This is a genomic window from uncultured Phascolarctobacterium sp. (assembly GCF_958349595.1).
Taxonomy (GTDB): domain Bacteria; phylum Bacillota; class Negativicutes; order Acidaminococcales; family Acidaminococcaceae; genus Phascolarctobacterium.
Genome location: NZ_CATWDQ010000004.1, coordinates 1 through 180,649 on the forward strand (window position 1 = coordinate 1; position 180,649 = coordinate 180,649).

Genomic DNA, 180,649 nt, shown 5'->3' on the forward strand with positions numbered 1-180,649 from the left:
GCATCAATATTATAATCGTTGCCGGTAATTGCTGCTCCACTGGTAGTAATACTTACATCTTTATCAAATTTGTAAGTTCCGTCAGCCTGGATCACGCCGGCACCCTTGTATTCCACATCTGCCTGCGCATCACCTGTGATCTGCGTGGTAAATTCAGTTTTATCGCCAGGTTCCGGAGTTTCCCCGCTGCCAGCTTCGTAACTGCCTTTACCTGTATCCTTACTGAAGGTAATATCGCCTGTTGTCAGTGCTGCCGAAGATGCTGTTAAGCCGTCGGCAATTTTTACATAGCCTTTGAGGTTATCTTCACCGGTAGTGTAGTTTTTATAAGTCAGCTTGCCTGCCAAAGCGTTTAACACGCTGTTTACCTGATCTTGATCACTGATCGTGATCCCGCTGTTATCTGTGATCAGGCTTATGCCGCTGCCTTCTGCCGCATGTTTTACAATGGTATCACCAGCCGTATAATCTGTGGAGTTTTCACCACTGTTCTCATGAGCATAGTAAATATTGGTATAACCGCTGTAGTTATTAAAGGTCAGGTTATTGCTGTCTTTCTGGAAGATATTGCCTGCTTTATCCGCATCGCTGCCGCCAACAAAGTTTTCTACCGTACTGCCCTTGAAAGTTGCAGCTACTTTTCCGTAGACTTCATTAGTCCACACCGCCCCATTTTTTACAAACAGATTTACCTTGCCATAGTAGCCGTTACTATTATTGGACTCGGTATAATTGTTAAAAATTACACCATTCAGTTTAGAGTCTGCTGTTGACAGACCAAGATTAATGACACTTTCTTTCGCTGTATCATTTTTATTGGAAACATTAGTGTTTAATACGCCAAGATTACCAAAAATATTAACTTTGTTATCAGCCGCAGCAGTCTTGTTGACATTCATATTCATATTGACAGTACCACTGGCTGTACCCAAAGCATAAATACCACTAGACCCGGTATCCACTTTTACGGTCCCGCCGCCATTGACATTTATCAATGCATCAGTATGGTCTGCAAATATCCCAGATCCTTTAGCTGCAATATCCACATCACCATTAACAGTAAGTTTACCACTCGTTCCTGATGCAAAATTTGCGCCGGCGTAAAGGCCATAAGCCATACTGGGAACCATGTTGCTTACTACTCCCCAAGGATTAGATTCATCTGCACCCTTGATAGAAACATCACCATTGATCGTAACATCGCTGTTGCCGCGTGCGTCTATGCCATAAACATACATGCTACCAGTAGCATTAACTGCAACATCGGCATCAATAACACCCTTGGCAACTTTGTCAGCAGAAACACTTAAAAATTGGATACCATTATCTTTACCGCTGATATTTAATTGTTTCGCTCTGATAGTCATATTTTGAGTGCCACCGGCAATAACTTTATTATCAGAGGTCAGCGTTAAAACTTTGCCTTCAGCACTGATAGCTATATCGTCAACAGAAGCTATAGCAGAATTACCTGTAACATTAATCGTGCTGTCTTCAGTAAATTTATAACTGCCGTCTGCCTGAATGATTCCCGCTTCGGCATATTCAGTATCAGTTGCCGCATTGCCGGTAATCGCGGAAGTAAACTCTGTTTTACTTATCGGTGGTGTCGGTTTAGTACCGCCGTCAGTATTAGTACCCTTCCCTGTCGAAGCATCAAATACTATCTCGCCTACTGTTGCCGCCACACTTGAAGAAGTCAGACCATCGGCGATCTGTACTTTGCCAGCCAGATTGGTTTCGCCTTCTGTAAACGCTCTATAGGTCAGCTTACCAGCCAACGCGTTTAACACCTTGGCGACCATATCGCTATCACTCATAGTTATACCGCTGTTATCGGTCGAAAGAACGATTCCAGAACCTGCAGACGCATTTTGGATCGTGATATCACCGGCCGTATAATAGCCAGTCTGCGTGCCGTCGTTGGTGTGCTCATATACAACTACCGTATGTCCGCTATAATTATCTATAGCAATCTTAGCTGTATCATTTTGCAGTATATAGCCGGCATTAGCCGCATCATTACCGCCGCTTAAATTATAGACATGGGAAACTCCATCATATTTTCCATAATGGTCAATGCTTGGATCAGGCATATTCTGAACCTGTAAACCATTGGTCTTTGATAAAGATTCATGATTCCACTGCGCACCATTCTGCAGGAACAAATTGATCTCGCCGGCCTGCTTAGAACCGCTGTTGTCAACAACACCGGTCCAAGATGATTTATCGGTCGTCAGTGCCAGATTGATCCGTCCATTCTGATAAAAATAAGGCTCACCACTACCGTTATCATCCTTCATCACAATGATATTGCCCTTGACATTGACGTCATTAGTTCCAGCTTGATCACCGTTCATATTAACATTGATCGTACCGCCATAATTAGCCAAAGCATAATACGTTTCATCAGAACTTTCCGGTGTTTCGATATTGACAGTTCCACCATTTAAATTAATAGTTGCAACATCATAATCATCTATTCCCGATTGAGAATAATATGGATCAACTTTAACAGCCGAACCCGCAACAGCTAAATCAACATTTCCATTAATATCAATAATACTGCCGCCGGCCATTTGCAAATCGATCCCGGCCGGCGCCCAACGGGCACCTTTATAATTCGGAGCGTCAGCGGAAGCACTGCCGCCAGGACCATAGCCACCATGAATATTTTCAGACGTAATACCCCAGGGATTTAGCGGATCGTCGCTGCGCATCGTCAAATCTCCGTTGATTGTCAGATGTGTAAATTCTCTACCTTCGCCTGCCCCCGCTCTTTGAACTGCAATGCCACTTGAAAAACACGACCCACCATGGGAAGTGATATCAACATCGCCATTGATAACAACGATATCACCATCATCAATATTGATACCAGCAGAAACAGAATTACCATAATCTCCACTGGACGCATTGATATATAATGTATTATCGTTCATATTAATAGTTACTTTATCCGCATCCGCACTGCCAAATAATCCTGCTGAAAGTCCAAGACCTGCTTCATTATCTACTGTAAAAGTTGTATTTTCATTAAAATCATATACAATGGTGCCATCATCGGCTTTAGTAACAGCAGCACTTTTCAACCATTGATTGTCATTGATAGTGCCTGTCATTCCCTGCTTATATTCGGCAGCAAAAACACTGGGGACATATAACCCGGCCAGCAACCCGGCAGTTACAGCCACAGCCAGCTTGCTATGCCAACTGCGGGATTTAATTTTTTTACTCCACGATTCTTTCAAACTAAACAACTCCTTCTTTCAATTTTCATCACTTGACCTATAATAAATAATTCAGCCTTTACACACCTCCCAAAAATAAAATGCCTATTCTTCATTTAATTTAGAAGAATAGGCATCCACTATTCAGAATAATTGGATACACTAAAATATAGCTTATATACTTAATATATAAGTTTCTAAATTAAATGTATCCAACTCGTACATCGCAAGTTATAGGATTTTCGAAATAGGTGGCGCCCTGGCTCAGTTCATAACGGTATCATTCCTCTGCGAAAGGACTGCAATGATACCGTTCCCCTTACAGTTGCGGGACAGCTCCGGACTCTAACCGGATTCCCCACTCAGTCTGAAGATACTCTATTTCACCATATTAAATTTTAAGATAACGTCAGCACAAAGTTTTCATACCAAACTTCTTCACGTTTATAACTTTATGCCAAGAAAAATATCATCTCACTAATTTTTGAAGACAAATAATAATTAATTCCAGATATTTTTACTTATTATAACGCAAGTCCCCCCCGAGTCAAGTTTTGTCTTCGAGGAAAGCACGACATTTTTGAGTAACCCGTTCTTAAGATAAAATAAACAGCTGACAGGAACTTAAAAGTTCCTGTCAGCTGTTTATTTTACTGATATTTACTTTAAAATATTTATTGACATCTTGGGCAAATGAAATAATATTTACTATCATTGTTTATGAAAAATTACAATCACAATTATGACGGCAAGCTATATTTAGACAAGTATAGCTTCACAAGACACCCAGACTTATATTTTTATAACTTGTCGGTCAATACTCTTAACATGGCCGCCTGCCTGCGCCCGCGGCGAACAGATGCGAGTCGAACCACATATAATCCTTCACTGCAGCAGCCAGTCCAAAACATTCAGCTGCCTGATGCCATTATGTGATACTGCCGGCACAAAATCCATTGTCAGCAAATATTTAGGATTATGATCTTTAATATCTTCCAGTGGCTTCAGCTCACGTTGCAGCGTCTTTTCATCCAGAACGCTGTACGCTACCTGATAATATTCTTCACCCAAAGCGCTTACTGCAACAAAATCCACTTCAGCATTGTTTACTTTGCCGACGTACACCTGATATCCACGCCGTAACAGCTCCAGATAAACTATATTTTCTAAAATATGTCCCAGATCATTTTTTATTTCCAAGTAAATAATATCGCAAACAGATGTCCGCGATATAATATTTAGCGCCGGTGGTCAGGTATTGTCTGCCTTTGACGTCATATCTGCCGGCTTTATAAATAATAAAGCTTTCTCGCAGCGCGCTGATGTATGTTTCTACTGTTGCCACTGATATTTTACGTCCGGCCGAGGTCAGTGTATTAGCAATTTTAGTTGTAGTAGACAGGTTACCCATATTATCAAAAAGATACTCGATCACACTTTCCAGCATTGCCGGATCGGCGATCCTGGTTCTTGTCAGGATATCTTTGACTAAAATACTGTTATAAAGTCCTTCCAGATAAGTCAAAATCTCTTCGCCCCCTGGCAAAAACAGAGTATATGGAAATGAGCTGTTTTGCAGATAGTTATTGTATTTAATGATCAGATCTGTTCTGTCTGGCAGCGCCGACAGATATTCCCTGAAAGAAAACGGTAGCATTTTAATTTCGATATAACGTCCCGACAGTAATGTTGCCAAGCCAATCAGCATCGCTGGTTCCTTTAAAATCCACATACATTCCTGTCATAATCTGCAGCAAATGTACCAGGAATATACACATACCTGACATCGAACCTGCCGTCACTGCTACAGCAAGCTTTCTATGCCAACTGCGTTTTCCAAAAAAACTTTTACCCATGTAAACACCCTCCATTTTCATTCTCGCTTAATATGAATTCAGGCCTTCATCCGCTAATAAGATTATTCGATTACTGACCACTTTCACGCTTCAACAAATACTTACGATAAATGTTAAACTTCCATAATTTCTCCTTCCTATCATTTGTATACTTTAAAATCCACTATATTGTAGAAAAAACAGGAAACTAGAGCCTTTCGATCGCTCTATCCATTTACACATTACCAGCTTTTTCAAATTCATCGCAGCAAATTTAAGCTTAACCTATTTCGTTACTTGTGTTAAGCCTCGGTAAAGAGTATATCTCATGCCGTGCTTCTCTTTCGCATCCGCAAATACTCTTTCTATTTTCTCTTGTCGTACTTTGTAAAGTTCCGAATATTTCTTTGTCTGTCTAATATCTTCTGCAAGCTCTATATACTCGCTCCAAATATTTTTATATTTCTATCTGTTATTGTCCACCTAAACAGAAAAAGAGCTTTCGGGAAAAAACTCGAAAGCTCTGAACCTTTGATAGTGCGGAGTAGGTGGGATTCGAACCCACGAACGAGCTCCCCCGTCTAACGATTTAGCAAGTATATCAATAATTTTATCGCTTATTCATCGCTTAAATGAAATTCAAATAGATATATTTATGATAAATATTCAAAAATTTCCTCTATTAATAATTTCAAGTCATACTCAAAAACCTAGTATTTAAGCCATATTCCAAGGAGTAATGCGATAAACATAATAATCCATCAAATCTTCCCAAGCCGCGTGTCGCGAGTTCGAGCCTCGTCACCCGCTCCATAAAAAAGTACCGTCAAAGCCCTTGAAAATTAGGCTTTGACGGTTTTTTTGTTTGAAAATTAATTTTTCAGTGTGCCATAATTTAATAATTACTGGAAAATCAAAAAATATATTGCTTCACAAATATTCCGGATAAACTAATTTTGAAATATGGTCTACAGCATCTACAAAATACTGCGTACTAGAACTCATATAGCGGTCTTCTGCTACTAAAACAGCTTTACTTTTTACAGCTTTTATTTGTTGTAACGCTGGATCTTCTAAAATTTCTTTGATCATATTGTTATCCTTACTTGATACAGAACAAATAATTACATCTGGATCTAATTTTATTATTTGCTCCTTTGACAGATGTTCACCTCTTTGCAAATTCAGTAATCCTGCTCCGTTTACAGCATTTGCCTCTTTACAAATATTATCAAAGGATCCATGTTTCCTTCCAAAAGCTCCATTAACAGAATACCCTATAACAATTTTAGGTTTATCAATCTTTTTTAAGCGGCTTCTAACAGATTGTATTTTATTTTCCATTTGTTGCGTAACTATTGCGCCTTTATTTTCCACACCTAAGTTTTTAGCAATATACATAATTCTTTTTTTGATTGCTTCATAACCCTCTGGTATGTCTAATGGAATAACATTAAACCCACAATCCTTTAGAACATCCGCCTGCGTCCTAGTAAAAACAACTGGGATAAGGATAACATCCGGTTTTAAATTTATTATTTCTTCTGTACTAGGTTTTTCTGAAACTTTATTTTTGATTTTATTAGCTTTCTTTGCAACTATTTCATTGCCAGAATTTCTACTACTATCACTTATAGCTACAATTTTTTCAGGTTCAAGTAAATCTAATGCAATTTCTTCAAGTGCAGGAGAGATTGCCAATACTCTACTGTAGCCAGTTTTTTTCTGAAGTAATTTACTTTCTGAATGATCTAAATTGCTTTGAAAAATGATAACAAGAAACAAAATTATAACAGATATAAAAATAAATTTTTTCATATTTAATTATTAGTGTCGACTATTATTAGAACGCCAACACTAATCTCCTCAGAAAGAGTGATTATAAGATAGTGTCCAATTGAAAGGTCTATCTAAATTTTCACTAACATTCAATACATTGTCCCGATCCAACAAATTATATAAATTAAATTTAAAACTGTTATTTTTGTCAGGTGCATATGATATGACCGCATTTAATTTAATATTGTCTTTTAATTTATGTATTTTTCCAGCAACTTTTTTAGTCGCATCTTCTCTATCTCCTGAATAAAACAAATTCATTCCTACCCATAATTTACTATATCTATATTTTGCGCCTGTAGTCAATTGAATCCTAGCAGACTGCTGTTCCCATGTCCCTGAATCTTTTGCTTCTGGATTTTGGTACGTAAATCCAGCATTATATTGCCAATTCTCACTTAAAATTTTATTATATTCAAACTCTACACCAGTATTTCTGAACTTCCCTAAATTAACTTGAATATAAGTATTAGGATCAACTCCTGCAGGAGGAGTAATACCTAATTGATTATATTTACGCCAAGCAAATTTATTATCCATTTGCATATTAAATACAGCAAATTTAGTTGAGCTTGTTTCTGTAATATGCTTTATTCCAGTTTCATAAGTCCACCCCTCCTGTGGTTTTAACGCACTATTCGCTCCAGTTCCAGACCTTGAATATTTAGAATTTACTGCTGGCATTTCAAAAGCTTTGCCAACATTAACATACAAACTTGTTGCATCATTAATTTTATATAGAGTCTGTAACTGTGGCAAATACGCATTATGAGCACCATCGAAACCATTATCTTTTACAAAATGTCCTCTTAGCCCTATAACAGAAGAAAGTCTATCAGTGTATTTATGATCATATGATACATATACACCCAAGCTATCCCTATCAATTGCATGTGAACTATCTGCAATTTCTTTATATTTTTCTTTATTTGCAGTAAAACCAGCCAGTAAACTGCTTTTATCTGATAAATCCCATTTTTTATTATTATCAAAATTGATACTGTATAATACAAAGTTACTGCTATTGCCACTTCTGGCAACAGTTCCATCAGTTTTATATTGTTTCCCATCGACTCTGCGTCTATTAAAAGTTAAATTTGATTTTACTTTATTATTGTTATCATCATATATCAAAGCAACATTATCACGTTTATCATCATAACTATAAGAGGTTTTGGCTAAAGAAGCATCTGGCTTTAAATAATTCATACCCGTATTGTTAGCTTCTGTATGCATATAATTCAAAGTCAAGTCTTTAGAAATACTAACACTTGCAAACAGATTATCCTTGTTGTAAGCTCTTCTATTTGTATCATAGGCATTATCATATTTCATTGATGAATTTTTAAATTCCTTAAAGTACTCTCGCCCAAAGCTTACAATATATTTATCTCCCCGAGAATTAACTTCCCACGCTCTATTAATATTACCACCAGTAATTGCAATGTCATTTCGAACCTTCCCAGCTTTTTTAGTAACAATATTTATAACACCGCCCATAGCTTCGCTGCCATAAAGTACTGAGTTAGATCCTTTTACAACCTCAATTCTTTCAACAGCAGATATTGGAATACCAGCTGTTGAATTATAATTATTTAGATTAATTGGTGCTCCATTTAATAGAATCAATGTTCCTTTATCTAAACCCCTAATATAAGTCCTTCCTGTAGAACTACCGTTATCTCCTTGTCCACCTGTGTAGGAATAACTTTGAATACCTATAGTTTGCTCCAACGCATCAAAAACACTCACAAACCCCTTATTTTCGATATCTTCTGCAGTAATAACGCTAGTAGTTGCCGGAGTTTCCAAATCCCTAGTTTCTGCTCTTTGTGCAGTCACGATCATTGGATCTAGTGTAAATATCTGATCCGGTTCTTCAGCATGTATTGTACTACAGTACCCCCCCAGATGACACTCCCAGTTATCAGTGCTATCATCATAGCACTCTTACTCATACTCTTCTTCAACATACTCAACTTCCTTTCATCTTTTTTATTATTGAAATAAAGTTTTCACTGTACTCATTTCGTACAGACGTACAGCATTTTACTTTATCAACAACCAATAAAACAGTACCTTACCACCAGTAATTGCAAAAAAATTAGTCGTTTCTTGAAGTTACAAATTTAATTTATTGCTTATCCAGTCCATACCATATGTTTCCATTAGTTTAAATATAACTTTATAACGATTAGAGAAACATGATTATGCATTTTGTGGTCAAAACTACTCTATTGCAACTTTCAATAATACATTTATATTTTATTGAACTGATATATGCTTTATCCTATCTTTCGTAGCAAGCTTCATAAATGTCTTTGATACACTCCACCATATATTGAGACGATGACAGCATATGTTTATCTGGAATAACATACAAACTTTCCGTTTGGATCGCTTTGACAGTTTGTAAAGCAGGATCGTTAATAATCTCTTTCTTATATTCTTCTAAATCTATTTTCCCACTGTAATCCCAAGTCGGTAAAAATATAACATCAGGGTTCATCTGCACTACCTGCTCTTTAGGCATAAGCTGTGTTCCCCTAAAGTGCATTTTACCTGCCGTATTGATTACTCCGGCTAGACGGCAAATATCGTCATAATAGCTGTTTTTACCGCCATTGCCGCCACTTACCGAAAACCGATAGACAGTTACCCGTTCACTTTCTGATATTTGGTCTGCCTTCTTCTGGATATCATTTATCACGAAGTTCATGTCAGCAAGTATTTTTCTTGCTTCATCTTCCCGTCTCAGTAATATGCCCAGATCCAATATCATGTCTTTGGTATCTTGCACTGTTTTGGCTAGAGGACATACATAAACAAGTATGCCCATGTTTCTTAAACGATGAACCAGGTCATAGGGCTGAGATTGTGATAATACTACTAAGTCAGGTTCAAGTTCTATGATAGCTTCTTCGTTGATTACAGCCCGCCTCGAAACATTTTTTGCTTTTTCAACAACATTCGAGATCAATGGGTCGTCCGCCCATTTGCTTAAAGCACGAATATTTTCAGGCTCTGCTAAATCGAGAAGTATTTCATCGGAACGCAGCGTCAGAGATACGATTTTCTGCGGTGGTTTAATTCCTTTTATAACATTTCCATTACTATCTTTAAGTCCCAGATAGTTTGTATTTTTACTTACATAAGGTAATGCTATATTTTTTTCATTATCACAGCCGTTCGTAGATATTACTGCCAAAGCCAGAATAATATAACTCAGCACAATTTTTGCTATTTTCATATTCTTGATCAGTCCCAGCATAGCTTTTAGATTGTCACACAAAATATTTTAACTTTAAAGATCACTTTTTTCTTCCAGCTCACCCTCAATCTCAAGGTAGATTTTTTTTAGTGCAGCTTTTGTTTCAGGCAGCGGCGACCACAGCTGGCGTTGTTCTGCTTCTAACAGCTTTTCAGTTATTCTTTGCAGGGCCCATGGATTTACTTCCTGCATCCATTGCCGCATGTCTTCATCCAAAACCAGTTTTCCGGCAAAACCTTCGTACATCCAGTCTTCCATTACCGAGCTGGTAACATCCCAGCCATAGGCATGTGCTACCAATGCCGCCAGATCAGACGCGCCTTTGTAGCCGTGTTTTTTCATTCCTTCCAAATATTTAGGGTTCATGGATTCGCCTCTAAATACCCTGCGAAATTCTTCATCAAGGCTTTTGGTTTCTGTATGGGCTTTGTCGGCGCTATCGCCAATATAGCATTTAGGCATTTTGCCGCGAATACTGCGTACTGCTACGTTCATACCACCACAGTAGGCGTTGAAATCGTCTGAATTGAGTAAATGCACTTCGTGGTTATCCATATTTTTGATAGTAATATCAATATTACTCAAGCGTCTGCGAAACAACTGCGGAACAAAATCACCGTTGTTATTTTTACCATAGGCATGGGCGCCCCATCGTACATAGACGTCGGCTAAGTCAGCAATGTTTTCCCAGTTTTTCTCTTCGATAAGGTGTGCTACACCTGCCCCATAACCACCCGGCGGACAGCCGAAAATGCGATAGGCGGCCTGATTGACAGACTCTTCTGCTGTCAATCCTTCTCTGGTCAAGGCTTCTACATCACTTTGGATATGTTTTTTGACAAAATTTTCTTCTGTTGTTTCATCAAGCCCGGCAACCATTTCGACTGCTTGTTCTAATAATTCTACGGCCGCTGCCATCGAGTCTCTAAATAAACCGCTGATCCGAGCCATGATGTCTATACGCGGGCGCTGCAATTCTGCCAGCGGTATTATTTCTAAATCGATGACCCTTTGACTGCCTCTTTGCCAAACAGGTTTAACGCCGAGCAAATATAAAAATTCGGCAATACATTGCCCGTTGCTGCGCATATTTGAATCAGACCATAAAACGATGCCAATGCTTTCAGGGTATTCGTTTTCTTCACTGATGTAACGGATGATCACCTGGTCAGCCAACAATTTTCCAAGTTCCCAGGCCGCAGGTGTAGGCAGGTTATTGGGATCAACTCCAAAAAAGTTGCGTCCTGTAGGTAAAATATCAGCCCGACCGCTTGTAGGTGCTCCACCGGGGCCCGGTTCGATGTACTCTCCGTTCAAAGCTCTGAGAGTATTCGTTATCTCCTGTCTGGTCAGTGCCAGATTAGGTGCTATAACATCACAAATATATGCCGCTGTAATTTTCAGCTTTTCCTGCTGAGCTTCACTAAGAGACAGCGCTTGAACCGTTTCTATTTCCAAAAGACTATTGAGGCCTTCTTTGCTAAAAACGGCAGCTTGTAGATGCTGTATCACCGCTTTACAGTCATTCCATATTTTTTCTATCAGTGCGGCACCGCTTTGACCGTTTTCCAAGGTTTCGCCGCTGCGTGCTTCCAGCTCATAATAATCAAAACCATAAGCAGCAGCAATAGTCTGCGGCAACGAAGGTATCGAGCCATTTTCAACCCGCGTTAAAACTAAAATAAAGTCCAGCAGTTCTTCACCTTCAGGTGCTTTTCCTAAAATATGCAAGCCGGTCCTGATCTGCATATGTTTAAGCTGCTCCACATAGGCATGAATCTTTAAAATGTAGCTGTCGGCATCAAGTTCATGGCGTGGTATATCTTCGTCCAAATGCATTACAGAAATTTTATTGATAATCTGCTCTTCTGCTATACCAACACTGGCAGGGTGCTCCACTTTGAACTGGGCATATTCGTCCAGCAGTTTTTCCAGTTCAGCCAGATCTTCATAGGTCTCAGCATGGCTGCTTGGCGGGTTAAGGTGCCCTATCAGACAAGCCGACCCACGTCGTTTGGCCTGGATACCTTCCCCTACTATAGTTACATAGTAGGGATAGATATCCGGCAGATCACCTAAAGCCAGATCAGGATAGCATTTGCGGGATAGCCCGGCATTTTTCCCAGGCAGCCATTCCAGAGAACCATGCGTCCCAATATGTATAACAGCGTCTGCCTGCCATGTATTGCGCAGCCAGCCATAAAAAGCCAGATAATAATGCGGCGGAGGACACACCGGCGAATGAATTATTTTGCCAGGATCTTCACCAAAACCACGTGGTGGCTGCATACCTACATAAATATTTCCACTTGCAATCCCCGGAATCATCAGTTTATCATCATAATAAAATACGTTTCCGGGTGCAGGACCCCATTCGCACTCCATTTCAGCTTGTATTGAAGCATCCTGTTGCTTAAACCACTCACAATAGTATTTTTTCGCAACTGACCCAACAGCTTTTTTCAATTTACTTTCTGTCAAAAAACTTCGATCATTAGTAAACCCGGCTGCTAGCATTTCAATCAGCATACGTCCGTCTTGCGGCAACGAACCTGTTTGGTAACCTTCAACCTGCATTTTCCTTAATAACGCTGCCACGCTTGCTGGCGAATCAAGCCCCTGAGCGCTGCCAATACTATCATTAGCAGGAGGATAGTTATGAAAAATAATCGCAACTTTTTTATCCCTATTATTTTTGGCCCTTAAAACAGCCCACTTTTCTGCCTTAGCTACAATTTTTTCTATTCGTTCCTGTATAGGCGCATAAAAAGCGATCCCATAATCATCTGTTTCTTTACTGGAAAGCGGCAATCCATGCAGAACTCCGTCAAATTCTGGTTGTACCACATTACATGAAAGTTCTACAGGATCCATACCTGTAAATGACTCCCACCACTTGTCGTACCCGCGCAACAGATTATAGCCCTGCAAAACAGGCACATTAAGCTTTTTAAAAAAATCTTTTTCGTTTAAGCTGCTTTGTGTCAAACCCACTTTAAAAGTGTTTATTACCGCATCTACAATGCAGCGTCCATCTTTATAAAAATATTGCCGTATTGCTTTAGAAATCCCAGGAGCATTTTGTATTTCATTATCGCTCCATAAGCAGAATATCGGCAGCGCCCTCATCCCATTTGCTTCAATTTCTTTAATCAGCTCCTGCAAATAAACCGTTTCTTGCCATATCCAATTTTCACGCGAAAATAAAATGCCAATAACTGCTTTTTCAACCGCGGAACAATCTCTCCCTGAAAAATTACAAATGCCATGCCACGGCAGCTCTGCAGGCGCATTATATACATGTTTCCCACCGGCAAAACCTGCCTGCAGCCAAAGCCATAATTGTTTATAATTTTCAAGTCCACTGTAAACGATATATTGACGGATAAGTTTCAGCTCAGCTTCCGTAAAGCCGCGCTCTCCATCAGCTTCCAATTCAGTTGTCGAAAACATCGCAAATTTTACATTGCAACGTTGCAAAAAGGCTTTACTTTTTGCACTTAAATCGCTATGGCATATGGATCCCTGCCAGCAAAAAATAATAACAGAAGCAGAAGCAAGTAAATTTTCATAATTTTTATTCCAACATGATTCGCTGCCAAAGAAAATGCTTTTACAACTGCAGTTTAACAGACCATCATTCTTTAAATTTTTTCTGGCTTGTTCCAAACGCTGAAACTGCCTTTCGACGTTAGTAAAAACAACTATTTCTGCCACCCGAGCCACCCTTTCCTAAATACAAAAACCTTCCCGTTCTACGGAAAGGTATAAATGCTGCACCAACAATGCAGCTTAGATTACAGCCTTATCTCTCGCAGGACTTCGTAATCATAACAAGGCAGCTGCTGACTCCAGCTCTTGCTGTTACAGCGACGTGATCGTAGGTTTTGCACCGTTTACTTTTAAGTTAAACACCTTGTTATCAATATAATTATATTTGCTTTTTGATATCTTATGCTATAATAAACCATATACTTGGTATCCAGTCAATAAAGAAATTCCCGGAGGCATACTATGAACATTAATAAAAATGAATTGTTTACCGCAGGCGAATTAGCAGCATTATTTAATATAAGCAAACAAGCCCTTTTATTTTATAACCGCCATAAATTACTGGTCCCTGAATATGTTGCTGAAAACGGCTATCGCTACTATTCATTAAAACAATATTTTCAATTAGAAATAATAGTCAATCTACGTAAGCTGGACTTTTCTATTAACGATATCAAACAATATCTGGAAGAAAAGGGCTTAGAGAACCTCCACACTGCTATCACCGAACAGGATAAAAGATGTGAACTTGAAATACAGCGTTTACAAAATCTGAAAAAGAGTCTGCAGCAAGCCGATAATGTTTTGAGTTCCATAAAATCTATCCAGTCCAGCCAGATTTCTTTGGGATACCAGGAAGAAAAATATCTAATGATCAGCGATGATCTCAACGACGAGATGTCTAGTAAAGACAGATTGATGATCATGATGCAGCATAACAGACGTGCTTATTCAAAAAAAGACTTTAAAAAACGTACAACTGGCTGGATATTAAATAATCAAAAATTCTTAGACGGCAAATATTATTATACTGACAGGTGCTTTACTGAAATAAGTATGCCTTTACAAAGCGAATATTTTCAAGTCAAAACGGCCGGATTATATCTATCTATTAATTTCCCCGGTACTTACTGCAGCAATGCCGAACGTGTCGCCAAACAAATAAAAGACTTAGCCGCCCAGAATCAATTTGAACTCATCGGCGACCTGTATATTTTGCCACTGAAAAATTATTGGCTGGCCTCAACATATCAAGACTATCTCACGCAGGTTTCTATTAAAATACAAAAATAAAATCGTATTCACTAACAAAGACTATTTCTTTTAATATATTTATAAATCCTTCCCATAACAACTTTGAAGTATAATGAAAAAGCCTTGCCGATATTTTCGGCAAGGCTTTTTCAAAAAGTTTTATCAATACTTGGAATTGATAATCTTTAAGTTTATTACGGAATAAAGCTCGTCATTATTCCAAATTTTTATTTGTCCGGTCTGCACATTTTTTCTGTAGATATTTTTTTCCGGCACCGCCACCTCTAAATTTATCGGCACTGTATTTTTACTGCGTTTTACTAAAATATCTTCAGGACTCAGCTTTTTCCAAATGCCTTTTTTGCTCCCCTGCGAAATTATGGCGTCTACACCTTCTGCTTCGCAACGCAGTTTCAGCATATCATCACCAGTGCGGCAACGCAGCGTTACCGTAAAAACATTCGGTTCCAGCCAGTATTTCAGCAGGCCCATATGCCCTATATCTACGCTGCATTCCACATTGTCATTTTTGCTTAGATCAATTCTGTGAAAACTGCGGTCGCCGTCATTCTGCGCTTTGAACAAACCCAGTAAAACCATGATCGTAACAGCAAGTACAGCCAGTGTCAGTTTTTTTATGCTCGCTTTATTCATAACCAGCCCGCCTCTTTGCCGCTATTTTTCTGCTCAGCACCTTGCCGCCTAAAATAATAACCGCCAGCACACCCGGTACGCAGCTTAGCTGGCAGCTGCCGCAGACGCCTGTACAACCGGAAATGCCTGTCGCCGTCGATACCGGTATACCCATGGCTGCTAAAAAAGTTATGCTCCTGTTTTTCATCTTTTTACCTCTCATATCTGATTGCCTGTTCCGGACATTCAGCCATGCAAGCACCACACAGAATACAGTTATGGACGCAGCTGGCAGCCTTGTTATTGTGCATCGTCATCGCTTCCATCGGGCAAGTTTGTACACACTTTTGGCAGCCGATACATTTTTGGCTGTCTATCTTTAACTTATAGACGAACGGCAGGCGGCGACTGAAAGAATACAACAGATTCTGCACAGCACCTACAGGGCACAAAAAATTGCAGAACCCACGGCCGCCCTTAGTAAAGAGTCCAAACAAACCGGCCCATAAAAACAAAGTTAAAATCATACTGGAAGTCAAAGAAATGAAATAACCAAAAATAAAATAGTTAACAAACAAATCAAATAAAAAGAAATTACAGTATGCGCAGGCCAACAGACTATCAAAAAATGGCAATATTACAAACCCGGCCAGCATGCCATAGCGCAGCGGCGCGATCTCGGTATAAGTACGCCAGCTTATTTGCAATTTGGCAGGTATAATTTTACTCAAATATTCGGTAAAAGCTCCCGCTGGGCATAACCTGCCACAAAACACAGGTCCTAAAAACAATGTAACTGCCAATAAAATCACAAGACACGCCAGAAAAGGCACCGACATCGTCAGCAATTTCCCATCGAATAAATGTTCCGTCTGGATGCGCAGGCACAGACTGTGAATAGTCAGTTGCTGCCATGTTCCTGTAAAAATAAAAAATATTATTTTTTGAAATAGCGCAAAGGGAGCATAGAATAAAACAAAACCTAAAACATACCCTAAAAGGCGTTTATATCGAAAACCCATTTTCATCTTCACTTTCATAAAGGGTCAGGACAGGGATGTCCCCTGCCCTGACCCGGTTTATTTAAAAGCTGTAGCGCAGGCTCACATTATAGGTCCTACCGGAAGTTGCTTCGCTGGCATAAAATTCTTTGTCAAACAGATTATTGATGCCGAATTGTAAAACTGTACCTTTAGCGATTTCATAATTCAACGCTGTATTGACAATAAAATACGCGTCCTCCGCCCCATACTCGCCGGTAACGTCATCCGGAGCCTGACGTGCGCTTACATACTGGCAATCCAGTATGGCATTGAATTTATCTTTATTATAATTGACACCTGCATGAAGCAGATGCTTGGGAATACCATAGTCTGCACTGTTAGACTCTTTTAAATTAGTCCCTGCCACTGTGCTTTGTTTCACCTTACCCTGCTGCCAGGCATAATTAAAATATGTTCCCCAGTTATCATTAAACCTGTGGTCTATAGTAAATTCTACGCCACGGCGTTTTTCCGTGCCGTAGTTCTCATATTTTTTATACTCTACAGTCGACGTCCCCGGTTGATAATGGGAAGTATATAATATTTTATCATCAGTTTTGACCTGATACAACGAAACAGCCAAATCCGTCTGCTGAGATAGTTTTTTCTTCATGCCGATCTCAAAGGTATTCGACGTTTCCGGATCCAGATCAGGGTTCGCTACTACCCCACCCATACTACCGCCACCATCGCGATAGACCTGATACAGAGGCGGCGGATTGAAGGAATGACCGTAAGAAACGTAGTAATTGGTGCTGTCATCAGCTTTATAATCAAAAGCTATCTTCGGGCTGATCTCATTATAGCTCACTTCATCATAATCCAGCGCACGTTTTAAAGCACCTGTATTTTTATCATAATACCTGCTTTTGCCATCCATTTTAGTAAAATGATCGTAACGAACACCCAGATACATCGTCAGCGGATCGCTGATCTGATATTCGTCCTGCACAAATAAAGCTATATTCCGCGCTTTGCCGCCATGATTTTCATAAACGCCGTTATTACCAAGTGATCCGATGACAGAATCATGATCGCGCCAGTTACTCAAGTATTTACGCAACTGGTCAAAGCTCTCCTGTTTAAAGCTTCCGCCTACTAAAATCGTATGTTTGCCGACATTGTCCCAGGCCTTCTGCACATCAAAATTATAGGTTTCACCGGGATAGAAGGAATCAGTACCGGCACCCGTCCAATCAGTAGATTTAGGACTGCTGGGACTACTAAAACCATTGCTCTTCATGTCCAGATAACCAAAACTGGTGCTGAATTTATTTTTGTTATCGTTATAAGCCAAGGTATGCAGATCAGATTCTTTCCGTCCATCATAACCTAAATAGGTGCTCAGGCCTGGTTTCACTACCATACCATTGCCCACATCTACATTACCGTTAAAAACCGGTTTTCCGTTTTCATATATTGTCGTCCAGGGATTTTGGTAACGGTATTCACTTTCTGTGTGGATAAATGTATATTTTAAAGATCTGTCTTTATCAAAATCATACTTGATATTGGCCGAAATATTTTCATTTTCCCAAACCTTTTCACCGCGTCCACCTAAAATATATTTACCGCCGCTGAGCTGCGGCAGTTCATGATCAGGTTTTACAGCCCCAGATCCTTTACTAGCGCTACCTGTATAATAATAACCTCTGAAGCCGTCAGATTTTCTGTTTTCATAGCCGATGCCAAAAGACAGTTTTTCATTAGCCTTAACATCTGCATACAAAGCTTTTTTCCAGGTATTATTACTGCCATAGCTGACTACGGCATTTACATCAGCGCCTTTTTTCTTAGGATTATCCTTCGTGATGATATTAACGACCGCGCCCACTGCCCGACCGCCATACAAAGAAGAACCGGCACCCCTTACAACTTCTATACGGGCAATTCTTTCAACAGGTACCATTTCCCATTCCATACCATTATTATAAGTAGTATTCATCGGCAGCCCGTCTAACAAGACCAAAATATCACTGGAGCTGAAGCCCCTGATCTGAATTCCTCCCTGTGCCACCTGACTCATATAAACTCCTGGTAAAGTCTGCAGTGCTTCCGGCACAGAATTGATATTTCGTTCCTCAATGTCCTGAGCCGTCACAACACTGACGCTAGAAGGTACTTCCTGCAGCTCCTTCATGGTTCTGGTAGCCGTTACCACCATCTGATCCAGATTAAACTGCTGCAGACCTTCTTCTGCATATACTGCTGTACCCCCCCAGATGACATTGCCAGTTATAAGTGCTACCATCAGTGCACTCTTACCCATACTCTTTTTCAACACGTTCAACTTCCTTTCATAACTTTTTTATTGAAATAAAAGCTTCACATCTGCCTATCCTTCATAGCCGCAGCTGCTTCTGCTTTTATTAGCAAACAAAAATACCTTCTGCCACGGCAAAAGGTATTAAACGGTTTTCAACCACATCATTACCTCACTGTCTCACGCAGCAGTAAATTTTATCATCAGGCAAGTTCTTCTGACTCAAGTTCATCGCGCCTCCAAGCCTTCCCGGATAACTCCAGTGACATAAATATGGATTTGCTCACTCTTACAGCGACGGGATCGTGCGGGCTTTGCACCCAACTTCTCTATTAAGACCTGCGTCACCTGATAACAGCAATATTCATTTTCTGTATTTTATAATAAAGTATTCTATTTTATATCCACAACTATATGTTATAATATCATATATAGCATATTACTATGTATGGCTACTAGACAGTCAAGAGGGAGTTTATTTTTTTTATGAAAAAACCAATTGACAATTATTTTACGACAGGCGAACTGGCCAGTCTTTGTAAAATCCCCCGTAAAACTTTGCTTTATTACGACAGCTTAGGCCTGATCACGCCTGAAGTTGTTGAAGAAAACGGCTACCGCTATTATAAGCGGACCCAACTGTTTGCCCTGGAATTGATCTTAACAATGCGTAAACTCGATATTCCGCTGGCAGAAATTAAAAGCTATCTGGCAAACAAGTCCTATTCTAACTATCAGCAGCTCCTCGCTGACCGTGAAACGCTTCTTGAACACATGATCGAAAAAATGATCAGTCTAAAAAATGAACTGCACCATTCCATCATCAATCTTCAGCAATTAGAAAACATTAAATTTAATAAAATCCTGACTGTCCAAACGGGAGATGAATTTTTGTGTTTAAGCCAAACGGTTGCGCCTAAAATGAACTTTAAAGACAGAACAAAAATCTCGGCCAGTCTTTTTATCGACTTGGCCGAACATATACCACTTAACAATCATACTTTTGGCTATATTGTCGATAAAGACACTCTTCGCGATCTGAAAGCACCCCGCCATATCAAATATTATTTCTATCCTGTTTTTACTGAAACCGCTTACCCGCAATGTATGATAAAACCCGGCGGAACCTATCTTACCCTTTATTTCCAGGGGATTTATATGGACAATTATGATAAATATATCAACGCACTTTCAGAATACTGCTCTGACAATAAACTTCTGCCTGTATCGGATATTTATATCACATCGGTAAAAAACTTCTGGCTTACAGACGCAATCAATGAATATATTTATAAAATAGAAATACAAATAAAATGACCCATCTCCGGCAAATATCGGAAACGGGTCATTTTTTATTTTTACCGATATACTCTGTTTTGATGTTTGCATTATCTAAAACTAAATGTTATAATGATGCGATTTTTTACAAGGAGGTAAAAACATGTCTATTGGAATTATTGTAAATTCAGCCTGCGTGCTGATTGGCGGTCTACTCGGCAGTTTTTTAGGAAGGTTGCTGCCGACACAAATGCGCGAATCACTTTATGGGTTATTTGGATACTGTTCGATCATTATCGGTATCATTCTGCTGCAAAATATAAAATCGATGCCAGCCGTTACCTTAGCACTTATCGTAGGTACAATCATCGGTGAAGCGCTCAAAATAGAGGACCAGATCAAATTTGTATCTCTCAAGCTTAAAATTTATATCGAACGCCTTACCAATACTGCCACAGCCGATAACGATACTTATATCAGCCGCTTCGTAGGTCTGCTTATGCTGTTCTGTACCGGCAGCACTGGTATTCTCGGCGCCATTGGCGAAGGAGTCAATGGTGACAGTACCGTCCTTCTAACTAAATCTGTTATGGACATTTTTGCAGCGTTTGCTTTCGCTGCCCATATGGGACCCATGATTGCCTGTATTGCCATCCCGCAGTTTCTTTTTTTTAGCCTCCTCTTTTGGAGCGCCAGCTTTATCATGCCGCTTACCGATCCTCTGATGATTGGCGATTTTATGGCCTGCGGCGGTATTTTAGCTATTATTACCGGGTTTCGCATCTGCGAACTGAAAGACTTCCGCATAGCAAACACCCTGCCGGCTTTATTTATTGTGATGCCGCTCAGTTATCTTTGGCGAACTTATTTCTAAACTGCTGCGTAACAAAAACAGACCCTGCAAATGCAAGGCCTGTTCCGTCACCCAAACATACTCAACCTCAATAATACTCTAATTCACGTTCAATGATCACGCCGGTCGCGGGGTTGAATTTCAGCTCGCCTTTAAAGCGGTCACCTGCAAAAAAAGCCTGATAATAAGAATTATTGCCGTCTTTAACCAGACTTACTGCAATGTCACGCGCGTCAGGATAAGCAGCCAGCACTGCGGCTTCGATATCCTCCTGATTTTTGTTGATGACGGTGCTGCCTAAAACAAAAACTGCGCCTTCGACTTTGACTTCTTCTACTTTAGACGTTGCGGTAGCAACCGTTACAAAGTAATACTCTAAAGTAGCCGGGTCCTGAAAAGTGATCAGGCTGTTCTCGTCCTGAGTCTTATACCCCTGAAAATCGCAGCTGGCCGGGATCTCGTTTTTAGCAGCTGCAATAGCGGCTCTGGTCAGTGTCAGCGGGCTGGGTCTGTCAGCGGCAAAGCCTATGGCTGTCATGCCGAGAACAGCTGCCGCAAGCAGTACAGAAACAATGTTTTTCAATTTCATAAAAATTCACTCCCTTTATTTTTTAGCATCAACATAACTGTAACTATTGTACAAAATATTTTTCACCTTTTCAACTCTATGCTATCTATTATCTATATTTATTAATTGACCGTTCTTGTTTTCCAATACGCTGTATTTATGATTTTATCCATACTGTTTTAGCTGTTTTTAAAATAATCAAAAAAAATTTCGTCCATGTCAGTATTGCGTCAGCTTTAACCTATCGCCAATTTTTTCTTGCAGCACCACTCTCAGAATAAAAAAACAGGCTCCCTGTTCTTGCTCAGGAAACCTGTTTTTTAACTTGCCGTCAGCACTGTTTTTCTGTCTGCGTTTTTTCTGCAGCAGCAGTATTCACGCCGTCCTCTTCTTTAAAAAAGTATTTCATAACGCCGCCGACTAACCCCTGTACCAAAAGATATTTATATTCGTTTTCGATCCGTTTTACTTCCCGCTGTACTTCTTTTTTAATAAACCAGAAGGATAAAGCCACACCCAGCATCGCACCGATTAAAGCGCCCAAAAATGCGATCCAGATCGCAGGTATCGAGATATTGATCATTTACGCCACCGCCTGTCTGTTTTCTTTGATTTCAAAATATCACATTCGCCTGGACATGTCAAATTAAAGAAAATTCCTCTTTTCTTCTATTGCCACTAAGAGACCAAATATTATATAATATTGTAATAGTTCCAATACTTTTAAAAGTGAAAGGGTTGTTACCAATGGAAAAAATTTACGAAGGCAAAACTAAAACAGTATATTCCCTGGCAAACGGCAATGTACTCTTAAAATTCAAAGATGACTGCACCGGTAAAGACGGTGTTTTTGATCCCGGTGAAAACAGTATCGGCCTGACTATCGAAGGCATTGGCAAAGCCAATCTCGAAACTTCTATCCATTTCTTCGAGATCCTCAAAAAAGAAGGCGTCAAAACCCACTATGTCAGCGCTGATATCGACAACGCCACTATGGAAGTCCTGCCTGCTAAAGTATTCGGCAAAGGCCTTGAGGTCATCTGCCGTTTGAAAGCAACCGGCAGCTTCATCCGCCGTTATGGCGACTATATCGCCGACGGTACCATTCTTGAAGGCGGCTACGTCGAAGCAACTCTGAAAGACGATGCCAAAGGCGACCCGCTGATCACTTCCGAAGGTTTAGCCGCTCTGGGTATCATGAGCCAGGAAATGTTTGACAGCATGAAAGAACAAACCCTGAAAATCACCAAGATCGTTGCTGCCGACCTGGCTAAAATGGGTCTGGATCTGTACGACATCAAATTTGAATTTGGTTACAACAACGACGAAGTGATCCTGATCGATGAAATCGCCAGCGGTAATATGCGTGTCTATAAAGACGGCAAATATGTCGATCCGATCACATTGACTTCGATCATCCTCGGTAAATAAATCTTTCTATCTAAAGGCACAGCTTTTGCTGCGCCTTTTTTGCTTCTTAGTCATGTTAATGCTATAATTACCTTAAAGCGTAATGCCCGCTTTAATTTTTAAAACAAAGGAACGATGCATTATGAACAAATTAGATCCGCGCAATATTTACGACGACTTACATCAAATTCCTGAACTTGGTTTTGAAGAATTTAAAACCTCTGCCTACCTGGCAGATAAATTAGAGGCAATGGGCTACAAAGTTACCCGTAATATCGGCGGCACCGGCGTTATCGGCGAAATCAAAGGCGCCGAGCCCGGACCAGTGATGATGCTGCGTGCCGATATGGACGCATTGCCTTTTCTCATCGACGGCAAGAAGAAAAATATCCATGCCTGCGGTCACGACGCACATTCTGCCATGCTTTTGGCAGCTGCCTCCGAACTGGTCGGCAAAGTTAAGCGCGGCACGCTGCGCATCCTGTTCCAGCAGGGTGAAGAAACCTTAAAAGGCGCGTTGGCCGTTATTGACGCCGGCGTCATTGAAGATGTCGATATAGCACTTGGTCTGCACATCCGTCCTATACAGGATATTGCCTATGGCGAAATGTCACCTGCTGTACGTCATGCGGCCAGCACGTTCGTACATGTCACCATTAACGGCCTTTCCAGCCACGGCGCCCGGCCGCATCTGGGCGTCAACGCTATCGAAGCAGCAGCTGTTGCTATCAATGTGATCGCTGCCATCAAGATCAATCCCATCGTACCCTGGTCCTGCAAGGTCACAAGTATCAGCGGCGGCGGAACAGCCCCCAATATTATTCCTGACAAAGTAAAAATGATCGTTGATACACGAGCACAAACTAACGAAGCCATGACTGAACTCTTAGAGAAATTGCGCCGCGCGGTGACCAATGCGGCAGTGGCTGTCGGCGCAACCGCCGAAGTCACTACTCCTGACGGCGTGATCCCCGCTGCTGAATACGATGACGAACTGACCGCAGAAGTTGCCGAATGTATCGTCGAAGTCGTCGGCAAAGAAAAACTGGCTAAAGAACTTGTCAATCCCGGCGGCGAAGATTTCCATTACTTCGTCAACAAATATCCCCATATCAAAGCGGCTTACTTTGGCGTCGGCGCAGCGGCAGATCCCGGACTGCATCATCAGGATATGCACCTGAACAAAGAAGCGCTGCCCAGCGGCACTGCTGTTCTGGTAAAAATGGTTGAACGTAAATTAGGCTGAAAATAAATCATAACCATCCGTTTCACGGGTGGTTATTTTTTTAACTGCTTTTAATTTACTGACTTGAAACAAAAGCAGTTAAAACTATCTGAAGACATAAATAATAAATGCCCCAATCTAAAAGACCGGAGCATTTATGGGGAAATATTTAAGCAAAGTAGAGGGTTAAAAAACTTTGCAAAAATCAATTCTGACTTTATTGGATTTTTTCTTTCAGCAACTCTATTTCATGACTTTGTTCTTCTATTTTGGCTAACAGCAGCTGGATCTTCTGATCCTGCGCTTCCAGCGAAGTATCTACTTCCGTACGGGTGTAAATGCGATGTTCTTTTTTGCGATCCGGCGAGCGGTCCAGCGCAAAGTTGACGCCGAAGTTGCCCATTTTGCTGCCGCCTTCGCTGATACCCATGCCCAGCGAGAACATGACTTTTTCGTTGGGGGCATAGAAGCCGCCTACTGCTAAAGCGCTTTTACCGCCGTAGCCACCGTAGGCCATAGCCAGCTCGCCCTTATTACCGTCCTGGAAGCGCGGGTGCAGACCGGCCATTGCTGCCGAGAGCGCGCCGACGCTGTCGATCTCGTCGCCCAGCTTGCTAATATCGTGATTGATGTTGTTAATGTCCTGTTTGACCTGATAGAGCTGACTGCCGTTGACGGCATCCATCGAGGTGGCGCTTACTTCGCCTGCGGCGACGTTACCGATCTTGGTGCCGCCAGTACCTTCCAAAGTGATCTTGTTTTTATTGAGGTTGCCATTGCTGTCGACGTCATATTTAGCGGCGCTGTCATGCACGGCTTTCAGCTGATCTTCGGTAGCTGCCTGCCCGGTCGCATAATTATCAGCGTCCCAAGTAGTGTTAGTCAGCCCGCCCACTTTGCCGTTATTGCCATCGACAGTGACTTTGTTAGCGCCGGAGCCGATCTCGATCACATCGTTCAGCCTGACCTGGTGATCGATACCGCCAGTACCATTAGTGCCGCTGTTATCGACGATCAGGTTATTATCACCGGCCGATACGGTGCTGTGTTTGGCCGCCTCGGTTGCAGCGTTAGACGCTGTGTCATGGATAGCTTTGAGCTGGTCTTCGGTAGCCGCCTGGCCGCTGGTGATATGATCCGGGTCCCAGGTCGTATTGGTCAGGCCATTGACAGTGCCTTCATCATTTTTATTGATAGTGACGCCGCCGGCTTTGACTGAGCCGTCGCTGCCGTCGAGAACTACTTTGCCGCCGGTGCCGACAGTGATCTTACCGTCGCCTGTGCCGTCGATGACGGCAGTGCCGTTACCGCCGACATCCAGCTTATCGCCCAGTTTTACTTCGTAATCAGAGCCGCCGCTGCCGTTCGTTGTCGGCGTAACAACGACATTGCTGTCGCCGGAAGATACTGTAGTCTGCTGGGCGGCTTTCTGGGCTACTTCATAGAGCTGACTGCCGTTGACGGCGTCGGTCGAATCAGCGCTGACCCGACCCGCCGCCACGTTTTGGATCTGGCGTGTCCCGCCGCTGCGCCCTACACTGACCACGCCTACAACGTCATCGACGCCAGCCCACTTAGTATAGCTGCTGTTGCCCTTAACATTATTGATCGCCGCCGCGACAGATCCGCTGCCTAACGCGACGCTGTCTTTCAACGTCATCTCGATATTACTGCCAAAAGCAAAAGAATCCGTAGCAGAACTTGCTATATGATTAGAATTACCAACAGCAGTACTGTTAGCAGCCTCTACCATATTTAAATAGCCAAAAGCGTTAGCATTGCCAGCGGTACCTGCTATATAATTAGCAGTACCAACAGCGGTACTGTTAGCAGCCAGCACTTCATTGTCATAACCAAAAGCATTAGCATTCGTATTGCTGGCCATATTATTATAGCCAACAGCGCTGGCATTTTTACCGCTTGCCTTATTGGTAAAACCAATGGCACTGGCATGCATACCGCTCGCCGTATTGTAATAACCAAAAGCATTGGAACCCTCTCCGCTTGCTGTATTATAAGAACCGACAGCACTGGCAGCCATCCCACTTGCCACATTTACAACACCAATAGCACTGGTATACTCGGCACTTGCTGTATTATAAGCGCCAAAAGCACTGGCATACGTTTCTCTTGCATCGTTGCCGGCACCAAAAGCACTGGAGTCAAAACCGTTGGCTTTATTGTAATAACCAAAAGCACTGGCATTTCTGCCGCCTGCCGTATTATTAGTGCCAAAAGCACTGGCATTTTGCTCACTTGCTGTATTTGTGTCACCAAAGGCACTGGAAAACGCCCCACTTGCTGTATTACTACGACCAACAGCAATAGCATAGCCACCATTTGCCTTGTTGTTATCACCGACAACAATCGCATTTTCACCGCTTGCCTCGCTGTTAGCGCCAACAGCAATGGCCTTTTCACCACTTGCCGTAACATTTTCTCCCGCAATAACTGAATTTGTACCTGTCCCACTCCCAATAGCAGGAGCCGCCTGTACTGTGTTGGCAAAATAGAAACCGCTCCCGGCAAAAACACAGGTACTTAAGAAAATCGCTAAGTTTCTTTCTAATTTTCCTTTTTTTAACTTTTTCATACACTATTCCCCTTTTTGATTTTTTATTGCAAAGAGCAGTAAGTTTCTACTCTTCTCAAGCTGCATAAAAAGCCCAATCATTTCGCTTCCTTTAATTCATTTGTCTTCAGGATAATTAATTAACAAATTTAAATTTATCATTCTTTAAATTATATTAGCATAATTGTCCCCCCCCGCAAGACTTTTTTGTTCGTTTTAGATTTTTTTTCGCTTGTCTTGCAACTGATAACTTTTTTATACCTGCTTTTATTCCAAAAAAAATAACCTCACCGTTATTCTAACGATGAGGCAGAGAGCCGATTTGCTGCAAATATGCACTTCACTAAGGGACTTCGTATTCCTTGACATTTAATTTATCAGCCATTAACTCATCATTCCTTTCCTGTCAGAATGACCTATATGATTACGCTTCTACGTGGAATGATAAGTTTTTGTTTGATAATCTATGCACACATGCATAGCGGGCGGTTGTTTCTTGCAAATGATTTTTTATTATCTAGCTTGAATTACGATCATTTAAAACTGTCTGAAGACATAAAAAAGGCGTTGCTTCCTGGGAAGCAACGCCTTTCTTTTTTCTTTATCTTTTACACCGTTATTTATTCAGCCTCTGGCCGATCTTCAGCATATACATCGGGTCCACATTCTGACCGTCGACAAAAACCTCAAAATGCACGTGCGGGCCGGTGCTGTAACCGCTGCTGCCCACAAAGCCGATGATCTCGCCCTTGCGCACACTTTGACCGGGCGCAACGGCAATGCCGCTCATATGTCCGTAAGCCGTTTCATAACCGTTGCCGTGGTCGATACGCACATAACGGCCATAACCGCCGTTCCAGCCGGCGACCTCTACCGTACCCATCGCGCTGGCGTAAACAGGCTCGCCGAAATCAACGGCAATATCCACGCCCGGATGCCAGTCATAGCCGCCGCCAATCGGACCTGACCGTCCGCCGTAGGGCGAGCTGACCGTACCGCCTTTAGTCGGCCACAGGTCAGGAAAAACCGAACGTTTATTGTTGCGCCCTTCCAGCTCCGAAAGCAGTTCACTCATCGAAGTTTTTTTCTCATCGATCTGCTGCGCCATATTTTTATTCTGCGCCGTCAGCACAGCCGCCATTTCCTTCACACCCAAGTCAGCAGGGCCGCCCTGCCCCAAATACCGGGGCGTGCTGCCGGCGTTCGCCGCCGCTCCTGTCGTACCGCCAAGGTCGCTGCCCAGCTTCGTACTGTCGGTATCACGGATCAACGCACGGCGCAGCTTGGTTTCCAGCGTCGTGATCTCGGACATATCGCGCAGCATTTTTTCATTGTCTGCCAAAAGGCTTTGCAGCTGCGCTTCCAGCTCGCCTTTTTTCGCCTGATATTCTAAAAAATCAGCGCGCTCCTGCCGGAACTGATAAAAATTATAGCCCATATAAACAAGCGCGCCCGCCATACAGACAGTACAGATCAAGACCGCGCCGGCCAGCATTTTAAAGCGTCTGGCCCCTAAATGATAGACCTTCTGCCCTTCGGCCCGCGGTACTGTAAAAGTATACTCTTCCTGCCGCTGTAAATCTTTTTCTTCCATGCTTCTACCTTCTTATCTAAAATACCCTAATTTCTGACCGGCGGCCAGCAGCCTGCGCCCAATAAAAGGCAGGCTCTCCAAATCGTCCTTGCCCATACCGCCCACAGCCAGCAATACGCCGCCATACACAGGTACGGCCACGGCCATCGCCGCCAGGATCGCCCAGGCGCCCCAGTCTGCCGTCAGCGTGATCACGCCGTAAACGGCAGCGCCCATAACAGCAGCAGCCGCCGCGGGTTTGAACACACCGCCAAAGGACAGGGCAAAGCCCGTATATTTGTAAATAAAGATCATATTCAAAATGGCCGCCAGACCAAAATCAACCACCGTCGCCATCGCCGCGCCCCGAATACCCAAAGTCGGTATCGCCGTCAGCGTCCAGCTCAAAAACACCTTGACTGCTGCCGCCAGGATCATATTGATGACCGGAATCGAAGTCCGCCCCAGGCCCTGCAGGATACCCGTACTAATCTGGTGCAGTCCCAGCAGCATGATCCCCACGCTCATCGTCTGGATAGCCGACGCCGCACCGGGAGCATTATAAATCAGTGCCGCTATTTTTTCCGCCAGAAAATACATCCCGACAAAACAGGGACAGGTAATGATCAAAGCGACCCTGAAGGCCGTCCTGGTCTTGGCCCTGATCCCGAACACATCATTTAGCGCCCGCGATTCGGAAATCGCCGGCACCAGACTGATCGTCATAGCAGCAGTAAAAATAGTCGCCAGATTGATCAGCGGTACGGCCATCCCTGTCAGATAACCAAAAAATTCCGTCGCCTGGCTGATATGAAAGCCAGCCGCTTCCAACCGCTGCGGCACGATCAAAAGATCAAGATTAGCCACTACCGGCAGCATCAGGCTGGACATGGACACAGGCAGCGCCAGACGCAGCAGACGGCTGATGATGGCCCGCGCCGATTCTCTCGTTGCCAGCGGGTTCTGATGCTGCAGATCCTCTTTCAGCTTATGCTTGAGCCGCCTGTAGAACCACATCAGGACCAGTAAAGCGCAGAAAGCGCCTACGCCTGCGCCCATACTGGCGCCGCCTGCCGCATAAGCCAGGCCGTACGGCATAAACATATTCGCAAAAACGATCATCGTCACCACGCGCATCAGCTGCTCCACGATCTCGGAAGCCGCCGTCGGCGTCATGATCTGCCAGCCCTGCAGATAACCGCGGAAGCTGGCTAAAAACGTAACAAAAAATACGGCCGGAGCCAAAGCAATGATCGAATAATAAGCACGGCCGTCACGGATCCAGTGATGATCGATCAGCCACTGGGCCCCGAAAAAGAGCGCCGACGCAAAAACCAGCCCGGTAACGAACAGCAGCCGCAGCGAAACATTAAAGACTCGTTTAGCGCCCAGAAAATCCTTCTGCGCCAGTTTTTCCGCCGTAATGATCGAAATGGCTACCGGTATCCCCGCCGACGACAAAGTAATCGCCATCAGGTAGATCGGAAAACCCATCTGATAAAGGCCGATGCCCTCGCCGCCCAAGACCCGCGATAAAATGATCCAGTTCAGCGAGCCGATGACCTTGACAACGATACTTGAAACCGTCAAGATCAGTGTACCTTTTAAAAATTTATTATTGTTGCCTGCCGTCTTTTCGGTATCGCCCATGCTTACCCGCCTTATCCCAATTTACATTTACACATACTCATACATTATAATTATCTACTTAAAGCCGCTTTTTGACAAGCTTTTTCGGTTTTATTTCACAAAATCTTACTTTCTCAGCAAAACTGCCGGCCTGTCAAAACAGGCCGGCAGTTACTGCAAATATTCGTTATTTTGTCCAACTGCGCAGGCAAGACCCGTTTTTAGAAGGTCCAGCTGGCGCCTACATTCCACTGCCAGTCCTTTTTATAATCGCTGCTGGCACTGCGTTCCACATCCAGATAGAAATAGCTGTTTTTGCTGCCCTGGAAAGCAACGCCTGCGCCATATTCAAACCAGGTATCATTAAAATCATCGTCCAGTTTAGCGCGATTACCAAATTTATCGGTAAAGGTCACATCATAACTGCCGCTGAATTCATGCAGCAGATTAGCTTTCAGGTAGAAATTGGTTTTCTTGTCGATATCACGGCCGATATTGAAGCCAAGCCGGCCTACGACGCTGGAAATACCGCTTTGATCTACCTGTACCTGATTGGACAGATAGTTGCTGCCGCCCAAATAACCAACGGTCATCTGCGCCTGCGGCTCAACGTACCAGCCGTTTTGGCTCAGGCTGTTTTTACGGCCATATTCAGCGCTCAGCGAGATGCCGGTATTATCAAAATCACCGGTTATCCTTTTGCCATTGCTGTCAAAAACAGTGAAGTCGCTGTCCATATGGTTGAACTTCGCCACGACATCTACATAATGCCCCTTCTCGCCCAGCTGCGTCACATAAAAGCTGACTGCTTTATTTTTGTTGTCGCCGCTGCCGCTGTCATAGCTGCTGCTGCCGTCACTGTAACTCATCGACACGCCGCCGTAACGGGTATAATCGGCCGTCTTTTTCATGACCTGGTCATAACCCAGCTCATACATCGTGTATTTGTTTTCAAAGCCATATTTACCATCATGGCTGAGCTTACCGCCTTTCAGCCTCACCCAGACGCCCTGTGCATCCTCGCCCTGCTGGCGCAGATCGCCCATGCGTTCCATCAGCTTGTCATCGACGCGCCAGGTATGATAAGCCAGCGCGCCTGCCGCCATAGCGGTTTTGACCGTCGTCGTCGGGTTATTGCCCGGATTCAGCGTATTGACCGCTTTCAGATACCAGTCCGTATAACCAGTACTGCCGTTAGCCTGCGAACCAAGCTCATACCGCTCCCAATAAAGAGAACCTTCATGATCGTCAGCAGTAAAAACGCCGTTGCCGTTATTGACAGTAGCCAGTACGGTCCCCACGGCGGACTGCCCCAGCCCAATGTCGCTGTCGCGGCCGTTAATTTCCTGCAAAGACAGTACCTGATTACCGCTAAAGGTATCATTGACGATCAGTTTATCACTTTGATCAACGGCGGCACCGTCAATATCCATGATGATCGTACCGTTGCCGTTCAGGTTGTCAACTGTCAGCGTACTGAAGCTATTATTGTCCTGACGCATATCGATCACCGCGTCATTCGTCAGCGCCGTCAGTGAGGACGTCCCCGTCAGCTGCCACAGCGAACCGCTGCCCAGCGTCAGCCTGTTTTCCGCCCCCACGCCGTCGACCATCGTACTGCCGGTAAACAGTGAGCCTGTGCCGAAGGAAAAATCCGTGCTGCCTGCTGATGCCGCAATGATATCGCCGATCAGCCGCGAATTATCGGCCGCCGCCACCTCTATTTTACCGCCATCGCCCGCATAGATATTGCCGGTGATATCTATCTGCCCCTGCCCCGTGATACTTGAACCGCTTGTATAAGCGTGCAGCGCATAAGCATTGTGGGTTTCAGTCATCGTGATCCTGGCAGCGCCGTCAAAACTGATCTTACCGCCGTCATTGACCGCCAGGCCATGCGCTTCAGTGCCTTCGGTAGTTATGAGCACATTTTCCAGCTGGATACTGCTGCCGGCGCCGTCTGCACTGATACCGTTAGCACCGTTACCTGAAGTTTTCACCTCTGCCGTGCCCGTCAAAGCGATCGTACCGCCATTGGCACTGATGCCATGCGCCTTGTCCGCCTTCGTCGTTACCGAGATCAGGCTTGGCGTTGCCGTACTGATCTTACCACCGTTGCTGACACGCAGGCCATTGGCGCTGTCCCCCTTGGTATCAACCACTGCTGTACCAGCTAAAGCTATCGTGCCGCCATCGGCGTTGACACCATGCGCCTTGTCCGCCTCTGTCGTTACCGAGATCATACTTGGTTCTGTCGTGCTGATCGTACCGTTGCCGCTGGCATAAATACCGCTGGACTGCGCACCATAGGTACCAGCCTTGATCTGTCCGGCCAATTCCAGCGTCCCGCCTTCCTGTACATATAAGGCATGCGCTGTATCACCCTTTGTAACTACATCAGCTGTACCTGACAAGTTCACCTGTGCGGTAGTGCCACCCGCATAAACGCCATGCGCCGCAGCGCCTGCTGTCGTTACTGTCAGATCACCGCTTTGAACGATCTTGCCGCCGTTCTGGGCAAATAACCCGCTGGTTTCAGCGGCAGCAGTCGTTATATCCACCTTGCCACTGCCAGTGATCGTGCCACCAGCGGCATAAAAGCCATGCGATCGTGAACCTAACGTCTCGATCTGTGTATACGAACTGTCAGTCAATGTCACCTGTCCGCCATCGGCGGCCGCGATACCATGTGAATCCTGAGTGCCGGTAGTAGTTATTACCAAAGTACCGCCAATAGTAGTTTTACTGTCAGTACCATTAGTATAAACCCCGTGAGAGCCACTGCCGTCAGTTGTGATCTTAACATCAGACCCATACGCCAGCTTGACATCACCGCCAGCCCCAGCCATCACACCATGCGAGGACTGCCCTTTAGTCGTAATATCCAACTTACCGACACTGCTGACTATACCACTGTTAGCAGCAGAAATGCCGAAAACATCAGCACCAGTAGTTATAACATTGACCTCCGAACCATCCATAAAATATATTTCACCGTTGCCGGACGCCTCTATCCCATTACCATATTGGCCGCTGCTCTCGATATTCAAAAGACCTGACCCGTTAATGGCGCCGCCATTAACAGCAGAAAGCCCCTTTCCGCCATCGCCTGTAACATTAATATCCGTTTTTGACTTGGAACCCAGCTCGATTTTACCGGCATCAGCAGAAATAGCCGAACTCCAGGCATTACTGCCTTCCGCCGTTATTTTCAGATAACCATTACTGGTTACCTGACTGCCAGCAGCAGCATATACACCAGTAGTACCGCCGCTGGTAATGGTGATCGCCGTCTTGGAATCCTCACCTAAAACTACGTTACCATCTTGAGCAGCTATTGCATAAGCTGCACCCCAGCCTGTATAATCCATTACAATATTCAGCTCACCGTTATTCATCATCGTACCGTTTGAGGTAACATAAATGCCATGCGAGCCGTTGCCTTTAACGGTGATCGTAGTATCGGTGCCTTCTTTGACAGCAACCCTGCTCCCATTTTGGACAACGATACCGTGAGAATTAGATTCCCAGTTATCATTTTTACTGGTTATCTTGTTGCTGCCATCCAGCGTCAAATCGCCGTTATTGTTTACATTGACCGCAGGAGAACCAGTAGCAGAATATTCTAAATCGATATTCTGCTGGGTTTCTGTACTACCGTCTATATTTATCTGACTTGTCGTTGCAGCTAAAGCATAGGTTGAATGATTTCCCCATGCCGTTAGCGTGGCCATTATCGCAAGAGCAAGCATTTTCTTGTTCTTCATTTTTATTCCCCCTGTATATCAAGATATTGACGCAAGAGCATTATAACATACAGAAAGTGTAATTAAAATATAATTGAAATTTATCTTTAATTCGATAATTAATTTACTTATTGAATTATTTATTAATATTTTACTTTAATTTATTGAATTATATTTGTTGTCCGTGTATTTTTAACCTTTAACAAAACAGCTCCCCTTCTGCCTTTTCTGCTATTTATATCTTTCCACGATCACCCCGCAGCATTTTTTTAAACTCTCCAACGCTGAAAGCGTTTTTGCACTTTCGCCATTCCTAAAACATCAAGATTTCACATCTTTAGCCGCAAATTTTAATTAAATTTCACAAAATCTTGCTTTCTTGCCCGCCCGTTGTTACAATTAAAACAGCAATAATTTATCGAGGAGGTTGTTTGCATGAAGAAAATCCTGTCCATCGCTCTGATCGGTCTGCTGACCTGCGGCGCATTACTCGCCGGCTGCGGCAGCGACAAAAAGTCCGATCCCAAGGCAGCAGGTGACAAAACCAAAGTCGCTTTCGTTTACGTCAGCTCTGCCAAAGACGGCGGCTATTCCATGGCACACGAACTGGGCCGTCAGTATGTCGAAAAAAACATGCCCAACGTTCAGGCCAGTTACATCGAATCCGTTCCTGAGGGTGCCGATTCTGAACGCGTCATCACTCAGCTGGCTTCCCAGGGCAACAAAGTGATCTTTACCACCAGCTTTGGCTATATGGACCCGACGATCAACGTCGCCAAAAAATATCCCGACATTGCTTTCCTGCACTGCTCTGGTTTCAAAACGGCTCCCAACGTAGGCAACTACTTCGGCCGTATGTACGAAGCCCGTTACGTCACAGGCATCGTTGCCGGTAAGGAAACAAAATCCAATGTCATCGGCTATGTGGCTGCTTTCCCGATCCCGGAAGTCATCCGCGGCATCAACGCCTTCACTCTGGGCGCGCAAAGCGTCAATCCCGACGTGCAGGTCAAAGTCCTCTGGACCAATACCTGGTATAATCCTGCTACTGAAAAACAGGCGGCGATCACCCTGATCGATGCCGGGGCCGACGTTATTGCCCAGCATCAAAATACCCCCGGTCCGCAGCAGGCCGCTGAAGAACGTGGTAAATACGGTATTGGTTATAATGTCGATATGTCGGCCAATGCTCCCAAGGCATCTTTAACTGCCGCGATCTGGAACTGGGGCCCGTATTATGAAGAAACCATCAAACAGGTCCAAAACGGCACCTGGAAAGCCGGCGCTTACTGGGGTTCCATGAAAGATAAAGTCGTCGACATCGCTCCTTATGGTCCCGCTGTCAGCGACGCAACAAAAAAACTGGCCGATGCTGCCAAAGCAGATATCATTGCCGGTACACAAAAAGTTTTCACCGGTCCGCTCTATGATCAAAGCGGCGCCGAAAAAGTTCCCGCAGGTACAACTCTGACCGATAAGGAACTTTTGAGCATGGACTGGTTCGTCAAAGGCGTTGACGGTAAGATCCAGAACTGACTCAACTGAGTGTTTTAGTAAGGAAGGTGCAAAGAAATGAAAAAAACATTGATTTTAACTCTGGCTCTGGCTTTAGGTATCACTACGGTCTGCGCCGCCTCGCCGCTCAAAAACTATAACGCGGGCAAAGTAGCGCTTGATCTGGGTATCACCGCCCCCACCAGCAACACTTATGAAGGCCACAGCGTTGGCAGCAAAAAAACGTCTCCTTATGCCGGCGTCACCGTAGGTCTGGGCAGCAATATGGCGGTCAACTACAAGTGGAACCAATACAAAAACAGCGGCAGCAATAAAGTTGAAGCCCAGCAGCTCAACCTGATGTACAAAGTCCTGCCGGTACTTGACGTTTATGCAGGCTATGTCGACAGCGACATTAAACTGCACGGCGACAGCCGCAGCCGCAGCTCCGGACAGGTCGGCGTTCAGGGACGCGTAGAATTGCCGTTCCTCTGCACTCTGTGGGGCAGAGCCGGCGTGGGCAACAAGCTCAACAGCTATGAAATCGGTCTCAGCCGCAGTCTGGTATCCAACGTTGAACTGAACCTGTCCTACTATGACAACAAATTCAAATCTTCCGCTCCCGGCGGCAGCGACGTTAAAACCAAAGGCGTTAACGTGGGCGTAACTGTTAAATTCTGATTTAAACAGCCAATTTTCTTAAACAAAAATAAGACCGGAAATATTAACTATTTCCAGTCTTATTTTTTTGCAATACTAACGGAGAATTATTATTGACAACTGCTTGAAGCTGTGCTATTATAAACACATCGAAAACTTACCCTTATGTAAGTTCTGCTCACAAAAAATCAAAATTTTATAGCACTTGGAGGAATGAAGAATGAAAAAATTCGTATGTCAAATCTGTGGTTATGTTTATGAAGGCGAAGCAGCTCCTGAATATTGCCCGCAATGTAAAGCTCCCGCATCCAAATTCACCGAAATGAGCGGCGACCGCACCTGGGCTGCTGAACATATCGTAGGTATCGCCAGCGACGTTGCTGAAGACATCAAAATGGACCTGCGCGCTAACTTTAACGGCGAATGCACTGAAGTTGGTATGTACCTGGCCATGAGCCGCGTTGCTCATCGCGAAGGCTATCCTGAAATCGGCATTTACTGGGAAAAAGCAGCTTTTGAAGAAGCTGAACATGCAGCTAAATTCGCAGAACTGCTCGGCGAAGTCGTTACCGACTCCACTAAAAAGAACCTGGAAATGCGCGTAGAGGCTGAAAACGGTGCAACCGCAGGTAAATTTGACCTTGCCAGCCGTGCTAAAGCAGCAGGTCTGGACGCTATCCATGACACAGTTCATGAAATGGCAAGAGACGAAGCCCGCCATGGCAAAGCTTTCGAAGGCCTCCTGAAACGTTATTTCAACAAATAATCAGCACCTTACCCCTTATAATCATCATCCTTACCTCAACACTCAAACAAAGAACCCCTGTTTCCAACGGAAACAGGGGTTCTTTGTTTACTTTAATTATCTTTAAAACATTTATTTTTATCCGTTAATTTTTTCTCCTCAGCTTTAACCCGGCGCTCTAATTTTTTTATATCTTCTTCAGGGGGCAAATTTTCCGGTTTTATTCCACGTTCTCCAAGCATTTTCCTAACACTCTTATTATTTTGCACATGTTCATCAGTTATACTGCTTTCACCACGCAAATCTTTTTCTTCAACATTATAATTTGTCATTTCTGCCGCCAAATTCTTAGCAGCAATTGATAATGTAGGTAAAAAATCTGCTAATGGTCTATTACCTTTAATATTAAGCCTTTGTTTCATTTCTTGTGTAGAATATCCGCCAAAAAGTGCCATATCTCCATGAGATCTTATTCTACCAAAACCTTTTTCATCAACACCACGTTCATAAATATTTTGTGATAATTTCTTTTCTGACTCTTTTAAGCGATCCCTTGTTTCCATACGTTTATTCAAACTCAAGCGATCTTCAATAAGCTCCTGTTTCCTTGTCTGTAATGCAAAATAACTTTGAGCAAATGCAATTTCATCTTTTTTACTATCACCATTTTGTGCAATCAAATAACAGGCATATCTTGTCAGCATATAATCAGATACATTTCTAATACCAGATTTACCCAAAAAGGCTTCTTTATGAGTACTAATAAAATAATTTTCCACATCATAACCAGTGGTTTCACAAGCTATTATTGCTTTACTAATGACGTTTTCAAAACTACGCCAGTTATTATATCCCAACACAACCATTAACTCACGCGCCTGCCAATATTCAACACCATCAGCAGTAACTTTACTGATACTGTTGAATCTTTTTAACATTTCTGTTATAGTTTCCTTATTCATTACAAAGCCCCCAGGATTTATTTTTCTTATTTAGCGAGATTATATCCATTTTACTCTTTCTTTCTAGCGTATTCTTCTTTTTTTTATCATTTTGTGCACTTGACCAAAATGATAAAACTCTATATTACTTTTATCATTATTAACTTAACTAATATATAGCCTATGGTTATATTATAAACTAACGTTCGCAAAAGTCAAAATATTATTTTGACACCGTTCATGAAATGGCAAGAGACGAAGCCCGCCACGGCAAAGCTTTCGAAGGTCTCCTGAAACGCTATTTCAACAAATAATAAGCACCTTACCCCTTATAATCATCATCCTTACCTCAACACTCAAACAAATACCCCCTGTTTCCAACGGAAACAGGGGGTATTTGACATTTACTTATTCTTTTTTTATTTCATCCCTTTAGGAACTGTAAAACCGTCTGCTTTTAAAACAGCGTCATTATAATGAATAGTACCTTGTGTTTTAAAATTTCCTTTAACTTGAGCCTGCCCATAAAAAGCCTGTTTTGCAATTATCATATTTTTGTCAGATGATAAAAAGCCTTTATTTATAGAACCATTTATTTGCATTTCTCCGTTAGACATAAACATAATCAGTCCTGATGCAGCCTGATTTGCAAAAGTAAAATCAGCGGCAGCAAATATTCTCACATTCCCTGTAATCGGAGCATTTATTTCGATAGCTTTTGTAAAAATAAAAGTTACTGGTTTCCCTGAGCTTGGGCCTTTAATTGAACTAGCATTTAATAAAACTTTACTATTATCAACAAAAACTATCATGCCAGAAGATTTTTCAGCATTAATAGTTAACCATTCATTATTATAATCACTCATATCCCAAAAATAATTTTTCCCTGTTTCCAAAACACGTTCCCATATATTATTTTTCGGCATAGTATTCAAGTTTGCATAATTATCTTTTTGAAAAACACTATCAGGTATATGCGTTTTTAGGACATCAGGAAATTTACCTTGCGTATACCCATTAGCAAATTGTTTTCCACTGGAATCAAAAAATCCCGAGCCATATAAATTTCCATTTAAATCTCCAGCCTGACTATTAGTTATGTTAACAGTACCCCCAGCCTGAACCAGTCCCGGCAATTCCAACACTTCTTCACCGCCGCTGCCACCACCGCCTGAGCCACCCGTATCACTTAAAACATAAGTTTTGCGGATAACCTTGCGAACGCCTTGACATGAACCTACTGAGGTGATCTGATAGTCGATATTTTCTTCAGGCGTATAAGACGAATCTATATCAACATTATTTTCCATAATACCTACAGCATACCAGATGCCTTTCTGGTCTACTTTACTTCCATCTATGCTCAAATGTATAAAACTCATACTGTCACTGCCTTGAAGATATTTTTCTGGCGTAATCCAACTCCAGTCAGTATTTTTATTTTTCAAAGCAGCTACAGCCCGTTTATAACCAGCCTCGGCAGCATACCAGGCCTGCTGCTCCCGGTAGTCCGACGAAGCAGCCGTTTTTTCCATAGTCATCATCGGCAGCCAGGCAATGGCAATGACCATTAAAAACAACAGCATCACTATAGCAATAACGGTCACCGAACCGCGTTGATTGTTCATCTTGTCACCTCATATATAACTATTTTACTTTAACCCAGCCTTTAGACTGCATCTCACCTTTTACAGTTGCCCATGATTTATTGGCTATCATTATTTTTTCTCCTGTATACCAGCTTTTGGCATCCGTATCGTAAATATAATTAATGTTCCAATTATTTGTAGAAGTATCCTTTATTATTGTGCTACCATAAACAAAAATATTACTGGTCGTAGGTGTGCTTTTAATATCACAATAAGGCTGTATATAAAGATCCACTCCATTGATATTTTTCATTGGCCAGGTACCATCAAATTTTTCATTCACCAAATATTCCCTGATACTGTCATTGTGGGCAATTCTATATGATGGATGGGTTGAATAGTCTTTATACGCGATAAACTTCTTATATTCTGCCTGTTCTCCACTGGTTAAAGCAATCCCTGCCGCCATCTTTTCATCTATATTACGCAAGGTATAATAGCTTTTATACACTTTCATTTCCCAGCTGTCTTCCTCTTCATCTTTACTCGGTACAACTTTTGTGGTCAGCGTCTGCAGCTGTGGTTTTCCGTTCAATACATACTGTACCGGCAAGGTGATTTGATAAAGAACAACATTATCGCCGTTATTTAAGGTTACAGTTTCGGCAACAATCGGAAACTCACCGTTAAATTTGTCATCATAAGTAAATGCGCTGTTCTTTATATCCTGCGGGAATACTGTGACCTTAGTATCGCCATCAGTAATGTTTTTACGCGTTATTTCCAACTGCTTCTTGGTATCGTCTTTCCACTTAACAGTGATTTCATAAGCTTTGTTTTTACCTTTGCCCATTGCCATATGCCTGTCAAACATATCGCCCTTATAAAAAAAGGTTTCAGTAGCGGCAGTAGGCTTTTCCGGCTCAATACTGTCCCTCTCGGCATAGCGCAGGGTGGTTTTCAATTCGTTCATTACCAGACGCGCTTCTTCGTAAACAACTTCCTGCTTACTGCCGGTGTGCAGACTGACAACGCTGCCACCGAACAAATGCACCATAGCGCCCATGATCAGCGCCAAGACAGCCATTGCCACAACTAATTCAATTAAAGAAAATCCGGACTGCTTTCTCATTCCGCCGCTCCTTTTAATCATTTGTAAGAATATAAGTCTCCAGAGTCAACTGCTGTGGTCTGGGATCACTCCAGTTAACTGTCAATTTGACCGGATATAAATTATCATCACCAAGATAGCCGCCTGAGAGAGAATTGTTGCCTCCCTCGGCATGAATTTGATATTCTATGCCATCCTGATAAATTTTATTATTTTCAGCAGCATTTATCACGCCCACAATAGTTCTTATATTACTGCTGCTGTGCCCGTCAGCCGCTTTCAACAGCTCGATCTTTTCGGCCGCTATCTGCACAGCTTTTTCCTGTCTGTCAGCCGAGACCATGACGCCGATGCCATAGGTATATAAAGCTGCCAGAGCCGCCAGCCCGATCGCCACCACCAGGACCCCGATCATGGCGTCGACCAGCAAAAAACCCTGTTTATTTTTACGGAACTGTTGGATACCCTTCATAGTTACAGCCGTCCTTTACGCATAAATTTCCATATTTATTATACCACATATTTACTATGCTTTATAAATAATAACTGTCGTATATTTCGAAAATACTTACAAAATATGTATAAAAAATTACCGCTCCTTATTTTAATAAGAAGCGGTAACAGGCTGACTGCTATTTCTTTTTGTCTTTATTTTTGGACGGCACGGCCGTATCGCTGGCATTGGCGACCGGCACCCACTGGCGCAGCAGCTCGGTACAGGCCGCTGCATAGCTGCCGGCACTGCCGAAACCGCCCGCATAGGCATCCTGATTATAGACCGTCAGGATCTCGATATCATCATAGTAGATCGTGGCGCTGCCGCCATTATCATAGACAATAAAACGATATGGGTCGATATGCCCTTTATCACGCTGCCGCACGCAGTATAACCCACCCGCCAGCATATAGGCACGGTATTCGGGCCGGTCGTTGCCAATGGTCTGGGTGATATTAAAGCTCCAGTCACCTTCATGCACCTGCGCCGTCTTATCCTCGTTCAGGGTGATCTCAGGCTGGATCTTCAGCGCCTTGATCTGTTTCATAACGCGCTTCAGCCGTTCTTCCGGCTCAGGATGGCTGGAAAAAATACCGTAACCGGGATTGCCCTGTTCCTTAGCCAGATCTTCCAGCTTGTTGATCGTCAGCACTACGCTATAGGGATTATAGCCAGCAGCAACGCACAGCTCAAAGCCGCCCTTATCGGCGCCGCGTTCATCAGTACGGCTGTACCCGGCTGACAGGGCCTGCGTAGCCAGTCCGGCCAGACCCAGATCGCCTTTGGTGACGATGGCAAAGGCCAGCGTCGTCAAAAGCTGCTTTTCTATCTGATGCACGGTGTGTTTCTTCACCACGTGTGTGATCTCGTGCCCTAAAACGCCGGCCAGCTCCGCATCGGAAGGCATATAATCGATCAAGCCCTTAAAAACGTACACAAAACCACCGGGACAGGCCATGGCATTGACCTCGTCACTATTCAGCACTTTAAAGCTGTAATCCAGATCCTGACGTTCGCTGACCTTGACCAGGCTCTGACCGATCCGGTTGACGCGTTCCTGCATGGCATAATCCTGCACGACGCCGTATTTGGCTTCCAGCTGCATCGCCGTTTCACGGCCCATTTCGATTTCCTGCTGCTTGCTGATCAGCCCTGCTTCTGCCGGCGGCGTGACGCCGAGGCTGCAGCAGAATACAAAGACCACTGCTAAAATAAACCGTTTCATCTTTTCACATCCCTCGTTTTAACGTAAACGTCAAATCGCGCCTGTCTCCTGCAGCCGCATGATCTCTGCCTCTGAATAACCCAGCTCTGCCAGGACTTCAGCCGTGTGCTCGCCCAACAGCGGCGCCCGTCGCTCGATGCTGCCCGGCATCTCGGACAGCCGGATCGCCGGCTGGACATACTGCAGCGTGCCGATATCCTCCTGCCTTTGCGTCAGCATAGCCGATTGCTGTGTCAGCTCACTGCTTAAAGCTTCTTCCAGCGAACAGACCGGCGTGACACAGAATTCCTCAGCGCCGATCAACGCCAGCCAGTCGGCCTGCGTTTTGGTTTGGAACACTGCTGCCAGCCGCTCCTGCAGTTCACCGCCATGCTCAAAATCATACTGCCGCGCGATCAGGTCTTCGCAGCCCAGAAGCCCGCACAGCCGCCGCCAAAATTTAGGCTCGATCGTGCCTACGCTCAGGTAACGTCCATCCTGCGTCCGGTAAATATTGTAATAATGCGCCGTACGCCCGAAGGGCTGACAGCCGGTAGCCTTACAGCCCCACAAACTGCTGATGCCCGTCGTCTGCAGGCTTAAAGACGTGTTGTACAAATTGATGTCGACAGCCTGCCCGGTGCCTGTCCGTTCACGTGCCAGCAGCGCCAGCAGAATACCGCTGACGGCGTTCAGGCTGCTGCCTAAAGCCGACACCTGCACCTCGGATACACAGGCACTGCCGACATCGTCCAGCGAATTCAGCCCCGCCAGTCCGATCACGTTCAGGTCGTGGGCCGGCTTATGGCGGTACGCGCCGTTTTGCCCAAAGCCGGTGATCGAACAATAGACCAGCCGCGGATTGATCGCTTTGACCGCCGCACAGTCCAAACCATAACGCTCCAGATATCCCGGCCGAAAACCTTCCAGAAAGACGTCCGCTTCCGCCAGCAGCTGCTGCAGTAGCTTGCGCCCGCCCTCGGTCCTGATATCGGCAGTAATGCCGCGTTTATTACGGTTGAGCGCCAAATGCCAATAGCTCATCCCCGGCAGAGCTGCCGGAAAAAAGCCGCGGGTTGCGTCGCCTGCCGGTGTCTCCACCTTGATCACATCAGCGCCGAAATCGCCCAGCACCATGCCGCAGTACTGTCCCGGCAACCATTTGGAAAAATCTATCACCCTGATACCGGCCAAAGCCTTCATACTTCTGACCTCCAATATTTTTACTGTAAGCTATGCCCTTAAATATACTTTATAATATTCTACATTTTTTACTGTTTCCCTTTAATTTATTCGCTGTGAAATGCTATAATAAGATACAGAAGTTATCTAAAGAGGAGTCTGTTGCATGAAGATCCACAAGCTTACTTTAGCGGCGCTGCTGGTGGCCATCGGCACTCTCAGTGCGCACCTTATTTATATACCAGCCGGCGTTTCCAAATGCTTTCCCGTACAGCACGCCATCAACGTGCTGGGCGCGGTGATTTTAGGCCCCGGCTATGCGACGGCAGTGGCCTTCGTCATTTCCTGCCTGCGTAATATGTTTGGCACCGGCTCGCTGCTGGCCTTTCCCGGCAGTATGATCGGCGCCTGTCTGGCCGGACTCTGCTACAGCAGGTTCGGCACCGTCAAAGCGGCTATGGCCGGCGAGATCTTTGGTACCGGTATTTTAGGCGGTCTGGCCGCCTGGGTCTTTGCCCGCTTCTTTCTGGGCAGTGCGGCCGTTGCCTGGTTCTTTATCCCGCCGTTTCTTATCAGCACTGTCGGCGGCAGCATCATCGCCGGGCTGATCCTCAAAAGCGGCATCCTGACCTACGCTCTGCCGCAGCATTTTACCAACAAAGGAAATAAATCAAATCTATGACTATCGATACCATGCTTTCACAAGTTTTATATTGCCTGAGCGGCTTCTTTTTTGGTATTTTCGCCTCCCGCTACAGCGTTATCAGCTGGCGTACACTGGCCAGCCGGCCGCCGCTGCTGCAATGCGTGCCGTATGTGCTGTTTATCCTGGCGGCGTTTACGCTGTTTCCCTTCTGGCTGATTACCCGTACTGAAGCCGGCGGTTTTATTTATTATGCGACGCTACTGTTCTTTTTTACAAAGGGCTACCGCGCTGATAAGAAAGGATGAGCCCTGTCATGAGCGAAGATAAAGCTAACAATACTGTGACCTGCGACGCCTGCGGGCACAGCGCCAAGATCCACCCCCAGCTGGCCGATAAATATGTGCAGCCGATGTCAGAGATCTTTAAGGTTTTAGGCGACCCGACCCGTATCAGGATTTTAGAGCTGCTCTCCCATGAAGATATGTGTGTCAGCAATATTGCCGAAATGCTGGATATGACCCATTCGGCTATCTCCCATCAGCTGCGGCTGCTGCGCCATGCCCAGCTGGTCAAGTTTGCCAAAGCCGGCAAAGAAGTCATTTATTCACTGGACGACGAACACGTGCTGACCCTGTTCGCCCAGGCGCTGGATCACGTCAAACACAAGCTTTGAGCCTTTCATACACAAAAACGGAACCTGCTGTGCAGGCTCCGTTTTTTTATTTTTATCTTATATCTGCAAAAAATAACGATAAACAGCATCGCTGTCCGCCAGTTCCGGGTGAAAGCTGGTCGCTAAAAGCTTCCCTTCCCGCGCGGCGATGATCCTCCCTGCGTGCTCCGCTAAAATTTCTGCCCGCGTCCCAACGCTTTCGATCCACGGCGCCCTGATGAATACCAGCGGCAGCTCCTCCGCCCCAAAAACAGGCAGCGTCTGCCGGCAGCTGAAACTGTCCAACTGTCCGCCATAGGCATTACGGCGCACCGTGATATCCATCACGCCCAGATGCGGCTGTCCGCCGACAATATTTTTCGCCAGCAGGATCAGTCCGGCACAGGTGCCCCAGACAGGCAGCCCCTCTGCCGCTTTCTGCTGCAGCCGCTCAAACAGTCCCGTACTGTGCAAAAGTTTACTGATCGCTGTGCTTTCGCCGCCGGGCAGGATCAGCCGGTCTACCTGCTCCAGATCGGACGCCGTTTTGACAGACACCGGCAGCACGTCAGACAGCTGCGCCAGCCGGGCCAGATGCTCGGCAAAAGAACCCTGCAGCGCCAATACCCCCACACGCTCCATCACCAGCCACGTTCCGCAAAAGTTTGTCCCGCCAGCAGCGTTTTGATATCGATACCGCTCATGGCCTCGCCCAGATCTTCCGAAACCTCAGCAACGACCTTGGGATCATTATAATAACTTGTCGCCAGCACGATCGCTTTAGCACGTCGTGCCGGCTCACCGCTGCGGAAAATACCGGACCCGACAAAAACGCCTTCGCTGCCCAGTTTCATCATCAGCGCCGCATCCGCCGGTGTCGCGATCCCACCAGCGGCAAAATTGACTACCGGCAATCTGCCGCTTGCAGCGACTTCCGCTACCAGCTCATAGGGAGCCCCATGCTCTTTGGCAAAGCTCATCCATTCTTCCTGGGGCAGATTCTGCAGCAGCCTTATCTGCCCCATCATCGTCCGCATATGCCGTACAGCCTCCACCACATTGCCCGTACCTGCTTCGCCCTTAGTACGGATCATGGCCGCACCCTCACCGATGCGGCGCAGCGCTTCACCCAGATCACGGGCCCCGCAGACAAAGGGGATCTTAAAAGCATGCTTATCCAGATGATATCGATCATCGGCCGGCGTCAGGACTTCACTTTCATCGATATAATCGATGCCCAACGTCTCCAATATCTCCGCTTCCACGATATGTCCAATCCTGACCTTAGCCATCACCGGAATCGACACGGCGCTTTTGATCTCCTTGATCAGCTTTGGGTCGCTCATGCGGGCCACGCCGCCGTCCCTGCGGATATCGAACGGCACCCGTTCCAGCGCCATCACGGCTACCGCGCCGGCAGCTTCAGCGATCTCAGCCTCCTGAGCATTGGTAACATCCATAATAACACCGCCTTTAAGCATCTGCGCCAGATTACGATTTAAAAGTTGTCTATCTGTCATCTTTATTCCTCCAAAAAAGTTACTTTCGTTAACGACAGTTTTTATGATACAATAACTCTGTACAGTAATAAAGAGCCAGAAATTATTTTTTCAAAGGGGACAGTTCGATGCTTTTAACTAATCTTAAACTTGACCAGCAGGCAGCAGCGCCTTTATATACCCAGATCACCGACGCTATCAAAAAATTGCTTTACAATGAACAGCTAGCGGCCGGCGATAAACTTCCGTCCGTGCGTAAGCTGGCGGCAGCGCTGCAGGTGAGCCGGACGACTGTCGAAAGCGCCTACAACCAGTTGGTAGCCGACGGTTATCTGCAAAACGAACCCAAGCGCGGTTATTTTGCGGCGGCACTGGCCGGACTGCGCAAACGCAGCGACGCGCCTGTGACCCAAAGTATTGAGCCGCCTGCAGTACGTTATAACTTCGCCAATAATTATATCGACCCGGCCTCTTTTCCCACAAAGCTGTGGCGGCGCTATCTGAACCGGGCTTTAAAAAATAAAGACCTGCTGTCCGGTTACGGCGAGCCGCAGGGTGAAACAGCCCTGCGCCGCACGCTGGCCAAATACAGTTCTGCCGCCCGTGGCGTCATCTGCACTCCCGAACAGATCGTTATCGGCGCCGGTGTGCAAAGCCTGCTGCAGATCCTTATCGACATCCTGCAGCCCGAAATTACCGGTATCGCTCTGGAAGCACCCGGCTTCGCCCAGGCCGAACGGCTTTTTGCTTCGCATGGCTGGCAGGTCAGTCATTTCAGCACCGAGCAGCTGGAAGCGACCCTGCCACGTCTGCTTTACGTCAGCCCTTCCAATCCCTATAAAGGCCGCTCCATATCGCCGCAGCAGCGTCTGGCCCTGCTGCGCTGGGCAACACGGCAGCAGGCTTATCTGCTGGAGGACGACTACAACGGCGAATTCCGTTATTTCAGCCGGCCCGTCTCCTCGCTGCAGGGCATGAGCGACGGCAGCACCGTTATCTATCTGGGGTCTTTTTCACGGCTGCTGCTGCCTTCCCTGCGCATCTCGTATATGGTATTGCCGCCGCTGCTGCTGGAACGTTACCGCCAGCTGGGACACCTTTACAACCAGACCTCGTCCACCATCGAACAGCTGGCCCTGGCTGACTTTATCGACGCTGGTGCCCTGCGCCGCCATGTCAAGCGGCTGCGCAAGCTTTACAGCAGCAAAAACATCCTGCTGCGACAGGCCCTGACTGAAATCTTCGGCAGTAAGATCATCGTGCGCGCCTATGAATCCGGGCTGCACCTGCGGCTGGCCGTAGCTACCAGCCTGACTGCCGCCGAATTGGCCGAACTGGCGCTGCAAAACAGCGTCCGTATCCTGCCCGTTTACGACATCAATGGTACCTTACCTGAGATCCTGCTCTCCTTTGCGGGAATCCAGGAAAATGACATCCGCCCGGCGCTGCTGCGCTTAAAGCAGGCCTGGTTTTAAGAAACGTCTTTGGCTCTTGACAGCACGAGCCGTCGATGCTATGCTAAAAACAGCGTGAAGCCGCAAGGCGTCACAAAGGGGTACACCACCACGGGTGTAGCTTTTTGTGACGCCTTTTTTATTTTTCTTTTACGAAGGAGGTCACCCTTATGCAAATCAACGGTCAAAACGTCAGCGCCGCTGCCGGGATCACGCTGGCTCAATTACTGGCGCAGCAGGGCTTCGACGCAGCCCGCGTCGCCGTCGAACTGAACGGCAGGATCATCGGCCGCAGCGATTTTGACGCAGTGCGGCTGGCAGACGGCGACACTGTCGAGGTAGTCCAGTTTGTCGGCGGAGGTTGAAACAATGATGGAAACGATCACCCAACAGCAGCTTGAAGCCGCTCTCATCGCAAGGCACGGCAGAAAACGCTGGCAGCGCCTGCAGTCTGCCTGTGTCGGTATCGCCGGGCTGGGCGGGCTCGGTTCTAATATCGCTGTCCAGCTGACGCGGCTGGGCATCGGCCGCCTGATCCTTGCCGACTATGACCGGGTCGAGCTCAGTAATCTCAACCGGCAAAACTATCGTCTCTGCGACGTCGGCAAACCAAAAACAGACGCCCTGACGGAACAGATGCAGCAGATCAATCCCTATCTGTACTGTGAACCGCAGCTTGTACGGCTCACGCCGCAGAATATCCCAACAGTTTTTGCCGGCTGCCAGATCATCTGCGAAGCCTTTGACGACCCGGAGCAGAAAGCCATGCTGACAGAAACAGTCCTGCAGCAGCTGCCGCAGGCCACCCTCATCGCCTGCTCGGGTATGGCGGGCGCCGGCAGTGCCAATACTATTACCACCAGCCGCAGACTGAACCGCTTGTACCTGTGCGGCGACGGCACTGCCGATATCGCCACAGACGGCAGCCTGCTTGCGCCGCGGGTCAGCGTCTGCGCCGCCCACGCTGCGACTATGGTCATGCGTCTGGCGCTGGGACTCACTACACCTTAAACAAAAGGAGAAGATTTTACGATGCACGAAGATAAACTGATTTTAGGCGGGCACACCTTTACGTCCCGCTTCATTCTGGGCAGCGGCAAATACTCGCTGCCGCTGATCAGGGCTGCCGCCGAACAGGCCGGGGCGCAGATCATCACCCTGGCGCTGCGGCGCGCCCAATCACAGCAGGACAATATCCTTGATTTTATCCCTGAAGGGATCACCCTGCTGCCCAATACCTCCGGCGCCCGTAACGCCGATGAAGCAATACGTATCGCCCGGCTGGCCCGCGCCTGCGGCTGCGGCGATTTTATCAAGCTGGAAATCATCCGCGATTCCAAATATCTGCTGCCGGATAATCAGGAGACGATCCGGGCCACGGACATTTTAGCCAAAGAAGGTTTTATCGTGATGCCCTATATGTATCCTGACCTGAACACAGCCCGTGACCTGCGTGACGCAGGCGCAGCCTCGATCATGCCACTGGGCGCGCCTATAGGCTCCAACAAAGGCCTGGCGACCAGGGATTTTATCAAAATCATCATCGATGAGATCGACCTGCCTGTGATCGTCGATGCCGGCATCGGCCGTCCTTCTCAGGCCTGCGAAGCCATGGAAATGGGCGCGGCGGCCGTCATGGCCAATACCGCTATCGCCACGGCCGGCAATATCCCCCTGATGGCGACGGCCTTCCGGCAGGCCATTGAAGCAGGGCGCGCCGCTTATTTAGCAGGACTGGGCCGGGTCTTAGAGCAGGGCGCAGCGGCTTCATCACCGCTGACAGACTTTCTGGAAGACAGGTGAACAGCAGATGAAAATAGATCAGCATACCGATCCCATGACTTATCAGCCGGACATGGAAATAATCGCCTCAGACATTATGCAGCAGGTACTGGCCGCCTGCAATGCTTACGATGAAAACGCCTACACAACGGCAGACGTCAAACAGGCTTTGCTGCAGGAGCACCTGACGCCGAAGGGCTTCGCCGCACTGCTCTCGCCGGCAGCCGCACCCTTGCTGGAACAGCTGGCCCACAGGGCACAGGCAGAAACACGCAGGCACTTCGGCAACGCCGTCAATCTTTTTACCCCGCTTTATATCGCCAACTACTGCGAAAACTACTGCATCTACTGCGGCTTCAACTGCCGCAACAAGATCAAACGGGCCCGGCTCACTGCCGCCGAGATCGAACAGGAAATGCAGGCTATTGCCGCCCAGGGTCTGGAGGAAATACTGCTGCTGACCGGCGAAAGCCCGGCCATGAGCGACGTGCGCTATATCGGCGACGCCTGCCGTCTGGCCCGCAAATATTTCCGCGTCGTCGGGCTGGAGGTCTACCCTATGGACAGCGCCGATTATGCCTACCTGCACCAGTGCGGCGCTGATTTCGTCACCGTTTTTCAGGAGACCTATGACCCGGACAAATACGGTCAGCTGCATCTGGGCGGGCGCAAACGCATCTTTCCCTACCGCTTCAACGCCCAGGAACGGGCTTTGCGTGGTGGTATGCGCGGCGTAGGCTTTGCCGCCTTACTGGGACTGGACGACTTTCGACGTGATGCTTTAGCCACCGGCCTGCACGCCTATCTGCTCCAGCGTAAATATCCGCAGGCCGAGATCGCTTTTTCCTGTCCGCGGCTGCGCCCCATCATCAACAACGATCAAATAAATCCCAAAGACGTGCACGAACGGCAGCTGCTGCAGATCATCTGCGCCTACCGCATCTTTCTGCCCTTTGCCTCCCTCACTATTTCCTCACGTGAAAGCGCCCGTTTCCGTGACAACGTGGTAGGTCTGGCGGCTACTAAGATCTCAGCCGGCGTCGACGTGGGTATCGGCGGCCACAACAAAGAAAGCAAGGGTGACGAACAATTTCTTATCGATGACGGCCGTACCGTCAGGGAAATCTGCACTATGCTGACCAGCCGCGGCCTGCAGCCTGTCGCCAGTGAGTATATCTATGTTTAAACTGCTCGCCGTCACCGACCCTGCTTCCTGCCGCGAAGTTTTTGCAGACCGCCTGCGGCGTTTGGCGGCCTCTGGTATCGACGCCCTCATTTTACGTGCTAAAGAACTGCCGCCGCAGGATTACCTTACTCTGGCCGCACAGGCGCAGCTGATCTGCCAGGCAAACGGGCTGCCGCTGATCCTGCACACCTGTTTTGACGCCTGCCAGGCTGCGGGCAGCTTCAGCCTGCATGTAAGCTACCCACAGTTTGTGCAGCAGCCGCAGCTGCGCACACAGGTGCAGCGCCTCGGCGTTTCGGTACACACACTTACCGAAGCCAGACAGGCCGACGCCCTGGGTGCCGACTATCTGATTGCGGGGCATATCTTTGCCACAGCCTGCAAACAGGACCTGCCCGGACGCGGTATCGGCTTTTTAAAGGATGTCTGCGATGCCACACCGCTGCCAGTCTATGCCATCGGCGGCATCACGCCTGCCAATATCGGCCGCATCAAAAAAGCAGGCGCCGCCGGCGCCTGCCTGATGAGCAGCCTGATGACCTGTCCCGAACCGGCGCTGCTGGTACGGGAACTGCGTCAGGGCCCAATTCAAAAAAACTAAAAGCCATTGTAAAATTTTACTGCGCTGCAATAAAATACCACCTTCACCAGCTTATATATCAACTAATTCGGGATAAATACCTTGAGCAAGTTTTTTTATACCGGCTTTAGTTTTGATTGCGCTGTTATATGTATAATTAAGGGCAATACCGTGAACACTGTTATTTCTGACAGCATTCAAGCTCTGTAGTGCCGGAATATTTCTAAAATCTGCTGCCGCTACTGCCGGATCTCCCCCACTTTTAACTACAAATATTACATCCGGATCTTCCTTCAGCAAATATTCCAGACCGATCGTTCCAAAAGGACTGACGGGAACATATGCGCCCAGTCTGGTACAAATATCACCGGCTAATTTAGAATCATCATATGCTACCAGATTTTTTCCCAACTGTTCAACGATCATGACCTTCGGCTTTCTACACCCTCTAATTCTACTTTGAACATTCTCAACTGTTTCCTGCATTTCTGCTATAATTTTTCCGGCCTGCTCTTCTTTATTAAAAATCATTCCCAGCCCTTCAATGAACTTATATTCCAACTCCAAACTCTCGCGATGATTGCGTAAGGCCGGAGCATTGGCATTCTCAGGTAAAAAAGTATGGATATTTCTCTGATTCCAAAACTCTGTGCTTTTCAGACCTTTATTAGTGAATAAGGATTGCCCCGAAATTATCAAATCAGGTGCCAGGGCTAGAACCGTTTCCGTATTTAAAATTATACCGCTTTCAAAACGTATTTTATTATATCGCTCTGCATACTCCGGTTCAGGTACATAATAAGGATTGCCATATTTTACAGAACAAATTATTTTATCTTCTACGCCTAATGCCACCAGCGTTTCATTGATATTTTCACCAACGGCGACTACTCTTTGCGGTACGTGGTCGTAAAAGCTGATCTTCTCCCCAATAATACTATAATTTTTTACTTCTACATTCCTGATCATACGCCTGGGGTATGCTTCCTGCACTGCAATTCCAGCAGGTTGGGCTACAAAGCTGCTTTCACGCTTGATCAACATGGTTATCACTATCAAAAGTACGATCGCCACAATAACTGTTATTATTTTTCTGTTCATTTTTCAACTGCTTTCTGCCGTAAATTCAGGCAAATACCGGACAAAACACCCGCAGTCAGCTTCCCCACTCAGTAACTGTGTGTGCCCCAGACGACCTTGATATTATTTTGTTCAAAAAAATCAAGCATTGCTAAAATATATTTGCATTTGCGCTTGTCTGCTGTTCTGGTTTGACAGCAAATTCCTATATGAACAGCATCCGGCCGGATCCTCAAAATACGCTCTAATTTTTCATTCAATCCTGTTTCACTGCTGAATTTTATATTCTCACAACCATTACATGACATAAAAGCCGCCAGCTCGATCTCCTGGTCAGCATAGCGTGAAAAATACGCACTTTTGTTATTAAAGGCCTTTAAACAGGACGCACCTGTACAATTTTCCTCAGCTTTCAAACAACGCAAAACAACTATTTTTTCCATTATTCTTTTCTCCAGTGCTGTGGCAGGTATATTATGTTTATTCTGCCGTTTCCAGCAATATCCACTTTGGTTTTTACGCCATATAATTCATAAATGAATTCCTCAGTAAGTAACTGCTCCGGCGCAGCGCAGCCAACGATCATTCCATCTTTAACCGCAATCAGTCTGTCACAATACATGGCAGCAATGTTCAAATCATGTACCGCAGCCACTACCGTTAAATCCAAACTTTTTACTATATCCATTATCTGCAGCTGATACTTGATATCCAGATGGTTAGTCGGTTCATCCAGCACCATACATTCCGTTTGCTGTGTCAGCGCCCGCGCTAAGATCACACGCTGCTGCTCACCACCAGACAAAGTAATAAAACTACGTTTTTCAAAACCGGCTAAACCAACTGTTGCCAACGCGCGTCTTGCAATAGCATAGTCTTCGGCATTATCCCTGTCTAATATCTTTTTGTGCGGCGATCTGCCCATCAGCACTACCTGCAAAACATCAAAATCAAAACTGTAAAAATTATGCTGCGCTACTACTGCCAGCTGCAGCGCCGATTCTCTGTAACTCATTTCATCTAAACTTTTACCATTTAAAAATATCTTGCCTTCAGTTGGCTTTTGCACACGATAAACACATTTTAAAAACGTACTTTTACCACTGCCGTTAGGCCCGATAATACCGACAAACTCTTTATCATGTACGTTAAAATCCATCCCTTTCAGGATTTCCTGATTGCCGATAAAAACCCTGACGGCCTTTGTTAAAATTTCCATTATCAATTACCCCCAAAGCCGTAAGTACGCTTTATCATCAAATAAACAAAGCAAGGAGCGCCGATAAGTGATATCAAAATGCCTATAGGCAGTTCTGTTCTGGGAATAATAATACGGCACAGTCCATCCGCAATAACCAAAAAAACAGCACCCACCAAAGCCGTCACCGGAATAAGCTTTTTATGATCCGTACCAATCAGCATGCGCACTACATGCGGCACTATCAGCCCTACGAAGCCTATCATACCGGCGGCATAAACTACAAATCCTACAATTAAAGAACTGATAAGTAAATATACCTGACGGTAAATATGCAGGTCTGTCCCCAAAGTGACTGCCGCCTCATCTCCCAACAACATCAAATTTAAAATGCGGCTTTGCGACCAGAAAAACAGTACTGCCAAAATCACTATGGGTACGATAACGGCAAGATTGTCCCATTTTGCGCCGGCGAAGCTGCCCATCATCCAATAGGCGATCGTCTGCATTCCTTCCTTATTGTTGGCAAAATAAACGATAAAGCTTGAAAAAGCGCTGCAAACAGCGCTAAGCGCCATACCTGCCAGTAAAAGCTTCATCGAATTACTCCTGCCGCCTAAATTCGAAATAAATAATACCGCCAGCGAAATACAAAAGGCACCGATAAAAGCAGCGATACCGACAAAATTTTCACCTAACGCAGCGCCTACACCCAGTAAAATAGCAGCTGTTGCACCCAGCGATGCCCCTGAAGATATGCCGAGAATATATGGATCAGCCAGAGGATTTTTTACTATCGCCTGCATAATAACGCCGCAGCTGGCTAAACCACAGCCAACAGCCGCCGCCAAAACCAGCCTTGGCAGGCGCAGCAGCCACACTATATCATGCGCCGCGCTTCTGCCCACAGCTTCAACAGGCAGATCGCTTTGCAGCTGATTTACTATAACGGTGTAGATCTGTGCCAGCGGCAATTTTACTGTGCCAATACTTAAAGCCCACAAGAAAGCAAGGAGCAAGATTGCGAACAGCAGCAAACAAATAAACAAGTAGCCCGTTTCACGAAAATATTTCAGCATCCTGATTGCTCCTCTGCTAATAAAAATGCGATAAAAGATACCTGCCGAAAAGCAGGTATCTTTTATCTGGAAAAATCCTTGCGCAAGCAAACAGCTTACAATTCAAATTCTGCCGAAACCATAAAGGTTCTGGGGCCGCCAAGATGCAAAACATTGCCGCTCGCACTCCAATAATTTTTGTCGAATACATTGTAGCACATTGCGTTCAAGGTTACAGGCGTACTGTTCATTTTAGTTTTATATTTTACACCTACATCCATAGTGAAGTAACTGGGAACTTCATATTTTTCATTCAAAACATAGGAAGAACCTACATAGTTACCACGCAGCAAAGCAGAGAAAGCATCGCTGGCTTTATATTCCACGCCCAAACTGGCCGTCCAGTCAGGAACACCATTAGGACGTTTGCCATTCGTTGCAGCACTGCTAGTCTTTTGCTCAGTATCAAGATGCATAAAACCGCCAATCAAATTCCATTTTTCTGCTATAGTACCGGTTGCAGTATACTCAAGACCTTTATGTCTGCGTTCACCGTCCTGCCCTCTTGTATAACTTCCATCTGAATTCAGAATATCAATACCATTAGCTTTTTTTATATCAAAATAACTCAATTTATGTAAAAAGTCCCCTGTTTTTACTTTGACACCAAATTCCGTTTGTTTGGTTTTATATGGATCCAACGTTTCACCTTTATTAGTGTAATTAAGGCTACTTGTAGTGCTAACAATCTCGCCTTCAACAAATTCCTCAGTATGATTTGCATAGACTGTAAACCGAGGCGTGAAAGCGTAACTGATTCCATAGGAAGGAGAAATGTCATAATAATGCCCGGTATTTTTATTATGTGAACCGTCTGCTTTATAACTGTCCCGTTTAATAGATTTACCGTTCAGCCCTACGAGAATATTCAACTTCTCATCACCTGTACTGATGATATCCATAACAGACCAGCCACTGGTCCTATTTCTGGTAGTATAACGGGCATCAGACTGCCCAAAAGAAGGCGGTGCCCAATTTCCCGGATCACCGACATAAATATTACCAGTCCAGCCGCTCTCTGTTATAGAATTGCTTGGCCCACCATAATAATGCCACTGCCTGTCTACACCAAAGGTATAATTATGTTTTAAGTCTCCGGTTTTAAAATCACCGCGCAGACCTATCTGAGCATAATCTCTTTTCTCAATCAAAGAATAGTTATCAGCCGTAGCCGTAAAGTCACCGGCTTCATTGATCAAAGTTTTACTGAAACCAGTATAATAATACCAGTCCTGTTTAAAATGTCCGGCGTTCAAGAAAGCGCTTAAATGATCGTTGATTTTTTGTTCATGGTTTAAGGTCGCGACAAAATTAGTATTCTTATCACGACGCCATTTAGGATTAAAGTTGATATCACCATCCGGAGCAGTTGGCAATGCTGAACCAATATAATTACCGGATACTGTTAACCCATACGGTCTGCCCTGACTGTCAGTATAGGTATAACCAACCATCAAATTAGTTTTACTGTCGTCAGTTTTCTGATCCAGATTGATATAAATATTTCTCTGTTCCAAGTCCCAGTTTTTTATAGAGCGCTCGCCGTTAACATTACTGGCATTGATACGGATGCCATAACGATTACCCTCGCCAAAACGGCGGCCAATATCAACCGTTTCTTCAAAAGCTCCTTTGGAATGCCATTTCAAGCCTATACTACTGTTAGGATCATCTAAAGCCTGTTTACTGTTGATATTTATCGTTCCGCCATCCGCAGTATAGTTAGATGAACCCCTGATACCCGTAGCTGGTCCTTCGATAACGTCGATCGAATCGATATAGTTACTGGATTGACGTGTCATGGCCTGCATACCTGGAATACCGTTGACCATAAAACCCCTGCCAGTTTCAGAAAAACCCCTGATATTGACACAGTCAACAGCGGCATCATAAGTTTTTTGCACAGACGGTACAAGACTAAGCATTTTACTCAGTCCCTCCGTAGATGACATAAAATCTTCAACAGCCTTTTCAGAAATAGTAGTAACACTGATAGGTGAATTCATCGCATCCTGCTCGCCTAAAATACCGATATTACTGGTAGCGCGTACATATTCACCTGCAATATAACGTTTACCATTAACTACGATCTCAGCTAAATGAAAGTTTCGTAAATCAGACTCGGCATCCCCTTTAGTCTCTTGGGGGGGGGCAGATGCGTTAACATTTTCTACAAATCCCACACTGGTGACAGCCAGACATATCGCCGCAGCTACCACCGTCTTTTTGCTCTTTACCATCATAAACCACTCCTAAAAAATTTATTCTTCAATTTTTCCTGGTCAAGCTGTCCTTGTTTCGCTCACCAGTAAAAACTAAAAGCTCTATAATAAATAAAAAAGCTTTTTCTGCACATAACGACAGAAAAAGCTTAGCTTCTTTCTATTTCGCCTGTCTGTCATTCGCAGAAATTCCCCAGCGTCAAAATCAGGCAGTTCTTCTGGCTCTGCTTCATTGCTCATCTAACCTTCCCAGTTTCCCAGTGGTATTTTTAGATTTGCTCTGCATTACAGCTGCGGGACAGCACAGGACTTAAACCTGTTTCTCTATTAAGTATCATTACACCCGATTTTATTGTATTTAATTTTTAAGTCACCCTGTATTATTCTATATTCTATAGAATAATACAGGGTGACTTATTTTGTCAATAACTACTTGATATTATGTTATAAAAAAGTTAGCGGCAAATTTTTGCTGCTAACTTTTACACATCACTTGATCTGTTTAAAGATCATTCATTTTCTATTATTTTTTTCGAATTTTCTAAAAGCTTTAACATTGCCTGCTCAGCGTCAGCTGGTGCTTTTGCTTTAATTGCTGTTAAAATATTCTGGTGTCCTTTAATGATTTCTTCCCGTCCCTGTGGACTTCCGTCAGCATGTCTCATCCGCGAAGACGTAACGATCAGCTTCATGATCCGCATAAACATCTCATTTTTTGTCTGCTGCCAAATAGTATAATGAAACTGCAGATTAAGTGAATGAAATTCAAAAAAATTATCCGCAGTTTTTTCTTTCTCAATAATATTCGCTAACTGCTCTGCAAAATCATCGTCATAATGCTCCACTGCTGATCTCATTTCCAGCTCTGCAAGCGCCACCAGGCATTGATAGACACCATTACGCTCTTGTTCATCTATTCTTCTTACTATTACCCCATGATAGGGTTCTATTTCTACAAATCCGTCCGCTGCTAATTTTTTAAAGGCTTCGCGCACAGGGGTCGCACTTATACCCAATTCTTTTGCGATATGCTGTTCCTTTAATCTGGTCCCTGGCGGTAATTTCTGACTTACTATCAATTCAATTAAGATTTTCTGAGCTTTATCACTAAGTGTTTCTTTATCCAGATTATGTGTATTATTTATTTTCATCAATAATATTCTTCCTTTCTCGGTAAAATATTAGCACAATCAATCAATTTTGTCACTCAACTTTTCTGAAGAAAACACGCGACAAAAAAGCCCGCTTCCAAAAGAAGCGGACTTTGATTGCATCGATATTATACTGTTATTTTCAAAACAAACGAGAAAAAAGACAAAAAAATGGTGATCCACCCGCGACTCGAACGCGGGACACCCTGATTAAAAGTCAGGTGCTCTACCGACTGAGCTAGTGGATCACATAGTTGCCAGAGGTTCAAGCCAACTTGACAACGATATAATTATAACTAGCTTTCACTGTTCTGTCAAGAAATAATTTAAAAAAAACTAAAAACCGTCAGATAAATATCTGACGGTTTAATTTTTTTACTTACAGTAATTCTTTCAGAACGATGGTCTGTTCACGTTCCGGCCCTACGGAAACAATGCCCAGCTCTACGCCGGCAACCTCGCTCAGTCGGTTCAGATAGGCTTTGGCCTGCTCCGGCAGTTCATCAAAGCTGCGGATAGAAGTGATATCCGTTTGCCAGCCGTCAAATTCTTCAAACACCGGCTCGACCTGAGCCAGCACGTTCAGACTGGCCGGGATCTGTTTGATTTCCTGTCCGTCGATCTTGTAGCCGACGCACATTTTGATCTTCGCCATTTTATCAAGGATATCCAAACGGGTCACAGCCAGATAATCCAGACTGTTCAGGCGGGCGGAATATTTGAGCATGAAAGCGTCCAGCCAGCCGCAGCGGCGGGGACGTCCGGTAACCGTACCATATTCATGGCCGGTCTCACGGATCCGGTGTCCCGGTCCGTCGGTATCCAGCAGCTCAGTAACAAAAGGCCCTTCGCCGACACGGGTCGTATAGGCCTTGACTACGCCGACCACATGATCAATATAACGGGGGCCGATGCCGCTGCCCGTGCTGGCATTGCCGGCAGTCGGGTTAGAGCTGGTAACATACGGATAGGTGCCGTGGTCGATATCGAGGAAGGTAGCCTGCGCGCCTTCAAACAGCACGTTTTTACCCTCGCTGAAAATTTCGTCCAGCACCACGCCGGTATCGGCGATGTAAGGGTGCAATTCTTCGGCATAGGCCAAAAATTCTTTCAGCATCGCATCATAGTCAAACGGCTCGCCGCCATAAATTTTAGTGATGATAGCATTTTTTGCTTCCAGATTGACCTTCAGCTTTTCAGCAAAGGTGTCCGGCTCCATCAGATCACAGATGCGGATACCGGTACGGGCAACCTTATCCATATAACAGGGACCGATACCGCCCTTGGTCGTACCGATCTTATTGCAGCCCAGAGCCGCTTCCTGCAGCTCATCCAGACGGGCATGATAAGGCAGCACCACATGAGCACGGTCAGAAATGACCAGATTGTCGCAGCTGATGCCTTTAGCCTTCATATCAGCAATTTCGTGCAAAACTACACCGGGGTTGATAACGACGCCGTTACCCAGCACATTCGTCTTGTTGCTGTACAAAACACCGGAGGGAAGCAGACGCAGTTTATAGGAAACGTCATTGACGACTACCGTATGACCTGCGTTAGAACCGCCGGAATAACGTACGACGGCATCGGCTTTCTGTGCCAGATAATCAACGATCTTACCTTTACCTTCATCGCCCCATTGGGCACCAATAACTACAACAGATGACATGTGAGCATCTCCTTATCTAAATCATAATCCGAAACGGGACATAATCAAATCTACATGACGCAGCATGGGTTTAGGATCAAAGCAATGTTCGATTTCTTCCTTGCTGAGATATTTCTGGATATCGGCATCCATTTCCACGTTGGTCCTGAAATCAGCGCCTTCCAGCCAGCGGGCCATAGCGTTGCGCTGTACCCATTTATAAGCGTCCTCACGCAGCACGCCTTTGCTGACCAGGGCGATCAGCAGGTTCTGGCTGAAGATCAGACCGCCTGTTTTATTCAAATTAGCCATCATCGCATCCGGATAGACCAGCAGCTTGTCGATGATGTTAGTAAATTTACGCAGCATATGATCCAGTGCGATCGTCGCGTCCGGCAAAATCACACGTTCTACTGAAGAATGGGAAATGTCGCGTTCATGCCACAAAGCAACGTCCTCCAGAGCGGCAACGGCATAACCGCGCAGCAGGCGCGCCATACCGGAGATCTTTTCGCAGGTGATCGGATTACGTTTATGCGGCATGGCCGAAGAGCCTTTTTGTCCGGGAGCGAAGTATTCTTCCGCTTCGCGGATATCGGTCCGCTGCAGATTACGGATCTCGGTAGCCATTTTATCAAGTGAGGAACCAATGATCGCCAGAGTAGTCAGGAAATCGGCATGGCGGTCGCGCTGGATGACCTGGGTCGCCAGACGGGCTGCTTTGATGCCTAATTTTTCGCAGACATATTCTTCGATAAAGGGATCGATATTGGAATAAGTACCAACAGCGCCGGACAGCTTACCGACAGCGATGAATTCGCGCGCCTGCTTTAAACGCTCGATATTGCGTTCGGTCTCGTCCATCCACAAAGCGAATTTCAGACCAAAGGTCATCGGTTCGGCGTGGATACCATGGGTACGGCCGATCATGATCGTATGCTTGTGCTCGGCAGCGCGGCGTTTCAGCACCTCATGGAATTTTTCCAGATGGCTCATCAAAAGATCTGCCGACTGTTTCATCATCACGCCCAAAGCGGTATCCTTGACATCACTGGAAGTCAGTCCTTTATGGATATATTTGGAAGCGTCGCCCACATATTCGGCCACATTGGTCAGAAAAGCGATGATGTCATGGTTGGTGACAGCCTCGATCTCCTTGATGCGTTCGATGCGGAAGTCCGCCTTCGTCTGAATGTCCTTCAAAGCATCGTCAGGAACGATGCCCAGTTTGTTCATCGCCTCGCAGGCTAAGATCTCTACCTGCAGCATTGTTCGGAATTCATTTTCCAAAGTCCAGATATGACCCATCTCAGGATGAGTATAACGTTCGATCATTGTTTGTTTCCCCCCGTAAAATCGGTGTTTTTTTGCAATAAGAATAGGAAGAAGGCCTGCTTGCGTTCTTCCTCTCTTATAAATAAACTTTTTTATCCTCTCATATCATAACATTTTCAGCTCTTCACCGCAAGACTACTGAACATTTTTTACAAATTTATTTAAAACCTTCGGAAAAACAAAAAAACAGCGTGAAAACCTCTTACACAGGCCTTCACACTGCTCATCTGTAAAATATACAAATATCTACGACAAAAATAAAAATACCAGGCCGCATAAAATAATGACCAGACCGCTGATCCCCATCAGAAAACGGTAACCCTGAGCACCGAAAAAATCATGTACCAACGTATCAAAAGCAAACGGCCGCACCCGCCTGTGATCGAATTCACAGACCCAGCGCCAGTTAAAAAGCGCTCCGGCAAAGATCAGCAGACCGCAGCCGATGATAGTAAACTGCCAATGCCTCTGTAAAAAAGCCAGCAGCTGTTCCATCCATATTTCCACGGCTCCGCCTCCTTCTCCTCTGCGGAGATATAATTCATGTGATTCTTAGTACACTTTTGTGCCTTTTTATCATCATATTCTCCATATTTTTCAGCTTCGATTTTCTCATTTAAAATTATTAGAGCCAAAATTTGACTTAATCAATTACATTTTTCACCGTCTGATAATCCCAACAATACTGTCCATCTCTGTAAGTACACATTGCAACATGCGTTCCAACATCTTTCACCATATCTGGACATTTTGTTCTATCAACTCGTGCTGCATTATATAATACCACAATTTTTAGTCTATCACGAACCGCTTTATTGCATTCAAATTCTATGTAGCTTCGATAATCAATCGAATACCCTCTCTCACATCTATTTGTAAATCTATTGTTGCTACTACAATATTGACAACTTCCACTCCTCACTGTCTTTGTATTTGAACCAACAATTAATACAAAAGTTTTTGATGCATCTAACCTTGCACTTAATGAAGCTTTAATACTGCAATTCAGGCTACTATCCCTTGCCTGCGTCAATTCATGAGCATCTGTAAAAGATAAACTCCAATAATGACTTCTTTTCCATTTATGAAGTTGCTCAATAGCATCGTGGTCACCTGTCCAATCTCCTGCTATATAAGTCTTAGTCCTATACGTCATAGTTTTCCCTCGATTCATTCTACTATAATTTGTAATAATCTGTTCCAGCTTCCGCCATTGTGTTTACCATAAAGTCTTCCTTCTCCAACGCTGATTTCATCAATGCCTTTGTACATAGAATATGTATTGTCGCAACAGCATCTTTACTATCTCTAAATTTAAATAACAAATCCCATAAATCTGTTATTTGCTTTTTAAAGTTCCCCTTACTATCGACTATATCACTCTTTTTACTATAATCAGAATAAATCACATTTACTGGTAATCCTTTTGTGCTTATTCCATAATCCATTTCCTCTCTAATTGCTCTACTATTTTTTGTAATTGAGCTCAAAAACAAAATTATATTCTTTGAATCATCTAAACGTTTATGAAGACGTGGTTTTAATTAATTTAATTAAGTTGTTTCCCAATCACTTCCATCTCGAACATCATACGTTTTATTATGAGAATCATTTCCACATTCTAAGCATATTACAGTACACAAAATCATGTGTAGCGGATGCTCTTAAATTACTTTCACTAAATGATTCTGTCACATAAAACGCTGCATAATTTCCATTTCTGTAAGACTTAACTAACTTCCACACTTCCTCTAATTATTTAATATCTGTTATTGCAATGCTTTCCTTTCCACTATCCCTCACAACAATGTGAATATCACTGTTAATCAATTCCTTATTCATCTTGAGTAATTTAACCAAATATTCTAATATATCACGTTCTGATTTCTTTGTTTCGGATGCTCCTGCACCTATCAAAGGCATTACCACCGCATATTTCTGAGATCTGATATTGCAAAATTCCAAAAGCCTCATAAGAGCTAATACATATTCGTCATTGGTTGTATGTGCATGCAAATCCCTGTCAAATTTACTAAGTCCCAAAAAGAAATACGTACAATTTTCTGTATTCTTTACCTCCGCTACCGTTCCAACGGAATATCTACTCAAGTTTCCACTTCGCTTATCTTCTTGTCTTATTTGCTCGAACTCACTTTTCTGAACCAGCAAATTTTCTTGAATCACATTGTTAAGCGTCTGTTCCGTATATGTTCCTGATGCATACATCTTCTTCATTGTAATCCCATGTAATGTATTAGACGAAATCAAATCGTCATCAACTATTGTATCAAAACATCTATTAACTGGTATTACTATATTTCTTCTTTCCTCCGGTTTAAGAACTTCTTCTGAACTAAAAACGTCCCCATATTGCACATATACATGATAACCATTACTCGCTTCAAATAGCTCAATTCTTCGTTTCCAGGAAACGTATCCCGAGAAAAAAACACACAATATAGTCCATAGCCCCACCAAGATACCCATACTTATGAAAATACGATATTGTATTGAACTAGTTTCCGGCAATAAATCGCCTAATGAAGCAAACGTACCAATAAATCCTAAAATTGCAAATATAATACTTGTCCATTTTGAAGCAAGCTTTGCAATGTATTTTCTATTTAGCCATATCCTTTTCACAGTTTCTCCACTTTCCTGACTTGATATATTTCTACTATCTCGGTCCCATAAACCTATCCCCATTCAAATATATCATATGGTCAGACATTCCCGAATTCCACACTTCTGTTTCCCATACAGGACTATCTGCACACATACAGCCTATTCCTTACGCTTACTGAGTCCCACGAACTTGGTATATTGTTTGTGGAAGAACAGATTGACCGTATCGACAGGGCCGTTACGGTGCTTGGCGATGATCAACTCGGTGATATTTTTATTTTCCGTTTCCGGATTATAGTAATCTTCACGGTATAAAAAAGCTACGATATCCGCATCCTGCTCCAAAGAACCCGACTCACGCAGGTCGGACAGCATCGGCCGTTTGACCTGGCGCGCTTCCACGCTGCGGCTCAGCTGCGAAAGGGCAATGACCGGCACGTCAAGCTCACGGGCCAGCGCTTTCAAAGAACGCGAGATCTCTGAAACCTCCTGCTGACGGTCGCCGCTGTTGTTCTTTTTGCCGCTGCCCTGCATCAGCTGCAGGTAATCGACCACGATCAGATCAAGACCGTGTTCGGCTTTCAGCCTGCGGGCGCGCGAACGCATATCCATAGCGGTGATGCCCGCTGTATCGTCGATATAAATATTGGCGCTGGAAAGGGTATCTGCCGTGTTGATGAGCATCGCCCAGTCCTCATCGCGCAGCTCGCCAATGCGCAGGCGCTGCGAATCGATGTTGGCTTCCGCGCAGAGCATACGCTGCACCAGCTGCTCCTTGCTCATTTCCAGGCTGAAGAACGCTACCGTTTTCGGTGCGCCGCCAACCTTTTTAGCGGCACGGATCGCCACATTCTGCACCACATTGAGCGCAAAAGCTGTTTTACCCATAGAAGGACGGGCCGCCAGAATGATAAAATCACTGCCGTGCAGACCGGAGGTCAGGTTATCCAGATCCTCAAAGCCTGTCGGCAGACCGGTAAGACCATTTTTATTGCCCATCAGCGCTTCGATGCTCTTGAAAGAATCAAGCACGATCTCATTGATCGGCGTGAAATCGGCCGTTTTTTTCCGGTTGGAGATTTCCAAAATCTTACTTTCGGCACTGTCGATGATATTTTTCACATCATCACTGGCCTCATAACCCATGGAAGCGATCTGCGTCGATACGGAGACCAGCTGCCGCAGGATCGATTTTTCCTCGATGATGCTGGCATGGTACGTTACGTTGGCCGCCGTCGGCACGGCATTGGCCAGCGAGGTGATATAAGCGATGCCGCCCACATCCTCCAGCTTGCTGTCGCGCTTCAGGATCTCCGTTACCGTGATCATATCCACAGCTTCGTTTTTATTATAAAGCTCCAGCATAGCGTTGAAAATAACGCGGTGCGCCTCTCGGTAAAAATCAGTATCCCGCAGGATCTCCATGACCTTGGGGATAGCCTCTTTTTCGATCAGCATCGCGCCCAGCACTGATTGCTCGGCTTCTATATTTTGCGGTGGTACTCTGTCTTGCATAAACTTCCCTGTCTTTCGCTTATTCCGCTTCGACTACTACGGCAAAATCTGCAGCAATCTCGGGATGTAATTTAGCTACAGCCATATAATTGCCCAGACCCTTGACCGGAGTTTTCAGCTCTATTTTCCTGCGGTCGATTTCCAGGCCGGTCTGTTCGATCAGTGCTTCCGCTACGTCCTTAGACGCTACGGAGCCAAACATTTTGCCATTGTCGCCGACACGCACTTTCAAAGTGACGGTCACTTTTTCGATCTGAGCCGCCAGCACGGTGGCTTCATCTTTTTTCTGTGCAGCCCTGCGGGCAGCGTTGGCCTGATCCTGCTTGGCCTGGTTCAAATTAGCGGCGTTAGCCTCTTTAGCCAATTTGCGCGGCAGCAGATAGTTACGGCCATAACCTTCGGCGGTCTCGACGATGTCGCCTTTTTTACCTAAGCTTTTAATATCTTGCAGTAAGATCACTTTCATTGCTCTCAATCTCCTCTAACTGTTTTTTTGCCAAAGAGACGATCTGCGGCATGATATCCGCAGCCCTCTTGTTATCAAGCTGTACGCCGGCCACAGTCTGATGACCGCCGCCGCCCAGCTCTTCCATAATTATCTGCACGTTGACCGTACCGTCGCTGCGGGCGCTGATACCCAGCGAACCATCAACATATTCCACGATCACGGCACTGACATAAATGCCGCTGATAGCCACCATCGTATCGGCAGTCTGAGCCGCTATGACTGATGATTTGGCATCTTTGGGAGCGTCTTTGTAAACGGAGATGATCAGGCCCGGTTCCGGGCTCTGCGCTTCCGCGATCAGCAGCGCCCGGATCTGGAAGGTCTCCATATCGTCTTTAAACAGCTGTCTGACCACGGTCGGGTCAGCACCGCTGCGGCGCAGCAATGCTGCCGCTTCAAAGGTCCGCTCGCCGGTCTGTACGGCAAAATTTTTCGTATCGACAACGATGCCTGCATAAAGAGCCGAAGCTTCGCCTTTGGTAAATTCCAGACGGTCGTTGAAATAGCCTACCAGCTCCGTCACCAGTTCACTGGTCGACGAGGAAGATGGCTCCATATATTGCAGCACCGTTTCTTTAATAGCGTCCTCCGCCCGGCGGTGATGGTCGATAATGATCCGCTTGGGTATCGCTTCCATGACTTCTTTGCTGGCGCACAGCATCGGCCGGTGATGATCGACTAAAAACAGCAGGCTGCCCGGCGTGATATGCGCCATAGCTTCCGGCCCTTCCAGCATCAGCTCCAGATACTGCTCATCATCCTGGATCAGCTTCAGCTCGTCACGCTGCAGCATTTCCCTGATCTTATCCAGCGCGTCGGTCTCGCCGCTGACAACGATGTAAGTTTCCTTCTGCAGCGACAGGGCCATTTTAGCTACGCCGATAGCACTGCCGATCGAATCGAAATCCTCCATCATATGCCCCATCACGAAAACCTTGTCCGCCGCAAGGATCTGCTCGTGAATAGTATGCGCCACGATCCGTGCCCGCACACGGGTACTCTTGGCAGTCACGGTAGTCGTGCCGCCAAAGAACTGGGTCCCGCCGTCCACAGCTACCACTACCTGGTCGCCGCCGCGGCCCAGCGCCAGATCCAGCGCTTTACCGGCATTCTGGCTCAGTTCTTCCAGATTGTCGCCGTCACAGGCGATACCGATGCTCACCGTCGGCGTTATCTTGTTGCCGACATGGATCTCACGGACACTGTCCAGCACAGGGAATTTCTGTTCCATCAAATCACGCAGGACTGCCTGATTAAAACCGATCAGGCATAACTCTTTATTGGAACGGCTGATAAAGCCGTTTTCTTCCTCTGCCCACTTGCTCAGTACCTCGTTGACCTCGCCGCTGATATTGGCGCGGGTCGTTTCGCTCATGCCCTTCATCACGTCTTCATAATTGTCGAAGCGGACGTAAGCCAGACACAGCTTCTCATTGTCATATTTCTGGCGCAGCAGCTCAAAATCAGTCACGTCGCTCAGGTAAAGCATCAGGCCCGTACCTTTTTTCTCGCCTTTTTCCGAAGTCTGCACCCGGCAGTGCTTCAAACTATAATAGCGGTCCTCGATCTGGATCAGGCGCTCGCCGTCCTTCACGCTCAGCGTATCGAACGCATTGGCCGGCAGCGGCAAAATTTCTTCCGGGCGCTTGCCTTCCAGATTTTTAGTGCCCACATATTTACCGAACAGCTCATTTTTCCACTGCAGCTTGCCGTCTTTGGCAAAAACAGCCATCCCGATATCCAGGTTCTGAACGGCATGGTGATTAGTCCGCTCGATATTACGCACTACCGTATCCAGATAGCTGTTGAAGCGGACCTCCTTGCTGCGCAGGCTCTTTTTGTTGTAATAATACAGCAGACCGATCAGCAGCAGACATACCGGTACCCATAACGGCTCGTAACAGCCGATAATGAACGTCAAAAAAACGGTCAGTATCAAAGGTATGATATCACTGCGTGAATCCCAAATTTTGTTAAACATATACTCGCCTCATCTCTACGCACGCTTGGAAGACCTTTTTCCGCTAAGATTGCGGAAATCGAACACCAGGTCAAACGCGCCCACAAACACAATGATCTGAGAAAATATCTGTACGAAAAACAGTAATGCTACCGATACCGTCCCCCACCATTTGGGCTTGTTGTTTTTCTCCAGCCACCAATAGATCAGGGCAATGCCCTGCAGCACAAAGAACACGCTGGTGATCACCTGCAGGTTGACAGCAACATGATACATCAGGCTTTCCGGATACTGCACATAGTAAGAAACCATCAGCAGCGAAATACCGTAGGGCCACAGCAGCCAGCCCGGGACATTCCATTGCGTAAAGGGCGGGAACTCCGCAAAAGCGACGCCCAGCTTGCTCAAAATTTTCCGCGCAGCCAGATAATTGACAAAGGCAATGATCGGCGCACACAGGAAAAACGCTCCCGGCATGATCAGACGCATCATCCGCAGCATCTCGGTGTTGCTTTTGACAGCGGCATCGATCTCGGCCTGGCTCATACCCATAGACTGATAATAGCCGACGCTCTCGCGTGCGGCCTCCTCCAGCGAAGTGAACATCATATCGACCGGATGGATACCCATGATATACAGCGCGATCAACAGACTGGCGCCGATAGAAATCAGGCAGGCGGTCGAGCTGATCAGCATCAGCTTGAAAGGCTTATAGCCGCGGCGCATACATTCGCCCAAAGTCAGCCCCACTAAACCAAAAGCAGCCAGCAGCGAAAAAGCATGCAGCGGGCTGATCAGTACAGCTACGGCAATATCGGCTACTATCAGCGTCATCACGCTCCAACGCAGTCCGTTACGCATACCGCAGATAGCGATAGGCAGGGGCCATAAAAAATTGATGAAGCTGCCGATGACCGGCACATACATGCTGATAATAGCAAAAACTATGGCGATAGCGGCCAGAATGCCCGCTTCTACCATGGCAGAAGTTTTACGAATCACTTAATTTCCTCCTTCGTAGCTATACATACATATATATAGCTAGGTATGTATATTCTACACCGAAAACAGCAAAAACGCAAAAAATAAGTGACGCCGCTGTCCGGCGGCGTCACCTCATCAGACTGTTTATTTCCATTCAGTTTTGGCTTTGACCAGCACGCCTTCGCTCTGCGGCACCAGTGCTACCAGGTGCACCACGTCAAACAGCGAACGGTCCAGTACTTTTTTCTGCTGCATTTTACTTTGCTGCAGCGCAGCCGTAAAGTCGACGCTGATCTCACCCTGTTCGTATTTAGTAGTGATACTGTCAGCATCGATATCCACCCTGTCGATCAGCAGATCAACGATCGCCAAAATCAGTTTGCTGCCCATCAGCTCTACTACCAACTGAGCAAAATCATTATCCGCAACGGAAAAATCTACCAGCTTCAATCTGGTAAAAGCCGCTCCGGCATCGACGTTAAAGACCTCAACCCGCAGCAGCAGCTCTAATGTCCCATGCGTTTTATGCTTTACCACCAGCCGCAGCAAATCAGGCTCGGCATAAGCCAGCGATTGCAGTGCGAATTCGCTGCCGGTCAGACTTTTGCGCACATAAGCCACGATCTCATCATAAGGGACCACCAGCTCGCCCTGACTTAGCTGCTCCCATTTCTGCGCCGAAAACCACAGCTGCCCTTTATCTTTCAGCGGCCGCAGCTTCTCGCTGACTGTTGCAAGCTTTTCCGCCAGGACCGTTTCCGCACGGTCGGCGTGCTTTTCTATTGCAGTAAATAAATGTCCCGACTTGGCCCGCAGCGCTTCCTTCAGCTCCTGCAGGTCAAAGCGTTTGCTCTCATCGCCCAAAGGCGTATCTTTGCAGTCCATTTTCTCAAAATCTTCGCTGTGCTTCAGCCCTTCTTTACGGGCGCTTTCATAGACTTCCCTGAAAGCGGCAACATCCTCGGGCCTCCCGGCCTTGATCCAGGCATTAGCGGCCTTGCCCACCGCATAAGTCACCGATACGCCTACCGGCACCTGGATCGGCGCGATCGGGATCAGTGTCACCAATGTCTGACCAACAAAAGTCGCCCCCAGAGAAGTCAAAAGCCCTAAAACAGTACTTTCTTCGAGCTTCACACCGCGCAGCTCACCCAGACGCATGATCATGTAGACTTCGTTAGCCATCAAGGCCATCGTCCCCACCAAAGGCGCAACTACGATCACACCGGCACGGGCAGCGCCCCAGCGGCAGATCTTTTCAGCTTCCCACTCTATATCCACAGGCTGTAATTCTTTTTCTTCGGTCATTGGTATCACCTCTCTGCGATTATTACTGCTGTTATAATTCGCTTTTTCACCGACTTATCCTGCCATGTTACTAAAATATCACAAAGCAGCTGTTTCTAAATTATTTTTCTGATATTTTGCCAAAACATTATCTGATTATAATATTTTTTGATAATTAAACATATAAATTTTAATAAGTGTAATAATAAATGATCGCTCAGATTGCCGTCTGAATGTGTTTAAACGCTTTTATCCTGAAAACAACTCTGAAACAACGTATTTTTGACCGTCAGCTTATTAATTTCAACCTGTAAACCTAACAATTATCCATATTTTTCAAACAAATATACAACTTATATAATTAGATTAAATAAACTCTGACAGTTATTCGCTGCTGTCCTCAACCAGAAATTATATTTTATTTAAGAGGAGTGTTGAAAATGAAAATCCGTGTTTTAGTAGCCAAACCAGGCCTTGACGGGCATGACCGCGGCGCTAAAGTAGTGGCCCGCGCCCTGCGTGACGCCGGCTTTGAAGTTATTTACACCGGTATCCGACTGACACCGGAACAGATCGCCGAAGCTGCCTTACAGGACGACGTTAAAGTCGTAGCCCTGAGCCTGCTTTCCGGAGCCCATAACACCCTGTTCCCCAAGGTAGTGGAGCTGCTGCGGGACAAAGGACTGAATGATGTACTGGTTATCGGCGGCGGCGTGATCCCCGACACCGATATTCCCGGCTTAAAAGCCTCCGGCGTGGCTGCAGTATTCACTCCCGGAACTCCCACCGGCAGTATCGTCGATTTTATCAACGCCAATACCCACTGACAGCTGCAGCTAAAATGTCCTTTTAAACTTTTCCCGCTTCAACAACCCACTATTCAGGAGGTGTTTACTTTGTCGACCCAGTTAAAAATAGCAAAAATGCTGCAGAAAACTGCTGTAATTTTAGCGGCAGGCGGAGAAAAACGTATTGCCAAACAGCACGCAGCCGGAAAAATGACGGCGCGGGAAAGGATCGCCGCATTGCTGGATGAAAATTCCTTCGTTGAATTAGACCGTTTTGTCAGACATCGCTGTACTAATTTCGGTCAGGACAAGAAGGAACTGCCCGGCGAGGGCGTCACTACCGGTTATGGCACTATTGATAGTCGGCTGGTCTATGTTTTCGCCCAGGATTTTACGGTGGAAGGCGGCTCTTTAGGTGAAATGCACGCCGCAAAAATCGTCAAGGTGCAGCGCCTGGCTCTGAAAATGGGCGCGCCTCTGATCGGACTCAATGATTCCGGCGGGGCACGCATCCAGGAAGCTGTAGATGCCATGTCCGGTTACGGTAAGATCTTTTTCTGTAATACTGCCGCCTCCGGCGTAGTACCGCAGATCTCGGCCATTATGGGGCCTTCTGCCGGCGGTGCTGTCTACAGCCCGGCACTGACAGACTTCATTTATATGGTCAAAAACACCTCTAAAATGTTCATCACTGGCCCTGCCGTCGTTAAATCTGTGACCGGCGAAGAAGTGACCCAGGAACAATTAGGCGGCGCCATGACCCATAACAGTACCTCCGGCGTAGCACATTTTGCCGCTGAAAACGACGCCGACTGTCTCGCACAGATCCGTTATCTGCTGAGCTTCCTGCCTTCCAATAACCTGGAAGCGGCGCCCGTTGTCGATACGGGCGACGACCCACAGCGCATCGATGCCAGCCTGAATGCTCTGCTGCCTGATAATTCCAATCAGGCTTACGATATGAAAACCGTTATCACAGCAATTGTCGACAACGGCGAATTTTACGAATCCCAGCAATATTGGGCTACAAATATTATTACCTGTTTTGCCCGCATGGATGGACAGACTATTGGTATCATCGCCAACCAGCCTAAGGTCATGGCAGGCTGCCTTGATATCAATGCCTCTGATAAAGCAGCCAGGTTTATCCGTTTCTGCGACGCCTTCAATATCCCTTTGCTGAATCTGGTAGACGTTCCCGGATTCTTGCCGGGCTGTAATCAGGAATACGGCGGCATCATCCGCCACGGAGCCAAAATGCTGTATGCTTATTCCGAAGCAACTGTACCCAAGATCACAGTCATTACCCGCAAAGCCTACGGTGGTTCCTATATCGCCATGTGCTCACAGGATCTCCGGGCCGATCAGGTCATTGCCTGGCCCACTGCAGAGGTTGCGGTAATGGGCCCTGCCGGTGCAGCCAATATTATTTTCAAAAATACCCCCGATGTCAAAGCCAAAACAGAGGAATACATCGATAACTTTGCCACACCATATCAGGCAGCGATGCGAGGTATGGTCGATCTGGTCATTGAACCGCAGAACACCCGTCCCACCGTTATCAATGCTCTGCAAATGCTGCAAAGCAAACGCGAGACACGTCCTGCCAAACGTCACGGAAACATTCCCTTGTAGTCAGGCGCAGCATCCTTTGAAAATAAAAAAGCTTCGTTTTCAGCCGCAAAATAATGTCCTTTAACGGTAACTTCATCCCCCTTTAGACGGCACATTATTTCTGCGGTATTTTTTACCCGTAAATTGTCTTACTATTCTGTCTATTTTTCAGGCTCTAGCAGGACAGTTATTTTCAGGAGAAAAGGAGTTGATTATCATGACCCCCGCTGTACAATTTTTATTACTGCTTGCCGTTATTGCTTTACTTTTCATCACCGAACTGATCCCTCTTGCCGTCACCTCGATCGGCGGCGCTGTGGCCTGCGGACTGTTGGGCTTTATTACCCCCAAAGCTGTCTTTTCCGGCCTGTCCAACTCTTCCGTCCTCTTATTTGCCGGTATGTTCGTTGTCGGCGCGGCTATGTTCCATACCGGACTGGCGCAGAACATCGGCAAAAAAGTCGTTTTGATCTTCGGCACCGGCGAAAAAAGTCTGATGCTGGGCATCATGATCATTGGCGCTGTCCTGTCAGGTTTTTTGTCTAATACCGGTACCACCGCCTGCCTGATGCCCGTTGTTTTGGGCATCTGCGCCGCAGCGAAGCTGCCTGCTTCCCGGCAGCTTCTGCCGCTGGCTTTCGGTATCGCTTTCGGCGGGATCTTCACTATTATCGGCACCCCGCCGAACCTGATCGCGTCTAACGCTTTAGTAGAAGCAGGCTTCAGACCCTTCGGCTTTTTTGAATTCGCCTGGGTCGGTATCCCTATCGCCATCGCCGGCACCTTATATATGATGTTCATCGGCTATCGCCTGTTGCCCAAAGTCGAAACTAATACCGAAGTTGAGATTGAACAGGAATTTGATGTCACTACTCACGACCCCCAAAAACAAATCATTTCCGGCTTGATTCTTCTGGGCGTAGTTATCGTTATGGCCCTGAACCTGAAGTTTATCACCCTGGAAATGGCTGCTATCATCGGCGCGCTTATCTCTGTTTTGTCAGGCTGCCTGACTGAAAAGCAGGCTTATGCCAGTATCGACTGGGTTTCGATCTTCCTGTTTGCCGGCATGATCTCAGTTTCTTCCGCTATGGACAAGACCGGCGCCGGCAAGCTGCTGGCTAAGTTCTGTGTCGACCTGCTTGGCGGCACGCCTTCGCCTTTATTTGTAGCAGCACTGTTATTTTTAGTCTCCAGCTTTTTAACGCAATTTATGTCTAACACGGCTACTGCGACGTTACTTTGCCCGATCGGCGTTGCTATTGCCCAGCAGATAGGCGCTTCTCCGCACGCCGTCGTAATGTCCATCACTATCGGCATTGCCTGCGCCTATGCCACTCCTGTCGGTACGCCGCCTAACACCCTGGTTTTAGGTCCTGGCGGTTACAAATTCATGGACTATGTTAAAGTTGGCACGCCTCTGATCTTTGTCAGCTTCATTGTTTCCATGATCGTTATTCCTATCGTCTGGCCCTTCTTTAAATAGTTTTGCACAGCACCTGCCTGACAGCAGGTGCTGTTTATTTTATAGTAAAGCTTTTTTTGTCTCCCGCGTCGTGATACAATAATAAAAAAGTCTGAAAGGAGCGGTCGGTTTATGGCGCAAGCCGTCTGCGGGCGCTTTGCCCCCACACCCAGCGGCAGGATGCACCTGGGCAATGTTTTCTGCGCGCTGCTGGCCTGGCTGTCGGCCAAAAAACAGGGCGGCAGCATCACCCTGCGCATCGAAGATCTGGACAAACCCCGTTGCCCCAAAGGCAGCGCCGAACTTTTAGAGGACGATCTGCACTGGCTGGGTCTGACTTGGGATACCGGCGGCAGTAACGGCGGCAAAGACGCACCCTATTATCAGAGCCGCCGCTTTGACATCTACGAAGCTTATTTCACGCAGCTGCAAAAACAGGGTCGCACTTATCCCTGCTTCTGCAACCGGGCCGAGCTGCACGCTGCCCAGGCGCCGCATCTAAGCGACGGCCGCATACTGTACACCGGCACCTGCCGTAATTTGACACCGGAGCAGGCCGCCGCCAAAGCGCTCAGCCGCAATCCGGCACAGCGACTGCGGCTGCCTGATGCAACGGTCGGCTTCACAGACGGGCATTACGGACCTTATGCCCAAAATCTGGCCGCGGAATGCGGCGATATCATCCTGCGGCGCAGCGATGGCGTTTACGCTTATCAGCTGGCTGTAGTTGTGGACGACGCCCTGATGGGTATTACGGAAGTAGTCCGCGGCTGTGACCTGCTCAGCTCCACGCCGCAGCAGCTTTACCTGTACCAACTGCTGGGGTTCGAGCCGCCCAGCTTCATCCATGTGCCGCTGCTGACTGTTGCTGACGGCAGGCGGCTCTCCAAGCGTGACCGCGATCTGGATCTCGGCAGCCTGCGGCAGCGCTTTACCGGGCCGCAGCCGCTCCTGGGCCTGCTGGCTTTTCTGGCCGGGCTGCTGCCAGCACCGGAACCTGTCAGTGCCCAGGAACTTTTACCGCTGTTCAGCTGGGATAAAGTACCCCGCAGTAATATCATCATCAGCGACGAGCTTTTAAATCCATTTCAACTATAAAGGAGCAACGCTATGCTTTATGTAGTCCTCGCAACCTTTGCCGCCGGTATGGCGACAGAATATTTTCTGGGCAACCGCTGGATCGGCTTTTTTGCAGTCGGCGTGCCGGCCTGCCTGTATTTTTTCTATCTGGATCACCAAAAGCGTGCGGCCGCCAAAAAAGAGGAAGAAGAAAAACGCGCCAAACGCAGGGAACGCAAACAACAGCATCAATAATAAAAAGAACGCATTGCTTAATGCGTTCTTTTTATTTGTCACTGTTATTATTGAAAATCAACTGTACCGCGGCTTCCGTCGCCAGGCAGGAACCCGGCTCGCTGCTGCCATCCTCCAGTGTACCGTGGTAATCACTGCCACCGCTAAGAAACAGTCCATATTGCCCGGCTATGGCCCTGATCGCCGCCTTATCAGCCTCCGTATTCTTCCGGTGCTCCAGCTCGATCCCCTGCAAGCCCAGTTTGACCAGCTCCGGCACCAGATCAAGGTTATGCTGCTGCCCTGGATGCGCCAATACTGCCAGTCCGCCTGCTTCCGTGATCACACGCACAGCTGCGGACACATCCAGATATTCAATATCAAAATCGCAGTAACCGCCGTTCTTAAAGGTTTCCTGATAAAAACTGCCGAACATTTCTTCCACCTGCTCCGTAGCTACCAGATATTCCATGATGTGCTGCTTATAAATAACGTGCCCGGCCCGTTTCACAAAATGCTGCGGCCTGATTCGAAAGCCATGCTCCGCCAAAAGCGCTATCTGCCGCAGACTGTTGGCCTGCCTGCGTTCCAGCAGCGGCCGGCAGAAGGCGGTCACCGCTCTGGTGTCGCGCATCGCGTAACCTAAGATATGCGCTTTGCGCCGGCCCTGAAAATCATAGGCCGAGATCTCGATCCCCGGCATCACTTTCAAAGTGGTGACCGGCGGGATATCGCCGCAGCGGGGCACCCGGTCGTGGTCGGTAATGGCGATATGGGTCAGCCCCCGGCTCAATGCCTGCTGGATCAGCTCTATGACCGTGGCGCTGCCGTCAGAATATGTGGAATGTAAATGCAGATCGCCCTTCATCATTCAAAACTCCCTTCCGACATATTAAAAACCTTGTCGCAGACGCCTTCCATAAATTCCAGATCATGGAAGATGCCCAGCATACTGGTTTTTTCTTCCTTCAGCTGCTGCAGGATATCTTTGACCAGGACCTTGGTCTTATTATCCAGCGACGCCGTCGGTTCGTCCAGCAGCATCAGCCGCGGCCGCTTGACCATGGCGTGAGCCAGATTCAGGCGCAGCCTTTCGCCGCCGGAAAAGGTCTGCGGATAAATATCCCACAGCTCCTCCTGCAAACGGAAGTAGGCCAGCATTTCCCTGGCACGCCGTTCGGCCTCGCCCGCTTCGGTACCGATCTCCAGCAGCGCCGACATCACGTGTTCTTTAGCCGTCGTCCTCGGCATCACGTTGAGGAACTGGGCCACGTAACCGATCTCATAACGTCGCAGCTGCAGCATCTGCCGCTCGCTGGCATGAGCCAGGTCGATAGGGCCAAAGGCCTCGCTGTTATAGATGATCGAGCCTTCCAGCGGCAGATAGGTGCGGTTGATACATTTCAGGATACTGGATTTACCGGCGCCCGACCGGCCCACGATGCCGATAAACTCGCCCTCATGCAGCGTAAAACAGATGTCGTGACAGCTTTTGATAGTTTTGACCAGATTATGCAGATAAAAATTTTTCGTCAACCCTTCAATGGCAAGTATCTCCATAACTCCTCCTAAACCCTGTATTCCAGCTGTGAAATGACCCTGCCGTCGACCACGGCATGGGTAATGACAGGATAACCGTCCAAAATCTTGATGATCAGCAGATCCGCCTTTTTGCCAACGGCCAGCGCGCCATAATCGTCATCGATACACATCGCCCTGGCGGGATTCAGCGTCAATTTCCTGACGATCTCGGGCAGAGGCACGCCGTGCTGTTTGTGCATAATAAAAATGCTGTGCAGCATTGCCGCCGGATAATAATCGGAACAGAGGATATCGGCGCAGCCCTCCTTCACTGCTTCAGCCGCCGACAGATTGCCGGTATGGGAACCGCCCAGCAGTATATTGGGCGCACCGACGACTGTTGCCAGCCCCAGCTGCCGCGCCTGTTTGGCAACGTCGATGGTAATAGGGAATTCGCTGATCTGAACGCCCAACTCCTTATTGACCTGCAGCTTGGCAGCAGTATCGTCGTCATGCGACGCTACCGGTATCCTGTTGGCTTTAGCCAGCTCTGCCAGCTCCCGCAGCTGTTCAAAGCTCAGCATCCTTTTGTTTTTGTGCTGTTCCAGCACGCCCTCAAAGCCCAGCGTCGTTACTGTTTCACCGTGATAGGCGGTGATCGTTTTGCGGTAGGTCTCAATATCACGGTATTGCCCCTGTCCCGGCGTATGGTCCATGAACGAGATCTGGTGCACCGTTTTTTCCCGCAGCATTTTGCTGACGATGTCGAAAGCTTCCAAATTATCGATCTCGATCCGCAGATGCAGACGGTGATGGATCAGGTGATGCCGTTCGTGGATATTATTGATCAGTTCGGCCAGTTTCAGCACATTCTTTTTATAACGCAGCTCCGACGCGCCGAAATAGTCTTCCTTATATAGTGAGATCGAATGAAAGATCGTTGTGATGCCCTGATTGATGAGCTGGCGCTCCAGCTCCTTCAGACCCATTTCAAAATCCATCACGCTGGTCGGACGCGGCTGGATGACCTGCTCGATCTTATCGGAGTGGGTATCGATAAAACCGGGGCAGATATAGCGGCCATGCGCGTCGATCTTTTCATCGTACTGCCCCAGGTCGATAAGGTCTTCCGCCAGGATCTCGCTGATACGGTCATTTTCCAGCACCAGCACTTTATTTTCCAGCACCTCGTCAGGCGTGATCAGTTTACCATTATAAATAACTGTTTTCATAGTCGTCCTTTCCCGCGGCAGCGCCGCTGTTAGAGCAAAGAGTGTACCAGCTGCTGTGTGTAAGCATGCTGCGGGTCCTCTAAAATCTGGTCGGTGAGGCCGCTTTCCACTACCTGACCGTCCAGCATGACCATCGTCCGGTCCGCCAGCATCCTGATCACCGCCAAATCATGCGAAACCAGAATAATCGAGATGTTATAGCGGCTGCGGATCTTACGGATCAGATCGAGAACCTTGGCCTGCACCGAAAGATCCAGTCCTGTAGTGACCTCGTCCAAAAGCAGCAGTTCCGGGTTATTAGCCAGCGCCTTGGAGATCTGTACCCGCTGCTGCATCCCGCCCGAAAAATTTTTCGGCGGCTCGGCGCGCCGCGAAGTCAGTATCTCCACCGCTGCCAAAAGCTCTACCGTCCTGCCGTCCATAAAGGCTACGCTGCGGTTACCGGCGGCGATAATCTTTTCAGCGACATTGGCAGCCGAGGAATAATCCATGCGCAGCCCCAGCAAAGGGTTCTGATAGACCATGCCCATCAGGTGGTTTTTGATATAGCGGCGCTGCTGCGAGCTGGCGGCGAAAATATTGGCCCTGCCTTCCTGATACTGCTGCAAAAAGGCGCTGCCGCCGGTCACCTCATGGTCGAAATACAGGCTTTTCATCACGCTGGATTTGCCGGAGCCGGATTCGCCGACGATGCCCAGCACTTCCCCCGGATAAACGTCGAAGGACACGTTACGGACTGCCCAGACCGTCCCGCAATGAGGACAGCGGTTCTTTTCCAGCGGCCCTCCGCCGCGGCAGTGATCACAGCCGCCGCCATAACGCAGCAGCAGATCGCGTACCTGTAAAACGGCCTCTTCTTTGGTTATCATGCCTGACGCTCCTTTCCCCGCAGACTATCCTGCTCTTTGACATATGCACGGAATTTCTCCGCTTCCTTTTCCTGCTGCCGGGTCTCCATTTCGCAGGTCCCCGCCAGCGCCGTTATTTTATCCCGCAGCAGCGGTTGCAGGCAACAGGGCAGATGGCTGGCGTGATAACGGTGCAGCGCCACACATTCACGGCAGCGGCCGTGCCATTCGCAGCGCACATAAGGGCAGGTGCAGCGCAGAACGTCCTCCTGCTTCAGGACCGCCCGGTTTTTTAAGGTATCTTCGTAATACTGTTCCTTCGTCCGCATCAGCACTGTGCCTCCTTCGTCTGCCGCCGTTTGGCGCAGTAGCCCGTATCCGAGCACTGATAGCTGACGGCGCCGGTCTCTCTGTCGATGATCTCGTCAAAATACACATTTTCCGCACCGCATAAGCGGCAGCGGCGCCCTTCCATATGCTCAAGCTCGAACGGCACGTCGTCGAACGCCAGCGACACGACCCTGGTATGAGGCGGGATCGCATAGATCTTCTTTTCGCGTCCCGCGCCGAACAGATACAGACATTCCGCTTCATGCAGCTTGGGATTATCATATTTGGGGATCGGGCTGGGATTCATGATATATCGGTCTTCAACTGTGACCGGATATTCCGTGGCGATAGTGACCTTGCCGTACTTCATGATGCTTTCGTAAAGCTGCAGCCAGATCCCCGTATAATCAGCTTCGGCGTGCATCAGCTTCGTTGCTTCCTCGCTGGGCTCGATCACCCGCAGCGGCTCCGGCAGCGGCACCTGAAAGACCAGTAGCTGGTCATTGCGCAGCGGTTCTTCGGGAATACGGTGCCGCGTCTGGATCAGGGTCGCTTCCGTACTGTCCGTCGTCGTCGCCACGTCACTGCACAAATGAATAAATTTTTTGATGTTGACTGCGTTCACGCTGTCGTCGCTGCCCTGGTCGATCACCTTCAAAACGTCATGCGGGCCGATCAGCGATAAAGTGAGCTGAATGCCGCCAGTGCCCCAGCCACGCCCTATCGGCAGCTCACGGGAGCCGAACGGCACCTGATAGCCGGGCACCGCCACCGCTTTTAAAATACTGCGCCTGATCTCCCGCTTGGAACCTTCGTCCAGGAAAGCAAAATTATATTCAGGATTCATGCTCCGGCTCCTTTCTAGTCTTGCGCACACTGTCCAGCTTCGACTGGAAGGTGACGTAATGGGGCAGCTTCAAATGCGAAATGAAGCCGTTCATCTCCAGCGAATCACCATGCAGCAGCACAAATTCTTCATCCTGCGTCGGCGCCGGTCCCTCGCTTTCCAGTGAAGCGTCCAATACCGCCATCGAGATCGCTTTATTTTCGTTACGCCCCAGGACCGCGCCGTAGCCCACGCCCAGCTTCAGCTTTTTATCGTCGTCCTCGGGGACGAATCCTTCCACCTCGGTCAGTAAGATCTCACCGATGCATATGCTTTCTTTCTCGTCGAACAAATACGGTACTTCCAGCTCCACATAGCCGCAGCGCAGCTCGCCCACCGTTGGATGCACAGCGCCATAGCCGCGGATCGAGCTGTACGCCAGCCCGCCGATGAAACCACTGTCAGCACGGGTCAGCGTCTGCAGGCGTGCGCTTCTGTCCGCCGGGAATTCCAGAACATCTTTCGTCACATCAACAGGCTCCGCCTCATGGTCAGCATAACTGTCGATCAGTCCTTCTGCTTTCAGATATTCCGAGACCCGCGGCAGCCTGGCTGTAGGGACAGGCTGCGCCGCTTTCAGGCAGGCCTGCCGCCGGGCGCACAATTCTACCGCCGACGGCTGCTGGAATTCGATCAGCCGGTGCGTATAATCATAGGTCGCTCCCAATATCTGGCCGCCCTGAATATCCTTGAACGCTGCTGAGATCCTGCGGATCGCGCGCATCTCACTGCCGCTGGCCGGCAGGGTATAATAATTGCGGCTCAGCGTCGAACGGTAAGCGCGCAGTAAAAACACCGCTTCCTCGATGCTGCCTTCCGCCTGCTTCAGGGCCAGTGCCGCATAAACCGGCGCATATAACCCGGCCTCGCTCATTACCCTGTCCACCAACAGACCCAGCTTTTTCTCTATCGCTTCTACTTCCAGCTCTTTAAACGTACTGCCGCGCAGACAGTGCAGCAGCCTGATACTTTCTTCGATCGCTTCCTGACCGCCGGAAACTGCCACATAAGCCATCTGTTCACCTGCTTTCTATCCGTGTTTTACGTGGTATGCCCATCAGGCAGCCCCGCTGATCCAGCGCAAAAAAATCCAGTCCCAGCGGATACTCATATTCCTGCTCGTCACGTTTGCTCAAAGCAGCCTGCAACTCCGGGCACATAATGATCTCCTGCACATCTTTGATGCCCGGCCCGCTGAGCCGCTGCAGCTTGCCCACCTGCAGATCGGCAACGCATAAAATAACAGTCGCGCTTTGATGCGGATCGCGCAAAGTGCCGCACTTGGCAGCCTGCACTGCCGCCTGCCAGTCAGCGCCCTCCGTCACAAAAATATAATCGGCTTCATTCAGAGCCGCAGGCTTGGCCAGCGTCAGTTCAGTGATCTTTTCTGCCAGAACATCAGAACCGCAAACGGCAAAGCTGACCTCATTATCCACCAGCACTGCCGCTATAGTCAGCGGCATGGCAAAAGCGCCGCCCAGCTTCTGCGCCAAAGCACCCAGCTCCACTATGCGCCCCGGATTGCTCAGCGCTTCCAGCAGCAGCCGGAAAGCCGCCTGCGTATCGTAAACAAAATCAAACTCATAAGCTTTCTGCATCGCCTTTACTCCTGATCCATAGTCTGAAAATCGACTATCGTTTTAGCATACAAGCCATTTTCCAGCTCATGCTCCTGCTGCTGCCGCAAAGCCAGACGGTGCAGGACCGCCGTCAGCTCCTCCAGCTCGCTGACCTGCCTGTTGAAAGCAGCGTCGATCACCGCCATAGCGCTGACCTTGTCAAAATCATCGCCCAGCACAACGGCCGTGCCTTTAGTTCCGCCCAGCTCAACCACCGTGTCACAAACCAGCGCCTCGCCCAGATAGAACAGGCTGTTTTTTACAGGCTCGCGCAGCTTGATCATCGCCAGTGTTTTGGCAGGTTCCTTCACCACACTGACCCCGTATTTTTCCGCCAGCGGCTGAGCCAGCTCGCGCAGTATACTGCCGTCGGCCGCCGCCATGATGCGGAACAACTCTTTTTTCTTCATAGCTTCACCCTTTATCGTCAGATATAATTTTTCTTGATCGTTGTAAACGTCAGCTCGACGCAATAGGCAAACGCAAAAACCAGCAGGATCGCCAGTCCCGCGGCGCCGAACTGATAGGCCTGGATATTATTGGCGATCGCAAAACCGATGCCGCCGGCGCCTATCATACCCAGGATCGCCGATTCGGAAAAATTGATCTCAAAACGCAGGCCGGTCCAGGCCATGATCTGCGAAGCTGCTGCCGGCAGCACCGCCGACAGGAAGATATGCAGCTTACTGGCCCCTGTTGCCTCCAGCGCTTCGATCACTTCCTCCGGCACATCTTCAAAGCTTTGCGTAAACGCGCGGGCAAAAAAAGCCGTAGCATGCACGCACAGCCCGACGATGCCCGCAGCCGGCCCCAGTCCCAGGCAGACCAGCGCCAGCAGTACCCAGACCGGCGTCGGTACGGCGCGCAGGAACGTAAAGAACGCACTCAGCCCATACGTCACAACTTTATTTTTCATCAGGTTCCGTGCGCCAAAGGCAGCCAGTACCAGCCCCAGCAGCACGCTGTAGATCGTTGACAGCACAGTTATAGCCACCGTCTGCAAAAAAGCCTCCAGCGTCAGCCCGAAATCATGGAAATCCAGCAGCGCCAGCAGGCCAAAGGTCTTACCAAGCTCCGTCAGCCGGGAAATAAGCTTCAGCCAGTCCAGCTGCAAATAATATAACGCCACCACCGAAACCACCGTCACCGCCGCCAAAAACCAGCGCAGCTCCCTGTCCTGCCCGCTGCGGGCAACACGGATCCTGCCGTTGCTGAATTCAGGGGACTGAACTCCCGCTTGTGCTAAAGTCTGCTCCATTTTATGTCAACACCTTTCTCCGCAGATAATTAGTTAAAAATTCCACCATGATGACCATAGCCGCAATGACCAGAATGATCCCCGCCGCGCCGGCATAATTGAACGATTTGATATAGGAAAACAGCACCAGACCGATACCGCCGCCGCCCACCATGCCGACGATCGTCGAAGCGCGGATATTGAGCTCGATGCAGTACAGGAACCAGGCAATGAACTGGGTCAGACAGGTCGGGACGATCCCCTGGCAGACCTTCTGCCAGAAGGTGCCGCCGCAAGCCGTCAGCCCTTCCATAGCGTCACCGGATACTTCGTCGATAACTTCGATGAACGCCCTCGTCATAAAGGCAAAGGTCGAGATCAGCAAAGCGATAAAACCAACGCCGGTCCCGATACCCAGCGAAGAAAAGAGGATAAACGCCCAGACCAGTGTCGGGATATTCCGCAGGAAAGTCGCAAAGCCGCGAATAGCTTTGGCCAGCCCCGGCCACGGCGATAAAGAAGTGCTGCCGAACACCGCGAAAACAAAGGCAAAAACCGCAGCTACAAAGCTGGACGAGACCGCCAAAGCAAAAGTTACCAAAATCGATTCCACAACTACAGGCGAAGCATTGAAACGCGGCGGCAAAAAATCCTGCAGCAGGAACTTCCAGAATTCCCCCTGCTCCAACAGCACCTCCAGCGGATTAAAACGCGAAACATACGTCGCCAGGCAAAACAACACGATTACAACGACCAAAAACCAGGTATAGATCTGCTTTTCACGGGGATTCATGATACTTATTTTTTCAGGCATAATACTCCCCCTGCTTGATGATCAGATTTTCCATCGAAGTATTATAGATCTTTTCGATCACAGCGTTGTTCAGCTGCTGCGGCGGCCCGTCAAACACCATTTCGCCTTTGGCAAGCCCGATGATGCGCGTGGCATAGCGCATGGCTACGTCCAGCTGATGCAGATTGACGATACAGGCAATATTGCGGCGCTGCGTCATCTGATAGATCAGATCCATAATGATTTTCGACGCGTTAGGGTCCAGAGAAGCGATCGGCTCATCACACAGCAGCAGCTTCGGTTCCTGCATAATGGCCCGGGCAATACCCACCCGCTGCTTCTGGCCGCCGGACAGGTCGCTGGCACGGTTATATAAACGGTCGCCCATCTCGATCTCCTGCAGCAGCCCGATCGCCTTTCGCTTGTCCGCTTCCGTATAATTGCCCAGCATCCCATCCATTGCCGACATATACCCCAGCCGTCCATGCAGAACGTTCTGCATCACCGACAGCCGGTGCACCAGATTATAATGCTGAAAGATCATCCCGACCTTACGCCGCAGCAGCCGCAGCTTTTTACCAGACGCGCCGGTGACCTCCTCGCCGTCGATATACACCTGGCCGCCGCTGGGCACCACCAGCTGGTTGATCGTCCGCAGCAAAGTAGACTTGCCTGACCCGGACGGCCCGATAATGGCGACAAACTCACCCTCGCTGACCTCCAGGTTGATGTCGGTCAGAGCGCGGACCTGATTGCCGTAGACCTTTTCGATGTGCTCCATTTTTAAAACCGTGCTCATGCTTCCTCCTATAAAAAAGGCCGGTCAGCACCGGCCTCTGTCCCAACTTATTTACTGCTGCTCAGGGCTTTGTTCAGCTCGATGATACCTTTATAATCGTCAATGCTGCATTCTACGAAACGCTTGTCTTCCGCACCCATAACGCCTTTATAATAAGCAGGGTTGTCATAGCTCAGAATAAATTTCTTCACCTTTTCCTTCACGTCGGTAGGCAGATCTTTCCGCAGCGCCATTGGTTCGGAAGGGATCGGGTCGGACTCGAAAATAACTTTGACGTCGTCCTTGCTGGCACGGCCGGCATTGATCTCCGCTGCCAAAATCGCATCTGAGATCGGCGCTACCTGTACGTCGCCTTTGACTACAGCCGCCAGACCGGCCTGATGTTTACCGGAAAAGCTGACAGCCTGGAAAAATTTACCGTTGGTATGCAAGTCATCCATCGAAAGCTTTTCAGCGGGAAACGCTTTCATGATCGCCGCCGAAGGGATCAGGTTGCCGGAAGTAGAATTCGGGTCAACGAACGCCATCGTTTTGCCCTTGATATCCTGAATACCGTTGATGTCGGTATTTTTGCTGCTCGTGATCAGCACGGATTTATAAGTGGCATTCTTTTTATCCTTATTTTTAGCGATCATCCCGATCGGTTCAGCGCCGGCACGTTCATAAGCCAGGCAGAAGCTTAAGGGCCCGAAATAAGCCATATCGGCTTTGCCGGTACGCATGGCTTCGATAACGGCATTGTAATCGTTGGAAACAAGCTCGGTCACTTCCATTCCCAAAGCCTTGCTCAAATCTGCCGCCATACCCTTTCTGGCATCGGCGTTTTTGTCAGTAGACTCGTTCGGCAGATAAGTGATGACAAATTTTTTCTGCTCGGCCTTGCTGCCGCCGCAGCCCGTCAAAGACAGGCAGCTCATGACCGCCAGCATCAGCAGGGCGCAGACCTTGAATAATTTTTTTGCTTTCATTTCTTCCTCTCCTTTTTCCCACTTCTGAAATTGTGCTTACATTTGGAAACATTGTCATCATAACAAAGCTTTCTTGGCTTTGAATTAAAAGCACTTTAAGTTTTTGTAAAGAATTCCGCCTTTCTTTAAAGATTTGTTAAAGCATGACCGTTAAACTACCCAGATAGAATAAAAAAAGTCCGCAGGCTGACAACCGCAGCCTGCGGACTTGCATTGGTTCCCTATCAGATTTTTACATCGATCTGCGCCGATACGCCTACGCCCTGAACACGGTTCATCCCGCTGACAGCAACCTTATCAACGGGGATCAGCGCTTTAGCACGGAAGCTTTTGAAGAAAGACGCCTCGATCTGCAAAGCTGCCTGACACTGATCTACCTGGGCCTTCGGGCCCGATACCTGAGCCGCGCCGGCATAGCTGCCGTCACCTACGGTAATGATCGGCACCACTTTTGTAGCATAATCGCTGGAAATAGGATATTTGGCCGTCAAAGTATTGATAGCGCTGTTCAGCTGATCGGCAAACTGGCTGACCAGCAGCGAGACCGCGCCGCCTTTAACTACCGTCCCCAGGATACCGGCCTGCGCCGGAGCCGTTCCCTGTCCCAGTAAAAACCCGCAGACCAGTGCTGCGGCGATCCATTTTTTCCCTTGCATGACATTACCTCCTCTGCCTGAACCATTAAGATTTACAGTTTCAATTCGACACCGGCAGCTAAAACTCTTGCTGTTTTCCAGATAGTTCACGAAGAAATCACAAAATATTTCTATTGATAATATTTTACAGCACTTCTGCATTTTACAAACTGCCTGTTTTGCGATACGATAGACTCAAGAGGATTTTACAGCGGCAGTATTTGCCGCGGCAAAGGAGTTGTTCTTATGGATCAGTTTAAATATTACGCGCCTACCAGAATACTTTTCGGCAAAAATACTGAAGCTGCGGTCGGCGAGCTCTGCCAGGCGCAGGGAGCCGGCAAGGTCTTAGTGCACTTCGGCGGCAGCAGCGCCCAGAGATCCGGCCTGCTGGACCGTATCTGCCAATCACTGCAGGCGGCAGGTCTGCCCTATGTGACGTTGGGCGGTGTTGTTCCTAATCCGCGTCTCAGCAAAGTTTACGAAGGCATCGAGCTCTGCAAACGCGAACAGGTCGACTTTATTCTCGCTGTCGGCGGCGGCAGCGTTATCGACAGTGCCAAAGCCATCGGCTACGGCATCACCAATCCCGGCGACGTTTGGGATTACTACAGCGGCAAAGCGCCGCAGGCCTGCGCTCCGGTCGGCGCCGTACTGACCATTGCCGCGGCAGGCAGCGAAATGAGCAACGCGTCAGTCATTACCAACGAAGACGGCTGGCTCAAACGCGGACTGCAGTCGCCCTATGCTTACTGCAAATTTGCCATTTTAAACCCGGAACTGACTTACACACTGCCGGCCTACCAGACCGCCAGCGGCTGTACAGATATCATCGTCCATACTCTGGAACGCTATTTTACCAAACCCGGAGTCACCTCGCTGGCCCTGACTGACGGCATGGCCGAAGCCCTGCTGCGCAACGTCATGCGCAACGTCAAGCTGGCTCTAAAGACGCCGGACGATTATGATGCCCGCGCCGAGATCATGTGGGCAGGCACACTTTCCCATAACGACATCACCGGCGACCGCAGCCAGGGTGACTGGGCCTCCCATCAGCTGGAACACGAGCTGGGCGGTATGTTCGACATCGCTCACGGAGCAGGTCTGGCGGCGATCTGGGGCAGCTGGGCCCGTTATGTGCTCAAACAAGATCCCTGCCGTTTTGCGCAGCTGGCAGTCAACGTCCTGAACGTCCCCTACAGCTTCGGCAACGACGAAAAAACTGCCCTGGAAGGCATCGCCGCCATGGAAGACTTTTTCCGTTCTATCGGTATGCCCACCTCGATCAGCGACATGGACATCGAGCTGACCGAAGAACAGATCAAAGAACTGGCGCACAAATGCAGCTTTATGGGCCGCAGGACTATCGGCGGTTTTGTCACCCTGAATGCTGCCGATATGGAAAACATTTACCGCATGGCCAGATAAACGATCCGGCTTATACCAAAAACAAAGAACAAGCAGTTGAACTGCTTGTTCTTTGTTTTTTATTCTTTTAACGGTTCTTCTTCCTGTAAATTTACTTCTTCCAAAAGTACCGCTTCAATTTTCACCGTATTCTTCTCAAGGCTGATCGTCCGATTTTCTTCGATCCGCAAACGCCTCTCGTCAGGCACGTTTTGCTCCCAGTTATTCGGCTCTTTTTTCTGAATACTGGTCAAAGCGGCAGTATATTTGCTGTCTGTGCCGGGAACTGGTTGTGGCTGCGGTTCAGCTTTCAGCACCAGTTTGCCTGTCAGCTGCAGATCATAACCGTCCTGCGTGGAATATAACAGCTCGCTCAAATCATATTCGCCTGCAGCTAAATTCTCCAGCCCCAATATTTTATCAGGGTCTACTGTTATCCCCAATGCCTGCAGCTTATCCAGCAGCGCTGCCTTATAATCACTGCCGACTGTGATCTCCACATTGCCGACATCGCCGCTGATCGTTTCTAAAAAGCTTTGCAAATACGGGGCTGTCTGTTTTTGTCCGGTCTGCCAGGCGTTTTTATCGTCCTCATTCAACAACCCTTCTGCAAAAGCCTGATTGAATTCCGCCAAAGTGGTATATACCGTATTATCATCATATTTCTGATAACCGTCAGCCGTGAGGAAATAGGCATTTTTGACAGTAGAAACTGCTTCTGCATCAGACGCACCCATAATTGCACCTACGCCAGTACTGCCAGCCACCTCTCCTAAATTATAAACATTGGCAATGTTGCCGTATTCTCCTAATCCTAAAATACCACCGATATTTTCATTACCGTTGACACTGCCAGTATTATAAGCATTTTTGATACTGGCATAATCTAGTGCCTCATCATTGCCATCATAACCGGCTACACCGCCCACATTATTTGCTCCACTGATCGTACCGGTATTATATACACTGTCAACCTGCGCATTGGCATTAGCACCACAGACTCCGCCTACATAATTGCCATCAGCAGTTACATTACCTGTATTATAGCTGTTTGCGATACTGCCGCCGGAATTAAAACCACATATGCCGCCGGCAAAACTATCACCTTTAGCATTACCACTTGTTATATTACCTTTATTATAAGCTTTTACTATTGTTCCCCCAGTCTGATTATAACCTGTAATGCCCCCTGCACACTGTTGTACTGCGGAAATATTGCCTTCGTTGGTCACATCTTCAATCACACCTTTATTATTACCAACAATTCCTGCTACATAAGCATTTCCACTCACATCACCGCTGTTTATCGCCTTAATTATTGCTCCACTGTTATTCGTTGTTCTTCCAGCAATACCACCAGCTGAAGAAATTACACCAATAACATTACCGCTGTTATTACTGTTACTGATACCACCACTGTTTTCACCAACTATTCCGCCAACGGCTACACCACCATGAATAACTCCTTTATTAACAGCATTTTCTATAGTTCCCGTATCTCTATTATTGCCACTTATTCCACCTACTGAATTACCGCCCATTGTACCTTCGTTATATACTTTAACCTTACCTTCGTTAACAACGTCTTTTATTTTCCCTGTATTTAACCCGCTTATTCCACCAAAACCGGAACTATTGTCTACATTACTTGTAACAAAACCTTTATTAACAGCATTTTCAATCATTCCCTTACTATAGTTGATGCCGGCGATACCACCAATATTTCCCCAGCCAATAACAGCACCAGTATTTTCAGCATACTTTATAATACTATTTTTTGTCTCATCACCATTGCTGCCAACAATACCACCGACACTACTACCTGCTGTCGCCGTTATACTGCCACTGTTACTGACAAACTCTAACGTTCCATAATTGCTACTCGTAATTCCTCCTACCGATGCTTTACCACTGACAGCAGCTTTATTGACAACATTATGTATCAGCCCCTGGTTTTTTCCTGCTATACCGCCGACGCTGCTGCTACCGGTAATATTACCTGTAAGCGTTAAATTCATCACGATAGCATTCTCCGTCAACCCGCCAAACAGGCCCACATATGATTCACTGGTTCGATTGACAGTTAAATTTTTTATGGCATTTCCCATACCATCCAAAACACCAGTAAAGCCACCTTGAAATCCTTTGGGATTACCCATTGTCAGTTGTTTTAAAGAACCAAGACACTTAAAACCGCTGCCGCCATTCCACCCATTAGTAGCAGAAGCATCTATCTCATTAGCCAGCATATAATTGCCATTAACGTACTCATAACTTTGCAGTTTGTCATTTTGTTTGGTTTCAAAATTATTATTGATTGACTGCAGCTCATATATATTATGTACCAGCATACAGTCAGTAATAGTTTTTTGACCTCCGTTTAAATCAGTTGTAACAATACCCAAACCGCTGGCTTTTGTACCACCACCCTTAGCATAATCACTGACACTATGCCCACCACTTGTACCATCACCTACATTAATGGTAGTTTTGTCCGTTACTTCGTAACCGATATTGATATTATTTTTAGCTTTTAAGCTGACTTTACTTAAATCACCGCCCTGTATTTGCAGTGTGTCAGCCTTGATGATCGAGATATTATTGCCCTCAAAATTTATAGCGTTGGCCGCAATCGTACCCAGATTTACAATATCTGCCTGGATTTTCGCAATATCACCGTTTTCCAAAGCTCCAAGCTTTCCATTAAAGCCCCGGCGTGCCTGTTCCGACAGACTTCTTGTCGATGCCGTCAGGCTGCCTACATTGACCTGCGCCGATTCCCCAAACAAGATCCCGTTGGGGTTGAGCAGAAAAACATGCGCACCGTTGCCATTCAAATTACCAAAGATCTCGCTGCGCTGATTGCCTGTAACATAATTCAAAACAGCTTGGAGCTGTTGAAAATTTACTGTTTCTCCCTTGCCGATGTTGAAGCTGTTCCAGTCGATAGCCATGTGCCCGCCATTACCGGTAATATTCAGCTCGCCGCCGCTGGGCGTGCCGATAGTGCCGCTGCCGCCTACGACAACGCCGCCCTGCGGCAGCGCATAGCTCCAGTTGGGTAAGAGCAGCATCCCGCTGCTCAAGACTGTGACCATGATATTTTTATATAAAAACATTTTCCTGTTTTTCATTTTCTTCCCCCATCCTTTTCCTATCTGTTTTACAATATTTTGTATGCTAAGAACCACAGCCGTCCGTTTTTATCGTTTTCTTCACTGGTAAAGGCTTCACCGTTCAGCTTGCGTGCATAATCAAGCCTCAGATAGTAGTCGTTGCTTCTGGCATATTGCAGCCCGACGCCCCAGCCTGCCAGATTACTGTGCTGTCCGTAGCTTTTGCCCAGCTCTACTTCGCCCCAGTCGATATAGGTGGCCAGGGTCAGATTGGGCAGCGGCGTGGCGTAACGCAGCTCGGCCGTAGCCTGGTAACCGCTGTCGCCGCTGGCTTCACCCTGCGGGTAGGCTCTTATGCCGTTAGCACCGCCCAAAACAAACTGTTCACTGCCGTCCAGGTCTTTGCTGGCCAGCTGGCCGTGAAAGTTCAGATGCAGGTTACAGACGTTGCCCAACCTGCGGATATGGTTGATGTCGGTATTGAATTTATGGTAACTGCCCTCGGTATAGCTGCTGGCATCGTCATAGGTCAGCTTCCCCATATAATACAAAGCGCTGTAGCCTGTATAGCTGGCAGAGCCTTTGACATTGCCCACGACGCCGGCATGCAGCGCATTACTGTGTTTTTTAGTATCGATACCAAAGACGCGCAGCTCGTCCTGCAGCTGCCGGTTATCGTAGCCGTAGACTGCCGCCAGATAATTGGAAGAAGTATTCACCAGTGGCGTAGTGCCGTAGATACTGAAGGTTTTAGCCCTGCCGACCGCGTCCAGGATATTATAAAAGCCGCTCAGGGTATAGTCCATCAGGCTATAGCTGACGCCCAGCTTCGTGCCCCTGCTGCCGACCGGCATTTCGTAGCCCAGATTATAGTTGTGCAGGTTGTCATTGGAGAGCATCCCGCCCAGAAAAAATTTATCGCCGAGCTTACCGGGGTTATTGACTGTGGTCTGGAAGCCATATCTGTAGCGGCCGCTGTATTTATTGCCATAGTTGTCTGTATATAAAATCGTTTCAACAGGGCGGTCAGCTTCGATATTGATCACAAAATCACTGGTGCCGTGGGCCTGTCCTGCCTTTAGGATACCTACGGCTGTGATGCCGGCCAGATCGTTGAGATTGTTCAAAACGGTTTCCAGCCTGTCTGTACGCAGCACTTCGCCCTGTTGTAAGACTGACGCAGCTTTTTGTGCCTGACCGTCCGCCAAATCCGCAGTATTATTGATCTGCACTGCGCCCAGACGTCCCAGCACTATTCTGATCTCAATAATTCCGCCGCTGATTTCCTGCTGCGGCAGGAATGCCGTAGCCACTGCATAGCCCTGTCCGCGCAGATACATGGTGACTTTATCGACCGCCTGCTGCACTTCGTTAAAATCCACTTCACGGCGGACGTAGCTTTGCAGCAGCGCTGCCAGCTCATCCTGTGGCAGCTCGTCAGCACTGGTAAAGACAAACTTTTCCAGATAAAATTTTCTGCTGCCGCTGACCTCCTGGTTTGCTTCTTCCTTAGTCAGCACGGCCGTTTTTTCCTGTTGGGCCCGGTTTTCCTCCAAAGCGCGCAGATCCACGCTGCTGTTTGGCAGAACTGCTGCCGCCGAAGCGGTCGTACAGCTTAATAACAGCACTAAACTTAAAATTTCAGTTTTCATCTTTTAGCTCTCCCTGTCTTGTTTTAAATATTTATCCTTTGCTCCTTCAAAAAATCTTTTTCGTGAATATTTTTTAAATATTAGCTATATTCTTTTATATTATAACACTGTTGTACCCCCCCACAAGACACGCTTAATTTTTTGTGTGATTTACTTTTTCTGCCGCGTTAACCAGTACGCAGTCGGCCAGCAAGCTGTCCGCCCGCTATTTGCTGAAGCTCCGTTCCAAAATGAGCTTTTAAAAATCAAAAAAACTTCCTTTTCTATCAGCTCCCAAGCCAATAAAAAAGAAAGTCTCTGCCCCAACGCTAGATATAAAAAACAGAAAGACGTGTTTGCCAAACGGCAAGCACGTCTTTTTTACTGCGCCCTAACGCATTATTATTTACTTTTATCAGTTTCCTACGCCGGCGCTGTAAGTATCAGCCTTTAGTATCGCCGGCCTCTGCTACCATCAACTGGTCGACAAACTGCATCTTCACAGGGATCAAAAGTTTCTGTCCCGGTTTCAGATTAGTGTTCGCCAGTGAATTGGTCTCACAGATGCGGTAAATGACTTCGCGTACGTCTTCACCCTGATCGGCCCAGCGGTCAGCGATCGCCCACATGGTATCGCCAGTATGTACAGTGATCTGTTCGTAATGATAAACAGTATCCTCCTGTAAAAAATTATAGCCCGTATATAAGATAGTAGTCATCAGCATTAATACAAACAACTTCTTCATAACTTCACGACCTTTCAAAACATCTGTTCGTTAAACATATAATAAACCGAACTGTTTTGTTTGTCAAGAGTTTTTATAAAAATTTGTTCGTATTTTCTGTTTTTATGGCGAACAAAGACTTGTTTAAGCAAACAGGTCAGCCGCGCAGTACCCACATATAAAACGGCGTCGTTATTACTGCCAGCAGCGTACTGACTACTGTCAGCATGGCCGCATACTTATAATCGCCGCCATAAACCTTTGAGACGATAGCAGTGTTCGTCATAGCCGGCATGGCCGCCTGCATGACAAATACATCGCTCATCAATTTCGGCAGCGGGAAAAACGGCAGACAGACCATAACACACAGAGGACAGATAACAAACCTGCCCACCATTGCCGCCACCAGTTCACGGTCACAGGTGACATCCTTGAGGGAAACTTTGCTGATCGCGATACCGATAAACAGCATCGCCAGCGGCGTCGTCATCCCCCCCAGATAGCGAAAAGACGCTTCTATCGGCATTGGCAGCCGCCAATCCAGCATTACCAAAATAATACCCGCAAAGAAGCCCAACAGCGGCGGATTCAAAACCACCTTCAAGGTCTTGCGGCTGAGCCACGGCGCAGCCACCCCTGCATCCGAAGCCATATCGTGAACGGCCACGACCCAGAACATCGTCGTGTTGACCATATAATACAGCATCACGTAAGGGATACCTTCTTCACCGAACAAAGCCAGCGTCATCGGCAGACCGATGAAGATAGTATTGGATACAAAAAAAACTGTGCAAAATACGCCGACCCGTTCCCTCCGTACCTTCAGCAATTTTGCCACCGCATGACCGATAAAATAGCCCATCGCCATGGAAATGATCGGCACAGGCAGGCCGCCGCTCATCGCGACCAGCTGGTCGTGACTGAAATTGACCGTCAGATTGACGATCATATAAGTCGGCAGACAAACCTTAGTCACCAGCTGGGCTACAGCCGCGCTAAAACTTTCAGAAAACCAGCCTTTACGGGACAGATAAAAACCGGTAGCTATCATGATAACGATCGTCAAAATTCCCTGCAGTGCGTGCAAAATCGCCGCCATAAAATCACTTCCTTAAAATAAAAGGCACCGAAGCCTTCGCCCCGGTGCCGCTTAAATCAGTTTTTGGCCTGTTTCGCTTCTTCCAATTTATGCTTCATCCAGTCGATCATGGCCAGTTTACCGAATTCATGCCAGGTTTTGCATTCAGTGTTTTTGGCAATATATTCGTTCCATTTATCCTGGTTCACCTGCTCTACCTCCAGCAGGTTCATGATGCCAAAGCCGCTGCGCCAGATCAGGTCGTCCATCGAGGTATATTTACTGTTTTCTGTTAAAAATTTATCGTTGAACAATTCCTGAAAGGATACCTTTGCCAAAATCTTGCCCAGTTCTTCGTCGTGGGTAAAGATTTCCAGATAATGCTTAAACTCTTTTTCAATATCGATTGCTGCCATTGTTTCATCCTCCGGTGGAAAATTATTGGTTTGATAATTTATGCTTCTTATTTTACCACAAAAAAGCCGATGGCGCTAACCATCGGCTTTTCTGTAAAACTAATGTGAGTAAAAGGAGGAGTTGGAACTGAAAATTTTAACAGCAAAATCAGCTGTTAATGGCCGCAGTCGTGACAGCAGCCTGTACAAACATCTATACCTTCGGTAGACATGCCGTTTTTGACCTTGTAGTCATAAATAGCGGCACGCAAACCGTCAGCAGCAAGATTGGAACAATGCATTTTGACCGGCGGCAAACCGTCAAGCGCTTCGGCTACGGCCAGATTGGTCAACGCCAGCGCTTCTTCGACAGATTTGCCCTTAGCCAGCTCCGTCGCCATACTGCTGGTAGCGATCGCCGCACCGCAGCCAAAGGTCTGGAAGCTGATATCGGTAATGATATTGTCTTTGACTTTGATAAAGATCTTCATGATATCACCGCATTTGGCATTGCCCACTTCACCGACGCCGTCGGCATCGGGCATTACGCCCACATTGCGGGGATTCATAAAATGCTCCATTACTTTTTCACTGTAAGCCATTGATTACACCTGCTTTCTTACTTATGGTAAAGGGGCGACATCGCCCGCAATTTTTCAACGATCAGCGGCAGCTGTTCTAAAACATAATCGACATCGGCATCGCTGTTTTCTTCCGATAAGGTCAGACGCAGCGAACCGTGCGCAATCTCATGCGGCAAGCCGATAGCCAGCAGAACATGTGACGGGTCCAGCGAACCGGACGTGCAGGCACTGCCGCTGGAAGCCGCAATGCCCAGATGGTCAAGCAGCAATAGCAGGCCTTCGCCTTCAATATATCTGATGCTGACATTGACATTATTCGGCAGTCTGTCGGTGGGATGGCCGTTCAGCCTTACTTCGGGTATCCTATCTAAGATACCGGCGATCAATCTATCACGCAAAGCGCGGGTTTTCCCAGCATTAGCCGCCATATTTTCCTGCGCATAAGCTGCCGCCAGCCCCAGCCCTACGATCCCGGCAGTATTTTCAGTACCGGCACGCAGGCCTTTTTCCTGTCCGCCGCCGACGATCAGCGCCAGTACGCGCACACCCTGACGGATATACACCGCGCCTACGCCCTTGGGGCCGTGGAACTTATGCGCCGTCAGTGTCAAAAGGTCAATATTATCGTCATTAACGTCGATGGGGATATGCCCCGCCGCCTGTACGGCATCAGTATGCAGCAGCACCTTGTGCGCCCGACATACAGCGCCGATCTCCCTGATCGGCATGACCGTACCGATCTCGTTATTGGCATACATCACCGAAACGAGGATCGTATCGTCACGCAGGGCAGCTTCTACCTGAGCTGCCGTCACCCGGCCGAATTCGTCCACAGGCAAATAGGTGATCTCAAAGCCTTCCTTCGCCAGTTCCTCACAGGTATGCAGCACCGCATGATGCTCGACCTGCGTAGTGATGATATGTCTGCCTTTTTTGGCGTTGGCACGAGCCACGCCTTTAATAAGCATATTGTCGCCTTCGCTGCCGCCGCCTGTAAAAATGATCTCCTTCGGCGAAGCGCCGATCAGGTCGGCCACCTGCTGACGGGCCGTGGCAATAGCTGCCGCCGCACGCTGCGCTGCCTTATAGATACTGGAAGGGTTTCCGTAATTTTCTACCATTGACCGGGCCATTGCCTCGGCTATTTCCGGCCTGACCTTAGTCGTGGCCGCATTATCTAAATAAACTTCCCGCATTGCGATCCGTCCTTTCTTAATTCCTAGCTGTTCAGTATGATTACATCTTCAGTATAGTAATTCCTAGTAATTTTGTCAAGATTATATTTGTAAATTTTTTGTGTGCAAAAATTTTCTTATTCAGCTATTGAATTCCTAGTAAACTAGTAGTAAAATAAAGTCAAGCTTTTGAAAGGACGTGTGCTTATGAAAATCTCTACCAAAGGACGTTATGCTTTGCGGCTGATGCTGGATCTGGCTTACAATCATACCGGCAGCTTCATCCCCATTAAAAATATCTCCCAGCGGCAGGATATTTCCGATAAATATCTGGAACAGATCATTACCCAGCTGAGCCGTGCCGGACTTGTCAAAAGCGCCCGCGGCGCCCAGGGCGGCTATATGCTCGCCAAACAGCCGCAGGAATATACCGTAGGCGAGATACTGCGGCTGCTGGAAGGCGATCTGGCCCCGGTAGCCTGTGTAGACGATACTAAGGACGCCTGCACCCGAGCAGACGAATGTGTAACTATGGAAGTATGGCGCGAGATCAAAGACGCCGTGAATAAAGTAGTCGATAACATTACCCTGGCTGACCTGGTGGAACGGCAGCGGCAGAAATGCCGATGTTGTAAGTAAAGTACCGCTTACAGCTTAATTTATTGAAGAAAGGTTTTGATATCATGACTAAAATCGCTCACAGTCTGACCGACTTGATCGGCAACACTCCGCTCCTGGAACTCACCAACTATAATAAAAAATTTGCACCGCAGGCGACTATCATCGCCAAACTGGAATACTTTAACCCAGCCGGCAGCGCTAAAGACCGTATCGCTATGGCAATGATCGACGCCGCCGAAGCACAGGGACTGCTGCAAAAAGATTCGGTCATTATCGAGCCGACCAGCGGTAATACCGGCATCGGTCTGGCCAGCGTGGCTTCAGCCCGCGGCTACCGCACGATCCTGACCATGCCCGAAACCATGTCCCAGGAACGCCGTAATCTGCTGAAGGCTTACGGAGCCGAGCTGGTGCTCACTCCCGGCGTTTTGGGCATGCAGGGGGCTATCGACAAGGCAGCAGCACTGGCTGCCGAAATCCCCAATGCTTTTATCCCCGGACAATTTGACAATCCGGCCAATCCGGCCATCCATAAGGCGACTACCGGTCCTGAAATCTGGCGCGATACCGACGGCGAGGTCGATATTTTCGTTGCCGGCGTAGGTACCGGCGGCACGGTCAGCGGTGTCGGCGCTTATCTGAAAGAAAAAAATCCGCATGTCAAGATCGTCGCTGTGGAACCCAGCGCTTCACCGATCCTGTCCGGCGGTCAGGCCGGCCCGCATAAGATCCAGGGTATCGGCGCCAATTTCATCCCGCAAAACTTTGACCGCAGCGTTGTGGACGAAGTGCGCCCCGTCGACGCCGAAAACGCTTTTGCGACCAGCCGCGAACTGGCAAAACACGAAGGTCTGCTGGTAGGGATCTCTTCCGGTGCCGCTGCCTATGCCGCAACACTGCTGGCACAGCGGCCAGAAAACGCCGGCAAAAAAATCGTCGCCCTGCTGCCCGATACAGGCGAACGTTACCTGTCTACCCCGGGCTTTATCGGCGACTGAATCCAACTTACCCTCTCCTGAAAAACAAGCGCAGAGTACACCTCTGCGCTTGTTTTATGGTACTGTTTGAACCCTTGTCGAGGTGTTTTCGAGCCTAGTGTTCATACGTGCCTTTATGGTATAATTATTCTATTAAATACGCATCAATGCGCATAAACGGAAGGATTGATTTTCATGGCCACTTTAACTCGTGATGAAGCCTGGGCACTGCTGACAGAATACAATAAGGAGCCTTTTCACCTGCGGCACGCACTGACGGTAGAAGGCATCATGAAATACTTTGCCAATGAACTTGGCTATGCCGACGAAGCAGCTTTCTGGGCTCAGGTCGGTCTGCTGCACGACCTGGATTTTGAAGTTTATCCGACTGAGCACTGCATCAAATCACAGGAACTGATGCGCGCACGCGGTCTGGACGAACGCCTGATCCGCGCTACTGCCAGCCACGGCTACGGCCTGGCGCAAAACGAGATCGAGCCGCAGCATCAGATGGAAAAAGTGCTGTTCGCTATCGACGAGCTTTCGGGCCTGATCGGCGCAGCAGCTATTATGCGCCCTTCCAAAAGCGTCATGGATCTGGAACTGAAATCCGTCAAAAAGAAATACAAAGACAAAAAATTCGCGGCAGGCTGCTCGCGCGACGTTATTGAACAGGGCGCCGCCAGGCTGGGCTGGACCGTGGACGAACTGATCGAAAAAACTATTCTGGCCATGCGCCAAGACGAAGCCGCTATCAACGAAGCCTGCGCTTCCTTTGACGCCTGACCCCTGAAGGACTATAAATTATGAAGAAAAAAGTTTTAGCCGCCATGAGCGGCGGCGTTGACAGCTCGGCAGCCGCCCTGCTTCTACAGCAGCAGGGCTACGACGTTACCGGCGTCACGCTGCGGATGTTCTCCAACGAGGATCTGGGCTTGGAGCAGGACAGCGCCTGCTGCTCGCTGAGCGATGTGGAAGATGCTAAATTGGTGGCACATAAGCTGGGTATCCCCCACTATGTGTTCAATTTCAGCCCCTGCTTCAAGCGCTGCGTTATCGACCGTTTTATCAGCGAATATGAGGCCGGACGCACGCCCAATCCCTGCGTCGACTGCAACAAACATATCAAATTCGGCGAACTGCTTGACCGGGCCCGACTGATGGATTGTGATTATCTGGCTACCGGCCACTATGCCCGCATCGTTTTTGACGCTGAAAGCAACCGCTGGCTGCTGGCCCGCGGCGATGACCACGCTAAAGACCAGAGCTACATGCTCTTTAACCTGACCCAACAGCAGTTGGCGCATATCCTGCTGCCGCTGGCAGATGTTACCAAACCAGAGATCCGCCAGCTGAGCGAAAAACACGGCCTGATAACGGCACACAAGCCCGACAGTCAGGACATCTGCTTTGTTCCCGACGGCGATTATACAGCTTTTATTGAGCGCACTACCAGACAAAAAGCGCAGCCCGGCCAGTTCGTTCACCTGAACGGCCAGGTACTGGGTACACATCAGGGACTGATCCACTACACGATCGGTCAGCGCAAAGGTCTGGGCATCGCTTACGAATACCCGCTTTATGTGATCGACAAAGATATTGCCAGCAACACGGTCATTCTGGGCCCCAATGACGCTCTGTTCAAAAAGGCGCTGCTGGCCGAGGACTGCAACCTGATCACCATCGATAAGCTGGAAGCGCCCCTGCGCGTCACGGCCAAGACCCGTTACCGGCAGAAAGACGTTCCGGCCCTTATCGAACCGCTGGCAGACGACAGGATAAAAGTCACCTTTGACGAGCCGCAAAGAGCTATCACACCGGGACAGGCCGTGGTCTTTTACGACGGTGATTATGTAGTCGGCGGCGGTATCATCGCCGCAGGCCTGGAGGAGTAAGTGCTATGAAATTTTTTCTGGCCGCTATCGTTACAGCGGCTCTGTTAAGCGAGATCGTTCCCGTCTGGGCAGCTGACCCCGGTGGAGAAAAAATAAAAAATACGGTACCGTCTGTTCAGACAGAAACAGACAAATCTGACAGTGATCCGCCTGCCGCAGGGATCAGCATCACGCCGCAGGCACAGGCCCATACTTTTGACGCCGCTACGGCTAAAGTCACACCTGCAGCAAATGACGTAGCGACATCAACTAAAGCAGACACAGAACCTGCTGCTGCGTCAGAACCTGTCTCTGCAGCAGACGCTTCCAAACAGCCTCCTGCAGGTACAAAAGCGGCTCCGGTCAAAGATAAGGAAGGCAAAGTACAGCCGGCCGCACCTCAGCCGGAACCGCCCAAACCGGTGATCAAAAAAATCACACCGCCGATACCGCAGGAAAAACCGCTGCGCGTGATCTGGCCGCAGGATTTTTATTATTATTCCTATAACGGCGATCCTTATTACAGCCTGTCGCTGCCCAAAGACTTCGGTGCCGACACCATCGCCGGACTGCCAGGCGTCGGACCCATGCTGATGCGGGCCCAGAGCAATACCGTGCTGATGACCTTTGCCGCCGTCGACGCGGACCCGGTCAGAACCAAAGTATTCAGTGACGCTGTTAAAAACCGTGTCGAAATACCCTTGCCCCCTTTAGGGCCCAATGAAGAATATGCATATATCCCGGCACCACGCTATGACTATCCTACTGATCCGGCGCCGCTGGCCCTACCTGAACAGATCACCAGCGCTAAGATCGTAGATGCCGGCAGCGGGAGAACAGCGGAAAATTTGCTGATCAACTACCTTTACCTCAGCTGCACGGCCGACGGCCAGCCTTGTATGGCTGCTGTAACGCACAGCGAACGTAACGGCAAAGCCTTTGACGGACTGTTCGTCTTTCCCTATGCGGAAAAACAGAACTACATACCCCTGGTAAACTACACTGCGCAGAGCCTGCGGGTGAGAAAATAGTAAATAAAAACTGCTTTTTAACATAATGTTAAAAAGCAGTTTTTATTAATTTAATCTGACGGCACAAGCGCAATCTTTATTGGCAACGCACCAATTTATAGACTTTTTATTGCGTTTTCAATCTTTATAGGCTAAAATAAGCTTATAGTAGCGTTAGTATATATTTATACGTTTTTAAACTCGTAAATAAAGAAAGGTGAGCGCAATGGTAGAAAATTATCTGGTCAATCCCTATACTCCCGGAGCCGGAAAAATGCCACGTTATCTGGCAGGCAGACAGCAGGCTCTTGAAGAAGCTTTTAAGCTCATTACTGCCATAGCCTATGGTTTTACTGCCAGATCCGTGATCTATTACGGTTTGCGTGGTGTTGGTAAAACTGTACTTCTTAACGAAATAGAAAAAATGGCAGACGATAAAAATGTCCGTTACGAACATATAGAAATAGCCGAACAATATTCTTTCAAACGGATTATTGCTTTAGCGATCAATAAACTGATGCGGAAAATAAGCGCTAAAGAAAACCTGCGCCAGCATGCAGAAAAGGCTCTTGGCGTTTTAAAAGCTTTCCAGATCACTTATGGACAAGATGGTGACGTCAGCCTGGGCATTGACCCCGATATTCTGAAAGCCGAAGGCGCTGCCGATACCGGCGATTTCCAAAACGACCTTACAGATTTACTGCTTTCTCTGGGTACTTTAGCAGAAAAAGCAGGCTGCGGCGCTATTTTATTCATTGATGAAATCCAATATTTACGTGACGATGAATTCGCCGCTTTGATCTCCGCTATCCACAGGATAGAGCAAAAAGGTTATCCTATAGTCATTTTTGCCGCCGGACTGCCCAAAATAGCCAAGATTGCCGGCGATATTAAATCATACGCCGAACGGCTCTTCCAATTTATCCAAATAGATTCACTAACAGAAACAGCTGCTGAACTTGCTCTTAGTGAACCAGCAAAAAAACTTGGAGTTACTTATCATCCGGAAGCTTTGAAATATATCGTCGGTATCACCGAAGGTTATCCTTATTTTTTACAAGAATACGGACGACAGGTCTGGGATTTTGTTAATGACGAAAAAGAAATCACCTTAAGTGCTGCCCAGAATGCTTATTCTAAATTTATTGAACAGCTTGACACAGGGTTCTTTAAGGTACGTCACGACAGAGCAACTGCCAAAGAACTGGAATTTATGAAAGCAATGGTCAAATGCGGATCACTGCCCTGTTCTACCACGCAAATCGCCCATGAAATGGGACGTGCTCCAACAAATATCTCGCCGCTGCGGGCACAGCTTATCCACAAAGGGTTCATTTATGCCACCAGACGCGGCGAAGTGGATTTTACTGTCCCCCAGTTCGACCAATATTTAAAACGCCTGTATGAGATTTGACGGACTGTTCGTCTTTCCCTATGCGGAAAAACAGAACTACATACCCCTGGTGACCTACACCGCGCAGAGCCTGCGGGTAAGAAAATAAAAACAGCCGCGCTTGCTGCGCTGCCTGCAAAAGTTAGAGCTTCTCTAACACTTGTAAGGCAGCGCACTTTTTTATCGCGGCTGTTTTCCATATTTACAGCAATTTCTGCAAAGCCTTTTTCAGTCTGGCAAATTCTATCGGCTTGGCGATATGGTCATTCATCCCGGCCCGTTTCGCAGCCAGGATATCTTCTGAATAAGCATTGGCCGACAGGGCGATTATCGGCAGCTGCTTCACATCTTCGCGCCCCAGACCACGAATCACCGCCGTAGCCTCATAACCATTCATCCCCGGCATCATGATATCCATCAAAACCAGATCGATACTCCACGGCGGCGCAGCTTTTACTATTGCCACCGCTTCCTCGCCATTCCAGGCGCTGAGCACCTCTGCTCCCAGCATTTTCAGCATTTCCACAGAAATTTCCATATTCAGTTCATTATCCTCTACCAGTAACACACGTTTTCCAAGCAGCGGTTCCGCTATTTCATCCTGCGGTTCCTGCTCCTCCTCTTCAGCCGATCCGGCATTATCAAGCTTCAGATTGAAGGTCACGGTAAAGGTACTGCCCTGGTCGATAGCGCTCTCCACTTTGATCTCGCCCAGCATCAGCAGGATGATATTCTGCACGATCGTCATCCCCAGCCCGCTGCCCTGGATCTTATTGATCCGGCTGTCGTCAGCCCGGCTGAAAGCAGTAAACAGCTTCTTCTGAAACTCTTCACTCATCCCGATACCGTTATCACTGACGCTAAAAGTATAGCAGGCATAACCGGAAACCCTGACAGGTTCTTCCCGCAGCAGCACTTTGATCCTTCCTCCTGCCGGCGTATATTTTACGGCATTGGAAAGCAGGTTGATAAATACCTGCTGCAGACGCAGACGGTCCCCATAGACGCTGCGGTGTTTCAATTCGCCTATACAAAGCTGCAGCTGATGTTTTTTCTGCTGGACCGCCGGTTTGATGATCTCGGTCACTTCCCTCAGCAGACTTTCGATATCCAGCCGCTCTTCCGTCAGTACCAGACTGCCGTTTTCGATACGCGACATCTCCAGCACCTTATTGATCAGCTCCAGTAAATGCCCTGACGCCAGCTTGATTTTTTTCAGGCTGTCGCACAGTTTTTCCCTGTTATCCAGATTGGCATTGGCAATATCCAGCATCCCCACGATCCCGTTGATCGGCGTCCTGATGTCATGGCTCATCGTTGATAAAAATTCACGTTTGGCCCTGTTGGAAGCCTCTGCCGTAGTCAGCGACTCTTCCAGCATTTTTCTGATCCGCAGTTCATCCGTATCATCTTCAATACAAATTATGTACTTGTACCCCAAATGTTCATCCTCGACCGGATAGATCCTGATCTTACACTGGCGTACATCACCGGTCACGGCATTATAATAGCTGAAAGAACCGTTATAATTACCACCCAGCTGATTTTCCTGAATCTGCCGCAGGACCTCCTTCAAAGAACCGTCTGCGGCCGTCTCTGTCAGCACATTAAGGTCAGCGCTGACCGCTTCACGGGAAATTCCCAGAATCCTGCTGATATTTTCAAATACATAGTCTACTGTTTTAGTCACCGGGTCATAAATAAGGAAGCAGCTTTCTATGTTCTGTGACAGCATATCAAACCAGAAATCACGGTAACGGCGTTCATGCATCATCCAGGTATATTTGCGGTAAGCCAGAAAATAACAGCCTAAAAGTACAACGATACTCACGCAGAAAACTGTCAGCAGCACTATCGTCTTACTGATGATCTGCTCCGCCTGCTTATTGACCACATCGCTGGGGATGATCGTCACCATGTTCCACCCCGGCGCATTTTCCAGCGGCGCATAACAAATCAGGTTTTTCCTGCCCTTATACGCCGCCTCAGCCCAGCCGGTCTTTTGTTTAAACAACGCTTCCCGCAGACCGGCGATCACCTGTCCGTCCTCATCCGCATCAATAGTATCAAAAACATTCTGCACTGTTTTGTTGCTGTTTGGGTGCACCGGACGCAGCACGATATCACCGCTGCTGGCAACAATATACGAAAAACCCTGTTTCTCGTAAAAAGTCATAATAAACTCTTCCACAGTTTTACTGACCCGATACTCCTTGAGCAGGTAAAACACTGTGCCATCGTTTAAGCTGGCCTCAGTAAAAATATCAAAAACCCTGCGGCCGGTCTGAGAATTAAAATGCGGCTCGATTATCCCCTGTTTCCCGCCGCGTTTCTGCTGCAAAAGCCGTACCGCTTCCAGATCTATATTTTTCGACTGACTGCCGCCGGGAACAAAATAATACAAACCGTCTTCATTGATCAGCTTAGATAAATATCCTGCCGCAGCCTCATTGGAACCGGCACTGCCAAAAGCAGCCAGCCTGGCGATCGATGCGTTTTTTTCAAAGTCTCCCTCAAGCTGCTTCTGCAGATTGTTGCGGCCCTGGATCGTAATCTCCAGCACACTGTTGACAGAATTGAGCCACAGCTCCTGCCGCACCCGGCTCACATAGTAAATAACAGTCGTCAGCAAAACAGCAATAACGACCCCTGTGACCAACAGATTATAATAAAACAGCTTATTGTTTTTCCCGCCCCAGTCAGGTTTCCGCATCTAAAATATCATCTACCTTTTCCAACGGCTGCCGCCTCAAAATTGCCTGCCCCGCATTGAATGCACGCGACCAGATCGGTACCTTGATCCGGTCATCCGACCCCAGCATGATCCGCCCCGACCGTAAAGCCTCGCTCAGCGGCTGCTGCTCTGCATCCGGCAAAACACTGCTGCCCCTCAGGCTGCTGAAAGAATTCTGACTGGCCGCATATAATTCCATATTTTCTTTCTGCGCAAAAAAGCTCAGAAATTTTTTTGCTTCCGCAAGATGCGGACTATCAGCATTAACGGCCATCCGTGTATCGATATTCAGCATCAGTATACCGCCGTCCCTGCACAGCGGATAAGGATAGACCCCAAAAGTAAAATCCGGCCGCAGCTGCTTCAAACGTCCCGTATTCCAGGCTCCCGTCAGCATAAACGGCGACTGCCCTTTGGCAAATATTTTATAGTCATCGCTGTTTTTATTACTTTGCAAAGCTGCTTCGGTATCCGTATACAAACACAGCGCCTGCGCCATCTGCACGCCACGGTGCAACGACTCGCCTACTTGCAGCTCCCCTGAATTGATCCGCCCGCACAGCATCTCCGCCTGTCCGTTCAAATAATACTCGTTCCAGCCGCCGCTCAAAATCACCGTCGCCAGCGACAGATCTTTATTCACTACCAGCGGCAAAATACCCTGTTCGTCAAAAAAAGCACAGCTTGCCGTAAATTCCTGCCAATCCTTCGGCACCGTCTGATTATATTTTTTCAGCAGATCCAGATTGCAAAACAGACCCAGGGCCGAAATGGAAGTAGGCATATAAAAATAGCCTTTTTCCGCCTGCAGCTGCTGCAAAGCGACCGGCGCCAAGTCATCCATACCCTGCACGTCACTGAGCTCCGCCAGATAACCTTTTTCCTCAAAAGCAAGCAGCCTGTCATGGTCGATAATAAAAATATCATCGCCATTACCTGAACGCAGCCGTGTTTCTAAAATCTTAAAATACTCGTTGCCTTTCAGGCTTTCATAAGAAATCTGCACCTCGGGGTGCAGCTGCATATACTTATTTAAAATAGTCTCGATCGCTTTGACATTGCCCGGTTCCACTTTATTTCCAAAAAAAGTCAGCGAAACAGACGATTTGCTGTGACGATCGCTGATATTGACGATTTTATCCTCAGCGATACCGCAGCCCGCAAGCAAAACGCAGATATTCAGTAATAAAATCAGCCAGAAACCTTTGCGCATCAGTATCTCACCTTTAAATTTATTAAACAAAACAATATTATATTTAAATTATAACATAAAAAGCGAGTTTATTATATTTTTATAATCTTTGCATTAAAATACCCCTATGCACAGGTAATTGCTAAAAGTAAGCCAAGCTTCCAGCGCTTAGCTGAAATCCCCCTCTGCCTTACTGTTATAAAAACTTAACAATAAAATTTATAAACAAAATACGTTTTCAAATAAAAAAATTGGGCAAGAATAGCTCCGAATCCCTATCCTTACCCAATTACTTTCTCTCTTATAACATTCCAGCCGGTATATACCAGTTCTTAGCATCTATTGGCAAAAGATCAGTCGCAAAGCAGATCACTCCACCCTCTCCCAACTGCAAAGCACGTTCCCCTTCTGTTACCGGCTGCAGCATGTCAAACTTTTTCGTCTCTTTCGCCGGATTAGAACTTTTGCGGATCGCCAGAGGATGCACCTTACCATCTATGTTCAACACCAGTTCTACCTCACGACTGTTAAAGTCACGATAGTACCCCAGCGGCGGTACCTGTCCGCAGTTACTGAAGCTCTTATATATCTCCATTACCGCCCAGGTCTCTAAAAAACTGGCTGACATGGCGCCTGCTTCCAGTATCTCGGCATTGCTCCAGCGCAGCAGATAAGCCGCTAATCCCGTATCCGTAAAATATACCTTCGGTGCTTTGACCGCATATTTTAAATTTGGGTGCATAAACGGCTCCAGTAAATAGACCAGCCCCGCCGCCACCAATACTTTCAGCCACTGCTTCGCTGTCGGCGCAGTGATCTCAGCTTCTTTAGCCAGCGCCGCATAATTGACCATGCTGCCTGTATAACTGGCTGCCGCACATAAAAAGCGGTAAAACTGCAGCTCATCGTTGACCTGGGTCAGCGCCCTGACGTCACGCTGCAAAAAAGTCTGTACATAAGAAGAATAATAGTTGTTCCAGTCCTGCTCAGAAGCATTGTTCAGCGCCGGCATACTGCCGCGCCAGATCTGCTCGAACAAGTCCCTCATCGGCAATCTCTCTGTTTCCTGCGCCCGCTGCAGCAAAAACTTTTCTTCCGGCACAAAAGCGCCCGCTTCCAGTCCAGCCAGTTCTGCATGGCTGAACCCTAACAGCTGTACGATACCGATCCTGCCAGCCAGACTTTCTGTAACATTCTCCATCAAATCAAAAGCATGAGAACCTGTCAGCCAAAAATCGCCATTATTACCGTGTTCATCCACATACATTTTGATATACGGCAGCAGCTTCGGCGCCAGCTGGATCTCGTCGATCAAAAGCGGCGGCTTATAACGCTGTAAAAACAGCCCCGGCTCCGTCATCGCCAGACTGCGCACATTGATGTCGTCCATAGTCACATAAGTCCGGTTGCCTTCGGCCAGTTTGCGCAGTAAAGTAGTCTTCCCCACCTGCCGTGGTCCCGTAACCAGCAGCACCTTGCAGCAGCCGCTTAACTTTTCAATTGTCGTCTCTAAATGACGTTTGATATACATTGTAGATTCGTTCCTTTATCCATGCCTTTTACTTTCAATATTCCCAGCGCAATCCTACTGCTACCAGCTTACTGCTGTCACTGCGTCCGCTGGTATAATCGGCATTCTTGATTTTGGCATAGCCAAGTACGCCATCCAAATATAACAACTTATTCAGCTTTTTCGCATAAGTCAGCTGCACTTCATGTACACGCGGGTTACTGGCAACGTCACGGTCCATATCCATACCGGTATATTCCAAGCCGATCCGGTCGCCGTTTGCCAGATAATGGTTGATACTGCCATAATATTTTCTGGTATTTTTACCCATAGCATCACCCAGGATATCATCTTTATAGGTCCAGCCGTTGACCAGATACCAATGTCCATACCACCAGTTATTGGTATCGCTCAGTTCCAGCCGCATGTCCCAGCTGCCGTCACCGCCAAACAACTGCGGGAAGTACAAACCGACACTGTGGGCATGTTCACTGGGAAAACCGCCTGCCTGATCCTCACCATATAAAGAGCCATAGATCTGTACGCCCGGGAACCGGTAACGCAAATCTACACCGCCAATATCGTTCCATTGGTCGTCATCATAGGCATTAGTACCAAGTATCCAGTCTTTGTTCAGTGATTTGAACATGGACACACGTTCCAAACCCAGCGTCAGGTTCTCTGTCGGCACTATATCCACACGCACGCCCAACAGACCTGCATGATCTTTCTCACGCTGCCAGTTTGACATACCAGCCGCATGAGCTTTGTCTACCCGGTTACCTTCTAAACGGCTGTAGAACACATTGACATTGGCCTTACCCAAAAACTTCAAAAACCCGTTATCAAAGGTATGCGGCTCCAGCAGATTCAGTTTTAGCACCGTCTGCGGCGTGGCATTATTACTCATGGCGAACGGTGTACCCCCCCACTGTACAGCCTGCTTGCCCAGCTCTATCCCCCACACGCCCAGATGTGTTTTTACGTAGCCAGCTTCAATACTGGCATCGCCATGCTGGTCTTTGTCGTAGCTGAAACGCGGTGTCAAATTCAAAGCTAAATCTTTATTCAAACTGCCGGAGATCTCTGCTGTGCCGATAATATTGATACCATCGCCATACCTGTAACCATTGTTATTGCGGTTCAGCGGCTGCCAGGAAGCATTGACGCCCTTACGGTAGCGATAGGAATTCTGCTGCATATCGGCATAAGCCAGCCGGGCTTCAACTGCACGCAGCTTGATATTGCTGCCATAGCCTTTGCTATCACCCTGTAGATAAGCAATTTCTTCTGCCAGTTCGGCGCGCATTTCTTCGTAATAAGTTTTTAAATAACCGGGCATTGGTTTATCTGCAGCAACCTGCTGCGCTTCCATTATCCATTTTGCCATGTCCAGACGGCTGTATGGTTTTGTCCCCGTCGGCATATCCTTGATATAACCCATTCCTTCCAGCTTATTGATATAACCATAATATCTGCTGTCCAGCGGCACATTAGTCGTCACCAGCGGCGATGCCATTGCCACACTGCTAAATGCTGCCATAACACCGGCAATAATGCTTGCCATTAAAAATTTTTTCATCCTATGTATGCCTCCTAAAATTACTAACACCGAACTTTTAACAGCTGACACTTTCCACGTAAATGACAACGTCCAGCAGCTGCTGGAATAAATAAGGTATCACCCTTACTAAAATTTATGCGGAAAGTATTCTCCTTACCATTATCCGACAATGACATTATGTCTGCATAATTATCATTTATCCAATGTTCTCCAAAATCGTTATCTATCCAAACTTCACCACAGCCTTCAAAACACATCAGTAACTGAAATGATGTTTCTAAAACTGAAAAGTCAAAACCTCTGCTGGCCTCAACCTTTTCCACATCAAAATACTTACACCGACAAATGATCTGCCGACTGCACCCAGGATAATAATTTACCAATCTAACTCCCTGACTCACGTCTTTTGACACTTCCATATTCATCACTTTGATCGCTTCTTCAAAGTGTAATTCACGTTTGTTACCTTGTTTGTCTTGACGATCATAATCATATACCCTATATGTCACATTACTGCTTTCTTGAATTTCTGCAAGCAATATTCCCGCTCCGATACCATGAACTGTTCCCGCAGGGATATAGTAAACATCGCCTTTTTTAACTGGTATTTTTTGCAGATGTTTATTCAGCGTTTTATCTAAAACCGCCTTATGTAAGATATCTTCATTAACGGGATGAACAAAACCATATACAAGAAACGCATCCTTATCTGCATCCAATACATACCACATCTCTGTTTTACCATTATCATGTTCATTGATCTTTGCATACTCATCATCTGGATGTACCTGCACTGAAAGTGACTGTTTAGCGTCAATATATTTAGCCAAAATAGGAAAACAACCACTAGACTTGGTTCCTATATATTCTGGTTTTATTTTTAATACTCTGGAGAGCGTCTGTCCTTTAAAAAAACCGTTGGCTATCAGACACTCTCCATCAGGATGTACACTGCACTCCCAGCTCTCACCTAAACAATCTATGTCAAAATTTTTGCCAAATTCTTTTTTGAGCCTGCTGCCTCCCCAAAGACGTTCTTTACCGACCGGAACAAGTTTCATGATTTCCATACTTTTACCTAAAAATATCCATTCAGCGTAAATTTTTCCTTGTCATCCACGCTTATTTTTCCCATTTGTACTTCAACCAGTTCCAACTTACTTTCAGCGATTACAGTATGTTTACAACCTTTAGCAATGGTCAGCACATCTCCCGGTCTCAAAATTTGTTCCATATCATCGACAACAGCTTTTCCTTTACCTGAAACAACGATCCAAACTTCATTTCTATTTTCATGACTATGATAGCTCATATGCTGACCATTATTCAAAATCACTTTGATCGTCATTGCATCATTCTGAACATCTATAACACTATATGTTCCCCAGCTTTTTTCAGCAAACATTGCCTCATTATCCAGTTTTTCTACATATGGCTTCATCCGCCCGCTTGCTTCTTTGTCAGATATCAATATGCCATCTCCACTGGCTGCTACGACCATGTCCTTCAGTCCCATACAGATAATAGGAAGATTAAGCTCGTTGACTATATTAATATTAACGCAAGTATCATCCATAATCACCTTGCCTTTAGCAACATCAGCCATGACCTCACTCATCATATTCCATGTACCAACATCTTTCCATTCGCCTTCATAGCGGATTACCTGAATACTTGGTTCCTTTTCAACTACAGCATAATCAAAACTGATTTTGGGCAAATCATCATATTTAGCATATAAATCACGATAATCAGTAAAATCAACAATATCATGGGCTTTATCCAGTAAATATCCTAATTTAAACGCAAAAACACCAGCATTCCACAAAGCATGTCCTGCTAAATATTTTTTAGCAGTTTCAACATCAGGTTTTTCTTTAAAAGACTGCACCGAACTTATTTTTTGGGCACAATCAGGTATTATATAGCCGTATTTGTCACTGGGATAAGTAGGCTTTATACCCATTAAGGTAAGCTTTGCTATCCCAGCTTTGACTAATTTTTCTAATTCTCCAACACACTTGTAGTAATCATTATCAACATAAGGATCTACTGGGCAAACCACAACACTTTCTTCTGCGTCTATACAGAGTTCATAATGAAGATATGCTGCTGCTAATAAAATTGCCGGAAAAGTATCTCTCCTAAAAGGTTCCACACAAATATTAATCTTCTCACCTAATTGACTTTTTATTACACTAACCTGACTTTTGCTAGTTGCAATCGTAACACTAGCCGCAGGATTAACTGTAATAATTTGTTTATATACACGTTGAATCATTGATTCGTAATTACCATTATCATCCTTAAACAGTTTAATAAACTGTTTAGAGCGAATATCATTAGAAAGCGGCCATAAACGCTTACCGCTGCCACCGGAAAGAAGAATAATATTCATAAAATCCCCTCCTTCACCAATTGAGCGATCTGTTCAACAACGCCCGTCGTCGAATAACCTTCTTCAAAATCAATGATCCTGACTTCACCGGCATACTCCCTACCGGCAACTTCCTCAGGTTTATAATCGCTGCCCTTGACTAAAACATCAGGGCGTATTTTTTCTATCAATTCTGTCGGCGTCTCCTGTTCAAACAAGACTACCGCGTCAACGCAGGCCAGCGACGCTAATACCCGTGCCCGGTCCAGCTCATGCACAAGCGGCCTGGCCGCTCCTTTCAGCTTGCGTACCGAAGCATCAGAATTCAGGCCAACGACCAGATGCTTGCCAAGCTTAGCGGCTTTTTCCAAATAACTGACATGGCCGACATGCAGAATATCAAAGCAGCCGTTAGTAAAAACGATCTTTTCTCCGCAGGACTTCCAGGTTTTAGCTAAAGATTCGATCTCAGCCCAGCTCAAAGTCCTGTAGCCACGACCCTGCTTACGTTCTTCGGCCAGCAGATCCTTCAACAGCTCGTCACGATGCACAGGATATGTACCAACTTTCGCTACAACTATCCCTGCGGCACGGTTAGCCATAAACACTGCGTCCTGCAGCGCCAGCGTCCCGGCAGCACCAGCTAAAAGCGTCGCCGCGACCGTATCGCCAGCACCGGAAACATCAAATACCTCCTGCGCCGTAGCCGGGTCATTGATAACTAAACCATCCAGCCCCGCCAAGGTCATGCCCCGTTCACTGCGGGTGACTACAACATTTTTAATCTGGTATTTTGCCTGCGCAGCCCTGGCCAGCCGCAGCACCTCTGTATCCTCATTGGCAACGACCTCGCCTGCAGCTTCGCACATCTCCTTCAAATTGGGAGTAATAAAATCACAACCTGTATATTTGGCCCAGTCCGCACCTTTCGGATCAATCAGCACCGGCACCTGATATTGGTGCGCAGTTGCGATCACCCATTGCACAAAGCTATCCGAGCAGACGCCTTTGGCATAGTCAGAAACAATGATACCATCCAGACCAGCTGACAATAATTTTTGCAGCCACAGCGATAATGCCTCTGTTTCTTCCGGAAACAAGTCGCCGGTTTCTTCAAAATCCAGACGCAGCATCTGCTGCTGCGCTCCCAAAATGCGCATCTTAGTGATCGTTTCACGCTGCGGCGACCTGATCAGGCCGCTGTAATCGATACCTTTTTCCGCCAGCATCGTTTCCAGCACTGCTCTGTTATTATCAGCGCCGGTAACGCCGCCCATAAACACCTTACATTCCAGATGCGCCAGATTAGCCGCCACATTGGCCGCCCCCCCCAGCACGGAGGTGATCCGTTTGACCTTATTGACAGGCACGGGCGCCTCCGGCGAAATACGTTTGACCTCGCCATAAAAATAGCGGTCCAGCATCACGTCGCCGATCACAGCGATTTTTAAATTTTGGATATGTTCAGCCAAAAAAGCCGTACATGACAAATTTGTCACCTTATTCACCATCCACTAATTCACATAGAATATGCCCGATAAGAATATGTATTTCCTGCGCGCGAGCTGTAACAGGACAGGGAACAGCCATGCAAATATCGCAGACTTCCGCCATTTTGCCGCCCCCCTGAGCTGTCAGGCCAATGCACTGCATTCCTTTAGCCTGAGCAGCCTCGATCGCCGCCAGTACATTTTTACTGTTGCCGGAAGTCGATAACCCCACCAATACATCACCAGTATTTCCCAAGGCCTGCACCTGACGGGCAAAAACAGTATCATAGCCATAATCGTTAGCAACTGCCGTCAAAACAGAAGTGTCTACAGTCAGGGCTATAGCCGCCAGACCGTCGCGCTCCTTTTGAAAACGCCCTACAAATTCAGCAGCCAGATGCTGGCTGTCTGCCGCGCTGCCGCCATTACCGCAGAATAAAACCTTATTGCCATTTTTCAATGCTTTTTTGATAATAGCCGCACTGGCTGCCACCTGCTCTAAAATGCCGCTAGCCGCAACATGCTGCGACAAAATAATATGTTCTGTGAAACGTTGCTTAATAATGTTCAAATCACTCATATATACCGACCAAACCTTTCGACCTTATCTAAAAATACAAACGATTGTAACTTAAGTTTATCCAATATGAGTTTACTTTCTTCGAAATCGCAATCCAATTTTTTTATCGAAGAAATATCATCCCCATAGATAATCCTATCCTGTAATTTCAATATTTTTAAAATTCCTACTTTTCTAACATCCAATGCATTATCTTCAAATACATAAAACGGCCTGTTGTAAATTAAAGCAAATGCCATGTTATGAAAAGAGTTAGTACAGACACATTCTGCATTTTTTATTAAACTCAAAAAATCAAGTGGCCCTGCATCATTGATCAAGTTTGGAGCATATGCTGCCACCCCAAAATTAACATTTATAATTTTTAAGGGCAAAGAAAATTTTTGAGCAAGTTTTTCTGCACTCTTCCTAAATTTAGACAAATTTTTGCGGCCATAAAAAACAGCCAACATATACATTTCTTTAGCAGCAAAATACTCGCATTTATAGTCTTTTAAAAGCGTGTCATAGAATGCCGAATCTACAAGTAACGTTGGATCTAAAACTACATCTACCGTTTTATGAGTACATTCTTCTAAAATTTTTTTTGCGTTTTCTTCTCTTGTACTCAATAAGCAAAAATCATCCATACAGGCAGAATATTCTTTTAGATTTTCAACTTGCGAAACACCAATACTCGCAGCATATGTTATTTTGAGTGCTTTTAGCTTAAACGGCAAATAATAAACCGTGGTAAATCCGTCATTTGCTACATTCCAGACCTGATCGCTGCCTACAATAACCACATCAAATTTATCAAATTCTTCTACTAGTTCCTCTTGACTTGTATATTCATTCATTTTTTTACTTGTAAAAACAAAATACCAGTCTCTAAAATCTGAAAATTTTTGAATTCTAGTTCTTATATGCTTTCGGAATGGCATTCTGATAATTTGTTTTGCAAACTGTGTCACATTACAATTTTTCAATTTCAGCCCATCATTATTCTCCTGTAAAACAGAATAGTAATTCACAAAAGACACATCGGCCTTGTACCGTTCTTCAAGTGTATGTTTCAATGCCATGGCCTGCATCATTGCCCCAAAATTATTGGCCTTGGAATAAGTTAAGATACCTATTTTCATAAAAAGCCCCCTTTATTCAATATCTATATAGCTTCTGCCTAACAAAGCTTTTATCTTAAGCAAAAGTTTTTTGCCTCCAAAAACAACTATGATTTTTCGTATATAATATTTGTAATTAAGCAAAGATACCGTTCTTGACAATCCCAAACTGTTATAGAGTGTATAAAAAAGGCTTCTTTGAAAGGGTCTTTTAATAGGAGCTGTAAGTGGTCCGTTAAATTTTTGCAAAAGTTTTATATCCACCGGCTGCAAATTTACAGTATTACCATTACACTTATCAATAAAGCTCTGTCCTTTATCTGTATTTGCCAATACTAATGAAACAGACCTTAAGCCATCAAACTGCGGGCATAATAAATGTGCGTTATTAAAATCACCTATGGTAATATCACCAATTCTATTTGTTCCTGTAAATTGACAGCAATAACAAGTTTCACGCATTGCCAAATCAGCAAAATATGTTTGCATATAATAATCATCATCCGATTTTTTGATAATAATCTCGTCATTTACTTTATATAAGTTCCAGTGGGAACCTTCAGGGCTATCTTTTGTTACAGACCTTTTGTAACGGAAATAATGTTCTGCAACAGCCCCATCCCATCTTTTTTTACATTCTTCAAGATGCGTATGGTAGACAGACTGTGACATGACTCCATGACAAACCAAATCAACAAAAATGCAGCTTGTCAGTTCGGCCTTTTGCGCTAAAAGTGTGTTCTTGATACCACTTAATATACAAGGCGTACCTATAATCAAGCAAACAGCTTCGTTTGAAATTGCTGAAATAAGACTTTCATAAAAAGACTTATTTAGAAAGGCCTGACAATACTTAGATTTATAAAATCGTTCTAAATCTCTATAATCCGTACATACATCGTATGCCACTTTACCCAAATCATTCTTTACAGCAAATACTTGGACATTAGCACTATTATTGAAAAGATATTTTGCAAAACTTCCAAACATGCCACCGGAAGAACTTTGCTTTAAAATTGATTCATCAGTTGAATAACCGGCATAGCTCGTCAGAACTTTATTTTTATGATTTAATTTCTGCGGACAAACCTGTAAACATTTACCACAATTTATACATTTTGATTTATCTATTTGTACGACAAAAAATTTCTCAGCATTTTCAACCATCTGTATAGCATCCACTGGGCAAATCAAACTGCAAGCTGCACAGCCATAGCAATTTTCACTTTCAACACATGACATGTCATCCGTCTCCATTCATTTTGACATAAATACATACCTGTAATTTTTGACGAACATTATAATAATAATCACATCAAGCAAGGCCGCGAAATAAATATTATAATTTATAAGACAAGCAACAACTACTAATAAACCCAGCAAGATTATTGTTTCGCAAGCTAAATTATCAACCTTTAAATATTTTCTACAGTCTATAATCCGATAAGCTATTATAGAAAGATATCCCAAACAACTTGCCATAATACAGCCGCCAATTTCATAAGCAGGAATCAAAACAATAAACATAACCAAACTTACCGCCGCACCAATAACTGTTGACAAAAAAACGCCCCGTGTATCCTTAACTACCAGATAAATCACACCCCAAAAAGATGGTAAAGTTACCAGAAAACCTAAAACCACCATAAACGGAATATACTGTATAGCTTCACTAAATGTCTTAGACAAAGCAAAGGAAGCTAATGGTACCAAAATCAACAATAAAACAAAACTAAAAAAAGCAGCCATCAGCACAAACTTTTTATAAACAGCAGAGAAAAAAGTGTTCCTATCCAAATCCGTATAAGATTGTACAGCGCTTATTTGCCATGACTTCTGAAATACATCAACTAAAACTACTATGATCATCATAAATTTATAAGCAGCTGAATAAATTCCGCTGGCAGCAACACTGCAAAAATAAGCTAAAAAATAGCGTCCTGAAATACTTGTGATCCATGCTGATATAGAATTAAAAGATAACGGAATGCCATATTGCAGCATCTGAACCATAAGTTTTTCATCGGGAAATCGCAGCCCGTACCTTTTGATCAACTTATAAAACCCTATTGCTATTACGCAAATACTTGCAGTGACAAAAGAATAAACATATCCTCTTACTTTTAAATCCAAACACAGCAAAAATATAACATTACAAATCAATAAAGAAACAGCGAACAGAATATTTAACCACGAAAAAGTTTTTAATTGACCAATGCCTCTAAAAAACTGGGTTATAGATTCCCTTAACGCAAATAACATGTACAGCAGCAAAATATAATCAAGATACGCTATTTCAAAAAAGCTCTCTGCAGCATAAGCTGCCATTACTAAAAACAAACTGCTGATGGCTGGCAAAAATATTGTTATACTAAAAACTGCCTCTTTACTGAAACTTGCGTCTAAAGCAAAGCGCACCCCAGCATCAGCTATAGAACAAGAAAAAATCAACAAACATAAATTTACCAGATTATAGATCAGCTCACTGGCGCCATATTCCGCAGGAGTCAGCATTGCGGTATGGATAGGAATGAGCAAAAATACAATGCCTTTGGAAAGGATATTGCCAATCCCTATGACTGCTGTATCCCTCAGAAATTTTTGCTCTTTATTCTCAACTTCCATACATCACCTGTTCAACCTTAATTTAACCGAAAAAAGAATTACGCAAAGTAACAAAAACAATATCCTTAAATAAGCTAACCATAGCAAGGAACTCTGAAATAAGATATAAGCAAATATATCCTTTATAAAAAGCAAAGACATAATAAATATCAAAAAATGTTTTTGAGATGGAAAACAGCACTGCTTAGAAAAATGATCCAAAGCAGCTAAAATATAGCCATAAAGCAAACCTGTGCTAATGACACCAAGATACCCGAAAGACAAAAATGGCTCGCAAAACAGGCCCCCTCGCATACCAGGATGCGAATCAGAAAGACCTACCAGTCTATTTGTATAGCTTGAAGTATTCCAAGTATGTCTAAATTCAGAATATTCTTTGGGTATGAACGAAATAATACCAGCAACGATATTGCGGCCCAGCATATATTTCCCATCCCAACATTCAAGGATAACGCCAAAGTCACGTATATCAGCAATATTATTACCAAATAAAACGCGGTCAGTTAAAGAATAACTTAACATATAGCTGGTATTACTATCTGTACGATATTGTTCTACAGCAAAAAAAACTACGGTCAGTACAAGAAATGAAATCAATATTTTTTTGAAAATAGTCTTGTTTTTGTTAATAATAATATAGCCAAACAAAAAGGAAACAAAAGGATATATCAATGTTGACCGAGCGCCGTAAATATTTAAAATAATTACGGAAAAGATTATTTGGAGAATTATTTTTAACCTGGATTTAGAAACATATAGCGCAATAAGTGAAAAGAATAAAAAGATTGGCTGCCCAACTACAATAAAAGCATTGCTCAAAGCAGAATAAATCCCTGCTGTCATAAAAAAAACTCTCAGATTTACAAATAAACCGCTAGTCGTTATTCCATAAAACAGCAAATATGCACAAATAAAATTATTGATTTGATACATCAATAGAAACTGATTCTCATGCTGCAATATTCTATTGATTGCATATTCACACTTCTTAACTGGCCAAAGTATAATATTATTAAATGTATTTTTCCTTTTGAGTATGAAAAAACAAAATCCACCCAAAAAAACAGCCATAAAACCCAAGATATTAATGTACCAAGCCCAATCAATAAACGGCATAGAATATGACCAATTATAAAAAAACCTTAAATCTAACAAACGATCAGCTCCCATAAAGGGATAAAAAACCAATACTGTCAAAAAATAAACAACTAATAGGCTACCATGCCATAAATCAATCAGATATCCTTTTTTATAACAACGAAAATAATAAGAAAGCAAAAAATGCAGAATCAAAATTACATCCAGGACTCCAACTAAGGCGGTAATCTTCAGATATCCATTAAAAAAATCAAAAGTTTCAAACATCGCTATTTTTTCCCTCTTATTTTATTAAACATATCTGCAAATTCTGCAAACACTTCTTCTACTGATATGGATTTATTACATTCCAATGTTTTTTTCTTGCATTTATCACTTCTGCAACAAGGCTTACAGGGGAGATCTTTGCCAATACACCTAGTTTGGCCATTATAATTGTAAGGTCTCCACCAGCAAATCAAATTGTTAGTAAAAATATCAATTGTTGGCATACCATAAGCTGCGGCTATATGAGCCGCTCCGCTGTCATTTGAAATAAAACAATCACAAAATCCAACTAACTGGATATAATTTTCAATACTTTCATTTACAATTATGTATTCTCCCTGCAAATAACGTATGGCATTATCTACACACACCTTATCCCCGGGACCGGAAAATATCACAAAAAATATATTCTCGTATTCTTCCTGAATTTTCTTCAACAATTCACCATAATATATCCACTCTCTAACCTTGCCACTGGCGCCGGGATGCACACCCAGTATTATTTTTCCATTTAAAGAGTATGATGCAAAATACTCTTTGACATAATCCTGACCTTTAAAATCCAATTTTAATATTGGATACTTATCAATATCATCATATTTGCAACCAAGCTGATCCAGTATATAGATCCTGTCTTCAATAGCATGGGAATACTGATCACTATAATCTGCCGGTAAAGGGTCAGTCAAAAGGAAGTCTCCACCAGTTCTAGTATGGGATATCTTTCTTTTTGCATTAACAAAATACATATAAAGGATATCCCTAAAATCTCCGCGAGGATTGATCGCCAAATCATAAAAATGTTTATTCAAAATACCAAGCACTTCTTTTTTCTTTGCCCAGGAAGCTTCCAGGGAAAGTCCAACAAAGTCATCGATCAAGTCTAGATTTTTTAACACTCCATACGTAAAAGGTCTTGCGCATACTATAATGCTGGCAGAAGGCGCATTCAGTCTTAGTATCCTGAGAAAACCCAATAACATTACCATGTCACCTAATAAATCAATCGTGTCCAGTATTAAGATATTTTTTACCTCTTTCCAGTTAATTGGCTGATCGTTTCTTTTTTCGTGGAAAAAGGGTTTGATAAAAAATGAAAATACCTCTATTGGAATTTTTTGTGACATTCTCATTCTTTGCATATAAACTGACCCCTATCACTTAATAATGTTTATTTTCTTAATAGTAGATTCGTCACGGCCTTTAATTTTAACGGAACAAACACCCCTGCTATAAATTCAATCAAATATAAAAATTCACTGTTTATATGTAGTATCTTATAACCTAAAATAACAACTATTTTAAGCGGCAGCCACGAAAGCAAATAGATATGATAATAGTAACCATTACAAAAATCTAAAAACTTATACTCTTTGTTTACGTAAAAAATAGCTATTAACATCACAAAATAAGAATTTACTAACGATAGTAAAAAATTAATAGCTTCATTAGATACCAAAATTAAATAAGCTGTATTCAGTACAGCTATAATTATTAGGGTTTGATAATCATAGTAAACAAACCTTTGTAATACAGCCTTATATTTTGCTATCATATAGCCTAAAATAAAATACACCATATAAAATAAAACGCCTGTAATATTAAATATTTTTATATCAGAAAACAAAGAATAGCAATGTGCTAGAACACCGACAATTAACCAACAGGCATCAACTATACTATTGTTACTGTATTTCAATATGGGTGCAATCAAAAACAGTAAAAATAATGTTGGAAGAAACCAAAATTGAGTAATAACATTGTCCCAAGGATAAATTAGATTATTTAGAAAAGCAGAACATGAGAATTGAATTTTTACACTGTTAAAATTATTCAGTAATACTCGCGGAAGAAAAAACAGACTGCTAATAATGATATATGGTACTAACAACCTACTCGCTTTTTTTTTGATATGGTCTAAGAAATTGCTATATCGACTATGAAAAAACAAATAACCACTAAGCAACATAAAAATTGCCATAAAAAAAGAACCAATGAACTTAAGTACATATTGCCAAAATAGACTTGGAGGCGGCGTTAAAATAGAATGACTGGCAACTACAGTTAATACAGCAATACATTGCATTATATTCAATACATCTGATTCGTACCTACTCAAAACTTACTCCCCTCCCCATGAAATATAAATTCACCTAATTGCCTTTTCTATATTTTTACTCCATTTTAAAATCGGAATTTCTACTAATTTCGTTACCAATATACTAAACACAATTGCAGCAATAAACTTTATTATGACATCTTGAAAACTGGCAAAACCGCCACTTTCCAAATCACAAACTTTTTTAATCAAGGAATAAGGTATTTCTGCACCAAGAAAGAAGGTAAAACCTACCTCTCCCAATTTTATAAATAATTTGAAATTCATCTTCAAGAATATAATGGACATAAAAATAAAAAATCCCAGATTATAGGCAATAAAATAAGATATCCAGTCTCCATGTACCAATCCTTTCCCATAAGAAAGATAACCGCCCAGTAGTAAACTTATTTCAAACAAAAGAAGCATAGTATATATTCTAACCGGCATATCTCGTTGAACTTTTTTATAATAAAGTATTCCTAAAAACGAGACATTTATCAATAAGAAAATAGCTGTGGGCCATGGTTTACTTGTAAAATATCTAAGAGTACCGCATAAGACCGTCAGCACGCTGGTAATGACAATAGTAAATTCTATATTTAATAAATATAATTTTTTAAAATTTGCCTCCGAAAACAATTCTTTTACACCGTAAATTGCCATGAATATGAAGAATATAATTTGTATTGGCATCATCCAGCTAGCTCCAAGGATTGATTTATACCCAAGGAATTCCTGAAATAGCGTAAAGTTAGTCAAAATCTGCATTATAGAAAACTGTTTTTCAAAAGTTATACATGCCAATATTAAAAGTAACCAATAAACCGGGTACATTCTGCAAAATCTATTAAATATATATTGTTTTAAACTTTTCTTGTATCGTGATGAATATGCTAAAATTCCTGAAATAAGGAAAAATAATACAACTCCTATTCTTCCCGAAATAAAAAGGAGCTCTTTTGATAAATTTAAATTCAAATGACTGAAAAACACCAGTAAAACTGCTATCCCTCTCAATGTCGCTATTTGTTGCCCATTATGTTTTAACCAATCAAAATTTTGCATACACTCATAATCCCTTCACGAGGAAACCACTTTAATTATTCTTAAACCAATCTATATAACTATGTACAATATCAATCCATTGCTGTTTAGCCTGCCAATCAAGCTGCTGCTTTGCATTATTTTCACTACCTACAAGATGTTCCGGGTCAAACAGATTTTTATTTCCATTGAATGTTACCGGTACATTGATTCCATAGTAATCTGCTGCTTCTTTAAGAAAGTCACAATTTTTCACTGCCTTACCGTTACAGGCATTAAAGACATATTGCGTTGCGTTACGCTGCATAGTTATTTTATAAACTAAATCAACGACATCAGACGGCGATATCCAGTCTCTTTCCTCCTGACCGGTTCCCCAAAATTCAGTAATTCCATTTTTAAATTTATTACATGCATCCCACATTAACTGTTTTTGCAAACCGGGACCACAAATAGAAAAAGGTCTGATAATATTTATAGCCAAAGCAAATCTGTTTCTATAATAATGGCACAACTCTTCTGCAATTTTTTTATGTTCGCCATAAAATGACAGCGGCTTTAATTCTCCAGTCTCTTCCGCCAATTTATTGCCAGTATCACCATAAACAGCAGCACTGGAAAAGTACACTACTTTTGCCTCTGGCTGATATAATCTAACATATTCCAACAAATCATTAGTACAGCAAACCGTACTCTCAAATAACTCTCTAACATTCTTTTCTACCATTGATACACTGCTTGAACCAGCACAGTGTACTACAACAGACAGCTTTTCTTTTATGCTTAATAAAGCAGCAAAATCAAGATAATCGAAATAACATTTATAAAAAGTGTGTTTTTGCCTTGACGTAATTTCCCCCAGACCAAAACCAATAACCTGATAGCCCTCTCTTTTAAATCGAAGCGCAGTATGATAACCTAAAAAGCCAAAAGCTCCTGTAATCAATACAAATTTATCCATTAAAATCACCACTATATCTCTATAAACTTTCTTGCGGCACTTTCAGCGCTGAAATTCTTTTTATGCAGTTTACACAGGTCTACATATTGTATCCTATTTTCTAGCAGCTCATGTAACGCTTCTGTCAGTGAAATGATATCAGGTTCTGCAACAACACCTACACCCTTATCGTTCACAAAATAATATGTCCCATTATTAGAATATCTTGTAGTAAGTGTAGGAACATCGGCAGCCATAGCTTCTATCACGCTCACCGGCAATCCTTCCCTTTCCGAAGGGAATATTAAAGCAATACTATCGGCCAATAAGCTTATCTTTTTTTCTTCAGTCACAAAACCATGAAATATTATATTTTTATAATTGTATTTTTTGCGTAAGAATTCCAACATACTGCCATCACCAATCAAGTGCAAAATATACTCTTGATTATGCTCTGCATTGTATTGCAATACAGTTTCAATAGCCATTTCAGGATGTTTATGCTGCTCCATGCGGCCAATAAAAATAAAATGTTTCGGTTCTCCACTATAGAATTTTTTTAGTTCAATTGAGCTTGGAATAACTAATAACTTCTTACCGTCACATATCTTCAGGGCCTTCTCTTTAACAACATCGCTTATGCAAACAACTTGATCCGCACATTTCATTTCTAAACTAAACAACAATTCCCAAAATCTTCCATGTCTATATTCCACAAAGTCCAGTATTTTTTTCGATTTTGTAAAATATGTTAGCCACGTATGAAAAATCGGAAATTGCGAAAATATAACCCTATCATAACTATTTGCACCAAGTCTTGAAGCAACCTTCAGTGAGTACTGAATAATAGTTTTCAGGCTGCGGGATTTTAAGCCACCACCACCGATGTAATTTTTATTCTTAATAACTCTCAAAATATTTATTTCGTTATAATTTTCCTGGTCACTTAAAGCTTCATCATATTTAATTGTGTAAACATCCACCTTATGACCTTGTTTGGCAACATATTCAAGTATTTCTAAAAGTCTTTGTTCCTGCCCACCACTGTGCGGATAAAAAAATTCAGAAACAACTGCTATTTTCATAAAATACCAACTTTCTAATACTCCGACTATTTACAAGTCAATGCGGCAGCTTCTTTTTGCGCCAGTTTTCTGTCATGTTCCGCCATAATACGGATAAGTTGCTCATAGCTGGTTTTTTGAGGATTCCAGCCTAAAACAGTTTTGGCTTTAGTTGGATCACCTAATAAATTATCTACATCTGTAGGCCTGAACCACTGTGGATTGACGCAAACTATCATTTTACCGGTTCTTGCATCATATCCTCTTTCATTCACACCTTCTCCTTCCCAGCGTATTTCTATACCGTTCACCCTAAACACTTTTTCTGTAAAATCGCGTACCGTATGTTGCTCACCGGTAGCAATAACAAAGTCTTCTGGCGTATCATGCTGCAACATCAACCACATACATTCAACATAATCTTTTGCATAACCCCAATCACGCAGGGAGTCTAAATTACCTAATTCCAAATGATCTTGGATACCTTCTGCGATCCGGCCCGCCGCCAAAGTTATTTTACGAGTTACAAAGTTTTCGCCGCGACGTTCAGATTCGTGGTTAAATAAAATACCGTTACAAGCAAACATACCGTATGCCTCACGATATTCTTTGGTGATCCAAAAACCATACTGTTTAGCAACGGCATAAGGACTGTAGGGATGAAAAGGGGTATTTTCATTTTGAGGTATTTCTTCAACTTTACCGTACAATTCGCTTGTGGAAGCCTGATAAATTTTCGTTTTTTCAATAAGTCCAAGAATCCTAACCGCTTCTAGAATACGCAATACACCAATGGCATCTACATCTCCCGAATATTCAGGAACATCAAAGGATACTTGTACATGGGACTGAGCAGCCAAATTGTAAATTTCGTCAGGTTGGATAAGGCTAATGACACGAATAAGCGATGAAGAATCTGACAAATCGCCATCATGTAACCGAATCTCATTTGCTAAAATCAAATGATCTATACGTGAGGTATTTGAAATAGATGCTCTGCGAGTTACACCATGCACCTCATATCCTTTTTCTAACAAAAACTCTGCCAAGTATGAACCATCTTGACCGGTAATACCCGTAATCAATGCCTTCTTCAAAATTTCTACTCCTTTATTTTATAATCTGTAATAACTATCTTATCTTTTCACAAAATATCCTCATCATCATATGATCAAAGCTCATATGGATATCTTCTGTTATCTGCATGTCGTCTACAGGTACATGCATAACATAATCAGCTAGTTCTTTTAATTTTCCGCCACTGTAACCTGTAAGGCCAATAACTTCAGCACCAATTTCTTTAGCATATTCAACAGCTTTAATTATATTTTTAGAATTTCCGCTTCCCGAAATAGCTATGATCAAATCATCTTTTTTCAGACTTCCTTTTAGCTGAAGCAAAAAAATATCATCATACCCTATATCATTAGCAATGGCCGTTACGATAGGTGTATTATCACTTAAACAAATAACATTAAACTTTTTACAGACTTCGCTTGATATCCCTTTATTAAAATCACACACAAAATGGCTGGCCGTTGCCGCACTGCCGCCGTTTCCCATCGTATATACAGTTGCACCACGCTGCCATGCTTTTGTAATAGCGTTCATCGCTTTATTTATTGCTTCAATATCAAGATGCTGTATAACACCTATTTCTTTATCAAAATACTTTTTTATTTCTTCTCTGTAATCAGTCATTATTTCCCTGCTTTCAATATTTCTTATCCTTTTCCCAAGCTAGTGCTGTTTCTAATATATTTTCCAAAGAGCTATTTACAAGCTTCCAACCTAACAGTTCTTTGGCTTTTGTATTAGAAGCTACTAACACCGCCGGATCGCCAGCTCTGCGTTCAGCTATTTCATAAGGTACTTTGATGCCGCTCATTTTTTCAAACGCTTCTATAATTTCCAACACTGTAAATCCATCACTGCTGCCCAGGTTAAACTGTTCTGACACATTATTTTGCATAATATACTGCAAACCAAGATAATGGGCAGCGGCAAGATCTTCTACATGTACAAAGTCACGCACACAACTGCCGTCTTTGGTCTCATAATCATTGCCGAATACCTTTAATGTCTTATTTTTATTCAAGGCAGCACGAATCACCAAGGGTATCAGATGGCTTTCAGGATCATGGTTTTCTCCCAATAAACCATCGTGGGAACATCCTGCTGCATTAAAATATCTGAAAGAACAGGAGTGCAGGCCATAAGCTTTTTCATAGTCAGCCAGTATTTTTTCACCGATCAGTTTTGTCATACCATAAGGGTTGATGGGATTTTGAGGATGAGCTTCATCAATAGGTATATATTGAGGTTCCCCGAAGGTTGCTGCTGAAGAAGAAAAAACAAAATACTTTATCCCCGCTGCTACTGCTGCATCCAGTAAAGTCAACATTTTAGTAACATTGTTATCATAATATCTTTGCGGACGCGTTACGGAGTCGGGTACAGAAGCGAATGCGGCAAAGTGGACTATGGCGTCAAATTTTTCTGCTGCCAAAAATTTCTGTATAAATTCTTTGTCACCAAAATCACCTTGTACAAATTTCCCAACTATAACTGCTTCGGCATGTCCATCGCTCAAATCGTCCAGAACTACAGTTTCTACACCCTGCTCAAAAAAATACCTGTTACAATGGCTTCCTATATAACCTGCGCCGCCTGTAATCAAAACCTTCATTATTTTGTCACTCCTGTTATATATTCTGCAGCTTCCAGTAAACTGCTACACTTGTGATCAGCACCTAGTCCCTGTTCACTAATGGCAATCGTCTTGACGCCGTAAGCTTTACCAGCTTCAATATCCGTTTCACTATCCCCAACCATAAACGACTGGTTTCTATTTACCGGATATTTTATTTCCGCCTGTAAAAATAATCCCGTTTGCGGTTTCCTGCATTTACATTCGTTATTATTATGCGGACAAACAAAGATATCTGTTATGATGGCAGACTTTTGTTTTAATTCATGGCACATTTTCTGATGAATGTTTTGCAAATCTATCTCCGTCATCATTCCTCTGGCTATACCGCGCTGGTTAGACACGATAATTACTATAAACCCACTCTGATTTAATAATTTAATAGCCTTTGCCACATCAGGCAAAAACTGAAACTCCTGCCAATTTTTTATATAATCATGTTCAGCAGCTTTTTTATTTATAACTCCATCCCTATCCAAAAACACTACTTTATTAAACAAAATAAACTACCCTGCTACCATAACGAGCAATCCTGAAATTCAGTTCTATCAATCCTACTGCTTCACGTACCGCATTCTGGTATTGCTCGTCACAATACAGCAGAATAAAACCGCCACCACCGGCGCCCAACAGCTTACCGCCGCTGGCTCCAGCCTCCAAGGCTTTATTGTAATAGTTATCAATCGCATCATTAGAAATACTGCTTGTTATAGACTTCTTTTTCTGCCAGCCAGCATCCAGCATCTCTGCAAATCGGTTATCAAAGCCACTTTCCATCAACAGATGTTTCATGTCATTTGCCTGTTCACGCATATAATTCAAAACATCCATTTTTTTACTGATTTCCGCACTTTGTTCTGCCAAAATACCATCAGCACTGCGTTTGATTCCTGTATAAAACATCATTAACTTGTTGTCCATTAATCTTTTATCTTCTTCTGTTATATCAATTTTTTCTCTATTTACAATTCCATTGCGTTCAAACGCAAAATAATTTACGCCACCATAAGCCGCCGCAAATTGATCCTGCTTGCCGATAGGATGCCCTAAAATATCAATTTCAATCTGGCAGGCTTTATCAGCCAGCTCATGTGCTGATAAACGCTCACCACAATAGGAATAAAGTGCGTTCAATAATCCTACTGTAAAACTGCTGCTTGATCCCAGCCCTGTTCCTGCAGGAATATCGGAAATGGACGTAATTTCTACCCCTTTTTCTACTCCCGCCATCTGCATACAGGCTTTTGCAATATCATGCTGAATCTCTTTTAAAGAATCTACTATTTCTGTTTTAGAATAACTTATACGAATCGTATCATCGAATCTTTTATTCATCGTAATATAAACATATTTATTGATAGCCGCACTTACTACCGCTCCATATCCCTGTTCATAGTAAGCAGGCAAATCAGTCCCACCGCCAGTAAAACTGATGCGTAAAGGTGTCTTAGTGATTATCACAGCTGCCACTCCTTCTGAGCTTTTTCATAATTATCCAGATTACCTATATCCAACAAATAGTCTTTTATTTCATAGCCGTACATTTTATTTATTAATTTCGGCAACACATCTTTGCCAAAATCTATGAACTTCTGATTGGGTAAGTATTTAAATATCTCCTGACCTGTTACATAGATACCTGCATTGGCTAAATTACTTTTTGGTGATTCCGGTTTTTCTATAAACTCATAAATCAAACTCTGCGAATCGATGGCCGCAATGCCACATTCTTTGGGTTTATTTGTATAAAACAATCCCATAGTCAAAGTACTTTGATTACGTCTATGAAAAGCAATCAGCTCGGTTAGATTTGCATTAGTCAGGTTATCAGCATAACAAACCAAAAAATCGCTTTCGCCTTCAACAAAACTTTTATTTGCCAATATCGTACCGCCGCTTCCCAATAGTTCTTTTTCGTATGCTTCAATCAATCTGACGCCTGTATTTTTAGCATTATATATTTTTATGAATTCTCGTACGGCACAAGGCAGATAGTGTGTATTTACTAATACTTCAGTAATATTGTGCTTTTCAAATAATTCCATCCACCAGGCTAATAAAGGCTTTCCGCAAATTGGTACCATACATTTTGGAACTGTATCAGTAAGTGGTTTTAATCGTGTGCCATAACCGGCAGCTAATAAAAATACTTTCATCTCAATATGCACCTTTTTTACTAAATACTATTGCTATCGTTTTAAATAATATTTTTATATCCATCCATAAAGTTCTATTTTTTACATACCATGTAACCATATCCACTCTTGTCTGATAATCAACATCGCTTCTGCCACTTATCTGCCAATAACCGGTAATACCAGGTTTTACCGAATAGTAGTATTCTATATCTTTTCCAAATTTCTTTATTTCGTCTGCAACAATTTGCCTGGGTCCAACCAGGCTCATTTCACCTTTTAAAACATTAAATAACTGTGGCAATTCATCTAAACTGCTTTTCCTTAATTTTTCACCGATTTTAGTAATCCTAGGATCATTTTTTAATTTATAATATTTTTCCCATTCTTCCCTTGCTTCTTCATTTTCCCTAAGATACTGTACAAGACGTTCTTGAGCATTTATTACCATGCTTCTGAATTTATAACATTTAAAAATCTTGCCATTTTTACCCACACAGTCATATGCAAAGATCACAGGTCCTGGATTTTCTTTTTTTATTCTGTAGGCTATATAGGCTAAAAGCGGGCTTATACATATCGTTCCTACAAATGTTAATGTAAAGTCAAAAACAGTCTTTCCTAATTCACCAGCTTTAACCATTACTGCATATTCCACCCCTATGCAATTATTTTGTATTATCTGTTCAATACCTGCGCAGCTTCCACCTTACTTCTGGCGACGAACGTCCCCCCCGGATGTACTCTCGGAACCATAGTAATAGTAGTACCCATAGCCATGTGTATGGGCCATCTCTACCTTATTAAGGATGACTCCCAGAATATGCGTACCTGCCTGCAGCAGTCTTTGTTTAGCTTCTTTAGCTACTGCAGGCGTCACATCGCCGGAGCTGATGATCATGACCAGTCCGTCCACCTTACCGGATAATACTGCCGCATCAGTGACTGGCATGATCGGCGGCGTATCAATAAGGATATAGTCATAGTCAGGTTTCAGCTGCTCTAAGATCTGTTCCATCCTGTGGCTGCCCAAAAGCTCGGAAGGATTGGGCGCTACCGGCCCGCTGGCTAAAAGCTCCAAATTCTCTATGCCGGTCTTTTGAATGAGCGTCTGCACGGCTTCGTTCGCTGAGATACAGTTACTCAGACCTTTATTAGTCATTTTAAATATTTTATGCTGAGCCGGGTTGCGCATATCACAGTCCATCAAAAGTACTTTATGCCCGGCCTGGGCCATTACTGCCGCCAGGTTGCTGATCGTCGTACTTTTGCCTTCGTTTGGCGTGGCGCTGGTAACAATGATCGTTTTCAGCTCCTGGCCGATGTTGGAAAACTGGATATTGGTCCTGATCGTTCTATAGGCTTCTGCTACCGGCGATTTGGCATCACGGTCGGCAATCAGTGTTATCGTTTCCATAAATACCTCCGCACTTTATCAGCAAGGCTTTCCTGCTGCTGTTCTTTCTTAAGACTCCTATTCAATGACTCATAGTCCGGCACCGAACCCAGAACAGGCAGATCCAAATAGTTTGCTACGTCGTCTGTCGTCTTAATGGTCCTGTTCAGCAGTTCTTTGGCAATAACAAAACCGCTGCCGCCGAAGATTCCCAAAAAAGCTGCCAGCAACAAAGTCAATACTTTTTTCGGTTTTATCGGGTCTTCCGGCAGTGTTGCCGTATCCACTACCTGAACTTCTGTTGATACTGCAACTTCGGCTACCTTGGCTTCTTCCAGGCGTTTGGCCAGCATAATGTAGATCTCATCGGCTACGCTGACGTCGCGCATCAGGCTCAGATATTTTTGTTCTTTGTCTGACAGCTGTTCCACGTCTTCCTGATTTCTTTTATCCAGACGTTCCAGCTCGGCAAGGTTACTTTCGGCTACGCTGATCGCCGCTTCGCTGCCGAATTTACTGGTCAGCAGCTGCTGGTGCACAGGGTTATCCGACGGCGCCTGCAGTGCGGCCACTTTGGCGATTTCCTGCTGCAGCTTGTTTTTTAAATTGGCGATAGCGTCTTCTGTTTCGATGACTTTAGGATGTTTGGCTGTATATTTGTCCAGGAAATCTATCCTCTGGGTCTCCAGCTCGGCTAATTTGGCATTATACTGCTTGATAACGGCGTTATCTGCCGTCGCTTTGGCTTCGCCGCCCAGCTGCTGATCTGTTGCTGAAAGCCGCGCCTGCGCTGTGGCCAATGCCACCTTGTTTTCTGCCCGCAGCTTATCGACGATACCCATTTTATCCGCTGCCAGCTTCATTTCGTCCGTCGGTGACAGGATCTTGCTGGCTTTTTTATATTCGGTCAGCCTGCTTTCGGCTGCTTCCAGCTCGGCTTTAGAGGCTACGACCCGCTCTTCGATAAAGGTGCGGGTCATTTTTTGTTCTTCGCGTACCAGGCCGGTCAAACGCTGCAAAAAGCCGTTAACGATCAGGTCGTTGGCTTTTTGGGCACTTTCCGGCGTATCGGCGTTAACCGTGACTTTTAAGATCTCAGTATCCTTAAATGGGTTGGTCGTGATCCTGTTTTTAATATAGTCTTCGTATTTTGGATATTTACCGTCACTGTCTGGTTCTTCCGTCTGCTCAATGACCGGCACGATGACGCTGCGGCTTTTTAAGATTTCCGCATAGGTGCTCATCAGCTGCTTGCTTGCCATAGTATTACCCATAGGCATGCTTTCCAAAAGCGACGAACCTATGCCCTTGGGCTGCTTGATACGCAGCAGCGAATCGGATTCATAGACCGGTGAAGCTATAAGTAAATACAGCCCGGCGGCAACTATACAGCCGCCGGTGACTTTAGCGATGAACCTTGCGTTTTTCTGCACTATATGCGCCAGTTCGCGCAGATCAATGGTGATTTCGTCTTCCACTTTATCTCTCCTCAGATCAGTCGTTATTTTTGATTTCCGATACCATGTATGCGCCGCTGATGAAGGGCATAATGTCGCGGCCGATATCGATTTTGCCGTTGCTGGTCAGATACAGGCAGTCACCTTCATTAAGGACATAGTTTTGGCTCTGATCAGATTTTTTAAGAAAATCATTGATATTGACCAATACAGGTTCTTCTGCGCCTTTCCTGATCAGAAAAATTTTCTTTTTGGCGGCTTTTTCTGTAAAGCCTTCCGCTTTGCCCAGAGCGTCTAAAATTCGGTGGCTTTTTTCCAGTTCGTACAGTCCCGGTTTTTTTACTTCCCCCAGCACATAAACACGTGTCGTCCCCAGTTTAACGATATTGATACTGACCCGAGGTCTGACAAGGTATTCAGCCAGATTTGCTTCTAAAGTCTGCGTAAATTCTGCTACAGTTTTTCCTGTCACGTCTATATCGCCGATCAGGGGGAAAGACACTTTCCCATCGGGGCGCACTGTATAAGGAGTAGTGTTACTGTTGGGCGAGCTGCTAAGGTCCTCATGTCCGTAGACTACTACCTGCAGCTGGTCGCCCGGACACATAATATAGTCGTTGTCTGCTGCTGACGCTGCTGCCAGCCCCTGCAGGCTCAGCGCCAGGGTAAGCGCCAAAATTGTTTTCTTCATCGGGATTCTCCTTTTTCTCTTTACTTCAATCTTTAATTTATTATTTGCCAAAGAGTTTCTGCCAAAAGCTCTTTGGTTTGTCTTCTAAAAGTACTTTAGGCTGCTTGAGCTCTATTTGCTGATTTTTTAAGATCGTCTGGGGATTTGTTTCTGTTATTTGCCGCAGTTTTTCTTCTCCGACCAGCTGTTTAATCACTGCTGCCGCTTTAGACATATCTGTATTCCGGCCTTCGCTGCGGTGTCCGTCGGACCCTAACAAATCAACAAGCCCCTTGTTCAGCAGCGCTTTAGCATTTTCGCAAACGCTACTGCCGAACATGCCGGTAAAGCTGCCGCTGTTGCACTGCATAAGTATGCCGCGCCGGCGCCACAGCAGTATGAGATCTGGATTTTCATTTAATTTTTGGTATCTTTCCGGATGGGCAAGGATCGGCGTTATCCCCTTCAGCTCCAGCTCATACCAGAATTCATCGGCATAGACAGGGATTTCCGCCGCTGGCAGTTCGACCAGCAGATAACTGCCGCCGTTCAGGCAGTAGGCTCCTTCCTCTCCCAGTTCTGTTAAGAGTTCCCAGTTCATCTGTACTTCCGCACCAGGATAGAGTGTAATATCTATCTGTTCTTCCAACGCCAGTTGCTGCAGCCGCTGTGTTTTTTCTTTTATTTCTACCCATGAAGGCTTAGCTGCCTTTTCAATAACATGCGGTGTGGCAAAAATTGCTTTAGTCTCATTACCTGCAGCTATCTGCAGCATTTGCACCGACATATCCAGGTTTTTTGAGCCGTCGTCCAGGTTCCATAAAATATGTGCATGTGTATCCAGCAAATGATCACCTTTATCTGTTTTAAACTTTATTTTAACAATCAGTTTTGCAATAACTGTAATTCATGTCTTAATATTAGATAAAATAACTAATATATTCTTTTTATTAATTTTAGATTATATCACACTTGTACCCCCCCGCAAGACATAAGCACGTTTTCTTTTATATTTAAGTATGCTTTTTGCTCGTACTTATATTTTCATCGTACTTGTGATGTAATATTTACAATATCACTTGCCAGCAACTATTTATTATCGTAAATTAAGTTCTTGCTTTTTTAAATTATACATATCAGGTATAATCAAGCCTTAATTATTCAATATTTTCTTACTTATTTTTATATCTTTTTTAATATATAAAAAACTTCCCCAATATTTTATAATTATTGTACCACGGTTGTACCCCCCCGCAAGACATAAGCACGTTTTCTTTTATATTTCAGTCTGCTTTTTGCCCGTACTTATATTTTCATCGTACCTGTGCAGCAATATTTACAATATCACTTGTCAGCACCGCCTCTGCTGACATGCAAAAGCCGGACTCTATTCCCATAGAGCCCGGCAAAAAAATAACCGCTCTCAACTTTCGCTGAGAACGGTTATTTTTTATCTTTTAATCTAACAACAGTTTCTTCCTACAAGGCTTTACTTAAAATCTATTTCCTTTCCCAACGCTTTCAGTATCTCATCCAGCAGATTAACGCTGCAGTTACACTCTTCCCGTTCAATGCGCCCGTAATAATTGACTGACATATTACAGCGTTCGGCTACATCGTTTTGAGTCAGTCCCAGTTCCAGCCGCAGCTGGTATAATTTGCTGCCAATGTTATTATAAGTATGCTTGCTCATTCTGCACCTCAGCTAAAAGTTTTGATTGAGAAAAATTTTAACTGCAAAAGCAGCAAAGCAAAATAACCCTGCGGGTTGTATTTCTTCCGGCCTACCCCAAAGGTTGTTTACAAAAAGACCGTAGAAGCGCATACTAAGCCCTGTTATGCATAACGCTTTACAGCACGGCACGTCGTCATAAAATTATAGAAAGAACTGATGGGAATAACTATTTTACCGAATGATATTGAACACAGAGCCGCAGCCCAGGCTCTGCAGCTCTTGATAACTGCGGCTCAGGCGGGCGACAACGGCGCTTTGCTGAAACTGTGCCGCGATTTTAAGCCGCTGCTGCAAAGCGAGGCCCGCCGGGAAATGTTTTATAAGTCGCTGGGACGCGACGCTGAAAGTATTGCCGCACTGGCTTTTATCGAGCTGATATTGAAATATAAGGGCGCCGATTACCTGAACTGGCCCGGTTATGCCCGCTGCAAGGTACACTTTGCCCTGTTTGACGCCATGCAAAAGCAGGGTCATATCTGGGAAAACGAGATAGCCGTCAACACTGACAGTGAGGAGGGAACCGCTCTGCTGGATGAGGCCGGTATGCAGCAGGGCCTGCCGGATGACATTGCACAACTGCTGTTGTCGCTGGAAGTACAGCAGGCTTTGAAACAGCTGACTGCCGAACAGCAGCAGGTCATCGAGCTGCTGTTTCTGCGTGAACAGAAGCCCAAAGAAGCAGCCCGCTTACTGGGATGCAGTGTACGCAATGTTACCAAGCACCGGCTCAAAGGGCTAGATAAGCTACGCCTGCTGTTGAAACAGGAAGGTTGAACAGGACCTTTTCCTGAATTTGCATCAAACTGAAAATCACCATAAAAAAACTACCATTAGAACAATAACCTGTTCTAATGGTAGTTTTTTGTTAGGCTACCGCTTATTTACAACTCATATATTAGTCTTTTTTGACTTTTTAGCTATTTTAAGATAATATATTAGCTATGGAAACGAATTTCTTATATTTTAAAACTGCCAATAACATACAGCAGGACATAGCAGCCAATGCCAAAAAGCGAAGAAAAGCGGCACAGCTTACCCAGAAACAATTAAGCGCAAAGTCAGGAGTGAGCCTTGGTTCTTTAAAGCGTTTCGAAACTACGGGCGAGATTTCTTTAGCTTCGCTTTTGAAAATAGCTTTTGCCTTAGGCTGCGAAAAAGATTTTGAAGAACTTTTTAAACGCCGTCACTATCAATCAATTCAGGAGATAATCGATGGAAAATAACAGCTATTTAGAAGTATATATCGCTGATAATAAAGTTGGTACTTTAGCCAGGACCAGCGATGGGCTTTGTGCTTTTGAATATACCGAAAGCTGGTTACGGCATGGTTTTGCCCTTAATCCTTTACAGCTGCCGTTAGAACAACGGGTTTTTATGCCCAGATACGATCCTTTTAACGGTTTGTTCGGCGTTTTTGCCGACAGCTTACCGGATGGCTGGGGCAGATTATTAGTTGACCGTTTTCTGGCAAGTAAGGGCCTGTTGCCATCCGGAATAGATCCATTAAACAGACTGGCGATCGTAGGCGCAAGCGGTATGGGGGCTTTGGAATATCGTCCCGCACACGAGCTCACAGAAAAAAACGTCAGCCTTGACTATGATCGCCTGGCTTTAGAATGTAAAAAATTGTTACAGACCAATATCAGTGATGATCTGGACGAATTGTTCCAACTGGGTGGTTCTTCCGGTGGGGCCAGGCCTAAAATTTTAACCAGTTTTGACGGCGAGGACTGGATCGTCAAATTTCCGTCATCATATGATGAAAAAAATATCGGCGAGATAGAATATCGCTACGCTGAAGCTGCCCAAAAATGCGGTATTCAAATGAGTGAGTGCCGCTTACTGCCGTCTAAAATATGCAGCGGTTATTTTGCAACCAAACGATTTGACAGATACCGGTCCCCCAGCGGAAATGTTCTAAAAAAACATATGGTTTCTGTAAGCGGTTTGCTGGAAACTTCACACCGCTATCCCAATCTTGATTATAACGATCTGATGAAATTAACTTTGCTTTTAACAAGAAGTGCCGCTGAAGCAGAGAAGCTGTTTCGCTTGATGTGCTTCAATGTTTTTGCCCATAACCGCGACGATCATTCCAAAAATTTCTCATATATTTATGATGAAGACAAAAACAATTGGGAATTGGCACCTGCTTATGATCTGACCTACAGTAATTCTATTGGCGGCGAACATGCTACCTGCATTAACGGCAATGGTATCGCACCGGGTCTGGATGATTTACTGGCTGTGGCACAAACAGGCGGATTAAATAAAAATAAAGCTCGTAGGACTGTTTTAGAAATAGAGGCCATTGTCAAAGCTGATTTGTCTGATTTATTGAAACAGCACTCTGTATTTTCGTAAGTATAAATTTAAATACTGCAATAAAAAAACTACCATTAGAACGATAACCTGTTCTAATGGTAGTTTTCACTTTTAATGATGTGTCCCTCTGACTACAGTGATCCCCTGCTGCGTCAGGTACTCGGCCATTTTTGTGATCTGTGGGCATTCATGTTTTTCACCCTGCGCGTCTTTCTTGCGGGTGCAGTCACTTAGATGTACGGTTTCAACACCGATAGTAACAAGCCGGTCCAGCTTTTTCTGCACTCCCGCTTCATTATCTGGCAGCCGTACGTCGCCGCAGCCACTGCAGTTCAAAAAAGCGGCCAGTTCTGTTGCTTCTGCCTCATAAGCGGCGAAAGCGTTGGTTTTGTTATTGAAGGCTTTAAGACAACCGCTGCCGGTACAGTTATTACTGGTGCGCAGACATCTTAAAACAGCGATCTTTTTCATCAGCAGCCCCCTTCTTTATCCATGATCTGTTTCTTACTGCTCCGTTTCAGCCAGCACTTCCTTAAAGCAGTTGGTCAGGCTGGCAAAATCTGCCAGCGACAATGTTTCACCGCGGCGCTTGGGGTCGATGCCCGCCCGCTGCAGCCAGGCTGCCGCCTGCACACTGGTAATGCCCATATTTTTGAGGGCGTTGCTGAGCATTTTGCGGCGCACTGAAAAAGCCGCCTTAACGACCTTAAAGAACAGTTTTTCATCGCAGACCTCTACCGGAGGCACGCTGCGGCGTTTGCAGACGATCACGGCGCTGTCGACATTGGGCGCCGGGATAAAAGATGCCGGCGGCACGATAAAGGCTATCTCCGGCTCGGTATAATACTGGATCGAAACCGATAAAGCGCCGTAATCCTTACCGCCCGGTTTGGCCACCATCCGCTCGGCAACTTCCTTCTGCACCATAGCCACCAGCCGTTCCATCGGCAGACGCTGTTCCAGCAGATTGAAAATGATCGGCGTCGTAATATAGTAAGGCAGGTTGGCCGCCACCTTAAAGGTAGGCGCGCCTACTGTCTTTTGAATATCTACTTCCAGAATATCGCCGTTGACGACCTGCACATTGCTGTAGCCTTCCAGTGTTTTGGCCAGCACGGGCAGCAGCCTTTTATCCAGTTCCACTGCTACGACCCTGGCGCCGCTCAGCGCCAGCCCCTGTGTCAGCGTACCGATGCCGGGGCCGACCTCTAAAACCGTGTCTTCCTCAGACAGCTCTGCGGCGGCTACGATCCTGCGCACAACCTCTTCATCGATGAGAAAGTTCTGCCCCAGTCTTTTATCAGCTTTTAGCTTAAAAGTGTGCAGTATATGATTGGTGACTTCGCGCCTGGCGATGATCGGTTTATCCATGCTGTGCTCCTAACTGCGCAAGCGCTTTGTCAAATTCGCTGCGGGTGACCCCGTAGCTGTTGAGCCGTTCTAAAAATCTTTTGGCGTTGCCGTAACCGATGCCCAGCAAAGCACCCAGCTGGTCACGGCGTTCTGCTGCACCGCCTGCTCCGGCCAGATTGTTATGCCACAGGTCGCGGTTAGTAAATTCACTTTCGGGCTTGTATTCGTGGCGACGCACCTTGGCCAGCGCCGCTAAAATAGCCGCCGGCTGCGCCTGCTCGATGCCCACATCGTTATGCGCCGTTGCGTCGGCTTTGGGTACAAAGGCCTGCCCGGCTTCGGGAAAGCGCTGCGTCAAAAAGCGGCGGATACGCTCGCCGGCACCATCAGGATCAGTAAGGATAATGATGCCCCTTTTTTCATAGGCGGCGGCGATCTGCCGCAGGGTATGCGGCGCTAAATTAAACCCGCCGGTTTCGATAGTATCAGCTTCCAGGGCGCGTTTGACCGCCACTGTATCCATTTTTCCTTCCACTACGAGAACTTCTTTCAGCAAGTCCGCGCCTCCGTTAATCTAAGATATAAACATCTAAAGTGCGGCGTCCCCATTGGATAGCGCTGTGCCAGTCGTGCATGAACACGTCCAGACGATTGCCGCGAATGGCGCCGCCGGTATCGCCGGCCATAGCAATGCCATAACCGGGAATATACATTTTAGTATAGTACGGGATGACCCGCGGGTCAACGGCTACGATCCCTTCATAAGGCACCAGGCCGATAGAAGTAAGGCCGGTGCCGCTGCCTTCGCCCAGGGTATAGGCGGTGATCTCCATCGTCATCACCTTATTATAGCGCATCCGACCGCGCGAGGTCTCGATAGAACGGGCCATGCCCCGTTCTACAAGCTCCCGTTTGGGCTCTTCCAGCACTTTCTGGCTGATGATGTGGGTCTGGAGCAGACCGTCTTTGAGCGTGGTCTTGCTGGTTACTTTCATCTTACCGGGCACACCCGGTTCCAGCACTTTATTTTCGCCATAAGGTATTTCCAGATTGTCGACAAATTCTACCGGCGGCTCGATCGGCTGTTCTTCTTCATGCAGCTTATCAAAGCGGCCTAAAATATGGATATCTAGATCAGAAGTGATCGGTGTATCAACAGCCGGATAGACAGTTTTACCTTCGTAGTTTATGGCCAAAGCGTCCAGCGCTTCGCCGACAGTCGCTTTACCGGTATAGAATTTTTTGCTGACGCCATGCCTTTCGATCGTAACAGGCAAAGCGCGTCTCAGCTCAATGCTTTCTTTAGTTTTTTTCTCGGCATTGGCAGGCGCGATCAGGATCTGGTCCTCTTTGCCGACTTTGATGCCCGCTTCTTCCAAAATAGCGCGGGGGTCTTCAAGAATAGTGGTCACTACTTTTTCCTGTCCGTCATAACGCAAAACTATTTCCTTGCTGTTAGCCAGACAGATAGCACTGAAAACTAACACCACCACTAACAGCAGCGGCAGAATTTCCATTGCTCTATATAATGATTTTTTATTAGGCATAAATCATACCTCCTTTTACAGACGTATAATTTTACCATGAAGAAAATTTTTCTGTCAAATCGTCGCCTGTATAAAGTCAAAAGTTTTTATGCAGAAAGCAAAAGCGTAAAAACTACTGTGGACACAGATACTTGTTTTGATTTCTTCACAATAACTGCCTGAAGATACCAACTGCCTGTTTGTTTTTGACAAACAGGCAGTTGGTATCTTGATTTTATTTGATTTTATTAAAAAGCGTTTTGACGTTTTTTGTTGTCTGCGCAGCCAGAGCCTCAAAGGTCGTACCACGCACCTCGGCCGCATTGCGGGCCACCAGGTCGGTATGACCGGGCTGATTACGCTTGCCGCGGTAAGGTACCGGTGTCAGATACGGCGAATCCGTCTCAAACAGCAGCAGGTCATCAGGCACATACTGCAATACCTCGCGCACCTTAGCGGCATTTTTATAGGTAGAGGTGCCGCCAAAGCCCAGATAAAAACCACGTTTCAGCAGTTCCTTAGCCATTTCCAGCGATCCTGAATAGCAGTGGAACACAGCCCGCACGCCCTTGACTTCCTTCTGGAAAAGCTCCAGAATATCGCCGTGCGCATCACGGTCATGAATGATAACAGGCAGATCGAACTGTTTCGCCAGGTCTATCTGTTCCAGCAGACGGCGTTTCTGTACGTCCTTCGGCTCGTTTCCCTCCCAATAATAATCCAGCCCGATCTCGCCGATGGCTACCACCTTGGGGTGTACGGCCCAGGCAGCCAGCTGGTCCAGATAGCTGTTATCCGGTATCCCCTCAAGGTCTTCCGGATGCCAGCCTACGGCTGCATAAATAAAATCATATTGCTCCGCCAGCTTTACGGCAAATCCTGATGTGACCTCATCACAGCCGGGATTGATGATACCGTCCAGTTCAGCTTGCAGCTGCGTCAGCAGCACGTCGCGGTCATCAGTAAAATATTCCGAGTCCATATGGGCGTGGGAATCGAATAGTCCTGTACGTGACATCCTATTTCACCTTGCTCCCTGAAGCGATATCAGGCGCGTCAGCCAGCACCAGCTTGCCTTCGCCGTCGGAAGCGGCCAGCAGCATCCCGCGGGATTCGATGCCGCGCAGTTTGGCAGCTTTCAGATTGGCAATGACGATCACATTACGGCCGACCAGTTCTTCAGCCGTGTAATGCTGGGCGATGCCGGAAACGATAGTACGTTCCTCGTCGCCGATCCTGACCAGCAGCTGCATCAGCTTGTCGGTCTTCGGCACCCTTTCGGCTGTCACGATCGTAGCTACACGCAGATCGATCTTCATAAAGTCGTCGATAGTTATTTCCTCTGCTGCCGCAGGCTTGCTTTCTGTTTTAGCTTCAGCCTTTACTGCGGCTTTAGCAGCAGGCTGTGCTGCCGGGGCTGTCTTTTTGGTAGCGGCAATCACAGTTTCACCGCTTTCAGTGATCTCGATCCGCGGATACAGCGGCTCGCCCTTCTGCACTTTAGTGCCGTCAGGCAGTCCGCCCCAGGCAGTATCGGCCAGCATAAACTGCTCGGGAGCAGTAAGGCCCAGCTGGGTATAGATCTTGGGACTGGTGGACGGGATATAGGGACTGGTGAGGATAGCGACGATACGCAGTACCTCGGCCAGATTATACATCACTGTCTCCAGGCGTTCAGCTTTAGCGGGATCTTTCGCCAGCAGCCAGGGGCCGGTCTCGTCGATATATTTATTAGCACGGCTGATGAGTGCCCACAGCGCTTTGATCGCCGTATTGATCTCCATATGGTCCATCGCGTCCTGATATTTGGACACGGTTTCGTTGACCAGCGCGATCAGTTGGTCGTCCAACGGGTCGCCGACGGCGGTTTTATGGATCACGCCGCCGTGATATTTCTCGATCATGCTGACCGTACGGTGCAGCAGGTTGCCCAGGTCGTTGGCCAGATCGGCGTTGATGCGGGTAATGAGGGCATCACGCGAAAAGTTGCCGTCGCTGCCGAGATTGATCTCACGCAGCAGGAAATAACGGATGGCGTCAGTGCCGAATTCGTCGATCAGTGCCAGCGGGTCGATGACGTTGCCCTTGGATTTGGACATTTTATCGCCTTCAACTACCAGCCAGCCATGTCCGTAAACCTGTTTGGGCAGTTCTTCGCCCATCGCCATCAGCATGATCGGCCAGATGATGGTATGGAAGCGCACGATCTCCTTACCGACCAGATGCAGGTTGGCGGGCCAGTATTTATGGAATTTTTCAGGGTCACTGCCGTAACCGATGCCGGTAAAGTAGTTGAGCAGCGCATCGAACCACACATAAACAACGTGTTTGTTATCAAACGGCACAGGAATGCCCCAGTCAAAGGTCGTACGGGTGATGCTCAGATCTTCCAGCCCCTGCTTGATGAAATTGATCATTTCGTTGCGGCGGGCCACCGGCTGAATGAAGTCAGGATTAGCTTCGATATATTCCAGCAGACGGTCCTGGTATTTGGAAAGCTTGAAGAAATAACTTTCTTCTTCCATGCGTTCTACCGGACGGCCGCAGTCGGGGCATTTGCCATCGACCAGCTGCCGCTCCAGCCAGTAGGATTCGCAGGGCACGCAGTACCAGCCTTCATAATTCTTTTTATAAATATCGCCCTGGTCAAAGATTTTCTGCAGGATACTTTGCACGACCTTATGGTGGCGCTCTTCACTGGTGCGGATAAAATCGTTATTGGTGATATTGAGCCGCTGCCACAAAAGCTTGAAATTGGCAATGATCTCGTCAACATATTGAATCGGGGTCACACCCATCTCCGTCGCTTTACGCTGGATCTTCAGTCCATGCTCGTCACTGCCGGTCAGAAAAAAGACGTCTTCGCCCTTGGCGCGGTGATAACGGGCCACGGTATCGGCGATAGTCGTGCAGTAAGCATGACCGATATGCAGTTTATCGCTGGGATAATAGATCGGGGTGGTGATATAAAACGTTGGTTTTGTCATATGTTGATCCCTTCTTCTTCTGAAATTAATTTATTATATAATTCCCGTTTGGGAATCTTATTTGCTTTGGCAACCTGCGCCAGCGCCGTTTTTTTATCAACGCCCTGTGCGAGCAGGTCCCGCACCTGTACCAGCGGGTCTTTTACTTCCTGCTCAAGCTGCGGCTGCTCTGAGCCTTTGGCGATGACCAGACAGAACTCGCCGCGGGGCTTATTTTCCTGCAGCCAGGCCAGGCACTGGCTGACCGTGCCGCGGAAAAACTCTTCGTGCAGCTTGGTCAGCTCACGCGCTGCGGCCAGCTGCCTGTCGCCCCAGACCTCCAGCACTTCCTGCAGCACCTGTTCGATCCGGTGCGGCGCTTCGTATAAAATAACCGTAGCCGGCAGATAACGCCAGTCTTCCAGCTGCTGCCGCCTGTTTTTCTTGCTTTTCGGCAGAAACCCGCCGAAGAAAAACGGCGAAGCCGGCAGCCCTGAAGCAATGAGCGCGCATAAAGCGGCGTTGGCGCCCGGCACCGGCACGACCTGCACGCCGGCATCGATAGCAATTCTGGCCAGCTGTTCGCCTGGGTCGGCAATACCGGGAAAGCCGGCGTCGCTGACTAACGCGACATTTTTCCCGGCCAGTAATTCGTCCAGCAGATACGCGCCCTGCCGTTCTTTGCTGTGCTCGTCGTAACGCACCAGCCGTCCTTTGATATTGAAACGGTTCAATAATTGCAGCGTATGGCGGGTATCTTCGGCAGCGATCAGATCAGCCTCGGCCAGCATCCGCTGAGCCCTGGGCGTCATATCCTCCAGATTGCCGATCGGCGTCGCGCACAAATATAAAATTCCTGCCATTATTCCGCCTCCTCCGCCATACCGTAATATTCTAAAGTCTGTTTACTGTGGCTGCCGTCCGCATCATACATTATCAGCGGCGGCAGGACCTCCAGCCCATAACTGCCGCCCTTGACCATTTCCATAAGAAAGATCCAGGCGGGTTTATCCGCAAAGGCATGCACCCATTGCAGTTTTTTCGGCTGCAACCCATATTTAAGCGCCAGCTCCATACATTCCGTAAAACGCTCGGGCAGCTGCACAATAGCAAAACGGCCCCGATATTTGACCAGATAAACGGCAGCCTGAAAAAAATCCTCCAGTGTCGCCGTCAGTTCATGGCAGGCCGCAGTCGCCACCTGGCGCACCTTGCCGCTGTTGCGGTAGGGCGGATTAGCGGCGATCAGGTCGAAGCTTTCCGAGCGGTAAAGCTTTTTCAGCTCCCGCAGATCGGCCACTTCGGCACTGACGCGTCCTTCCAGACCATTTGCCGCTATACTGCGGCGCATCAGCTCTACCACATGGGGATTGCAGTCGACACCGACCACCTGGCCAGCGCCGCGCGCAGCCAACAGCAGGCTGATCGCCCCCGTACCGGCGCCAAGCTCCAGAACCCGGGCCTGTCTGACCAGATGGGGAAAAGCCGCCAGAAAAACGGCGTCCGTCGTAAAACAAAATTCCTCTGAATCCTGCCAGATCGCATAATTACAGCCCGGCAGAGAATCGCAGCGTTCTGTGTCCTTACTCATTTCAGATCGGGTCGGCCTTGGAAGCGTCAACGATCTCGTCCCATTCTACCTGGATGACGTTATCAGGCGTCAGCTGTACGGAAGCCGTACGCATGGCGCGGTTGATGCCTGTTACTTTGCCTTCTCCCAGCGGTGTTACTACCAGAGAACCCAGTTTCGGGATCTCGATACGGTCGTTGCCGCAGTTACGCTTACAACCGTTTTCTTTACAGCAGTACATATGGTTCTCGTATTTCAGGCAGCACATCAGACGGCCGCAGATGCCGGAGATTTTCGCCGGGTTCAGCGACAAATTCTGATCCTTCGCCATCCGAATGGACACCGGTTCAAAATCACCTAAAAAGGTAGAACAGCATAACGGCCGGCCGCAGCTGCCGATACCTCCCAGCATTTTTGCTTCATCGCGCACGCCGATCTGGCGCAGCTCGATCCGGGTACGGAACACGGCAGCCAGGTCTTTGACCAGCTCGCGGAAATCTATACGCCCTTCGGCCGTAAAATAAAAGATGATCTTATTGACGTCAAATGTAAATTCCACATCGATCAAACGCATCGGCAGATCGTGATTAGCGATCTTGCGCAGACAGATATTGAAGGCTTCCTTCTCGCGTACGATATTTTCTTCGACCTTCTGCGCGTCCGCTTCAGTGGCTTTGCGCACGACAGGCTTCAGCGGTGAAACCACCTCGCTGTCGCTGACCTCGCGCGGGCCTACTACTACTTCGCCGTATTCCACCCCACGGGCAGTTTCGACGATGGCGTGATCCCCCTGAGCTACGCTGCTGAGAGCGGGATCGAAATAATATATTTTACCTGCTTTTTTGAATCTTATACCTACAACTGTTGGCACTATCTCTCCTCCTTCCGAAGTATGTCTATTTTAAGTACCACCGTTTCCAAAACCAGCTTCGCGCCGGCGTTGCTTTCGATGGCCTGATATGCCTGCTGGGCGATGTCCGCTGCCTGCTTCAGCTGTGAAGCGGGCCATGAGGCGGCCAAACGCCGTAATCTATCTGTGCAGTCACAGTTATAAATCTGTTCCTCCAGTCCGTTTTGCCACAGCAAAACGTCCCGGGTTAAAAACAGCAGCATTTCCGTAAATAATAAACCACCCTGCTTGTCATAGCTTTCCAGCCACGGCTGTGACGCTACATAACGCATAGGCTGCGTCAGCGGCAGCGCTTCCAAAAACTCCAGGGCCTGATCGCGGTAGCTGACGGCATCTGCAGCAGCCAGATTGACAGCCGCTCCCAGCGAGCCGCCTGCCAGCCGGGCCAGCAGTTCCGGCCGTTCCAGTCCCAATCCTGTCAAAGCCTCCTGCGTCAGTGCCAAAGGTATCTGGTCAAAGCGTAATTGAATGACCCGTGAAAGGATCGTCGGCAGCAGACGTTCCAGCCGCGACGCGACCAGAATAAACATCCAGTTGGGCGGCGGCTCTTCGAGCAGCTTTAAAAGGCTGTTAGCCGCTTCCACCGTCATCCTGTCAGCAGCATCAATGATGCAGACCTTGTGACTGGAAAGCGCAGGCGCAAAAGCAGCCTGCCTGCTCATTTCCTTGATCTGTTCTATCTTCAGGTCTTTACCGGGAGCTTCCTGCTCCACCAGAATAAAATCAGGATGGGCAAAGCTGTGCTCCTCCAAATTGATCAGGCGGCAGGACTCGCACCTGCCGCAGGGATGCTCGTCCGGCTGCCGGCACAGAAAAGTTTTGGCAAAACGCAGCGCCAGCTGTTTTTTACCAATGCCTTCCGGCCCGTAAAAAAGCAGCGCATGCGGCCGGTTGCCAGGCTGCAGCAGCCGGGTCAGAAATTCCTTATTCTGTTCGTGTCCCAGAATGTCGTCCCACATAGGCATCCTTTCTTATCAACCTTTAAGTAAAATATCCAGCGCCCGGATCAGCGCGCCGCGGACAGCTTCCTGCTCCTGCAGGGCGTCAATGACTCTGATCCGCTGCGGATAAGCTTTGCTGAGCTCGATAAAGCCCTGCCTGACCTGGATCTGGAAAGCAAGACCTTCGTTTTCAAAACGGTCTGTCACACCGCGCTGTGACCTGCGCCCAGCCAAAAGCTCCGGGTCGCCGTCCAGCAGCAGCGTCAGATCCGGCTCCAGTCCGCCTGTAGCAAAGGTATTCAACTGCAGCAGCTCCGGCAGCGGCAGCCCGCGGACAAAGCCCTGGTAAACCAGTGTCGAATCGCTGAAACGGTCACACAGCACGATCTTACCAGCAGCTAAAGCCGGACGTACAACTTTAGCCAAATGGTCGGCACGCGCCGCCAGATACAGCAGCGTTTCTGTACGTGAGTCTATGGCCAGCTGCGGATCAAGTACCAGCTGTCGCAGCTGTTCTGCCGCTTCGCTGCCACCCGGTTCACGGGTACAGACAACTTCATGTCCGTTCTGACGCAGATATTCTGCCAGTAAGGCCAGCTGCGTGCTTTTGCCGCTGCCGTCAGGGCCTTCCAGGGTAATAAAATAGCCTTTCTTCATTAAAGCACCACTCGTATTTCCCTCAAGCTGCCGTCAGCGGGTCCGCTGACCGGCAGGCTCAAGTTTTTCATATTTTCACAATAAGCAATGACCGCTTCCGTAATCAGCTCACCCGGTAAAAGTACCGGTATGCCCGGAGGATAAAAGCTGACCTGCTCGGCGCAGATTTTTCCTGCAGCCTGCCGCAGGGCCAGACTTGTTTTCGGGCTGTCGAAAGCCTGCCGCAAAGACATCACCTGCTGCGGCACAGGCAGCTGCGGACTGACCACCAAAGAGCGCGGAGTTTTTTTAGCTGCTTCCAGTTCCGCAAAAACCTGCCGTATTTGGGCAAGTACGGCGTCATAACCGGCGCCGCCGTCGCTATAGGTAACTAAAAACAATACATTATCTGCATCTGCCAACTCTACAGCAATGCCCGCCTGACGCAGCCTGTCAGCAACTTCCATGCCGGTATGCCCCCAGGCGGCTGCATTGACCGTGACTTTGGTCCTGTCAAACCCGGCAATACCGTTACTACCGATACAATCCGTATCCAGCAGCTTCAGCCCGTCAAAGGCCTGCAGCACCTGCCGCAGTCTGTCTGACGCAGCTGCAGCCTGCTCCGCCATCTGCCTGCCGCCTGTAGCCAGCTGAAACCGCGCCGCGTCTAAGGACGCCATGAGCAGATAATTGGGGCTGGTCGTCGTCAGCAGGCTCATCACATCGGCGGCCCGCTCCAGATCGAGACGCTGGCCCCGCACCTGCAGCATGGAGCATTGCGTCATAGCGCCCAAAATTTTATGCGTGCTTTGCGCACAGGCATCGGCGCCGCAGGACAGAGCCGACGGCGGCAATAAGTCGCTGAAACCCAGATGCGGGCCGTGCGCTTCATCTACCAGCAATACCGCTCCATAACTATGCACGATCTGAGAGATCGCCTTAATATCAGCAGCCTGACCGTAATAATTAGGGCTGGTCAGCAAGACTGCTTTAATAGAAGGATCTTTCTGTAAGGCGGCTTCGATCTGCCCGGCTGTGACCTGGGTGTTGATACCAAAGGCCGCATCAAACTGCGGCAAGATATACACCGGCTGTAAATCGCCTAAAAGCAGACCGCCGGCAACACTGCGGTGAGCATTGCGGGGGACAAGCACTTTCCCGCCCGGCTTGACAGCTGTCAGCAGCATGGCGTGGATCGCCTGCGTCGTACCATTGACTGCAAAAAAGCAGCGGTCGCTGCCATAAAGCTGTGCGGCCAGGTTCTGTGCTGCTGCCAGGCAGCCTTCCGGACAATGGAGATCATCCAGCTCCGCCATCAGCGAAACGTCCATCTGCAGCGCTCCCGCTCCCAGCTCGCCGGCCAGCAGCGCTTCCATGCCCCGTCCGCCTTTATGCCCCGGCGTATGGAAAGGATAGACCTGTTCTTTTTTATATTTGAGCATTGCCGCTACCAGCGGCATTTTTTTCTGATCTGCCTGCAAAAGAAAGCCTCCATGATAAATACAAACACTTATCCATGCTATCTTTACATTTTATCACAAGCAGCAAGGCGTTACAAGCAATTGTAATGCGGCGGTAAAACAGCGCTGCAGCAGTCTTGCCGCCGCAATAAAAATGCTCCGGCAGCAAACAGCCGGAGCAAAAATATTTTGTTGTTCAGCCAACCAGAGCAGCCTGCAGCTGGGGCTCGATCTCAGCTTTCACATCTTCCCAAACGATAAAGTCAGCTTTACTGAAACCGTTGAAGGTCGTCGCCGAAGCCGAAGTATAAGCGCCGCAGGAAGGAACCAGCAGCAGATCGCCGACTTCCTGACGCACTGTCAGCTTGCCGCGGAACATGATGTCCAGCGAGTCACAGCTGGGCCCGGCGAAGGTAGCTTCCACTTCCTCGCCTTCCTTAAAGCTGATCAGCTTAAAGTCCCACTGGTCAAAAATAACGCCGGAAAAGGTTCCGTATAAACCATCATCAAGGAAATACCACGGCTGGCCGCCGCGTTCGGTAACGCCGATAACACCGGTGATCAGATTGACAGCCGTGCCGCACATGAAGCGTCCCGGTTCGGCCCAGATCTCCACATTGGGAAAATCCTCGTCCAGGCGGGCATTGATCTGTTTCAGCATTTCTTTTAAATTGAAGCGAACTTTCGGCTCGGGGATCGGGAATCCGCCGCCGATGTCCAAAATGCGCAGCTGCATTCCTGCAGCGGCAGCTTCTTCAAAAATCTCACGGGCAAGATCCAGCGCGGTCAGATATGGATCGGCGCTCATCGTCTGGCTGCCGACATGGAAACAAACGCCGGCTGCGTCAAGACCTGCCGCCTGCGCAGCCTGCAGCAGTTCTATAGCACGCTCACGCCCAACGCCAAATTTTTTATTCAGATCTACATGAGCAGAAGAATTATCGATACGAATGCGCAGCAGCACTGTAGCGCCCGGGCAGCCCTTAGCCATTTTGGCGATCTCGCTCTCACTGTCAAAGGTCATTTTATGTACGCCTACGTCGCAGCAGGCCTGCAGGCCGCTGCCTGTTTTAATGGGATTAGCATAAATCAGCCGCTCACCGCTGATTCCCATCGCAGCCAGTGTCCTGATCTCGCCGTCAGAAGCGACATCGAAACAGGAACCCAGGTCACGCATCCGTTCCAGGATCCGCGGATGCGGATTAGCTTTGATAGCATAATACAGCTGTACCCGCGGCAAATGCTTTTTCAAAAAGCGGTAATTCTTTTCTATTTGTTCTAACGAAAGCACCAGCAGCGGCGTCCCAAAGCGCTCAGCCAGCCTTTCGACAGCATTTTGATTCAATTGAAAAAAGGTATCTCTTTTCATATCCACTCTCCCCTTGCTTTAGCATTGATTTTACTCATATGATTTTATCACAAATTACTGAAAGTACAATAGGAAAATGAAAGAAATTGAAAAAAATTTGAGGAGTTTCAGGCAAAACCGCTATAATCACGGTTAATGTCTGTTTTTAGTAAAATTTTACGGGTTTTTTAGGATTTTTTCATATTTTTTTACTAAATAAACTGCTACTAAATATAGTAAACATTGCTAAATTAACGAAGGAAAATACCTAAATATAGAAAAACCTCTGCTGTTAACAGCAGAGGTTCAAAAACAGGCTTATTTTTTAGGTGCTTCGATAACGTCGCAGCCCATGTAAGGACGCAGAACTTTCGGCACGATAACACTGCCGTCCGCCTGCTGGTAATTTTCCAGAATAGCGGCAACAGTACGTCCTACTGCCACGCCGGAACCATTCAGCGTATGTACGAATTCCGGTTTGGATTTGTTGTCGCGGCGGAAACGAATATTGGCGCGGCGAGCCTGAAAATCCAGGAAGTTGGAGCAGGAAGAAATTTCACGGTAACAATTAGCTGCCGGCAGCCAGACTTCTAAATCATAGGTAGCGGCGGAGCTGAAGCCAATATCGCCGGTACAAAGACGAACGACGCGATAAGGCAATTCCAATAACTGCAGTACCTTTTCAGCGTTAGCAGTCAGTTTTTCCAGTTCGTCCCAGGAATCTTCCGGTTTAGTGAATTTTACCAGTTCTACTTTATTAAACTGATGCTGGCGGATCAGACCGCGGGTATCGCGGCCGGCGCTGCCGGCTTCAGCACGGAAGCAGGCACTGTAAGCAGTATAATACAGCGGCAGATCGTCACCGCTTAAAATCTCATCACGGTGCAGATTGGTGATCGGCACTTCAGCAGTCGGGATCAGATAATAATCCAGCCCTTCCAGCTTGAACATATCTTCGGCAAATTTAGGCAGCTGGCCAGTTCCCTGCATGCTGTCTTTATTAACGATGAACGGCGGGAAAAATTCCGTATAGCCGTTTTCCCCGGTATGGATATCCAGAAAGAAATTGATCACGGAACGTTCCAGACGGGAACCAAGTCCACGGTAAAAAGTGAAGCGGGCGCCGGAGACCTTACCGGCACGTTCAACATCGAGGATATTCAATTTTTCACCGATATCCCAATGCGCCTGCGGCTCGAAAGCAAATTTAGCCGGTTCGCTCCAGGTGCGCACTACCGGATTATCGGCATCGCTGCTGCCAACCGGAGTATCCTCGGCCGGCATATTCGGGATCGTCATCAGGATCTCTTTCAATCTGGCTTCGATATCCTTCAGCTCTTTATCATCTTCCGCGATCTTATCACCAAGGGCACGCACCTCAGCCATTTGCGCATCTGCATTCTCGCCGGCTTTTTTCATTTTGCCGATTTCCTGAGAAGCTGCGTTGCGCTGGCTTTTAAGAGCTTCGACCTGCAGCGTCAGCTCGCGGCGTTTCTTTTCCAATTCCAAAAATTCGTCAAGGTTCACATTGGCGTTACGCTTACGCATAGCGTCCATAACCAATTCAGGATTTTCCCTAACAAATTTCATATCTAACATTATTCATTCCTCCAAATGTTGAATTACTTCATAAACTTTATTTTAGCACAAATTGCCATAATATGAAAGAGAGCACGCCGAAGAACCTCGGCGTGCCCGTAAAATCACTGTTATGAAGCTTAAAATCAGCTGTATTCTTTAAAAGTTTCGATCAAGCCATCACGTTTGGCCAGGTAATTGATCGCACTGATCGCGGCCTTCTGACCCTGACCAGCCGCACGGTTGACCTGCCACGGCTGACCGGTGCAGTCGCCGCCGGCAAAAACGCCTTCGATGCTCGTTTCAGCCTGATCATCGACCAGAACCGAACGCCCCCGCATCTGCAGACCCGGCAAAAAGCTGTTGAGCGGATCGGAAGCACGAAACATAAAAACGGCCTGGACACTGAAAAACTCACTGGCTGTATGCAGCCCTGTCACTCTGTCGGTACCGGTAATATCAGTCGGCTGCTCCAGAATTACCGTTACGTTCTTACGTTTAGGCGCTACGAAGCCCTGAAACCGGGGGATGAAGATCACTTCACTGCAGATATCAGCCAGATATTCGATTTCTTCCATCGCATCGGGAACGGTGGCGATCGCCGCTACCCGCTTACCTTTATATTCGGCGCCGTCCACCTTGGCGCAGTAGCTGACGCCGCGCCCTAAAAATTCTTTTTCGCCCGGCAGCAGGCTGGAACGAGAAATACCTGTAGCCAGAATAACAGTATCGGCATTGTACTTGCTGTTAGGCGTACCCAGCTCAAAATAACCGGCTTTCTCTTTTAGAGAAATTATTTTTTCTTCAATGATCTCCGCACCGATATGACAGGCATGCTCGACAAATCTATCCATCAGCGCACTGCCGGAAATATCGGGACAGCCCATATAATCAGTGATCAGCTCGACACTGCGCAGGCGCGGGCTGAAGCCGTGAGCTTCAAAAACCACTACCTTACGTCCTTTGCTGCTGGCAGTAATAGCAGCTGATAAGCCGGCAGGCCCGCCGCCGATAATTGCGATATCATATTTCATATTCTAAGCCTCCAAAAATTTTTTAGGGGAAACTTTTAGTCAATTCAACAAGCTAACTATTTTTATTGTACCTTCTTTAACGCGTCAGCGTCAATCCTTTCCGTATGTATACATCTTTGGCAATGTTTTTTATGTACGGCCCCGATTCGCCACCCCAAAACCAAAAAGCACGTTCCTGTGACAGGAACGTGCTTTCAGTCCGGTAATCCCCGGTAAAGCTTTAGAATGTATACTTGACGCCTAACTGAGCGCCCACATTGCGGTAGCTGTTTTCAGCGACCTGGATAAAGCCGTTGGCCCAGATCGAACAATTTTTGTTGAACTGTTTTTCCAAACCGATTTTGATTTCCGCTTTATCTTTGATACCCATTTCCAACTGGTCCTTGCCGACCGAGAATTCATAGTCTTTGAAATAGTGGAGCCAGTTCAGCTCGGCAAAGGAATTGGAATATTTTTTCTTCAGCGGGTCCGCTTTGGTTTTGCTGGCCAAACGGATACCCATCCTGCTGATCAGCTGATAATCTGTTTTCTGTTTAAAACTGTTGACTGCGGCGCCGTTATTATTGTTAACAGCCCAGTCAAAGGTCTCCTGCTCCAGATTGCTCCAGATCAGCTGTGCTTTCGGCTCGATATAATGCTTTTTGTTTTCCGACTGAGAAACTTCCATGGAATGGCCGACCTCGAAAGATACTGCCACACCGTTGACATCATATTTTTCATTGATGTGCTGGTTCTTGATCTCATTATCGCCCCAGATATACTGGACCCAGGTATCGAGGTAAGTCTGTTCCTTGTCGTTGTGGTTTTTGAGCCAGGTACCATAGATACCGGCTGTATAAAGATCGACTTTACCGGAAGTAGAAGTATCTTCTACGCCGCTTATAGAGTTGCTGCCGTTATAGTAACCGGCCATCACGCCTACATGGAAGCGGTTATTAGCTTTTTTCCACTGGGCAACGTCATAACCCATTTGGAAATAATTGCTGTTGGCGCTGGTTTTGTTGAATTTATCGTCATCCCAATAGGATTTTTTGTAGTAAACGCTGCGGGCCCAGAGGCTGTCAGCCTTTTCTTCTTCGCCATCCTTCAGGTATTCCGTAAATTCTTTGGAACCTGTGCGGTCCTGCAAACGCAGATCCAGCACATCGTTAGCAGCCAGATAGTTAGCATAATATGCCAGCGGCTCCTGCGACAGGCGGCTGGTCAGGAACCAGTCCTTCATATTGTTGCCCAGGCTGTCGCCTCTTTGCAGCTCATAAGTATAGGCGCCGGCTATGATCCGGTCACCGGCGATAAATTCTGCATCAGAATTGCCTTTGACCTCGATCAGCTTGATGCCCTGGCTGGTCTGCCCGCCCATGCCGTCAGAATTTCTGACATACACAAGGCTTTCACCGGTCGAATCATTCTCAATGACCAGATTATTGATCGTGGAATTATCATCGCCCAGCTGGCCCAGGAAATGCAGACTGCTGCCTGCTGTGCCTTCGTAGTTATCGACATAGACCTTGTCGCCGTTAGCGACAGTATCGCCGATATTATGACCCACATACAAAGCGCCGGTATTATGGAAATCATTATTGACACGGGTATCTTTCAACGCTACCATCACGGCATTGTTATTGATCACACCGGCAAATTGAGTGCCCTCGTTAGCTCTCAAAAGTCCGCCATTGATATCGATCTCCTGCGAAGCAACATCGCCGCCGTCAAAGACCAGTTTACCGCCGTTCATTTCTGTTTTAGCTTCATAAGCAGCCTGATCGGCATTAAAGGTCAGCGTACCGCTGCCGTTTTTGACCAGCGTAGCTGTAGCGTCGCCGGCAGCAAAGGTATTGGTAAAGCTGGTATCACTGTCGATATCGGCAACCAGTTTACTGGTGTCGCTCATAGTGATCACGCCTGTTCCAAGGCTGTCGCCCTGTTCCACAAAGATCTGGCTGGTACCGTTATTATTGACGGCCGCGCTCAGATCATTGTTGGCACCATCAACATACAGATTGGTATCTTTGACATTTAAAGTACCGCTGCCTTTTAAACTGCCGTTGCTGTAGGAATCCTTGTTACCGGTGTTCTGCGCCGTACCGATCGTCAAAGTGCCGCCGTTCAGGTCAAGCACCGAACCGGCAGCAGCTGTCAGCGCGCCAACTGTTTCCTGCTGACCGTTCAGATCAGTGTTGCTGTTAGCCTGCAGCACTAATTCCGAAGTAGCGCCAAAGGAGCCATGCGCACCAGTTTTCAAAGCAGCATTGGCATCGACGATAGTCTTGCCCGTATAAGTGCTGCCCATATCGTTACGCAGAATAACTTCCTTCTCGCCGGTAATGACAACATCGCCAGCACCTGTCAGTTTAGCAGACAGGGTTCTGGCTTCAGCTTCATCTTCACCAAAAGCATTCAGCCGTAAAGCATTGCCGGCAGTTTCTTCTTGTTCCAACAGTTCGATCTCTGTCAGGCCGATCGTAGCATACAGGCCGTTTTCATAATTACTGCCAACTTTATCGGTAATTACGGCCGCCGTAATGCCATATTTGGCATTTGCCACTTTTTTGTTATTCTGATTTACATCAACAGCTGTTGTCGCCAGAGGCATGTTGTTACTGTCAACGATATTGATTTGGTTGATGTTTTGTGAGTTGGCTACATCCTTAGCCTGAATAAGCTGTATATATCTGTTAGCATCATCATGTTTCAAAAGTGATTCTTTGTTGCTGTCCAGCGTATCCGGATGTACAGGGTTCTTGATATCCGCTACATCGACGATCACCGTACCGCTGCTTAAAGTTAAAGTATCGGTCTTAATATTACTATCGGCCAGCATAACATGATTATTATCAGTCAGAGCATCCGGGGTGATATCGTCAAAAACGAAATCGGCGCCGTTCATATGTACGCCTTTCACGTTCTGCTCACCTGTGCCTACGTTGATCGTACTGTTCGCACTGCCTCTCAGCGTTGCGTTGACCAGCGACTGCTGATTGACGCCTTTTAAATCAAAGCTGACGTTGATCGTTTCAAAGGTACCATTAAATCCAGTTTGTTTAGTACCAAAATCAAAGTTCAGATTATCACTGGCTTGCGCTGGTTTACCCTCAACAGTAAAGAGACCTGCTCCCTCTACCTGTTTGGCAAAGGCGCTGCTGCCAGTTTTGCTGTCAGCGATATTATAATGCAGCGTACTGTCGCCGCTGATACCAAAAGTATCCGTGCCGTTGGGCAGCACCTTGTCCAGCGTCAGTTTACTGCTGCCAGTTATACTGATCTTCTCAATATTTTTGATCGTATCAGCATTAGTCACAGTATAGTTAGAACTACTATTAAAAGTCAGCGTGTCGTCCCCGCTGCCACCGTCCAGGCTGTTAAACTGTTTAGTCACTCCATCTTTATCGCTGCCTGTGATCTTGCTCACTGTAAAAGTGTCGTTGCCGCTGCCGGTAATAAATTCATTGCCCTGGCTGCCGGCATTTAAAGTAACGATATTGCCCTGAGTACCGTTTGCCGCCGTCAATCTGACAACGCCGTTGATCTTGCCGCTGTTAGTATTAGTAAAGTTAATGGTAGTGGTCCCAGTCTTCTCCACCGCTATACGATCCGTAGCTTTTTCTGCCGCAAAAGTATAGCTGTCACCATTCTGGGTGAAACTGCCGAACAGCATATCGCCTGAATTTGTAAAGCTGCTGACCGTACTGCTCAGTTTCACGATCCTCTCCTGAGCTGCCGAATGCAGATTACCGCCCTGGTCTACCTTGCCCGTAGTACCGTTTACTTCTAAGGCCGCGTTACCGTTCGCATTGATCACATTGACCGAACCGGTCGTATTAACAGCCTTACTGGTATTGGCGACAATGCCTTTGCCTTTGGCCCCTTTAACATTAACTACCAGATCCTTGGCCTGGGTAAAGGTAATGGCATTATCAGTCATCGAGCCATCCATATTTTCAAATAAAATACCTGTACCGTTGCCTTCCACATTGATCACACCGCTTTGGCTGCCGGAACTGGGTGAAAAACCTATTGCCGAATGGATACCGGCACCGTTATTGACCTCGATCTCAGCAGTGTTCTTCAGCGTGATGTTCGTAGCATTGCCTGCATTTTCGATACCGCTGCCTGTACCAGTCACCTTCAGCTTAGCGCCGTCCAACGTCACAGCACTTTGGGAAGAACCGGCATCGATCAGAATTGCGTGCGCACTTTTATCAGCCTGCGTTAAACCGCTGCCGGTCAGCTTTAATTTAGCATTATCAGTTAACTGATAAGCAGCCGTACCGTCAGTAGCATGGATCAACGGACCGCTGCCGCCGCCTTCATTATTGATAACAGCAGTCGAAGTGGCCCCGACGATCTTGACCGCCGTGCCGTTGACCTCGATTTTGGAATCCTTTTTCGATTCCAGCTGCCCGCCATTCGTCAGCAATACACCGATCAGTTCATTGCCACTAGTGGTAAAATCGATCGTCCCATCATGGATCAGTTTACCACCGTTCAGCACATGATAACCGATCGAATCCTCTGCAGCCCCCTGGAAATTATCATTGCTGAGCGTCAGGCTGCTGGTCAGCAGAGACGCACCATCATTAGCACTTTGATGTAGGCCGTCCAGATCATAATAATAACCGTCGACTTTGGCGACAACGTTATTCTTCCCGCTCAGTTTGATCTGCGTATCTTTGCCAATCGTGGCCTGCGCGCCGCCTTCCACCCGGATACCCATACTGTCTTCACCACTGATGATCATTTCCACTTTATCGATCGTCAGCTGGGTCGGGTTTGTATTACCTAATGTGGCACCGCCTGTTGCTACAAACAGCGAAGATTTATCGGAATTATTAGAATCCAAAGCGATTTTAGCTGGATTTCCCGGGTCATTCAGCAATTCACCAACGTCAAAGGTAGCGCCTCTTTCAACTCTGAATAAAACTGACTCCACACCTTTAACTAACAGTTCCTGGCTTGAATTATATTTTAAATTCGATTCACTGACATTACCGGAAAGCAGCACGCCGATCTGCTTCGTTTTATCAGAGGCGAAAGTGATCTGCGAATCTCCTTCAATTGAAGCAATACCGCCATTACGGATATGCAGGCCGATACCTTTGTCCGTATTGATGTTGATATTACTGTCTACCAGTGTAAGCTTGGGCGTACCTGGGTCAGAATTATTTTCATCCGAATGCGAGCCGTCGACAAAAACGCCGTAAGTCACGCCGCCAGATTCAGAATTAAGATTGACATCACCTTTTAAAGTAACATCTGCATAATTTCTGACCTCCAACCCGGTACCGCCAACATCGTTCAAAGTAATGCTGCTGTTGATCTCCACCGGTTTAGTGTCATAGTCCTTAACATTTTCGACCAGGATCGCCGTATTATTATTAGCCCTACTTGCATCCAGGCCATTCCGATCTTTCTCTTTATTTAAAATGATCTCCGCACCGGCATAATCCTTATAAACGGCATCGCCACTGATACGAACGCCTACTACCTCTACCTGGCTGCCGGCGATATAGATCGTCCCCTGATTTTCAAAGGAACCGCCTTCGATATTGATCCCGGTATACGGTCTGCTGACGCCGCTGCTGATATTCGACACTGCGGCTTTCGGCGTTGACGGATCGTCCCACTGGTCTTTACTGGTATAACCGATATAGATATTCGAATTGCTCAACCCTTCATAATTGGAACCGGTGGTGATCGAAACTACTGTTTTACCACTGCCAACAACATCGCTGGCATTAGTGACCTTAGCGCCATTAGTAGCACTGACACTGCCGTTGATCGTACCCTCGTTTTTGATCTTTGAATACTCGCCGGTAAAAGACACATCGCCTTTGATCACAGCAGTGCCGGTATTGAGCAGCGCACTGCCATTCTTACCTATGACGCTGCCGGTGATTTCGCCGTCATTAGTTATCTGGCTCTTATCTGCACTGACATAACCGTTGACTTTATTAGTGTTATTCAAAGTGCCGTTTGCGATCGTAGTATTGCCGATCTCACCCTTGTTGTCGATCTTACCTTTATCCAGAATGATCGAACCTTTTATTTGGCCGGTCGCACTGACATTAATATCCATATTTACAGCATCAACAGCCGTTGTCACGCCTTTAAGCGTACCATTGACATTCAGAGTATTGGACCCACTTGTACCGGAAGTATCAAAATCACCTTTGATGATCGTACCGCCGCTGTTATTGCCATCAATGACCACACCTTCTTTGATATTGATCTCCGAATTGGAATCATGTACACCAACAAAATAATTATCACTGGTAGAAGCAGTACCAATATCGCCGTCTTTGATAGACTTATCTGCAATCTCCTGCAGCTTCTGCTGATCCCAGTTATATTTATAACTGGCATCGACCTCGCCGGTGATAGTATACATTTGGCCGGCCCATTCATCATAAAAAGCCTGCACCTGTTCCTGATTCATCAGCCGGGTCTTTTCATCTTTCTGGATAAATTTGATCAGCTCATCATTATATTTATTGGCGCTTTCAGCGTCATGAACATCAAAAGTGCCGAACGGCGTCGAAACTATACCGCCCCAGGTAACATTACCCTTGACCATACTTGATGAAATACTCTTACTGGTATCTTTAAATTCGGTGCCAACGTCTTCACTGCCGCCGGTCTTGTAAGAAATAGAAGTATTGAAATTCAGTTCGGCACCATCACGAACGTCAAAAACACCGGACCCGTTTTTAGAAACAGCCTCCAGCTCATAAACAGTAGCAGGATCGCCGTTACCATTTACATCCAAAACCGTACCGCTGCCAGTGACCTGCACGATATGCAGATTGTCATGCTGCTGCGGGTCATTCACCGGATCATCAGAAGTCGGCTTATCGTAACTGATCGTGATCGGGCTTTCCGGCAAACCTAATTCATTTTGGCTGTAAACCAGATCCTTTTTGACATTTATCTGCAGTTCCTTCCCGGAAATAGCGTCTTTATAGGTTTCCTGCCCCCGTGAATACTGCAGCACTTCACCTGCGGGACTCTCAAATATTTTTTTTACATCTTCAGCGGACATTACCAGTTTATTGCTTGAATTACTGCAGACGTCCTTCAAAGCCTGTTCTTTGGACTGTAATTCATCCCATGCTGCATTCATTGCCGTTTCTAATTCCGGCGAGTTGTCATCATCGAACGCTGCCTGCGCCAATGCATAAGCATCGGCAGCATTCTTATAAGCATTGTATGGTGCCTCATAGGTAGCGGAAAACAGGCTATTTATCGTATCCTCCGAGTCATAGACCTCCCGTTCTACATGCTTACCGGTTTCAACTTTATTAAAACCGTCCGTTGTCAGATTCAGCGTATTATCATTACCGCTGCTAACCGATACCGGTGCACTGCCACCACCTGATATTGTAATTTCTGGCACAGTATATTCTGCGCCATAGGCAGTATTACCCAACCTTAAACAGGCCAGCACTGTAAGTGCCAGCATCTTTTTTGAAACAAACCCTCTCTTTTTCAATTTTTTTACCCCCTAATTTGAAATATTCCCCTAAAAAACTTTTCCCCACTACGAATACTAGCAGAAAAATTTTTACTTGTAAACTATAAGCTAATAAATTGTTTTAAATATTAATTTATTATTTAATACGCACCATTGTTTTGTTTATAAATTTTAGTTCGTAAATTTCAAGCATAGGAAATAAAAAAAATACTTGCCAAACAGCTTATTTTCGTGTATTCTATATAAGCAACATTACGACGGCCCATTAGCTCAGTTGGTAGAGCACCTGACTCTTAATCAGGGTGTCGTAGGTTCGAGGCCTACATGGGTCACCAAAACTGGCCGGTTGGTCAAGCGGTTAAGACACCGCCCTTTCACGGCGGTATCGGGGGTTCGATTCCCCCACCGGTCACCATTCGGGCGCTTAGCTCAGCTGGGAGAGCGTCTGCCTTACAAGCAGAATGTCGGCGGTTCGATCCCGTCAGCGCCCACCATTTTTTATTTTGGCAGAAGTTTATGTAGCCCCCACCAATGGCCCGGTGGTTCAGTTGGTTAGAATGCCGCCCTGTCACGGCGGAGGTCGTGGGTTCGAGTCCCATCCGGGTCGCCATTTTTGCCTCGGTAGCTCAGTTGGTAGAGCAAAGGACTGAAAATCCTTGTGTCCACAGTTCGATTCTGTGCTGAGGCACCACAAAAACGCAAAAGCCTTTCTTCATAAAAGAAGAAAGGCTTTTTTACTTTATTAATAAAATAATAAAGCCATTGTCTCATAAGAAACAATGGCTTTTGCTTTTATCCGGTTCAGGCTTTCACAAAATTATTCCCATTAAGCGAAACCTCTTCATATCCCTTCCCTTGCTGAATGATCTTCTTCCAGGCTTCTGCCGCATTTAGATTCTCAATATTTGACACATAAACTCCTTTTTCAAAATAATACCATTTACTGTCGTTAGGATTATAAACATAATTAGCTGTCCAGTCCCCAGAATTTTGAAATTTACCATTCGCATTAGCATAGACTAAAAGCCCCTGACCGTTATCATACGAATGAAATTTAAAATATACCGTATCATCACCATTAACACCTTTGCCTTCTATCCAGACATTATATCCATTTTCAGCAAGATATTTGTTAAAAGCTTCCCTAAGATAATCATTTTTTCCAAGTATACCAGAAAAATCCTTTCCAAAAAGTTCTTTCAACGCCTCGTTATTTATAGAACCGTCAGAATTTTTGATGCTGTTTAACATCTTTTCATACATCGAATTAATGCTGGCCATAACAGAAGAATCGCCTACATGCACATCACATACCACACCATTACCGCTATAGGTTGTCGCAGCATAATATTTGCCATTATCTGCACACCCGGGAATAAAATTGAAGTATTTATTCTCATTATTTTCTTTTTGAGTCACCTCTGCCAAAAAGGCTGTCAGGTCCCCGCTGTATCCCTGTGCCTGCTGGGCATGGAACATCCTTAAAATCTGCGTTCGATTAGCCAGGCATTCCTTTTTGGCCGCTTCCTCACGCGCTTCCATAAAATACGGTATCGCCAGTCCTGCCAAAATTCCCAGCACTGCTATTACAATTACTAATTCCACTAATGTGAAACCATTTTGTTTTTTCACTTTGATCCGCTCCTAAGCTATATTCTTATTTGCATTTAATCATATATTCATCGGAAAGTAAATATTATTTTTCAAAATAAGATATTTTATTATTTTTACAGACAAATCAAAAATTATTGACGCCTCCTGCTGCCAAAAACAGCAGGATTTTTCATTTCGCCGCAGAAAATCTCAGCCATCAGCAGGAATTATCAGCAGCTAAAGCGAATTTATAATAGTTAATTTATATATCATGGAGGTAGCTATGTTTACACTCATAAAAAACGCCCACGTTTACGTTCCTGCCGACGCAGGCTGTCAGGATATCCTGCTGTCCGGACGTATAATCGCGCATATGGCTCCGTCGATCGGCGAGCTGCCTTTTGACTGCACTGTTCTCGACGCCGGCGGCGCTAAAGTCACTACCGGTTTTATTGACCAGCATATCCATATTACAGGCGGCGGCGGTGAAGGCAGTTTCGCTACCCGCGTACCGGAGATCCAGCTGTCGCAGCTGACCACGGCAGGTACTACAACAGTGATCGGGCTGCTTGGTACCGACGGTGTGACCCGCAGCATGGAAAATCTGCTGGCCAAAGCCCGCGGTCTGGAAGAAGAAGGCCTTTCCACCTGGATCTATTCCGGCGCCTATCCGGCAGACAGCAAACATATCACTGACAATCTGCGCAGCGATATCGTTTTGATCGATAAGATCCTGGGCGGCAAAGTCGCTATGAGCGATCACCGTTCCTCGATGCCAGCTACGCAGGCTTACGCCGAACTTGCAGCTGCAGCGCGTATCGGCGGTATGCTGAGCGGTAAGGCCGGCGTACTGCATATCCATATGGGCGACGGAAAACGCGGTCTGGACCCGGTTTTGGAAATTCTGGCAGCTACCGAACTGCCTATCACTGTCTTCCGGCCCACACATGTCAACCGTAATCCCCTGCTTTATAAACAAGCGATCGAGTTTGCTCTGCAGGGCGGCATCATTGATCTGACCTGCGGCATGACCGGCAGTGCCATCCCTGTCCCAGAAGCCGTTAAACAGGCTTTGGACGCAGGCGTACCTTTGCAGCGCCTGACTTTGAGCAGCGACGGTAACGGCAGTATGCCCAAATTCAACGCCGACAATGAGCTGATCGGTCTGACTGCGGCAGCGCCGCGTTATTTATATGAAGAAATGCTGGGTATCGTCAAAGCCGGCGTACTGCCCTTTGAAAAGGCCCTGCAGCTGATAACCTGCAATGTTGCCGACGCTCTGAAGCTGGATAGCAAAGGCCGCGTTGCCGTCGGCAAAGATGCCGACCTGATCGTTTGGAACGACGAACTGACTTTAAATAAGGTTTTTGCCAAAGGCCGCCTGATGGTAGATGCAGGACAGGCTCTTGTCAAAGGAACTTTTGAAAACTAAAGGAGTACATAATGACGCCAACGACATTAAAAATTTTCTGGGTTTTGATTTTTCTCTGTTCCGTACGCGGCTTTTATGCCAACGCTGTAAAAAAAGAGATCGCCTATACAGTAGCTTTCGCCGTCACATCTGTTTTTTCGGCCTATATGCTGGCAGATCTTTTTGGCGTACTGCCGCCGGGTTTTATTGAGCAATTCTTTTAAACAGTAACGCAATATTAAAAGTAAAAGGACTATTTCTTTACGAAATAGTCCTTTTTTCTATCCCCAAATTCATTCGCCGCCTAACAGCCGGTAACCGATACCCGCTTCGGTGATCAGATATTTAGGCTGAGCCGGGTCCGGCTCTATTTTACGCCGCAGCTGCCGCATATAGATCCTGATATAATGGGTGTCCGTATCATATTCATTACCCCAGACAGCTTTCAGCAGCTGTTTATGCGTCAGCACGCGTCCGGCATATTTGAGCATCACCTTCAACAGCTCATACTCTGTCGGCGTCAGCTTGACTTCGCGTCCTTCTACTACGACCCTGTGCTCCAGCAGATTAAGCTGCAGGCCGCCGCAGGTCAGCAGCGGTTCTCCTTCTTTATTGCCGGAACGGCGCAGACAGACCCGCATCCTGGCCATCAGCTCACCCATACCGAAGGGTTTGGTCACATAATCGTCAGCGCCGGCGTCTAAAGCGGCAATTTTTTCCTGCTCCTGTTCCCGCGCTGTCAAAACAATGATCGGCGTCTCCGACCACTCCCGCAAAGCCTTCACGACTGCCTTACCGTCCATATCGGGCAGCCCCAGGTCAACCAGAATAATATCCGGCCTGAAGGAAGCAGCCATTAAAAGCCCCTCCTGACCTGCCGCCGCTTCGCCCAGCTCATAGCCATAGGCCTGCATCGATATTTTCAAAAGCTTTCTGATCGCCGGTTCATCGTCGATCACCAGCACCCGCAAAGCACTTTCAGTCATTTTTTCCACCAGCCTTTTCTTCCGGCAATGTTACAGGCAAAGCAAAAGCAAAAATACTGCCGCCATCAGGACGAAGCTCGGCCCAGATCCTGCCATGATGAGCGTCAACAATGCCCTTGCAGATCGCCAGGCCCAAACCGGTACCGCTGATTTTTTCCGTGTTCCCGGCCCGGTAAAATTTATCGAATAAATGCGATAAATCCGCTTCTTTAAAGCCTACACCGCGGTCTTTGACTATCACGATCACTTCATTCGCGCCCAGAGCTGTCTGTAATTCGATCTTACTGCCTTCTACAGAATATTTTACCGCATTATCCAGTAAATTCAACACCACATGCTCCAGCAAAGCGGCATCTGCATAAATCAGCGGCAGATCTTCCGCCATCTCCACTTTGATCAGGTAATTCTGCGTATGCTCTCTGCTGCGCCGCAAAGCGCCGCTGACAACATCCTCCAGATCGCACCAGTCCAGCTTCAGCTGCAGCATCCCACTTTCCATGCGGGCTGTATCCAAAAGATTGCCGATGATCCGCTCCATCCGTTTGGAAGCATCGGCAATAGTTTCCAAAAGCTGCTGACGCTGTTGTTCCCCATAGGCAACAGCTTTGTCATTCAATGTGTAAATGGCCGCTATGATCGCTGCTAAAGGCGTCCGCAGTTCATGGGAAACGGAATTAAAAAGGGCTGTCCTCAATTTATCAGCTTCCCGCAGCATAGCGGCCTGTTTGGCTTCGCTGCTCAAACCGGCCCGCACCAGAGCGATCGCCAACAGGCTGACCCACGCACCCAGCACGGTCCTTTCCTCCGGCGACAGCTTGCGCGTATCAATAGCTATACCCACAACGCCGACAACTTTTTCCCCGTTCAACAGCGGCAAAAAAAGATTTTCAGCACCAGGCAAAGTATCTGTAGAACGCCCGGCGGCCTGTCCATGTTCCTGGACCCAGGCTGCTACGGCATATTCAGACGGCGGCAGTTGAAACTCAGCCGTCGCAGCCTTCTTCTGCGCGGCATAACAGGCCTGCAGCCGCAGCACATTACTCTCAGGCAATAAAACCACCACCGTCCGCTGCAGCTCGCTCCCCACATGGCTGACAAATTCTTCCATGATCGTCCCGGCATCGTCTACTGCGGCAATACGGCTGCTGAAACGGTACAGACTGTTGACATTACTTTCACGGCGCCTGGTACTTTCAAGTTCACGCCGCAGTGATTCCGTCTTCCCACCAACTAAAAATGCCACCAGACCAAAAATCAAAAAGCTCCACAAATAGCGAATATCATAAATCGTAAAAGTAAAAACCGGTTCCAAAAATAAAAAGTCAAAGCCTAAAACACAAAAAACTGCCGTTACATAGGCAGTACCTCTGCCCCACCAGGCCGCCGTCAATAAAACCGGCAGCAGATACAGCAATGCTATATTGACCAGCTCCAGCTGACCGCGGAAAACATAACAAAGCCCTGTAGTGATAACAACTGCCGCCAGTGCCCCCACGTACTGGCGCCAGCCGGTCTGCCTGTGCGGTACTGCTGTAGTGATGACAGGAGGCTTTTCCTCTTCTTCCCGCCCCTGGATGACATAAACGTGAATAAATCCGCTTTGATCGATCAGTCTGTCGATCAAAGTTTTTCTGCCCCATTCATACCAGCGGCGCGGTCCTGATTTACCGACTACGATCGCAGTAACATTTTCCCGAACGGCGATTTGCAGTACTGTTCCTACAAAATCAGTCCCTGCCGTAGTCAAAATCTGCCCACCCAGCTCTTTAGCCAGATTCAGATTACGCCAGAGCCTTTCCCGTTCTTTATCGCCATGAGGAAATCTTCGCTCCGGCGTTTCGATGTGCACTGCCAAAAATTCTGCATGCAGCCCCTGCGCCAAACGCTGCGCCGCCCTGATCAGCTGCGCCGAAAAAGGACTGGCGCTGACACAGACCATGACTTTTCCAGAAGCCGGCCAGGGACCTTCTATTTTATGCAGACGCATATAGGCCAGCATATCCTGATCGACATGACGGGCCGTAAACCTTAAAGCCAGCTCCCGCAGCGCACTGATATTCCCCTGTCTGAAAAAGCCCTTAAGCGCCTGCTGGGCCTGCTGCGGCTGATAGACCTTGCCCTCTTTCAAGCGCTGCAATAATTCCTTCGGCGGGATGTCGATCAATCTGATGTCATCCGCCAGATCAAAAAACGCGTCCGGTACAGTTTCACGCACGATACTGCCGGTAATCTGCGCCACGACATCATTCAAACTTTCGATATGCTGGATATTGACGGCAGTATAAACGTCGATACCGGCAGCTAAAAGCTCTTCTACATCCTGATAACGCCGTTGATGGCGTGAGCCGGGGACATTGCTGTGCGCCAGTTCATCGACGACGACCAGCTGCGGACGGCGTTTGAGGATCGTATCCAGATCCATTTCCTGCAGCGTCTTGCCATGATATTCTATTTCCTGCTCGGGAATACGCGGCAGACCTTCCAGAAGCGCTGCTGTTTCTGCGCGCCCGTGCGTAAGCACCAGCCCGAGTACGATATCAGTTCCCTCTCGCAGGCGGGTCTGTGCTTCCTGCAGCATGGTATAGGTTTTACCAACGCCGGCGGCGGCACCTAAAAAAACCGTCAGCTTGCCGCGCTGCTCTTTATTAACTGCCGCCAGCAGTGTTTCCGCATATTCATGTCCACTTTGAGGTTTTTCTGTCAGTTCCATAACCGTTTCTCCTTAGCAAGATAGCCAAATAGGGCTGCTAAATGCAGCCCTAACTTTATTGGTTCTGTTGCAATTTATCAAGTGCCAGATTCAGCTTCAAAACATTGACTCTATCCTCGCCCACAACGCCTAAATCGGCCTTTTCAATATGTTCCGTCACCAGATCGCGCACCTGTCCAATTGACAGACCGCGCACTTTAGCAATACGTTCGACCTGGCAATAAGCTGCCTCTGGCGTCAGATGCGGGTCCAGACCACTGCTGGAATTCGTTACCAAAACACTTGGTACATCCCTGTTTGCCTCCCAGCCGTTTACTTCACGGACTGCCGCAGCTTTCTCATTGACCTGCTGCTGCAGTTTGGCACTGGTGCCGCCATAGTTGGTGCCGCCTGAATTGGCCGCATCATTGCCGCCGGCAGAAGGACGGCTGCTGAAATAGCGGGCATCTGTAAACGCCTGGCCGATCAGGGCCGACCCTACCGGAACCCCATCTTTTATTATTATACTACCATTAGCCCGGCTGGGAAATACCGCCTGTGCCAGACCTGTCATCGCCAGCGGATAAACCAGCCCGGTAAAAATACTCAAGGTTATAATCATTACTAACGATCTTCTTATAGCGCCCATACTTTCACCTCATTCTCTCTTAAGCCAAGCCTAACGCAACTAAAAGCACATCGATGAGCTTGATCCCGATAAACGGCACGATGATACCACCGACACCGTACAGCAGCAGGTTTCTCTGCAATATTTTAGAAGCTCCCAGCGGTTTATAGGCAACCCCCTTCATCGCCAGCGGTATCAGTGCGATGATGATCAGCGCATTGAAAATAACCGCGCTCAGGATAGCGCTCTGCGGCGAATGCAGCTGCATAATATTGAGTACTTCCAGCGGCGCATAGGTTGCGGCAAACAAGGCCGGAATGATTGCAAAATATTTGGCGATATCATTGGCAATACTGAAAGTCGTCAGTGAACCGCGCGTCATCAAAAGCTGCTTGCCGATCTCGACAACTTCGATCAATTTCGTTGGATTGGAATCAAGATCGACCATATTGCCTGCTTCTTTAGCAGCCTGCGTACCACTGTTCATTGCTACGCCCACATCGGCCTGGGCCAGCGCCGGCGCATCATTAGTGCCGTCACCTGTCATTGCCACCAGCATTCCCTGCTGCTGATAGGAACGAATCATTTTCAATTTCGCTTCCGGCGTCGCTTCCGCCAGAAAATCATCCACGCCTGCTTCGGCAGCGATCGCTGCCGCTGTCAGCTGATTATCACCGGTGATCATGATCGTTTTGATACCCATTTTCCGTAATTCACTGAAACGCTCTTTGATCCCGCCTTTAACGATATCCTTTAGATAAATAACTCCCATGACCTGTTTATCTTTGGCAACCACCAAAGGCGTACCGCCCTGATGAGCAATGTTTTCACAGGCGCTGCGAACTTCCGCCGGAAAAGTACCGCCCAGTTCGCTGACATAATTCTGCATGGCTTCCATGGAGCCTTTGCGTATTCTGGCATTGACAGTATCAATACCGCTCATTCTGGTCTGAGCAGTAAAAGGAATGAATTCAGCCTGTAAATGCGTAAGGTCGCGCTCACGTAGGCCATATTTTTCTTTTGCCAGCACTACGATACTACGGCCTTCCGGAGTTTCGTCAGCTAAAGAAGCCAGCTGCGCCGCATCAGCCAGTTCACCCGCAGTAACGCCGGCCGCCGGGATAAATTCCGTCGCCATCCTGTTGCCCAGGGTAATAGTACCAGTTTTATCAAGCAGCAGTACGTTAACGTCACCAGCCGCTTCTACGGCACGGCCGCTCATGGCGAGCACATTACGGCCCAAAAGCCTGTCCATACCGGCAATACCTATCGCCGACAGCAAGCCGCCGATCGTCGTCGGGATCAGGCACACCAGCAGTGCTACCAACGCCGTCACAGAAATAACCGTACCGGAATAAATAGCAAATGGTTCCAGTGTCACTACCGCGAACAAAAAGATGATCGTCAGTCCCACTAAAAGCAGCGTCAGGGCGATCTCATTCGGAGTTTTCTGCCGTTTTGCACCTTCGACCAGCCCGATCATCCGATCAAGGAAGGTTTCACCGGGGTTAGTCGCGACTCTGACTTTGATCCAGTCTGACAGCACCTTCGTACCGCCGGTTACAGAAGATTTATCGCCGCCGGATTCACGGATAACAGGCGCTGATTCACCGGTAACGGCGCTTTCATCAACTGATGCCATACCTTCGATCACTTCACCGTCGTTAGGAATGGTATCGCCAGCCTCAACCAAAACTATGTCGCCCTTGCGGATCGCCTCAGAGCCTACTGTCTCCAGGCTGCCATCAGCTTTGATTTTCTTTGCCTGAATGGATTTACGGGCTTTACGCAAACTTTCCGCCTGCGCCTTACCGCGGCCTTCCGCTACTGCTTCGGCAAAATTGGCAAACAGTACTGTAAACCACAGCCATAAATCTATATGCAGGTCAAACCAGCCTTCCTGCGTGTTACCTGCCAAAAAGGCGCGTAGAGCCAGTAATGCTGCTAAAATCGCACCCAGAAAAACTATGAACATGACAGGATTTTTCCATTGAATACGAGGATCGAGCTTCAGAAACGCATTACGCACGGCCTCGCTCAAAATCTCTTGCTGTTGTCTGTCTCTTTTCATCTCAGATCCTCCTTAAAATACCTTGCCCTGCAGCATGAACAATTGATCTACGATCGGTCCCAGAGCAAGAGCCGGTAAAAATGTCAGCGCGCCAACGATCAAAACAACGCCTGCCAGCAATACGGCAAAAAGACTGCTGCCGGTATTGAAGGTACCAGCACTCGCCGGAACGATTTTTTTCGTTGCCATATTGCCCGCAATAGCTAAGACCGGCACAATGACAGCAAAACGTCCGATCAGCATCGCCAGCCCGATCAGGACATTGTACCACAGACTGTTGGCTCCCAAACCGGCAAAAGCACTGCCATTATTGCCCACACCGGAAGCAAAACCGTATAAGATCTCGCTGAGACCATGCGGCCCGGGGTTGGAGATACCGGCCTGGCCAGCTTCCGTAAGGCAGGAAACCGCTGCCATTGCCAAAATTGTCGCGGCTGGGATCAACAGGCCAGCGATCGTTAAAACGACTTCTTTCGCTTCGATCTTTTTACCCAGATACTCAGGTGTCCGGCCTACCATCAGCCCGACAATGAAAACCGTGATAAATACATACAGCATCATACCGTAAAAGCCGGCACCGACACCACCCAAAACGACTTCGCCCAGCATCATCTGCAGCATGGGAACCAGTCCGCCCAGACCGGTGTAGCTGTCATGCATTGAGTTGACTGCACCGCAGGAAGCTGCCGTAGTAACAGTAGCAAATAAACTGCTGCTGCCGATGCCAAAACGAACTTCTTTCCCCTCCATAGCAGTATCGCCGCTGATGCCCTGCGCCGCCACGATCGGATTGCCATATTTTTCCGAAGCATAGCAGACCCCCAGCATCAGAACAAATAACAGCAGCATGGACACTAAAACGGCATACCCCTGCTTTTTATCTTTGCACATCTCGCCAAAGGTAAACAATAAACCTGTCGGGATCACTAAAATCAAAAACATTTCCAAAAAATTACTTAACGGAGTCGGATTTTCAAATGGATGGGAAGAATTGGCATTAAAGAAACCGCCGCCGTTAGTGCCCAGCTCCTTGATCGCCTCCTGAGAGGCAACCGGCCCCATCGCAATCGTTTGCTGCGCTCCTTCAACAGTGTGAACATCGACATAAGGACTAAGATTTTGGATAACGCCCTGAGAAACCAGCAGCAATGTTGCTACGACACAAATCGGCAGCAGTACTCTGGTCGTACATCTGATAATATCCGCCCAAAAATTACCTAACTCACCGGCATTTTTACGTACCAAACCGCGAATCAGGGCAATAGCGACAGCAGCACCTGTTGCAGCCGATAAAAAGTTTTGTACGGTCAAGCCAAGCATTTGCGTCAAATAACTTAAAGTAGTCTCGCCGCTGTAAGCCTGCCAGTTGGTATTGGTCATAAAGCTGGCGGCCGTATTAAAAGCCAGATGCCAGGTTTCGACGTTGGGCAGCTGCTGTGGATTCAACGGTAAAAAGGCCTGCGTCAGCTGCAGAATAAACAGCGATAACATACCTAAAGCATTAAAAATAATAAGATTGAGACAATATTCTTTCCAGGGCATTTCTGTATACGGATCTACCTTGGCCATTTTATAAAAAATATTTTCCAGCGGTGCAAAAAATCTTTCGCCCCAGGTCTTTTCATAGTTAAAAACTCGTGCCATATATTTACCCAGTGGCCAGGCGCACAGCAATAATACAGCTAAAAACAACGCAAATAACAGAATATCTTTTGTCATTTTAAAAATCCTCCGGTTTCAATAATGCATAAATCAGATAAAATAAAATACCTACCGCTAAAAGTAGGCTGAGCCATAACTCTGTCAAAGGCAGCATTTCCATCATTATTTTCCCTCCTTGTACAAAAACACCATCTGCAAATCATCTACCTGATGATGATTTATTGTACTACCACTTGCCGTAAAGCCGCCGTCAAAAGAACTGTCTCCGCTGTAAAAAAACTGTAAAAATTTACCTGACCGTACCAGAAACCAGCTGCAACCTATCCAGGCAAAAAAATAAAGCCATTGAGAAAATCCTCAATGGCTTCTTAACTTTTATCAGGTAATTATCAGTTTCTTCCCGACACCGATCTCCTGGATCGGGATCTGCGCATGCACTGCGGCTTTAGCTTTAAAGGAACAGCAATGGCAGGGATACAGCTCCTGAATGTTATTTTTCTGTAAATAGGCGATCGTTTTTTCCAGGCGTCCGTCAACCTTAAATAAATGCCAGCCGCCGATAACGCCCTGTACTTTAACTTCACCGCAGACTTGTTTGGCATATTCAATGATATTACAGATACCGCTGTGAGAACAGCCTGTGATTACAAACAACCCGTCTGCGCCGCGATAGACCAAAGCCGTATCGTCTAAGACCAGGTCCACGGGATCAGACCCGCCGCTGAAACTTTGCCGCTGCTCAAAATCATGCAACTGGGGTATTTCTCCTAAAAAAACCAGCTTTTCTGTCAGCCATACCGGTTCTTTGCTCAGCCTCAGCCTGCACTTTTCCCGCAGCTGCCTCGCTGTAAAAGGCGCGCCGATAGCCTCGCCGTTAAACTGTTTCGGTTCCAAAGCCTCCGGATGTGCGACCAGTTCCAAATCAGCAAAATATTCCTGCTCACTCAGCCACAGCAATCCTCTAGTATGATCGTTATGCCCATGCGAAAGTACGACCTGCTGTAAGCTGCTCAAATCGATACCCAGCGTCTGGGCATTTTGCAAAAAAATATCAGAGTAACCCACATCAAATAAAATTTTAGCGCCTCCGTCTTCAATATAATAGGATACCCCTGGTTCACCCAGATAATAACGGTCGATCAGGGTATTGTTATCTACCAATACTGTCAGCTGCATCACGCACCTCCATTCATCTGCTTGTATCATAATTCATTCTTCACTATAATACAACTTTTTTCTGCGGCAGCAGTACAAAACAAAATCCCAGTACTGTAAAGTACAAGGCTCGTAATAAAAATTATAAATTTGTCATTTTACCCGGTCAAACAACCAACGCGGTCATTGAGAAAATGCAGCAGCCGGTAACGGAAAAAAGCACCGTTCGCAAAGCTTTGGCACAGCTTTTCCAGCCAGCTGTAAGAACAGCCGAAATCTTCATAAAAAACTTCTTCACACCAGATCTGCTTTTTGATATATTCACAGACCTGCGTCACCTCGCCGAACAGCAGGACCTGCATTGCCGCGGCACTGTTCAGCGGCAAGTCATTAAACTCCGTGCAGATGTCCTGCAGCTGCAGCAGGCACTCATCTGCAGGTACCTGCCACAATCCCTGCAGTCTTTGCAGCAGCTCCAACATGGCAACCTTATGCTTCGTGTCACAGCCAGCGATATAATCATATAAAGTCTCCGTACTGGTCAGTGGCATTTTTAATTCATTATTGCCATACATAATATGATAAAACATCGTTGGAAAATACACATACTGCAAAAAGCCAAGCACGGCATAACAATTCGGCAGGCACAGCCAGTGACTACTGAAGATCTGCTTTTCTGCAGCAACGATACTGGCGTTAACGATCATCATTTCCTGCGCGTGATCTTCACAAAAGCCGACTGCCGCCAACCGTTTTTCTGACAGAAACTGCTCCCAATAGGACAACTCATTATAACGTTCACGATTTTTCATAATAAATCAGCGTGAGAAATATTCTACAACGAGTTGATCTTCGATCTGAATAGGAATCTCTTCCCGCAGAGGCAGCCGGACCAGAGTGCCACTAAAACTTTCTTTATCCTTACTGATATACGGTAAAGCAAAGCTTGCCCGTTCCAGGAAATTACTTTTAAAAAGTTCGTTGCTGCGCGAGCTTGCTTTCAAACTGATCACATCACCTGCCTTACAGATATAAGAAGGAATATTGACATTTTTACCGTTGACCAGAATATGGCGGTGCGTTACCTGCTGCCGAGCCAGACGAATCGAATTGGCAAAACCGATCCGGTAAACCAGGTTGTCTAAACGACATTCCAGTGTGCAGAACAAAGCGTCTGCCGTACGTTCCTTACTTTTACTTGCAGCTTTATAGTATCTCAGTAATTGACGTTCAAAAATGCCATAATAAGCTTTTATTTTTTGTTTTTCCAAGAGTTGTTTACCATATTCTGACATTTTTTTATTACGTTTTACAGTTGTCCCCAGTCTGTCCAATGCTTTGGGATGACCGCAGACATTGATACCGAATCTGCGGCACTCTTTAAATCTCGGACCTCTTCTTGTTGCCACTTTTACATCTCCTTTGTTATAAAAATTATCAGCCGCTCTAGTTAGCAGAAGCTAACCTCAAGCTACATTATAACAATAACTTTTCCTGTCGTCAACATATACGCCAAAAAATACAAAAACACCCTACACAAAAATGCAGGGTGTTTGATCTTGCAACTACAAACTGCTTATTATTCACAGGTAAACGGCAGCAAAGCTACGTTACGTGCGCGTTTGATAGCAGTAGTCATTTGGCGTTGATGTTTAGCGCAGTTACCGGAAATACGACGGGGCAAAATTTTGCCGCGTTCAGTAATATAACGGCGCAGCTTAGCAACGTCCTTATAATCGATTTCTTCTACTTTATCAACACAGAAGCTGCATACTTTTCTTCTGGTTCTTCTGCCTCTTTCACGTTTCATTCGCATAACCTCCCTATTTAGAATGGGATCTCTTCATCAAAAGGAACTGCGGAACCAAAAGATTCCATCTCGCTCTTCGGACCTGCGTCGCCGGAATGACCCGGAGCTCCGCTGCCGGCTGCTTTACGTTCGATAAACTCCACGCTGTTGGCAACGATCTCTGTCACCCAACGTTTCGTACCGTCTTTAGCATCATAGCTGCGAATCTGCAAACGACCGTCTACAAGAGCCCTTTGACCTTTTGTAAGACTATTCCCGCATAATTCAGCTACCTTACCCCAGATAACGACAGGGATAAAATCAGCTTCTCTTTGGCCTTCCTGATTAGCAAAAGGACGATCTACCGCTAAAGTGAACTGGCAAACTACTTTGCCGGTCTGAGTGTAACGCACTTCAGGATCACGAGTTAAGCGGCCCATTAAAATAACTTTGTTCATACTAGTTACCCTCCTGGTTACTCACCTTTTCTGATAATCATGTGACGCAAAATTTCATCGGTAATCTTCATAACGCGGTCAAGTTCTTTGACTGTTTTAGGTTCTGCACTGAAAGTTACGAGAACATACAAACCTTCTGCGATATCGTCGATTTCATAAGCAAGACGTTTCTTGCCCCAACGATCGGTTTTTTCTACAGTACCACCGTTATTGTTGATGAGGTTGTCAAATTTGGCAACAACTGCTTCAAAAGCTTCCTCTTCAACGGGTCTTACGATGTACATGACTTCGTAGTTATTCACGAAATCACCTCCTCCTTTGGACTTTGGCCCCCTTTTGGGAGCAGGGGAAGTATATATTACTATATACAAGCTTATGTATTATACCATTAGTCATAGCAAATTGCAAGAGCAGCTGACTAAAAATAACCGCCATGCTTTTCAGCATGACGGTTATCAGGCTTCGGCTGTTTTCTACGACTCTTTCCCTTATTTACAGCTGGTCTTTTTTTGCGCCGAAGCGGACTTTCCCCTCATTGGCCCTGTTTCTCAGGCATCAGTCTTGACAAAATCGTCAAGCACCGCGCCCGGAGCGACCATTGGTTCTACCAGATCACTTTGTTCTACTACCGCCTCGATCAGGAAAATTTTTCCCTGTTTACGCGCTTTGGCCAGCGCAGCGGTAAATTCAGCGCAGGTAGTTACCGTCGCACCGTCTGCGCCGCAGGCTTTGGCAAAGCCGACAAAATTAAACGGCGTCAGAATCGTCGAAGAATAACGTTTATCATAAAAAACCTGCTGCCACTGCCGTACCATCCCCAGACAGCTGTTGTTGATGACAACGGTGATAAAAGGCGCGCTTTCACGCAGCGCCGTATACATTTCCATACCTGTCATTTTAAAACCGCCGTCGCCGCAGATCTGTACCACCTGCGCTTCCGGACGGGAGATCTTGGCCCCCAGTGCCGCCGGCAGCCCAAAGCCCATCGTACCGCAGCCGCCGCTGGTCAAATGATGCCGGGGTGCGTCTACCTCTAAATGCAAGGCTGCCCACATCTGGTTCTGACCAACATCAGTAACAAATACTGTATCTTCCCCTTTAAAACTACGCGTCAGTTCTTTCATCAGCCAGGGAGCCGTCAATCTGTCGCCCGACTGTGCCGAACGGTTTTCTGTCGCGTCCCAGGCCCTGATCGTATGCCACCAATGTTCTATCTCAAGCTTTTGTACCCGTTCGCTCAGCTTAGTGAGATTTTCTTTCATATCCCCAACCAGCGGCAGCGCCGTCATAACATTTTTATCTACTTCAGAAGGATCGATATCCAGCTGGATAATAGTTTTTTTACCCACATAGCGGTTGCGGTCGCCTGTTACTCTTTCACTGAAACGGCTGCCGGCTACGATCAGTACATCGGCATTTGCCACCGCCATATTGGCCGCGATATGCCCATGCATCCCTGTCAGTCCCAGACATTGCCGGTCGCTGCCTGGGAAAACACCAATGCCCATCAGTGTATTGACCACAGGTATCCCTGTTTTTCTGGCGAAGTGCAGCACCTCTGCAGCAGCACCGCTGTGAACAGCGCCTCCGCCTACTAAAAACACAGGCTGTTTAGCATTGGTAATCGTCACTGCCGCTGCTTCCAGTATTTCTTCCCGTGCTGTTTCCCGTACAGGCTGCACCAGCGGTTCTGCTTCCGTCCATTCCACATCCCCGACCTGCAGATCGCTGGGCACGTCTACCAGTACCGGTCCCGGACGTCCCTCCTGGGCCAGATAGAAAGCCTGACGCAGAGCCGGCAGCAGATCTTCAGCCTTGCGTACCAGAATATTATATTTCGTTATCGGCAGCGTCACCCCGACAATATCTATTTCCTGAAAGGAATCGCGCCCTAAATTGGCAACCGAAACCTGACCTGTGATCGCTACCAGCGGCACAGAATCCAAATAAGCAGTCGCCAGCCCCGTAACGATATTTGTCGCCCCCGGGCCGGAAGTAGCTATGCAGACACCGGTCCTGCCGCTGGCGCGCGCATAACCGTCAGCAGCATGAACGGCGCCCTGTTCGTGCGCCGTCAGCACATTACGCAGCGGCGCGTCATATAACGCATTATATAAGGGAATGACCTGACCGCCCGGATAACCGAAAACGGTATCGACTCCCTGTTCCAGCAAAACTTTAATAATAGCTTGCGCACCAGATAACTTCATTCTTCGCTTTCCTCCCAAAATCAGCACCTTCAGACAGCTGCCTGTTCCTGCAGCATCAGAGTATTTACAGAAACCACTGCCACTTGTTTAGCCAGCAGCTTCGCCATTTGCGCAACGTCACTGTCCGTATTCAAAACGATTTCCAGCTCCATACCATCAGCCTGAGCCTTCATATTGAGTTCTCTCACATCTACCCCCTGTTTTGACAGCACCCGCAGCACTCTCGGCAGTAAAGTTTCCTCATTTTTAGCCTTTAAAAATAATTTTCCTGACATCTTGATTTCCTCCCTCATATGATTTTGATGGAAAGCAGTGCGTTAGGAACAATAAAAAACGCCCCTGCTTTTGCAGGGGCGTATAAAATACGCGGTACCACCCTAATTTATAACTTTCGCACCAGTCCATCAACCGGCTCAGAATTAACGCATCTGGTACGCATCATGCTACTTACTGCTGCTTTCGCTGACGAGTTCATGGGTGATTTACTCAACGGGCGTTCCGTACCGGTTTCCACCAACCACCGGCTCTCTGTGACATTACATCCTGTCTTTCTTCCCAATCATCACTTTTACAAGACAATATTAAGATTGGTCATATTATGCCACTTTTAACGGCACTTGTCAACACTTTTTTCAAAAAAAGTTTTATTTGTTTCAATGTTTACAATGTTCTTAAATAATTGCTTACCAAAACAGAAATTCGTTCACCATATGCAGCCTGCTCAGCAGCTAAAACGTCTTTGATCTGTCCGGCAAAATTACCTGCCTCAGGCGCCAGTAAAGTCTTATAACTCAAAGCATAAGCCCTGCCTGTTTCCGTTTGCGGCACTAAAGTATCCGCTGCCGGTAAGCCGGCATACTCACGCATTTGCTGCGCCAGTTCCGGTGCTGCTGAAAAAAGCGTTTCCCAGGCCGCCAGCCACAATACGCTGCTGAGTTTAAAATGCACTTTACCCTTCAAGATTTTGGCAGCCGCACCCAGATCACTTAAAGCCAGATCTGCTTGCAGGAAGCTCAGCCTGTAACCAAAGGTATCAGCGATAGCCGCATGGACCGGCAGCGTTTCCTCCAGCATCTGTCCCTCCTCCAGAGCATTCAGGCCTAAAGCAGCAAACTTGATGCCGTTACGCTGTAATTCATTAGCGATCAGATAATGCTCCTGCGGTGAAAGCAATTTGCCTTCTTTGGCAACTAATAATTCAAAATCTATTTCCCAGGGAGTATTTTTGAGATAAGAATTATAAATGAACTGCGCATGCATGATAGCTTCACCATATTCCAAAACGATACGCCGCAGCTGTTCAGGCTCAAAATGAATGACCTCGCTGCCAACCTGGAAATTGGCCTCCAGATAAGAGCCTCTCATAGCGGCACGAAATTCCTGCGGGAAATCATTATACCGCTGCTCCACCTCAGCGTCGGACATTTTTTCGATCTGCAGATTGATCTTATCGCTGCAATCCAGACCGATCATACTGTAACCGTATAATAAGGCCTTGACGATGTCTTCTTCGCTTTGCAGACCTTCGGCATTGGCGCCGTAGCCTTCTTTATAGCCTGTTTCCATCACGCCCCAGGTCGCCGCATCCACAGCCTCCAGAAAATTACGTTTTAAAAGCGCGCTGTCAGCAGCTGAATATTCTGCCAAAACAGGTTTGACCTGCTTTTTGGCAAATAATGGCGTTACGCAGCCGCCTGCCGCTCCCAACCAGTCACTGAAACCGATACTGGTACCTTTCGTGCCGCAGGCGCTGGGTGCTGCCCATTTTATAAACCGGCGGATAACTGCCGCATTATTTGCATTCAAAGGCATTATATCCACATGCAGACCCTCCTGCTCACAGGAACTTTCAACAGCCCACATCGAACTCAAAGGGCACTCTCCCTGCGTAACGCAGACCAGCTTTTTACCAGCTGCATTTATAACCAGTGCGACCCAGCCGTTAGTGACCTCGCTCAACGACGCTGCCACAATCTTGCCGTCTGCTGCCGCTTCCATTGCTTTTACTGCCAGTGCTTGTTTAATTGCCATTTTTCATCCTCCAAAAATCTCAGTTATCTTCCTTCTAATATTATCCACAATCTGCGGCTTTTGCGCAAGTAAAACAGGAAAATAACTGAACACAATTTAAACCTGTGTTCGTAAAAGCAGAAATTCTGCTTTTCAACAGACCTTTTTATTTATCCATCTAAGGTGGATACAAAATATATGTGTCAAAAAAGCAAATTTTTAGCTATTTATCAACAATATCCACATAGTTTTCCACAGTATTCTGTGTATAAATTACATATTATACACAACTTCAGTCTTTTTTTCCCCTAAATTTTATAAGTTATACCATATCAACCCTAAGTTATGCACATTTTATTAACATTCTGTGGATAACTTTTTGAAAAAATTCCCCCTTTTTCCACAACACAATATCTAGTTTGTTTATCAATGCATACCGGTACCGAAGTCTATACTTTGAGTTCAAAGTGCACTGTCAAGGTCAATTTTTAATCGTTCGATTAAAAATTTTAACTGCCAGATTCTTGACACAAACACAAGCTTTTGCCGACGTATATTTAAAGCCTTCTTTTAAGCTTTCAAATTTTCTGAAAATAAAAAAGCAGCAGTTTTTTTTAATTTAACTGCTGCTTAACATCATTTTTATCTCCTTTTTATCTGTGCGATCGTAAATAAAAACAGGCCAAACCAGATCCAGCCAAAAGCGACCATATGTACGGAAGTAAAACTTTCTCCGTACAGAAACACTCCTATGAGCAAACTGATCGTCGGTGAAACATATTGTAAAAATCCAACAATTTTCAGCGGCAGCAGCTTAGCGCCAGCCGTAAAAAGCAATAATGGCGTAGCGGTAACCGCACCGGCACAGGCCAGCAGGATCAGTATGTCAGTTCCGGCCGTCTGATAAGCGCTGGCGCCTGACAAACTCAAATAATATTCATAAGCCAGCGCAATCGGCGTTATCAGCAGTGTTTCCAGCATGATGCTGGTCAGTGTAGTTACCAGCAGGCATTTTTTGATCAGGCCGTATAGTGCGAAAGACATCGCCAGCGTCAGCGATATCCAGGGCACATGGCCTAAGTTCCATACCAGCGTACCAACTCCGACAGCCGCGCAGGCCACCGCTGCCATTTGCCAGTTGTCCAGACGTTCTTTGAGAAAAAAAACGCCAAAAATGATACTGACCAACGGATTGATATAATACCCCATACTTGTTTCCACGATCCTGCCGTTATTAACGGCCCAAATAAACATGCCCCAATTGCAGCTGATCGTAATTGCGGCAGCCAGCATGGCCAAAGCCTGTTTTCTGTCAGTAAAAATAGCGTAGGTTTCCGCTAAAAAACTTTTTACCTTGCCCGAACCAACAATCAGGGCCCAGACAAAAACACAGGACCAGATAAAACGGTTAGCTAAGATTTCAAATGCCGGTACCGTTCCCAGCATTTTCCAAAAAATGGGCAGGATACCCCATAAAAAATAGGCTGTTAAGCCATACGTTATCCCCTGCTTGAATTTACTTTCCATTATTCCTCCATCTGCTTCTCTACAATACCACTTACAAAAACAGCTTTGGGACTGGCTGCATTCAGCCAGATCGCCCTTTGCTCCTTGTCAGCGATAATTATATTCTAACATAAATACAGCGTTTATTGCTTTTTTTATAAAAAAAATTCCGCCGCTGTTTTCAACAGAGCGGAATATCTTATTTTTACAGAATATGCCTGATAAAGGTGATACTGGCTTCATCCAACAGCAGCATCGGTACTGCCACCATTCACGATATTATTTTCTCATACTCAGCGGAATGGGGATTTTCAAAGCAATGATCGCCGCAGCCACAGGCAGCCAGGTAATGATCTGCATTACCAGCGGCAACCCGAAATTATCAGCTATAAAGCCCAGAATAGTGACACCAAAACCGCCCATACCAACGCTGAAACCGATAGTCAACCCCGCAGCCATACCAACATTGTCAGGCAGCATCGTCTGTGCCAAAACGATAGTTGTTGCAAAAGAACCGATGATCAAAAAACCTGATGCCACAACGGCGGCCAGTGCCCCTGTTTCCGTTGCGGCATGGCTGATCAGCCAGATAGTCGGGATACTGAGAATAATCGAACCTAAAATGATCCTGCGGGCGCCTAAGCGGTCGCTGAGCACTGCGCCTGTATAAGTACCAGCCACGCCGCCTAATAAAAATGCGGAGACTAAAGCGCTGGCAAAAACAGCTTCACTGCCCCGGAATTTCATAAAAAACAGCGGCAGATATGTTGATAATCCCGTATGGATAGTAGAGCGCAGAAAAATAAAAAATAACAGTACCAACATCCCTATATATGAAAATCGCTCTGCTGCAGCTTTACCACCGGCAACAGCTTTTTGCAAACTGTGCTCGGCATTGACCCGTTTGTAATCAGGCATACATTTCATCATGAGCCCAAAAACCAGCAGTCCTGGCAAAACAAAATACATCGTATTATGGATCCCATCCTGTAAACCGATTAGAAACGTCATCAAAATTGAGCCAACGGCCATACCGGCATTGCCGCCTAAAGAAAATATCCCCATATTTTTAGCTTTACTGCTTTCATCACTTAAAAAATTAACAGTTTTTGATGCCTGGGGATGATAGGTAGCACTGGAAATGCCGATTATAACAACGGTCAATAAAATCAGAGTATAAGTAGAAACCCAACCGATCGCCGCAAAACCGGCACCTGCCATAGCCGCACAAAAAGGCAGCAATATTGGCATAGAGCGCTTGTCGGTAATGTAGCCAAATACCGGCTGAATAACTGACGAGGTAATATTCTGCGTCAAAACTATTGCTGCCAGCTGCGAATAACTAAGCGTGAATATTTCTTTCAGGTGTGGCAGCACTATCGGCAAAGCACCAGCCTGTAAATCAGTTACCAAATGACCTACAGCCAAGGCTAAAATCGGTAAAAAATTTTTCTTCTGCATATGCATAGCATATCCTTTCAGCGTGATGAGTATATTGTAACATAAATATTTCTCTGCGTTATGGATTTAAGAAAAAATCACTTAAAATTGCTATTCATTATAAGAGTTGACCTATATCTTTTGCATCATTAGATCATTAATAATAAAAAAGCAGCTTTCTATCACACGCGCACACTCCTTTTAGAACATTAAGGATTACAAATATTGTTCCCTATTCAGTTACAATATTTGCATAGCCTTCGCTGTCACAAATGCTTCCTTCATTTCCATTCATAAGCATTTGGCGCTCAGTAATGTGAAAGCTCTCTGTCTCGGTCGTTCACTTCCCTTCGCTCGTGATCCGACCGGCGATTCGCTTTTCCCAGGTTCCCTGGTCGGTTAAAAGTTAACACATAGCAAAAAGACCTATACCATTTGGTATAGGTCTTTTTGCTAACCGGCAGCTTTCTATCCTCCCAGGCCGCTTCCAG

Annotated in this window: 158 protein-coding genes, 6 tRNA genes, 4 pseudogenes, 3 riboswitches and 1 other annotated feature; of the genes and pseudogenes, 40 read left to right on the top strand and 128 right to left on the bottom strand. The window is 46.4% G+C overall.

Features of this window, described 5'->3' with window-relative positions; all coding sequences use genetic code 11:
• The 8 genes and pseudogenes from Q4G98_RS04665 to cobN all read right to left on the bottom strand — a co-directional run.
• On the bottom strand, positions 1 to 3,251 hold a 3,251-nt coding region (locus Q4G98_RS04665), incomplete at its 3' end, for a hypothetical protein (protein ID WP_301961860.1).
• A 210-nt stretch (positions 3,252 to 3,461) separates the two neighbouring features.
• A riboswitch (cobalamin riboswitch) is annotated at positions 3,462 to 3,628 on the bottom strand.
• Between the two features lie 487 nt (positions 3,629 to 4,115).
• Positions 4,116 to 4,926: pseudogene (locus Q4G98_RS12370) on the bottom strand (ATP-binding protein); the annotation flags it as partial.
• Positions 4,889 to 5,086, bottom strand: a complete 198-nt coding sequence (locus Q4G98_RS04680) for a hypothetical protein (RefSeq protein ID WP_298565815.1) — start codon at positions 5,084 to 5,086, stop codon at positions 4,889 to 4,891. The pseudogene Q4G98_RS12370 and the gene Q4G98_RS04680, both read right to left, overlap by 38 nt.
• A gap of 267 nt (positions 5,087 to 5,353) precedes the next feature.
• A pseudogene (locus Q4G98_RS04685) lies at positions 5,354 to 5,521 on the bottom strand (transposase); the annotation flags it as partial.
• 474 nt (positions 5,522 to 5,995) lie between these two features.
• Positions 5,996 to 6,883, bottom strand: a complete 888-nt coding sequence (locus Q4G98_RS04690) for an ABC transporter substrate-binding protein (protein ID WP_298565812.1) — start codon at positions 6,881 to 6,883, stop codon at positions 5,996 to 5,998.
• A 48-nt stretch (positions 6,884 to 6,931) separates the two neighbouring features.
• Positions 6,932 to 8,716 carry a TonB-dependent siderophore receptor gene (locus Q4G98_RS04695; protein ID WP_298565809.1) on the bottom strand — a complete coding sequence of 595 codons (1,785 nt, stop codon included), beginning with the start codon at positions 8,714 to 8,716 and terminating at the stop codon, positions 6,932 to 6,934.
• 478 nt (positions 8,717 to 9,194) lie between these two features.
• Positions 9,195 to 10,154 (bottom strand): ABC transporter substrate-binding protein, encoded by a 960-nt coding sequence (locus tag Q4G98_RS04700; RefSeq protein WP_298565806.1) that lies wholly within the window; start codon positions 10,152 to 10,154, stop codon positions 9,195 to 9,197.
• 54 nt (positions 10,155 to 10,208) lie between these two features.
• Complete coding sequence (cobN, locus tag Q4G98_RS04705; protein WP_301961861.1) at positions 10,209 to 13,628, bottom strand: cobaltochelatase subunit CobN; 3,420 nt, start codon at positions 13,626 to 13,628, stop codon at positions 10,209 to 10,211.
• A gap of 561 nt (positions 13,629 to 14,189) precedes the next feature.
• On the opposite strand from cobN, the gene Q4G98_RS04710 reads away from it, so the two are divergent.
• The gene (locus Q4G98_RS04710; RefSeq protein ID WP_177560083.1) at positions 14,190 to 15,020 is read left to right on the top strand and encodes a MerR family transcriptional regulator; all 831 of its coding nucleotides are present in this window, start codon (positions 14,190 to 14,192) and stop codon (positions 15,018 to 15,020) included.
• Positions 15,021 to 15,143: 123 nt separating this feature from the next.
• On the opposite strand, the gene Q4G98_RS04715 is transcribed toward Q4G98_RS04710, so the two are convergent.
• Genes Q4G98_RS04715 through Q4G98_RS04730 form a run of 4 tightly spaced genes read right to left on the bottom strand, consistent with a single transcriptional unit; the run spans position 15,144 to position 18,941 of the window.
• Positions 15,144 to 15,635: a hypothetical protein gene (locus Q4G98_RS04715; protein ID WP_177560086.1), complete on the bottom strand. Its 492-nt coding sequence runs from the start codon at positions 15,633 to 15,635 to the stop codon at positions 15,144 to 15,146.
• The gene (locus Q4G98_RS04720) at positions 15,628 to 15,822 is read right to left on the bottom strand and encodes a hypothetical protein (protein ID WP_177560089.1); all 195 of its coding nucleotides are present in this window, start codon (positions 15,820 to 15,822) and stop codon (positions 15,628 to 15,630) included. Before Q4G98_RS04720 ends, Q4G98_RS04715 begins: the two co-directional genes overlap by 8 nt.
• Before the next feature lie 4 nt (positions 15,823 to 15,826).
• On the bottom strand, positions 15,827 to 16,642 hold the full coding sequence (locus tag Q4G98_RS04725) for a 4Fe-4S binding protein (RefSeq protein ID WP_298565799.1): 816 nt from the start codon (positions 16,640 to 16,642) through the stop codon (positions 15,827 to 15,829).
• 55 nt (positions 16,643 to 16,697) lie between these two features.
• Positions 16,698 to 18,941, bottom strand: coding sequence for a TonB-dependent receptor (locus Q4G98_RS04730; protein ID WP_293718847.1), 2,244 nt, complete (start codon positions 18,939 to 18,941; stop codon positions 16,698 to 16,700).
• Between the two features lie 167 nt (positions 18,942 to 19,108).
• A riboswitch (cobalamin riboswitch) is annotated at positions 19,109 to 19,287 on the bottom strand.
• A gap of 119 nt (positions 19,288 to 19,406) precedes the next feature.
• On the opposite strand from Q4G98_RS04730, the gene Q4G98_RS04735 reads away from it, so the two are divergent.
• Positions 19,407 to 20,237, top strand: a complete 831-nt coding sequence (locus Q4G98_RS04735) for a MerR family transcriptional regulator (protein WP_293718849.1) — start codon at positions 19,407 to 19,409, stop codon at positions 20,235 to 20,237.
• 124 nt (positions 20,238 to 20,361) lie between these two features.
• Entirely contained in the window at positions 20,362 to 21,072 is a 711-nt protein-coding gene (locus tag Q4G98_RS04740) for a DUF554 domain-containing protein (RefSeq protein ID WP_298565792.1), read from the top strand.
• A 67-nt stretch (positions 21,073 to 21,139) separates the two neighbouring features.
• On the opposite strand, the gene Q4G98_RS04745 is transcribed toward Q4G98_RS04740, so the two are convergent.
• Complete coding sequence (locus Q4G98_RS04745; protein WP_298565789.1) at positions 21,140 to 21,640, bottom strand: hypothetical protein; 501 nt, start codon at positions 21,638 to 21,640, stop codon at positions 21,140 to 21,142.
• 310 nt (positions 21,641 to 21,950) lie between these two features.
• Positions 21,951 to 22,202 carry a hypothetical protein gene (locus Q4G98_RS04750; protein ID WP_298565786.1) on the bottom strand — a complete coding sequence of 84 codons (252 nt, stop codon included), beginning with the start codon at positions 22,200 to 22,202 and terminating at the stop codon, positions 21,951 to 21,953.
• A 164-nt stretch (positions 22,203 to 22,366) separates the two neighbouring features.
• Between Q4G98_RS04750 and Q4G98_RS04755 the strand changes: the two genes are divergently transcribed.
• Together Q4G98_RS04755 and Q4G98_RS04760 are read left to right on the top strand one after the other, a co-directional pair.
• A complete protein-coding gene (locus tag Q4G98_RS04755) occupies positions 22,367 to 23,050 on the top strand; it encodes a phosphoribosylaminoimidazolesuccinocarboxamide synthase (RefSeq protein ID WP_298565783.1) in 684 nt (227 codons plus the stop codon).
• A gap of 121 nt (positions 23,051 to 23,171) precedes the next feature.
• Positions 23,172 to 24,275, top strand: a complete 1,104-nt coding sequence (locus Q4G98_RS04760) for an amidohydrolase (protein WP_298565780.1) — start codon at positions 23,172 to 23,174, stop codon at positions 24,273 to 24,275.
• 196 nt (positions 24,276 to 24,471) lie between these two features.
• Here the strand turns inward: Q4G98_RS04760 and Q4G98_RS04765 are convergent, their stop codons facing one another.
• The 4 genes from Q4G98_RS04765 to Q4G98_RS04780 form a co-directional block, all read right to left on the bottom strand.
• Positions 24,472 to 26,847, bottom strand: coding sequence for a YadA-like family protein (locus Q4G98_RS04765; RefSeq protein WP_298565777.1), 2,376 nt, complete (start codon positions 26,845 to 26,847; stop codon positions 24,472 to 24,474).
• A 595-nt stretch (positions 26,848 to 27,442) separates the two neighbouring features.
• Positions 27,443 to 28,420, bottom strand: coding sequence for a M23 family metallopeptidase (locus tag Q4G98_RS04770; RefSeq protein ID WP_298565774.1), 978 nt, complete (start codon positions 28,418 to 28,420; stop codon positions 27,443 to 27,445).
• A 12-nt stretch (positions 28,421 to 28,432) separates the two neighbouring features.
• The gene (locus Q4G98_RS04775; RefSeq protein WP_301961862.1) at positions 28,433 to 30,049 is read right to left on the bottom strand and encodes a polysaccharide biosynthesis protein; all 1,617 of its coding nucleotides are present in this window, start codon (positions 30,047 to 30,049) and stop codon (positions 28,433 to 28,435) included.
• 200 nt (positions 30,050 to 30,249) lie between these two features.
• Positions 30,250 to 33,795: an autotransporter outer membrane beta-barrel domain-containing protein gene (locus Q4G98_RS04780; RefSeq protein WP_298565770.1), complete on the bottom strand. Its 3,546-nt coding sequence runs from the start codon at positions 33,793 to 33,795 to the stop codon at positions 30,250 to 30,252.
• Positions 33,796 to 34,209: 414 nt separating this feature from the next.
• Here Q4G98_RS04780 and Q4G98_RS04785 point away from each other — a divergent pair, with 414 nt between their 5' ends.
• The 3 genes from Q4G98_RS04785 (at position 34,210) to Q4G98_RS04795 (ending at position 36,694) form a co-directional block, all read left to right on the top strand.
• Entirely contained in the window at positions 34,210 to 35,310 is a 1,101-nt protein-coding gene (locus tag Q4G98_RS04785; RefSeq protein ID WP_298565767.1) for a BMP family ABC transporter substrate-binding protein, read from the top strand.
• Positions 35,311 to 35,346: 36 nt separating this feature from the next.
• Positions 35,347 to 35,949, top strand: coding sequence for a hypothetical protein (locus tag Q4G98_RS04790; protein ID WP_177559837.1), 603 nt, complete (start codon positions 35,347 to 35,349; stop codon positions 35,947 to 35,949).
• Between the two features lie 199 nt (positions 35,950 to 36,148).
• Positions 36,149 to 36,694 carry an NADH peroxidase gene (locus tag Q4G98_RS04795; protein WP_298565764.1) on the top strand — a complete coding sequence of 182 codons (546 nt, stop codon included), beginning with the start codon at positions 36,149 to 36,151 and terminating at the stop codon, positions 36,692 to 36,694.
• 92 nt (positions 36,695 to 36,786) lie between these two features.
• Here the strand turns inward: Q4G98_RS04795 and dinD are convergent, their stop codons facing one another.
• Positions 36,787 to 37,635 carry a DNA damage-inducible protein D gene (gene dinD / locus Q4G98_RS04800; RefSeq protein ID WP_298565761.1) on the bottom strand — a complete coding sequence of 283 codons (849 nt, stop codon included), beginning with the start codon at positions 37,633 to 37,635 and terminating at the stop codon, positions 36,787 to 36,789.
• A gap of 209 nt (positions 37,636 to 37,844) precedes the next feature.
• On the opposite strand from dinD, the pseudogene Q4G98_RS12375 reads away from it, so the two are divergent.
• A pseudogene (locus Q4G98_RS12375) lies at positions 37,845 to 37,928 on the top strand (NADH peroxidase); the annotation flags it as partial.
• 105 nt (positions 37,929 to 38,033) lie between these two features.
• Here Q4G98_RS12375 and Q4G98_RS04805 read toward each other — a convergent pair.
• From Q4G98_RS04805 to Q4G98_RS04825, 5 genes are all read right to left on the bottom strand, one after another.
• Positions 38,034 to 39,242, bottom strand: coding sequence for a pilus assembly PilX N-terminal domain-containing protein (locus Q4G98_RS04805; RefSeq protein WP_298565758.1), 1,209 nt, complete (start codon positions 39,240 to 39,242; stop codon positions 38,034 to 38,036).
• A 19-nt stretch (positions 39,243 to 39,261) separates the two neighbouring features.
• A complete protein-coding gene (locus Q4G98_RS04810) occupies positions 39,262 to 40,335 on the bottom strand; it encodes a prepilin-type N-terminal cleavage/methylation domain-containing protein (RefSeq protein WP_301961863.1) in 1,074 nt (357 codons plus the stop codon).
• A 13-nt stretch (positions 40,336 to 40,348) separates the two neighbouring features.
• Positions 40,349 to 40,786, bottom strand: coding sequence for a hypothetical protein (locus tag Q4G98_RS04815; protein WP_298565753.1), 438 nt, complete (start codon positions 40,784 to 40,786; stop codon positions 40,349 to 40,351).
• 160 nt (positions 40,787 to 40,946) lie between these two features.
• Complete coding sequence (locus Q4G98_RS04820; RefSeq protein ID WP_298565751.1) at positions 40,947 to 42,035, bottom strand: M48 family metallopeptidase; 1,089 nt, start codon at positions 42,033 to 42,035, stop codon at positions 40,947 to 40,949.
• A gap of 30 nt (positions 42,036 to 42,065) precedes the next feature.
• Positions 42,066 to 43,217 (bottom strand): CaiB/BaiF CoA-transferase family protein, encoded by a 1,152-nt coding sequence (locus Q4G98_RS04825; RefSeq protein ID WP_301961864.1) that lies wholly within the window; start codon positions 43,215 to 43,217, stop codon positions 42,066 to 42,068.
• A 145-nt stretch (positions 43,218 to 43,362) separates the two neighbouring features.
• Here Q4G98_RS04825 and thiW point away from each other — a divergent pair, with 145 nt between their 5' ends.
• Genes thiW through Q4G98_RS04840 form a run of 3 tightly spaced genes read left to right on the top strand, consistent with a single transcriptional unit; the run spans position 43,363 to position 44,515 of the window.
• Entirely contained in the window at positions 43,363 to 43,878 is a 516-nt protein-coding gene (gene thiW / locus Q4G98_RS04830; RefSeq protein ID WP_177560120.1) for an energy coupling factor transporter S component ThiW, read from the top strand.
• Positions 43,875 to 44,147: a hypothetical protein gene (locus Q4G98_RS04835; protein WP_177560123.1), complete on the top strand. Its 273-nt coding sequence runs from the start codon at positions 43,875 to 43,877 to the stop codon at positions 44,145 to 44,147. The genes thiW and Q4G98_RS04835 overlap by 4 nt, the downstream gene beginning before the upstream one ends.
• 8 nt (positions 44,148 to 44,155) lie before the next feature.
• Positions 44,156 to 44,515 (top strand): helix-turn-helix transcriptional regulator, encoded by a 360-nt coding sequence (locus Q4G98_RS04840; protein ID WP_293546838.1) that lies wholly within the window; start codon positions 44,156 to 44,158, stop codon positions 44,513 to 44,515.
• A gap of 57 nt (positions 44,516 to 44,572) precedes the next feature.
• On the opposite strand, the gene pdxT is transcribed toward Q4G98_RS04840, so the two are convergent.
• Both pdxT and pdxS read right to left on the bottom strand, forming a co-directional pair.
• Complete coding sequence (pdxT, locus tag Q4G98_RS04845; protein WP_298562829.1) at positions 44,573 to 45,136, bottom strand: pyridoxal 5'-phosphate synthase glutaminase subunit PdxT; 564 nt, start codon at positions 45,134 to 45,136, stop codon at positions 44,573 to 44,575.
• Entirely contained in the window at positions 45,136 to 46,014 is an 879-nt protein-coding gene (gene pdxS / locus Q4G98_RS04850; protein ID WP_298562822.1) for a pyridoxal 5'-phosphate synthase lyase subunit PdxS, read from the bottom strand. Before pdxS ends, pdxT begins: the two co-directional genes overlap by 1 nt.
• Positions 46,015 to 46,121: 107 nt before the next feature.
• Between pdxS and Q4G98_RS04855 the strand changes: the two genes are divergently transcribed.
• From Q4G98_RS04855 to Q4G98_RS04880, 6 genes are all read left to right on the top strand, one after another.
• Entirely contained in the window at positions 46,122 to 47,468 is a 1,347-nt protein-coding gene (locus Q4G98_RS04855) for a PLP-dependent aminotransferase family protein (RefSeq protein ID WP_298562821.1), read from the top strand.
• A gap of 149 nt (positions 47,469 to 47,617) precedes the next feature.
• The gene (gene thiS, locus Q4G98_RS04860) at positions 47,618 to 47,812 is read left to right on the top strand and encodes a sulfur carrier protein ThiS (protein WP_293720302.1); all 195 of its coding nucleotides are present in this window, start codon (positions 47,618 to 47,620) and stop codon (positions 47,810 to 47,812) included.
• 4 nt (positions 47,813 to 47,816) lie between these two features.
• A complete protein-coding gene (gene thiF / locus Q4G98_RS04865; protein WP_301961865.1) occupies positions 47,817 to 48,458 on the top strand; it encodes a sulfur carrier protein ThiS adenylyltransferase ThiF in 642 nt (213 codons plus the stop codon).
• 21 nt (positions 48,459 to 48,479) lie between these two features.
• Positions 48,480 to 49,250 carry a thiazole synthase gene (locus Q4G98_RS04870; protein ID WP_298562816.1) on the top strand — a complete coding sequence of 257 codons (771 nt, stop codon included), beginning with the start codon at positions 48,480 to 48,482 and terminating at the stop codon, positions 49,248 to 49,250.
• 7 nt (positions 49,251 to 49,257) lie between these two features.
• Positions 49,258 to 50,415, top strand: coding sequence for a 2-iminoacetate synthase ThiH (thiH, locus tag Q4G98_RS04875; protein WP_298562815.1), 1,158 nt, complete (start codon positions 49,258 to 49,260; stop codon positions 50,413 to 50,415).
• Positions 50,408 to 51,016, top strand: a complete 609-nt coding sequence (locus Q4G98_RS04880; protein ID WP_298562813.1) for a thiamine phosphate synthase — start codon at positions 50,408 to 50,410, stop codon at positions 51,014 to 51,016. The genes thiH and Q4G98_RS04880 overlap by 8 nt, the downstream gene beginning before the upstream one ends.
• A gap of 51 nt (positions 51,017 to 51,067) precedes the next feature.
• Here the strand turns inward: Q4G98_RS04880 and Q4G98_RS04885 are convergent, their stop codons facing one another.
• The 18 genes and pseudogenes from Q4G98_RS04885 to Q4G98_RS04970 form a co-directional block, all read right to left on the bottom strand.
• Positions 51,068 to 52,096: an ABC transporter substrate-binding protein gene (locus tag Q4G98_RS04885; protein ID WP_298562811.1), complete on the bottom strand. Its 1,029-nt coding sequence runs from the start codon at positions 52,094 to 52,096 to the stop codon at positions 51,068 to 51,070.
• A 68-nt stretch (positions 52,097 to 52,164) separates the two neighbouring features.
• Positions 52,165 to 52,518, bottom strand: coding sequence for a CGGC domain-containing protein (locus Q4G98_RS04890; RefSeq protein ID WP_298562809.1), 354 nt, complete (start codon positions 52,516 to 52,518; stop codon positions 52,165 to 52,167).
• On the bottom strand, positions 52,518 to 53,294 hold the full coding sequence (locus tag Q4G98_RS04895) for an ABC transporter ATP-binding protein (RefSeq protein ID WP_293661604.1): 777 nt from the start codon (positions 53,292 to 53,294) through the stop codon (positions 52,518 to 52,520). Before Q4G98_RS04895 ends, Q4G98_RS04890 begins: the two co-directional genes overlap by 1 nt.
• A 2-nt stretch (positions 53,295 to 53,296) precedes the next feature.
• Positions 53,297 to 54,352 carry an iron ABC transporter permease gene (locus Q4G98_RS04900; protein WP_298562807.1) on the bottom strand — a complete coding sequence of 352 codons (1,056 nt, stop codon included), beginning with the start codon at positions 54,350 to 54,352 and terminating at the stop codon, positions 53,297 to 53,299.
• Positions 54,353 to 54,447: 95 nt separating this feature from the next.
• On the bottom strand, positions 54,448 to 56,634 hold the full coding sequence (locus tag Q4G98_RS04905; protein ID WP_298562805.1) for a TonB-dependent siderophore receptor: 2,187 nt from the start codon (positions 56,632 to 56,634) through the stop codon (positions 54,448 to 54,450).
• Between the two features lie 169 nt (positions 56,635 to 56,803).
• Positions 56,804 to 56,975: riboswitch (cobalamin riboswitch) on the bottom strand.
• 147 nt (positions 56,976 to 57,122) lie between these two features.
• Positions 57,123 to 57,764: a GntR family transcriptional regulator gene (locus Q4G98_RS04910; protein WP_298562804.1), complete on the bottom strand. Its 642-nt coding sequence runs from the start codon at positions 57,762 to 57,764 to the stop codon at positions 57,123 to 57,125.
• 172 nt (positions 57,765 to 57,936) lie between these two features.
• Positions 57,937 to 58,012: transfer RNA gene (locus Q4G98_RS04915), tRNA-Lys, on the bottom strand.
• Positions 58,013 to 58,143: 131 nt separating this feature from the next.
• Positions 58,144 to 59,433 (bottom strand): adenylosuccinate synthase, encoded by a 1,290-nt coding sequence (locus Q4G98_RS04920; protein ID WP_298562802.1) that lies wholly within the window; start codon positions 59,431 to 59,433, stop codon positions 58,144 to 58,146.
• A gap of 21 nt (positions 59,434 to 59,454) precedes the next feature.
• The gene (purB, locus tag Q4G98_RS04925) at positions 59,455 to 60,747 is read right to left on the bottom strand and encodes an adenylosuccinate lyase (protein WP_293661598.1); all 1,293 of its coding nucleotides are present in this window, start codon (positions 60,745 to 60,747) and stop codon (positions 59,455 to 59,457) included.
• 246 nt (positions 60,748 to 60,993) lie between these two features.
• Positions 60,994 to 61,254: an Imm17 family immunity protein gene (locus Q4G98_RS04930; RefSeq protein WP_293546858.1), complete on the bottom strand. Its 261-nt coding sequence runs from the start codon at positions 61,252 to 61,254 to the stop codon at positions 60,994 to 60,996.
• Between the two features lie 136 nt (positions 61,255 to 61,390).
• A complete protein-coding gene (locus tag Q4G98_RS04935; RefSeq protein ID WP_298562800.1) occupies positions 61,391 to 61,903 on the bottom strand; it encodes a hypothetical protein in 513 nt (170 codons plus the stop codon).
• A 22-nt stretch (positions 61,904 to 61,925) separates the two neighbouring features.
• Positions 61,926 to 62,376: pseudogene (locus Q4G98_RS12380) on the bottom strand (hypothetical protein).
• Between the two features lie 126 nt (positions 62,377 to 62,502).
• Positions 62,503 to 63,390, bottom strand: a complete 888-nt coding sequence (locus Q4G98_RS04945) for a macro domain-containing protein (protein WP_301961866.1) — start codon at positions 63,388 to 63,390, stop codon at positions 62,503 to 62,505.
• A 141-nt stretch (positions 63,391 to 63,531) separates the two neighbouring features.
• The gene (gene dnaB, locus Q4G98_RS04950) at positions 63,532 to 64,887 is read right to left on the bottom strand and encodes a replicative DNA helicase (protein WP_177562381.1); all 1,356 of its coding nucleotides are present in this window, start codon (positions 64,885 to 64,887) and stop codon (positions 63,532 to 63,534) included.
• A gap of 19 nt (positions 64,888 to 64,906) precedes the next feature.
• Positions 64,907 to 65,353, bottom strand: coding sequence for a 50S ribosomal protein L9 (gene rplI / locus Q4G98_RS04955; RefSeq protein WP_298562794.1), 447 nt, complete (start codon positions 65,351 to 65,353; stop codon positions 64,907 to 64,909).
• Positions 65,325 to 67,376, bottom strand: coding sequence for a DHH family phosphoesterase (locus Q4G98_RS04960; protein ID WP_177562385.1), 2,052 nt, complete (start codon positions 67,374 to 67,376; stop codon positions 65,325 to 65,327). Before Q4G98_RS04960 ends, rplI begins: the two co-directional genes overlap by 29 nt.
• A 15-nt stretch (positions 67,377 to 67,391) precedes the next feature.
• Positions 67,392 to 68,357, bottom strand: coding sequence for a YybS family protein (locus tag Q4G98_RS04965; RefSeq protein ID WP_298562792.1), 966 nt, complete (start codon positions 68,355 to 68,357; stop codon positions 67,392 to 67,394).
• 126 nt (positions 68,358 to 68,483) lie between these two features.
• Entirely contained in the window at positions 68,484 to 69,647 is a 1,164-nt protein-coding gene (locus tag Q4G98_RS04970) for a hypothetical protein (protein ID WP_293661591.1), read from the bottom strand.
• A gap of 410 nt (positions 69,648 to 70,057) precedes the next feature.
• Between Q4G98_RS04970 and Q4G98_RS04975 the strand changes: the two genes are divergently transcribed.
• The 5 genes from Q4G98_RS04975 (at position 70,058) to Q4G98_RS04995 (ending at position 74,807) form a co-directional block, all read left to right on the top strand.
• Positions 70,058 to 70,453 (top strand): cobalamin-dependent protein, encoded by a 396-nt coding sequence (locus Q4G98_RS04975; RefSeq protein WP_177562391.1) that lies wholly within the window; start codon positions 70,058 to 70,060, stop codon positions 70,451 to 70,453.
• Positions 70,454 to 70,549: 96 nt separating this feature from the next.
• The gene (locus tag Q4G98_RS04980) at positions 70,550 to 72,049 is read left to right on the top strand and encodes a carboxyl transferase domain-containing protein (RefSeq protein WP_366916945.1); all 1,500 of its coding nucleotides are present in this window, start codon (positions 70,550 to 70,552) and stop codon (positions 72,047 to 72,049) included.
• Between the two features lie 196 nt (positions 72,050 to 72,245).
• Positions 72,246 to 73,514, top strand: coding sequence for an SLC13 family permease (locus tag Q4G98_RS04985; RefSeq protein ID WP_298562787.1), 1,269 nt, complete (start codon positions 72,246 to 72,248; stop codon positions 73,512 to 73,514).
• A 111-nt stretch (positions 73,515 to 73,625) separates the two neighbouring features.
• A complete protein-coding gene (gene gluQRS, locus Q4G98_RS04990; protein WP_298562785.1) occupies positions 73,626 to 74,591 on the top strand; it encodes a tRNA glutamyl-Q(34) synthetase GluQRS in 966 nt (321 codons plus the stop codon).
• 12 nt (positions 74,592 to 74,603) lie between these two features.
• Positions 74,604 to 74,807: a hypothetical protein gene (locus Q4G98_RS04995; RefSeq protein WP_177562396.1), complete on the top strand. Its 204-nt coding sequence runs from the start codon at positions 74,604 to 74,606 to the stop codon at positions 74,805 to 74,807.
• Between the two features lie 31 nt (positions 74,808 to 74,838).
• Here the strand turns inward: Q4G98_RS04995 and Q4G98_RS05000 are convergent, their stop codons facing one another.
• The 14 genes from Q4G98_RS05000 to Q4G98_RS05065 form a co-directional block, all read right to left on the bottom strand.
• On the bottom strand, positions 74,839 to 75,657 hold the full coding sequence (locus Q4G98_RS05000) for a PHP domain-containing protein (RefSeq protein ID WP_298562784.1): 819 nt from the start codon (positions 75,655 to 75,657) through the stop codon (positions 74,839 to 74,841).
• Entirely contained in the window at positions 75,654 to 76,346 is a 693-nt protein-coding gene (locus Q4G98_RS05005) for a phosphonate C-P lyase system protein PhnL (protein ID WP_298562782.1), read from the bottom strand. The genes Q4G98_RS05000 and Q4G98_RS05005 overlap by 4 nt, the downstream gene beginning before the upstream one ends.
• Positions 76,347 to 76,354: 8 nt before the next feature.
• Positions 76,355 to 77,539 (bottom strand): phosphonate metabolism protein PhnM, encoded by a 1,185-nt coding sequence (gene phnM / locus Q4G98_RS05010; protein ID WP_298562780.1) that lies wholly within the window; start codon positions 77,537 to 77,539, stop codon positions 76,355 to 76,357.
• Between the two features lie 29 nt (positions 77,540 to 77,568).
• Positions 77,569 to 78,408, bottom strand: a complete 840-nt coding sequence (locus Q4G98_RS05015; protein WP_298562779.1) for an ATP-binding cassette domain-containing protein — start codon at positions 78,406 to 78,408, stop codon at positions 77,569 to 77,571.
• Positions 78,405 to 78,716, bottom strand: a complete 312-nt coding sequence (locus tag Q4G98_RS05020; RefSeq protein ID WP_298562778.1) for a hypothetical protein — start codon at positions 78,714 to 78,716, stop codon at positions 78,405 to 78,407. The genes Q4G98_RS05015 and Q4G98_RS05020 overlap by 4 nt, the downstream gene beginning before the upstream one ends.
• Positions 78,716 to 79,564, bottom strand: coding sequence for an alpha-D-ribose 1-methylphosphonate 5-phosphate C-P-lyase PhnJ (locus Q4G98_RS05025; protein ID WP_298562776.1), 849 nt, complete (start codon positions 79,562 to 79,564; stop codon positions 78,716 to 78,718). Before Q4G98_RS05025 ends, Q4G98_RS05020 begins: the two co-directional genes overlap by 1 nt.
• On the bottom strand, positions 79,554 to 80,618 hold the full coding sequence (locus Q4G98_RS05030; RefSeq protein ID WP_301961868.1) for a carbon-phosphorus lyase complex subunit PhnI: 1,065 nt from the start codon (positions 80,616 to 80,618) through the stop codon (positions 79,554 to 79,556). The genes Q4G98_RS05025 and Q4G98_RS05030 overlap by 11 nt, the downstream gene beginning before the upstream one ends.
• Positions 80,619 to 80,622: 4 nt before the next feature.
• Positions 80,623 to 81,201: a phosphonate C-P lyase system protein PhnH gene (phnH, locus tag Q4G98_RS05035; protein WP_293548613.1), complete on the bottom strand. Its 579-nt coding sequence runs from the start codon at positions 81,199 to 81,201 to the stop codon at positions 80,623 to 80,625.
• Between the two features lie 5 nt (positions 81,202 to 81,206).
• A complete protein-coding gene (phnG, locus tag Q4G98_RS05040; RefSeq protein ID WP_298562772.1) occupies positions 81,207 to 81,632 on the bottom strand; it encodes a phosphonate C-P lyase system protein PhnG in 426 nt (141 codons plus the stop codon).
• Between the two features lie 17 nt (positions 81,633 to 81,649).
• Positions 81,650 to 82,480, bottom strand: coding sequence for an ABC transporter permease (locus tag Q4G98_RS05045; RefSeq protein WP_301961869.1), 831 nt, complete (start codon positions 82,478 to 82,480; stop codon positions 81,650 to 81,652).
• Position 82,481: 1 nt separating this feature from the next.
• Complete coding sequence (locus Q4G98_RS05050; protein WP_177562422.1) at positions 82,482 to 83,273, bottom strand: ABC transporter permease; 792 nt, start codon at positions 83,271 to 83,273, stop codon at positions 82,482 to 82,484.
• Positions 83,266 to 84,051: a phosphonate ABC transporter ATP-binding protein gene (phnC, locus tag Q4G98_RS05055; RefSeq protein ID WP_298562767.1), complete on the bottom strand. Its 786-nt coding sequence runs from the start codon at positions 84,049 to 84,051 to the stop codon at positions 83,266 to 83,268. The genes Q4G98_RS05050 and phnC overlap by 8 nt, the downstream gene beginning before the upstream one ends.
• A gap of 47 nt (positions 84,052 to 84,098) precedes the next feature.
• Positions 84,099 to 85,019, bottom strand: a complete 921-nt coding sequence (locus Q4G98_RS05060) for a phosphate/phosphite/phosphonate ABC transporter substrate-binding protein (RefSeq protein WP_298562765.1) — start codon at positions 85,017 to 85,019, stop codon at positions 84,099 to 84,101.
• A 224-nt stretch (positions 85,020 to 85,243) separates the two neighbouring features.
• Positions 85,244 to 85,675, bottom strand: a complete 432-nt coding sequence (locus tag Q4G98_RS05065; protein ID WP_177562428.1) for a hypothetical protein — start codon at positions 85,673 to 85,675, stop codon at positions 85,244 to 85,246.
• 225 nt (positions 85,676 to 85,900) lie between these two features.
• Here Q4G98_RS05065 and Q4G98_RS05070 point away from each other — a divergent pair, with 225 nt between their 5' ends.
• Complete coding sequence (locus Q4G98_RS05070) at positions 85,901 to 87,082, top strand: iron-containing alcohol dehydrogenase (RefSeq protein ID WP_298562762.1); 1,182 nt, start codon at positions 85,901 to 85,903, stop codon at positions 87,080 to 87,082.
• Between the two features lie 59 nt (positions 87,083 to 87,141).
• Here Q4G98_RS05070 and Q4G98_RS05075 read toward each other — a convergent pair whose 3' ends face one another.
• The 7 genes from Q4G98_RS05075 to nifS form a co-directional block, all read right to left on the bottom strand.
• Positions 87,142 to 90,195, bottom strand: a complete 3,054-nt coding sequence (locus tag Q4G98_RS05075) for a filamentous hemagglutinin N-terminal domain-containing protein (protein WP_301961870.1) — start codon at positions 90,193 to 90,195, stop codon at positions 87,142 to 87,144.
• Positions 90,196 to 90,224: 29 nt separating this feature from the next.
• Positions 90,225 to 91,829 (bottom strand): ShlB/FhaC/HecB family hemolysin secretion/activation protein, encoded by a 1,605-nt coding sequence (locus tag Q4G98_RS05080; protein ID WP_301961871.1) that lies wholly within the window; start codon positions 91,827 to 91,829, stop codon positions 90,225 to 90,227.
• 422 nt (positions 91,830 to 92,251) lie between these two features.
• On the bottom strand, positions 92,252 to 92,554 hold the full coding sequence (locus Q4G98_RS05085) for a LysM peptidoglycan-binding domain-containing protein (RefSeq protein WP_177562435.1): 303 nt from the start codon (positions 92,552 to 92,554) through the stop codon (positions 92,252 to 92,254).
• 136 nt (positions 92,555 to 92,690) lie between these two features.
• Positions 92,691 to 93,632: an AEC family transporter gene (locus Q4G98_RS05090; RefSeq protein WP_293548602.1), complete on the bottom strand. Its 942-nt coding sequence runs from the start codon at positions 93,630 to 93,632 to the stop codon at positions 92,691 to 92,693.
• Between the two features lie 56 nt (positions 93,633 to 93,688).
• On the bottom strand, positions 93,689 to 94,027 hold the full coding sequence (locus Q4G98_RS05095; protein ID WP_177562439.1) for a hypothetical protein: 339 nt from the start codon (positions 94,025 to 94,027) through the stop codon (positions 93,689 to 93,691).
• Between the two features lie 155 nt (positions 94,028 to 94,182).
• The gene (gene nifU, locus Q4G98_RS05100) at positions 94,183 to 94,608 is read right to left on the bottom strand and encodes a Fe-S cluster assembly scaffold protein NifU (RefSeq protein ID WP_177562445.1); all 426 of its coding nucleotides are present in this window, start codon (positions 94,606 to 94,608) and stop codon (positions 94,183 to 94,185) included.
• A 17-nt stretch (positions 94,609 to 94,625) separates the two neighbouring features.
• On the bottom strand, positions 94,626 to 95,786 hold the full coding sequence (nifS, locus tag Q4G98_RS05105; RefSeq protein ID WP_177562447.1) for a cysteine desulfurase NifS: 1,161 nt from the start codon (positions 95,784 to 95,786) through the stop codon (positions 94,626 to 94,628).
• A gap of 186 nt (positions 95,787 to 95,972) precedes the next feature.
• On the opposite strand from nifS, the gene Q4G98_RS05110 reads away from it, so the two are divergent.
• From Q4G98_RS05110 to Q4G98_RS05135, 6 genes are all read left to right on the top strand, one after another.
• The gene (locus Q4G98_RS05110; RefSeq protein WP_177562449.1) at positions 95,973 to 96,404 is read left to right on the top strand and encodes an Rrf2 family transcriptional regulator; all 432 of its coding nucleotides are present in this window, start codon (positions 95,973 to 95,975) and stop codon (positions 96,402 to 96,404) included.
• Between the two features lie 44 nt (positions 96,405 to 96,448).
• Positions 96,449 to 97,384 (top strand): cysteine synthase A, encoded by a 936-nt coding sequence (cysK, locus tag Q4G98_RS05115; protein WP_177562451.1) that lies wholly within the window; start codon positions 96,449 to 96,451, stop codon positions 97,382 to 97,384.
• Positions 97,385 to 97,558: 174 nt separating this feature from the next.
• On the top strand, positions 97,559 to 98,149 hold the full coding sequence (locus Q4G98_RS05120) for a hydrolase (protein WP_177562453.1): 591 nt from the start codon (positions 97,559 to 97,561) through the stop codon (positions 98,147 to 98,149).
• 20 nt (positions 98,150 to 98,169) lie between these two features.
• Positions 98,170 to 99,258: a tRNA 2-thiouridine(34) synthase MnmA gene (mnmA, locus tag Q4G98_RS05125; protein ID WP_177562455.1), complete on the top strand. Its 1,089-nt coding sequence runs from the start codon at positions 98,170 to 98,172 to the stop codon at positions 99,256 to 99,258.
• A gap of 5 nt (positions 99,259 to 99,263) precedes the next feature.
• A complete protein-coding gene (locus tag Q4G98_RS05130; RefSeq protein ID WP_301961872.1) occupies positions 99,264 to 100,268 on the top strand; it encodes a hypothetical protein in 1,005 nt (334 codons plus the stop codon).
• Between the two features lie 205 nt (positions 100,269 to 100,473).
• Complete coding sequence (locus Q4G98_RS05135; protein WP_177562459.1) at positions 100,474 to 101,661, top strand: ATP-binding protein; 1,188 nt, start codon at positions 100,474 to 100,476, stop codon at positions 101,659 to 101,661.
• Between the two features lie 181 nt (positions 101,662 to 101,842).
• Here Q4G98_RS05135 and Q4G98_RS05140 read toward each other — a convergent pair whose 3' ends face one another.
• The 29 genes from Q4G98_RS05140 to Q4G98_RS05280 all read right to left on the bottom strand — a co-directional run bounded on the left by Q4G98_RS05140 (position 101,843) and on the right by Q4G98_RS05280 (position 133,390).
• A complete protein-coding gene (locus tag Q4G98_RS05140) occupies positions 101,843 to 104,353 on the bottom strand; it encodes an ATP-binding protein (RefSeq protein WP_177562461.1) in 2,511 nt (836 codons plus the stop codon).
• Positions 104,340 to 105,587 carry an ABC transporter substrate-binding protein gene (locus Q4G98_RS05145; protein WP_177562463.1) on the bottom strand — a complete coding sequence of 416 codons (1,248 nt, stop codon included), beginning with the start codon at positions 105,585 to 105,587 and terminating at the stop codon, positions 104,340 to 104,342. Before Q4G98_RS05145 ends, Q4G98_RS05140 begins: the two co-directional genes overlap by 14 nt.
• A 280-nt stretch (positions 105,588 to 105,867) precedes the next feature.
• Entirely contained in the window at positions 105,868 to 107,097 is a 1,230-nt protein-coding gene (locus tag Q4G98_RS05150) for an ATP-binding protein (RefSeq protein ID WP_301961873.1), read from the bottom strand.
• Between the two features lie 34 nt (positions 107,098 to 107,131).
• Positions 107,132 to 108,658 (bottom strand): capsule assembly Wzi family protein, encoded by a 1,527-nt coding sequence (locus Q4G98_RS05155; protein ID WP_298562648.1) that lies wholly within the window; start codon positions 108,656 to 108,658, stop codon positions 107,132 to 107,134.
• A gap of 23 nt (positions 108,659 to 108,681) precedes the next feature.
• Positions 108,682 to 109,710: a type I phosphomannose isomerase catalytic subunit gene (locus Q4G98_RS05160; protein WP_298562646.1), complete on the bottom strand. Its 1,029-nt coding sequence runs from the start codon at positions 109,708 to 109,710 to the stop codon at positions 108,682 to 108,684.
• Positions 109,711 to 109,718: 8 nt separating this feature from the next.
• Positions 109,719 to 111,038, bottom strand: a complete 1,320-nt coding sequence (locus Q4G98_RS05165) for a sugar phosphate nucleotidyltransferase (RefSeq protein ID WP_298562644.1) — start codon at positions 111,036 to 111,038, stop codon at positions 109,719 to 109,721.
• Positions 111,035 to 112,528, bottom strand: a complete 1,494-nt coding sequence (gene rfaE1 / locus Q4G98_RS05170) for a D-glycero-beta-D-manno-heptose-7-phosphate kinase (RefSeq protein ID WP_367949976.1) — start codon at positions 112,526 to 112,528, stop codon at positions 111,035 to 111,037. Before rfaE1 ends, Q4G98_RS05165 begins: the two co-directional genes overlap by 4 nt.
• A complete protein-coding gene (gene gmhA / locus Q4G98_RS05175) occupies positions 112,518 to 113,087 on the bottom strand; it encodes a D-sedoheptulose 7-phosphate isomerase (protein WP_177560836.1) in 570 nt (189 codons plus the stop codon). Before gmhA ends, rfaE1 begins: the two co-directional genes overlap by 11 nt.
• Positions 113,084 to 114,211 carry a polysaccharide pyruvyl transferase family protein gene (locus Q4G98_RS05180; protein ID WP_177560835.1) on the bottom strand — a complete coding sequence of 376 codons (1,128 nt, stop codon included), beginning with the start codon at positions 114,209 to 114,211 and terminating at the stop codon, positions 113,084 to 113,086. Before Q4G98_RS05180 ends, gmhA begins: the two co-directional genes overlap by 4 nt.
• Before the next feature lie 12 nt (positions 114,212 to 114,223).
• Positions 114,224 to 115,432 (bottom strand): Coenzyme F420 hydrogenase/dehydrogenase, beta subunit C-terminal domain, encoded by a 1,209-nt coding sequence (locus Q4G98_RS05185; protein WP_177560834.1) that lies wholly within the window; start codon positions 115,430 to 115,432, stop codon positions 114,224 to 114,226.
• Positions 115,433 to 115,447: 15 nt separating this feature from the next.
• On the bottom strand, positions 115,448 to 116,815 hold the full coding sequence (locus tag Q4G98_RS05190; RefSeq protein ID WP_177560833.1) for a lipopolysaccharide biosynthesis protein: 1,368 nt from the start codon (positions 116,813 to 116,815) through the stop codon (positions 115,448 to 115,450).
• Positions 116,816 to 116,818: 3 nt separating this feature from the next.
• The gene (locus tag Q4G98_RS05195; RefSeq protein ID WP_301961875.1) at positions 116,819 to 118,180 is read right to left on the bottom strand and encodes an O-antigen polymerase; all 1,362 of its coding nucleotides are present in this window, start codon (positions 118,178 to 118,180) and stop codon (positions 116,819 to 116,821) included.
• Between the two features lie 2 nt (positions 118,181 to 118,182).
• Positions 118,183 to 119,322: a glycosyltransferase family 9 protein gene (locus Q4G98_RS05200; protein WP_177560831.1), complete on the bottom strand. Its 1,140-nt coding sequence runs from the start codon at positions 119,320 to 119,322 to the stop codon at positions 118,183 to 118,185.
• A 29-nt stretch (positions 119,323 to 119,351) separates the two neighbouring features.
• Positions 119,352 to 120,299, bottom strand: coding sequence for an acyltransferase family protein (locus tag Q4G98_RS05205; RefSeq protein ID WP_301961876.1), 948 nt, complete (start codon positions 120,297 to 120,299; stop codon positions 119,352 to 119,354).
• A gap of 30 nt (positions 120,300 to 120,329) precedes the next feature.
• Entirely contained in the window at positions 120,330 to 121,346 is a 1,017-nt protein-coding gene (locus Q4G98_RS05210; RefSeq protein WP_177560829.1) for an acyltransferase, read from the bottom strand.
• A gap of 31 nt (positions 121,347 to 121,377) precedes the next feature.
• Positions 121,378 to 122,286, bottom strand: coding sequence for an NAD(P)-dependent oxidoreductase (locus Q4G98_RS05215; RefSeq protein WP_293663206.1), 909 nt, complete (start codon positions 122,284 to 122,286; stop codon positions 121,378 to 121,380).
• Positions 122,287 to 122,297: 11 nt separating this feature from the next.
• Positions 122,298 to 123,350, bottom strand: a complete 1,053-nt coding sequence (locus Q4G98_RS05220; protein ID WP_177560827.1) for a glycosyltransferase family 4 protein — start codon at positions 123,348 to 123,350, stop codon at positions 122,298 to 122,300.
• 26 nt (positions 123,351 to 123,376) lie between these two features.
• Positions 123,377 to 124,426, bottom strand: coding sequence for a GDP-mannose 4,6-dehydratase (gene gmd / locus Q4G98_RS05225; protein WP_177560826.1), 1,050 nt, complete (start codon positions 124,424 to 124,426; stop codon positions 123,377 to 123,379).
• A 34-nt stretch (positions 124,427 to 124,460) separates the two neighbouring features.
• Positions 124,461 to 125,030 (bottom strand): SIS domain-containing protein, encoded by a 570-nt coding sequence (locus Q4G98_RS05230; RefSeq protein ID WP_177560825.1) that lies wholly within the window; start codon positions 125,028 to 125,030, stop codon positions 124,461 to 124,463.
• A 13-nt stretch (positions 125,031 to 125,043) separates the two neighbouring features.
• A complete protein-coding gene (gene galE, locus Q4G98_RS05235; protein WP_177560824.1) occupies positions 125,044 to 126,018 on the bottom strand; it encodes a UDP-glucose 4-epimerase GalE in 975 nt (324 codons plus the stop codon).
• The gene (locus Q4G98_RS05240) at positions 126,018 to 126,539 is read right to left on the bottom strand and encodes an HAD family hydrolase (protein ID WP_301961877.1); all 522 of its coding nucleotides are present in this window, start codon (positions 126,537 to 126,539) and stop codon (positions 126,018 to 126,020) included. Before Q4G98_RS05240 ends, galE begins: the two co-directional genes overlap by 1 nt.
• Positions 126,532 to 127,500: a hypothetical protein gene (locus tag Q4G98_RS05245; protein WP_301961878.1), complete on the bottom strand. Its 969-nt coding sequence runs from the start codon at positions 127,498 to 127,500 to the stop codon at positions 126,532 to 126,534. The genes Q4G98_RS05240 and Q4G98_RS05245 overlap by 8 nt, the downstream gene beginning before the upstream one ends.
• Positions 127,497 to 128,195, bottom strand: a complete 699-nt coding sequence (locus Q4G98_RS05250) for a nucleotidyltransferase family protein (RefSeq protein ID WP_177560822.1) — start codon at positions 128,193 to 128,195, stop codon at positions 127,497 to 127,499. Before Q4G98_RS05250 ends, Q4G98_RS05245 begins: the two co-directional genes overlap by 4 nt.
• 1 nt (position 128,196) lies before the next feature.
• Positions 128,197 to 128,817 carry a sugar transferase gene (locus tag Q4G98_RS05255; protein ID WP_177560821.1) on the bottom strand — a complete coding sequence of 207 codons (621 nt, stop codon included), beginning with the start codon at positions 128,815 to 128,817 and terminating at the stop codon, positions 128,197 to 128,199.
• Positions 128,818 to 128,883: 66 nt separating this feature from the next.
• Positions 128,884 to 129,591, bottom strand: a complete 708-nt coding sequence (locus tag Q4G98_RS05260) for a CpsD/CapB family tyrosine-protein kinase (protein WP_301961879.1) — start codon at positions 129,589 to 129,591, stop codon at positions 128,884 to 128,886.
• A complete protein-coding gene (locus Q4G98_RS05265) occupies positions 129,579 to 131,048 on the bottom strand; it encodes a GumC family protein (protein ID WP_177560819.1) in 1,470 nt (489 codons plus the stop codon). The genes Q4G98_RS05260 and Q4G98_RS05265 overlap by 13 nt, the downstream gene beginning before the upstream one ends.
• 16 nt (positions 131,049 to 131,064) lie before the next feature.
• Positions 131,065 to 131,718, bottom strand: a complete 654-nt coding sequence (locus Q4G98_RS05270) for a polysaccharide biosynthesis/export family protein (RefSeq protein ID WP_177560818.1) — start codon at positions 131,716 to 131,718, stop codon at positions 131,065 to 131,067.
• 40 nt (positions 131,719 to 131,758) lie between these two features.
• Positions 131,759 to 132,544, bottom strand: a complete 786-nt coding sequence (locus tag Q4G98_RS05275; RefSeq protein WP_177560817.1) for a tyrosine-protein phosphatase — start codon at positions 132,542 to 132,544, stop codon at positions 131,759 to 131,761.
• A gap of 642 nt (positions 132,545 to 133,186) precedes the next feature.
• Positions 133,187 to 133,390 (bottom strand): helix-turn-helix domain-containing protein, encoded by a 204-nt coding sequence (locus tag Q4G98_RS05280; RefSeq protein ID WP_177560816.1) that lies wholly within the window; start codon positions 133,388 to 133,390, stop codon positions 133,187 to 133,189.
• A gap of 198 nt (positions 133,391 to 133,588) precedes the next feature.
• Here Q4G98_RS05280 and Q4G98_RS05285 point away from each other — a divergent pair, with 198 nt between their 5' ends.
• From Q4G98_RS05285 to Q4G98_RS05295, 3 genes are all read left to right on the top strand, one after another.
• A complete protein-coding gene (locus Q4G98_RS05285) occupies positions 133,589 to 134,206 on the top strand; it encodes an RNA polymerase sigma factor (RefSeq protein ID WP_177560815.1) in 618 nt (205 codons plus the stop codon).
• Positions 134,207 to 134,373: 167 nt separating this feature from the next.
• On the top strand, positions 134,374 to 134,655 hold the full coding sequence (locus tag Q4G98_RS05290) for a helix-turn-helix domain-containing protein (protein ID WP_298562727.1): 282 nt from the start codon (positions 134,374 to 134,376) through the stop codon (positions 134,653 to 134,655).
• Positions 134,645 to 135,796 (top strand): type II toxin-antitoxin system HipA family toxin, encoded by a 1,152-nt coding sequence (locus Q4G98_RS05295; protein ID WP_298562729.1) that lies wholly within the window; start codon positions 134,645 to 134,647, stop codon positions 135,794 to 135,796. Before Q4G98_RS05290 ends, Q4G98_RS05295 begins: the two co-directional genes overlap by 11 nt.
• Before the next feature lie 72 nt (positions 135,797 to 135,868).
• Here Q4G98_RS05295 and Q4G98_RS05300 read toward each other — a convergent pair whose 3' ends face one another.
• The 16 genes from Q4G98_RS05300 to Q4G98_RS05375 all read right to left on the bottom strand — a co-directional run bounded on the left by Q4G98_RS05300 (position 135,869) and on the right by Q4G98_RS05375 (position 158,568).
• Positions 135,869 to 136,228, bottom strand: a complete 360-nt coding sequence (locus Q4G98_RS05300; RefSeq protein ID WP_293718891.1) for a CGGC domain-containing protein — start codon at positions 136,226 to 136,228, stop codon at positions 135,869 to 135,871.
• 33 nt (positions 136,229 to 136,261) lie between these two features.
• A complete protein-coding gene (rsmA, locus tag Q4G98_RS05305; RefSeq protein WP_298562732.1) occupies positions 136,262 to 137,128 on the bottom strand; it encodes a 16S rRNA (adenine(1518)-N(6)/adenine(1519)-N(6))-dimethyltransferase RsmA in 867 nt (288 codons plus the stop codon).
• Positions 137,121 to 137,666 (bottom strand): ribonuclease M5, encoded by a 546-nt coding sequence (gene rnmV, locus Q4G98_RS05310; protein ID WP_298562734.1) that lies wholly within the window; start codon positions 137,664 to 137,666, stop codon positions 137,121 to 137,123. Before rnmV ends, rsmA begins: the two co-directional genes overlap by 8 nt.
• Before the next feature lie 13 nt (positions 137,667 to 137,679).
• Positions 137,680 to 138,657: a 3D domain-containing protein gene (locus Q4G98_RS05315; protein ID WP_298562736.1), complete on the bottom strand. Its 978-nt coding sequence runs from the start codon at positions 138,655 to 138,657 to the stop codon at positions 137,680 to 137,682.
• A gap of 214 nt (positions 138,658 to 138,871) precedes the next feature.
• A complete protein-coding gene (locus Q4G98_RS05320; protein WP_298562738.1) occupies positions 138,872 to 139,654 on the bottom strand; it encodes a TatD family hydrolase in 783 nt (260 codons plus the stop codon).
• Position 139,655: 1 nt separating this feature from the next.
• Positions 139,656 to 141,623, bottom strand: a complete 1,968-nt coding sequence (gene metG / locus Q4G98_RS05325; RefSeq protein ID WP_298562740.1) for a methionine--tRNA ligase — start codon at positions 141,621 to 141,623, stop codon at positions 139,656 to 139,658.
• On the bottom strand, positions 141,620 to 142,465 hold the full coding sequence (gene rsmI / locus Q4G98_RS05330; protein WP_177560805.1) for a 16S rRNA (cytidine(1402)-2'-O)-methyltransferase: 846 nt from the start codon (positions 142,463 to 142,465) through the stop codon (positions 141,620 to 141,622). The genes metG and rsmI overlap by 4 nt, the downstream gene beginning before the upstream one ends.
• Positions 142,465 to 143,193 carry a tRNA1(Val) (adenine(37)-N6)-methyltransferase gene (locus Q4G98_RS05335; RefSeq protein WP_293663200.1) on the bottom strand — a complete coding sequence of 243 codons (729 nt, stop codon included), beginning with the start codon at positions 143,191 to 143,193 and terminating at the stop codon, positions 142,465 to 142,467. The genes rsmI and Q4G98_RS05335 overlap by 1 nt, the downstream gene beginning before the upstream one ends.
• Before the next feature lies 1 nt (position 143,194).
• The gene (locus Q4G98_RS05340) at positions 143,195 to 144,043 is read right to left on the bottom strand and encodes a stage 0 sporulation family protein (protein WP_177560803.1); all 849 of its coding nucleotides are present in this window, start codon (positions 144,041 to 144,043) and stop codon (positions 143,195 to 143,197) included.
• Positions 144,043 to 145,041: an ATP-binding protein gene (locus Q4G98_RS05345; protein ID WP_177560802.1), complete on the bottom strand. Its 999-nt coding sequence runs from the start codon at positions 145,039 to 145,041 to the stop codon at positions 144,043 to 144,045. The genes Q4G98_RS05340 and Q4G98_RS05345 overlap by 1 nt, the downstream gene beginning before the upstream one ends.
• A gap of 15 nt (positions 145,042 to 145,056) precedes the next feature.
• Positions 145,057 to 145,680 carry a dTMP kinase gene (gene tmk / locus Q4G98_RS05350; protein ID WP_177560801.1) on the bottom strand — a complete coding sequence of 208 codons (624 nt, stop codon included), beginning with the start codon at positions 145,678 to 145,680 and terminating at the stop codon, positions 145,057 to 145,059.
• Positions 145,680 to 147,140, bottom strand: a complete 1,461-nt coding sequence (locus Q4G98_RS05355; protein ID WP_298562743.1) for an aminotransferase class I/II-fold pyridoxal phosphate-dependent enzyme — start codon at positions 147,138 to 147,140, stop codon at positions 145,680 to 145,682. Before Q4G98_RS05355 ends, tmk begins: the two co-directional genes overlap by 1 nt.
• 175 nt (positions 147,141 to 147,315) lie before the next feature.
• A complete protein-coding gene (locus Q4G98_RS05360; RefSeq protein WP_177560800.1) occupies positions 147,316 to 148,488 on the bottom strand; it encodes a type III PLP-dependent enzyme in 1,173 nt (390 codons plus the stop codon).
• A gap of 297 nt (positions 148,489 to 148,785) precedes the next feature.
• Entirely contained in the window at positions 148,786 to 150,066 is a 1,281-nt protein-coding gene (serS, locus tag Q4G98_RS05365; protein ID WP_177560799.1) for a serine--tRNA ligase, read from the bottom strand.
• Between the two features lie 125 nt (positions 150,067 to 150,191).
• Entirely contained in the window at positions 150,192 to 151,079 is an 888-nt protein-coding gene (locus Q4G98_RS05370) for an NAD(P)/FAD-dependent oxidoreductase (RefSeq protein ID WP_177560798.1), read from the bottom strand.
• 220 nt (positions 151,080 to 151,299) lie between these two features.
• Complete coding sequence (locus Q4G98_RS05375; RefSeq protein ID WP_301961880.1) at positions 151,300 to 158,568, bottom strand: autotransporter outer membrane beta-barrel domain-containing protein; 7,269 nt, start codon at positions 158,566 to 158,568, stop codon at positions 151,300 to 151,302.
• A gap of 241 nt (positions 158,569 to 158,809) precedes the next feature.
• Between Q4G98_RS05375 and Q4G98_RS05380 the strand changes: the two genes are divergently transcribed.
• From Q4G98_RS05380 to Q4G98_RS05400, 5 genes are all read left to right on the top strand, one after another.
• Positions 158,810 to 158,885 (top strand) — tRNA-Lys (locus Q4G98_RS05380).
• 5 nt (positions 158,886 to 158,890) lie between these two features.
• Positions 158,891 to 158,965 (top strand) — tRNA-Glu (locus tag Q4G98_RS05385).
• Between the two features lie 3 nt (positions 158,966 to 158,968).
• Positions 158,969 to 159,044, top strand: a tRNA-Val gene (locus Q4G98_RS05390).
• Between the two features lie 39 nt (positions 159,045 to 159,083).
• Positions 159,084 to 159,160, top strand: a tRNA-Asp gene (locus tag Q4G98_RS05395).
• A gap of 5 nt (positions 159,161 to 159,165) precedes the next feature.
• A tRNA-Phe gene (locus Q4G98_RS05400) sits at positions 159,166 to 159,241 on the top strand.
• A 110-nt stretch (positions 159,242 to 159,351) separates the two neighbouring features.
• Here the strand turns inward: Q4G98_RS05400 and Q4G98_RS05405 are convergent.
• Positions 159,352 to 160,182, bottom strand: a complete 831-nt coding sequence (locus Q4G98_RS05405) for a prepilin-type N-terminal cleavage/methylation domain-containing protein (RefSeq protein ID WP_298563591.1) — start codon at positions 160,180 to 160,182, stop codon at positions 159,352 to 159,354.
• Between the two features lie 244 nt (positions 160,183 to 160,426).
• Here Q4G98_RS05405 and iadA point away from each other — a divergent pair, with 244 nt between their 5' ends.
• Together iadA and Q4G98_RS05415 are read left to right on the top strand one after the other, a co-directional pair.
• The gene (gene iadA, locus Q4G98_RS05410) at positions 160,427 to 161,575 is read left to right on the top strand and encodes a beta-aspartyl-peptidase (protein WP_298563593.1); all 1,149 of its coding nucleotides are present in this window, start codon (positions 160,427 to 160,429) and stop codon (positions 161,573 to 161,575) included.
• 11 nt (positions 161,576 to 161,586) lie between these two features.
• Positions 161,587 to 161,778, top strand: coding sequence for a hypothetical protein (locus Q4G98_RS05415; RefSeq protein ID WP_177560982.1), 192 nt, complete (start codon positions 161,587 to 161,589; stop codon positions 161,776 to 161,778).
• A gap of 69 nt (positions 161,779 to 161,847) precedes the next feature.
• On the opposite strand, the gene Q4G98_RS05420 is transcribed toward Q4G98_RS05415, so the two are convergent.
• From Q4G98_RS05420 to Q4G98_RS05500, 17 genes are all read right to left on the bottom strand, one after another.
• On the bottom strand, positions 161,848 to 162,540 hold the full coding sequence (locus Q4G98_RS05420; protein ID WP_298563613.1) for a response regulator: 693 nt from the start codon (positions 162,538 to 162,540) through the stop codon (positions 161,848 to 161,850).
• Positions 162,533 to 165,250: a sensor histidine kinase KdpD gene (locus Q4G98_RS05425; protein ID WP_298563595.1), complete on the bottom strand. Its 2,718-nt coding sequence runs from the start codon at positions 165,248 to 165,250 to the stop codon at positions 162,533 to 162,535. The genes Q4G98_RS05420 and Q4G98_RS05425 overlap by 8 nt, the downstream gene beginning before the upstream one ends.
• Positions 165,251 to 165,305: 55 nt before the next feature.
• Positions 165,306 to 165,878, bottom strand: coding sequence for a potassium-transporting ATPase subunit KdpC (gene kdpC, locus Q4G98_RS05430; RefSeq protein ID WP_298563597.1), 573 nt, complete (start codon positions 165,876 to 165,878; stop codon positions 165,306 to 165,308).
• A 19-nt stretch (positions 165,879 to 165,897) separates the two neighbouring features.
• Entirely contained in the window at positions 165,898 to 167,928 is a 2,031-nt protein-coding gene (gene kdpB, locus Q4G98_RS05435; protein WP_298563598.1) for a potassium-transporting ATPase subunit KdpB, read from the bottom strand.
• 12 nt (positions 167,929 to 167,940) lie between these two features.
• Positions 167,941 to 169,647, bottom strand: coding sequence for a potassium-transporting ATPase subunit KdpA (gene kdpA / locus Q4G98_RS05440; protein ID WP_298563600.1), 1,707 nt, complete (start codon positions 169,645 to 169,647; stop codon positions 167,941 to 167,943).
• A 1-nt stretch (position 169,648) separates the two neighbouring features.
• Positions 169,649 to 169,753 (bottom strand): K(+)-transporting ATPase subunit F, encoded by a 105-nt coding sequence (gene kdpF / locus Q4G98_RS05445; RefSeq protein WP_293546564.1) that lies wholly within the window; start codon positions 169,751 to 169,753, stop codon positions 169,649 to 169,651.
• A gap of 215 nt (positions 169,754 to 169,968) precedes the next feature.
• On the bottom strand, positions 169,969 to 170,766 hold the full coding sequence (locus Q4G98_RS05450) for an MBL fold metallo-hydrolase (protein ID WP_298563602.1): 798 nt from the start codon (positions 170,764 to 170,766) through the stop codon (positions 169,969 to 169,971).
• Between the two features lie 137 nt (positions 170,767 to 170,903).
• Positions 170,904 to 171,557 (bottom strand): hypothetical protein, encoded by a 654-nt coding sequence (locus Q4G98_RS05455; protein WP_298563604.1) that lies wholly within the window; start codon positions 171,555 to 171,557, stop codon positions 170,904 to 170,906.
• A 6-nt stretch (positions 171,558 to 171,563) separates the two neighbouring features.
• Positions 171,564 to 172,154 carry a 30S ribosomal protein S4 gene (gene rpsD / locus Q4G98_RS05460; protein WP_293546558.1) on the bottom strand — a complete coding sequence of 197 codons (591 nt, stop codon included), beginning with the start codon at positions 172,152 to 172,154 and terminating at the stop codon, positions 171,564 to 171,566.
• Positions 172,155 to 172,324: 170 nt separating this feature from the next.
• Positions 172,325 to 172,555: a 30S ribosomal protein S18 gene (gene rpsR, locus Q4G98_RS05465; protein ID WP_021717084.1), complete on the bottom strand. Its 231-nt coding sequence runs from the start codon at positions 172,553 to 172,555 to the stop codon at positions 172,325 to 172,327.
• A 17-nt stretch (positions 172,556 to 172,572) separates the two neighbouring features.
• Positions 172,573 to 172,992 carry a single-stranded DNA-binding protein gene (locus tag Q4G98_RS05470; RefSeq protein WP_177560211.1) on the bottom strand — a complete coding sequence of 140 codons (420 nt, stop codon included), beginning with the start codon at positions 172,990 to 172,992 and terminating at the stop codon, positions 172,573 to 172,575.
• A 17-nt stretch (positions 172,993 to 173,009) separates the two neighbouring features.
• On the bottom strand, positions 173,010 to 173,294 hold the full coding sequence (rpsF, locus tag Q4G98_RS05475) for a 30S ribosomal protein S6 (RefSeq protein ID WP_177560208.1): 285 nt from the start codon (positions 173,292 to 173,294) through the stop codon (positions 173,010 to 173,012).
• Positions 173,295 to 173,540: 246 nt separating this feature from the next.
• Positions 173,541 to 175,202, bottom strand: coding sequence for a biosynthetic-type acetolactate synthase large subunit (gene ilvB / locus Q4G98_RS05480; RefSeq protein WP_298563609.1), 1,662 nt, complete (start codon positions 175,200 to 175,202; stop codon positions 173,541 to 173,543).
• A 29-nt stretch (positions 175,203 to 175,231) separates the two neighbouring features.
• Complete coding sequence (locus tag Q4G98_RS05485) at positions 175,232 to 175,477, bottom strand: ACT domain-containing protein (protein ID WP_293546552.1); 246 nt, start codon at positions 175,475 to 175,477, stop codon at positions 175,232 to 175,234.
• A 71-nt stretch (positions 175,478 to 175,548) separates the two neighbouring features.
• Positions 175,549 to 175,774 (bottom strand) — a binding site (T-box leader).
• An 88-nt stretch (positions 175,775 to 175,862) separates the two neighbouring features.
• On the bottom strand, positions 175,863 to 177,233 hold the full coding sequence (locus Q4G98_RS05490; protein WP_298563610.1) for a tagaturonate epimerase family protein: 1,371 nt from the start codon (positions 177,231 to 177,233) through the stop codon (positions 175,863 to 175,865).
• Between the two features lie 621 nt (positions 177,234 to 177,854).
• Positions 177,855 to 178,739: an EamA family transporter RarD gene (gene rarD / locus Q4G98_RS05495; RefSeq protein WP_177560195.1), complete on the bottom strand. Its 885-nt coding sequence runs from the start codon at positions 178,737 to 178,739 to the stop codon at positions 177,855 to 177,857.
• 258 nt (positions 178,740 to 178,997) lie between these two features.
• Positions 178,998 to 180,179: an MFS transporter gene (locus tag Q4G98_RS05500; RefSeq protein WP_177560192.1), complete on the bottom strand. Its 1,182-nt coding sequence runs from the start codon at positions 180,177 to 180,179 to the stop codon at positions 178,998 to 179,000.
• Positions 180,180 to 180,649 lie beyond the last annotated feature (470 nt).

Excerpts from the sequence above, each read along its gene's own strand:
- Q4G98_RS04680 (WP_298565815.1), bottom strand. The coding sequence starts at position 5,086 with ATGGGTAAAAGTTTTTTTGGAAAACGCAGTTGGCATAGAAAGCTTGCT.
- Q4G98_RS04690 (WP_298565812.1), bottom strand. The coding sequence starts at position 6,883 with ATGAAAAAATTTATTTTTATATCTGTTATAATTTTGTTTCTTGTTATC.
- Q4G98_RS04700 (WP_298565806.1), bottom strand. The coding sequence starts at position 10,154 with ATGAAAATAGCAAAAATTGTGCTGAGTTATATTATTCTGGCTTTGGCA.
- cobN (WP_301961861.1), bottom strand. The coding sequence starts at position 13,628 with ATGTTTTCGACAACTGAATTGGAAGCTGATGGAGAGCGCGGCTTTACG.
- Q4G98_RS04710 (WP_177560083.1), top strand. The coding sequence starts at position 14,190 with ATGAACATTAATAAAAATGAATTGTTTACCGCAGGCGAATTAGCAGCA.
- Q4G98_RS04715 (WP_177560086.1), bottom strand. The coding sequence starts at position 15,635 with ATGAATAAAGCGAGCATAAAAAAACTGACACTGGCTGTACTTGCTGTT.
- Q4G98_RS04720 (WP_177560089.1), bottom strand. The coding sequence starts at position 15,822 with ATGAAAAACAGGAGCATAACTTTTTTAGCAGCCATGGGTATACCGGTA.
- Q4G98_RS04725 (WP_298565799.1), bottom strand. The coding sequence starts at position 16,642 with ATGAAAATGGGTTTTCGATATAAACGCCTTTTAGGGTATGTTTTAGGT.
- Q4G98_RS04735 (WP_293718849.1), top strand. The coding sequence starts at position 19,407 with ATGAAAAAACCAATTGACAATTATTTTACGACAGGCGAACTGGCCAGT.
- Q4G98_RS04740 (WP_298565792.1), top strand. The coding sequence starts at position 20,362 with ATGTCTATTGGAATTATTGTAAATTCAGCCTGCGTGCTGATTGGCGGT.
- Q4G98_RS04745 (WP_298565789.1), bottom strand. The coding sequence starts at position 21,640 with ATGAAATTGAAAAACATTGTTTCTGTACTGCTTGCGGCAGCTGTTCTC.
- Q4G98_RS04750 (WP_298565786.1), bottom strand. The coding sequence starts at position 22,202 with ATGATCAATATCTCGATACCTGCGATCTGGATCGCATTTTTGGGCGCT.
- Q4G98_RS04755 (WP_298565783.1), top strand. The coding sequence starts at position 22,367 with ATGGAAAAAATTTACGAAGGCAAAACTAAAACAGTATATTCCCTGGCA.
- Q4G98_RS04760 (WP_298565780.1), top strand. The coding sequence starts at position 23,172 with ATGAACAAATTAGATCCGCGCAATATTTACGACGACTTACATCAAATT.
- Q4G98_RS04765 (WP_298565777.1), bottom strand. The coding sequence starts at position 26,847 with ATGAAAAAGTTAAAAAAAGGAAAATTAGAAAGAAACTTAGCGATTTTC.
- Q4G98_RS04770 (WP_298565774.1), bottom strand. The coding sequence starts at position 28,420 with ATGGAAGAAAAAGATTTACAGCGGCAGGAAGAGTATACTTTTACAGTA.
- Q4G98_RS04775 (WP_301961862.1), bottom strand. The coding sequence starts at position 30,049 with ATGGGCGATACCGAAAAGACGGCAGGCAACAATAATAAATTTTTAAAA.
- Q4G98_RS04780 (WP_298565770.1), bottom strand. The coding sequence starts at position 33,795 with ATGAAGAACAAGAAAATGCTTGCTCTTGCGATAATGGCCACGCTAACG.
- Q4G98_RS04785 (WP_298565767.1), top strand. The coding sequence starts at position 34,210 with ATGAAGAAAATCCTGTCCATCGCTCTGATCGGTCTGCTGACCTGCGGC.
- Q4G98_RS04790 (WP_177559837.1), top strand. The coding sequence starts at position 35,347 with ATGAAAAAAACATTGATTTTAACTCTGGCTCTGGCTTTAGGTATCACT.
- Q4G98_RS04795 (WP_298565764.1), top strand. The coding sequence starts at position 36,149 with ATGAAAAAATTCGTATGTCAAATCTGTGGTTATGTTTATGAAGGCGAA.
- dinD (WP_298565761.1), bottom strand. The coding sequence starts at position 37,635 with ATGAATAAGGAAACTATAACAGAAATGTTAAAAAGATTCAACAGTATC.
- Q4G98_RS04805 (WP_298565758.1), bottom strand. The coding sequence starts at position 39,242 with ATGAACAATCAACGCGGTTCGGTGACCGTTATTGCTATAGTGATGCTG.
- Q4G98_RS04810 (WP_301961863.1), bottom strand. The coding sequence starts at position 40,335 with ATGAGAAAGCAGTCCGGATTTTCTTTAATTGAATTAGTTGTGGCAATG.
- Q4G98_RS04815 (WP_298565753.1), bottom strand. The coding sequence starts at position 40,786 with ATGAAGGGTATCCAACAGTTCCGTAAAAATAAACAGGGTTTTTTGCTG.
- Q4G98_RS04820 (WP_298565751.1), bottom strand. The coding sequence starts at position 42,035 with ATGAAACGGTTTATTTTAGCAGTGGTCTTTGTATTCTGCTGCAGCCTC.
- Q4G98_RS04825 (WP_301961864.1), bottom strand. The coding sequence starts at position 43,217 with ATGAAGGCTTTGGCCGGTATCAGGGTGATAGATTTTTCCAAATGGTTG.
- thiW (WP_177560120.1), top strand. The coding sequence starts at position 43,363 with ATGAAGATCCACAAGCTTACTTTAGCGGCGCTGCTGGTGGCCATCGGC.
- Q4G98_RS04835 (WP_177560123.1), top strand. The coding sequence starts at position 43,875 with ATGACTATCGATACCATGCTTTCACAAGTTTTATATTGCCTGAGCGGC.
- Q4G98_RS04840 (WP_293546838.1), top strand. The coding sequence starts at position 44,156 with ATGAGCGAAGATAAAGCTAACAATACTGTGACCTGCGACGCCTGCGGG.
- pdxT (WP_298562829.1), bottom strand. The coding sequence starts at position 45,136 with ATGGAGCGTGTGGGGGTATTGGCGCTGCAGGGTTCTTTTGCCGAGCAT.
- pdxS (WP_298562822.1), bottom strand. The coding sequence starts at position 46,014 with ATGACAGATAGACAACTTTTAAATCGTAATCTGGCGCAGATGCTTAAA.
- Q4G98_RS04855 (WP_298562821.1), top strand. The coding sequence starts at position 46,122 with ATGCTTTTAACTAATCTTAAACTTGACCAGCAGGCAGCAGCGCCTTTA.
- thiS (WP_293720302.1), top strand. The coding sequence starts at position 47,618 with ATGCAAATCAACGGTCAAAACGTCAGCGCCGCTGCCGGGATCACGCTG.
- thiF (WP_301961865.1), top strand. The coding sequence starts at position 47,817 with ATGATGGAAACGATCACCCAACAGCAGCTTGAAGCCGCTCTCATCGCA.
- Q4G98_RS04870 (WP_298562816.1), top strand. The coding sequence starts at position 48,480 with ATGCACGAAGATAAACTGATTTTAGGCGGGCACACCTTTACGTCCCGC.
- thiH (WP_298562815.1), top strand. The coding sequence starts at position 49,258 with ATGAAAATAGATCAGCATACCGATCCCATGACTTATCAGCCGGACATG.
- Q4G98_RS04880 (WP_298562813.1), top strand. The coding sequence starts at position 50,408 with ATGTTTAAACTGCTCGCCGTCACCGACCCTGCTTCCTGCCGCGAAGTT.
- Q4G98_RS04885 (WP_298562811.1), bottom strand. The coding sequence starts at position 52,096 with ATGAACAGAAAAATAATAACAGTTATTGTGGCGATCGTACTTTTGATA.
- Q4G98_RS04890 (WP_298562809.1), bottom strand. The coding sequence starts at position 52,518 with ATGGAAAAAATAGTTGTTTTGCGTTGTTTGAAAGCTGAGGAAAATTGT.
- Q4G98_RS04895 (WP_293661604.1), bottom strand. The coding sequence starts at position 53,294 with ATGGAAATTTTAACAAAGGCCGTCAGGGTTTTTATCGGCAATCAGGAA.
- Q4G98_RS04900 (WP_298562807.1), bottom strand. The coding sequence starts at position 54,352 with ATGCTGAAATATTTTCGTGAAACGGGCTACTTGTTTATTTGTTTGCTG.
- Q4G98_RS04905 (WP_298562805.1), bottom strand. The coding sequence starts at position 56,634 with ATGATGGTAAAGAGCAAAAAGACGGTGGTAGCTGCGGCGATATGTCTG.
- Q4G98_RS04910 (WP_298562804.1), bottom strand. The coding sequence starts at position 57,764 with ATGAAAATAAATAATACACATAATCTGGATAAAGAAACACTTAGTGAT.
- Q4G98_RS04920 (WP_298562802.1), bottom strand. The coding sequence starts at position 59,433 with ATGTCATCTGTTGTAGTTATTGGTGCCCAATGGGGCGATGAAGGTAAA.
- purB (WP_293661598.1), bottom strand. The coding sequence starts at position 60,747 with ATGATCGAACGTTATACTCATCCTGAGATGGGTCATATCTGGACTTTG.
- Q4G98_RS04935 (WP_298562800.1), bottom strand. The coding sequence starts at position 61,903 with ATGACGTATAGGACTAAGACTTATATAGCAGGAGATTGGACAGGTGAC.
- dnaB (WP_177562381.1), bottom strand. The coding sequence starts at position 64,887 with ATGCAAGACAGAGTACCACCGCAAAATATAGAAGCCGAGCAATCAGTG.
- rplI (WP_298562794.1), bottom strand. The coding sequence starts at position 65,353 with ATGAAAGTGATCTTACTGCAAGATATTAAAAGCTTAGGTAAAAAAGGC.
- Q4G98_RS04960 (WP_177562385.1), bottom strand. The coding sequence starts at position 67,376 with ATGTTTAACAAAATTTGGGATTCACGCAGTGATATCATACCTTTGATA.
- Q4G98_RS04970 (WP_293661591.1), bottom strand. The coding sequence starts at position 69,647 with ATGACCGAAGAAAAAGAATTACAGCCTGTGGATATAGAGTGGGAAGCT.
- Q4G98_RS04980 (WP_366916945.1), top strand. The coding sequence starts at position 70,550 with ATGCTGCAGAAAACTGCTGTAATTTTAGCGGCAGGCGGAGAAAAACGT.
- Q4G98_RS04985 (WP_298562787.1), top strand. The coding sequence starts at position 72,246 with ATGACCCCCGCTGTACAATTTTTATTACTGCTTGCCGTTATTGCTTTA.
- gluQRS (WP_298562785.1), top strand. The coding sequence starts at position 73,626 with ATGGCGCAAGCCGTCTGCGGGCGCTTTGCCCCCACACCCAGCGGCAGG.
- Q4G98_RS04995 (WP_177562396.1), top strand. The coding sequence starts at position 74,604 with ATGCTTTATGTAGTCCTCGCAACCTTTGCCGCCGGTATGGCGACAGAA.
- Q4G98_RS05000 (WP_298562784.1), bottom strand. The coding sequence starts at position 75,657 with ATGATGAAGGGCGATCTGCATTTACATTCCACATATTCTGACGGCAGC.
- Q4G98_RS05005 (WP_298562782.1), bottom strand. The coding sequence starts at position 76,346 with ATGGAGATACTTGCCATTGAAGGGTTGACGAAAAATTTTTATCTGCAT.
- phnM (WP_298562780.1), bottom strand. The coding sequence starts at position 77,539 with ATGAAAACAGTTATTTATAATGGTAAACTGATCACGCCTGACGAGGTG.
- Q4G98_RS05015 (WP_298562779.1), bottom strand. The coding sequence starts at position 78,408 with ATGATAACCAAAGAAGAGGCCGTTTTACAGGTACGCGATCTGCTGCTG.
- Q4G98_RS05020 (WP_298562778.1), bottom strand. The coding sequence starts at position 78,716 with ATGCGGACGAAGGAACAGTATTACGAAGATACCTTAAAAAACCGGGCG.
- Q4G98_RS05025 (WP_298562776.1), bottom strand. The coding sequence starts at position 79,564 with ATGAATCCTGAATATAATTTTGCTTTCCTGGACGAAGGTTCCAAGCGG.
- Q4G98_RS05030 (WP_301961868.1), bottom strand. The coding sequence starts at position 80,618 with ATGGCTTATGTGGCAGTTTCCGGCGGTCAGGAAGCGATCGAAGAAAGT.
- phnH (WP_293548613.1), bottom strand. The coding sequence starts at position 81,201 with ATGCAGAAAGCTTATGAGTTTGATTTTGTTTACGATACGCAGGCGGCT.
- phnG (WP_298562772.1), bottom strand. The coding sequence starts at position 81,632 with ATGAAGAAAAAAGAGTTGTTCCGCATCATGGCGGCGGCCGACGGCAGT.
- Q4G98_RS05045 (WP_301961869.1), bottom strand. The coding sequence starts at position 82,480 with ATGGAGCAGACTTTAGCACAAGCGGGAGTTCAGTCCCCTGAATTCAGC.
- Q4G98_RS05050 (WP_177562422.1), bottom strand. The coding sequence starts at position 83,273 with ATGCCTGAAAAAATAAGTATCATGAATCCCCGTGAAAAGCAGATCTAT.
- phnC (WP_298562767.1), bottom strand. The coding sequence starts at position 84,051 with ATGAGCACGGTTTTAAAAATGGAGCACATCGAAAAGGTCTACGGCAAT.
- Q4G98_RS05060 (WP_298562765.1), bottom strand. The coding sequence starts at position 85,019 with ATGAAAGCAAAAAAATTATTCAAGGTCTGCGCCCTGCTGATGCTGGCG.
- Q4G98_RS05065 (WP_177562428.1), bottom strand. The coding sequence starts at position 85,675 with ATGCAAGGGAAAAAATGGATCGCCGCAGCACTGGTCTGCGGGTTTTTA.
- Q4G98_RS05070 (WP_298562762.1), top strand. The coding sequence starts at position 85,901 with ATGGATCAGTTTAAATATTACGCGCCTACCAGAATACTTTTCGGCAAA.
- Q4G98_RS05075 (WP_301961870.1), bottom strand. The coding sequence starts at position 90,195 with ATGAAAAACAGGAAAATGTTTTTATATAAAAATATCATGGTCACAGTC.
- Q4G98_RS05080 (WP_301961871.1), bottom strand. The coding sequence starts at position 91,829 with ATGAAAACTGAAATTTTAAGTTTAGTGCTGTTATTAAGCTGTACGACC.
- Q4G98_RS05085 (WP_177562435.1), bottom strand. The coding sequence starts at position 92,554 with ATGAAGAAGTTGTTTGTATTAATGCTGATGACTACTATCTTATATACG.
- Q4G98_RS05090 (WP_293548602.1), bottom strand. The coding sequence starts at position 93,632 with ATGGCGGCGATTTTGCACGCACTGCAGGGAATTTTGACGATCGTTATC.
- Q4G98_RS05095 (WP_177562439.1), bottom strand. The coding sequence starts at position 94,027 with ATGGCAGCAATCGATATTGAAAAAGAGTTTAAGCATTATCTGGAAATC.
- nifU (WP_177562445.1), bottom strand. The coding sequence starts at position 94,608 with ATGGCTTACAGTGAAAAAGTAATGGAGCATTTTATGAATCCCCGCAAT.
- nifS (WP_177562447.1), bottom strand. The coding sequence starts at position 95,786 with ATGCGGGAAGTTTATTTAGATAATGCGGCCACGACTAAGGTCAGGCCG.
- Q4G98_RS05110 (WP_177562449.1), top strand. The coding sequence starts at position 95,973 with ATGAAAATCTCTACCAAAGGACGTTATGCTTTGCGGCTGATGCTGGAT.
- cysK (WP_177562451.1), top strand. The coding sequence starts at position 96,449 with ATGACTAAAATCGCTCACAGTCTGACCGACTTGATCGGCAACACTCCG.
- Q4G98_RS05120 (WP_177562453.1), top strand. The coding sequence starts at position 97,559 with ATGGCCACTTTAACTCGTGATGAAGCCTGGGCACTGCTGACAGAATAC.
- mnmA (WP_177562455.1), top strand. The coding sequence starts at position 98,170 with ATGAAGAAAAAAGTTTTAGCCGCCATGAGCGGCGGCGTTGACAGCTCG.
- Q4G98_RS05130 (WP_301961872.1), top strand. The coding sequence starts at position 99,264 with ATGAAATTTTTTCTGGCCGCTATCGTTACAGCGGCTCTGTTAAGCGAG.
- Q4G98_RS05135 (WP_177562459.1), top strand. The coding sequence starts at position 100,474 with ATGGTAGAAAATTATCTGGTCAATCCCTATACTCCCGGAGCCGGAAAA.
- Q4G98_RS05140 (WP_177562461.1), bottom strand. The coding sequence starts at position 104,353 with ATGCGGAAACCTGACTGGGGCGGGAAAAACAATAAGCTGTTTTATTAT.
- Q4G98_RS05145 (WP_177562463.1), bottom strand. The coding sequence starts at position 105,587 with ATGCGCAAAGGTTTCTGGCTGATTTTATTACTGAATATCTGCGTTTTG.
- Q4G98_RS05150 (WP_301961873.1), bottom strand. The coding sequence starts at position 107,097 with ATGTATATCAAACGTCATTTAGAGACGACAATTGAAAAGTTAAGCGGC.
- Q4G98_RS05155 (WP_298562648.1), bottom strand. The coding sequence starts at position 108,658 with ATGAAAAAATTTTTAATGGCAAGCATTATTGCCGGTGTTATGGCAGCA.
- Q4G98_RS05160 (WP_298562646.1), bottom strand. The coding sequence starts at position 109,710 with ATGGAAATCATGAAACTTGTTCCGGTCGGTAAAGAACGTCTTTGGGGA.
- Q4G98_RS05165 (WP_298562644.1), bottom strand. The coding sequence starts at position 111,038 with ATGAATATTATTCTTCTTTCCGGTGGCAGCGGTAAGCGTTTATGGCCG.
- rfaE1 (WP_367949976.1), bottom strand. The coding sequence starts at position 112,528 with ATGGTGAATAAGGTGACAAATTTGTCATGTACGGCTTTTTTGGCTGAA.
- gmhA (WP_177560836.1), bottom strand. The coding sequence starts at position 113,087 with ATGAGTGATTTGAACATTATTAAGCAACGTTTCACAGAACATATTATT.
- Q4G98_RS05180 (WP_177560835.1), bottom strand. The coding sequence starts at position 114,211 with ATGAAAATAGGTATCTTAACTTATTCCAAGGCCAATAATTTTGGGGCA.
- Q4G98_RS05185 (WP_177560834.1), bottom strand. The coding sequence starts at position 115,432 with ATGTCATGTGTTGAAAGTGAAAATTGCTATGGCTGTGCAGCTTGCAGT.
- Q4G98_RS05190 (WP_177560833.1), bottom strand. The coding sequence starts at position 116,815 with ATGGAAGTTGAGAATAAAGAGCAAAAATTTCTGAGGGATACAGCAGTC.
- Q4G98_RS05195 (WP_301961875.1), bottom strand. The coding sequence starts at position 118,180 with ATGTTTGAAACTTTTGATTTTTTTAATGGATATCTGAAGATTACCGCC.
- Q4G98_RS05200 (WP_177560831.1), bottom strand. The coding sequence starts at position 119,322 with ATGCAAAGAATGAGAATGTCACAAAAAATTCCAATAGAGGTATTTTCA.
- Q4G98_RS05210 (WP_177560829.1), bottom strand. The coding sequence starts at position 121,346 with ATGCAAAATTTTGATTGGTTAAAACATAATGGGCAACAAATAGCGACA.
- Q4G98_RS05215 (WP_293663206.1), bottom strand. The coding sequence starts at position 122,286 with ATGGATAAATTTGTATTGATTACAGGAGCTTTTGGCTTTTTAGGTTAT.
- Q4G98_RS05220 (WP_177560827.1), bottom strand. The coding sequence starts at position 123,350 with ATGAAAATAGCAGTTGTTTCTGAATTTTTTTATCCGCACAGTGGTGGG.
- Q4G98_RS05230 (WP_177560825.1), bottom strand. The coding sequence starts at position 125,030 with ATGACTGATTACAGAGAAGAAATAAAAAAGTATTTTGATAAAGAAATA.
- galE (WP_177560824.1), bottom strand. The coding sequence starts at position 126,018 with ATGAAGGTTTTGATTACAGGCGGCGCAGGTTATATAGGAAGCCATTGT.
- Q4G98_RS05250 (WP_177560822.1), bottom strand. The coding sequence starts at position 128,195 with ATGAAAGTATTTTTATTAGCTGCCGGTTATGGCACACGATTAAAACCA.
- Q4G98_RS05255 (WP_177560821.1), bottom strand. The coding sequence starts at position 128,817 with ATGGTTAAAGCTGGTGAATTAGGAAAGACTGTTTTTGACTTTACATTA.
- Q4G98_RS05260 (WP_301961879.1), bottom strand. The coding sequence starts at position 129,591 with ATGGAAACGATAACACTGATTGCCGACCGTGATGCCAAATCGCCGGTA.
- Q4G98_RS05270 (WP_177560818.1), bottom strand. The coding sequence starts at position 131,718 with ATGAAGAAAACAATTTTGGCGCTTACCCTGGCGCTGAGCCTGCAGGGG.
- Q4G98_RS05280 (WP_177560816.1), bottom strand. The coding sequence starts at position 133,390 with ATGAGCAAGCATACTTATAATAACATTGGCAGCAAATTATACCAGCTG.
- Q4G98_RS05285 (WP_177560815.1), top strand. The coding sequence starts at position 133,589 with ATGGGAATAACTATTTTACCGAATGATATTGAACACAGAGCCGCAGCC.
- Q4G98_RS05290 (WP_298562727.1), top strand. The coding sequence starts at position 134,374 with ATGGAAACGAATTTCTTATATTTTAAAACTGCCAATAACATACAGCAG.
- Q4G98_RS05295 (WP_298562729.1), top strand. The coding sequence starts at position 134,645 with ATGGAAAATAACAGCTATTTAGAAGTATATATCGCTGATAATAAAGTT.
- Q4G98_RS05300 (WP_293718891.1), bottom strand. The coding sequence starts at position 136,228 with ATGAAAAAGATCGCTGTTTTAAGATGTCTGCGCACCAGTAATAACTGT.
- rsmA (WP_298562732.1), bottom strand. The coding sequence starts at position 137,128 with ATGGATAAACCGATCATCGCCAGGCGCGAAGTCACCAATCATATACTG.
- Q4G98_RS05315 (WP_298562736.1), bottom strand. The coding sequence starts at position 138,657 with ATGCCTAATAAAAAATCATTATATAGAGCAATGGAAATTCTGCCGCTG.
- Q4G98_RS05320 (WP_298562738.1), bottom strand. The coding sequence starts at position 139,654 with ATGTCACGTACAGGACTATTCGATTCCCACGCCCATATGGACTCGGAA.
- metG (WP_298562740.1), bottom strand. The coding sequence starts at position 141,623 with ATGACAAAACCAACGTTTTATATCACCACCCCGATCTATTATCCCAGC.
- rsmI (WP_177560805.1), bottom strand. The coding sequence starts at position 142,465 with ATGGCAGGAATTTTATATTTGTGCGCGACGCCGATCGGCAATCTGGAG.
- Q4G98_RS05335 (WP_293663200.1), bottom strand. The coding sequence starts at position 143,193 with ATGAGTAAGGACACAGAACGCTGCGATTCTCTGCCGGGCTGTAATTAT.
- Q4G98_RS05345 (WP_177560802.1), bottom strand. The coding sequence starts at position 145,041 with ATGTGGGACGACATTCTGGGACACGAACAGAATAAGGAATTTCTGACC.
- tmk (WP_177560801.1), bottom strand. The coding sequence starts at position 145,680 with ATGAAGAAAGGCTATTTTATTACCCTGGAAGGCCCTGACGGCAGCGGC.
- Q4G98_RS05360 (WP_177560800.1), bottom strand. The coding sequence starts at position 148,488 with ATGAAAAGAGATACCTTTTTTCAATTGAATCAAAATGCTGTCGAAAGG.
- serS (WP_177560799.1), bottom strand. The coding sequence starts at position 150,066 with ATGTTAGATATGAAATTTGTTAGGGAAAATCCTGAATTGGTTATGGAC.
- Q4G98_RS05370 (WP_177560798.1), bottom strand. The coding sequence starts at position 151,079 with ATGAAATATGATATCGCAATTATCGGCGGCGGGCCTGCCGGCTTATCA.
- iadA (WP_298563593.1), top strand. The coding sequence starts at position 160,427 with ATGTTTACACTCATAAAAAACGCCCACGTTTACGTTCCTGCCGACGCA.
- Q4G98_RS05415 (WP_177560982.1), top strand. The coding sequence starts at position 161,587 with ATGACGCCAACGACATTAAAAATTTTCTGGGTTTTGATTTTTCTCTGT.
- Q4G98_RS05420 (WP_298563613.1), bottom strand. The coding sequence starts at position 162,540 with ATGACTGAAAGTGCTTTGCGGGTGCTGGTGATCGACGATGAACCGGCG.
- Q4G98_RS05425 (WP_298563595.1), bottom strand. The coding sequence starts at position 165,250 with ATGGAACTGACAGAAAAACCTCAAAGTGGACATGAATATGCGGAAACA.
- kdpC (WP_298563597.1), bottom strand. The coding sequence starts at position 165,878 with ATGGGCGCTATAAGAAGATCGTTAGTAATGATTATAACCTTGAGTATT.
- kdpB (WP_298563598.1), bottom strand. The coding sequence starts at position 167,928 with ATGAAAAGAGACAGACAACAGCAAGAGATTTTGAGCGAGGCCGTGCGT.
- kdpA (WP_298563600.1), bottom strand. The coding sequence starts at position 169,647 with ATGACAAAAGATATTCTGTTATTTGCGTTGTTTTTAGCTGTATTATTG.
- kdpF (WP_293546564.1), bottom strand. The coding sequence starts at position 169,753 with ATGATGGAAATGCTGCCTTTGACAGAGTTATGGCTCAGCCTACTTTTA.
- Q4G98_RS05450 (WP_298563602.1), bottom strand. The coding sequence starts at position 170,766 with ATGCAGCTGACAGTATTGGTAGATAACAATACCCTGATCGACCGTTAT.
- Q4G98_RS05455 (WP_298563604.1), bottom strand. The coding sequence starts at position 171,557 with ATGAAAAATCGTGAACGTTATAATGAGTTGTCCTATTGGGAGCAGTTT.
- rpsR (WP_021717084.1), bottom strand. The coding sequence starts at position 172,555 with ATGAAACGTGAAAGAGGCAGAAGAACCAGAAGAAAAGTATGCAGCTTC.
- Q4G98_RS05470 (WP_177560211.1), bottom strand. The coding sequence starts at position 172,992 with ATGAACAAAGTTATTTTAATGGGCCGCTTAACTCGTGATCCTGAAGTG.
- ilvB (WP_298563609.1), bottom strand. The coding sequence starts at position 175,202 with ATGAAGTTATCTGGTGCGCAAGCTATTATTAAAGTTTTGCTGGAACAG.
- Q4G98_RS05485 (WP_293546552.1), bottom strand. The coding sequence starts at position 175,477 with ATGTCAGGAAAATTATTTTTAAAGGCTAAAAATGAGGAAACTTTACTG.
- Q4G98_RS05490 (WP_298563610.1), bottom strand. The coding sequence starts at position 177,233 with ATGGCAATTAAACAAGCACTGGCAGTAAAAGCAATGGAAGCGGCAGCA.
- rarD (WP_177560195.1), bottom strand. The coding sequence starts at position 178,739 with ATGGAAAGTAAATTCAAGCAGGGGATAACGTATGGCTTAACAGCCTAT.
- Q4G98_RS05500 (WP_177560192.1), bottom strand. The coding sequence starts at position 180,179 with ATGCAGAAGAAAAATTTTTTACCGATTTTAGCCTTGGCTGTAGGTCAT.